This is a genomic window from Arthrobacter sp. A5 (genome assembly GCF_051131705.1).
Lineage (GTDB): Bacteria > Actinomycetota > Actinomycetes > Actinomycetales > Micrococcaceae > Arthrobacter_M.
In genome coordinates this window covers 2,795,091-3,023,111 of the sequence record NZ_CP180316.1, presented here as the reverse complement: position 1 = coordinate 3,023,111, position 228,021 = coordinate 2,795,091, and the positions used below count along the sequence as shown (strand labels likewise).

Genomic DNA, 228,021 nt, shown 5'->3' with positions numbered 1-228,021 from the left:
GCGCTGGGCCGAGCGCCACGGTTATCCGACAACGGTGATGGACACCTCCTATGCGGAGGAAGCTGGACTGAAATCCGCCACGTTTGAAGTGAAGGCCCCGTACGCTTTCGGCACGCTGAGCGTGGAGGCGGGCACGCACCGGCTGGTGCGCATCAGTCCCTTTGATAACCAGGGCCGCCGGCAGACGTCATTCGCGGCCGTGGAAGTCATTCCGCTGATCGAACAGACGGACAGCATCGATATACCAGATAATGAAATCCGGGTGGATGTGTTCCGCTCCTCGGGCCCCGGCGGGCAGTCCGTGAACACCACGGATTCCGCAGTGCGCCTGACCCATATCCCGACGGGCACTGTGGTTTCCATGCAGAACGAGAAATCGCAGCTGCAGAACCGGGCGGCGGCGCTGCGGGTGCTGCAGTCGCGCTTGCTGCTGCTCAAGAAGGCCGAGGAGGACGCCGAAAAGAAGCTGCTGGCCGGCGACGTGAAGGCATCTTGGGGCGATCAAATGCGTTCCTACGTGCTCAATCCGTATCAGATGGTCAAGGATCTGCGAACCGAGTACGAGGTGGGCAATACCTCGGCTGTGCTCGACGGCGAGATTGACGACTTTATTGACGCCGGCATCCGCTGGCGTGCGGATAACCGCAATGCCGAGGCGCAGTAGCGGCGCCCTTGGCCGAACGCCACGGCTCCCGCCCGAAGTGTCACCGCTTCCGACCGAATGCCACGGCTCCCCGTCCGTAGCGTCACCGATTCCTGAGGTGAGCACACTGCAGCGCGTGGTGAGCGGTGGCGCCTCAGCGTGCGGTGAGCGAGCCGGCGTACAGATCCAGCAGGGCCGGAAGGCCGCCGTGCTCACGGGCCCGGCGCTGACGCGCGGAGCCCGTGCCGTGCTCCGCGATACGCGCCAGCCCGTCGGCGACGAAGCCGGAATCGTCCGTTGCGTGCAGGGCCGCCTCCACCGTCTTGACCAAGGTGGTTAACACCTCGGGCGCGGGAGCCAAGTGCCCGGTTTCCGGGTGGACAAGCTGCCCGCGGAGGCCATGCCGGGCCGCCTGCCACAGCGAAGCGTCGAGGATTTCCGGGGTGAATTCCTCGGCGTTCTGCCACGAGTCACTCAGCGCGGCTGTCACCAATGCCCGGAGCAATACCGCCAAGAGCACGGAATCGTGTGCCTCAAGCTGGGCATCGCAGGCGCGCACCTCCAGGGTGGGATAGTTCTCCGACAACCGGGCCACCCACGTGATCACACCCCTGTCTAGGATGACTCCCGTGTCCACCAGGTGCTGGACCCGTGCTTCGTAATCGGCGCCGTTCTTGAAGACCGGAGGCAGCCCCTGAACCGGCCAGCGCCTGTAGCTCACGGTGCGCCAGCTTTCGAAGCCGCTGTCCCGGTCCCGCCAGAACGGCGAGTTAGCGCTGAGCGCCACAATGGCGGGCAGCCAGGGCCGGATCCGGTTCAGGGCCGTCACACCGGCGTCCTTGTCAGGGATCTGGATGTGGACATGCAGTCCGTTGATGTACTGATCCGCAACGATGGCACGGGCGCTGTCCCGCATCTGGTGGTAGCGACGCTTATCCGTGATTTCTGGCGGGGCCTCCGCCATGCGGGGTGCGGTTCCCGTGCCCGCGGCGCGGGCCAGGGATTTGTACGCCGCCTTGGCCAGCTGGCCGCGGAATGCCAGCAGTGACTGGAGTGCTTCGTCGGCCGTGGTGCACGGGGGAGTGGATGTTTCCAGCTGGCAGGTCAGCAGTTCCGGCTGAATATCGTCGTCGTCCACTTGCCGCGACGCCTGCAGGAAACCACTGACCGTCGCGCTGCTGAACTTCGGCAGACCCGTGGTGGAATCCACCAGCAGGTACTCTTCCTCGATCCCGAAGGTGACCATGGCTGCTCCTCTCCAGTGCAGGGTCCGGACAATGGCGGCCCTGACAACGGCCGTTCGGGCGGTAGGGCCGTGACAACGTCACGAGCCTATCGGAGGCACCGAAATGTTACACACAGGTCTCGTCCAGGACGACACGCCCCTCGGGCTGCACGGGATCGGCGCGGGCGAGTGTCTATAGTCGATAAGCCGGTGGTTTCTTCCCCAAGCCAATACCCCAGCACCGGCCCGTCAGAATTCGCGCTGACTGGGTCCAGAAGAGCCATGATTCGTTTCGATAACGTCACCAAGATTTATGACCAGAAGACCCGTCCGGCCTTGGACTCGGTCTCCCTGGAAATTGACCGCGGGGAGTTCGCCTTCCTTGTCGGTGCCTCCGGCTCCGGCAAATCCACGTTCCTGCGCCTGGTGCTGAAGGAAGACCATGCCACCCGCGGCGCCGTGTACGTCGCTGGGCAGAACGTGGCAAATATTTCCAGCTGGCGCGTGCCCAAGCTGCGCCGCGGCATCGGCGTCGTGTTCCAGGACTTCCGGTTGCTGCCCAATAAGACGGTCTTCGCCAATGTGGCCTTTGCCATGCAGGTGATCGGCAAAAGCCGTGACATCATCCGCGAGACCGTGCCCGAGGTGCTCAAGACCGTCGGGCTTGAGGGCAAAGAGAACAGGCTCCCGCACGAGCTCTCTGGAGGCGAGCAGCAGCGCGTGGCAATCGCGCGCGCCGTCGTCAATAAGCCCGCCATCCTGCTGGCTGACGAACCCACCGGAAACCTGGACCCCACCACCTCGCTGGGCATCATGAAGGTGCTGGACAAAATCAATCAGAACGGCACCACCGTAGTGATGGCAACGCACGACGACGACATCGTCAACTCGATGCGCAAGCGGGTCATCGAACTGCGCAACGGCGTGGTTCTCCGCGACGAGGCCAAGGCCTTGTACACGTCGATGATTCCCGTGGTCCAAGCCGCAGGGTCCGACCGTGAACCATTTGCGGAGGCCCCCGAGTGAGACTTGCTTTCATCCTCGGCGAAATCGGCGGAGGTCTTCGCCGGAATGTTTCCATGGTCGTTTCCGTCATTCTGGTGACCTTTGTGTCACTGACGTTTGTCGGTACGGCCGGCATGCTGCAGATGCAGATCAACCAGATGAAGGGCTACTGGTACGACAAGGTCCAGGTTGCCGTCTTCCTCTGCGTTGACACCTCGACCTCCCCGACTTGCGCCTCCGGACCGGCCACGGACGAGCAGAAAAAGAACATCGAAACCCTGCTGGATTCCGCCGCCGTGAAACCGTACGTGACCAGCTGGGCCTACGAGTCACAGCCGGACGCGCTGAACCACTTCAAGGAGCAGTTCGCGAATTCGCCGATCGTTGATTCGGTCACCGCGGATCAGCTGCCGGCATCGTTCCGGATCAACATGGTCAATCCGGAGAAGTACGAGATCATCAATGAGACCTTCTCGGCGACGCCGGGGGTGGAGACGGTGATCGACCAGCGGCAGCTGTTGGAGCGGCTCTTCTCCGTGATGAACATAGCCTCCCTGGTGGCGGTGGGCATCGCCGGGCTGATGATTGTCTGTGCCATCCTGCTGATCGCCACCACCATTAAGCTGTCCGCCTTCAGCCGACGCCGGGAAACCGGGATCATGCGGCTGGTCGGGGCCTCGAAGGCAGTGATCCAGTTGCCCTTTGTGATGGAAGGAGTGGTCGCGGCCGTGATCGGTGCCATGCTGGCATCCGGGACAGTCTGGGCGGTGGCCAAGTTCTTTATTCAGGACTATCTGGCGGACCAGTACAAGGACACGGCATTTATCTCCGCCAACCAGGTGCTGATCCTGACGCCGGGGCTGATAGTTCTGGGGATCCTGCTGGCCGGGGTATCCTCGCTATTGACCCTGCGTAAGTATCTGAAGGTTTAGCTTGCTGATCATCGAGGAGAAAATTTCCATGCGCCAGTTGTCCCGGCAGGAGCGCTCCGGCCACGGCATGCTGCGCCGCCGTGCCGTCGGGGCCGCGGTGGCGGCAGTGCTGGCTGCCGGACTGCTCGGAGCCGTACCAGCCCAGGCAGATAACCTCGATGACCAGGCCCAGGCGCTGCAGAATCAGGCGAACGAGGTGGAATCATCCTTGGAGTTCCTCGACGCCGGCATCGCCACTGCCGCTGCCAACCTCACGTTGTACCGCGGCCAGCTGCCCGGTGCGCAGGCCGCGCTTTCGGATGCCCAGGCCCGGGTCAGCATTGCCACTTCAGAGGTGGATGCGCTGGCGGCCCGCGTGGATCTTGCGCAGCAGAACAAGGATAAGATCAGTTCGCAGATCCAGTCGGATAAGCAGAAATTGATTGACACTAAGAAGCTGATCGGGCAGATCGCGGCCCAGTCCTACAAATCCGGGGGAGTTCCCCCGAACCTGAGCCTTTTCTTCGGCTCCAGCGCCAACGGAAACCTGGCGGATGGCATGGACCTGGCGGACCAGGCAATGCGGAGCCAGAATTCGGTGTTGGACAAGCTCTCGCAGCAGAACGCCACGAACGTGAATTCGCAGGCACGGCTGGTGGCCGTGGAAGCGGAAATCAAGGATCTCAAGGGCAAGGCCGATGCGGCGCTGGCAGCCGAAAAGACCGCCATGGCCGACGCCGCGGCCAAAAAGGCGGCCGTGGATAAACTGATCACCGATGCCGCCGCGCTGGATGCCGAGCTGACCGCCAAGAAGCCTCAGATCCAGGCCCAGATGGCCGCCGTTAAAGCGCAGCAGGATGACGTGGCGAGCCAGATCGCCGAGCGTCAGCGCAAGGAACGCGAAGCCGCCGCGGCGGCAGCTGCCGCGGCCGCCAGGGCGCAGGGCAACACCGGGTACGTGGCCCCGCCGCCGGGGAATCCCTCGGCCTTCGGACTGGCACATCCCTTTGCCGCCAACATTCCCATTACCTCCGGGTACGGCTGGCGTGCCGTTCCAGCCGGCACCATGGACTTTAACGGCACCGGCTCCTATCTGCACAGCGGCATCGACTTCGGTGCACCGTGCGGAACCCCGATCTACGCGCCTGCCGCCGGTAACGTTGTCCTGGCGGGACAGACAAATGTGGTCACCGGTGGCGGCAACGTGCTGTGGATCAGCCACGGCGTGGTGCAAGGCAACGCGCTGATGACGGTCTACTACCACAACAGCTCCGTGCTGGTCTCGGTGGGGCAGCACGTGGAGGCCGGCCAGCTGGTCGCGTACTCCGGCAGCACCGGCAACTCCACCGGCTGCCACGCGCACTTCGAAACCTGGCTCAATGGCTCGCCGGTGGACCCGATGACCATTCTGGGCCGCTAGAGGAACGCCGCGGTCCGCTGGCGTAGACTGGTTCACCTCTGGAACTTGCTCGTCCAGCGCCGACCGTACAATCAATCAGGACATCCGAGGAGTAATGCCGTGCCTAAAGAAAGTGGCCGCAAGGTGGTGGCCACCAACCGCAAGGCCCAGCACGACTACCACGTGATGGATACCTACGAGGCCGGACTGGTGCTGATGGGCACCGAGGTCAAGTCCCTGCGCGAGGGCCGTGCCTCCCTGGTGGACGGCTTTGCCACCCTCTACAACGACGAGCTCTGGTTGGAATCCGTGTACATCCCGGAATACCTCAACGGCAGCTGGACCAACCACTCGGCCCGCCGCCGCCGGAAGCTGCTGCTGCACCGCGAGGAGCTGGAGAAAATCACGCACAAGACACGTGAATCCGGTTTCACCATCGTCCCGCTGCAGCTGTACTTCCTGGACGGCCGGGCTAAGGTGGAAATCGCGATCGCCAAGGGTAAGAAGGACTACGACAAGCGCCAGACGCTGCGCGAAAAGCAGGACAACCGCGAAGCCCTGCGCGCCATGCGGGAGAAGAACCGCAGCTAGATGCCGGCACTGGAGCAGTTTTTCGGAACCTGGGCGCTGGATCCCTGGGCGCTGGCGCTCGTACTGGCGGCCGGACTGCTGTATGGCACCGGCCTGGTACGTGCCCGGGCCGCCGGCATCCGATGGCCGTTATGGCGGGTGCTCAGCTTTTATCTGTTGGGTCTGGGCAGCTTCGCCTGGATTTCCTTCGGATTCCTGGGCACCTACTCGTCCGACTTGCGCTGGGCCTTCTCGGTCCGGCTGGCACTGCTGCTTTTCGTCGTTCCGATCCTGCTCTCGCTGGGTCTGCCGCTCGGACTGACCCAGGCGGCCATCGCCAATCCCAGCCTCCGCCAACGGCTGAGTGTGCTGGGCCGGTGGCCGATGAAGTTCTTCGGTAACGCAGTCATTGCCCCACTGGTGGGTCTGCTGCTGTTCTCCGCGATGCTCACGCCGCTGGCCGGAGTTGCCAGACTCAGCCCGCTGGCGGAGGGGACGCTGAGCGTGGGCATACCGCTGTTGGGGCTGCTGCTGGTGCTCCCGATCACCGAGGCCGGCACCCGGACCAGCACGTCGCTGCTGATGCTGCAGTTTGTGTTTGCCTTCATCGAGCTGCTGGCGGACGCCATCCCCGGCATTCTGCTCCGGTTGAACAGTGCCGTGCTGGATGGGGCCGCCAATGTGACCGGCGCCCGGCCGGCGTGGTTCCCCAACCCACTGCGGGACCAGCAGCTGGCCGGGGACTGGCTCTGGTTCATCTGCGAGGCCGCGGACCTGCCGATCATCATCCTGCTCTTTGTCCGCTTCTCCCGGACGGACAAAGGGGAACGCAAGGAAATCGATGAGATGAGCGACGACGAAATGGACGCGCTTAACGAGGCGCACCTGCGCCAGCGCGGCTAGCTCCGCAGTGGTCGGCCGTAGGCTGGGCGGGAGGCATGAGGGGCGCACGGACTTAAAACCTCACGCAATGAAACTTCACGGAATGAGACTGCACGGAATGAGACTGCACGGATTTGAAACCACACAGAATAAGACTGCACCGCCGTGAAACGCACTAGTCGCCGCAGGTGGGCCGCCCTGGCGACCGGTGTGGTGGTCCTCTTGGCCGTCGTGTTGTCCATCAGCGTCATGTCGCTGGGTGCCTCTGGACCGGGGCGGCCGGGGGCCGGCGGCTCAGGCGCACCGTCCGCTTCGCCGTCGGCCACGGTTTCCGGGAGCCCGACAGCGGTGCCGCCCGTTTCTGTCCCGGCCGCAGGCACCGCTCCGGTAGCGGGCACGACGGCGCCCGGCCAGCCGCCGTCGTCGGCCCCCGTTTCAGCCCAGCTCGCCGCCGCACAACAGCGACTGGCAACCATGACGCCGGAGCAGAAGGTCGGGCAGGTGCTCATGGTGAGCTCGCCCGTGACCGGCGCGGACGCGGCCGCTCTGACCGCTCTGACCAGTTACCATGTGGGCAACGTCTTCCTTAAGGGCCGCGGCTACGACGGAACCGCCGCCGTCGCCGGCGTGGTGGCGTCGCTGAAGGCCCAGGTTTCGGCCCAAAGCACCGCTGGGGTCAGCCAGTTCATCGCCACCGACCAGGAGGGCGGCATGGTGCAGATCATGAACGGCCCGGGCTTCTCCGCGATGCCGGCCGCGATTGACCAGGGCGCCCTTGATCCCGTACAGCTGCGCGCGGATGCCCGGCTCTGGGGCAGCCAGCTGGCCGGCGCCGGTATCAACGTTAATTTTGCCCCCGTGCTCGACACCGTCCCCAGCGCCGGCTTTGCCCCCGCCAATGCACCGATTGGGCACTTCGGACGCCAATACGGTTTCACCCCCGAAGCGGTTTCAGCCCACGGAACCGCCTTCGCCAACGGCATGGCCGACGGCGGTGTGGCGGCCGTCGCCAAACATTTCCCGGGCCTGGGCCGGGTGACAGCGAATACGGACACCAGCAGCGGCGTCGTGGACGGCACCACCGTCCGGAACGATCCGTTCATCGCGCCATTCCGGGACGCCGTGCGGTCCGGCGTGCGCTGGATGATGATCTCCAACGCCGACTACCCGGCCATCGACCCGGCGCGGATGGCCCCGTTCTCCTCCGTCATCATGGACGGCATGGTCCGTGGCGACCTCGGCTTCAGCGGCATCATCGTCTCCGACGACATCTGCGACGCCGTGCAGCTCTCCCCGGTGGCGCCCAGAGACCGGGGCGCCGGTTTCATCGCAGCCGGCGGCACCATGGCACTGTGCACGAACCAGACGATCCTGCCGCAGCTCTACCACGGCATGCTGGACCGGCAGGCCGCGGATCCGGCCTTCGCTGCAATGGTGGACGCCGCCGCGCTTAAGGTCCTGGAGGTCAAAGCGGAGAGCGGCCTTCTCCCGCGCTGACCTGCCGGGCGCGCCGGGCACGGCTGGTATGGCCGGATCGAGCGGCAGAATCAATTGCGGCCCGGGGCCCGGGCCGGGGAACGAGCCCGGGGCCAGAGCCGGCCGGACCGGGAATACATGGCCGCGCCATGTGCGTTATACTGAGTAATCCGCTGGTGCCGCAAGCACCCTCGGGGTTTGATAACACAACATGGGGATGACTGGTTTCGACGGTGTTCGTCGCGACAGGTGAAGCGGGCCGAGGATACAGGGTTATCTCGTAAACGCTCTCTGTAAACCAATAAGTGCCAAAACATCGCGCACTGACTTCGCTCTTGCTGCCTAAGCAGTAGGACAGTCCGTCAGACCGGGTCTGCTCTCGTCCCGGATCCTGGCGTCATTTAGAGGGCCACTGCTCTACGCCTTTGTTACAGGGGCGTAGGGGACTCTTATGTAACTGAGCCTGGCAGCTACTCGTTTGCAGGATAGCTGGGGCTGAGAAAAACCGACGCAAACTGCGCCCGGAGAAGACCTGACAACACAACATCGGACGGGGGTTCAATTCCCCCCATCTCCACGACAAAACAGCAGACCGGAGGCATTTTGCCTCTGGTCTGCTGTCATTTGTGGCGACAGTGGCGTCACAGATTCACGCTCTTGACCTTGATCGGTCCTGCGCAGCCGCAGTGGCCGCGCTATCTCGTGTATTGTGTCTTGGCGGGCCACGGATCCGTCCCTGCTGCCGCTAGGCTGTAACGGGTAGACCGGAGCCGGTATGCCCAGCAGTCGATTCATGCCCTGAAGGAGCGCCCCCGTTGAGCCACGCCGCGCAGCTGTCCCGGAATCTCGCCGTTGATGACACCAGGCTGGTGGCGTACACGCTCGGATCGGGACCGGACACCTACATCCTGATCCACGGCATTGGGATGTCGTCCCGGTACTTCCGCCCCTTGGCCCGGGAACTGTCACAGCACGCCACGGTTCACATGTTTGATCTGCCCGGTTTTGGCAACGCTCCGAAGCCCCGCCGGCCTTTGTCCATTGAGGATTACGCCCGGATCATGTGGCGGTGCCTGGATCAACTGGGCGTGTCCAATCCAATTCTGGTCGGGCATTCGATGGGCTGCCAGGTGGCGGTGGAGATGGCGCGGCAGCGCGCGTCCGCCGGGGCGGCGGTTCTGATGGGGCCAGCCGTCAACCAGCGGGAACGCAGCGCGTGGCAGCAGGGTCTGCGTCTGATGCAGGACACATTCCGGGAGCCTTTGGCCGCCAATCTGGTGGTATTTTCCGATTATGCGCTTCGTTGCCGGCTCCCGTGGTACTTTGCAAATCTGCCCGTCATGCTCAGCTACGCCCTTGAGGAGGCCATCGAGGACCTAACAGTTCCGGTGCTGATTTTGCGCGGCGGACGGGATCCGATTGCGCCGCGGGAGTGGACCGCCGAGCTGGCCGCCCGATGTCCGGTAGCCGAAACAGCTGAAATTGCCTCCGCGGGCCACATTTTGATGTACCGTCGTCCCGCCGAAGCAGCCGTTCATCTCCTATCGCTCCGGGCCCGCGTATGAAGCCGTGGACAAAGGCCAAGGCGTGGATCTTGGACTACGTTTACGTCGGATTCTGGCAGGTCCGCGGTATTCTGTTCCGCGGCTCGGCGGAGGAGCTGCTGCTTAAGGTGCGCCCCGGCGCCGCGCCCGTGCTGCTGATTCCGGGCATCTACGAGAATTGGCGCTTCCTGCGCCCGGTGGCCGACCGGCTGCACGCGCTGGGCCACCCGGTGCACGTGGTCGCGGGCCTGGGCTACAACCGCGGCACCATCCCCGCCATGGCCGCGCTGGTGGAGAACTATCTGCTGGCACAGGACCTGAGGGAAGTCGTCGTCGTGGCGCACAGCAAGGGTGGGCTGATCGGCAAATGCCTGATGACGGGCACGACGGCGGCGGACCGGGTCAGCGCTATGGTGGCCATCAATACCCCCTTTTCGGGGTCCGTTTACGCGCGGTACGCGCCGACGCGCACGATCCAGGCGTTCTCGCCGAACGATTCGCTGCTGCGCCGACTGGGGGACAACCTCGGGGTTAATGACCGGATCACGGCAATTTACAGCAGCTTTGATCCGCACATTCCCGGCGGCGGACAGCTGCAGGGCGCGACGAACATCCGGCTTGAGGCGATGGGACATTTCCGGCCCATCGGGGATCCTGTGCTGCTGCAGGCCGTGGAGGAAGCGGTCGGGGCAGCGTAGGGGCCGAATCACTGCCCAGCTGGGCAGGGTTGGGTTCTTCAGCTATGTCGCGGGGAGATCCTGCGCGCAGAGACCGGACCGATGGCGCACGGGATGTCCGCCGCCGACGCTGCCCACATGGCCGCTCAAGTTCGTTTACGGCGAGCCTGAGCAGGCCAAGGTTAAGGCCGACGGCGCCCCGGCATCCGGCGGTGCGCGGCGTCGGCGACGGACCGCCCGGCGAGGATAAACTGGCAGGAAATCCACTTCAGAGATTGGCGAGCTGGGGGAGTACGGACGAACATGGGCTGTACGTCGACGGCGGCCAGGGCGAGGCCGTCCGCGTCCCGCAGGCGGATTCCACCTTGGTGAAGGTGCCCGGCGTGCTGGCCGCCAAGCGGCTTGGAGCCGAGCGCATCATTGCCATGTCCCGGCACGCGGACCGGCAGGCGCTCGCCCGGGACTTCGGAGCGACGGACATTCTGGTGGAGCGCGGGGACGACGGCGCCGCGAAGGTCCGTGCGCTGCTCGGCGGAGTGCTCGCGCAAGGTCTTTGACGTCGTCATGCCTTGGGGCCGGCTCCCGAGGCGTATAGGGCCATGGACGAAAGGCGTGCAATCAAGGTGCTGCTCAGGCCGTGAACCGGGCGCCGGCACGTTAGGGCCGCGGGGTGCAGATATGCGGCAGAAGTGCCCCGGGTTGGGTGCTGCCGTGAGACAGTGGGGCCATGAGGGATAACGGTGATCGGAGCCCGTCGGGGGAGGCCGGCGCGTCGGATCGGACCGGAGCGGATTCGGTGTCTGTGGCGGCGGAACGACCGGTGGTGCGGTGGCGCCCCGGGTTCGGTTGGATCGTCAGACATCCGCTCCAGGCCGGCTGGGTCTGGGTGGGCTTCTGGGTAGCCCTGATTGTGCTGGACGAGTTTATGGATTTGGCGGGCTGGGCCTGGTATGTGTTCGTCGGCCTGGCTGCCTTGCCGACACTGGTGGCCACGATCGCGGTGCTGCACGCCACGCCACGGAAATACCTCAAGACGGTTTCGGAGACTGTGCTCAACCACTTTTTCGTACGCTTCCTGGCGCTGGTGACGGCTTTTGTGATTTGGGGCGTCTCGGTGGTGATGAGCGCCTCCATCTCGACCACAATCCAGTCTGTCGTCGGAGATACGGAACGGGAGGTCACCGCGTTCGGCTTCCACTTGCTGCTGGCGACGTTCCCGCTTGTGGTCAGCGTGCTCTGGCTGGCCTTCATTATCCGCTGCGCCTGGTTCCTTCGCCGCCTGCGCGGATGGCGGGAGCATCCCGCGCGTTCCAAGGTGCCGAAAAAGTTCCTCCGCAGCCGACCGCAGCTTCGCGGTGTTGTAATCGGGCTGGCCCACCCGGGGCTGCTGCTGGTTGCCGGGCTCGGGACGTCGATTCTGGCCCTGGTGGTGAACGCTGTGGACCTAACGCTGAACGTCATTGTCTGACCAGAAGTGGGAGCCCGGGCGGCGCTCGAAAAGGCGCCATCAACAGCTGAGTGGTGGAAGGACATAGCCCGCCACCACTCACCCCCCCAACTACATGTTGTCCGGCCCAAACACCCCGGGTTCACATATTCATCATTATTGCACGTACTAATGATTTTGTGGGCACGCGGTCCGTCAGGTGACAGACCAAGTGCCGGAAGCGCTATTCTCGGGCCAACGGCCGGCACGCTGAACCGTTGCCAGTGCTCCACAGAGATATCCAGACGAGGGCGAGGCCAACGGCCATACAGACAATGGCGCCGTAGGCGAACAGATCGATCAGCAGGAAAACCGGCAGCGACGCAACCTGCAGCGCGGTCAGCGCCAGCACCATCGCAAACGAGCTGCAGATGAGAGCGGCGGCTGCCCGTTCGATCCGCCGGCCCGCCGTCAAGGCCGCGTGGGCCGAGGGACGCAGGAGGCATGCTGCGGCGTAAGCCGGATAAAGGCGGCCGGCAAGGGCATAGGCCCGCACAGTCGGCTGATCGGAGTAGGCGGCCAGACCAGTACTGGATACGGGCAGATCGCTGAGCAAAAACAGGACCAGGGTGCCGGCCGCGATCAGCACCAGCACCGAAACCCCGACGGGCCCGCGGATGAGACGCTGCCCGTGGGCAGCCCGGTAGGCCCCTGCCAACTTCGCCGCGAGGATGTAGAAGATCGCGTACAACGCGAAGCGCACAGCCAGGTTGGCGAGGTTTCGGCCCCCGAGCAGGGCATCGGCCGGGAGATAAATGGAGGGCAGGCTGAGCCCGACGGCGACGGAGAGCAGGAGGAAGGCCCAGAATAGTCCAGCGTTTCTGCCCTTGAAGGCGGCCGGCAACCGCCACGCCGCGCACATCAGACAAAGGGTTAATGTGGCCCACTGCAGTACTGCAATCATCCGAGATTCTCCCATAGGGCCTTGGTGTGTTCATGGTCTTGATCCGCACGCCGCAACGTCTTGCCGAGTGCATCCAGTCGGGCGGCCGCGAGAATCACCAGCTCGGCGTCAGGCAGTGCGCGCAGGGCCGTCTCCCGGGCATCCCGGGGCCAGCCGACCTCTTCCGGAGTCAACAGACCCGTGACAACCAGGCCGCCGGTAACGCCGACCCCGGCAATGCGGGCAGCCTGGATGGCGACATCCGGCGGGAGCCGGTTGGCGCTGAGCTGGGCCGACAGATTCTGCGGTGCCATGCGCAGATCGTGGGAGATCCTTTGCCGCAGATCGGCAGTGTCAATGGCCTCAATCCAGCCCCGGACGGATGACTTGTGCGGCATGGGCGCGAGCCCCCGCGCCGGACCTTGCTCATGAATATCGCCGGCGGCGTTGCGGGCGATAATCTGTTGAAGCAGATCAAGGTCGGACACCTGGCTGATCAGCTCGGCCTCGGTGGGCGGCTTGAATCCACTGACCAGATCGCGATACTTATCGAAACTGGACAGCGCTCCGACCACGTCGACGTCGAACGCGCGGCTGATGCTGACAACCGTCACGAGCGCGACCTTCCCACGCACCAACTGTTGAGCCAGAGTGGAGCGCTTAATGCCGGAAAGTCTGGATACGGCCGCCGTGCTGGTGGCGGGCGCCACGGAGTGCAGCCACTGCTGGAAGGCCTTTGACGGCACGGACATGGGATGCTACCTCGAACGTCGGGGGACGTGTTGCCTCTGATTTTACGCACGGAAATTTCCGGCTATGCTTACATTGCTGGTCTTCCGTTTTGCGCACCCCCCAAGTGTGAAACGGGGGGCCAGCACTTTTTTCCTGATCCGTTGTTGGCGGCCAAGACGCTCCGCCCGCTGCGTCGATCCGGGGACGACGCGCCGGCTAGGCGTCGACGACGATCGCGGTGACGAGCGGGCTGCGACGGTACGTCTTGTGCATCCACCGGCTCACAGTGTTCTCGATCAGCGCCTCAAGCTGCACGCTCGAGTGCGAACGGGGCGCCGAGCTGAGCGCCTTCGCGATGGCCTGTATTGCCGGCCCGAAGTCGGCGGGCTGGTGGACGAAGCCGCGGACGAAGAACTCCGGATCCTCAGCGAGCGCGGAGGTGTCAGGATCGACGATGGCCAGCACGGTAATGAGGCCTTCCTCGGCCAGCTTGCGCCGGTCCTCCAGGGATTCCTCGGTGGCGCCGCCAACGGTCTGTCCATCCACGAAGACGTAGCCGACCGGGACGCTCCCGGTGATGCTGATCTTGCCGTTGTGCAGGTCGACGGCGTCGCCGTTGTCCGCGATAGCCACCTGGCTCGCTTCCAGCCCGGTCCGCATGGCCAGCTTCGCATTGGCCTTCAGATGCCGGAACTCGCCGTGCACCGGCATGACGTTCTTGGGCTTGACGATGTTGTAGCAGTACACCAGCTCGCCGGCGCTGGCATGGCCGGAAACATGGACCTTGGCGTTGCCCTTATGGACCACGTTGGCGCCCAACCGGGTGAGCGAGTTGATCACGCGGTAAATGGCGTTCTCGTTGCCGGGGATGAGGGAACTGGCCAGCAGCACTGTGTCGCCTTCACCGATTTCGATCATGTGGTCTCGGTTGGCGATCCGGGACAGCGCAGCCATCGGCTCGCCTTGGGAACCGGTGCAGATCAGGACGACCTTCTTGTCCGGCAGGCCCTGCAGCGCCTTGAAATCGACCAGGGTGCCGCGGGGGACCGTCAAGTAACCGAGTTCACGGGCAATGCCCATGTTGCGGACCATGGACCGGCCGACGAAGGCAACCTTGCGGCCGTGCCGGTGCGCGGCATCCATGACCTGCTGGATCCGGTGCACATGGCTGGCGAAACTGGAGACGATGATCCGCCGCGGAGCCGTCCGGAAGACCGTGTCTATGGCTGGCGCAAGATCCTCTTCCGAGGTGGTGAAACCCGGCACCTCGGCGTTGGTGGAGTCCGTCAGGAACAGGTCCACGCCCTCCGCTCCGAGCCGGGCAAAGCCGGCCAGGTCTGTGATGCGCTGGTCCAGCGGGAACTGGTCCATCTTGAAGTCGCCGGTGTGCAGCGCCGTGCCCGCTCCGGTCTTGACAGCGACCGCGAGGCCGTCCGGGATCGAGTGGTTTACCGCAAAGAACTCCAGGTCAAAGGGCCCGAATTTCTTGCTCTGCCCCTCCTGGACCTGAACGGTGCGCGGGCTGATGCCGTGTTCCTTCAGCTTCGCCTTAATAAATGCGAGCGTCAGCTTTGAACCGAGGACAGGGATATCGCGTCGTTCCCGCAGCAGGTACGGCACACCGCCGATGTGGTCCTCATGGCCGTGCGTGAGAACGATGGCGACAACGTCCTGGAGGCGGTCCCGGATGGAGCTGAAGTCCGGCAGGATGACGTCGATGCCCGGCTGGTGCTCTTCCGGGAAAAGCACGCCGCAGTCCACAATCAGGAGCTTGCCGGCGAACTCGAAGACCGTCATGTTGCGTCCGACTTCCCCGAGCCCACCCAAGTTCATTACTCTCAGGGCACCGGCTGGCAGTGCGGGTGGGGCTGAAGGGATCTGGTGGGACAGGTTCATCGTGGTTCACTTTCGTCGAAATTAGCCGGCCGTATCGGCTCTTGGAAGACTGCGGGCACTGACCCCTGCGGGGCGAGAGCCTGCTGGCACCGCAGATTCTGCGCTGCCTGAAAAATCTGTGGAGGAAACGGATGAGGGTGTCGGAGGCGCCGCACAACTGCGGTCTTCCGGCCGTATAAGGGCTCACCATCGCTTAATCCGAATGCTCGGTACTACTCACGATAATGGAAATAATGGCATTTCGTACTTCCGGCATGCCGCTGGCGTCAATCCCGGTTCCCGACGGAGCCGCAAACCGGGCGTGTAGGGTGGTCACACGCGTACTGAAAGAGGCATGGAATGGCTGCAGATTACCCCACTATTCTCGCCACCTCCGGTGGGTATAAAACGGGAATCCGGACGCCGCTGGAATTCAACAGCCTGGTCCATCACGCCGTCGACCTTTCCGGTGTGACTGGCCGGGCGCCGCGGGTTACGCATGTCGGGACCGCCAGCGGAGACCAGCGCTGGTTTAATAATGACGTCAGCGAAGCGGCCCGGGTCGCAGGATTCGACCTGAGCCATCTGAACCTCTTTCCCATGCCCAACATGGCGGACATGGAGGCGCACCTGCTGTCCCAGGACGTGGTCTGGGTAAACGGAGGATCCGTCGCCAATCTCCTGGCGCTCTGGCGCGTCCATGGGCTCGGCCCGATCTTCCGCCGGGCCTGGGAAGCGGGGATAGTTCTCGCGGGCGTATCCGCCGGATCCATCTGCTGGTTCCAAGGCGGAACTACGGATTCCTTCGGCCCCGAACTCCGCGCGGTCACGAACGGGCTGGGCCTGCTGCCCTACGGCAACGGCGTGCACTATGACTCCGAAGTTGCGCGCCGACCGTTGGTGCACAAGCTGGTGGCGGCCGGAACCCTGGGCGTCACGCACTGCACGGACGACGGCGTCGGGCTGGTTTACCGGGGCACCGAACTGGCGGATGTCGTGACAGAATTACCGGGCAAATCAGCCTACATTGTTACCTCCAAAGCCGGTGAAGGCCCGGACGCCGTGGCCACTGAACGCCGGTTGGACGCGCGGCTCCTGCGCTGAGGATCGGAAGGGTTTCATTCCCGGTCTTCCCATCGGGCCGTGCCTAGGCCAGCCGGGCCCGCGGCAGGCCTCACGACGGTTCGATCGGTTCGTCCACGATGCCGATGAAGCGACTGCCGACACCGTCGAATTCGCTCCGGCGAAAGCCCGCCTCGGGCTTCGAAAGCTCGCCGGTTTGGTGATCCGCGCAGATGACATAGCTGAACTCCGGCCACCATTTCTTCGGGCGGGCAGCTTCCGTATAGTCACAGATATAGCACCGCAGCTGGACCCAAACGGGCCTCTTCCCCGTCCGGTTGGCCCGCGACTGGACGAGCCAGGCCGGGGGATCGTCCCGGAGGTCGGCGAACTCCGCCTCGGTCATCCGGGACGGTATGCCGTGGCGGTAGGCCATTTCGAGCGGTATATCAAGGGCAAGGGCGGCGTCTCGTCTGGTAATCATTGATTCAAGAATAGGCGATCCGTGCATCGGTGCCCATTCCCGGCGTCTCGCTAACCGCGGCCTCAGGGGCCTTGGAATACACCGGCAGAGGCGGCTTGGCGAGCGCAGAATCAGGGGATTTGGAGTACGCGCGCTCAGGCGTCAGCAGAAGCGTCGGCATCCTGGAGCACGCTTAGCACGTTGCCCGCCGGGTCCTTGAACCACGCGATGAGTGGGCCGCCCTTGCGGAAGATTCCCCGTTCATCCGTCTCGTTGGGCATACCCTCATAGTGCTCGAAGTGCACACCCCGCTGGTTCAGTTGACCGACGGCGCCTTCGATGTCGGCAACCGGGAAGTTGAGGATCGTGAAGGAGCCCGGGGTGTGGGCCCTGGAAGGGTAGACCAACACCGTTGTTCCCCCCGCAAGGTGCAGCCTCAACATGCCATTTTCCTCTGACACCTTCAGGCCGAGCGTGTCGCCGTAGAACTTCTTAGCGGCCGATACGTTGTCCACGGAGAAACCGCTGAATGCCTGGGTGTCGCCGAACATGGTTCCTGCTTTCATCTGCGGAAGGTCTCATCTGGACATGGGCAAGCAGTGCGGCGACCGTCGCGAGCCCGCTGGGGAAGTGCTTCTCATGTAGGGTACGACGTCTGCCTAGTGCTTCTTAATATGCGCAACTGCGTCCGGCGCGGCGTCGGTCCCCGTCTTGGTCCGTTTCTCCGCACGTTTTTCCTTGATGCTCTTGACCGGCTTCTTCGTTGCATGGTGGTGAGGCGACTTGTCAGGCATGATGTGCTCCCTAACTCTGGGGCCGGTTGGCCCGCTGTACGGTGTGATGACCCCTGTGTGATGACCTCGCTGTGATGACCCCGTTTTTGTAAGATACGCCACTTTGTGGCGGTTGTAACTAGTCTTCGGTTACAACTGGTCTCCGGGTGGAACTGCCTTTCGTTGGGACCTGCTCCTCGGCTGGAACCGTTCGTCGGCTGAGAATCATTCCGCGCCCTCCACTACGTCGAGAGCTCGGCGAGCACGCGGGGCATCGCGTCCAACAGCTCCCGGGCCAGGAAGCTGATCGGGCCGATGGTGGCGGCAAGGCGGTCCCCGGCGGTGGCATGTAGATAGGTCGCCCAGCACGCGGCCTGGGCGGGCGTCGCCTTGCGCGCCAGGAACCCGGCGACGGCACCGGCCAGGACATCCCCGCTCCCGGACGTACCGAGGCCCGGATTCCCCGCGCCGACGTCCCAGAGGCGGCCGTCCGGATCGGCGATCAGACCCTGCCCGGTAACGACGGACCCGTACTTTGCAGCGATCCTCGATACAGCTGAAGCCATCTCCACCGCACCCACTCCCAATAGCCGGGCCGCTTCCACCCGGTTTGGCGTCAGCACGAGCCGGCCCACCCACCGGCGGTACAGGGGCTCCAAGTCGATCAGCACACCCAATGCGTAGGCATCGAGGACGAGTGACGTTTCGTCCTTCAGCAGGGGCGCGATGCCGCGCAACAGGGCTGTTGTTCGGTCAGCATCGTCAAGACCGGGGCCGATGACAACGACGTCGGCCTGGGCGAGATCCTCTTCCAAAACCGCGGCCACGCTGCTGCTGCTGGCGCTGGCGCTGGTGCCGCTTTTGCCCGCGGCGCCGCCGCCTTCGCTCTCGGCGTCGTCGTCGTCCCCGAAGTGCTCCGGCAGCCCCACCACGCCGCACTCCGGCACCGCGATGGCGGCTGCGACCGCAGCCGATGCGGCAACCGCCAAGGTGAGCCGTCCTGCTCCTGTACGAAGTGCCGCGAGGCCGGTCAGCACGGCGGCGCCAGGTGTCCGATGGGCCCCGCCGATGACCAGCACCGTGCCGCGGTCATCCTTCCCGGCAGCTTCTTGGGACAGCTGCCAGCCGCGCAGCAGCGACGGTGTGAGGTGCTCAGCGCGGCTGGACGTTGGTGTCCCCGGCGTGGACGGTGACAGGTGCTCCTGCGGCTTCCAAATGCGCCACTTCGTTAAACGACGCGATCTCCCACGCCCCGCTGCCGGTCGGGCGAACCAACCGTGTGACAGAGCCGTTGAGAACGGCGGTGCCCGCCGCCAGAGCCAGCAACGCTTCCTCCGTGAAGCCCTCGCAGACGTACCGCATCAGCAGGACGATGGCGTCATGGCAGACCAGCGCGGCGCACCCGCCGCCTTCCAAGCGATCCAGGTCGCCGAGCAGTGAGCGCAGACGGAGCGCGACATCGGCCCACGACTCGCCGCCAGGGGGCCGGTAATAGAACTTGCCGAGCCATTCCCGGCGCAGTGCTTCTTCCGGATACCGGGCACTGACGCCCGCGGCAGTGAGCAGATCCAGAATTCCCAGCTCGCGGTCCCGCAGACGCTCGTCGATTCGCAGTCCGGGTCCGGACGCCAGGCCGGCGCCCTCTGCAGTCTGCCGTGCCCGCAGATACGGCGAACACCAGACGGAGTCCGGTCGCCGGAATCCGGCCGTTCCTGCCGACGGGCTGCCACTGTCCGGACTGGACGTCCCCGCCGTCCCTGGGTCTGCCCGCGAGGACCGTGTGGCTCCGGGACCGGTGGCTCCGGGATCCGTGGCTCCGGACAGCCACCGGCCCAGTGCCTGAGCCTGCTGGAGCCCGGTCTCACTGAGTGGAACGTCCGCGTCACGGAGGCCGATATCAATGACCTCGGCTCCGGCGGCCTGTGCAGCCGTCGCGGCAACGTTGCCAGCGCTCTCCCCGTGCCTGATCAGCATGAGTTCAACGGCTCCCATTTTTCTGCGCTCCTTCCGGTCCGGCAGCGAGAGCTGCCGGTGCGGCGCCTGGCCGCTCCTGCACGTAATGCTAAGCGCACTTCCCATGTTTCGACCAGTGGCGCAACGGATCCGGCGGCTGCGGAGCAGCGTCGGCCCGCACATCCCGTCCCCAGGCCAGCCGTCTGTCTGCTCCCGGCGTCGCGGTCCCGTCTGTCGGGCGAGAAGCCGCCGTGCCTGCTGCCGCCGTCGGGGTCCCGCACACTGCCGCGGTTCGGCTCCTGGCTCACTGCCGCCGTCGACCACCTCCTGCCGTTGAGTAAAGGTGATCAACCGCACAAGCGTGGCGCAATCGGCGTCAACACGGGGATTTGGAGGCCAATATAGACCGCTCTTCCGGCGGTAAGGGCGGCCGCGTTGTCGTCAAACACGAATAGCTGCTGAGTAAGGCTTGAATTCCCGACTTAAGGGGCTAGTATGGGGCGCTGAATTACCTGCCGAAAAAACGAGCACATCAGGAGTCTGAGAAACCGAATGGCAACGGATTACGACGCACCACGCAATAAAGATGATGACAATGGAACCGAGTCCCTGCAGGCTCTTCAGGTTCAGCGCGGAGGCGCACAGACCGCCCACATAGACGTTGAGGATTCGGATACGGCCGAAGGAATCGATCTGCCGGGTGCCGATCTCTCGGGCGAGGAACTCGTGGTGCAGGTCATCCCTGCCCAAGATGACGAATTCACCTGCTCCTCCTGCTTCCTGGTCCGGCACCGCAGCCAGGTGGCCAGGGAAAAGAACGGCAAACTGTACTGCCGGGACTGCGAAGGCTAAGAGAAAACCTCCCACCCGGGTTGTCTGCGGACAGTCCGGGTGCCCGACCGGACACCGGTGTGCGATCCTTGGAGCATATCTCCGGGTGGACACGGGCAAGCGGGACAGGGAGTGGCTGCAATGGCATGTGAAGAACGCGTCCGGGAACTATTGGACATCTTTGAGGCTCCGGGCGCATGTGCCGCGGAGCTTCTCTGTGACCGGCACCCGGCGGAGGCGGTCGCCTTCACCATTGTGCAGGCGGACCTGAGCCACAAGGATCTCACCTATGGAGAACTGCGGGAGAAGTCGACGGCGTTCGCGGCGGCACTGCACGGACTGGGTGTGCGGCCGGGGGATGCGGTGGCGACCTTGATGGGCAAGTCCGAGGACCTGATCATTGCGCTGTTGGGGATCTGGCGGCGCGGGGCCGTGGATGTGCCGCTGTTTACCGCCTTCGCCGCCGATGCGATCGCTTTCCGGCTCAATGCCACCGGATCCAAGCTGGTGATCTGCGATGTGGATCAGCGCCGGAAACTGGTTCCCGCGGGTGAGGTTCCCTCGGATGCTACCCCGCTGGTTGTCGTGGCGCATGGCGAAGCTTTGGGGTATGACCTGTCGTTTAGCGGGCTCCTGTCGGGCAACAGGGCCGCCGGAGATACCGACAGCCCTGAGGCCGTGGCGGTGGGTGGCAACGGTACGCTGGTTCAACTCTTCACATCCGGAACCACCGGTGAGCCGAAGGGCGTCCCCATTCCGCTGCGAAGCGTCGCTTCGTTCATTGCGTACCAGGAATTTGCCTTGGATGTTCAACCAGACGACGTCTTCTGGAATGCAGCGGATCCGGGCTGGGCGTACGGGCTGTATTTCGCTATTCTCGCCCCGCTGGCCACCGGCACCCGCAGTATCCTGCTGCAGGGCGGGTTCTCCGCGGAGCGTACCTGGCAGATCTTCGACAGGTTCAAGGTCACCAATTTTGCTGCTGCTCCCACGGTGTACCGGTCGTTGCGGGCAGGCTCCGCAGCGGGCGCAGGCCACCGGCTGAGGCGGGCCTCCTCGGCCGGCGAGCCACTGACCCCTGACGTCATCACTTGGAGCAAGGAAGCCCTGGGGCTGGCGGTGCGTGACCAGTACGGCCAAACCGAACACGGCATGGTGGTGGGGAATGCGTGGCGCGAGGAGCTCCAGGCACCGCTTCGTGAGGGATCCATGGGTACAAGTCTGCCCGGCTGGTCCGCCGACATTTTGGATCCCCTGGAGGATATTGTGGCGCCGGCCGGCACCGCCGGACGGGTTGCCATCGAGGTAGCGAAGAGCCCGCTCATGTGGTTCACGGGCTATGCCGGCGCAGCGGAAAAAACGGCGGACCGGTACACCGCCGACGGCCGTTGGTACCTGACCGGGGACGCAGGCCGCAAGGATGAGGACGGATTCATCTACTTCTCTGCCCGTGACGATGATGTGATCATCATGGCGGGCTACCGCATTGGACCCTTTGATGTGGAAAGCGTGCTGGCCCAGCACCCTGACGTCGTGGAGTGCGCTGCGGTCGGAGCTCCGGACGAGATCCGCGGCGAGGTGCTGGAGGCGTACGTTGTCCTACGTGAAGGAGTGGGCGGGAGCGGCGAGCTGGCCGAAGAGCTGCAGCGGTTGGTGAAAACGAAACTCGCCGCCCATGCGTATCCACGCCGCATTCATTTTGTCGATCACCTTCCCAAGACGCCGAGTGGAAAAGTGCAGCGCTTCATCCTGCGCCGGGAACGTGCAGCGGAGGCAGCTGCGGGAACAGCAGCCGGAGATATAGCCAAATGAGCCGACGCCGGGGCGCTTTCCCGCCTCAGCTTTTAACCGGAGTGCACCTTTGCGTTGCGTTCTTGTTGGAGGTCGCCATGGTCGCGGCTTTTTGTGTGTGGGGCTTCAAATTCGCTGCACCGTGGAACTATGTTGTCGGGATTGGCGTACCTGCCGCCGTAGTCGTCCTGTGGAGTTTTATTTCTGGCGCCCCGTGCGACGCACAGGATTCCGTTGCCGTGATCCCGCCGGTGTCGCTGCTGATCTTCCTGCTGGCTGCGGTGGCGCTGGCGGCTGCAGAGCTGGTGGCACCGGCGATCGTGTTGGCGGTGGTCGGTGCGGCCAATGCGGGACTTGGTTTGTACCTGCAGAGCGTGCTCAAGGTCCGGTCGTAGGGGCGGCAGACTGTATCGGCCGACGACGGCGCCGCCCGTCCCGCCGTCGTCGGGCACGGTCTGCGTCCGTAGAGCATTACGGAACCGTCAGAGTGCAGCCCGGGTGCGTTCCTTCCGGCGAAACCCATAAGGATCCGCTCACCTCGTCGGTCAGGTCGAAGTCCCTGGCCGCCGCGCCGGTGCCAATGCGAACCACGAGCGCCCCTCCGAAGGGTCGGCGCCCCTCAATGCGGACCAACGAGTCCAACTCGATCCGCTCCTGGTCAAGGTACCGCAGCAGCGCCGGATCGTGGTCGCTGATTCTGGTGATGCGGCCCTGGTGCCCGGGGTCAAGCTGGTTCATCCGATGCGCGGGCGGCATGACCACCCTGCCGTCCGCGGCCGGAATCGGATCCCCGTGCGGGTCGCGGGAGGGATGTCCCAGTTTGGCGGCCATCCGCTCTATAAACGTGTCCGACACCGCGTGCTCCAACAACTCGGCCTCGTCGTGGACTTCATCCCACGTGTAGCCAAGCTCCTGTACCAGGTAGGTCTCCAGCAGCCGGTGCCGCCGGACCATGGACAACGCCAGCAACAGCCCGTCAGCGGTGAGCCGGATGGCACTGTACGGCTGATGGTCCACCAGCCCCTGATCCTTGAGCTTTCGGACCATTTCCGAGACGGACGAGTTGGCCACGCCCAGCCGTGCCGCAAGCTGGGAGGACGTGATGGCTTTGTCCTGCCACTCCGTGAAGGCGTAAATCACCTTCACGTAATCCTCGACACTGGACGAGGTTGGGGTCGGTTTCACAGCTACCACAGTACCGTCACCGGCCGGGCATGTTATCCCCGGCCGGTGAAGGTCAGGTAGAGCAGGACAGCGTTGAGCGCGATGACCAGGGCAACGCAGACGACGGCGGCAATGCGGAGAGCGGGCCCGTCCCGGTACTTGCCCATCACCGTCGCATTTCCCGTCAGCCGGAGCAGCGGTATGAGCGCGAAGGGTATCCCGAAGCTGAGCGCCACCTGGCTGATCACCAGCGCCTGCGTGGGGTCTACTCCGAAGCTCAGCAGTGCGAGGGCCGGGATCAGGCTGACGACGCGGCGGGTCAGCAGCGGAATCCTGACCTTCAGGAGGCCGCCCATGATGGTGGCCCCGGCGTAGCAGCCGACGGACGTTGAGGCCAGGCCTGACGCCAGCAGGCCGACCGCGAAGACTACGCCGATGACCGGGCCGAGGCTGCCGACTATCGCGGCGTGCGCGCCCTCGATGCTGTCCGTGGCGACGACGCCGTCGAACCCGTGCAAGGTGGAGGCGGCCAGCAACAGCATGCCGATGTTGACCAAACCGGCCAGCGCAAGTGCACCGACGACGTCCCAACGGGTGGCCTTGACGACGGACGCGAGCACGGCCGGTGAACGGCGGGCATGGACATGACGGTCGCGCGCCAGGGCGGAGTGCAGGTAGATCGCATGCGGCATGACGGTGGCCCCCAGCATTCCGGCAGCCAACAGCACCGTATCCGTACCCTGGAAGCGGGGGAGCAAGCCGGAGAAAACTCCGGCAGGTTCCGGCGGCCTGACCAGCAGACCGGCCAGGAATCCGATGGTGATCAGCAGCAGCAGGAACATGATCAGGTATTCAAACGTTCGTTGGCTGCGCCGGTTCTGCACCGCCAGCATGGCCATCGAAACGATGCCCACGATCAGGCCGGCCAGCGGCAGGGGCAGACCGAAGAGCAGGTTCAGGGCGATGGCGCCGCCGACCACCTCGGCCAGGTCCGTGGCAACGGCCACCAGCTCCGCCTGGACCCAAAAGGCACGACGGTTTCCGGTCCGCAGCCGGGCGCCCAGCAGCTCCGGCAGGGAGTTCCCGGTGACGACGCCCAGCTTTGCGGACTGGTACTGGATCAACATGGCCATGACATTCGCAATGACCAGCACCCAGACCAGCAGGTAGCCGTATTTCGCTCCAGAGGTGAGGTTGGCCGCAACGTTTCCGGGGTCCACGTAGGCGATGGCCGCGACGAACGCGGGACCGAGCAGGGTGAAGAGCCCCCGGGCCTTCGTCGCGGGTTTTCGGAGTCCCACGCTCAACATACCCACACCCTTCGCAGTACCTAAACCCTTTATGTAGGCTTGCCGAAACTCTACGTGCGCAGGCCCGTCCTGTCGAGAGGCAACAGCGAAGTAAAACCTCCGCTTCGTCCTGCCCTTCCCTGTCCTGCCCTTCCCTTTGCCGCGCTGGGATGCCGACCCATGCCCTGCCGGGGGAGGGCAGTGGCGCGCCAGGTCTGGGTCAGATACGGCAGCGGGAGGATGTCGTCGACGTCGTGGCCGAGGTGCTCAAAAAGGTACCACCGCAGGTTGGCCAGCACCTTCGCACGGGTGGCCTCATTTGCCCGCAGATAGTAGCTGCGTGATTTCACCAGTTCCATCATGTCCCCAGGGGTCAGCGGTTGGAACCAGTGGTTCAGCTGCAGCTGGGGTGTGCTGAATTCCGGCCCGAGCAGGGGACGGAAATCCGGCTTGTGGACGTCCCCGGCGTGCATTATGCGGGAGAGCCGGTGAACCCAGGGCACGCTGACGTCCAGTTGATTCCAGACAAGGCCCAAGACACCGCCGGGCCGCAGCACGCGGGCGATCTCGGCGCTGGCCGACAGCGGATCAATCCAGTGCCAGGCTTGGGCCACGGTCACCAAATCCATGCTGGAGTCCGGCAGTTCGATCCGCTCGGCGGCACCCAAAATGGTCCGCACCCCGGGGAGGCGGTGTTCGAGCTGACGAAGCATGTCACGGGATGGATCAAGGGCGACGACGGTCAGCCCGCGCTCTGCCAGCCGAACGGTGAACTTCCCGGTGCCGGCGCCGATATCGAGGGCATTGAGACCCGGGGTATTGGGACCCAGTGCACTCAGCTCCGTGCCCTTCGGATCCGAGGCACGCAGATCCGAGGCGCGTAGATCCGAAGCACGCAGGTCCATGGCGTTCGGGTCCGTGGCATGGAGCACCCCGGCGGGGTCGGTGCCGGACAGCAGCCAGGTCAGTGACTCCTCCGGATAGCCGGGACGGACACGCTCATAGTGTTCGCCGCCGTCCTGAAAACTGTCCGCCAGTTCCCTGCGGCGCTCACTGTCCAGACTTGGGCCGCCGTTCGGTGCCGCCATGACGCTCCTTGGAAATATCGCCGGAATCCCGCGGGAAAACCCTATCCCACCGGCGGCGGATGCTTCGAATCCGTTCAGCTGGTGCTGCAGGGGGCGGCGCCGGCCGTCCCGGGGGTGTTCGGCGCCCACTCCGGGAACGGCCGGCCGTCGTCGGCGGGTATCCAGCGGCCGGAGTCCACCACATAGTCCCAACCGAGCCCGGACTCCAGCAGGGCCGCGACGCCGTCGATCAGGCGCTGTGCATCCTCATGCCGGGAGCCGACGCCGAAACTTGCGCGCAGGGAGCCGGACGGGAGCCCGAGCCGGCGCAGCAGCGGGTGCGCGCAGAACTTACCGTCGCGGACGCCAACGCCGTGTTCGGCGGAAAGATACGCGGCCACCAGGCCGGCGTCGTACCCTGCGACGGAGAAATTCACCACGCCGATGGCGCCGCTGCCGGGGAAGGTGTCCGAGTCGGTGAAGAGCCGGTGCACGGTTATTCCCGGCAGCTGCTCCAGGCCCTCGATCAGGTGGCTGCGCAGGGCCTGCTCGTGGTCCTGCCAGCGCCGTTGGTCCAGCCGCGCGATGATCCCGGCTGCCTTGGCCAGCGTCGCGGCGCCCAGGACGTTCGGGGAGCCGCCCTCATGGCGGGCCGGCCCGGTGGCCCAGCTGACGGAATCGAGGCGCGCCTCGCTGACCGCCCCGCCGCCGGCGAGGTACGGGGTTCCGTCGTCGAGCCAGTCCGGGCGCCCGACGACAACGCCGCTTCCGAAGGGGGCATAGAGTTTGTGCCCGGAGAAGACCAGATAATCAATGTCGTCCGCGGCAATGTTGATCCGGCGGTGCGGCGCCAGCTGGGCGGCGTCCACAACGATCCTGGCCCCGTGGCGGTGGGCCAGTGCCGCGAGCTCCGCGATCGGCAGGACCTCGCCGGTGACGTTGGAGGCGCCGGTCACCGCCAGCAGGGCCACGTTCCCGGCCCGGAGCTCCGTTTCCAGGTTCGTCAGTGTCTCCGCGAGGGAGTTTTCCGCCACCACGCTGCGGTGCGGCAGGCGCTGCCAGGGGAGCAGGTTGGCGTGATGCTCGATGTCAAGGTACACGACGTGGGCACCGGTGCCCGCGACGATGTCCCGCACGCAGCCGGCCAGCAGGTTCAGCGAATCTGTGGTGTTGCGGGTGAATATGACCGCGTCATCGGGACGGCCGCCGACGAAACTGCGCACCGTGTCCCGGGCGTTTTCATAGACGGAGGTGCTGACCTGGGAAGCGAAGCCGGCGCCGCGGTGCACGCTCGCGTAGTAGGGCAGGATATCGCTCAGGTAGTCGGCCACTTCGGTCAAGGCCGGGGCGGACGCCGCGTAATCCAAGTTGGCGTAGCGGATGGTTCCGCCCTGGATCAAGGGAGCTCGCAGTTCGTGGCCGGCGACCTCCAGCAGCGGGCCCGGTCCTGAATTTCCGGCGCTCCTACCGCTGCCGGCGCGGCCCCCAGGGAGGCAGCCTTGCCCGGACGCTTCGGCCAGTGGACCAGAGGCGCGAGCGGAGGGAACGTTGTGTTCGGCGGTTGAAATGCTCATAATGACCTCACCAAGGAAGGACCCGGCCGTGCCGGTTTCCGCGCTTGCCAGGACCGCTCCGGCCCGGCCAGGTCGTCACCCGGGGCACCCCGCCGCGAAGGGAGGGTTGCCGGCCAGCAAACCGGGGTTTAGCACTGGCACTCGTGACCTATGCCCACAAGACTACGAAATCCGCACCCGTGCCGCCAGTATTAACGGCCAGTGTTACGGCTAAGAGGCTGTGTTACGTCCCGGACGTCGAAATTTGACCACCTTTTGAGAAATTCGCCGTGGTTTTCACGGCGTGTCCGAATGAGACGCCGCGGCCAGCCGCTGAAACATGGACAAACTTTCACGGGGCGGGGCAGGCTGCGGCCCATAGTGCCCGCAGTCGGGCTAGAGCAGGTCGTCGTGGTCCGGGTTGAGGGTGCGGAGGACCTCCGAATGCAGAATGCCATTGGTGGCCAGCGCGTTGCCGCCGAAGGGCCCGTCCGCGCCTTCCAGAGACGTGAAGCGGCCGCCGGCCTCGACGACGATCGGCACCAGCGCTGCCATGTCATACAGATTCAGCTCCGGCTCACAGGCGATGTCAACAGCGCCCTCCGCGACCAGGCAGTAGGACCAGAAGTCCCCGTAAGCGCGGGTGCGCCAGACCTTGTCGGTGAGGGAAATGAACTCGTCCCGGTTGCCGCGCTCCTTCCATCCGGTCAGCGAGGAATAGGACAGTGAGGCGTCGGAGAGTTCGGAAACGTTGGACACGCGCAGCCTGGTGGCCGCCGCCAGCGACTTGCCCGTGTAGGCCCCAGTGCCCTCCGCCGCCCACCAGCGCTTGCCCAACGCCGGAGCACTGACCAGCCCGACGACGGGCCTGCCGTCCTCGACCAATGCAATCAGGGTGGCCCAGACCGGAACGCCGCGGACAAAGTTCTTGGTTCCGTCAATTGGATCGATGATCCAACGCCGTGAGCCGTGCCCGCTGCTGCCAAACTCCTCGCCGAGGACCGCATCGCGCGGCCGGACCCGGGAGAGCTGGCTGCGGATGGAATCCTCCGCGGACTTGTCCGCGTCCGTCACAGGCGTCAGATCAGGCTTGGTCTCCACCTGCAGATCGAGGGCCTTAAAGCGGGCCATGGTTTGTGAATCCACCGAATCCGCCAGCACGTGGGCAAGGCGGAGGTCATCGTTGTAGCTCTGCGGGGCATGGGTCATGGGTTCACGCTATCGTTCTTTCGTCGCTGAACAGGGGAGGCGGGGCACCCACCTGCTACAGAATGGTGCCCAGTTCCTTGGCCTGCGCCCTGCCTTCGGTGCGGTCGCCGGTGCTCAGCAGTCGTCGCAGCGAGGCCAACCTGGCCGTCCCGGCGTCACCGGCGTGCCCCTGGCTGACCCAGGGATCCAGTCCGCAGTTGACGGCGGCGTTGTTATGCTTGCAGCCGCGCTCGCAGGCGTCTGTGCCGGGCTGGAGATCGGGAAACGCCTGCAGAATGCGGTCCGGGTCCACGTGTGCCAGGCCGAACGAACGGATGCCGGGAGTGTCCACAATCCAGCTGCCGGGCAAGCCGTCCGCCAGCCGCAGTGCCAGCGCCGACGATGAGGTGTGCCGGCCGCGGCCGGTCACAGAGTTGACACCGCCTGTGGCCCGCTGCGAACCGGTCAGGGCGTTGACCATGGTGGACTTTCCGACGCCCGAATGGCCCACCATGACGGAGACCTTTCCGTCCAGATGTTCTTTGAGCTGCCCGACGGCGGTACCGGCCAGCCGTGCCGACTGCCCGTCGTCGCTGCGCGCATCGATGCCGGATGCGGCATCGGAGGCGGTCCGGCTCACCACTACGGTCATGTCCAGGTACTCGTAGTTGGCCAGCAGCTCGGCGGGATCTTTGACATCCGCCTTGGTGACCAGCAGCAGCGGTGCGATGCCGGCGTCGTATGCGGCCACCAAAGCGCGGTCGATGAATCCGGTGCGCGGCTCCGGATTGGCCGCCGCCACCACGATCACCAGCTGGTCGGCGTTGGCCACCACTATGCGTTCGATCGGGTCCGTGTCGTCGGCGCTGCGGCGCAGGACGGTTCGGCGGTCCTGCACCCGCACCAGCCGTGCCAGCGTGTCCGGCGCTCCGGTGGTATCGCCGACCAGGGCAACAAAGTCCCCGGCCACCACCGGGCTGCGGCGAAGTTCCCGGGCCCGGGCGGCGATCAGGACGCGTTCGGTGTCCGTGTCTTCGTCCACGATTGCCGTGTAGCGGCCGCGGTCCACGGTGATGATCCGGCCGATCACGGCTTCGTCGTATGCGGGCCGGTCCTTGGTGCGGGGCCGGCTGCCCTTTTTATTGGGCCGGATCCGGACATCGGATTCATCCCAGTCACGCATGCTGCGGGTCATCGCCCAGGGCTGGAGCTGGAGGCGCTGCCGGCGGTGCCGAAACCGGCTGGAGGGCTGGAGCTGGAGGCGCTGCCGGCGGTGCCGAAACCGGCTGGAGGGCTGGAGCTGGAGGCGCTGGAGCTGGACGGGCTGTCGGGGATGCCGGAGCTGGCTGGAGTCCCGGAGCCGCTCGGCCGCACAACGCCCGGAAGCCCCAGCATGCCGGCCCAAAGTCCGGCGAACTCGGGCATGGTTTTTGCCGTTGTGCCGATGTCCTCCACCTCGACGCCGGGCACCGCCAGCCCGATGATGGCCCCGGCCGTCGCCAACCGGTGATCCGCATAACTGTGGAAAAGGCCGCCGTGCAGAGGTGCCGGGGTAATGGCCAGCCCGTCCGCCGTTTCGATGGCGGAGCCGCCCAGCCCGTTGATCTCCGCGACCAGCGCAGCCAGACGGTCAGTTTCGTGGCCGCGCAGGTGCGCGATGCCGCTGAGCGTCGACGGACCGGTGGCCAGGGCGCAGAGAGCGGCCACCGTGGGGGCAAGCTCGCTCGTGTCCGCCAGGTCAACACCGTTGATGCTCTCCCCGCCGGTCACGGTCAAAACACCGTCCCGCAGCGAGACGGCGGCGCCGAACTTCGGCAGAATTTCACGCCATTGATCGCCCACCTGAGTGGTCCGGGACGGCCAGCCGGCAATCCGGACAGTGCCCCGGGTGGCCAGGGCAGCGGCCAGGAATGGCCCCGCATTGGACAGGTCCTGCTCGACGACGACGTCGAAGGCCTGGATTGGACCAGGGGAGACGATCCAATGGTTGGGCACGGAGTCATCGACCACGACGCCCGCACCGCGCAGCACGTCCACGGTCATCCCGATGTGGTCCAGGCTTGGCACCGGATTCCCCGAATGTTCCAAATGCAGCCCCGCTTCGAAACGCGGAGCCGCGAGCAGCAGGGCTGAAACGAACTGTGAGGAGCCGCTGGCATCGACGATCAGGTGACCGCCTAGGACCCGGCCGGTGGCCTTGATGGTGAACGGCAGCGCCCGCGGTTCGCCGTCGCCGTCGGCAATCTCCACGCCGAGCCCACGAAGGGCATCAATGACCGGACCCATCGGTCGCTGGCGGGCCGCCGGGTCGCCGTCGAACGCTATGCTGCCGCCGGTCAGCGCGGCCAGCGGCGGAACAAAACGCATGACGGTGCCGGCCAGACCGCAGTCCACCGCCGTTCCCACCGGCAGCAGCGCACCGGCGGGGATCGGCGTGATGCGCAGATCCGGGCCGAACTGCCCTTCCCCGTCCACCTCCTCGATGACCGCCCCCAACTGGCGCAGCGCAACGATCATCAGGGCCGAATCGCGCGAGTGCAGCGGCGCGCGCAGCCGCGAGGGCCCGTCCGCCAGCGCGGCCAGCACCAGATACCTGTTGGTCAGCGATTTGGACGCCGGAACCGCCAACGTCGCATCGACCGGGCCGCTGGCCATCGGAGCAGGCCATGGCGATGCGGCGCCGGCGGGAAGGGCGCCGTTGGTGGGGGCGAAAGTCATGGGGAGTTAGGCGCCTGTCACATCGTTGGCAATGCGGCGGACGGCTTTGTCAGCGTGCTTGAGCTGCTTGCGCGTGGACTTCTTCCCGGCCTCGGCGAGGTGTCCGGCACGCCATGCCAGACCTGGCTTTCCGGCGGTATCGACCGCGGCCAGCAGGACGCCACCGGAGAGCGAGACGTTCTTCAGCAGCTGGTTGCGCCTGCGCGACCGGGCCTCGGACGTGCTCGAATCCGCCGTGCGGTATTCGACGACGGCGTTCAGCGTGGAGGTCAGTGTCAGCAGGAGGGCGGACAGACGGGGGAACTTGCCCGCTGCCAGCATGACACCGGCGCCCAGCTGCGTGCCGCTGATGACGCGGGCGAGGGTCTTCTCATCCGTCTGGACAGGCAGAGCCTGCACCACTTGTCTCAGCACCGGTGAGAGCTGAGTGGCTGTCTGGTCTGCGTGGCGCAGCCGGTCCAGTCCGGCCAGGATGAAAGACGAAGCGAGCATCGGGCGGGCGAGTACACGGACAATGGACAAAGCGGCCTCCTTGATATGGCGGAACTGAATGTCAGGTTGCCGTGGGCCTTCGGATGGCAGATTGCTGTCAAAGGCCAGCTGGCGGTGTTGCGTTCTCCTAGTCTGGCACTTTTACGCACGCTATGCGGAATGTTCCGGCTGTCCGCTGTCCGCTGTCCGCGGCCCCTGCCCGTCCGCCCGCTGCCCGCGGCCACTGTCCGGCTGCCCGCGGACACTGCCCGGCTGCCCGCGGTTGCGGGGGTGGACTGTTGTGAACGACGACGCCCTACTGACAATGTCGGTGACGGCTGGCAGGATGGTGCCATGGTTGCAGGCCAGGGCGCTTTGCCTCCCGTTGCCAGGCCCGTAGTGCTGGTGGTGATGGGCGTATCCGGCTGTGGAAAATCGACCGTAGCGGCGCTGCTGGCCGGACAGCTGGGATGGCCCTTTGAGGAGGGGGACTCGCTCCATCCCCAGGCGAATGTGAAGAAGATGGCGGCCGGGCATCCGCTCACAGATGAGGATCGCTGGCCATGGCTGGCGAAGGTGGCAGATTGGGTTGAGGAAACTCTTGACGCCGGCGAGGACGGACTCATTACCTGTTCGGCGTTGAAGCGCTCCTATCGGAAGGTGATCAACCGGCGCGGTTCAGGCGTCGTCTTTGTGTTCCTCAGCGGCTCAAAGGAAGTTATTGCGGCCCGGCTGGCGGTGCGGAGGGGACATTTTATGCCGACGAGTCTGCTGGACAACCAGTTTTCCGCGCTCGAGGAGCCTGCCGCTGATGAACCTCAGATCCGGATCAACGTAGGTCCGGCCCCTGGTGTCATCACCCGGGAAATTATTGAGGAGCTCGGCCTTAGTGGCCGGGCGGAGTAGGGGAACTATGAACATCACCAGTGCACTCGGAACCCTCCATACCCTCGGCAACGCGGCTGCTGCGGTTGCCGCCGACGCCACCACCGACAAAATGAAGGAACCGTGGAGCGCTCACGACACCCAGGTGCTGATTGTTGCCGCAATCGGCATCGCCATTGTGGTGCTGCTGATTGTCTGGGCGAAGCTGCATGCGTTTCTGGCCCTGACCATCGGGGCGCTCTTTGTTGGCATCGGCTCCGGGATCTCCATTGACAAGGTCACGACCTCCTACGAAAACGGTGTGGGTGGGGTGTTGGGCTACGTCGGGGTCCTGATCGCTCTGGGCGCGATGCTGGGGAAACTGCTCGCGGATTCCGGCGGGGCGGACAAGGTGGTGGACACGTTGCTGCACGGCAGGCCGGCCACGCTGCCGTGGAAAATGGCGTTGATCGCTGGGATTATTGGCATCCCGATGTTTTTCGAAATCGGCCTGGTCCTGCTGATTCCGGTGGTGATGCTGGCGGTGCACCGGTCCCAGGGGCCTGCCATGCGCCTGGGAATTCCGGCGCTCGCCGGCTTGTCCGTGCTGCATGGCTTCATTCCGCCGCATCCTGGCCCGCTGGCGGCCATTGGGCTGCTGCACGCCAACGTCGGGATCACGCTGGCGCTTGGACTGTTGGTGGCTGTCCCGACGGTGATCATCGCTGGCCCGCTTTTCGGCAAGCTGGCGGCCAAAATGGTGCCGATCGGCGCGGCGGGTGCTGGGCTGGCGGTCACCGGTGCATTGGTCGGGACATCGGGTGGTGCCATGGGGGCTTCGTCGGGGGGACCGACCCGTCGCCGGGCCGGGAACGGTGCTGCCGAGAATGGCCCTGCGACCTCTGTGGGGAGCGGTACTGCCGACAACGGACCTGCGGCTAGGGCACAGGACCCGGAGGCGACGAGTAGCCCGACGTTCGCCTGGACGCTGATTACTTTGCTTTCACCGCTGGTGCTCATGCTTATCAAGGCGGCGGCAGATATTTGGGTGGACAAGGGAGCCGCGGTCCGCCCGCTGCTTGACTTTATCGGCGACCCGGTGTTCGCACTGCTGGTGGCCGTACTGCTGGCCATGGTGACATTCGGATCCGCGGTGGGCTTCTCGCCGTCGACCCTGACCAGAAAGATCGGCGAGAGCCTGCTGCCCATTGTCGGTGTGCTGCTCATCGTCGGCGCCGGCGGCGGCTTCAAGCAGGTACTGGTCGACGGCGGCACGGGAACGGCGATAGCCAAGATCGCGATAGCTGCCAGCCTCTCCGCGCTGTTGTTGGGCTGGATGGTGGCCGTTCTGATCCGGCTCGCCACCGGTTCGGTCACGGTGGCCACGGTGACAGCTGCAGGCATTATCGCCCCGCTGGCCACTGGGCTCTCCCCGGCCCAGCTCGCGTTGGTGGTGTTGGCGATCGGCGCCGGTTCGCTGTTCTTCTCGCACGTCAATGACGCGGGTTTCTGGCTGGTCAAGGAGTACTTCGGGCTCACGGTGGGGCAGACGATCAAGACCTGGTCGGTGATGGAGACCATTATTTCGGTGGTCGGATTGCTGCTGACGCTGCTGCTCTCGACGATTCTGTAGCTTCCGGCCCGGGTTCCCTACCGGAGTCTCTGCTTCAATGCCCCTGGCCTCCTGGGTTCGGGTGCGTTTTTCGGATCCGTCAGCTAACTCACCAGCGCCATCGCGACAGACCACGGCAGCACCCAGTTGGTGCCGGCCTTAAAATCGAGCGCCGGCTTGAGCTTGGGGTCTCCCGCCAGCTCGATTATCAACCGCAGCACGTTTCCGATGATGATGGTCGCAAACAGCTTCTGATTGGTGATCCAGCCGGCCTAAGCCCACCTACTCCTGCCGTACAGGCCGGGTCGGTGCCCGCAGGGGAAATGATCGCATCCGCCGCACGCAGCAGGTAGGCCAGCCATGTCAGTGCCGCCAACCATGTCAGTGCCACCAACCATGTCAGTGCCGCCAACGAGGAGAAGGCCGCGAGGGGTCCGAAGTCATTCTGAAAGACGAGATTGGCCCGGCTGCCAAATTAGGCTCTCCTGACGTAAGTGTGGGTCAGGGTTTGTGTGTTATGGGGCATGGGTAACCCGGTAGATTTGGTAGTTCTCACACTGCCCAAATTTCGGAGCTACCCATGCGTGCTACCACTCTACTCAACCGTCTCCTTAACCTGACAGGCGTGCGCGTCATTGATGTTGATCCTGGTGCCTTTGACGCTGCTGGCCCGTTGGTGGTGCGGGTGGCGTTGAAGGCCCGCAAACGCCTGGACTGCCCGCATTGCAGCTTCTTCACGATGGCCGGCTATGACACCCGGTGGGCCGAATCCTCCTGGCGGCACCTGGATGTTGCGGGGCGGGTGACCGTGCTGACGATGCTGCGCCGGCGCCTGGTGTGTCCGGCCCATGGGGTCGTGGTTCAGGGCGTGCCGTTCGCCCGGCCCGGGTCCCGGTTCAGCACGGACTTTGAGGACATGATCGCCTGGCTGGTCACCCGGGCGGACAAGACCACGGTGTCATTGTTCGCCCGGATAGCGTGGCGGAGGGTCGGGGCGATCTGCGAACGCGTCGTGGCCGAACAGCTCGATGAAACACGCTTCGAGTCCCTGGTCAATATTGGGGTGGATGAGATTTCCTGGCGCAAACACCACCGCTACCTGACCTTGGTTTCGGACCACGCCACCTCGAAGATCGTGTGGGGAGCCCCGGGGAAAAACGCGGCCACACTGGACGGGTTCTTCGCCGAGATCGGAGCCGAGAACACGGCGGTGATAGAGGCCGTGAGCATGGACATGGGACCGGCTTTTGCCAAGTCCGTGAGGACCAACGCCCCCGGCGCGGTCATCTGTTACGATCCATTCCACGTCATCCAGCTGGCCACCAACGCCTTGGAATCCTTCCGCCGTTCCATCTGGCAACGGGCCCGTGATCTGCCCGATCAGGACATCGCGAAGAAGTTCAAGGGAACCCGCTGGGTGCTGCTGAAAAACCCGCAGAACCTCACCGGGAAGCAACAAGTCACCTTGGCCGGGCTCGAACAGGCCGGAGGGCTTCTATGGGACGCCTACCAGCTCAAGGAATCCCTGAGGGAAGTCTTCGCCGGCGACCTCAACCCCGCTGACGTGATGGAGATGATCACCACCTGGTGCGAACTCGCCGCCACACCCAACATCCGCGAGTTCGCCAGGGCCGCCGCCACCATCCGCTCCCACACCGACGGGATCCACGCCGCCGTCACCAGGCAACTCTCCAACGGCCCCCACGAAGGCCTGAACAACAAGATCAGAACCATGACCCGCAGATCCTACGGATTCCACACCCCAGAAGCCGCTCTCGCCCTGATCATGCTCGCCTGCGGCCCAGTGGAAATCAAACTCCCGTACCAGAAATAACCTGGCCCACACTTACGTCAGGAGAGCCCCAAATTTACCCAGAACCTGTCCGCGGACACCGAGGGTGAACGCTACCTGGAGCATCGCGTAAATGACGGAGGTGATCAGGACCGATCCATGATGGCCAGCGGGATGTTCCGCTTCGGGTTGGACGTTTCCCCTGCCTGTTCAATGCCCCTGCCGGAAACCGAGGGACGAAAAGATGATGCCCGCCGTCGAAATCGCCACGAAAACCGCCCGAATAACCCTTGGGAGCGAAGCCGTGGGAGGTGAAATTATCCGGGGTTCCATGGAAGTGGTGCCGAGGGCGGTGACCAGGAAGACCACGATCACAAGTATCCCGGCAACGGCGCTTTTTTCGGTGAACGGACCGAACTTCGTTGCGTACGTCAGGGTGCCTTCAACCTCAATGGCGGGCACCGCGGCTGGGGAGATTTAGGTGAAGAAGCCCAATGAGTAATTGCCAAAAAATCCTCAGACCAGAGGGGGTACCGCACCACTCCGCCGGAAATCAAGCACTTTTCGCTCCCCTAATGCAGTGCACCGGAATACTGCGGGGAGGCAGCGGGTTGAACGCTAAGGAGACCGCAACGGAAGGACGATATGAGTACTTCGCTTCTGGCGCGCCGGCCCGCCGTCGGCGGCTGGCCGGTGACAGTAGACTTGGCCGTAATGAATAGCACCGAGCACGCCCCCACGCTGGCCACCGGAAACGGTGCGGAGACAGGCACCGAACCGGAGTTGACCCCGGCGCAGCTTGCCGAAGGTTCCGTCGACGTTTCCACCGAGTCGGCGGACGACCGCCGCGTCCGTTTTGAGCGGGACGCCATGCAGTACGTTGATCAGTTGTATTCGGCCGCCATGCGGATGGCGAGGAACCCCTCCGACGCGGAAGATCTGGTGCAGGAGGCCTACACGAAGGCGTTCTCAGCCTTCCACCAGTATCGGCCGGGCACCAACCTCAAGGCGTGGCTGTACCGGATCCTTACCAACACGTATATCAACCTTTACCGAAAACGCCAGCGTGAACCGCTGCAGTCAAACTCAGACCAGGTGGAGGATTGGCAGCTGGCCCGGGCCGAGTCGCATACCTCCCGTGGCCTGCGCTCCGCCGAGGCGGAGGCTCTGGATCATTTGCCGGACAGTGATGTAAAGCGGGCACTGCAGGCCATTCCGGAGGAATTCCGGCTGGCAGTTTACTTCGCGGACGTCGAGGGTTTTGCCTACAAAGAGATTTCGGAAATTATGAACACCCCCATCGGCACCGTGATGTCCCGGCTGCACCGTGGGCGCAAGATGCTGCGGGACATGCTGGCCGATTACGCCAAGGAACGCGGGTTCCATGGGAACGGCGCGGGCGGTGCCCCGGCCGTCCTCGACAGCAAGGTCGCCGTGGCGTTGGACGTGCCAACTGGTACTGCAAGCAATGATCAGGAGAAGAACAAATGAGCGACTGCCAGAGTTTAGGCGATTGCGACGACTCGCGGATCGCGCGGATCTACGAATACCTGGACGGCGCGCTGTCCTGTGACGATCTCGCGGAGATCAAGACGCATCTGGACAGCTGCCCGGACTGCGCCGAGGAACACGATCTTGAGTGCGTCATCCGATCCGTGGTGAAGCGGTCCTGCAAGGAAGCTGCGCCGGAGAACCTGAAGGCCGCTATCCTGGACCGAATTCATCAGAGCCGGACCGCCGAAGTCTAGAAACTCCGGATTAGAAACCCCACGTAAAAACCTTGGTTCAGAACCCCGGATCTAGAATCCTGATTTTTGAGTCGTAGATTCGACGACGGGACTCGACGGGGCCGACCCTGTTTTGGGCATCTACAGGCGGGTTCGCGATATCGGTGGGTTGCGGGTTCCGATGGTCGCAAAATCGCTGGGCGTTTTTCCGGCCACCCTTCGCTGAATGGATCCCGCGATTCGTTCGGCCTGCAGTTTGGCCAGCCGTGCCTTCTCACCGTGGAAGAGATCGTCCACCGTAGCCGCCCACAATTCGAGCCAGCGGCCGAAGTGCGCGGCGGTCAACGGTTCCTTGGCGTTGAGGTCAAAATGGACCGCCAGCGCATTCCGACGGTATAGCCGGGCCCGGAACAGCACCGTCTCCCAAAAATCAGCCATAATCGGCATGTGCCGGGCCAGATCCATGTGCGCCACGTCAAGGAAGACCGGTCCCAGCAGGGGGTCGGCGAATGCGCGCCCGTAGAAGGCGGTGACGAGCCGTATCACGTCATCACGGTTGGTCAGATCACTGTTTGGCGGAACGGTTCCGCTCTGGGCCGTTTCGGCGTGTGGAACGGTTCCGCTCTGGGGTTTCGTGCCGCCCAGTGGACCGGCCGGATCGGTATCGGCCGTCACTGGCGCCGAGACCCCGCTTTCCATCGCCGCCATCTATATCGCTGCCAGGAGAATGGCAATGCCGGCCACCGGCAGCGCAGCGAATTTGACCACTTCCGCCGCGATGTAGCTCAGATGCGGCGCTGTGGCTGTTTTTGCGCCCGCGTTGGCAGCAACCGTGGCGACGTCGGTCCTGTCGATGCCCTGAAGAGTCCCCGTTCCACCGTTCCGGGCATCTGCTGCCGTTCTTCCGCCGGCGGCCGCACTGTCGGCGAGCAAACGCGTCCGTTGGGCCATGTTTGGCCGCAGCACCACCAGCTGCAGGGCCAAGGCCAGCACGGCGACTCCGATGGCAACGCCGGCCGGTACTGGGACAACGTGCGGGCCGGCGACTAAGGCGAGGACCAGTACGACGGCGAACAGGCACTCGATCGTATTGAGGGCCTTGAAGACAATCCTGCCGATTTCCACGCCCAACGCAACCGTGATGCCTGGGGCCCGGAATTTGAGCGGTGTCTCGAGGAATGAAATGGCGGCAACCATTCCGAACCAGATGAAGGGTACCGTGGCCAGGACTATTAGCTGGAGCATTGCTTCCGTTCGATGCAAGGGGGCTCAGGATCACGCGTTTGGGGTGCAGAATCCGGACCTGGGAGCGAGATGGCGGCCACGCAGGTGTCCGCGGTGGCCCAGGGCTGGAGACGGACGTCGGCACGTCCTGCACCCAGGCCCTCCAGGTATCCGCTGAGTAGACCTAAATGCGCGGCGCAGACAACCTCCGGCAGGGCTCGGGCCATGGAGACAAAGGGGCAGGCATGCAGATGCAGCAGGGACTCCGTCCCGGCCGCGGCGGGTTCCGGTTCAAAGCCCAGCTCCGCCAACAAAGCGCCGACGGCTTCCGCTGCCTGCTGCTGGTCCACTGCGCCAGCCGGGGGTTCCTGCGGGACCGTGCCGGCGTCAGGTTGGGGCGGCCCGGCTGGACGATCCATCCGCCCGCGCATCCATCGGGCCCCGGCGGCCTGCGCCTTTGCCTGCGGGGTGTTCGCGGAGCGGTCGGTGAGCGATTCGGCCAGAATCTCGGCCAGCAGCCGGTAGCCGCCGGAGTCCGGTTCCCGATGGAAGGCCCGGTAGCGTAGTTGTGGGCGGCCGGGCCCGTTGGGGAAGTCGCGAACAGGTTCAATCAGCGCGGCGTGGACCAGGGTCTTCAGATGGAACCGGACGGTGCTCAGCTGGAGGCCGGACCGCTCAGCCAGCTCGGCCGCCGTCGGCGGCTGAACCGCGCCGCGGATGGCGGCAAGCAGCCGCACCCGGCTGGGAGAGGAAAGGGCCGGTTGGGCAGATAGTTCGGAGCGGGCAGCGGACACACGACCAGTCTACGATTAAAACGAAAGCCGTCGATTCAACCCAGTAGACACGATTCCAGGGCTGGCGGACGCAGGGCAAAAGGAAACCTCCCAAGCCGGATGGCTCAGGAGGTTTCTTCAGCTTTAAGCACAATGGTTAAGCGTTGGGACGCTTACCGTGGTTTGCGCCGCCACGCTTCCGGTCACGACGCTTGCGTGCACGCTTGGACATAGCTGCCTCCCATCTTCTAAACGATTTTGAAAAGATCCGCCCTCTAGTCTCCCACACGCCTTACCGGCTGACCTAAACGGTGTCTCCCGCCGTCGTCGTCCGTGGGTTGGGCCGGACGGCGCGAATGTCCGCGGAAAGACCGCCTTCACGCACTCAGTTTTCCCGCATCGGGCAGCTATCTCTTCAAGGTGGCCCGGATGGCTATTTGTGCCTGATCCAGCACGGTCCGCACGGTTTCCACCGTGAGTTCAGTGAGCTGCTGGCGGCCCGCGTGCGCGCGCAGCTCCACCTGCAGGTCATCGCGGAAGGACTGCAGCATCATTTCTGTTTCCTTCAACAGACGGTGATTGGCGGGGGACTGGCTGCCGCTGTCGGGCATCCGCCGGGACGCGCCCCTGGCAGCTTCCGCCGTGGCGGCGAGATCGGCGCGCAGTCCCTTCATGTTGGCCCGGATATCGCCGCGCAGCTCGTCGGCCAGCCGGCGCACGGACGCTGAAATGTCGTGTTCCACTTCCTGCAGTTCACCCCGGCGGCTCTCCAGCTCCGCCAGGCCGGCGTCGGTAAGGGAGTAGATGGTGCGCCTTCCATCCGTCGTCGTCGCCACCAGCCCTTCCTCCTCCAGCTTGGCCAGTCGTGGATAGACGGTGCCGGCGCTGGGGGAGTACGTCCCGCCAAAGCGCCCGCTGAGGTCCCGGATCACGTCGTAGCCGTGCTTGGGACCTTCCTCCAGCAGCGCCAACAGGTACAGCCGCAGGGCACCGTGCGCGAAGACCGGGGGCATCAGCGACCCTCCTCCGTCCGCGCTGTCCGCGCCGGTTCGCCATGAATGACGGCGACGTTGCCGGAGACCGAGCTCGTGCGCAGTTTGAACATGCCTTTCGCGGGCCCGGAAGTAGTGCGGACGGTCTGGGCGGTTGCGGAGAAGCGCTGATCATCCACGATCACGGTGCCGGAGGTTGTTTTGGCTTCCACGTCGACTCCGATGTTTTGCGGCAGCCGGACGGTGACGTCGCCGGAGACGGATTTGGAGACCATATCTGCGGGGGTGCCGAGGATGTCGAGGGACAGATCTCCGCTCACGGTGCTGGCCCGGACGCTGCTGAGCAGGCCCGACGCGGTGATTTCCCCCGAAATGCTTTTGGCCGTCAATGGGCCCTTGTGCTGCCGGGTTATGATCTCTCCGCTGACCGTATCCGCCGTCAACATTCCTGCGGTGTGGTCCGCCATCACCGAACCGGAGACCGTTTTCAGGCTGGTGCTGGCCGAGGTGCCAGATACCAGCCCGTCGCCGCTGACTGTTGCGACGGACACATCGATGCCCGCCGGAACGGCGATGCTGATGACGGCCCGGTCCGAGGTATTCAGATTGACGATTTTCATAAACCAGTTGCCGGGATCCAGGTGCTCAACCTTTAATGCCCCATCGTTGAACGTCACCCGCAGGGGCTGTCCGGTGACTTCGGTGACCTCGACGCGGGTGATGGCTTCGTCATGGGTGATGACGTCCAACCGGCCGCGGACGATGGCGGCGCGCAGGGAACCCACGCCGTCGACTTCCAGCGTCTGCGGTGTCGTGATGGACCAGCTTTGCGGGCTCATTGCTCCTCCAAGAGTTGCACTATATCGCGCATCTAGTCACGTTATATCGCGTTGCTTGCGCCGTCAAGGGATACCGGTACAGAAGTCAATCGGGGGCGGCTGTTGTTTCCGCCGTTGAGAAGTGCAAGGCTCACGATATGACCAATACCAGCAGCAGCGGACCAGCAGGCGAGGGCGGTACCGGGGACGCAGCCCTCTCAATGGGCCGTCAGGACAACCAGGATCGTTACGAGGCGCGGGTCGGCGGCGAGCTTGCAGCAACCATCACCTACACGGCGCGCCCGGAAAGCATCGACTTTGTGCATACACAGACGGAGGAGAAATTCCAAGGTCATGGGCTTGCCACCAAGCTGGCCCTCTTCGCGCTGGACGACGCGATCAGCAAGGGTAAACGCATTATTCCGCATTGCCCGTTCGTTGCCGATGTTGTCAGCACCAGGGAGGACTATGAGGGCAGGGTCGATTGGCCGGGGACGGGGGCGTAACAGGCCCGGACGCCGTCAACCAGCCGAGAAGGAAGCTGGGAATGTCCTGCCGTCCGAAACGGTCCGGAACCGTCCTAACCGTCCTAACCGTCCTAACCGTCCTAACCGTCCTAACCGTCCAGAAGGGGACAACGAATGCCGAAAGCAGACAAGAGCGGACATGCCAGAAAGAGCGAACTGCCCGGAACGCTGCGCCGTTCGGAGGCACATGCGCAGGCGACATTTGCGCAAACATACGATTCCGCGATGGAGGACTACGACGACGGCGAACGCGCGGCACGTACGGCCTACGCTTCGCTGAAACACAGTTACGAAAAGGTGGGCGATCACTGGGAAAAGAAGGATTCCGCCGGCCCCTCGGACGGGCAGGCGAAGGGCGGCAAGGACACCAACCGGCCCACGGCAGGCGGGGTTGATGAGAACGCCTCCAAGGAACATCTGTACCGGCTGGCCAAAAAACTGGACGTACCCGGGCGCTCGAGCATGAGCAAGGCCGATCTGGTCGACGCGCTGCAGAAGGCCAATGACCGGAAGACCCGGCAGAGCCGCGAGAAGGAATAACTCAAACCCTACGCCGCCCCCGCAGAATGCTGTGGATCAGGAAACCAAAAGCAGGAAACCAAAAGCAGGAAACCAAAAGCAGGAGATAATCGTGAGAACACTTTCGCTGTTGACCGCCGTCGAACGTCTTGAGGATGCCAAGCAACTGGATCCGCTGGCCGGCGTGGTCCGGGGCCTGGTGAAGAAGGCTGTTCGGCCACGCTGGCTGCGGGACGTGCTGCACGGCGTCCCGCTGGGCCATCCCCTGCATCCGTTGATGGTGCAGGTTCCTCTCGGCGCCTGGATTTCCGCGGCGGTCCTGGACTGCCTGCCCGGGGCAGAAAAGCAGGCCGCTGTTCTGGTGGGCCTCGGTCTGGCCACGGCAGGACCGTCGGCGCTGGCCGGCTACGTGGATTTTTCCGAACTGCATGAACAGCACCAGCGTATCGGCGTCATCCATTCAACCGCCAACGCCGCCGCCGTCGGCCTCTATTCCGTGTCGCTGTTCCAGCGGCTGACAGGCAAACCCGGCGGCGGTCGGATGCTTGGATTCCTGGGGCTCGGCGTGGTGTCCGCCGGTGGCTGGCTTGGTGGTCATCTGGCCTTCCGGCAGGCGGCAGGTGCGAACCATGCCGAGGACGTTCCGCATCGGATCCAGCCCGGCTGGCAGCGGCTGGTGCGTTTGGATGAACTGACGGCGGGCAGGATGGAGCGGCGGATGCTGGGCTCCGTCCCGCTTCTGGTGCTGCGCACCGCCGAAGGCAAGGTCCACGTTTTATCCGACACCTGTAGCCACTTATCCGGTCCGCTGAGCGAGGGCACGCTGCAGATCGAGGGCGGCGTCAGCTGTGTCATGTGCCCGTGGCACATGAGTGTATTTTCGCTGGAGACGGGCGACGTGGTGCACGGTCCGGCCACGTCGCCGCAACCATCATTCCGGACGCGCATCACCGAAGGCACCGTGGAGGTTTGCCTTCCCGGCGCCGGCTAGGCCATGCTCCAGACTCCCCACCGATCGACGTAGCACTTGGCCCATGTCAGTCGGGAAACCTGGGCGTTGACTGCGTCATCGATGGTGGGGAGGGGCGGAGATCAGCTGGGGATGAGGGTCAGCTGGCTTCGGGAATGTTGAGCCACTGGTACCAGCCGCGGTGCAGCACAAGCCAGGCCATCAGGCCATAGCCGGCCTGGCCGGGAGTGCCCCCGTTGCCCGCCAGATCGGTGCGCCACTGCTCGTGGTTCTGCAGCGGGGAGAAGGTGTCCACATAGCGGTGCTTGCGTCGGGTGCTGACGTCGGCGAAGGCTGTGTTGAGGTCGGCGAGCTTCCTGTTCAGCACCGGATCGAGGCTCGGCGGCGGACCGACCACGAACGCCGGGATGCTCAGCTGCGACGCGCCGTCCAGAATATTGGCGAGATTTAGCCTGCTGCGCGCGGTGGACAGCCCAAATTCGATGTCGCGGGCGGACAGCCCGATGATCAGCCGGTTTTCATGGAAGTCGTCAAAGCGGCGTCCGGCCTCCTGCAGCCAGCGCGCGGCCAGTGCCTCGGTGCCTTCCTGCGGGCTCGCCAGCGCGTAGGTCTCCACCGAGATGCCCTCCCGCGGGGTGCGGGCCAGCACTCGGCCCAGCCACCCCAGTGCGCGCGGGTCGCCTACCCCCGCAATGAGCTCGTCTCCGACCGCGGCAATCCGCAGTTTCCTGTCCTCCACTAGTGACCTCTCGTGTACTGCTGCATAATGGACCGCCTCAAAGAAAGCTGCCCGGCCTGTGATGCAGACCGGGCAGCCGAGGCGTTTACTTGCGTTCGAACGCCTGCTTGATCAGCAGCGCCTGCTCCACGGCGTGGCGCTTGGCAGAGCCGGTGGCCGTGGAAGCGGACGCCGGACGGGACACCAGCCGGAGCTTGCGCTCCAGCACCGGCGCCAGGTTCAGGCCCATGAACGGCCACGGACCTTGGTTGGCCGGCTCGTCCTGGGCCCAGACGATGTCCGCATTCGGGTACTTCGCCAGTTCCGCGTTGATCTCCGCGAGCGGCAGCGGGTAGAGCTGCTCCACCCGGATGATCGCGGACTTCGGATTTTTGGCATTGCCTTCTGCAGCAATACCTTCAGTGGCCTTCTGCTGGGCAGCCAGCAGATCGTAGTACAGGCGGCCGGAGACCAGCACAACGCGTTCGACGGCGTTGCCGTCCTGCACCGCTGCATCACCGATAACCGGTCGGAAGCCGTCCTGGGTGAAATCCTCCACGGCCGATGCGGCGGCCTTCAGGCGCAGCAGCTGCTTGGGAGTGAAGACGATCAGCGGTTTGCGGGGCTTGCTGTAGGCCTGGCGGCGCAACAGATGGAAATGCGAGGCGGGAGTTGTCGGGTTGGCGACGACCATGTTTTCCTCCGCACACATCTGCAGGTAGCGCTCGATCCGCGCAGACGAGTGGTCCGGTCCCTGGCCCTCGTAGCCGTGCGGCAGCAGCAGCACCAGCGAGGAACGCTGGCCCCACTTCTGCTCGGCGGAGGAAATGAATTCGTCCACGACCGTCTGGGCACCGTTGGCGAAGTCCCCGAATTGGGCCTCCCAGATCACAAGGGCGTCCGGGCGTTCCACCGAGTAGCCGTATTCAAAGGCCATGGCGGCGTATTCGGACAGCAGCGAATCGTAGATCCACAGTTTCGCCTGCGAATCGCTCAGTTTGGTCAGCGGCGTCCACTCAGTGCCGTTGGCGCGGTCGTGGAAGACCGCGTGGCGCTGGACGAAGGTGCCCCGACGGGTGTCCTGGCCTGCCATCCGGACCGGTACGCCTTCCATCAGCAGCGAACCAAGGGCGGCGAGCTCGCCAAAGCCCCAGTCAATGCCGCCCTCCCGGGACATCTGCTCGCGCTTCTCGAGCAGGGTCTGGAGCTTGGGATGCACGGTGAAGCCCTCGGGGACTTCGACGTGCGACTTGCCGATGTGGGCCAGAGTCTCGGCCGTGATGGCCGTCGACTTCGGCTTGTTGACGCCGCCGTCGGCCTGCTGTGCGGAGGGACGCTCCAGATCCGATACCGCCTGCGAATCGGCGGTGATGATCGGGATCGGGGAGGTCTGCGCGGCATGGGTTTCCGCGAAGACGCGTTCCAAGCGCTCCTGGTAGTCCCGCAGCAGCTGCTCGGCCTCTTCCTCGGAAATGTCACCGCGACCGATCAGGGCCTCCGTGTACAACCGGCGGACCGAACGCTTGGCCTCAATCAAGTTGTACATCAGCGGCTGCGTCATCGACGGGTCGTCGCCTTCGTTGTGGCCCCGGCGGCGGTAACAGACCATGTCGATGACGACGTCCTTGCTGAACTTCTGCTGGAACTGGTAGGCCAGCTGGGCCACCCGGACGACGGCCTCCGGATCGTCGCCATTGACGTGGAAGACCGGAGCCTGGATCATTTTCGCGACGTCGGTGGAGTACACCGACGAGCGCGACGACGACGGCGCCGTCGTGAAGCCCACCTGGTTGTTCACCACGACATGGATGGTTCCGCCGGTCCGGTAACCGCGCAACTGGGAGAGGTTCAGTGTTTCCGCTACCACTCCCTGCCCGGCGAAGGCCGCGTCTCCGTGCACCATGATCGGCAGCACGGGAAAGGCTTCGCCTTGATCGAGGCGGTCCTGCTTAGCGCGGACGATGCCCTCGATGACGCCGTCGGCGGCTTCCAAGTGGGACGGGTTTGCGGCCAGATAGACCTTGGTGTTATTGCCATTGTCCGAGGTGAATGTGCCCTCGGTGCCGAGGTGGTACTTGACGTCTCCGGACCCCTGGACGCTGCGCGGATCCTGGATTCCTTCGAATTCGCGGAACACCTGGGAGTAGGTCTTGCCGGCAATGTTGGTCAGTACATTCAGCCGGCCGCGGTGGGCCATCGCGATCGCCACCTCGTCCAGGCCGTCGTCGGCGGCGTCGGAGATAATGCTGTCCAGCAGCGGAATCAGGGACTCGCCGCCCTCCAAGGAGAAGCGCTTCTGGCCTACGAACTTGGTCTGCAGGAAGGTCTCGAAGGCCTCGGCGGCATTGAGCTTGGAGACGATCCGCAGCTGTTCTTCGCGGCTGGGCTTCGAATAGGGGTGCTCCAGCTGGTCCTGGAACCACTTGCGCTGTTCCGGGTCCTGAATGTGCATGTACTCGATGCCGGTGGTGCGGCAGTAGGCGTCGCGGAGCACGCCGAGGATGTCACGGAATTTGAGCATCGGTTTGCCACCGAAGCCTCCGGTGGGCCACTCGCGGTCCAGATCCCAGAGCGTCAGACCGTAGGTGAGGACGTCCAGGTCGGGGTGCTTGCGCTGGACGTATTCCAGCGGGTCGGTATCGGCCATCAGGTGGCCTCGGACGCGGTAGGAGTGGATCAACTGCTGGATCCGGGCCACCTTGTTGATTTGATCGGCCGGATCGACCTGAAGATCGTGGCTCCAGCGGACCGGCTCGTAGGGGATCCGCAGGGATTCGAAAATCTCGTCGTAGAAGTTCTGCTCACCTAGCAGCAGCTGCTGCACAAGGCGCAGGAACTCGCCGCTGCCGGCGCCCTGGATGACCCGGTGGTCATAGGTGGAGGTCAGGGTGAGGACCTTGCTGACCGCGTTCTGGGCGAGAATCTTGGGGCTGGCGCCCTGGAACTCGGCCGGGTAGTCCAACGCGCCGACGCCGATGATGGCGGCCTGGCCTTTGGACAGCCGCGGAACCGAATGCACGGTGCCAATACCGCCCGGATTGGTCAGCGAGACGGTGGTGCCGGCGTAGTCTTCGGCTGTCAGCTTGCCGTTCCGGGCGCGCTTGATCAGCGTCTCGTATGTCTGCCAGAATTCGGAAAAGTTGAGTGTCTCCGCCTTTTTGATGCTGGGGACCACCAGCAGACGCGAACCGTCCGGCTTGGGCATGTCAATGGCAATGCCGAAGTTGACGTGTGCTGGCTGCACGGCAACCGGCTTGCCGTCGATCTCATCGAAATGGACGTTCATCGACGGGAACTGGGCCAGCGCCCGGATCACGGCGTAGCCGATCAGGTGTGTGAAGGAGACCTTCCCGCCGCGGGCCCGGCCGAGATTGGAGTTCAGCACCACGCGGTTGTCGATCAGCAGCTTCGCGGGGATGGCGCGCACGCTGGTGGCGGTGGGCACCTCCAAGCTGGTGATCATGTTCGTCGCGATGGCCTTGGCAGGTCCGCGCAGAACGGTTGTGCGGTCCTCTTCCGGAATCGAGGTGTCCTTCGCGGCGCGGGGGAGCTGCGCCGGAATCGGGGTGGAGCCGTTGCGGGCGGCGTCCTTGGCGGGGGCTGCCGAAGCCTTAGCGGCAGCAGTGTCACGCGCGGGGGCGGCTGGGGACTGGGCGGCCGGGGCGGCAGGGGACTGGGCGGCGGGTGCTGCCGCGGGAGCGGTCGCGGACTGGGCGGCGGGAGCAGCGGCTGGGGCAAGTGCCTGCGGCGACGCGGGCCTGCCGGCCTGACCGGGGGAAGCCGTGGCTTTGGCAGGCGCCGCCGGCTGTACGACCGGCAGTTCCCGGGTCACCGGACTGGCTTCGTTGCCCGCACCGGTGGAACGGAGTCCGTTGGCCGGCTTCCCGTTGGCCGGATTCCCGCTGTCTGAATCAAAGGATTCAAAGAGCGGCCACCACTTGGTGTCAACAGAATTCCTGTTCTGCTGGTACCGCTCATACAGCTCGTCAACGAGCCACTCGTTTCCGCCAAAATCCTCGGGCAGACGGTGGATAGGTTGATCTGGCACGTGAAATACGCCTCTTCCATGAGTTCTAGTTGCCCGCCGACACAAGCCGCCCCACGCAAGAGGGACTCCTCCGTGCTGACCGTGCGGCTTCTGCCTTTACCAGGTCCGGGTCCTTCAAACCTTTACCTCATGCCAGTCTAGTGAGGAGAGTAACGCGCAGGCCAATCCTCGGCACCGGGTTTCGGTGACTTTCTGGCTAGACTCGTCAAATCGGCACCAACGGCCCTTCCCCGGGACGGATCACGGTGTTTTATGCCAACCGAAGGAAGTGTCAATGCGGTTCCTCAGCGATCCCAGTACGGATCTGACGTACTCTGATGTTTTCCTCGTGCCGTCCCGCTCTGAAGTCGTCTCACGAATGGATGTTGACCTTTCCAGCGACGACGGTACCGGGGCCACCATTCCGCTGGTCGTCGCTAATATGACGGCGGTGACCGGTAAAAGGATGATGGAGACGGTGTCGCGCCGGGGCGGACTGGCCGTGCTGCCGCAGGACATTCCGCTGCCGGTGGTCCGTGATGTCACAGGCTGGGTCAAACAGCGGGACCTGCTCTTCGAAACCCCTGTGACACTGACGCCGCAGGACACGGTCATCGACGCGCTGCATCTGATGAGCAAGCGGGCCCACAATGCCGTGGTGATCATCGCCGGCAATGCTGGCGACGACGGCGACGCCGGAACCTTTGTCGGTGTGGTCCGGACCGCGGATTGCGAAGGGGTGGACCGTTTCTCCTCCCTCCGTTCCGTGCTGCACAGCAACGTGGTGACCATTGATGCCGCCGGTTTTGACAAGATCAGAGGCGGGATCAAACGCGACGTCACAAGCGGCAGCGGCGGCGCTTTAGCCTCCGAGGATGGCCGCCAGGCCACGGACGCGGCTCTGCGCGCGGCCTTTGAGCTGATGGACGCGGCCGGCTCCGATTTTGCCCCAGTGCTTCGGGGAAGGAAGCTGGCGGGCGCGCTGACCCGCACCGGTGCGCTGCGCTCGACGATCTACCAGCCGGCCGTGGACGGTTCGGGGGCACTGCGGGTGGCCGCCGCCGTCGGTATTAACGGCGATGTGCGGGCCAAGGCTGTGGCTCTGCTGGAGGCTGGCGTCGATACCCTCGTGGTGGACACGGCCCACGGGCATCAGCGGAAAATGGTCGATGCCGTCCGGGCCGTGCGCGGAGTGGCCCGCGGCATCCCGATCGTGGCCGGGAACGTGGTCAGCGCGGAGGGCGTCCGCGATCTGGTGGCCGCGGGGGCGGACATCATCAAGGTTGGTGTGGGGCCGGGCGCCATGTGCACCACGCGGATGCAGACCGCCGTCGGACGTCCGCAGTTCTCGGCCGTCTACGAGTGCGCTGCCGCCGCCCGTGAGCTCGGGGCGTCCGTTTGGGCCGACGGCGGCGTGCGTTACCCGCGCGACGTGGCCCTGGCGCTGGCCGCAGGCGCCAGCCAGGTCATGATCGGCTCCTGGTTCGCCGGGACGTACGAAAGTCCGGGGGACCTGAACGTCGACAGTAAGGGGCGCCGTTATAAGGAGAGCTTTGGGATGGCCTCCGCGCGCGCTGTGCAGAACCGGACCCAGCGCGACGGCGCGTTCGAGCGGGCACGCAAGGGCCTGTTCGAGGAGGGGATTTCCTCGTCGCGGATGTATCTGGACCCGGCCCGGCCGGGAGTGGAGGACCTGCTGGACCTGATCACCTCCGGTCTGCGCAGTTCCATGACCTACGCGGGAGCCACGACACTCGCGGAATTCCGGCAAAACGCCATCGTAGGCGTGCAGTCCGCTGCCGGGTACGAGGAAGGCCGCCCGCTACGCGAAAGTTGGTAAGCGGAGTGCGCGGCCGCCGGAACGCGGACCGCGGTGCCGGTCACCGCAGTGCCCAGCATCGCCGCCGACTTCCACGTGCCCTCCACCGATATCCACATCACGATGACGGCGTATTTTGTCACCGTGGCCATGTGCATTCCGCTCAGCGGCTGGCTGACCGTACGCTTCGGGGACCGCGCCGTCTTTTGTTCGGCCATCGCGGTTTTTACGCTGGCTTCAGCGCTGTGCGCGCTGAGTCCGGACCTGACGCTGCTCACACTCAGCCGGATCCACCAGGGGATCGGCGGAGCCATGATGTTTGCGGTCCGGGAGCCTGCCGCGCGCTCCGGCCTGGACTGGGTCGGATTCGGCTGCACCAGTCTGGGAATCGGAGCCCTGGTGATCGGGCTGGAATTTCTCTCCACCGGCACCCAAGCGGCGGGGCAGGGCAGACGGCCCCGCCGTCGTCGTGCTCATTCTTGCCGCTCTGGCCGGCGGCGGCCGCTCTTTGACCTGTCCACTTTTCGGATACGCACCTTCCCGGGTCTCCAACACCGGTGGCTTCATCTTCCGGACGGCGATCAGCTCCGCGCCGTTCCTGCTGCCGCTGTTGTTCCAGGATGGCTACGGCTGGGACCCACTGCGCTCCGGACTGCTCGGCGGCGACCTTTACTGCCTGTGCGCCGATGTCCGCGGTGACCCCGGATCCGCTGATTTTTGTGCTGTTGGTGGTTAGCGGCGTGCTCCGTTCCATCGGGTTCACCGCCTACAACTCCATCCAGTTCGCGACGTCGGTCCGGCCCGGATGAACTCAGCCACCATCGGGCAGCTTGGTGCGGGACTCGGCATCGCGGCCGGGGCACTGGTGGTGCGGCTGGGCGCCGGGCTGGCTGGCGGCGGAGCCACCGGTACCCCGTTCGCCTTCGGGCCGGACCCGCTGATGGAGTACCGGATTGCTTTCCTGCGACCCCGCCTTGGGCGAGGCAGCCGGACCGGCATGCCCACCGTGCCGCCCGCACCAACCGATCGTCCCTAGCCCCACTGAAATTCTTTACCCCGCTCGCTCAGTTGAAAGGAACCTCCATGAAAATCACCGCTGCCGACGTGATCGTCACCAGTCCGTCCCGGAACTTTGTCACTTTGAAGATCACTACGGATGAGGGATTCACCGGTTTGGGGGATGCGACGCTGAACGGCCGAGAGCTCGCCGTCGCCGCGTATCTGACTGAGCATGTGGTGCCGCTGCTGATCGGGCGCGACCCGCACCGCATCGAGGACACGTGGCAGTTCCTGTACCGCAGCGCCTACTGGCGGCGGGGGCCGGTGACGATGGCGGCCATCGCCGCCGTTGACATGGCGCTGTGGGACATCAAGGGCAAGGTGGCCGGCATGCCCGTCTACCAGCTCCTCGGCGGCGCCTCCCGGACGGCCCTGCGCACCTACGGGCATGCCTCGGGTCGGGATCTGCCGGAGCTGTTCGACTCGATCCGCCAGCACCTGGAGGAGGGGTACAAATCCATCCGGGTGCAGACCTCCATCCCGGGCATCAAGGCCCTCTACGGAGTCGCCGCCCAGGCGCAGGCCACCGGCGAGCGCTACGACTACGAGCCGGCCGGCCGCGGACTCCAGCCCGCCGAGGAGGACTGGGACACCCGCGCCTACCTGCGCCACGTGCCGACCGTCTTCGAGGCCGTGCGCAACGAATTCGGCCCGGAACTGCCCCTGCTCCACGACGGGCACCACCGGATGACCCCCATCCAGGCCGCCAAACTGGGCAAGGCGCTGGAGCCCTACGATCTGTTCTGGCTGGAGGACTGTACCCCGGCGGAGAACCAGGACGCGTTCCGGCTGGTGCGCCAGCACACCACCACCCCGCTGGCTGTCGGCGAGGTTTTCAACACGGTCTTCGATTTCCAGACCCTGATCCGCGAACAGCTGATCGATTATGTCCGGGCCGCGTCCACGCACTTCGGTGGGATTTCCGCGCTGAAGAAGGTCATGGACTACGCAGCGCAATACCAGATCAAGTCCGGTTTCCACGGCCCCACGGATGTCTCCCCGGTCGGTCTGGCTGCGCAGACGCACCTGGGTTTGGCGATCCACAACTTCGGTATTCAGGAATACATGGAGCACAGCGAGAAGACCAACACGGTCTTTGAACAGTCCATGACCTTCGCCGACGGGTACCTGCATCCGGGGGAGAAGCCCGGACTCGGCGTCGAACTGAATGAGGAAGTGGCGGCTTCCTTCCCGTATCAACAGGCATACCTGCCCTACAACCGGCTGGCCGACGGCACGGTGCATGACTGTGAACGCCTCTCATTCCGCCGCGGCGGACAACGGCGCCGGGACCGGGAACGAGACGGGTGCCAACACCGCCACCGGGCCGCGGATTGTGGTGATGGGAGTCTCCGGCTGTGGGAAGACCACGATCGGAGCGCTTGTCGCCGATGCGCTGAACGTCCCGTTCGTGGACGGCGACTCCCTGCATCCGGTCAGTAATATCGCGAAGATGGCTGCCGGCACCCCGCTGACGGACACTGACCGCTGGCCTTGGCTCGCCGTCGTCGGCACCGCTCTGGCGGACTCGGACGGCCCTGGCCTGGTGCTGGCCTGTTCGGCGCTCAAGCGCTCCTACCGGGACGCGATCCGGGCGCAGGCGCCGGAAACGCTGTTCCTGCACCTGCACGGCAGCCGCGAGGTCCTCGGCTCCCGGTTGGAAGGCCGCAGCGGACACTTCATGCCCACCACCCTGCTCGATTCACAACTCGGCACCCTCGAACCACTGGCCCGGGACGAAGCAGGCTTCGTGGCCGACATCAACCTCCCGGTGGACCAGATCGTGGCGCAGGCCGTAGCACGGCTGTAGGAAGTGCGCGCGCTGCAGCGCAAAGGGTTCGCCGTGGATCTGGCGGCGGCGCCTTACAATCTCGATGCCGCGTCCATCGCCTGGGTTGATGGCACGATCGCGTCGATGAGCCTGGAAGAGAAAATCGGCCAGCTGTTCATCAACCACAACAATGAGTTCACGCCGGAATATCTGGACGGGGTGCTGGAGAACTACCATGTGGGCGGTATGCGCTACCGTCCCGGCCCCGCCGCGGACGTGCAGGAGCACATCCGCTACGCCCAGTCCACGACCAAAGTGCCGCTGCTGGTAGCCTCCAACCCCGAAATGGGTGGGTTCGGCAGCTGCGATGACGGCACTTTTGTCTGTACGCATCTGCAGGCCGGGTCCCACCCGGACAAGAGCATCGCCCGGGACATGGGCAAGGTGGCGGGAGTGGAATGCACGGCGATCGGCTGCAACTGGGCGTTTGCGCCGATCGTGGACATCCACTACAACTGGCGCAATACCGTCATCTCCACCCGGTCGTTCGGCAACACGCCGGAGATCGTCGTCGAGCGGGCCAAGGAATACTTTGACGGCATCAGCGAGTCCAAGATGGCCTGTGCCATTAAGCACTTTCCCGGCGACGGCGTGGACGAGCGAGACCAGCACGTCGTCACGTCCTACAACACCCTTGACTAAGAGGAATGGAACACGACTTACGGGCACGTGTACCGGGAGATGATCGGGCACGGCTGCAGTCGATCATGATCGCCCCCATCGGCGCACCGGAGCTCTCCCGCCGGTTCCGGCCCGGCCTCCCCGACCAGCAGATCATGCCCGCCACACTGGCGCCGGAGCTGAGGATTTCCAGTACATGCTGGACGGGTACAAATCTGGAGTGTTTACGGAGAAGCGGCTCCACGACGCGCTCAAGCGCCTCCTCGGGCTGAAAGCCTCCCTGGGCCTGCATCGGGCGCCGCGGGACGAGCTCGTTGCCCAAGCCGAGGCGTTGGCCCTGGTGGGAAGCACAGCGCACCGGACGGTGGCAGCTGCCATCGCCGACAAGACGGTCACCCTGATTAAGGACACTTCCGGTAACCTGCCGATCACCCCGGCGACGCACAAGCGCATCCGGCTCTACGGCATCTCCGGGGAGCGGACTTCACCCGCAGCGATCCGCTGGCCTATCTGGATCTGGTCAAGGAGGAGCTGGAGAGTGCGGGCTTCGAGGTGCATGTGTTCAAGACGGCGGCGCAGCGGGAGGCCGACGGCGAGACGGGTGTGAACTTCATGTCCGTCATCTCCGAAGAGGCGACGGGGGATTATGCACAGAAATACGACGCGGCCTTTGTGTTCGCCAATGTGAAGGGTTTTGCCCAGGAGGCAGCTATCCGGATCAAATGGTCGACCCCGATGGCCGCGGAGATCCTCTGGTATGTCACTGAGGTCCCCACCGTCTTCGTCTCGCTGAACCAGTCCAGCCATCTGATCGACGTACCGATGGTCGGGTCGCTCCTGCGGGCGCCCCGGCTAACGGGATGGCCGCTGCTCGCGCCGCCCGGCGATGACACAAGACGCAACATGCGGGCCGGCTGACTTGACCTTCACCATGGCCCAGGTTCTAGCGTAGTGACCGGGCCCGGGTGAAAGAGCCGAAGGCTGCAGTGAAAGGAAGATCCGATGACCGCCCAGCCAAGGATCCTTGCCGGCCCGTTGGTTGCGGACCATTTTGCCGGTCCGTTGGTTGCCGACCATTTTAAGGCCGCCTTCGGGAACCATCCGGCCGGCGTGGCAATAATTACCGCCCGCGGCGTTGCCGGTCCGGTGGGTTTGACGGCGTCCTCTGTTGCATCCGTCTCGGCGGAGCCGCCCGTCCTTTCGTTCTCGCTTTCCTCGCGGACGGGGTCCGCCGCAGAAATCGCGGCGGCGGAGACCTTCGTGGTCCACCTGCTCACCGCAGACAATCTTGACCTTGCCCGGATCTTCGCGCGCTCCAGTTCGGCTTCCTCCGTGTCAGGTTCCTCCGGTTCAGGGCGCTTCACCGGCACCATGAACTGGACATGGCTGGAAACGGGCGAACCGCTGTTGCTCGATGCGTCGCGGGCGCTCCGCTGCCGCGTTCTCAGCCGTACCCCGGCGGGAGACTCGGTGCTGATTGCCGCCTCCGTGCTGGACATCCAGTACGGCGCGGCGGTGGGCAGCCCGCTGGTCTATCACAGCCGTACTTTCCATGCCCTGGGCGCCGGCTCTGTCCTCTAAGGGGCGCGGCGCTGGCTAAGGGGCGCGGCTCTGTCTTTTGACAGTCGCGGGTCTGGACCCTGACTGGCACTGCCCGGACCGCCGGCGCGGGAGCCACCGGCCGGGCCCATAATGTAGACTGTCACTCTCATGGACAGCAACTCTAGGGGCCGGCGTCCGGGTTCGGATTGTGGAAATATCCGCAGTTCCTCGAATACCGCGCACGCCGGCAGACCCCGCACACGTGCCCATCGTTCTTCTACGCCCACCGCCGCCGTCGGCGCTGCCGACCGCCCCCCGCCTGCCGTTTCGTGCAGGGCTGCACCGGTCGGATCGACTTCCGCCCACCGGCCGGAATTCCGGGCAGGAGGGATGCACTGATGGAATGGCTGCTCGTACTGGCAGGTCTGATGCTGATCCTTGGCACTGGCTTCTTTGTCGCCGTCGAATTTTCCCTGCTGGCGCTGGACCAGTCCACGGTGCAGCGCGCCATTGACCGGGGAGACCACGCGGCGGTTCCGCTGCTGCATTGTCTGAAATCCCTCTCCACCCAGCTCTCCAGCTGTCAGCTGGGCATTACGCTGACCACACTGCTGACCGGCTTTGTCATGGAGCCCTCCGTCGGTGCCCTGCTGAGCGGGCCGCTGAACGCCGTCGGCCTTCCACCCGACGTGACGCAGCCCGTGGCGCTGACCGCGGCGATGATTCTGGCCACCCTGCTGTCGATGCTGATCGGCGAACTGGTGCCCAAGAACATGGCCATTTCACGCTCCTTTGAGATCGGCCGGGCGGTAGCCCGCCCGCAGCTGGTCTTCACCGCCATCTTTAAACCGGCCATCTTGCTGCTCAACAGTTTCTCCAACCGGGTGCTGCACCTTTTTGGGCTCGAAGCAAAAGAGGAAATCTCCGGCGCCCGTTCCCCTGCCGAACTCGCGTCGCTGGTGCGCCGATCCGCGGATATGGGCACTCTTGACGCCGGGACGGCTAACTTCGTGGCGCGGACGTTGAAGTTCGCGGACCGGACGGCAGCTGACGTGATGACGCCGCGGATCCGGGTGGTGAGCATCGAGGCGGATCAGTCCGTGGCGGACATCGTGGAAGCCGCCCGCCGGACCGGCCATTCCCGCTTCCCCATCATCCGCGATTCGCCGGATGATGTCCGCGGCGTGGTGCACGTCAAAAAAGCCATCGCGGTACCGTCCGGCAAGCGCGCGCAGCTGCAGGCCGGCGCGATCATGACGGACGTGCTGCGGGTGCCGGAAACCATTCATCTGGATGCGCTGCTGACCGAACTCCGGGAAGGCAACCTCCAGCTGGCCGTTGTGCTGGATGAATACGGCGGCACCGCCGGGGTGACCACGCTGGAGGACCTGGTGGAGGAAATTGTCGGCGAGGTCTCCGACGAGCACGACCGGACCAAGCCTGGGGTGCTGCAGAGTGCCGCCGGGGAATGGTTCTTCCCGGGTCTGATGCGCCCGGACGAGGTGTCGGAGCAGGTGCCCGGGCTGAGTGTACCGGACGAATCGAGCTACGAAACGGTGGGCGGCTTCGTGATGGCGGAGCTGGGCCGGATCCCGCTGGTCGGGGACCTCGTCGACGTCGGCGGGGGACGGCTGGAAGTCGAACGGATGGACCGGCGCCGGATTGACCGGATCCGCTTTATCCCCACCCCGGTTCCCGACGACGAGCGGGATACCGTCGGCGACGCCGATGTGCACAGGGCCGATCTGCACAGCCGAGGGGGTGCGTCGTGAACGATTGGGCCGGAATCCTCTGGCTGGTCGTGCTGCTGCTGGGCAACGCGTTTTTTGTGGGCGCCGAATTTGCCATCATGTCCGCCCGCCGCAGCCAGATCGAGCCCCGCGCCGAGGCGGGGTCCGCCCGGGCCAGAACCACGCTGGCGGCGATGGAGAATGTCTCCTTGATGCTGGCCTGCTCGCAGCTGGGCATTACCGTCTGTTCGCTGCTGATCCTGAATGTCTCCGAACCGGCGATTCACCACCTGTTGGCTGGACCGCTGCATGCGCTGGGGATCCCGGACGAGGTTGCTGCACCCGCCTCGTTTGTGCTGGCGCTGCTGGTGGTCACCTTCCTGCATGTGACCTTCGGCGAAATGATCCCGAAGAACATTTCCGTGTCCGTGGCGGACAGGGCAGCACTGCTGCTGGCCCCCCCGCTGGTCGTCATCGGCAAGGCGGTGAAACCGGTGATTCACTCCTTGAACTGGATGGCCAACCACATTGTTCGGTTGTTCCGGATCGAGCCCAAGGACGAGGTCACCTCAAGCTTCACGCTGGAGGAAGTGCAGTCAATCGTGCAGGAGTCCACGCGGAGGGGGCTGGTCGATGACCAGACCGGGCTGATCAACGGTGCGCTGGAATTTTCCGCCCAAACGGCGGGCAGTATCATGGTGCCGCGCGATGACTTGGTCAGTCTGCAGACGACGGCGACGCCGGTGGACTTTGAGCGCGCGGTGCGCCGGACCGGGTTTTCCCGGTTTGTGCTCGCGGATGAGACGGGCAATCTGACGGGTTACATGCACGTCAAGGACGTCATCTCGATTCCGCAGGAAAGTTACCAGTTGCCGTTCGCGGAAAGTCGGGTCCGTTCCCTGGTCAATCTGGGCATGGAGGACGAGATCGAGGATGCGTTGGCCACGATGCAGCGCACCGGCTCGCACTTGGCCCGGGTGATCTCACCCGACGGCGGGACCAGGGGAGTGCTGTTCCTGGAGGATGTGATCGAACAGCTGGTGGGCGAAATCCGCGACGCGACGCAGGCCACCGGAGTGCGTCGGCTGGGTGGCCGCGGGGAGGGCGAGGACTGAGCTGCCGGAACGGGGACGGTCAGTTGGCGGTGCAATCCGGGCAGAGCCCGTAGATTTCCACGGTGTGCTGGACCGCGGTAAAGCCGTGCGCCTGGGCAGTGCTGGCGGCCCAGCTTTCCACCGCCGGAGCCTCGATCTCAACGGCCTTGCCGCAGTTCCGGCAGAGCAGGTGGTGATGGTGCGAAGCCACCGAACAGCGGCGGTACACTGTCTCGCCGTCGGTATTCCGCAGCGCGTCAACGAGTCCGCCTTCCGCCATCGACTGCACGATCCGGTAGACCGTTGCCAGCGAGACCGGGAGACCGTCGTTCCGCAGCACCCGATGCAGCTCCTGGGTGCTGACGAAGTCATCGAGCCTGTCCAGCGCAGAGCTGACCGCCAGCCTTTGCTTGGTCACGCGCTGTTCCCTGCCGGGCCCGGCCTGGTCCTTTCCGGGGGCGCCGGAGCCGGCCGCTAGGGACGTTGTTTCCTCGGACATGGCTGCTGCTCGCTTTCTGGCAGGGTTTTCCGTCCCACCGCTCCAGATTATCAGTGCCGCCGACCGGTCTCCTGGTGCCTGCTTGCGGGCGGACGTAGGCTGATGCCATGAAGCTGACAAAGTACACGCATGCCTGTGTCCGGCTGGAAAAAGACGGCCATGTGCTGGTGATTGATCCGGGAATCTTTTCGGAAACAGAAGCCGCTCTGGCCGGTGCCGACGCAATCCTGGTCACCCACGAGCACCCGGATCATCTCGACTCCGAGGCCGTGGCATCGGCGCTGGCTGCCAACACGGACTTGGTGGTCCACGCCCCCGCGGGCGTCGCCGCAGCCCTCCGGAAGACTGCGCCCGAGGCGGCGGACCAAGTGAACGACGTTGAACCCGGCTCGGCCTTTTCAGCGGCGGAGTTCGCGATTAGAAGCTTTGGCAGCCAGCACGCGCTGATCCACCCCCAGGTTCCCGTCGTGGCGAACATCGGCTTCCTGGTGGATGGGACTGTCTACCACCCGGGGGATTCCTTCATCGTGCCCGACGGCGTCCAAGTACAGACGCTGCTTGTTCCCATCCATGCCCCGTGGTCCAAGACCGCCGAGGTCATTGACTTCGTGATCTCCGTGCGGGCGCCGAAGGCTTTCCAGATCCACGACGCACTGCTCAACGAGCAGGGACTTAGCTTCTCCGAGGGGCACGTGGCCCGGATCGGGGCCAACTACGGCACCGACTTCCGACATCTCGCGCCGGGTGAAAGCGTCCAGCTCTGACCATCTAAGGTGCGCGCGATGGGGCCAAAACCGGGAATCACCCCCCACTATGGGCACCTCTGTAGCAGACACATCAAAGTTCCAGGTCAGCGACTTTGCCCGACGGGGGACCCCCCCAACGGTACGTCGACACCTCCCGGTATGGCCGGATCTGACGAGTCGATGGATTTCGCGTTCGTTGGATGCGGCGAGTTGCACCCGAACTTTCCTGCTGCGCGGATAGACGAGCGGGTTCCGTCAGCGTGGGGGCGGACGCGTACTCCGGACCGGTGGACAGTCGGCATGCCGCGTCGCCGAGTTGTGCACGTAGGATTGGGGCTCCCATGGCACGTCCGATGATTACAACTAAGCTGTACGTCCCGAAGCTGCGACGTGGTCTTGTGGCACGCCCAAGACTCAGTGTGCGTCTTCGGCGCGGAGCTGAGTCTAGACTGACGCTGTTGTCTGCCCCGGCCGGGTTCGGCAAGACGACGCTCCTCGCCGAGTGGCTGGGTGAGACACCTGGCGAAGACCGTTGCGTTGCGTGGCTCTCGCTCGACCCGGCGGACAACGAGCCTGCGTCGTTCTGGGCCTATGTCGTGACCGCGCTCCAAACGGCGGTGCGCAGCGTCGGCTCGACTGCGCTGGGACTCATCGCGACCTCCCCTTCGCCGACCGTTCTTGTGCTCACTACCGTGTTGAATGAGCTCGCCGCGGCACCGAAGGATGTTTGGCTGGTGCTCGACGATTACCACTTGGTCGACGGTCACGATGTCGGCGACGGGATGGTCTTCCTGCTGGAACATCTTCGGCCTCACGCGCACGTCGTGATCAGCTCGCTGCGCTCTCGCTCCAGGGGCGCGACGACGTCGCCGGCTTCATCGCCCGGTTCGCCGGGAATGACCGGTACGTCGTCGATTACTTGGTTGAGGAGGTGCTCCAGCACCAACCGGACCCGGTTCGCGGTTTCCTCTTGCACTCGGCGGTTCTCGACCGGCTGACGGGGCCGCTCTGTGATGCCGTGACCGGTCGTGACGACGGGAGTTGGCGCCATCCAGTTCTCCTCTGGCCTCCGTCGCCGCCAGCCGAACTGGCACCGTTCGGCCGGACGCGTCCTGGTGATGCTGGGCTTGGCGGTGGCGTTCTCGGCACTGTGGATGACACAGTTCTACCCCCGCCAGCCCGGCACCGGCGCGCTGCTCTACGTGCTCAGGCTCGCATTCGGTTCGGGTATGGCCGCGAGCATCATCCTCGGCTTCGCTGCGATCCGCCGCGGCAATATCGCCCGCCGCCGGGCATGGATGACACGCGCCTACGCGCTGGCGCTTGGCGCCGGCACCCAGGCGTTCACGCAAGGCATCGGGAACGCGGTCTTCGGCGCCAGCAAACTCACCACCACGCTCATGCTGGGCGCCGGCTGGGCCATAAACCTCACCGTCGGGGAGCACATCACCCATCGGCACAGCAGCAGCCGAACCAGCAGGGCGACGGCGGAGGTTGGGTTCCCAGGACCCAGCCGCCCAACCGACAGACGTCGAGGACCTGATCGAATCGACCCGCTTCGAGCTGGCTCCGCGGATCGGTGTCCCATCCGGCTGCCCTCCGATCCCGGCGGTTTTCGCAGCCCGGTTTTGAACCGTTTGCCAGCGCCATCGCTGAGGTAGTCTCCGCCCGCTGCGAGCAGATGGAAGCCCAGGAGGAGCGGCCCGCCCGCTCCGGAGCGCGGCCGGCGGCCTTTGCTCTGCTCTTCGAGCAGGAGCACGACGACGACGGCATGCCCACCGCCGGATGGTTCCCTGGAGGCAGCGGAAGGCGGTTACCGGGTATTCACCCCTGCCTACCGACCAGCAGCGCCATGCCAACGATCTGGTGCGTCACGAGCAGCTGCGGGAATAACGGCAGCGCCTGGATGATGACATCAGGCGGCAGGGGATCACAATGTTTCCCGGTTGGCCCGCGCACTGGATGCCCTGCTCTCGACCGGCGTCGCGGATGGCTGGGACAGCGGGGCCGAGGAGGGACACATCGACGGCAGTATCCTGGCCCGGCTTGTCACCTCGCCCGGGGAGCGCCGAGTGTTCAGGACCGGAAGAACCGCGGCGCGGACCGAAGCCACGCTGACGTTCCTGGTTGACTGCTCCGGGTCCATGATGGAACACAGCGGCGCGGTAGCCGTCTTGGTGGACGTCTTCGCCCGCGCCCTGGAACTGGCTGGGGCGCGCTGTGGCGGCGGGCGCGCCCTTCAATTGCCGGGCTGCTGAAGCAGAGTCTGTTCCGGGAAGGGGTCGACGGCGAGGCCGTGGACTGGGCGTGCGCACGGCAGTCCGATGGATGGTGCCACGGCGCTGACCAACGATGACCGGTATCTGGAACACCACCTGCTCGATGTCGTGGCCGGGCAGGAAGCCAGCGGCGGCGCAGAGATCTTCGGGCTGGGGGTCGGCCTGGATCTAAGTCCTTACTACCGGCGGAATCTTTGACTGGATCTTTCCGGCGGGACCACGAGCGCCGTCGCCGGGCAGGTGCTCGCCATGCTGGGCTGCTCGGCGCTAAAAGTTATACATGACTTCGGGCTTCGCTGTTCTCAGGCGGCCACCGGGAGACGCGTACCCGCAGCAGCTACCTGTTCCGCGGCCTCCAGGGGAGAGAGCAGCAGATTGTACTGGGTGTCCGTCAGCTGCAGCGGGTAGGTGATGGCCAGCTCCGCCAAGAGCAGGGCGGCCACCATGTAGTAGGTTCCCGCGATGCCGCCCATGCTCTCCACGACCATCGCCCTGATGCGGTTAGCGTCAACCAGATGGGCACGGTCAACCAGCGCGAGCCGTGCGCTCATGTGTTCGACATGGCGCTGGGCTTCCCTGTCCGTTAAAGCCAAGGCGTGCAGCTGCTCGGGCGCCCAGGTGCGGCCGACAATCCGTCCAGGCTCGATCGCTTCCCCCGTAGTCAGTGTCGGGGGCTTAGGGGTGGCTGTGGCCATTGTCTCTAACCGTTCCTTCAGTAGGGAATCTGCTTGAATCCAAGTGACATTGCATTAACGTGATGCGGGTCACTGTGCTGTCAATACTGTGACATGAACAGGTGTTCAAGTCAACCGTCTGAGATGAAGATGTTGAAACTTTTCCATGGCCCAAGCAATAGTCTTAGGGAAGCGTCCCTGTCTGGCCGAGACCGGGAGACCGGAGAGCGAGCTGTGCGGGTATCCGCAGAAGGCACATTATTGCTTTCGCAATAAAGAAGAGCCCATGGACGCGGCCGCCGACAGTGGCATGACGAGCAGGTCGAAGAGGAAACTGTCGCGAAACGGGAGCGGCCCACCGACGCCAATGCACGGTGGGTGGAACGTGGTGGTGGAGGCCGCCGTCGAGCCTGACACAGAGCACGCGCGCCCTTGATGGCCGCGGCCCGGTTGGCCTGTGGCCCGTCGAAGATAGCTTTGGCTGGCAAGGCGCGACAGCCGAACAGATCATCGTTCCCTTTGGCGCGCGTATCTACGAGATCGACGGCCCTGAAGCATGCGCAGAGTTGGATCGGCGCTACCCTCTGGAAGTCACGGCATCCCGTCGGCACGACTGGTACCGGACCACGGGGCGGGACGGCTGCTGGGCGACCGTGCCCGCCGGCTGGAACCCGGACCAGACCTACTGGCTCCGGGATATCCCACGCAACGAGTCATCCTCTCAAACATGGAAATACGACCAGCAAGAGCAGGCCTGGGAATTGTTCAAAGCCCGCCAGGGTTCGTGAGGGACGGTGCTTGTGGTGCCGTGAGCGTCGATCCGCGGCTTGGCGGCCACCGCGATCTCCCGCAGGTTTGGTTCTGCCGACCAAAGTGGGGACGGCCTCGCCGCCGGAGGAATCGTGCGTGATTAGTCTGCTCCGAGGTCCAACTCGGACGACGAGCGATCGGGGTTCATTTGGCGCTCCTTCGGATGAAGCCGGTTAGGCTTCCCAGCGGCCGGTCGCGAAGAGCCGCTCGATCGTCGCGGCGTGCGCGCCGGGCTCCAGGCCCTTTTCCGCCAGCCACGCCGGATCGTTATAGCTGCCCGCATACCTGTCGCCGCCGTCACACATCAGGGAAACCACGCTGCCGCGCTCGCCGTCAGCGATCATCTGCGCAATGAGCTGCCAGACACCCCACAGATTGGTCCCTGTGGAGGGCCCGGCGTGCAGGCCGCTGAGACGGCGAAGGTGCTGCATGGCCGCAACCGACGCCGCATCCGGCACCTGGATCATGTGGTCAATCACCGAGGGAATGAAGCTGGGCTCCATCCGGGAGCGGCCGATGCCCTCGATGCGGGACGGCATGCCGGTGGTGTGCCCGGTGTCGCCGGTCTTCCACGCGGGGTAGAACGCGGAATTTTCCGGATCCACCACGGCGAGCGTTGTCGCGTGGCGGGTGTAGCGCAGGTACCGGCCGATGGTGGCGCTGGTGCCGCCGGTGCCGGCGCCGACGACGATCCAGCGGGGGGCCGGGTACTCTTCCATGGCCAGCTGGCCGAAGATGGACTCGGCAATGTTGTTGTTGCCGCGCCAATCGGTGGCCCGCTCGGCGTAGGTGAACTGGTCCATATAGTGACCGCCGCATTCAGCGGCGAGCCGGCCGGCGACGTCGTACACCTGATCTGAACGGTCGACAAAATGGCACCGGCCGCCGGACCGCTCGATCAGGGCGATTTTTTCCGTGCTGGTGGTGCGCGTCATGACTGCGATAAACGGCAGTCCCAGCATCCGGGCGAAGTACGCCTCGGAGACCGCGGTGCTACCGGAGCTGGCCTCTACGATGGTGGTGCCCTGCGTGATCCAGCCGTTCACCAGGCCGAACAGGAAAAGGGAGCGGGCCAGCCGGTGTTTGAGGCTGCCGGAATGATGGGTTGACTCGTCCTTGAGGTAGAGCCGCACGCCCCAGTCCTCCGGCAGTGGGACGGCGTAGAGATGGGTGTCGGCCGAGCGGTTGTTTTCGGCCATGATCAGGCGCAGGGCGTCGTCCGCCCAGGCGCGTGCGGAGACGCTGCTGGCTGTGTGCATAGACGCCAGCGTAACGTACTGGGGCGGCGCGGATAGAGTGGTTCAATGCTGCGAATCAGGGTCTACCGCGACGGCCGTGCCACCGATGAAAAGGTCCCGTTGGACCAGCTGGGCCGGCTGGCAAAGGACCCGGACGCAACGGTCTGGATCGATCTGGATTCGCCGGATCCGGAAACCATCGAGGCGCTGCGGGACCAGCTGGGTTTCCATAAGCTGGCGGTCGAGGATGTGCTGGGGACGCGGCAGCGGCCCAAGCTGGAAACGTATGGCGATCATTTCTTCCTGACTGCCTATGTCACGGCTGTGGGAGAAGCACCCAACGCACGCGCCGGCGGGCGGACCGGCGGTGGTGCTGGTAGGGCCGACGGCGGCGGTATAGGCGGGGCCGACGGCGCCAGTAGGGGAGGCGGCAGCGGTGGTTTGGCGGGGGAGCAGGTCGGGGGTGTGGACCAGGAGCAGAACCCGGTGCGAAACGGGGACGTCGGCCCTGCGGAGTCGGCAGTGGACGGCGGCCCGGAGGAGTCCGGGGCGTTGCTGGATCCCCGGCTGCGCAGCACCGAGGTTTCGGCCTTCATCACCGACAGCGTGGTGGTGGTGGTCCCCGGCGGCAGTGGTTTTGACGCGGACGAGGTGCTGCGTCGGGCGGAGGAGAACGCGGACATCTGTCACCGCGGATCGGGATTCCTGGTCTACAGTCTGCTGGACTATCTGGTGGACCGGCAGCTGGAGGCCGCCGAGGCGCTGGATGCCTGCGCCGATGATCTGGGGTCGCTGCTGTTTGCCCACCGGCCGCAGGATGTCCAGCTGCGCAGTTTCCGTTTGCATAAGGAGCTGACCAGCCTGCGCCGGGTGCTGATTCCGATGCGTGAGGTCCTCAGTGCCGTGCTCCGGCACCAATCCGCGCCGCAGCCGGGGCTGGCCCCGCCGAACGCCGAGCTGCTCCCCTATTTCCAGGACGTCTACGACCATGTGCTCCGGGCCGTGGACTGGACTGAATCCGCCCGGGATATGGTCAATAACGTGCTGCAGACGTTCCTGACCATTCAGGGCAACAATATGAACGTGATCATGAAAAAGGTGACCAGCTGGGCAGCCATTATTGCCGTGCCCACGGCGATCACCGGTTTTTACGGCATGAACGTGCCCTATCCCGGCGTCGGCACGCAGTGGGGTGCGGTGCTGGCAGCCGTCCTGATGGCGCTGCTGTCGGTCGGGCTGTATGCAATTTTCAAACGGAAGAACTGGCTCTGACGGCCGACCGGAGGATCCATGTTCCGCCGGCCGCGGCCGGCGTGGAACCGTCAGGGCCGCGGGCAGCTGGTCACGGAGCCGCCCCCGCGCAGCGGGTTTCGGACATTCACCGGCGTACGGAGCACAACCGAATCGAAGGAGAGGCGATGACAACGCTGATCGAGGTATCCGCGCTGCAGGAAAGGATGGATGTGGGCCTGCGGACGGTGCTGCTGGACGTCCGCTGGGCCTTGGGCGATCCCGACGGCCGCGCGGATTACCTCCGCGTACACATCCCGGGGGCGGTGTACGTGGATCTGGAAGCCGACCTGTCCGGGCCGGGGAGCCCGCAGCAGGGCAGGCATCCGCTCCCCGAACCGCGCGCTTTCGCGGAGTCGGCGCGGCGCTGGGGGATCAGTGACGGCGACACCGTGGTGGCGTACGACGACGGCGGCAGCACCTCCGCGGCGCGGCTCTGGTGGCTGCTGCGGGACGCCGGTTTTGACCGGGTCTTGCTGTTGAACGGCGGGTTGGGCGCGTGGCGCGCTGCCGGATGCCCGCTCGCCACCGACGACGAGCAGCCCGCTGCCGGCGACGTCGTCCTGTCCTCCGGCCGGATGCCCGTGGTGGGCATGGGGGCAAGGGGTTTCAAGGATGTCGCGGAGTGGGCGGCCACCGGGATCCTGCTCGATGCCCGCGCCGGCGAGCGGTACCGTGGCGAAACCGAGCCGGTGGACCCGCGGGCCGGCCATATTCCGGGAGCCGTGAGCGCGCCGACGTCGCAGAACCTGTCCGCGGACCGGCGTTTCCTCCCGGCCGAAGAATTGGCTGCGCGGTTCGCCGCTCTGGGGGTGACGGCAGCGGCTCCCATTGCCGTGTACTGCGGTTCGGGAGTCACTGCAGCGCACGAGATCGCGGCGCTGGAAATTGCCGGCATTCGCGCCGCGCTTTTCCCCGGGTCCTGGTCCGCCTGGTCCAGCCACGCCGGGCTGCCCGTCGCCACCGGGGCCGAACCCGGTGGGCGCCGACATGCCGGATGAGGCCTTCGACCGGATGGTTGCAGCCGATCTGAAGTACCGTTTGTCATACACTTCGACCCTCTAAGGACGCATCATGGCAACACTGTTCAGCCGGATCATCGCCGGCGAGATTCCCGGACGCTTTGTCTGGAAGGACGATGACCTGGTGGCGTTTCTGACCATCGGGCCTCTTACCGACGGGCACACCCTGGTGGTGCCGCGGGAGGAAATCGACCGCTGGACAGACGCGCCTGCGCCGTTGTTGGCCCGGCTCACCGCCGTGGCGCAGACGATCGGCCAGGCACAGGTTCAGGCCTTCGGGGCGGACCGTGCCGGACTGGTCATCGCCGGATTCGAAGTGGAGCACCTGCACGTCCACATTTTCCCGGCGTACTCGATGGCGGACTTCGATTTCAGCCGGGTGGACAACGCTCCGGACCCGGCCGTTATGGACGTCAATGCGCAGAAGCTTCGGGCGGCGCTCCGGAATGCCGGACACGGGGAGTTCGTTCCGGAAGGCTGACCGAACCCCAGGACCGTGCGGGGCGGAAATCAGGGCAAGTTCGGCTGATACTTCGAAGCTGCATGTTCCCGCAGGTACTGCCGCAGAAGCGGGACGGCGAAGTCCAGCCTGCAGGACGGTCGCGCCCAACCGTCGTCGGGCCTTCTCTACGTCTTCGGAGACGGCTGTGTCAGTGAGAGTTCCGTTTTTGCTCAGCCGCCAAATGTGGTAGCCAACAAGCTGGATGAGAAACGGATAATCCCCGGTGGTTTCGGCAGCACGATCGAGCTGATCATCACGGATCGTCACCCCTGTGTCGCTAAAGGTCGTTGCAAGCGCATCGCGGACATCAGGACTGGGGACGTCCCGCAGGTCGACCTGATCGGCGCGCCGGAGGAATGTAGAAACATCCTCGTTTAGAAGGTCAGATACGGCTTTGGGGATGCCGGCCATAACCAGGCTGATCGGCAGGTCCTCCCGGATCAGGTGCTGCACGACGACGGCCAGCTCCGTCAGTTCTTGCCGATCGACCGCGTGAATCTCGTCGATGGTTATGAGTAGCCCCGTCCCGTGTTCAGCCAGATGCCTGAGCAGGTCGGAGGCCAGTTCCCGCCAAGCGACCTGCCGCTCAGGTGGGAGTTGCGCTGTAACTCCAAAGCCAGCGGCCAGGAAGCCTGTGATTCGGGCCGAGGGCGGTCCATCTCCGAGCTCTTCCAGATGCGGCCGCATGGCAGCGGCCAATCGGCCCATCAGTCCCCTGGTCGCCGTCTCGGAAATGACGACCCATGCCTCGTCACGTGCCGCTTCCTCGGCCTCAGTCAGCATGACTGTTTCGTCGGCACCAGCCCTCGCGGCAATTGTCGGGACTGTGCTGGATCTAACCGGGGAACCGGGTCCACAACCGCGGCCCGGGGAAATCTTCGGCCTCCGCCGGGATGGCGGTTCCGGCGTCCGCCCTGTGCACGTCCGCGCAGCGGAAACCGGTCCGCTCGGCCACTCGCTCGCTGGCATGGTTGCCGATTTGCGTCCACAAGGCCACGTACGGCGCACCGGCGGAGAGCGCCCAGGCGGTAAGGGCATTTACGGCGGCCGTCGCGGTGCCTTGCCCGCGGCCGGCGGGAAGCAGCGCATAGAAGATTTCGGGAGCGTCGTCGCTGTTTTTGAGCCCTGCCGTTCCCACTGCAGTACCGTCATGTTCCAGCACGTACCGGGCGCTGATGCCGGCGGCGGCGGACTCCTGTGCACGAACAACTCGGGCCTGGGCCTGTTCCATGGTGAGGTGCGCCGGATAATACGTCCAGGTCACCACATCGGCACATTCGGAGAGCGCCTGTTCCAGCTGTGAATCTGTCATTAGTGCATCGTTCAGCAGTGCATCTGTCAACTGCCTAGCCTCGTACCCGAGCCGCCGCAGCAGCACCGGACCGGCGTCCAGGACAGTAGGCGGCAGCTTAATCTGCACGCGCGGCGTCGTCACGCCGGCGCCAAGACCTTGTTTAATGCCGTCCGGATGCGCTTTTCGGAGACCGGATAGGCCGTGCCGAGCTCGACGGCGAACAGGCTCACCCGGAGCTCTTCGATCATCCAGCGGATGTGTACAAGGGCGGCGTCCGGCCGCTGATTGCGGCCGGGCACCGAGGCCGACACGGCGTCGTCGTGCTCATCTTCCAAGCGCTGGATTACGGCCATATTCAACCCGTCGCGCTGGACGTTGGTGGGAAGTTTTTCCAGCCGGCGTTCAATGGCGCTCAGATAGCGCGGGAGCATGGCCAGTTGGGCATACCCGGTGCGCGCCACGAAGCCGGGATAAAGCAGCAGCTCCAGCTGGGCCTTGATGTCGTTGAGCGCGGAAATCAGGGCCAGGCTGGTGGTGCCCTTGAGCTGCTTTTCGATCCGGCGCGTACTGGCCAGAATGCGTTCGACGACGGCGGTAACGGTGAAGACCGTATCGATCAGTTCCGCGCGGACCACCTCGTAGAGGGCATCGAATTCCGCAGACGACCAGGGGAGTGACTCCGGTGTCAGTTTGTCCACGGCGGCCAGCGTGCAGTCCGCTATGAGCGAGGACACGCTGCCGTGCGGGTTCTGGCTGAAGGTGAGCTTCTCGTTGTTGCTCAGATGCTCCAGCACGTACCGGTCGGGGGAGGGGACGCGAAGGGCCAGCAGTTTGATGACGCCGCCTCGCATGGCGACGAGCTGCTCCGGCTCGGTCTGGAAAATCCGCAGGCCAACGCTGGCTCCTTCATCAACCAGGGCAGGGTAGCCCGTGACGGTGTGGCCGGCGACCAGCCGCTTGACGTCCCGGTTGAGCGTGCCGACGGACCATTCGGTCAGCCCGGAGCGCTCCTGGACAGCTGCCCCGTTGGCGGTTGCCCCGTTGGCGGTTGACCCGTTGGCGGAGGCCGCCCCGTTGGCGGAGCCAGGTCCTTCGGCACCTTCATTTCCACGCGCGCGTTCGACGTTCGCCCGCTGACCGGCACCGGTGGCACCGCCGCGGGCGGCGCCGGCGCGGGCCGGACCTGACGGGCTGGATCCGCGGCTGTCGCCTGATCCGGGGCCGCGCGTTGTCTTCGGTGTCGCCCCGAGGGATTCCGCGATGGCGCGCCGGGTGGCGCCGGCCAGCTCGTCCTGCAGCCGGGCCAGATCAGTACCTTCGCCGAGGATCCGGCCGTTGCGGTCCACCACCTGGAAGGTCATCCGCAGATGCACCGGAACGGCGTCCCAGTTCCATGATCCCGGTGGAATGACGTGTCCCTTGAGCCGGCGCAAGGCCAGTTCCAGGGAGGGCTCCAGGGTGTCTGTGGCCGGGTCGAAGTCCGCGGTGAGCGCAGCGGTGGCGGCTCGTGCAACGTCCGGCGCCGGGATGAAATTCTTCCTGATCTGTTTGGGCAGGGACTTGATCAACGCCGTGACCAGTTCCGCTCGGAGGCCGGGAATCTGCCAGCGGAAAGGTGCCTCGGTGAGCTGGTTCAGGAACAAAACCGGTACCTGGGCGGTCACGCCGTCGGAAGGATTGGGGGCCGAGCCGGGAGCAGTGGGATGGAACTCGTAGGAGAGCGGGAATTCGAAACCGTCCTGCCGCCAGACCTTGGGGAAGGCCGCCTCGTCAAGGCCGGCGGCGTCGTCGGCCATCAGCACGTCAGGATCGAAGTCCAGCAGCGTGGGATGATCCTGCCGCGTGGCTTTCCACCACTTGTCAAAGTGCCGCTCGGAGACCACCTCGGACCCGACGCGCTCATCATAGAAGGCGAAGAGCGTCTCGTCGTCCACGCGCAGGTCCCGGCGGCGCATCCGCGTTTCCAGCTCTTCGACCTCGGCCAGCAGCGCCTGATTTCGATGGAAGAACTTATGATGCGTGTTCCAATCCCCCTCCACCAGCGCATGACGGATGAACAGCTCCCGGCTGAGTTCGGCATCGATGCGGCCGTAGTTGATCCGGCGCTGCGGGACGATCGGGACGCCGTAGAGCGTCACCTTCTCGTACGCCATTACGGAGCCCATTTTCTTAGACCAGTGCGGCTCGCTGAAGCTGCGCTTGACTAAATCAGGTGCCACCTGCTCGGCCCAGAGCGGGTCAAACTTTGCGGCAACGCGGGCCCACAGACGTGAGGTTTCCACCAGCTCGGCAGCCATCACCCAGTCCGGGGACTTCTTGAACAGCGCGGAGCCAGGGAAGATGGCGAAACGGGAGCCGCGGGCGCCGGCGTATTCGCGTTTGCGCGGATCGTAGAGACCTATGTGGCTGAGCAATCCGGCCAGCAGGCTGATGTGGATTTCGGTGTGCTGTCCCACGGCGTCCACCTCACCCGGGGCCAGCGCAATCCCGAGAGGTTTGGCCAGCTGGCGCAATTGGGCGAAGAGATCCTGCCATTCGCGGACGCGCAGGAAATTAATGAACTCGGCCTTACAAAGCCGGCGGAAGGCTGTGGAGGAAAGCTCCTCCTGCTTCGCCTGCAGATACCGCCAGAGGTTCAGAAAACCCGTGAAGTCGGAGATTTCGTCGGTAAACCGCTTGTGCTTTTCAGCAGCCAGCTGCTGCTTTCCACTCTCGGCCTGCGGGCGCTCCCGCGGATCCTGGATGGTCAGTGCGGCGGCGAGAATCATCACCTCGCGTGCACAGCCGCGCTTCCCGGCCTCCACAATCATCCGTCCCAGCCGGGGATCCACCGGCAGCTGGGCGAGCTGACGGCCGACGGCGGTAATGGCGCCCTGGGCGGTGACGGCGCCGAGCTCGCGCAACAAGGTGACGCCGTCGGCAATGGCCTTCGAATCCGGCGGCTCCACGAAGGGGAAATCCGCTACGTCCTTGGGGCCCTGGGCAACCCCCATGGAGGTCATCTGCAAAATGACCGCTGCGAGGTTGGTGCGCAAAATCTCCGGGTCGGTGAATTCGCGCCGGCTGGCGAAATCCTCCTCCGAGTACAGCCGGATGCAGATGCCGTCGGAAACACGGCCGCACCGGCCCGAACGCTGGTTCGCCGAGGCCTGCGAGACCTTTTCAATCGGCAGCCGCTGGACCTTGGTGCGGTGCGAATAGCGTGAGATCCGCGCCGTGCCGGGATCGATGACGTACTTAATGCCGGGGACCGTCAGGGAGGTTTCCGCCACGTTCGTGGCCAGCACAATCCGGCGTCGGGCCTTGGCGCCTTTCCCCGGCGTGAACACCGCATGCTGCTCGGCGAGGGAAAGGCGGGCAAAGAGCGGCAGGATCTCCGTCTCCCGCAACCCGGAGTTCAGCGGGGCTGATTTGGCCCGGCCGCGTAGAGCCTCGGCCGCATCGCGGATCTCGCGTTCGCCGGAAAAGAAAATCAGGACATCGCCCGGTGTCTCCTTGGCCAGTTCATCCACTGCGTCACAGACGGCGTCCAGCGGGTCGCGGTCCTCACTGTTGCCCTCATCGGTGGCGTCGCCGTCGTCGTCCTCCATCGCCGGACCGCTCAGCGGGCGGTACCGGATTTCCACCGGATACGTTCGCCCGGACACCTCGACGATCGGAGCCGGACCCGCCGCGGTGGCGAAGTGCGCCGCGAAGCGCTGCGGATCAATCGTGGCAGAGGTGATGACGACCTTCAGATCCGGCCGCTTGGGCAGAATCTGCTTAAGATAGCCCAGGATGAAATCGATGTTCAGGCTGCGCTCGTGCGCCTCGTCGATGATCAGGGTCGAATAACGGCGCAGCAGCCGGTCGCGCTGGATCTCCGCCAGCAGGATTCCATCCGTCATCAGCTTGATCTTCGTCTGCGGGCCGACATGGCCGGTGAATCGGACCTGAAAACCCACCTCGGCGCCCAATTCGACGTCGAGTTCGCTCGCGATCCGCTCCGCGACTGTCCGCGCGGCGAGCCGGCGAGGCTGCGTGTGGCCGATCAGGCCCTTCTCGGCAAGCCCCAGTTCCAGGCACATCTTGGGAATCTGGGTGGTCTTCCCGGATCCGGTTTCCCCGGCGATAATGGTGACCTGATTGGCAGCGATGGCGGCCATGAGATCCTCGCGGCGCTCCGAGACCGGCAGCTCGGGCGGGTACTGGATAGTCAAAGTCATTGTGCCTCCAGTTTATCGGCCGTCTCCGCCAATCGCTGACCCAGCCTCCGACCCAACTAAGTAGCAGATAGCGCATCCATTCCGCGTTTTGAGTGCCACAAGTGCGACCCAGTTGGGGCTGGGCGCGAAAAACCCCGCCGGTTCGGTGAACTGGCGGGGTCATTCTGACTGCGGACTTCTGTCGTGCCCTCGATAGGATTCGAACCTACGACCTTCCGCTCCGGAGGCGGACGCTCTATCCCCTGAGCTACGAAGGCAAGGTGACTGTGGGCCACCTGCGGGAACTGAATTAGTTTATCAGGTGCGGACGGTGCAAAGAAACGCGGACGACGGCGTCTCCCGAAGACGGGTGCAGCGGGGACGGCGGGGGCCGGAGATGGCGTGGGGAACGGACAGGAAGGGGAGACGTCCGGATCCCGGGTAACGTCTAGGGCGTGGTAAACAAAGGAATTCGCCCCCGCTGGCTGCTCGTGGCGGGGATATTGCTGGTCGCACTGACGCTTCGCACCGCCGTGACGGTTGTTCCACCCCTGGTCTCAACAATTGACCACGATCTGCCGCTGAATGGCTCGGTGATCGGCGTGCTGGGTATGCTGCCCACAGCTGCCTTCGCCGTGTTCGGTTTCCTGACACCGTATGTCATCAGATGGGCCAGCCTGGAGAGGCTGACAGTTATTGCCATGTTTGTCGCCATTGTCGGCCAGATCTGCCGGGTGCTGGTGCCCAACACTGGACTGTTTTTGCTTTTTTCCGTAATTGCCCTGGCCGGACTGGGCGCGGGAAACGTGCTGCTGCCGCCCCTGGTCAAGCAGTATTTTCCGGATCGGATCGGCCTGATGACGGCCCTATATGTCACCGTGTTGAGTGCGGGTACCGCTTTGCCCGCTCAGCTGGCCGTGCCGGTGGCGGACGCGGCGGGTTGGCAGTTTTCCCTGGCGCTCTGGGCCGGCGTCAATGTCATGGCTGCGGTGCCCTGGCTGGTCATGCTGATCGGGCACAAACCGAATCGAGTGCCGCCGGGTGCCGCCGTGGCTCCGGTTTCCCCGGAAGCGGCCTCCACCCGCCAGGGCAGCGCGACGGCGGTTAAGTCGGCCGCCATCGTCAGGGTGACCAAAATCCGTTCCTGGCGCTCGCCCCTGGCCATCGGCCTGACGCTGATGTTCGGCTGCACATCGCTGAACACGTATGCCATGTTCGCTTGGCTGCCGGGGATTTTGACCGACGCGGGGCTCGGCAGGGCGGAGGCTGGCAGTATGCTCGCTCTCTTCGCCGGCGTCGGCCTGCCGCTGAGCCTGCTGGTGCCGCTCGTTGCCTCACGAATGAAGAATCCGTTTCCGCTGGTACTAGTGTTTTTAGGCTGCTTTGTCGGCGGGTATCTCGGCCTGCTGCTGGCGCCCGCTACCGGGACCTGGCTGTGGGTCGTGTTGGCCGGCATGGGCCCGGGGACCTTCCCGCTGTCCTTGCTGCTGATCAACCACAGAACCAGAACCCGGGCCGGTGCCGGGGCTCTCTCCGGGTTCAGCCAAGGTGCCGGTTACGCGCTGGCGTGCACTGGACCGCTGTTCTTCGGCATGCTGCACGAAGGAACGGGGAGCTGGCTGGTTCCCTTTCTGTTTCTCTTCGGCACACTGTTACTGCTGGTCAGCGGGGCCTTTTTCGCCTGCAAGCCGCGGTACCTGGAGGACGAAGCAGTCCCTGTGGGCTGACCAGCGTTGTTAGCCTGTGTCCCCGGGACGCGTGAAAGCAGAACCCTTGAAGGCGTGGCGCCGCTGCCAGCCACGCCTGGAGCTCGTTACCTCGGATTGAAGTACGGCCACCGCGTCCGCGGCCAGCATCAGCCCGGCCGTACATTCTCCGCCGTACATTCGACATAGAGCAGACCCTTTGACACCGCCGCTGTCGAGGAGTTCCATGCTCTTTGGTAACTCTCGGACCCAGGCTCGTTGACCAGCACAGGCAGGAATGCTGATGTGTCCCAGTAGGTGATCACCGGCGCTGGTCAGTGACCAGACCGCTGATGCCCGACCGGTTATTAACGGGTCGGGTGCATCCCTTTGGGGGCATGGGTGAGCTGCGGGGCTGCTGGAATTTGCCGTGAATCCCGTGCCTGTCCCTGGATTCGATGCGGTGCCGTCGCGCCATCCGCAGGAACAGACGCGATTACGGGCGCCAGGACGGCCCACCCTATGATTGACAGGTGACTCCTGAAGAACTTTCTGCCGCCATTACCGTCTGCCTCAGAGCCGCCATCGACGCCGGTGACCTGACCGTCCCGACCGGAGCCGTCCCCGATGAGGTACGGGTGGAGCGCCCGAAGAGCCGTGAGCACGGCGATTGGGCCACCAGCATCGCCCTGCAGCTGGCCAAGCCGGCGGGTATTCCGCCGCGGAAGGTTGCCGAAATTCTCAGCACGCGGCTGGCGGACATCGCGGGCGTGGCCAAAGTGGAAATCGCCGGCCCCGGATTTCTGAACATCACGGTGGAAGCCGCCGCTGCCGGCGCCCTGGCGAAGGCCATCGTGGAGGCTGGGCACGACTACGGCGTGAACGATGCGCTGGCCGGCCACGTTATTAATATGGAGTTCGTCTCAGCTAACCCCACCGGTCCGCTGCACCTGGCGCATACCCGTTGGGCCGCCGTCGGCGATTCCATTGCCCGCGTGCTGGCAGCCAGCGGCGCGCAGGTGACCAAGGAGTACTACATCAATGATGCAGGCTCCCAGATGAATAATTTCGGCGCTTCCGTGCTGGCTTCCATCCAGGGAAAGCCGACGCCGGAGGGAGGCTACCCGGGCCGTTACATTGACGATCTGGCCAAGCAGGTGCTCACCGCCCATCCGGATATCCGCGAGCTGACCGACGAAGCGGCGCTGCCGGTGGTGCGCGCCGCCGCCTACCAGGCGCAGATGGCGGATATCCGGGAAACACTGGCAGATTTCGGGGTGGAATTCGACGTTTACTTTGCCGAGCAGAATCTGCACAATGGCGCCATCGAGGCGGCGGTGGACCGGCTGCGCGTCCAGGGCCACGTTTTTGACGAAGAGGGCGCGGTCTGGCTGCGCACTACGGATTTCGGCGACGACAAGGACAGGGTGCTGATTCGGGCCAACGGCGAGCCGACGTATTTCGCCGCCGATGCCGCGTATTACCTGTCGAAGAAGGACCGCGGCTTCACGGAGAAAATTTACCTGCTGGGCGCCGACCACCACGGATACATCGGCCGACTCAAGGCCATTGCGGCCTGTGCGGGGGATGATCCGGACGTCAACATTGAGGTGCTGATCGGGCAGATGGTCTCGGTCAACGGTGCGCGGCTGTCCAAGCGCGCCGGCAATATAGTGGAGCTGCGGGATCTGCTGGACTGGCTCGGCGCCGACGCGCTGCGTTACTCGCTGGGCCGCTCACCGGCCAATTCGCCGATGTCTCTGGAGCCCGAGGTGCTGCAGAAGAACACGAATGAAAATCCGGTCTTCTACGTCCAGTATGCGCACGCCCGCACGAGCGCGGTGGCGCGTAATGCCGGGGCTGCCGGGGTGCAGCGGACGGCGTTCGACGCCGGCGCACTGAACCATGCGACGGAGTCAGAGCTGTTGGCCCGGCTGGGCGCCTACCCGTCCGTCGTCGCCGACGCTGCGCGGTTCCGCGAGCCGCACCGCGTAGCCCGGCACCTGGAAGTCATTGCCGGTTCGTACCACCGCTGGTATGACGTCTGCCGCGTCGCGCCGGTGGGCGATGCGGAAATCACCGATATCAATTGCACGCGCCTGTGGCTCAATGACGCCACGGAGCAGGTGCTCGCCAATGGCCTGGGCCTGCTCGGTGTTTCGGCGCCGGAGCGGATGTAACCGGCCATGGCTGAGGGGATATCCGTGAATCCGGCAGTGCCAGTGCCGACAGCGCCTGATCCGACAGCGCCTGATCCGACAATGCCTGTGAATCGGGCATCGTCCGGGTCCGAGCTGGCGCCGGCTTGGCTGCCGTACCCGACTGACGTCAACGAGCTCACGCCGGTGATGTGGGCGCACGACGTCGTCCGGGGGTCTGATGGTCAGCTCACCGCGGCGGGGGTCACCGTGGCGGACCTGAAAAAGGAATTCGGGACGCCGCTCTTTGTGATCTCCGAGGCGGACTTCCGCCGGCGTGCCCGGGATTTCAAGGATTCCTTTGAGGCCGCCTTCGCGAACATCTGCGGCGGGGTGGACGTCTATTACGCGGGCAAGGCGTTCCTGAGCATCGAGATCGCCCGCTGGGTGGACAGCGAGGGCCTGCGCCTGGACACCTGCTCTGGCGGTGAGCTGGCCGTGGCGGCGCGCGCCGGGCTGAGCGGAAACAAGCTGGGCCTGCATGGCAATAACAAGTCCGACGCCGAGATCAACCGTGCGCTGGACATGAAGCTGGGTCGCATCGTGGTGGACAGCCTGCCCGAGCTGGAGCGGGTGGCGGCCATCGCCGGCGGACGCGGCGAGCGCGCGAAGGTGCTGCTGCGGCTGACCCCTGGAGTACACGCACATACGCACGAATTTATCGCCACCGCCCACGAGGACCAGAAGTTCGGCCTCTCCATGGCCGCAGATTCACCAGCATCTGACGTGCCCGGGACGGGGCGAAATTCGGGAATCGGCCCCACCGCGGCTGCCTCAGCTACACAAGGCCTGTCCGCTGCATGGGGTGGCCCCGAGGCAGTGAGCGCTGCGGAACAGGCCGTGGCGATGGCGGCAGCGGCTCCGGGTATCGAACTGCTCGGACTGCATTGCCACATCGGGTCGCAGATCTTTGAACCGGAAGGCTTTGAGCTTGCCGCAGAGCGGTTGCTGACCTTCCTGGCGCGCATGCAGAGCAAGTACGCCATCACATTGCCGGAGCTGGATCTGGGTGGCGGCTACGGAATCGCCTATACGGCAGCGGACACCCCGCGCCCGGCCGCCGAGATTGCACAGGCCATGGCCGCCGTCGTCCGTAAAACCTGCACGGCCCTCGGTATCACCGCCCCGCGGATCTCGATCGAACCGGGCCGCGCCATCGTGGGCAGCACCACCTTCACGCTGTACGAGGCGGGCACGCTGAAGACGGTTAACGTGGAAATGCCTGCCACTGCCCCTATTGATCAAGCTCAGGTTACGCGGCCAAGGCGTTATGTGTCGGTGGACGGCGGTATGAGCGATAACGCCCGACCGGTGCTCTACGACGCGGAATATTCGGCGGTGCTGGCCGGCCGCAGCTCGACGGCCGCGCCTGCACTGTCCCGAGTGGTGGGCAAACATTGCGAGAGCGGTGACATTGTTGTTAGAGATGTATATCTGCCCGATGACGTCGCAGCGGGGGATCTGCTCGCGGTTCCCGGGACGGGCGCGTACTGCTGGGCACTGGCCAGTAACTACAATTACGTTCCCCGGCCACCGGTGGTGGCGGTCCGGGACGGTGCCGCACGGCTGATAGTGCGCGGAGAAACAGAAGACGACTTACTGGCACGCGATTTAGGGGCCTAATACCTTGACGGAGCTCGACACTTCCCTGCGCCGGGGCGCGCAGAGATCACCACAGCAGACATCACCACAGCAGACATCACCACTATCACCGAAGGTGCAGGCACAAAAGGTGAAGACAACGAACGTGAAGACCCTGAAGGTCGCACTGCTGGGCTGCGGCAACGTGGGCTCGCAGGTTGCGCGCATCCTGCTCGAGGACGCGGACGCACTGGCCGCCCGCACCGGCGCACGGCTCGAACTTTCCGGTATTGCCGTCCGGACCATCGACGCGCCGCGCGGCGCGGAGCTGCCGCGGGAACTGTTCACCACGGACGCCGCCGCGCTGGTGAAGAGCGCGGACATTGTCATCGAGCTCCTGGGCGGGATCGAACCGGCCCGGACCCTGATTCTGAGCGCCATCGAGCACGGTGCCTGTGTGGTGACGGGCAACAAGGCGCTGCTGGCCGCCGACGGACCGACGCTGTATGAGAAGGCCGATGCCGCCGGCGTCCAGCTTTCCTATGAGGCGGCCGTGGCAGGGGCCATTCCGATCCTGCGTCCCATCCGCGACAGCCTGGCCGGGGATAAGATCACCCGCGTGCTTGGCATTGTCAACGGCACCACGAACTTCATCCTTGATCAGATGGACTCCACCGGTGCGCAGTTCGACGACGCGCTGAAGGAGGCCCAGCGGTTGGGCTACGCCGAGGCGGATCCGACGGCGGACGTCGAGGGCCATGATGCGGCCGCGAAGGCCGCGATCCTGGCCTCGCTGTCATTTCACACCCGATTTGCCCTGGAAAACGTGCACTGCCAGGGCATCAGTTCGGTCACGGCCGCGGACATCGCCGCCGCCAAGGACGCGGGCTTCGTCATTAAACTGTTGGCCATTGCCGAGAAGCTGAGCGTTTCAGCGGCCGACGGTGGCACCGAAGGTGTGTGCGTGCGCGTCCACCCCACGCTGCTGCCGCGTGAACACCCGCTGGCCGCCGTGCGGGGTGCCTTTAATGCGGTGTTCATCGAGGCCGAGTCGGCCGGGGAGCTGATGTTCTATGGTCAGGGCGCGGGCGGAACGCCGACTGCGTCCGCCGTGCTCGGCGACGTCGTCTCGGCGGCGCGCCGTTTGGTGCTCGGTGGTCCCGGGCGGACCGAAACCACCACCGGCCACGTGCCGGCGCTGGGCATCGACGCGGTGCGCACCAGCTACTGCGTCGGCTTGGACGTCGCGGACCAGCCCGGAGTGCTGGCCCGGATCGCGCAGCTTTTTGCGGAGAACCGCGTCTCCATTGAAACAATGCGCCAGACAATCCACCGCGAAGTCCCGGGCGTTACGCCCGGCTCCGCCGAACTGCGGATCGTGACCCATCGCGCCTCCGAGGCCGCGCTGGCGGCAACCGTCCAGGCCATTACCGGCCTGGACATCGTCAATTCTGTAACGAGTGTACTGAGGGTGGAGGGAGTCTGATGGCTCACCAGTGGCGCGGAGTGATCCGTGAATATGCAGAGCGTTTGCCGGTAACCGAGACCACCCGGGTGATCACGCTGGGGGAGGGCGGCACCCCGCTGGTGCACGCCCGGGCGCTGTCGAGGCTGACCGGATCCGAGGTGTATCTCAAGGTCGAGGGGATGAACCCGACCGGCAGCTTCAAGGACCGCGGCATGACCATGGCGATGACGGCGGCCGTCGCGGCCGGCGCCAAGGCAGTAGTCTGCGCGTCTACCGGAAACACCTCGGCGTCGGCGGCCGCGTATGCGACGGCGGCGGGCCTGACCTGCGCGGTGTTGGTCCCGGCGGGCAAAATCTCGATGGGCAAACTCAGCCAGGCGGTAGCCCACGGCGCCACCCTGCTGCAGGTGGACGGCAACTTCGACAACTGCCTTGACGTTGCCCGCAAGCTGGCCGATTCCTACCCGGTGTTCCTGGTCAACTCGGTCAACCCGGCCCGGATCGAGGGCCAGAAGACGGGCGCCTTTGAAGTCGTGGACAGCCTCGGGGATGCCCCGGACATCCACGTCCTGCCGGTCGGCAACGCGGGCAACATCAGCGCGTATTGGAAGGGTTACAAGGAGTATGCCGCTCCCTATGAATCCGCCACCGCCGGCACGCTGCCGGCCGTTTCCACCAAAACCCCGCTCATGTGGGGCTTCCAGGCCGCCGGAGCGGCTCCGTTCGTGGCCGGCCATCCGATCACCGAGCCGGACACCATCGCCACGGCCATCCGGATCGGCAATCCCGCATCCTGGGACCTCGCCGTCGCGGCCCGGGACGAGTCCGGCGGCCTGATCGATTCCGTCACGGACGAGCAGATCCTGCAGGCGCACCGCTGGCTTTCGGCCAAGGAGGGCGTCTTCGTGGAGCCTGCCTCCGCCGCCGGGGTCGCGGGGATCATCAAGAAGCATGCCGCGGGCGAGGTGCCCTCGGGCAAGACGATCGTCATCACGGTCACCGGCCACGGCCTGAAGGATCCGGACTGGGCCCTGAAGAATGCGGACGGAAGCCCGGTCGAGCCGCAGAGTGTGGCGTTCGACGTCGTTACCGTCGCCGCCGCCCTCGGGCTTGACGATGGCGCTGCCTAGCATGGTTGCGGATCACGCATCCGCAGCAGTCGGGAGGGTCATCGGGGCCGGCCAGCGCGTCAGCGTCCGGGTGCCCGCAACGACCGCCAACTTGGGCCCGGGCTTTGACAGCCTGGGTTTGGCGGTGTCGCTTTACGACTCGCTGACGGTTGAAACGCTCGACGGCGGGACGGGCGTTCCCGGTCAGGACCGGTTGTTCTTTGAGCTCAGCGGCGAGGGTGCGGCCGGGCTTCCGCGGGATGCCTCGCACCTGGCCGTGCGCGCCATGGATGCGGCATTCGCCCGGCTGGGTTACCGCCGCGGCGGCCTGAAGATCACCGCTGAGAACGTCCTGCCGCACGGCCGTGGACTTGGCTCCTCCGCCTCGGCGATCGTCGCAGCCGTCACCGCAGCCAACGCGCTGGTCCCGACGGCCGACCAGCAGGACAGACAATGGGTGCTGCAGATGGCCTCGGAGCTGGAAGGGCATCCCGATAACGTGGCGCCGGCCATTTTCGGAGCCGTGGCAATTTCCTGGCAGGAGGGTCCGGTTTACCGGTCCGTCCGCGTCACGCCGTCACCGCGGGTCATCCCGATAGCCGCCGTGCCCGCCGTCGAACTTTCCACCGAAACCGCCCGCGCCATGCTGCCGTCGTCGATCCCGCACCGGAGCGCCGCCGACAATGCTGGACGGGCAGCGCTGCTGATCCACGCGCTCAAGGATGAACCCGCCATGCTGCTGGCCGGCACCGAGGACTTCCTGCACCAGCGGTTCCGCGCCCAAGCCATGACCCGCAGCGCCGAGCTGATGGACGCCCTGCGGGCAGAGGGCTTCGCGGCCTTCATCTCCGGGGCCGGCCCGACGGTGATGACCCTGGCAGATGGTGCCGACGCGGCGCAGCGGGCGGCGGATTTCATTGCCGGGTTTGGCACGACCGGCGGCACGGCTACGGATGACGCGGAGTATTCCGCCGGTATCTGGCGTGTTCTAAGGCTCGATGTTGACTCCGAGGGTGCTAAAGTGGAAGTGCATCGGCGGTAGGAACCGCCTAGCGGATATATGCATCAGTCGGCTGTACAGCTAGTTACTGTACAAACCGGTCACTGTATAAACAGTTACCGGCACAAAGAGTCAGCTGCACACATACCGGGTATTTACCGATGCCACCTTCACAGGCCTGTCGCGGACACCACAGAGTCACTCTATGCGTCACCAGCCCGCTACCGGGCGAAACGATTACAGCCCGAAGGTGTTCCACAACCGACTTTGCCGCTATTTACGGCGGCAGGGAACGGAGACCAGACCACACTGTCCGGGGTGCTTCAAGCGCCTTTGGCCATGGTCTGGGACCAATCACCGCGATCTCAAAGCAGATCGCCCTCGAGGGGGAAGGATCCTTCGTGACAGACACCACAAACCTGACTGCAGGTTTGAGCGATACCGTCAATTCAGCTGATGCAGCACCGGCCAAGAGCAGTGGACTGGCCGGACTTAAGCTGGCGCAGCTTCAGGCACTCGCCGGTCAGCTCGGTATCACCGGCGGTTCCCGGATGCGCAAGGGTGACCTCGTATCCGCGATTTCTGACCATCAGCGGGGCTCGTCCGTGGCGGACCGCGCCGCGAAGCCCGCCGTTGCCGAGACGGCCGGCGCAGCAGAGCGTGAGCCCGGCAAGCGTGCCGGCACACGCAGCAGCCGGAACGGAGCGGCCCAGCATCAGCAGGCGGCCCCCGTCGCCGAGGCAACCGAGGCCGCAACCGTGGGCGAAGCCGCTCCCGAAGCGCAGACCGAAGCCGCCGCCGAGCGCCCGGCCCGTGGCCGTGGCCGCAGCCGCCGCGCCGTGAGCGATGGCGTCATCGCCGCCGGGGCCGAGCAGGCCGGCGCCGCAGCCGAGCCGACGGTACAGGGCGACAGCGACAACACGTCCAACGGCAGGTCATCCAACGGGCGTGCATCCAACGGGCGTGTAGCCGGCGGACGTGCTGCGCAGCACGACGGAGCCGCGCAGAACACCGACACCGCGCAGAACACCGACACCGCGCAGAACACCGACACCGCGCAGAACACCGACACCGCGCAGAACACCGACACCGCGCAGAACACCGACACCGCGCAGAACACCGACACCGCGCAGAACACCGACACCGCGCAGAACACCGACACCGCGCAGAACACCGACACCGCGCAGAACACCGACACCGCGCAGAACACCGACACCGCGCAGAACGAGGGCAACCGCCGTCCCCAGCGCACCCGTAACCGCCGCAACGGCGAGGCCCGCGCCGACGCGCAGGCCGAGGGGCAGAACAGCGCGTCGAAGGCCACCGAGGAACCGGCGCAGCAGCAGGAAAACTCCGCGGCCGATTCCAGCGACGGCGCCGATCAGCGTAACCAGCGCACCGAAACCGGTCAGGACGGCCAGCGCTACCAACGCGGCCAGCGCAACCAGGAGAGCCAGCGCAACCAGGACGGCCAGCGCAATCAGCGCAGTGGCCGTAATGACAACAACCGCAACGAGCAGCGCGGCGACAATGGCCGCGTCGAGCAGCGCGGGGACAATAACCGCGGCGAGCTGCGCAACGACGATGACGACGGATCGCGCAACAGCCGCAACCGCCGTACCCGTCGGGACCGCAACGACCGTTCCGGCGGCCAGGACAGCAGCCCGCGCAATGACCGTTTCCGTGACCGTAATGATCGGAACGACCGCAATGAGCGGCGCCGCGGCCGCAGCCAGGGACCGGACTTCGACGATGTTGAGGTGACCGAGGACGACGTGCTGCTGCCCGTCGCCGGCATCCTGGACCTGCTCGACAGCTACGCATTCGTGCGGACCTCCGGGTACCTGCCGGGTTCCAACGACGTCTATGTCTCCCTTGCGCAGGTGAAGAAGTACAACCTGCGCAAGGGCGACGCCGTCGTCGGCGCTATCCGGGCACCTCGCGAAGGCGAGGACCGCAGCCAGAACACGGGTCAGAGCGCACGTCAGAAGTTCAACGCTCTGGTCCGCGTGACCAGCGTGAACGGCAAGACACCGGAGGAGCTCAAGGACCGCGTCGAGTTCTCCAAGCTGGTTCCGCTGTACCCGTCCGAGCGACTGCGCTTGGAAACGGACCCCAAGAAGATTGGCCCCCGCGTCATCGACCTGGTCGCCCCAATCGGCAAGGGGCAGCGCGGACTGATCGTCTCCCCGCCGAAGGCCGGAAAGACGCTCATCCTGCAGGCAATCGCCAACGCCATCACCATAAATAATCCTGAGGTCCACCTCATGATGGTGCTGGTGGACGAGCGTCCGGAAGAAGTCACCGACATGCAGCGCACCGTCAAGGGTGAGGTCATTGCCTCCACCTTCGACCGTCCCTCCGGTGACCACACGCAGGTTGCCGAGCTCTCCATCGAGCGCGCCAAGCGCCTGGTGGAAATGGGCATGGACGTGGTGGTGCTGCTGGATTCGATGACCCGACTGGGCCGCGCGTACAACAACTCCGCACCGTCGTCCGGACGCATCCTCTCCGGTGGTGTCGACGCTGCCGCGCTGTACCCGCCGAAGCGTTTCTTCGGTGCGGCACGCAACATCGAAAACGGCGGCTCGCTGACCATTTTGGCCACGGCACTGGTGGAAACCGGTTCCAAGGCCGACGAGGTCATCTTCGAGGAGTTCAAGGGCACCGGCAACATGGAGCTGCGTCTGTCCCGCCAGCTGGCGGACAAGCGCATCTTCCCGGCCGTGGACGTGAACGCCTCCGGTACCCGCCGCGAGGAAAACCTGCTGTCCCCGGACGAGGTCAAGATCATGTGGAAGCTGCGCCGGGTCCTGTCCGGACTCGAGCAGCAGCAGTCGCTTGAATTGCTGATGTCCAAGATGCGTGAAACTCAGTCAAACGTTGAGTTCCTCATGCAGGTGCAGAAGACGACGCTGGGTGCGCGCTCCGACGACGACAAATAGTTAGTGCCTAAGCCGCCTCCGTTGTGATGGGGACTATCACCCCATCACAACTACGGCGGCTTTGTCATGGCCGCCGCCGACCGGCGTCAAAGACTGACCACATTACGGGAGCACTGAGCACCTATTCCCGGCGTGTTGGCAGGAATCGCCGGGACGGCCGGTTGGATGGTGGTCAAACTTTAACACGGCGGCCACCGTCGTCGTCGTTTTTGTACTCAGTCGTCGTCATTAGACTCAGGTGTGAGTCGAAAGAGGTTTGAATATGTTTGAATCCATCCAGGGGCTTTTGGATGAGCACGCGGAACTCCAGTTGCGCCTGAGTGATCCCGCAGTGCACGCGGATCAGGGGCTTGCGCGGAAGCTGGGCCGGCGCTACGCGGAGCTGAGCGGTATTGTCGAGGGCTATCACCAGGTGGAGACCCTCACCGACGATCTCGCCGCAGCGAAGGAGATGGCTGACGAAGACGCGGAGTTCGCTGCCGAGGTTCCCGTCCTGGAAGAGGCGCTGCTGGGCGCTCAGGAAAAACTGCGCCGGCTGCTGATTCCGCGGGATCCCGATGATGCCCGTGATGTGATTCTTGAGGTTAAGGCCGGCGAGGGCGGAGACGAGTCGGCGCTGTTCGCCGCGGATCTGGTCCGGATGTATACCCGTTATGCGGAGAACCGGGGGTGGAAGACCGAAATCATTTCCGCCACCGAGTCAGATCTGGGCGGCTATAAGGACATTTCGATCGCCGTCAAGGGACGGTCGAATGATCCGGCCGAGGGCGTTTTCGCGCGGCTCAAGTTTGAAGGCGGCGTGCACCGGGTCCAGCGGGTGCCCGTCACCGAGTCGCAGGGACGCATCCACACGTCCGCCGCCGGCGTGCTGGTTCTGCCCGAGGTGGACGAGCCCGAGGAGGTCGCGATCAGCCAGAACGATCTGAAGATCGATGTTTACCGTTCCTCCGGCCCCGGAGGTCAGTCGGTTAACACCACGGACTCCGCCGTCCGCATTACGCACCTTCCCACCGGTATTGTGGTGGCGATGCAGAACGAGAAGTCCCAGCTGCAGAACCGCGAGGCCGGCATGCGTGTGCTCCGGGCTCGAATCCTGGCTCACCAGCAGGCTATCGTAGACGCCGAAAACTCCGCGGTCCGCAAGTCCCAGATCAGGACGATGGACCGGTCCGAACGGATCCGGACCTACAACTATCCGGAAAACCGCATCGCTGACCACCGGACCGGCTACAAGGCCTACAACCTGGACCAGGTGATGAACGGGGACTTGGAACCCGTAGTGCAGTCGGCCATCGAGATGGACGAGCAGGCGCGGCTGGACGCCATCGGCGAGTAAATGCCGGCGGACAACGCGGATATCCCGGAGCAGGCCGCCAGCCCGGTGGACGCGACCCGGGCTGGTAACCCCCTGGACGCGACCCGGGTCGGCGACGCAGTCGACGCGGCCCGGGACTGGCAGGAGACCAAGGCGCCAGCCCGGACTTCGGCGGGTAAACACCCTCCGGAGCCTCAGCGCACGCTGGCCCAAGCGGTCGCCGAGGCCACCGCGGTACTCAGTGCTGCCGGCGTTCCCTCGCCTCGAGTTGACGCCGAGCTGCTGGCGGATCATCTGCTGGGAGTCGGCCTCGGGAGGCTCCGTGCCCTGCTGCTCGGGGATGCCCCCGAGCCGAATAACTATTGGGCACTGGTCGAGCAACGGGCTCGGCGGGTTCCGCTGCAGCATCTGACGGGCACGGCGTACTTCCGCCACCTTGAATTAGCCGTGGGGCCTGGGGTCTTTATCCCGCGCCCGGAGACGGAATCTGTGGTGCAGCTGGCCGTGGACCGGCTGGCAGAAGTGCTGGCGCAAGCGTCGAGTGCAACGGGGTCATACGGCTCAAGTGAAGCACGTGGCCCCGGCGCGCCGGGTGGGCGAGACGTGCAGGACTCACCGGACATGCCCGGCGCGCCGGTGGTCGTCGATCTGGGCACGGGATCCGGAGCCATCGCAGGATCGGTGGCATATGAGGTCCCCCGGGCGCGGGTATACGCCGTCGAACTGAGCGCCAAGGCCTACGCCTTCGCGCAGCGGAACCTGGCCGCGCTCCCGGTGTCGCTCGTCCAAGGCGATCTGCGCACAGCCTTTCCGGAGCTGGACGGTCGGTGTGAGGTGGTGGTGTCCAACCCGCCGTACATCCCCGCGGGCGCGGTTCCGCGCGAGCCCGAGGTTGCCAACCATGATCCGCAGCTTGCCCTCTACGGCGGCGGCGCTGACGGCATGGAACTGCCCGCGGCCGCGACCGCCACAGCGGCGCGGCTGCTCAAACCGGGCGGATACTTTGTGCTGGAACACGCGGAAGGTCAGGCGGAGCAGATGGCATCCCTGCTGGCGGCTTCCGGTTGCTGGATTGACATCCGCACCCACCGCGACCTGAACGGCCGGGACCGCGCCACCAGCGGAGTCCGGAGCGCAGGCACCGGGGAACGGCGATGATGATGAAAGAATGGCTACGTGAGCACCACATCCTATAACTGCACCTCCAATGAACAGCGCGCGGAGGGACTGGCCCACGCGCAAAAGGCGATCGCCGCCAAGCAGGTTGTTGTCATGCCCACGGACACCGTCTACGGGATCGCCGCGGACGCGTTTTCCCCGCAGGCGGTTGCCACCTTGCTGGCGGCGAAGGGTCGCGGCCGTTCCATGCCGCCGCCGGTGCTGATTCCGCGGCTGAACACGATGGACGGGCTCGCGGCGGACGTTCCCGCGGATGCCCGCAAGCTCGCAGAGCACTTCTGGCCCGGCGGCCTCACGCTGATTTGCCATTCGCAGCCGTCCCTGACCTGGGACTTGGGTGACACGATGGGCACCGTTGCCCTGCGCATGCCCGACGACAAACTCGCCTTGGATCTGCTGACCATTACCGGTCCGCTGGCGGTTTCGTCGGCCAACCGGACGGGGCAGGCCGCGGCACAGACAGCGTCGGAAGCCCGGGTCCAGCTGGCTGAATCAGTGGAGGTCTACCTGGAGGCCGGTTTCAGGCCACTCGAGGGTACCGAGCCGCTGCCATCGACCATCGTTGACGCGACCGCGGAGGTTTTGCGCGTGGTGCGGGCCGGGGCTATCTCCTTGGAGCGGCTGCGCGAGGTTGTGCCGTCCGTTGTTGGGCTGGGTGAGGAGCCGGTGACGGCCGACGGTGCGGAGCCGGTGACGGCCGACGACGGCGCAGAGCCGGTGACGGCAGACGACGCAGAACCTGTGGCCGAAGCCGCGGCAGTCCCGCTAGCCGACGCCGCGGTACCGGCGGTGCCGGAAAGCCCGGTAGGGCTGGACACTCCCGTGGAGCTTGAAGGCGCTGCCGGGGGAGAAACACACGTCGAACCGAAAGGCGCTGCCGTACCGAACGCCCCAACGGGGCCGGAATCACCGGGGACCGAGACGGAGCCATTTGTGGTGTAGGAACCTCAGTCGGACGAGCTGACCGGACTTGCCGCTGTTGCCGTGGGCGCACGTGTTGCCGTGGCCGACGCTGTCATGCCACCGGTGCAGCCTTCCGCTGCCGGCGATGCGTCTCGGTCGCCTGCCGGGCAACGGCTGCCGCCGGCGGATGAGGAAGCAATCCCACGGCCGACGGCTCCTCGGTAACGCTCAGGCGGTCACGGGTAAAGCACAATTGCAGGTCCCGGCCCCCGCTACAGCGTTTCGGCGGTAAAGCAAGCCGGCGCGACGATCGAACTCACCGGTATCGGTGTGGTGCCGGGCAGGCTGAAAAAAGTCCCGGGTTAGACTGATTACCGGTGACCGAAACGATGCTACCGGCCCGTTGGCGGCCGTTCGCTTTCAGGGAAGGCGTCAGGGGGTTCCCTCGGCCAGCCGGGATGACCGATTTTGGACGGCTGGAAGGTATTTGACGAGGAATGAATTCCCCGTATCTCGGCGTGGATGAGCCGCGCGTTGTTGCTGTAGTAGTCAGCTACAACCGCAAGGAGCTCCTCGCCAAAACACTCGACGGTATTGCCACCGGTTCGCTGCTGCCGGATGTGGCGGTGGTCGTCGACAACGCGTCCACGGATGGCTCGGCCGGCTTCGTCCGCGACGCTGAACTGCCCTACCCGGTGGATCTGCTGGAACTGTCGAAGAATCTCGGGGGAGCGGGCGGGTTTACCGCCGGAATCGAACGCGCCGTGATCAAGCATGCAGCGGATCTTGTCTGGGTCATGGACGATGATACGGAGCCGCAGGAGGAATCCCTGCGCGCACTGGTGAATGCGTGGCTGGACTATTCGCCAGCTCCCGAACGTAGACCGTCCTTGGTGGCCAGCCGTGTGGTCTGGGTGGACGGGCGCGATCATCCGATGAATTCGATGCGCCAGCGGCTCGGCGCGACGGCGGCGCAAATACGGGCCGCTGCGCGGGTCCGGGCAAAACCGATCCGCTCCGCGTCATTTGTTTCCGCGATGATGAGCGGTTCGGCGATCCGTCAGGCAGGACTGCCGCTTGCGGACTACTTCATTTGGAACGATGACTTTGAATTCACCAGCAGGCTGGCCCGGTTCGGTGATGCGATCCAGGTCCCGGCATCGCGGGTGATCCATCACACGGCGAAATTCGGCAGCTCCGACGTTGATCCCGGACCGCGTTTTTACTACGACGTCCGCAATAAACTCTGGACATTCAGCCGCTCAAGGTCGCTGGCCGGCTGGGAGAAGTTCCTTTACCTCGGTGCCACCGTCCGCATGTGGGTCGGGGCGATTTCCCGCTCCGGGAACCGCCGGGTCCTGCTCGACGGACTGGCCCGCGGACTGCGCGACGCCGCCCGACCGCCCCGGCCCAACAGGGAGGTCTTCGCCGGAATCTACCCGATTTCGGAGCTGCCCGGTGAGGCCGGATCCGTGCCACAACCCCTGCAGCAGGAGAAACAACCCCTGCAGCAGGACCAAAAACCCCTGCAAGAGGGACAGCCGACCGGGACCTTGGCAGCTGAACTTCCCTTCACACTGTTGATGCCGGTCTACGCAGGTGACTCCGCGGAGCGCTTCCGCCGGGCCTTTGACTCCAGCAGTTGGCAGCAGAATATGCCGCCGCACGAGGTCGTGGTTGTCCAGGACGGGCCGGTGGACGCTGAGCTTGCGGTGGTCCTGGATGGACTCGCCGCCGGGTCCCGGATCCCGGTCAAGCGAATTGTCCTCGCGGAGAACGCCGGCCTGACCGCCGCGCTGTCGATCGGTCTGACGCACTGCAGCCATGACATCGCGGCCCGGGCCGATGCGGATGATGTCTCCTTGCCGCAGCGTTTTGAGCGTCAGCTGCCGCTCATTGCCGCCGGTGCCGACCTCGTCGGGGCGGGCATGCAGGAGGTCGGAGACAGCGAATCGGACCTGCTGGCGCTGCGCACGGTGGCCGTTGGCCGGACCGCCATCCGGCGGGCTGCCATAATGCGTAACCCGATCAACCACCCGACGGCGGTCTTCCGGATATCCGCGGCTCAGCGGGTGGGCGGCTACCAGCACGTCCCGCAGGCTGAGGATTACTGGTTGTGGATGCGGATGCTGGCAGCCGGTGCCAACGTGGAAAATGTCAACGAACCGTTGGTGCTGTACCGGGTGAGCGCCGGGTCATACGAACGACGCGGCGGCCCCGCTGTCTTCCGGGCTGAACTGGCCCTGCAGTCCAGACTCTTTGCGGCCGGCTACACGTCCCGGTTCCAGTACCTGCGCAACATTGCCGTGCGTGGCGGGTACCGGTTCCTGCCGACAGCGTGTCGGAGGGGAGCCTACCGGCGCTTGATTGCCGGAGCGGCCCGTCCGCATGCATGACGGCCACACCAGTACCACGGATGCCGACAGGCCCCGGCCCGCTGCGCAGCCAGACCGACCATTGGATGTACTTTTAGAAGGGTGGTCCGGCACCGATCCGGCAGCAGCGCTTCCCGGGGTAGTAGGAGGAGGCGGTTCTATGTGCCACCAGAAGGATGGGAAAAGAGCGTGAGTGTGGTCAGCGACAGTAAATCCGACGGCAGGCCGGCGCTATGGTTATGGTCCCAGTTTGCGCTGGATTCCCTGGCCTGGGTGGTGGCCATCGCGTTGGCCCTGCTGCTGCGGTACGAGCTTGATGTCACGCTGATCCACGTCGGCGGCACGGTCATGTTGATGATTGTGGCCATCGTGACACAGCTGGTCGCGGGCTGGACCTTGGCGCTGTACCGCGGCAGATATGCCTTCGGCAGTTTTCATGAGGCCAGGATTCTTGTCGTCGTCACCCTGATCGTGGCGGCAGTGATGTTCATTTTCCTGTACCTGCTGGTCAGTGAAATCCACATCGCGCGCAGCGTCGGTGCCATCGCTTTCCCCTTTGCCTGTCTGTTTATGGCCGCCATCCGGTATTTGAAGCGGCTCTATGTGGAGGGCAAATCCAAACCTGGTGAGGGTACCCAGAAAACGCTGGTCTACGGTGCCGGTTTCCTCGGTAATTCCCTGATTAACCGTATGCTCCAGGATCAGGAGTCGCCGTACTTCCCGGTTGGCCTGATCGATGACGACGCCGGCAAAAAGCATTTGCGGCTCTCCTCGGTTTCTGTGCTGGGCCGGGGCGAGGACCTGCCCGACGTCATCCGCCGGACGAAGGCGACGGTGCTGGTGCTGGCCTTCGCGCATGTGGAGGCCGCCAAGGTGCGGGAGATCTCCGACGCCGTCGCCGGGCTGCACATCCGGGTGCTGGTGCTGCCGCCGTTGAAGGACATGCTCGCAGGGGACAATGCGGGGCTGTCGGATTTCCGTGAAATTGATGTCGCGGACCTGATCGGCCGGCGTCCGGTGGACATCAAGCTGGATCAGATCGCCGGCTACGTGGCCGGCAAGCGGGTGCTCGTCACCGGTGCCGGTGGATCGATCGGCTCCGAATTGTGCCGCCAGCTCTCCGGCTTCAGCCCTGCGGAACTGATCATGCTGGACCATGATGAAACCGGTCTGCAGCATACCCAGATTTCCATTTCCGGCCACGGCCTGCTCAACGGCAAGGACACCGTGCTGGCCGATATCCGCGACCCGGAGGCCTTGAACCGGATCTTCCGTGAACGCCGTCCGGAGGTGGTCTTCCACGCCGCCGCGCTCAAGCACGCGCCGCTGCTGCAGCAGTACCCGGAGGAGGGCTGGAAAACCAACACATTGGGTTCGCTTAACGTGCTCCGCGCGGCACAGTCCGTGTCGGTGCAGACCTATGTCAACGTCTCCACCGACAAGGCAGCAAGTCCAACGACGGCGCTGGGCCACTCCAAGCGGGCGGCAGAAAAGCTGACGGCCTGGATGGCGCAGCAGACCGGTCGGCGGTACGTTTCTGTGCGCTTCGGCAACGTGATCGGCAGCCGGGGTTCCATGCTGCCGCTCTTCACCGAGCAGATCAAAGCCGGCGGTCCGGTCACGGTCACGCATCCGGACGTGACCCGCTTTTTCATGACGATTCCCGAGGCTTGCCAGCTCGTGATCCAGGCCGGTGCCATCGGCCACGGCGGCGACGTGCTGATCCTTGACATGGGCGAGCCGGTGAAAATTCTGGACGTGGCGCAGCGGATGATCTCGATGTCCGGCAAGGACATCGAGATTGTCTACACCGGGCTGCGCCCCAGTGAGAAGATGCACGAACAGCTGGTCGGCATGGGTGAGGATGATGCCAAACCCCTGCATCCGAAGATTTCCCACACCACTGCCGTTCCGCTGGCTCCCGAGGTCCTCAGCCTGGACACCTGGCTGCGGCGCTGCAGGCTGGAGTCCGGACCGGCAGCCGAGGAGCTGGACGAGTCCGACGACGATCTGGCAGCGGGGGCATAGTGGCCGTCCTGGTTGCGGCGCTTGCACTGGCCCTGAGTCTGCTGCTGCCCTTGGCGGTCAAGCCCTGGCTGCTGCGGCGCGGCGTGCTCGACATCCCCTCGGACAGGTCGTCGCACAGCATCCCCACCATCCGCGGCATGGGCATCACAGTTGCCGGGGCACTGGCCGCGGCGATGATTGCGGCCCTTTTTGCGCCGCTGGACCCGGCTGACCGCGTTACCCTGCTGGTGGCCCTGGCCGTGATGGTGGCCGCGGCGACCATCGGCTGGATCGAGGATCTGCGCGGGCTGGGCGTGCGGATCCGGGCCGCCCTTCAGCTGGGCCTGGGCCTGGTTTCCACCGCGGCTCTGGCCACGGTGGCGCCCGGACACGCCTTCTGGTGGATCCCGGCCGGCGCCATCGCCGTGGCTGCCTACATCAACGTTGCCAACTTCATGGACGGAATCAACGGCATCTCCGGCCTGCACGGCCTGGTGGTCGGGGTGTTCTATGCCCTGGCCGGACACTTCACTGGGCACGACTGGCTGGTTTACGCGGGGCTGGCCATCGGCGCGGCGTTCGCTGGATTTCTGCCCTGGAACCTGGGCCGGGGTGCCGTGTTCCTCGGGGATGTGGGCAGCTATCTGCTGGGCGCCGCGGTTTCCGTGACCGCCGTCGCGGCGTTCCTGGCGGGCGTTTCGGTGGAGTACATCTTCTCGCCCGTGCTGATCTATCTGGCGGACACCTTCGTCACGCTGATCCGGCGAATTGCCGCGGGGGAGCGCTGGTACGCGCCGCACCGCCAGCACGCCTACCAGCGGCTGACCATCGTGGGGCTCAGCCATCTGCAGGCGACGGCCGTCGTCACGGCCGCCACAGTGGCGACCGGCATCCTCGGAGTGCTGGCAGCCAGGGGTGGCGCGGCGGCGTCGGTGCCGATGGGGATTCTCTGCGCTGTCGTCGTCCTGCTGTATCTGCGCACGCCCACGATTTTTCAGCGGATTATCCGCCGCCGCGCGGCTGCGCAGGGGTAGCATGAGATCCTGTCCGCCGGCCGGCAGCACCAGAGCGACGGCGAAGCCGTTGTGCGGGCAGTCGCTGAGCCGGAAGCAGTTGTGCCGGAAGCCGTTGAGTCGGCTGTCGTTGCGCGGGCATCAGTTCTATCTCGTGTAGAATTTCAAGCGGTGCAAAAACGCCGCCTGTTTCGCTGGCTTCCAGCCCAAAGCCTGAAGAGAATTGGTTTTTTCATGAACGACTCCAGTGCCACCGGCGGCCAAGTGCCCCCGGGCCGGATCGTTGTCTCCGGACCCACCTCGTCCCCGTGGCTGCGCATCCTGGCATATTGCTCGGTGTCCGCCGTGGCGGTCGTCGTCATCCTGACGGCCGTCTCCGCCGTCACCAGCGGGGGAATGGGGGTGCTCAGCGTACTCTTCGGGGCGGCAGTCGTGGTGCTTTTCTTCGCCATCAGTTTATTGGTGGGTCACTTCGTAGGTCGAAAAAACCCCTCGGGAGCCATCGGCGTTTTTCTCGTCACTTATCTCGTCAAGGTTGTCGGCTTCGCCGCGGTGCTGTTTTTTTTCGGTGCCCCCGGCTGGCTGAACGGCACGTGGTTCTTTATTGCCGCCGTCGTAATTGTCCTTGTCTGGCAGGCGACCGAAGTTTTCGCCTTCAGCCGCACCCGCCACCAGCTCTACAATGATCCCGCGCCCCACCGCGCCGGGACTCTCGCTGCCGATAACAGGAGTACGCCGGAGGACGGGCAAAGTGTCTAAACACCATCGCAGCCACGGCGTGGACGGCCGCGCCGGGGAGCGGGTCTCGGTCGCTTCGTCGGGCACCACCGATCCCGCCGGCAACGGCGGGTACAACGCCGGACTGGCCGTTTTCAGCTACGTACTTGGCGGAACCCTCGTCTGGAGTTTGATAGGGTGGGGATTGGATAATGCGCTGGGAACCAACTGGTTCGTTCTGGCCGGAGCCTTCGTAGGTCTGGCCGGCGGTTTCTATCTGTCCTTCGCTCGCCGCCTCCTCCGCAACCGCACCAATGATGCTGCCGGAACGCAGCCGGTCGAGGGCACAAAGAAATCTGAGCAGCCGTAATGCCACAAGTTTTCACTATCACCGGGGGTAACGGTGCGGCCGCAGGCCCGCTTCCCCGGCCCATGCCCGAGTACGGACCCTGCAGAGAGGAAACGCGTTGATCGCGCTTACGCTCCCCGCCCAAGAGGGTGGATCGTTCAACCCGCCCGGCGTCAACAGCCACTTGGCACCGCTCTTCACCATCGGAGATTTCGAGTTCACCAAGCAGATGCTGCTGGTCCTCCTGTCCGTTGCCCTGATCTCCTGGTTCTTTGTGGCCGCGGCACGGCAGGGCAAACTTGTCCCGGGGAAACTGCAGTTCGCCGGCGAAGTGGGTTACAACTTTGTTCGCAACTCGGTGGCCAAGGATGTGATCGGCGGCAAGGACTTCATGAAGTACGTGCCGCTGCTGTTCTCGCTGTTCTTCTTCATCCTGATCAACAACATTTACGGCGCCATTCCGCTCATCCAGTTGCCCAGTTTCTCGCATGTCGGTGGAGCCTATTTCCTCGCGGCACTTGTCTACGTGATCTGGATCGGCGTCGGCATCAAGGCGAACGGTCTTCGTTACCTGAAACTGGCCGTTGTGCCCTCGGGCGTGCCGTGGTACATTCTGCCGCTGGTGGTTCCGATCGAAATCATCTCCAACTTCCTGGTCCGCCCGATGACGCACAGCCTGCGTTTGTTCGCGACCATGCTGGCCGGACACCTGATCGTGCTGATTGCTGGCTCCGGCATTGAATTCCTCATCATGCAGGAAAGTGTATTGATGAAGGGTGCCTCAGTCCTGGTGCTCGCCGGATCGATAGCGATGTACATGCTTGAAGCATTGATCATGGTGCTGCAGGCGTACGTTTTTGTCCTGCTCACGGCGATCTACATTGAGGGCGCTGTCCACGCGGACACGCACTGACTTTCCAGCATTCCCCCCGGGGGATAAATCGAACCAAACAACCTGCCTGCGGGCATCTTGAAAGGAACTTTTATGAACGGCACAATCAACGGCTCGATCAACCTCGTCGGCTACGGCCTTTCCGCGATCGGTGGAGCCATCGGTGTGGGTCTGGTGTTCGCGGCCTACATCAATGGTGTGGCGCGCCAGCCGGAAGCTCAGCGCGTACTGCAGCCCATCGCCTTCCTTGGCCTGGCCTTGACCGAAGCCCTCGCCATCCTCGGCCTCGTGTTCGCGTTCGTTCTCAAGTAAAGAGACAGCAACACTTCATTCGCGAGTAGATAGGACGGGCGAAATATGAAAAACCTCATGATTTCCGCCGCCTCTGAAGCGGCTGCCGAGAATCCCCTGGTGCCTAACGGGTGGGAAATCCTGGTTGTTGCCGTGGGCTTCGCGGTCCTCATGTTCATCGTGTTCAAATTTGTTGTACCGATGTTCGAGAAGACCTTCGCCGAGCGCACGGAAGCCATCGAAGGCGGCATTGCCAAGGCCGAGAAAGCACAGGCCGAGGCAACCGCGGCGCTGAGTGAATACAAGCAGCAGCTCACGGACGCCCGCGCCGAAGCCAATCGCATCCGCGAGGAAGCCCGTGCCGAGGGTGCCCGGATTCTGGCCGATCTCAAGGACAAGGCTGCGGCCGAGTCCGCCCGCATCACGGAGCAGGCACAGGTGGCCATCGCCGCCGAGCGTCAGGCTGCCGTCGTGTCCCTGCGGGCCGAGGTTGGCACGCTGGCAACGACGCTTGCCGGCCGCATTGTGGGCGAGTCGCTCAACGACGACGAGCGTTCCACCCGAGTGGTCGACCGTTTTCTGGCGGACCTTGAAGAGCAGAGCACGCCGACGCAAAACGCAGGTGCAGTCCAGTAATGGCAGGTGTATCGAGCGAATCGCTGACCACGGCGCTGGCCGAATTGGAGGTGCAGCTTCCAACCGGCTCGCTGGCGTTGGCGCAGGAGCTTTTCGGCGTCCTCGGTGCGGTCGACAGCTCGGCCGGTCTGCGGCGCGCGCTGACGGATCCGTCCCGGAGCGGTGCTTCGAAGTCGGCACTGGTCGCCGAGTTGGTCAACGGCAAGGTCTCCGCGCAGGCGGGCGATATTGTCGGCAAGCTTGCGGCATCGCGCTGGGCGGCTGCCCGTGACATCGGCGATGCACTCGAAACCGTGGCCGCAACCGTGGCCATTGCCGTTGCGGAAAACCGGACGGGAGCCGCAGTTTCCGGTGCCCCGGCTGCAGGCGGATCTGCCTCCGGTGGCGCCGCTTCCGGCCTCACCGGGCTGGAGCGTTTGGAGAACGACTTGTTCGCCTTCAACCAGACCGTTGAATCAAGCCACGAGGTGCAGCGGGCACTGGCGGAGCCGCAGGCGAGTGATGCAGCTAAAACCGCGTTGGCTCTGAAGCTGGTTCCTGCTGCAGGCGAGGAAGCCCGGACGTTGATCAGCCAGGCCATAGTGAATCCACGCGGGGTCAAGGTCACGAAGCTCATTGAGCGCTTCGCTGGCCTGGCTGCGCGGCGTCAGCAGCGCTGGATTGCCAACGTCAGCGTGAGCCGCGCCTTGACGGCGCAGCAGACCGACCGGCTGCAGGCGGGCCTCAACGGCCTTTACGGCCGTGAGCTGAAGATCAACACCATCGTTGATCCGACGCTGATCGGTGGAGTACGCGTGCGGGTGGGGGATGAAGTAGTGGATGCTTCGGTAATCTCCCGGCTCGGCGAGCTTCGCCGCCAGCTGGCCGGCTAGGCACCAACAGCAAGAGACGAAACCGACCGTCGGTCATCTGAGCCGCACCGGTCAAAGCTAGGTCATCGTGAACAAACGGTGATCGCGAAATAGGAGAGCAGGGACTGCAGATGGCCGAATTGACCATCAACGCCGACGACGTCCGTAATGCGTTGAACGAGTTTGCGGCGTCCTACGAGCCTGGCAACGCCGAGCGCGTTGAAGTTGGCCGAGTAACCTCGGCCGGCGATGGCATCGCCCGTGTGGAGGGTCTTCCCTCCGTCATGGCCAACGAGCTGCTGCGCTTTGAGGACGGAACGCTGGGGCTGGCCCAGAACCTTGACGTACGCGAAATCGGCGTCATTGTTCTTGGTGACTTCGCCGGCATCGAAGAGGGCCAGGAGGTTCACCGTACCGGTGAGGTTCTGTCCGTACCCGTCGGCGACGGGTTCCTGGGCCGCGTTGTTGACCCGCTGGGCGTCCCGATTGATGACCTGGGCGAGATACAGGCCGAGGGACGGCGCGCACTGGAGCTGCAGGCTCCCGGCGTAACACAGCGCAAGTCGGTCCACGAACCGATGCAGACCGGTCTCAAGGCGATCGACGCCATGATTCCGATCGGCCGCGGCCAGCGTCAGCTGATCATCGGGGACCGCCAGACGGGTAAGTCGGCGATCGCCATTGACACGATCATCAACCAGAAGGCCAACTGGGCCTCCGGGGACGTGCAGAAGCAGGTCCGCTGCATCTACGTGGCCATCGGCCAGAAGGCGTCCACCATTGCCGCGGTGCGGCAGACCCTTGAGGACAACGGAGCGCTGGAGTACACCACCATCGTCGCCTCCCCGGCGTCCGACCCGGCCGGCTTTAAGTACTTGGCCCCGTATGCAGGCTCGGCCATCGGCCAGCACTGGATGTACGGCGGCAAGCACGTCCTGATCGTCTTCGATGACCTGTCCAAGCAGGCCGAGGCCTACCGCGCCGTGTCGCTGCTGCTGCGCCGTCCGCCGGGCCGCGAGGCCTACCCGGGCGATGTGTTCTACCTGCACTCCCGCCTGCTGGAGCGTTGTGCCAAGCTCTCCGACGAGCTCGGCGCCGGTTCCATGACGGGCCTGCCGCTGATCGAGACGAAGGCGAACGACGTCTCCGCCTACATCCCGACCAACGTTATCTCCATCACCGACGGCCAGATCTTCCTGCAGTCGGACCTCTTCAACGCCAACCAGCGGCCCGCCGTGGACGTCGGTGTCTCCGTCTCCCGGGTGGGCGGCGCTGCGCAGGTGAAGTCGATGAAGAAGGTTTCCGGAACGTTGAAGCTGGACCTGGCCCAGTACCGCGACATGCAGGCATTCGCCATGTTTGCCTCGGACCTGGACGCCGCATCACGCCAGCAGCTGACCCGCGGAGCGCGGCTGATGGAACTGCTCAAGCAGGGCCAGTACTCGCCGTTCCCGATCGAGGACCAGGTGGTCTCCATCTGGGCCGGCACCAAGGGTTACCTCGATGATGTCCCGGTGGAGGACGTTCGCCGCTTCGAAGCCGAGTTCTTGGAGCACCTGCGGCACAGCTCGTCGGTGCTGACCACATTGGCGCAGACCAATGTGCTCGACGACGACACCGCCGAAGCGCTGAAGACCTCCATTGTGGAGTTCAAGAAGGGTTTCTTCGGCGAGGGCGACGACCGCCTGGTGGGTGCCGGACATGAGGAGCACGACGCACTGTCAGGCTCCGACGTTGACCAAGAGAAAATCGTCAAGCAGAAGCGCTGATTTCATTCGCTGATTGAGCCTGTCGGAACCCTTGAGCGGTTTCGACAGGCTCAACCACCGGGAGCACAGGAAAGGAAGACTATGGGAGCCCAGATCCGGGTCTACCGCCAGAAGATCACCTCGACCACGTCGATGCGCAAGATCTTCAAGGCGATGGAACTGATCGCCACCTCGCGCATCGGCAAGGCCCGTGCACGTGTGGCATCTTCCCTGCCGTACGCGAACGCCATCACCCGCGCGGTTTCGGCTGTGGCATCACAGTCCGAAATTGATCACCCGCTGACCACCGAACCGGAACAGATCCGCCGTGCCGCCGTCGTCATTGTGACGTCGGACCGCGGCCTTGCCGGTTCCTACTCCGCGAGCGTGCTCAAACAGGCCGAGGCTCTGACCGAGCTGCTGACCGCCGAGGGCAAGGAAATCCAATACTTCCTGATCGGACGCAAGGCACAGGCCTACTTCGACTTCCGCGGGCGGGAATTCGAGCGGGTCTGGACCGGTGGCACCGATGCGCCGGAGTTCAAGACAGCGCAGGACGTCGGAGCCGCCGTCCTGAAGGCCTTCGCGACGGACTATGAGAAGGGTGGCGTGGACGAGATCCATGTCGTTTCCACCCGCTTCCAGTCCATGGTTGTGCAGGTTCCCACCGTGGTGCGTCTGCTGCCCCTTGAGGTCGTGGAGGAACAGGCATCCACCGCCGAGGATCTGTTGCCGCTGTACGAGTTCGAGCCGGAGACGGAACGGGTGCTCGATGCGTTGCTTCCCCGGTACATCGAATCCCGTATCTTCAACGCATTCCTGCAGGCAGCGGCCAGCGAGCTTGCCGCCCGCCAGCGGGCCATGAAGTCCGCCGGTGACAACGCGACCGATCTGATCAAGAAGTACACGCGACTGCGTAACACAGCCCGCCAGGGCGAAATCACCCAGGAGCTGTCCGAGATTGTGGCGGGTGCGGACGCGTTGAACGCGTCCTGACACCGCAGCGACCGGAGCCAGGTTCCGACCCGTTAGACTTAACCCCACGCCATCTACTGATTGAAGCGAGAGAGATGACTGTCACCAGCACAGAAAAGGTAGCCTCCAAGGCCCGTGCTACCGGGCGCATTGCCCGCGTTATCGGCCCCGTTGTCGACGTCGAATTCCCCTCGGACGCAATCCCGGGAATCTACAACGCCCTGACCACCTCGGTAACCCTCGACGGCGTTACCCGCACCATCACCTTCGAGACCGCGCTGCACCTGGGTGACAATCTCGTCCGCGCCATCTCCCTGCAGGCCACCGACGGCCTGGTCCGCGGGACCGCCGTCGTGGATACAGGTTCCCCCATCACCGTGCCCGTGGGCGACGGCGTCAAGGGCCATATCTTCAACGTGCTCGGCGAGCCGCTGGATGTGGATGCCTCAGAGCTGAGCATCACCGAGCGCTGGCCAATTCACCGCAAGGCTCCCGCCTTCGCGACCCTTGAGGGTTCGACGGAGATGCTGGAAACCGGCATTAAGGTCATCGACCTGCTGACCCCGTACATCAAGGGTGGAAAGATCGGCCTGTTCGGCGGTGCCGGTGTGGGTAAGACGGTGCTGATCCAGGAAATGATCACTCGTGTGGCCCGCAACTTCGGCGGTACCTCCGTCTTCGCCGGTGTCGGCGAGCGTACCCGTGAGGGCAACGACCTCTGGGTGGAGATGGAGGAAGCCGGCGTTCTCAAGGACACCGCGCTGGTTTTCGGCCAGATGGATGAGCCGCCGGGAACGCGCCTCCGCGTGGCGCTTTCCGCGCTGACCATGGCGGAGTACTTCCGCGATGTGCAGAACCAGGACGTGCTGCTTTTCGTGGACAACATCTTCCGCTTCACGCAGGCCGGTTCCGAGGTGTCCACCCTGCTGGGCCGGATGCCGTCCGCCGTGGGTTACCAGCCGAACCTTGCCGACGAGATGGGTCTGCTCCAGGAGCGCATTACGTCCACCAAGGGTCACTCGATCACGTCGATGCAGGCCATTTATGTCCCCGCGGACGACTACACCGACCCGGCCCCGGCTACCACGTTCGCCCACCTGGATGCGACCACGGAACTTTCCCGTGAAATCGCTTCGCGTGGACTGTACCCGGCCGTGGATCCGCTGAGCTCCACGTCCCGCATCCTTGACCCGCAGTACATCGGTCACGACCATTACAACACGGCTGTACGCGTGAAGCAGATCCTGCAGAAGAACAAGGAACTCCAGGACATCATCGCCATCCTCGGTGTTGATGAGCTCTCCGAGGAAGACAAGATCGTGGTGGCGCGCGCGCGCCGCATCCAGCAGTTCCTCTCGCAGAACACGTACACGGCCAAGCAGTTCACCGGCGTCGAAGGGTCCACGGTCTCGATCAAAGACACCATCGAGGGCTTCAACGCGATCTGCAACGGCGACGTGGACCACATTGCCGAGCAGGCGTTCTTCAACATCGGTGGCATGGATGATGTCGAGCGTCAGTGGGCAGCGATCCAGGAATCGACCAAGTAAGATGGCTCAACTTGAGGTTGAAATCGTTGCGGCGGACCATTTCGTCTGGTCCGGCGCAGCGAAGATGGTCAAGGGCCGCACCAGCGACGGCGAGATCGGAATCCTGCCGGGACACGCTCCGCTGCTGGCTATTCTGGCCGAAGGTGAACTGGCAATCGAGCCGGTTGACGGCGCCCGGATCTCCGTGACCGTTGACGGCGGGTTCTTCTCGGTGGACACCGACCGGGTCGTCATCGTTGCTGATAACGCTCAGTTGGAAGACTCAGCCGGTTCAGCCAACGCGGGGATCCGATAGCTTCCGGCAGATGAACGATCCTGGGACCACGTTCATCGCCATCGCAGCGCTTTTCCTGCTGTTTGTTTTTGTCCTGTGCCTGTTCGGGGTGCGCCGCTTCCAACTGCAGCGCGCACTGGGCACGGTAGACGCCTCCATTTGCTCGCCGGGAGACCGGTGGCAGATGGGGGTTTGTCGTTATCAGGATGCGGACCTGGAATGGTTCCGGCTGCTGTCCTTGAGCCCGCGGGCGCGGTACAGTTTCCGGCGCAGCTCGATCGTGCTGTTGGGGCGCCGGCAGCCCACTGAATCCGAGCGCATTAAGGTACAGCCCGACGTCGTCATCGTCACCTTGAGCTACGAGGGCCGGGAAATGCTGATGGCCATGAAGTTCGACGCCTACGCCGGCCTGTCGTCCTGGCTGGAAGCCGGCCCAGTCATAGGCATCGGAACCTGGCGGTAGTTCCGCCGTGGACCTGCTGACAAAACTGAGCCTGGTCACCGGTGCCGTTGCGGCGCAGCGCCGAGCACGCTGGAGTGAGCGGCTGCGCTGGCCGCTCCGGCGCACGCCCTTCACGGTGGCCGTCCTGGTGATTTTCTGGGGGCTGGCCGCCCTCACCGGCAGCCTGTTGGCCGGACCGGGGTCGGGCCAGCTCAACGAGATCAGCGGCCAGCTGCAGCATTACCGGGATGGGCACTGGTGGACCCTGTTCACGGCCATCTTCTTCGCCACCAATCCGGCGGCGTACATCGTGTCCACCGTGCTCATCGCCGGGGCCGTCGGTTTGCTTGAGCGGCGGGCCGGTTCCCTGCCGGCGGCATTGACATTTTTCGGCGGGAATGTCGCAGCGGTCCTTGTGTTCTCGGGGGTCACGCAGCTGGCACGATACGCCGGGGACGGCTGGCTGGGACAGATGGCGGACGCGGCACAGTTGGGGCCGTATCCAGCGGTGGCGGCCTGTGCACTGGCGGCCGCCGCCCGGCTCGGCCCGCTGTGGCGACGCCGGCTGCGGGTCGGAGTGTTCGCCGTCGCCCTGATGCTCGTCCTGTACGTCGGACATGCGGAAGCGGTCCTGGCGCTGGCCGGTGCGCTGGCGGGACTGGCCATTGGACGGTGGACCACGACGGACACGGCGGAGGTCCGGTTCCACCGCTCGTCCGCCCGTGAAATAAGGAATATGCTCTCGATCGTGGTTGCGGTCTTCGCCGCCGGTCCATTGTTGGCGGCGGTGGCCAAGAGCCCGTCGGGACCGCTGACGATCGTGCGGGACATTGTGCTCAACCCCGTGCCGACGGTGAACGAGCTGCAGGCCAGCTGTGGCTCCACCATCGACGCGTCCTGCCTGCAGCTCGCGCAGACGGCCGGCGGCCTGGGTGGCACCCTGACCTTGGGACTCGCCGTCGTCCCCGCGCTCCTGCTGCTGGTGTGCGCCGAGGGTCTGCGGCGTGGACACCGGCTGGCTGTCTGGATCGTCGTCGGCGTCCAGACCCTCGTCGCCGCCCTTTCCTTCACTTACCTCTGGCTCATTTCCCGGGTCCCGCTTTACGTGCCGCATTCGCACACCACCATGCTGGGCTCCGGCTTCGCCCATTTTTTGCCGGTGGCGCTGACGCCCCTGCTGATCGCCGTCGTGCTGTTTCTGTACCGTCGGCGGTTCACGGTGTTTACCTCTCGTCGGGTCTGGCAGCGTCTGCTGGCGCTGATTGTGGTCACCGGACTGGTGCTGACGGGCAGCTACAGTGCCGCGTGGATCTCAAACGGCGGACTGCAACGGCCGCCCGGGGGGCTTCGTCCGCTGCTGGCCGAGCTGGCGCGCCAGTATCTGCCGCTGCCGCTCCCGGAACAGCTGGGGGGCACATTCGCCCGCCGGGACGCACTGGAGTCGCTGCTCTTCCATCTCTGCGGTCCACTGTTCTGGACCGTGGTCCTGCTGGGGGTTCTGACCGCGTTCCTGCTGCAGGGCCGGCGCCGGCTGCGGGAGGAAGGTGCGTTGGACCGGGCGCGCCGGCTGATCCGCACCGGCGGCGATTCCCTCTCCTGGATGGCGCTGTGGCGGAACAACGAATACTGGTTTACCGCCGACGGCAAGGCCGGGCTCGCCTATCAGGAGCACGGCACCGTGGCCCTGACCGTGGCCGGACCGTTCGGCGAACCCGCGGCGCAGGTCGGCGCGGTGGAAGGATTCCTGGACTACTGCGCCGAACGGGCGCTCACGCCGTGCTTTTACTCCGTGACCGGGACATTGTGGCCGCAGCTGCGGGCCGCGGGATTCAACCGGGCGCCGGTGGCACAGGAAACACGGCTGCGCATCGGTGAGCTCGAGTTCAAGGGCAAAGAGTGGCAGAACGTCCGGACCGCGCTGAACAAGGCCCGGAAACTGGGCATCAGCGTGCGGTGGTCCTCGTACCGGGAGTTGCCGGGCCACCTGCGCCAACAGCTCTCCGAGGTCTCCGAGGAATGGGCCGCCCGGAAGCCGGTTCCGGAAATGGGCTTCACCCTGGGTGGTCTTGAGGAGCTGAAGGACGACGACGTGCTCTGCGCGCTGGCCGTGGACGGGGACGGCAGCGTGCACGGGGTCACCAGCTGGCTCCCGGTGTTTGCCGACGGGGCCGTGGTCAGCTGGACCCTGGACTTCATGCGGCGCCGTAGCGACGGCTTCTCCGGCGTGATGGAGTTTCTCATTGCCTCCGCCGTATTGAAGCTGCGCGACTCGGTGGAGGTCATTTCGCTGTCCGGTTCGCCGCTGGCTCCGGAACGCGGCGAAACCAGAGATGGAGGCGGCGGCGGGGCTGCGGGATCCGGTGACGATGGATCCGGTGACGCTGGGGCGGGAGACGCTGGGGCGGGAGACGCGGGATCTGGAGACGCGCGATCCGGCGGCGCGGACCTGCCGCTGCAGGACGCCGCCTTGGCGCGGCTGCTCAACATTGTGGGAAAGGCCTTGGAACCCGTGTACGGATTCCGTTCGCTGGCGCACTTCAAATCCCGCTTCCAGCCGGAATACCGCACCCTGTACATGATGTACCCCGATCCGCTGACGCTGCCGGCGGTTGGACGGGCGCTGTCTTCGGCGTATCTGCCGGACCTATCGGTCCGGCAGACTGCGCGACTGCTGCGGACGCTGGTCTCCTGACGCTGTCCCAATGCGGACCGTCATCAGCTTCTGCCGAAGGGCCCGTATGCTTCCGGATCCATGTTGCCGCTGAGCGGTCCGATGCAGGAATTTAAGCTGCAGGCAAGGGAACACCTGAGTGGTCCGCCGCGGGTATTTAAGCTGCAGATAATTAAACAGATGATCCCCGGCGCCGGCCGGGGATCGTCTGTCCGCTGGCCCAGACACTGCCGGAGAACGGCACGGTCAGGGGACCGACGGCACTTAGAGAACCGACGGCACTTAGAGAGGGGTTACTCCCGTGGCCTGAGGGCCCTTGGCGCCCTGACCGATCTCGAACTGAACCCGCTGGTTCTCTTCCAGGCTCTTGAAGCCGCCGGACTGAATCTCAGAGTAGTGAACGAACACGTCGCCATCTGCATCATCGGGAGTGATGAAGCCGAAGCCCTTTTCTGCGTTGAACCACTTGACGGTTCCCTGTGCCATGTATTTCTCCTCATATTGGAACTGTTCAGCTCCGCACATTTCGTCCGGAACCTAGTCACACCGCGGGAGGAAAGCCGGGTGAAACGGACGTCCGTTCATCCGGAGAGCTCCACGCTCGCAACACGTCTTGCGAGCACGAAAACCACGTACACAAAGACTGGGATAAGCATTACATGACTCATTCCACCGGTCAACGAACGGGGGAACTATTCCCCCATTTGTTAACTGTTTCGGTCAATTTCCCCGGAGAAATGGGTATCCTAATCTGTCCTAAGCGGCCGAGGTGTGACAAAGGACCGACGACCGAGCGGCTGATGAGATACAGTACCGCTCAGGACCAGGCCTGCAGCCACGCCCCTTGCCGCAGCACCGCCGAAAGCTTCAGGTCCGCATCCACCACGACGGCGTCGGCGCGCAGCCCACGCCGCAGCCCCCCAACCTCGTCCGACAACCCCAGGACACCGGCAGGAACCGCCGTTGCCGAGAGCACCGCGTCCTGCAGCGGTATCCCCGCGGCAATCGTGCGCCGCAGAACATCGAGCAACGTCGCGGTGCCGCCGGCAATCGAGCCGGTCGCGTCAAGGGTGGCCACCCCGCCGGTGACCGTGACAGGTGAGGGACCGAGCATGTAGCGGCCGTCGGAGAGCCCGGCCGCAGCCATCGAGTCCGTCACCAGCAGGACATTGGCGGCGCCGACCAGCTCGAACACCATTCGGACCGTCTGCGGGTCGAGATGGGTGCCGTCCGCGACGAGCTCGACGGCGGCATACCCGGATTTGGCCGCGGTCAGGCACGCGGCCACGGGACCGGGGGAGCGGTGATGCATCGGCGGCATACCGTTGAACAGATGGGTGACGGTCGGCCTCCCGCTCGTGCCGTCAAAGCCCGTGGAGGAAAGGCCGTCACGCGCCTGCGTCAGCGACGCCGCCGCCGTGGCTGTATCGCAGTCCGTGTGTCCCAGGGACGGCGTAATCCCATGTACGGTCAGCAGGTCCACCAGCGCGGCCGCCCCCGGAAGCTCGGGCGCGTAGGTCATCGTGACAATCTCACCCTGCCCTGCGTCGATCAGTTCCGCCATCAGCTCCAGATCGGGCTCACGGAGCCACTGCGGGTCCTGAGCCCCGCACCGGGCGTGCGAGAGGAACGGGCCTTCCAGATGGATGCCCGCCAGCAGCCCCTCGAGAGTCATGTCGAGATATACGCCGATTCCCCTCAATAGGTCCTCCCGCGATGCCGTCACCATGCTGGCCAGCAGCGTCGTGGTGCCGCTGCGGTGCAGGAAATCCACCGCCTTACGTGCCGAGGCTTCCTCTGCCCCCGGAAAATCGCCGCCGTTGCCGCCGTGGTTGTGAACGTCGATCAGGCCGGGAAGGATCAACGAGCCGGCGGCCAGCTCCAGCCGTTCGATGCCACCGGAGCCTTCCGGACTTCCGGCCGCCGTCTTGTCCGCACCGTCAAAACCTGCACCGTCAAAAACCGAGCTGTCATAACCGGAAGCCGGGCCGGCGTAAATAATCCTGTCGCCCTCGATGGCCAGGACGCCGTCGTCGGTAATGGTCCCGTCCGTCACCAGCGTGCCGGCCAACAGTTTCCTGTCCAGGCTGCCGCTGTCCTGCCCGGGCGATGCATTTGAAGTCATGCTTCGATTCTAGTCAGCCTGCCGGTCGGCTCTTGAATCCCGCTAGAACAACCGAGAGGAGGTGTCATCCACTCCGCGCATAGCGTCATAATCCAGCGTGAGGCACTCGATCCCGCGGTCAACGGCCAGTACCTTGGCCTGCGGCTTGATTTGCTGCGCGGCAAACACGCCGCGGACCGGTGCCAGCAGCGGGTCCCGGTTCAGCAGCTCAAGGTAACGAGTCAGCTGCTCCACGCCGTCTATATCGCCCCGGCGCTTGAGTTCCACGGCGACAGTGCCACCCGTTGCGTCCCGGGCCAGGATATCCACCGGTCCGATTGCCGTGAAATATTCGCGGCGGATCAGCGTGAAGCCCTCGCCCAAAGTATGGATCTGCGCGGCCAGCAGACGCTGCAGATCGGCTTCAACCCCGTCCTTGATCAGGCCCGGATCGACTCCCAGATCGTGGCTGCTGTCATGGAGCTGCTCATATATATTGATGATCAGCCGGTCATCGGTCTTGGCCGACTGGACCACCCATTGCTCCCGGACGCCCTCCTCCAGCTCTGTTTGTGCCGGCGTCGTCCTCCTGACCGTCGCCGGGGGACTCATCCAGTTCAGCGGCTTATAGGAGCCGCCGTCGGAATGGACCAGGACCGAGCCGTCCGCTTTGACCAACAGCAGTCGGATGGCCAACGGCAGATGAGCCTTAAGGCGGCCGACGTAATCTACGGAGCAACGAGCTATAACTAAACGCACGCACAGTACTCTACCGTCCCGCCCGGGTCCGCATCCTTCCGGCCGGTCCCAAGTCCGTCCGGCTTCTGGCTGAACTAAGGCAGAATGGATCCATGCCCCGTTCCAACCGCCCCCGCCGCGCCGCTGGCGGCAGGGCGGCCCAGCAGAACGCCGCTCCCGAAGACCTCGATCTGGAGCGGGCCCGCTCGGGCTTCCCGCACCGCGAGTCCGCGCCCGACGGCGAGTGGATGGTGCGGCCCGTGACGGCGCGGAACGCCGCCAAAATCTACACCTGCCCGGGCTGCCACAGGCCCGTCCAGCCCGGCGTGGCACACCTGGTCGTGTGGCAGGAAGATTCCCTCTTCGGCGCGGCATCCGCCCTGACGGACCGCCGGCATTGGCACACGAACTGCTGGCAGTCACGAAGCTACAAATACCGTTGAATGAATCTCCCGGCGATCCCGGTTGTGGCCGAATCCGCGCAGCGCCGGGTCGTGGCGGAACCTTGCGCGGTGGCTGGCAGTGGCACAACGGGGCGCGTTCGCTCATGACCGCGCCATTGGACTGGTTAACGGTCACGGCACGGGACCGGAGAGGGCGGGTGGATTGAAGAATCTGTTGCGGCGCGGTTTTTGGGCAGGGTCGACATCCGGAGATGCCACCCAATGAGGTATGTCATCGATGAGGATGATCTTCGCCTGACCAGCATGGACGACATGGTGATCGAAGGAACACGTTAAAGCTCCTGTGTTGACATCGGTTTCCCCGCCGTTTTCCCAGAAATCGATGTGATGGACTTCGGTCCATGCTGCGGGCATCGTGCAGCCGGGCCGAATACAGCCTTTGTCCCTTGCAATGATCGCCAGACGCTGGGCCCGGGTATGGAATCGTCGCCGGCGCCCGTAGTTGAGAATCTGGCCACTCCCGCCGAGCACGATCGGGATCAGATTGGCATCGCAGGCAAGCCGGCGGATGTTGCCGGCGTCAACGGGCCCCGTGAAGGCGAACCGGCCCGTCGAGCGCCCGGTCTCCAGCCGGTTGAAGAGTTCATGGTAATCGATGGTTACCATGATGTTGGGCCGGTGACCGCCCGCTTCAGGCAGGTCACCGGTCTGTAGCGCGATACCACACCCGGTCACCAGCGCATCGAGCAGGCGCTGCTGCCGCGTGCGGGTATCCATCGCTCTTTCCACGACTGTCAAGGACCGCGGGTTCGTGCCGGTATTCATCACCGTCAGCAACGTCTCATACTGTGGCTGGTCCGCATGGATTTCCAAGTGGTGGAGTCCGCGGTACAGGCCTTTGTAGTGCACGCCCTGCCTGGCCTGCAGCTCGGTTTCTGTCGGTGAGGTCCCGTTCTGGTCGACCCCCAGTACCCATTGACGGATCTGCGGATCCAGGCAATCCGGGTCCGTGAGCCTCGTTTGCTCGGCGAGTGCGCCCTCGATGATGGCAAGGGAGTGCGGGTCGGTTTTGAGCTTCATCTTGTGCAGGGCACGGGAGACCCTGATCAGGGACTCAATGGACGCGTCCCCGCTGGCCGCCGCAGCTGCCAGGGCCGGGAACTTCGGCGCAATCATTTCCCCAGTAAGGGACAGTGCAGGCAGAAGATCCCGGCCCAGGAACACCCGGCGGTTCGCTTCCGAGTAGGAGATCCTTAGCCGGCAGACCAGGAATTCCTGCACATTGCGGTACGGCGACTTCTTCCGTCCCGCCCGGATCGCCGGGCCCGTCCCTGGAGACGGCATCACCTCCGTTTCCCCGTGAGCGGCACGGCGCCGACGACGGAACCCGCGGGAGCAGCAGCTGCAGCAACGACCTGGCCGGTCCCGTGGGGCCCAGGGCTTCCGCCGGACACTGCTCCCACCACAGTGGTGTCCGCCACAGTGGTGTCCGGCGCAGTGGTGTCCGCCACAGTGGTGTCCGGCGCAGTGGTGTCCGGCGCAGTCGTGTCCGGCGCAGTCGTGTCGGGTGCAGCTGGCTCTCCCGCCGGAGCCGTGTCCCAGCCGAACGAGGCCGGCTCACCGCCGAACGGGGCCGGCACTTCTGTATTGTCGGCATCATTATGGGCATCGGCGTCGCAGGCGGTTACCGGGCTGTCCCAGGTAAAGGCGGTGTCAGTATCCCCGGTGGCGTGGAAATTCTGGGTGTCTATGGCGTGCGCGGCAATGATTTGGCCCTGCTGCACGTAGCGGAACATTCTCTCCAGCAGGTCGGCGCTTTCCAGCACCGAGTTCTTCGTCATTACCGGGGCGCTGCCGGCATACCCGGCAACGAAGGACCTGACCACGTCAACGGCCGCCGCCAGTTCCACGGTGTCCATCACGCCTGCCATTCCTTGTGTACTCATGCCTCAATTTTATCCAGCGGCACTGACAAAACCGGGTCGGGACCCAAGCTGTGGACCCCGGTACCTTTTTAGTAGCCCCTAATTGAGTAAGAATTGGGTTGCTGGCCTGTTGGTTCCCGGCATGATTTATGCCCCCAGTCTTCAATGATCCGGGGGGTGATGTCACCGGGATCCGATAGGTGTCAGGGGATCGCTAATAGGGACCGGACCAGCGGCAGTTTTTATCGTGGCAGGTCAGCCGTAACGTGGATGCCGACTCTTGTCGCCGCAGGACAGACCAGCGCTGTTTTACAGGTCTCGGATGCGGGAGGTTTTGAGGTTGATTAAGGATTACGAGAGTATCGATGTCTTCAGCGGAGTCGATGTCGGCAAGAGCAATCACCACGCGGTGGCGCTGGATAAATCCGGGAAGAAGCTGCTCGATAAGGCTTTGCCTCAGGACGAAGCGAAGCTGCGGGCGATCATCGACACACTGGCCAAAAACGGCACGCTACTGCTGGTCGTGGACCAGCCCGCCACCATTGGTGCGCTGCCGGTGGCGACGGCCCGGGCCGCCGGAATCCTGGTCGGTTACCTGCCCGGGTTGGCGATGCGCCGGATCGCGGATCTGCACCCCGGCGAGGCTAAAACCGACGTGTTAACCGAACTAACCGGGCCCACGCCGGAGAACCGTAGGCGGCGCCGGCTGGTATCGGCTAGGTTCTGTTCTCATGGTCAACGAAGAGAACATGCCGCGGGTACTGTCCGAGCTGGTGGTGCCGCCCTCGGGTGCGTTGAAGGCCACCGGCAATCCCTTCGAACCGTATCGGCTGGTTGATGGCGCCGGAGCGACGATAGGACCGGCGGCGGCGTTCTTCTGCGAGCTGGTGGCCTGCGGGCGGCCGGCGACGACACTGCGGTCCTATGGCATGGACTTGTTGCGCTGGTTTCGATTCCTGGCGGCCCTTGGGATGGCGTGGGATCAGGCAACCCAGGTCGAAGCGCGTGATTTCTGCCGTTGGTTGCAGGTGGCGCTCAAGCCGGTTCGGCGTCATTGGCGTTACCCCGAGGGTGGAGGGCCGGGTTCAGACGCGACGCCCGGGTCGGATAGGGGGAATCCAGGGCCGGGCAAGGCCCCGGACGGCGACAGGTATGCTGCGGTAACGGTGGCGCATTGCGAGAGTGTGTTGCGTGGCTTCTACGACTTTCACCTGGAAGCGGGCACCGGGCCGATGCTCAACCCGTTTCCTCTGGCCCGTGCCCGTGGAGGCAGCCGGGCGGGGGCGCATCACAACCCGATGGATGCGTCTGCCGGGCAGCGCCGCGGCCGCTACCGGCCCAAGGTCGTGACCCGGGTTCCACGGGCGATCCCGGATGACCAGTTCGATCGGTTGTTCGCCCAGCTGGGGTCGCATCGGGACCGGGCGTTGGTCGCGTTCTGGGTCTCGACCGGTGCCCGGGCTTCGGAGCTGTTGGGGGCCACGGTGGCTGATGTTGATCCCGGGCAGCAATTGGTCACCGTGGTGCGCAAGGGAACCGGCGCGTTGCAGCCATTGCCTGCCGCGCCGGACGCGTTCGTCTGGTTGCGTCTCTATCAGGCACAAGTGTCGGGCTTGGTTCCGCCGGGCAGGGATGAACCGTTGTGGTGGACGTTGCGCCGTCCGTTCCGGGCCTTGACCTATGATGCGGCACGGGCGATGTTCGATCGGGCGAATACATCGCTGGGCACGGCGTGGTCGCTGCACGACCTTCGCCACACGGCCGCCTACCGGATGGCCCAGGATCCGAAGATGCCGTTGACCGACGTGCAATGGGTCCTGGGTCATGCATTTTTATCGACCACGCAGCGCTATTTGAACCCCGTGACTGAGGACGTGATTGCCGGAGTGCTTGCCTTTCATGCCCGGCAGCTCCTGCGTGACCCCGTGCCTGCACCTGCACCCGGTTACCGGCCCGAAAGCCTGCAGATCCTCTTCGGAGGGAACCAGCCATGACGGGCAGCGGACAACTGCATGCTCCGCCGGTGGCCAGTGATGCGGCGGCGGGCCGCACAGTTGCGCAAACCGGGGCGCAGCTGATGGCCGCGTTCCCCGCGCGCGGGGTTGATCCTTCGTGGCCTTCGACCTGTGATGATAGTTCCGCGGTGCTGGCCCGCGTGCTTGCGGCACCGTTCAGCTTGGAGAATCCGAACAGCCAGCGGATCCGCCGCACGGGAGTGTTGGCGGTGCTGGGCTGGCTGGCCGGTTTCCCCGGCGGGAACTGGCAACAACGGTGGCAGGCCAGCGGCGCGGAGGCTGCCGGCGACTGGCGGGACTTGTTCGTTGGCGAGTCCGTCGGCCGGTCGCGGAACGCCCCTGGGGAGCCCGCACCCCACCTGAGCATCGGCCTGATGGTGCTGATCTGCGCCGATGTGATCCGTCCGGGCCTGAACTGGCTGTTGCGTTTCGCCCCGGCGCGACGGGCATTGGCCCCCGAGATGGCGCGCACCCGCGACAGCACGGCGTTCGCCGCCCTGAACCGGGCCTGCACCGAAGCGCACCTGGAGTCGCAAACCAGGCAACAGGCCCTGACACGGATCGCGGTCATCATGGCCGTCAAGGGAGGACCGGTCTCGGCGGTGCGGGTTGGAGACTGCGTTGAGCTGCTCGCGACCGTCACCAGTATCGGCACCGGGACCCAGACCAACGCCCGCAGCCCGCTGTTCTATCAACTGCTGCGCCAGCACGGTGTCTTGGGCGAGGATGCCCCCGCCGCCCTTGAAATGTTCTCCGGCAACGGCCAATCCACCTGCGAGCAGCTGATCGACCGGTACAAGATCAAGTGCCTGCCGGTCCGGGACGTGCTCGTGGACTACCTGCGGGAACGCCAGCTGGCGATGGACTTCTCGTCATTGCAACGCACCGCCTACCTGTTGGGCAAATTGTTCTGGGCCGACCTCGAAGCCCACCAGCCAGGGATCGATTCACTGAAGTTCTCCCGCGAGGTCGCCGCGTCTTGGAAAAAGCGGGTCATGACCCGTGCCCGCACCAGCACCTCGGCCAACGGGGAGCAGATCCAAAGGACGTCGGCACGGCTGGATGGACGCAGCGTTTTTTCTGCCGTGCGCGCCTTCTACCTGGACCTGGCCGAATGGGCCGATGACGACCCCGCACGGTGGGGTGAGTGGGCAGTGCGTTGCCCGGTCAGCGCCACGGATGTCTCCCACAAAAAAGACCGGTTGGCCCGCAAATCACGCACGGACCAACGCACCCGCGAACGGCTGCCGGTGCTCCCGGCACTGATCTCATGGGTGCAGACCGAACGGGCACTCACCAGCGACCTGCTGGCAGCCGGGACACGCACCGTCGCGGGTGAACTTTTTACCGCTGCCGGCCAAACACTGCGCAGAACGGCCATGAAAACCGAAACCACCAGCCGGGTCTGGGCCGAGGACCCGGACGGCGGACCACGCCGCGATCTGACGTTCGGAGAGCATCGCGGTTTCTGGACCTGGGCCATGGTCGAGGTGCTGCGCCACACGGGCATTCGCATCGAAGAACTCGGCGAACTCTCACACCACAGCCTGATCCAATACCGGCTCCCCGACACAGGGGAACTGGTTCCCCTGCTACAGATCGCCCCTTCCAAAACCGACGCCGAACGCATACTGGTCATCTCACCAGAACTCGCCGACGTGCTCTCCCAGATCGTCTCCCGAATCCGCGCCGGGCAACCCCACGTCCCGCCGGTAGTGTCCTACGACAAAAACGAACGCGTCTACAACCCGCCCCTGCCCCTGTTGTTTCAATGGCGGCGGCGACTGGACCACCGGGCAGTATCCGAAGGCGCCCTGCGCCAATACCTCGACCACGCCCTGGAAGAACTCGGCATCAAGGACGGCGGCGGCACCCCGATGCGCTACACCTTCCACGACTTCCGCCGGATCTTCATCACCGACGCGATCATGCACGGCATGCCACCGCACATAGCCCAACTCGTCGCCGGACACCGCGACATCAACACCACCATGGGATACAAGGCTGTCTACCCCGAAGAAGTCATCAACGGCCACCGTGAATTCATCGCCCGCCGCCGCGCGCTACGCCCCAGCCAGGAATACCGAACCCCCACCGACGCGGAATGGGCCGAGTTCATCGGCCACTTCGAACACCGCAAGGTTTCCGTCGGCGACTGCGGCCGCTCCTACGACACGCCCTGCATCCACGAGCACAGCTGCCTGCGCTGCCCGCTGCTGCGGCCCGATCCCACAGCCAGACCCCGCCTCGCACAGATCCGCGACAACCTCATCGACCGCATCGCTGAAGCCGAGTCCCACCGCTGGCTCGGAGAAGCCGAAGGCCTCAAAGTCAGTCTCGCAGGGGCGCGGGCCAAACTTGCCGAAATGGACCAGATCACCGAACGCCGAACCACGACCCAACTCGGCATGCCCACCTTCACCCAAGCCGCCGGCCGCACCAACATCAACCCACCCGACCCCCGAATCGGCCCGTAATATGGACGATTTCCGGCTCTTGTGACATATCCGTGGGCGTGACCTGCGCGCCTTAACGACCACACGCCGCTTTCTACCTAGGATTTTTGACTGTCAAAGGTACAAAAATCGAGGTTGGAAAACGGCGTGCAGAAATCAAGCATATGGTGCACCCTGCTGGGTGTCGAAAAAACGATTGTCCGGGGTCTGGATTTCGAGGAGGACACCGGTGTTTTCATCGCCTTGGTGAGCCCCATGAAGTCCATGCGCAACCGGTGCGGGATCTGTTCCAGGCGGTGCCGCCGATACGACCGCGGCGGTGGTCCCAGGAGATGGCGGACCCTGGATCTGGGAACCATCGAAACCTACCTGGTCGCCGAATCACCGCGGGTGCGCTGCCCCGAGCACGGGGTCACCGTCGCCGCCGTCCCGTGGGCCCGGCACCAGGCTGGCCACACAGGATCTTTGACCAGCAGATCGCCTGGCTGGCCACCCAGACTTCCAAGAGCGCTGTCACCCAGTTGATGCGCATCGCCTGGCGCACCGTGGGCTCGATCATCGATCGGGTTTGGAAAGACACCGCCGCGACCTTCGACCCGTTCGCGAACCTGACACGCATTGGCATTGACGAGATCTCTTACAAGCGCGGACACAAGTACCTCACCGTGGTCGTGGACCATGATTCGGGCCGGCTCATCTGGGCCTCGCCGGGACGGGACAAGGCCACCCTGGGCAAGTTCTTCGACGCTCTGGTGGACGAACGGTGCACCGAGATCACGCATGTATCCGCGGATGCGGCCGAGTGGATCGCCACCGTCGTGGCCGCGCGCTGCCCCCAAGCGGTCCGCGTGGCCGACCCGTTCCACATCGTCATGTGGGCCACCGACGCCCTGGATGCAGAGCGGCGCACCGCCTGGAACCGGGCACGGAAAGCGGCCCGGGAGAACGAACCGGCCCGTGGCCGCGGACGACCACCCAAGGTCGCGCCGGAGAGGCCCGACAGTGAGCGGGCCACCAAGCTGAAGAACAGCCGCTACGCACTCTGGAAGAACCCCGAGGACCTCACCGAAAAGCAGCAGGCGAAGCTGTCCTGGATCGTGCAGACCGACCCCGTCCTGGGCCGGGCCTACTACTTGAAGGAAGGGCTGCGCACGGTCTTCAAGCTCCCTTATGCCGAAGCCGTGGTGGCCCTGGACCGATGGGTGTCCTGGGCCAGGAGATCCAGGATCCCCTCCTTCGTGAAACTCCAAAAGGCCATCGTCAAGCACCGCGACAGCATCCTGGCATCCATCGAACACGGGCTGTCGAACGGACGGATTGAATCCATGAATACGAAGATCAGGCTGATCACCCGGGTGGCGTTCGGGTTCAAGTCCCCCGAGACCCTGATCAGCCTGGCCATGCTCAGCCTGGGTGGCCGTAAACCGGTGCTCCCGGGACGGAAATGACCCACGGATGTGTCAGGAGAGCCCGATTTCCCTGCAATTTCATAGTTCGGAGAAGATGCCCGGGACGCGTACATCATCGCCGAGGAGCCCGGACGATGCCGCACACCCTGCGCTCGATCGAGGTCGCCGATGAGCAGATCGCCGAGCTGTCGATGCTGTGCGGTTTTGATGATGATCTGACCCAGCAGACCACCGCTACATCAAACCGTATCCGCGGGCTTCTGACCCAGATCCACCCGGCCCTCGAACGGGTGATCGGCGCACACCTGGACCACCCGGCAATGGCGGAGCTGCTGGTGAAATATCCGACCCCCACCGCACTGAAGACCGCCGGCCAGGCACGGGTGGCCACGTACCTGGCCAAGTTCGCCCCGCGGGCAGGCAAACACTGGGCAGCCGATATCTTTACCGCCCTCGGCGAGCAAACCGTGGTCGTCGCCGGCACCGCCGGAGCCGGCATCGTGCTGCCCCAACTGGCAGGCATGCTCGCCGGTCTGCGTAAAGCCCGGGTCGAAGTCCATACCCGGGTCGAGGCGCTCGTGGAGGCCCACCCTCTTCACCTCGTCCTGAGCTCGATACCGGCGGTCGGGATCAGGACCGAAGCCAGGATCCTCACCGAAGTCGTCGGTAAACACTTCGCCACCGCCGGGCATCTGGCCTCCTATTCCGGACTGGCGCCGGTGACCTGGCGATCAGGGACGTCCATCCGGGGAGACCACCCCTCCAGGAAGGGCAACAAGATCCTCAAGCGCGCTCTCTTCCTGTCCGCGTTCGCCGCCCTCAAGGACCCCACCTCACGGGACTACTACGACCGAAAACGCGCCCAAGGGAAACGCCACAACCAGGCCCTGATCGCCCTGGCCCGGCGCCGCTGCGACATGCTCTTCGCCATGCTCAGAGACATGAGCATCTACGAAGAAAAAACCCCAAAAGCGGCTTGACAAAAACATAGGGACACCCCCCCCCGTAATCACCGGTACCTGTGCAGGGGGAGATCCTCCGATTTGTATGGAATCGGGGCAGGTATCAAGATCGGGGGCGAGTGATTGCAAGGCGCAGGCGGCGTTCAATTGATTTCGATTGAACGGTTTAAGCGTCCTTGCCACTTCGTGCCGACCACGCCGCCAACCCGCCGCTGATGCGCGTAATGTGCCTGTTGGCGCCGCTAAACTGAGACGCATGACTTTCGACCCTGCATCGTTTGTATATTCCATATCGGGAGTGCCGGAGCTAATCCGTGCCGCTTCCGTGCTCCCGGCCCGGCGCGAGAACATCGAGCTGACGACGGACGACGGGCTGCGCCTGGTGGGAGAGCTGGCGGTCCCTGAGTCGGGAGAGATCAGGGGGACCGTGATTACCCTCCACCCGCTGCCCACGCACGGCGGGTTCATGGATTCCCATGTATTTCGGAAGGCGTCGTACCGGCTGCCGGCACTGGCCGGGATCGCCGTGCTGCGATTCAACACCAGAGGCACATCCTCTCCGCGCGGTCAGAGCGACGGATCGTTCGATGGGGGTATCTCGGAGCGGGCCGACGTGGCAGCCGCGGTGGATTTTGCGCTCCGACGGCGGCTGCCGAACCGGTGGCTGGTCGGCTGGTCTTTCGGCACCGAGCTGGTGCTCAAATACGGCTCGCGTGAACCCGTGGCCAGCGCCGTCGAAGGAGCGGTGCTGTTGTCGCCCCCGCTGCATCGGGCCACCGATGAGGACCTGGATGCCTGGGCCGCCGGGCGAAAGCCACTGACCGCGCTGGTCCCCGAATTCGATGACTATCTTCGCCCGGTGGAGGCCGCCGCGCGGTTTGCCCGGATTCCGCAGGCCGCGGTCATCGGCATCGACGGTGGCAAGCACTTATGGGTCGGCGAGAAATTCACCGCGAGGGCATTGAACGAGATTGCGTCCGCGGTGCTCGGCTCTCCCGGCACGGTGCTGCCCGCCGAATGGGATGGGCCGCTGTCATCGGCGGCTCAATAGCGGGCCTGCAGTCCCTGGCGGCCCGGACACCCGACGTCAGCCGCCCGCTGGCCCGCCCGTCCGCCGTCCTGCCTGCGGCGCCTAATGCTTATCCTGGCGCGCTATGTACACTTCCTTGATCAGCAGCATCACGGCGGCGGCGGTGGGAATGGCAATCAGCGCGCCGAGCACCCCCAGCAGGCTGCCGCCGGCGATCACCGATATCACCGCGACGGCGCCCGGCACGGCCACCGCCTTCTGCATGATCCGCGGCGAGATGAAGTACGCCTCGAACTGCAGATAGGCGAAGTAGAAGATGGCGAAGAATACCGCCGTCTGCCAGCCCGCGGTGAGCGAAACCAGGATCACCACGATGGCGGCAATCATACCGCCGACCAGTGGAATGAAGGCCAGAAGCGCGACGACGAATGCCAGCAGAACGCTGAACGGGACGCCAAGAACGGTCATCAGAATGAAGGCGAAGGTCGCGTTAATGACCGCGACGCAGACCTGCCCAATCACGTAATTGCCGACCGAGCGGGTGATTTCTTCACTCAGCCTTTGCACTCTGGCACGCCGCGAGCGCGGCGCCAGCCGGTAGCCCCAGCGCTTCATCGCCGGCAGCGATGCCAGGAAATACAGGCTCAGAACCAGGACCACCAGCGCGCCGAACAGGCCGTTGGCGATGGTGCTGCCGACTCCCACGACACCACCGAAGATGCCGCCCACGGCCTGGGAATCCTGGAAGAACTTGGCGACTGACTCAGTGATCCTGTCGCGCACGTGGTATTGACTGTCCACGTTCTTGAAGAAGTCCGAATTCAGGAAATCCGTGATCCAGATGGGTGCCCTGTCGATGAGCTGGGTCGTCTGTTCCACGATGGTGGGAATCAGGGTGGCGAAGAACCCGGCAACTAAGGCGACCAGGACCGCCACCGAGATCAGGATGCCGAGGGGTCGGGGCACCTTGCGGGCCTCGAGCCAGCGGACCACCGGATCAAGCCCCAATGCGATGAACAGCGCGGCCAGGATCCACAGCAGAAGCTGCGCGGTGTTGGTGAGCATGTAGTAAAGGAACAGCGCCAGGCCGATTCCGACGGCGGCCATGAAGCCCATGTAGATCGGGTGCTGCACGGACATCCGTGGGCCCGGGGCGCCGAATCTGGTGTTCTCGGATTTCGCCGGACCGGCGGAATCCGGTGCGGCCTCGGGCGGCATTTCGAACCGGCGCCGCGGCTGGGCTCCGGGAATGGGACGGTGGAGCTGAACAATCGACCGCTTGAAGAATCCGGGGCGCGCGGAGGTCAGGACCGACGCGACCTCCACCGGGACGGGGTCCTGTTGCGGTTGAATGGGATCATCTGCTGAGCTCAAGAGGGTTCGCTGCTTTCACATTTGACGTTACGGGTCACCGGAGGCGGGCATCGGGACCGGTGGCTCTTCGTGCCAAACATTATCAGCCGGACAAGGGTGAGCAATGACTCATTGGGGCCGCACACTCCCGCGGCATCTTCTGTACATCCGCGTCAGCGCGGGTCCGCCCGGCCGCGGCTGGTTCCGCCGGAGCGGCTTATGACGGGGTCGAAACAGCCCTAAAACGCTTCGAAAATCCCCATGATATAGCAAAACGGTTAGGCTTATGGGAAGCAAAATCGTCTTTTTCAGCCGACGTTAGGCATATTAGTGCGTTCTAAGACAGCAATTGCCCTGGCCATTCTGGGCCTGTTGCTCCTGGGGCTCGGGATCGGGCAGCGGACTCTCTGGCTCCCGCCGGATACCGTCACCGCATCTGTGGCCCAGGGCGCGAAAAGCGCTCCGGTGACCGTTGTTGATTCCGGCGTCCGGACCCTGCACGGCACCCCCGTCACCCTCCACGTGAAGTCCGCCGGTCCTATTGTGCTGGTTGCGGGCCGTTCCGACGACGTTGACGCCTGGGTTGGCAAGGCCGCGCACCTGAGCGTAACGGGGGTCGACTCCGATTACAAGACTCTCACGACAACGAGCACCGAGGGCGAGGCCACCGTTCCCAACCCCACCGGATCCGATCTGTGGACCCAGCAGGAAACCGCCAGCGGCGAGCTGAGGTATCAGTGGACACCGCCGGCCGATGGCAACTGGTCGCTGCTGATCGCCTCCGACGGCACCGCCGCCGCTCCAACGGATATTTCGCTGACCGCACCCAACGACACCGACACGCCGTGGGCGGTCCCGCTGATGGTGATCGGGGCGTTGATCCTGGTCGCTGGCGTGCTGATGCTGTTGTTCCGGCCCAAAAGGGGCCGGCGCAGCCAGGTGGGGACGCCAGCCACCGGGACACGGTCGGGGAAGACCGCCAGTAGGTCCGTAAGCAGGTCCACTGATGCGCGGGCCGGCGGCCCTGTTGATGGGCCGGCAGTCGCTCCGGCCGAAAAATCCGCGGACAAGCCCGCTGGCCAGCCGGACGAAAAGCCCGTTGACAGGCCGGCGGACAAATCCAAGGGTGAGTCCGGGAAATCTCTTTTTGCGGGGCGGGCTCCACTCACGGCCGCTGTGGTGGCACTGCTGTTGACCGGCACGGTGGTTCCGGCCGCCAGCGCCGCGACCACGCCGCCGTCGTCCGACACCGGCTCCGCCTCCCCAAGCGCTGCGACGAGCGGTTCGCCGTCGCCGTCGTCGTCGGGCACCGGCACCGCAATGGCCGACGCATCAGCTCCGGCCGAGGTTCCCGTGCTGCTGGACGGGCAATTCAGCCGTATTCTTGACGCCGTCGCCAATACGGTGGCCGGCGGAGACGCGGCGAAGGACGCCGGAAAGCTGCAGGACCGGGTATCCGGTTCGGCTCTGGAACTGCGCGGCGCGAACTACAGGATCCGCTCGCAGGTCGCCGACTACCCGGCCGTCACGCCGGTGGCAAGTTCGAAGCTGCTGACCAAGGTGGTCAGCACCAGCCGGTCCTGGCCGCGCACCGTCATGGCGGTCACCCAGGGCGGGGACAATCCGGTCCCTCAGCTGCTGACATTGGTGCAGAACACGCCGCGGGACCCCTACCGGCTGGATCAGGCGACACCGCTGCTGCCCGGGCAGACCTTCCCCGGCGTCGACAAGAAGGGCGCCGGCACCTTGGCTATGGACGACAAGACCGCGCTCCAAATGTCCCCGGATGCGGCGCTGGCCGCACTGAGCGACCGGTTGACCAAGTCGGACAGCCAGTGGAAGGACAAGATCACCGATCCCGTCTATATACCGGACGTGGATTCCTACAAAGCCGACATTGCCGCGAAGGGGCCGGACGCGACGTACGCTTTCTCGCACACTCCGGTGCCGGGTACCGGCCGCGTTCTGCGGACGGCCGACGGCGGCGCTCTGGTGATTGCCGACGTCCACTTTAACGTCGACGCAACGTCCCAGGCCGAGGCCAAGCTGACCGTGGGAGCGGACGCGGCGGTCTTCGCTGGTAGCACGGAAACGACCAAGGGGTTTGTGCTCAACTTCGGCGAACCCGTGGTCCTCTATGTCCCGCCGGCCGGTTCCACGGGTAATATGATCCTGCTGTCGGCTACCCGCGGCCTGATCGGTGCCAGCTTCAAGTAGGTCTTCGCTGGCTGGTCCGCGGGCTGGCCATTCGGTCCGGGGCGCGGTCCGGGGCCCGGTCCCGACCGCGGTCCGGAGGTCCACTGGTAACGCCCGCAGTACTGCCACAGATAGAGTAAAACCATGAGTCAACCAGGTTCCCTTCCTGTCAATCCCGCTTTCGCCTCGGGCATCAACCTCCGCGGCGCGGTGGACCTGTCCGCGCTGAAGAATCCGCGTCCAGCGGCGCCCGTTCCGGCCCCGCCGGGTACCGACGCCGGGCCGGAGGACCAACCGGCCGAGGGCGGTGCCCCCGCCAGCGCCTACGCGGTCGATGTCACCGAGCAGAGCTTCCAGGAGCTCGTTCAGGTCTCCGCTCAGGTGCCCGTTGTGGTGTCGTTGGGCGCTGCCTGGTCGGGGCAGTGGAGCAGTTTGAACCTCATGTTGGAGCGGCTGGTGACCGGTTATGCCGGCCGGCTGCTGCTGGCCCGGGTCGACGCCGAAGCAAGCCCGCAGATTGCCCAGGCCTTCGGCGCCCAGGCGATCCCTACGGTGGTGGCGCTGATCAACGGCCAGCCGGTACCCCTTTTCGAGGGCGAGATGCCACAGGAACAGGTCGGGCGCCTGCTCGACGAGCTGCTGAAGGTGGCCGCCGCCAATGGCGTTAACGGCAGCCTAGGGCAGGACGCGGAGGCAGGCGCCGAGGGGGAGGTCCCTGCCGCGGCGCTGCCGCCGCTGCACCAGGCCGCCTACGACGCCATCGAGGCCGGGGACTACGACGCGGCCGGGACGGCGTACCGCCAGGCCCTGGCGGAACAACCTGCCGACGCCGACGCCAAGATCGGTCTGGCGCAGGTGCAGCTTATGCAGCGCACCGCCGTGATCGATACCGATCGCGCCGACGTCCTGCGCCGCCAGGCGGCGGAGGACAAGGATGATACGGAAGTTCAGCTGGCCGTAGCGGATCTGGACATTGTCGGCGGCCACGTGGAGGAGGGCTTCGGCCGGATCCTTTCCTTCATTGCCGGCCATTTCGGTCCCGAGCGTGAAACTGCACGGGTCCGCCTGCTGGAACTGTTCGACGTCGTCGGCGTGGGCGATCCGCGCGTGGCGAAGGCCCGGCAGACGCTGGCCCGCGCGCTCTTTTAGGCCCACGCGATCTTTTAAGACTGGCGGAACCGGCCGCACCCCGCTGGAATTCGGTGTGCGCTCGCAGCAGGAGTTTATGACGGTATTTGACGGACTCGCCCGTCCGTAGACTGGGGACGTTCTCGGCGCTCCGCTGCTGTTAGTATCCTTTGCTGGTCGCACTGGTTCGGCTCAAGCCGGTACCGGGCCGACCCCGGGTCCCCGGAGCCGGGGCAGGGCTGCTGTGGTTCGGCCCGTGATGAGCAGGAGTAGATCACCGAGGGAACCCTCGATGAAGGGGCCTTCGCCGACCGAGAGGTCGGTGTCGGTGGCCGTCAGACGAATCCCCTGCATTTTACGGCGCGCGTGGAATGGCCAACCCATTGCCCACACCCGCTCGAAGCCCGCATGCGTCGCGTCAAGTGGCATGGGCCGCCGAATTCCCAGCGGGACGGCGATATCCTGGCCGTGCACCAGTGCGTCCATGAGGAGGTTGTCCTCATTGGTAATCGCCGGCATCGCGCGAGCCGCCGCGTCCCGACGCAACTCCTCAACGATGGTCCCGGTTGGGCGCCGCGCATGATCAATCGCAATCCGCGCGCCGGCCATCCACAAGTTGCCGCCCGCACGAACCAACGCCGCGGCCAGGACCGGAACCGTCGGCGCGGTCGGCGTCATGGCTACGTGCGCCGCAACATCCCGGACGCGCCATCGCGCGCACAGCGACGGCTGCTCCCACTGATCCGGGCTCAGGCCCTCGAGCATGTCTGCCAGGCTGAACCGCTCTGACTCGAGCGCCGCCCACTGCGTGTCGTCCATGGCTTCCATCTCCAATTATGGTATGAAGTTCTTAGATGTCGAGCTTTCGTCATCCATGAGCTCATGCAGCACATCGATCGGCATGCCCGCGTCGGCCTGGGGGCGTTTCCGGCAAAACACACCCATGGTCAGCACCTCAGATGCGGGGCGGGACGAAGCCTTCCGTGTTGCGATGTGCGGGCGGAATGTCCGGCGCCGCAGGGGCGTTACCCTCGGTGTGACCAACTCAAAACTCTTCACGCCGATGACGCTGCGCTCCATGGACCTCTCGCACCGCGGTTGGGTTTCGCCGATGTGCCAGTATTCCGCCGATCCGGAGGCAGCCCCCGGGGTTCCCACGGACTGGCACCTGATGCATCTGGGGCAGTTCGCCGCCGGGGGAGCGGCACTGATCCTCACCGAGGCCAGCGCCGTTAACGCTGAGGGGCGGATCAGTCCGCGGGATGCCGGCATCTACAACGATGAGCAGGCCCGGGCATGGCACCGGATCACGGAGTTTGTGCACTCCACCGGCTCGGTACAGACCAAAATCGGTGTGCAGCTGGCGCATGCCGGACGGAAGGCCTCCACATACTGGCCATTCTCCGGACGCACCGGGAGCGTGCCGGCAACGGACCATGGCTGGCAAGCCGTAGGCGCCACGGATGAGTCCTTTGACGGTTATGCCGCGCCGCGGGCCATGACCGAAGGGGAAATTAATGCCGTCATCGATGACTTTGCCGCTGCCGCCGACCGGGCCGTGCTGGCCGGCTTCGATACCGTGGAGATCCACGCGGCGCACGGCTATCTGCTGCACCAGTTCCTCAGTCCGCTGGTCAATACCCGCACGGATGCGTGGGGCGGAGACGAGGAAAGCCGCAGCAGGCTGACGCTGGACGTCATTGACGCCGTGCGCGCCCGCATTCCGGACGGCATGCCGTTGCTGCTGCGGATCTCCGCTACGGACTGGACATCCGGCGGTCTGGATGCGGACAGCTCGGTCCGGCTGGCCCGCCGCGCTGCGGATCATGGGGTGGACCTGATCGATGTTTCCAGCGGCGGAGCCGTTCCCGGGGCGAAGATCCCGGTGGGCCCCGGATACCAGACGGCCTTCGCCGAGCAGATCCGCCGCGAAACGGACCTGAGCGTCGGCGCCGTCGGCCTCATTTCGACTGCGGACCAGGCGGAGCACCTGCTGGCCACCGGCCAGGCGGACGGCATCTTTCTGGCGCGCGCGGCGCTGCGGGATCCGCACTGGTGGCAGCGCGCGGCCCATGATTTGGGTGCGGATCTGCCGTGGGCTCCGCAGTACGAAAGGGCGGCCGCCACCAGGGGGAAATACTAGCGGCAGCGGAGCGGGGCCGGGATGAAATCATCCTTTTTGATGTCTTGCCCCTGCCGGGCCGGCTGCTAGCGTGGCGGTATGACCGACGCCCCGAAAAATTCCGCTTCCCCGCCGCGTCCTGCCCCCCTGCCGGCCGCTACGGGCGGGATCGACGCCCCGCCGGCACTCGTCATCAGGGGACTGGCCAAGCGGTTCGGCGGGAAAATCGCCGTCAACGGCATCGACCTGGACGTACCGTCCGGCTCGTTTTACGGACTCGTTGGACCCAACGGCGCCGGTAAAACCACGTCGCTGTCCATGGCCACCGGACTGCTCCGCCCGGATTACGGCAGCGTTTGGGTGCACGGGGTCAACGTCTGGGACCACCAGCTGCAAGCCAAGAAGCTGATGGGAATACTGCCCGACGGCGTCCGGCTCTTTGACAGGTTGTCCGGTGAGCAGCTGGTGACCTATGCGGGGCTGCTGCGCGGGATGGACCGGGAGACCGTGGCGGAACGCGTGAAAGACCTGCTGGCGGTGCTCGATCTGGCCAAGGACGCCGGCACTCTGGTGGTTGATTACTCCGCGGGTATGACCAAGAAGATCGCGCTCGCCTCCGCGCTGATCCACGCTCCGCGGCTGTTGGTCCTTGATGAGCCGTTCGAATCGGTCGACCCGATTTCGGCGGCGAACATCCGTGACATTCTGCAGGGCTATGTCAGTTCCGGTGGTACCGTCATTGTTTCCAGCCACGTCATGGATCTGGTGCAGCGCATGTGCGACCACGTTGCGGTGATCGCCGGCGGAAACGTGCTGGCGGCGGGGACGGTGGATGACGTCCGCGGTGCCATGAGCCTGGAAGATAAGTTTGTTGAACTGGTGGGCGGACGCAACCAGACCGAGGGGCTGACATGGTTGCGCACCTCCTGAGGCTCAAGCTGTTACTGCTGCGTAATTCGCTGCGCCGCTCTCCGATGCAGCTGGTGGGCATTGTGGTTGGTGGTCTCTATGGTCTGGGCATCCTCGTGCTCGCCATCGTGGGTCTCGCCGCCCTCAGCGCCGTGGAGCTTGAGGTGGCCAAAACCGTGGTCGTCCTGGCCGGGGCGGCCGTTCTCGTCGGCTGGCTGGTGATTCCCGTCCTGGCGGCGGGCGTGGACATGACGCTTGACCCGGCGAGGTTTGTCACCTTCGCGGTTCCAATGCGGGAGCTGTTGACCGGTCTGGCCCTGTCCGGTTTCCTGGGGGTCCCCGGAGCCGTTACTTTGCTCGCGGCGCTGGGCACGATCGGTACGTGGTGGAAACACCCAGCGGCGATGCCGGCGGCGCTGGTCTGCGCCGTGCTGGCGGTCCTCACCTGCATCGTGGCCTCCCGGGCGATGACCTCTGCCAGCGCCAATCTGGCCTCGTCCCGGCGGTTCAAGGACCTGAGCGGTGTGGTGCTGATTGTTCCGCTGGTGCTGTTGGGCCCCATCATCACCAGCCTGTCCCAGGGATTGACCAACTTGGCTGAGTATCTTCCGGCGTTGGCGCGGACCGTTTCATGGACGCCGCTCGGTGCGGCCTGGTCCGTCCCTGCGGACCTGGCCGCCGGCGCCTACGGCGAGGCCGGGCTTAAATTCCTCATGGCCGTGGGAACGCTGGCGGTCCTGACCTGGCTGTGGAAGATCTCGCTGGCCAAGGCGTTGGTCACCCCGGCCCACAGCAGTGGGGTGAGTCGCGGAGGCGGTCGGCTCGGTTTCTTCAAGCTCTTCCCCGGCACACCGACCGGAGCGGTGGCGGCACGGTCGCTGACTTACTGGTTCAGGGATCCGCGCTATTCCATGGGGTTGATCATTGCACCGGTCCTGCCGTTGGTCTTTATGATCAGCGGGGCCGGAAGCGGCAACTACGCGGTGCTGGACTTCGCCGCAGCCATCGCCGTCGGCCTGCTGGTCTGGTCGATTTCGGCGGACATTTCCTACGACAACACGGCCTTTGCGCTGCACGTTGCCACCGGTGTCAGCGGTACGGCCGACCGCGCCGGGCGGGCCTTGGCCTGTGCGGTGTTGGCGCTGCCGCTGGGACTGCTCTACGCGCTGGTCGGCGCAGCGGTCCATGGAACCTGGGCGTTCCTGCCCGGTTCCCTAGGCCTGATGATCGGAACCCTGCTCAGCGGGCTGGGGCTGGTCAGCGTATTCTCCGCCCGGTTCACATTCAACGCGCCGGCCCCCGGCGACAGCCCGTTCAAGTCCCGCCCCGGAAACGGATTTGCCGCAGGGCTAATGCAGCTGGCCGGGTTTGCCGGTTTCGGTGTGCTGGTTCTGCCTGAGCTGGTCCTGGTCATGGTTGCCCAGGGGACCCGGCAAGTGCTCTTCGCCTGGCTGGCCCTGGCCGTGGGACTGGTCCTTGGCGGGGTGCTGTTCGCCGGAGGACTCCGCGTTGGCGGACGGCTGTATACCCGGCGGGCACCGGAACTGCTGTTGGCGGTGTCCAGGGACGCCTAGCGGTGGCGTGCACATGGGACATGGGATATCTTCGAGAAGAGCACGTTTTTGTAGGAATCGTCACATGCTGGCCGGAGTTAAACCCGGCCAGGAAAGGTAGGGATCCATGGAGGTAGTAATCCTCCCCAGCAGTAAGGAAATCGGCGCTCGGGCCGCGGACGCCATCGAGGCGCTGGTTCGCCGCAAACCGGAGGCCGTGCTGGGTCTGGCAACAGGCTCGTCCCCGCTGCCGATCTACGACGAGTTGGCTCGCCGCCACGACGAGACCGGGCTCAGCTTTGCGCGGGCGCAGGGCTTTGCGCTGGACGAGTACGTAGGGCTGCCGGCCGGCCATCATGAGTCCTACCGGGAAGTGATCCGCCGCGAGTTCACCAACCGGGTGGACATCGCGCCGGAGAATGTGCATGGCCCGGACGGCTCCGCCGATGATGTCCTGGCAGCGTGTCAGGCATACGAGGTCGCCATCAAGGCCGCCGGGGGCGTGGACCTGCAGATTCTTGGCGTCGGCACGGACGGGCACATCGGATTCAACGAGCCCGGCTCGTCCCTGGCATCGCGCACGCGGATCAAAACGCTGCTGGAACAGACCCGCAAGGACAATGCGCGGTTCTTTGAGCACCTGGACCAGGTTCCCCATCATGTCGTCACCCAGGGGCTGGGCACCATCATGGACGCCCGGCATGTGCTGCTGGTGGCCACCGGGGCCCACAAGGCGCAGGCCGTCCGGGATTTCATCGAGGGGCCGGTCGCCGCCATCTGCGCCGCCTCTGTGCTGCAGTTCCACCCGCATGCCACGGTCATGTTGGACGAGGCGGCGGCGTCATCGCTGCAGCTTGCGGACTTTTACCGTCACACCTATGACAACAAGCCGGAGTGGCAGGGATTCTGACCCCTGGCCGCTGGATCGCGCGGGTCCCGACGGGCGCCCGGGCACCAGCTGCGGACAGATGCCCCTTGGCACGTGGCGTGCAGCGGACGCGTCCGTCCGTTTGGGGGTGTGGGGGCAGCTCTGCCGGTCGGGTCCACTACGGCACGCCTCGTTCGTCGACCCGCACGCAACGTTCGACGGCGGCTGAATCCGCCGCTCTGGTTGGCGCGTACCGCGGTGCTGCCGCTCAAAGTACGACGGCGGCTGATACCGCCGCTCTGGTTGGCGGTCCGCGGTGCTGGCGCTCGAAGCACGACGGCGGCAGGTGCTTGGGAAGCCCGGCCGGGCCGGCGCCGTCGTAGTTAGCGCATGGCCGCAGCTGAGTCAGAGGATAAGATGGAAGGCATGAGTATGCCTCCAGATCCATTCGAAACTGATCCGATGCGGACTCCGGCCGGCCCTGGCGGTTCCACCGCCACCATTGAGCGCGAGGAACTGCGCGAAGAAGTGGAACCGGGGGACCGGGAACGCTTTGCGCACTACGTCCGCAAGGAAAAGATCATGGAATCCGCCCTCTCCGGCGAGCCGGTGATCGCCCTCTGCGGCAAGGTATGGACGCCCGGACGTGACCCGGAAAAATTTCCGGTCTGCCCCGAGTGCAAGGCCATCTATGACGGATTGCGCCCCGGCAAAGGCAAAGACAAGCCGGGCTCCGATAAATAAGTGCTGACGGATGATGCAGACCCGCAGGTGACCGCTGACGGCACGGGACGGGTCTTGGTTCCGTGCGCCATGATGGGGGACAACCAGCTGTGACAGAGACTCTTTTTGGCGGCCCCGCGCTGCCCCCGGCGTACCCGGAACGCGCTGCGTGGGGGACCGCCCCGAAGCTGCGCGCCTGGCAGGCCCAGGCAATGGAAAGTTATTTTGCCACGGAGCCACAGGACTTTCTGGCCGTCGCAACCCCCGGCGCAGGAAAGACGACCTTTGCGCTGCGGATCGCCACGGAGCTGATTGAGCGCGGAGTGGTGAACCGCGTGACCATCGTAACGCCGACCGACCATTTGAAGGGGCAGTGGTCGGACGCGGCGGCCCGGGTGGGCATCGCGATCGATCCGAACTTCAAGAACGCGGACGGCAAGCACGGCCGCGGCTTCATGGGGGTGGCCGTGACGTATGCGCAAGTGGCCAGCAAGCCGATGCTGCACCGGGCCAAGACCGAGGCAGCCCGGACCCTGGTGATTCTGGACGAGATCCATCACGGCGGCGACGCGCTGTCCTGGGGTGACGGGATCAGGGAAGCCTTTGAACCGGCCGCGCGGCGCCTGGCGCTGACCGGGACTCCGTTCCGCTCGGACACCGCCGCCATTCCGTTCGTTGAGTACGTCGAGGACCGGGAGGGGATCCGCCGTTCGCGGGCGGACTACACCTACGGTTATGGGGAGGCGCTGAAGGACCATGTGGTCCGGCCGGTGATGTTTATGGCCTATTCGGGCCAGATGCGCTGGCGCACCGGGACCGGTGAGGAGATGTCAGCCTCGCTGGGGGCGCCGGTGACCAAGGACATTACCTCGCAGGCCTGGCGGACGGCGCTGAACCCCACCGGCGAATGGATTCCCTCCGTCCTGGCCGCCGCGGACAAGCGGCTCACCGAGGTGCGCCGCTCCGTCCCCGACGCCGGTGCGATGGTGATTGCCACCGACCACGATGATGCGCGGGCGTACGCCGGCACGCTGAAAAAGATCACCGGGGAATCGCCGACAGTGATCCTGTCCGATGACGCGAAGGCCTCGCACAAGATCGAGGAGTTTTCGGTTGGGGAGAAGCGCTGGATGGTCGCCGTGCGGATGGTTTCCGAAGGGGTGGACGTCCCGCGTCTGGCCGTGGGCGTGTACGCGACCTCCACGGCGACACCGCTCTTCTTCGCCCAGGCGGTGGGACGGTTTGTGCGCGCCCGCAAGAGGGGCGAGACGGCGTCGGTCTTCCTGCCCTCGGTGCCGAACCTGATGGCGCTGGCCAACCAGCTGGAGGTTGAGCGCGACCACGCCCTGGACCGCCCCGACACCGAGCCGGACGGGTTTGTCACCGAGGACGCCGAGATGCTGGAGGCGAACCGGGAGGAAAAGGGCTCGGACACGCTGGAGAAATTCAAGTTTGAGGCGCTGGAGTCCCAGGCTTCCTTTGACCGGGTGTTGTTCGACGGCGGCGAGTTCGGCACCGGGGGTGAGATGGGCAGTGAGGATGAGCTTGATTTCCTCGGCATTCCAGGCCTGCTCGACGCCGATCAGGTCAGCGTCCTGCTGCGCCAGCGCCAGGCCGAGCAGCAGTCGCGGCGCCGCAAGGCGCCAGGTGCTGTGGAAGCGGTTTCGGCTGCCCCGGCCGTGATCGACCATCGGATGCTGACGGAGCTGCGCAACGAGCTCGCCAAGAACGTCTCCGCGTGGTCCGCCAGATCGGGGATGCCGCACGGCATGGTGCACAGCGAACTGCGGCGCAAATGCGGCGGGCCGGCGGTGGCGCAGGCCAACGAGGGGCAGCTGCAGGAACGGCTGAAGAAGCTGCAGGGCTGGTTCATCGGCCGAAAGTAGGCCTGGGTTGATGGTCCATTCAGCCGTGCAGCCGGCTCCAGCACCTGAGGCTGGTGGGCTCTGGGTTTTGGCCGGGCTGCTGCTCAGTCGATGGGGATTGCGGTCCCGGTCAGGAGCGGCGAAGCTCCACTCCTGCGGCGGCGAGCTTGTCCAGTGCGGCTTCGGTGGGCCCGGCGCTGACACCGGCAATCAGATCCGTCAGGACGGTCGTGTCATAGCCGGCCTCGATGGCATCCAGCGCGGTGGCCAGGATGCAGTGGTCGGTGGCGATGCCCACGATGGTGACGGCGTCGACGTCGTGCTCCCGGAGCCAGTCGTCCAGCGTGACGGCACCCTCCGCCCCGGCGTCGTCATCGCCGTCGTTCTCGCCGGAATCTCCGGCCGAGCGTTCCCCCGCACGCACCTCATCCTCCGGCGCCAAGAGACCCTCAAATCCGGAATAGGCGGCAGCAAACCGGCCCTTGCGGAAATAGGCGTCGATGGTTTCGGTGTCCAGATCCGGATGCAGTGCGGCACCGCGGCTGTCCGCCACGCAATGGACCGGCCAGCTGTGCACGAAGTCGGGGGACTCGGAGAAATGCGCACCAGGATCGATATGCCAGTCCTGGGTGGCCACCACATAGTCAAAATCCGTGGTGGCATCGAGCAGCTCGCTGATCTCCGCGGCCAGCGCCGCCCCGCCGGCCACGGCCAGCGAACCGCCTTCGCAGAAATCGTTCTGAACATCGACAATCAGCAATGCCTGTGCCATTACGCCACCTCAAATTCCGTTGGGATTACCGGTTCACCGCGCTGCAGCCGTCGAGCCGTTCCGGGCAGCTCGGCCATCGACGCACGGTGTTGTTCGACGGCGCGGAGCACACCCTCGCGGTCGGTCCAGCCGGGCGCGCGGACGCCGTCGATCATGAATTCGTGCATCAGCGGCCGGTCGTCGCCGTCGTCCTGCGGCGGGTGCCCGATGCCGACAATCTCCGCCGTGGCGGTACCCCGGGCATCGCGCCGGCGCAGCGCGTATTTACGCCCGCCGACTGACGTTTTGTTCTTGGCCGCTTTGGCCACCGGGACGAAAGTGCCGTCGCCGGCCTCGCGGCTGACCAGCTTGTAGACCATACTCGCCGTGGGCGCGCCGGAACCGGTCACCAGCGACGTGCCCACACCGTAGGAATCCACCGGGGCGGCGGCGAGCGCGGCAATGGCATATTCATCCAGATCCGACGTCACGGTGATCCGCGTCCCGGTGTTTCCCAGCGAGTCCAGCAGCGTCCGCACCTCCCGGGCCTGAGCCAACAGATCGCCGGAATCGAGCCGGACTCCGCCCAGCTCAGGGCCCGCGAGTTCCACCGCCGTGCGCACCGCAGCTTCGACGTCGTAGGTGTCGACCAGCAAGGTGGTGTCCGCGCCCAGGGACTGAAGCTGCGCCGCAAAAGCCGCGCGTTCCGTGTCATGCAGCAGTGTGAAGGAATGCGCGGCGGTCCCAACGGTCTGCACGCCATAGCGGCGGCCGCACTCCAGATTCGAGGTGCTGGCGAATCCGGCAATGACGGCGGCGCGGGACGCGGCGACCGCGGATTCCTCCTGCGTGCGCCGCGAGCCCATTTCAATGCACGGTCGTCCACCGGCGGCGCCCACCATCCGGGAGGCGGCGGAGGCGATGGCACTGTCATGGTTGAGGACGGAGAGCACATAGGTCTCCAGCACGCAGGCCTCGGCAAAGGGCGCCTCGAGAATCAGGATGGGGGAGTTGGGAAAGTATGCGTCCCCCTCGGCGTAGCCGTAAATGCTGCCGGAAAATTTGAAATCGGCCAGCCACGCCAGCGTCTGGTCATTGACCACCTTATTCCGGGACAGGAATTCCAGTTCCGGCGCCCCAAACCGGAACCGCTCGATTCCCTCCAGCAGCCGGCCGGTGCCGCCCACCACCCCATAACCGCGACCGTCCGGCAGCCGCCGCGCAAACGCCTCGAAGACGCTCCGGCGGTGGGCGGCTCCCGAGTGCAATGCGGCCTGCAGCATGGTCAGTTCATAGTGGTCCGTGTACAAAGATGTGGCGGGATGGTCCCAAGGGGGCGTGGTAGTCACGAAATTCACTCTAATGCGGCCGCACTAGAATGGACATATGACCGTCAGCACCGCTCCCGATCTTGCCCGGGAAACCCATGTCCAAGAGCGCAGCGCCCCTGATATTCCCTGGGTGCTGGTTGTCTGGAATGATCCGGTGAACCTGATGAGCTACGTCAGCTACGTTTTCCAGAGCTACTTCGGCTATTCGGAGGCTAAGGCGGGGAAGCTGATGATGCAGGTGCACACCGAGGGGCGGTCCGCCGTGGCGCACGGCGGCAAGGAAAAGATGGAGGCCGACGCCGCTGCCATGCACGGTTTTGGACTGTGGGCCACCGTGCAAAAAGACGACATGAACGCGAGGGGCTGACCGGTGGCTAAAGCCTTCAAGTACGGCCGCAAGGGAATCACCGGGCAGCTGGAGCATGCCGAGCGCGACCTGCTCCGCAATCTTTTTGCTGACATTGTGGACATGCTGGAACCGGATTCCCCGGCCCATGCAGACCCGCTGGCTGCGATGATCGGGCTGGACATGGACGTGAGCGTTCCCACGGATCCGGCCCTCAAGCGGTTGCTTCCCGATGTGGTCAAGGCCGTGGACGAGGCAACTGCCGGCGCCGCCTTGGAGTTCCGGCAGCTGACCGAACGCTCGCTGCGGGAGACCAAAATCGGTGCCCTGCGGGCCGCTGCCCTGGACCTGGACTCGGACAAGCTGGTCCTGGATGGCGAGCGTGCCAAGCACTGGGCCATGGCGCTCAACGACGTCCGGCTTGTGCTCGCCGAACGGCTCAGCATCCGTGGCGAAGCGGATGCCGAACGGATTCACCAGCTGCAGGACTGGTCCCAGGCCGACGACGTCGACTCTTACCTGGCGCTGGTCTACAACTTCGTCTCCTGGCTGCAGGAAGCGCTGGTCCAGGCCATGCTCTTGAGCCTGAAGGACGGTGACTGAGATCAGCACGGCCTGGCGGTGTGACCAAGCCGACGCCGGCGAAAGTTCACGCCGGAGCCCGGGAGCATCTAGTCTGGGACGATTATGAGCTCAGCATCGAGTCACAGCTCCCTTCCCGCCGCTGCAGCAGGTCTCGGCCGGGCCGCCGTCACGCGGTTAGGGACGGATACCTCCGGATCCGAACGCTCCGCCCGGCCCATCGGCATTTTCGATTCCGGCGTTGGCGGGCTAACGGTGGCCCGGGCAGTGATCGATCAGCTGCCCAATGAATCCATTCTTTACGTCGGCGACACCGCCAACGGCCCCTACGGCCCGCTGCCCATTGCCGAGGTCCGTGCCAACGCCCTTGGCGTGATGGACGAGCTGGTGGACTCCGGCGTCAAACTGTTGGTCATCGCCTGTAATTCCGCTTCCGCCGCCGTGCTGCGCGATGCCCGGGAACGCTACACCGCGCGGTACGGGATTCCCGTCATCGAAGTGATCCAGCCCGCGGTGCGCCGTGCGGTGGCGGCCACCAGGACCGGCCGCGTCGGAGTCATCGGGACCTCCGCCACCATCGGCTCGCGCGCCTATGAGGACACATTCGCCGCCGCTCCCGCCCTGCAGATCACCTCCGTGGCCTGTCCGGATTTCGTGGAATTCGTTGAATCCGGGATCACCGCAGGCGCGCAGCTGCTCTCCACCGCGCAGGGTTATCTGGCCGGGCTCAAGGCCGCGGATGTGGACACGCTGGTGCTCGGCTGCACGCATTACCCGCTGCTGACCGGCGTCATTTCCTTTTGCATGGGCGACGGCGTCACCCTGGTTTCCAGCGCGGAGGAAACCGCCAAGGACGTTTACCGTGCCCTGGTCAGCCACGATCTGGAGCGCACCGCGGCCGCTGCGCCGGTGCACAATTTCCTAGCCACCGGGGATGCCGGCGCCTTCGAGGTGCTGGCACGCCGTTTCCTTGGTCCTGAGGTGCTCAGCGTCGAACAGGTGGACCACGTCGCTGCGCATTATCCGACGGGCTCGATGGCCCGGGTCAGCCCGGAAATGCTGGCCGCCGCCCGTTCCCTTGCCCGGCCGTGGACCTCCAACGCCGGGCTCGCTGGAAGCGTTTACGCCGGCGGCGTAAAGGCCGGTGGCGCCTACACCGGCGGCGTTCACAACGGCGGCGCGGCCGGTGACCAGCCATGAAACTTACCATTGTGGGCTGCAGCGGCTCGTTCCCGGGCCCACAGTCGCCGGCGTCGTGCTACCTCTTGACCGCCCACGACGGCGTGCGGCCCTGGCGCATTCTGTTGGATCTTGGCAGCGGTGCACTGGGGGCCGTGCAGAAATACATGGATCTGCAGGACATTGACGCCATCTTCCTGACCCACCTGCACCCGGACCACTGCATGGATCTGTGCGGGCTGCATGTGGCCGTCCGCTGGGACCCGAACGGCTGGAAGGCCGGCCGCATCCCGGTCTGGGGACCATCGGCGACGGCGGTCCGGCTGGCCACCGCCTATGGGCTGGACCCGGTGCCCGGGATGAGCGGGGAATTCGACTTCCGGCTGTGGACCGACCGCGAAACCGTGCAACTGGGCCCGTTCCGGATCACCCCCTATGCCGTGAACCATCCGGTGGAGGAGGCTTACGCCCTCCGCGTGGAAGCGACTGAGTACGACGGCACCGGGGTGGACAGGATCACCGTGCTGACTTACTCCGGTGACACCGATTCCTGCCCCGGCCTGGTCGAAGCGGCCCGGGATGCGCACCTGTTCCTGTGTGAAGCGGCCTTTGAGGAAGGCCGCGACGACGCCATCAAGGACGTCCATCTCACCGGGAAGCGGGCGGCCCAGGCCGCGGCCAAGGCGAATGCGCGTCGGCTGCTGTTGACCCATCTGCCGGTCTGGACGGACCCCAACCGGATCATTGCCGAGGCGCAGCCGGAATACGACGGCCAGGTGGCGGTGGCCGTGGCGGGCGTGCACTACACGATCTGAGCCGGCCGGCGGATGCCGGCATCTTCCCGTCGTCTGTGGACCAGATGCGTGACCGGGACGGGCAACCATCTGGCCGGGACCGCGGCTTACAGCATTTCCAGCGGCTCCGCCTGCACCGGCGGCGGAAAAGCGGCATCGAGCGCGGCAAGTTCTTCGCCGCTGAGCTCGATGTCCTGGGCCGCGTGGTTCTGCCGTACATGTTCCACCGAGGAGGCCTTCGGGATGGCGATGACATCCGGGCGCCGGAGTAGCCACGCCAGGGCGATCTGCGCAGCGATCGCTGCATTTTCCCCAACCGGGTGTTCAGCCGCGATCCGGCGCAGCTCCGGGTGCGCCAGCAGCCTCCCCTGTTCGATCGGCGAGTAAGCCATCACGGGGACATTCCGTTCGGCCAGCATCGGCAGCAAGTCATATTCAATGCCCCGCCGGGACAAGTTGTACAGCAGCTGATCGGTCTGCAGCTGCCCGGCGTGCGGTACCGTTTCGAGCTCGCGCAGGTCGTCGGTATCCAGGTTGCTGACACCCCAGTGCCGGATTTTCCCGGCCGCGGCGAGCGCCTGCAGGGCGCCGATGCTCTCGGCCAGCGGGATGCCGCCGCGCCAATGCAGCAGGTACAGGTCCAGATAGTCCGTGCGCAGACGCTTCAGGCTCGCCGCCAGGGCCTGCGACGTGCCGCGCGCACTGGCGTTTGACGGCAGGACTTTGCTGACCAGGAAAACTTCATCCCGGCGGCCGGCGATGGCCTCACCGACGAGTTCTTCGGCACGGCCGTCACCGTACATTTCCGCCGTATCGATCAGCGTCAGCCCCAGATCCAGACCAGTGCGCAAGGTGCGGATTTCCTGCTCCCTGGCGCCGCCGTCGTCGCCCATGTACCAGGTTCCCTGACCGAGCCGGGGGACTGCCTCGCCGCTGGGCAGCTTAACGGTGCCGTGCTGTCTGTCCATACGGCATGACTTTACCGCAGCGCGGATTGGCTAAGCTGGAACCATGACAACAGGCGAAATTTCTGCGGCAACCTCGACGATCCGTGCGGACGGCCGCATGCCGGATCAGCTCCGCGACATCAGCATCACCCGTGGCTGGTCCCAACAGGCCGAAGGGTCCGCTCTGATCGAGTTCGGCAACACCCGCGTGCTGTGCACCGCGTCGCTGACTCCGGGCGTCCCACGCTGGCTCAAGGGCGAGGGCCGGGGGTGGGTGACGGCCGAATATGCGATGCTGCCGAGGGCGACGAATACGCGCTCGGACCGCGAATCCGTCAAAGGCAAAATTGGCGGGCGCACGCACGAAATTTCCCGGCTGATCGGACGCTCGCTGCGCTCCATCATTGATACCAAGGCGCTCGGCGAGAACACGATTGTGCTGGACTGCGACGTGCTGCAGGCCGACGGCGGCACCCGGACCGCGGCGATCACTGGCGCCTACGTGGCGCTGGCCGACGCGATCCACTATGCGCGGGAGAACAAGCTGATTGCCCGCAACGCCCAGCCGTTGATCGACACGGTGGCCGCCGTTTCGGTCGGGATCATTGACGGCATCCCGATGCTGGACCTGCCGTATGTGGAGGACGTCCGCGCCGAAACGGACATGAACGTGGTGGTGACCGGCTCCGGGAAGTTCGTGGAGGTGCAGGGAACCGCCGAGGGCGCGCCCTTTGACCGTGACGAGCTGGACGCGCTGCTGGATCTTGCCCTGCTGGGCACGCTGCAGCTGTCGCAGATCCAGCGGGACACGCTGGGGTTGTGACCATGGCCGCAGCCGAACCGCGGCTGGTGCTGGCGACGCACAATAAGGGCAAACTGCGCGAGTTCCGCGAGCTGCTGCGCGGCCAGATTCCGGGGCTCGACGTCGACACTCAAGTCGTCGACGCGGCGGCGGCCGGGGCGCCCGATGTGGCGGAAACTGGGGTGACCTTTGCAGAGAATTCGCTGCTGAAGGCGCGGACCGTTGCGGAGGCGACGGGTCTGCCGGCCGTGGCCGACGATTCCGGGCTGGCCGTGGACGTGCTGGGCGGTGCGCCGGGGATCTTCTCCGCACGCTGGGCCGGACGGCACGGGGACGACGGCGCCAATATGGCCCTCTTGTTGGCCCAGCTGGCGGACATCGACGATGCGCACCGTGCTGCCCGTTTTGTCTGCGCCGCGGCTTTGGCGGTGCCGGGCACGGCGGCCGGTGCCGGCGGGGGCAGCGCGCCTGCCGCCGTCGAACTCCTGGCCGTTGAGCAGGTGGAGCACGGCGAATTGCCCGGGGTGTTGCTGCGTGCACCGCGCGGAGACGGCGGTTTCGGTTACGATCCGATCCTGGTTCCGGATGGCTTATGCGTCAGCTGCGCCGAGCTGGCCCCCGCGGAGAAAAACGCCATTAGCCACCGCGGCCAGGCCTTCCGGAAGCTGCTGCCGCACATCATTGCGGCCCTCCAACCCAAGTAGGTCGCAGATATCGCACTCATTCCGGGTTTTGAGTGCGATATCTGCGACCTACTTGGGCACGCCCTGCGGGAACGGCGGGGAGGGCGGGGTGGCTTGGATGGGTGCGGGCGTCAACTGTCGATGGCGCGCTTGGCCCTGCGGCTGGCAGAGAACCCCTTGATGAATTCCACGATGATGGGGATGATGGAGGCCAGGACGATGAGAATAAAGATCAGGTCCAGATTCTTCTGCACCCACGGCACCCGGTCGCCGAGGATATAGCCCAGCAGGGTTACGCCGCCGGCCCACAGCACGGCCCCAATGGCGTTGTAGATGAGGAAATGCCGGCGGTCCATCCTTGCCACGCCAACAATCACGGGCACAAAGGTCCGCACGATCGGCACAAAGCGGGCCAGAATCAGCGCTTTACCGCCGTGCTTTTCAAAGAACGCGTGCGCCTTCTGCACGTTTTCACGTTTGAACAGCCGGGAATCGGGTTTGTTGAAGATGGCGGGTCCGGCCTTCAGCCCGATCAGATAGCCGGCCTGGTTGCCGATGAAGGCGGAGAGGATGAGCAATCCCATCACGGCCCAGATATTGAACTGGATCACTCCCGTGGCCACCAGCAGACCGCCGGTGAACAAGAGTGAATCCCCGGGCAGGAAAAAGCCGATCAGCAGCCCGGTTTCAGCGAAAATGATCGCGCAGGCCAGCAGGACGACCCAGGGCCCCCACGCGGGGTTGTCTAGGATGACGGCAGGATCCAGCCACGGCGGCAGGAAACCGGTGGGAGCGGAGCCGGACCCAAGCATGGCGGGCGCGGCTGAGTTACTGATAGCTGAAGGAATCACCCTCCAAGGTTACGGCACACCTGCGCGGAGCGGCTCAGCCCGCGGGATGAGATGCGTCGGAGGAGGTGCCGGGAGGGGGCGCCCGCGCTCAGGCCGAAGTTGCGTCCGGAGGGCAGGTCCGAGGCGTCGCCCGAGGGTGGGCCCGGAGGGTAAATCCATACATGCACCGCACAGGTGGCCCACAGGTTTCCTTGGGGTCATTGACAGCAGGCGACGCGAGAGTTAGTGCATGGCCATTCAACCATTTCCGCGGACCGGAGCACGGCCCGCCCCACGCGTCGGGCCGGACCGCGTGCTGGCGTCCCGGCGCCGGTTGCTCCGCCGGGACAGTCTGCTGATCGCCAGCTGGGTTTCGGTGGCCATCGTCATCGCCTTGTTCCTGGCCGACGACGTGGCCGCCGGCTTTGTCTCCGTGGGCCAGACCCTGACGTCGCTGGGGATCGCGGCGGGTCTGGTCGGCACCGATCTGCTGCTCGTGATGCTGCTGCTCACTGCGCGGTTGCCGGTGATCGACAGGGCCTATGGACATGACCGAGCGGTGGCCCTGCACCGGAAGCTCGGAAAGCCGTTGCTCTACCTGCTGCTGTCACACACCGGGCTGTTGATCGCCGGCTACGGGATGACCGAGGGAATCAATCCGGTGTCCGAGGTGCTGACGCTGTTTTTGACCGTACCCGACATGCCCTTGGCGTTTATGGGGCTGGGACTGCTGCTGGCCGTCGTCGTGACCTCAGTGGTCGCCGTGCAGCGCCGGTTCCCGTATGAGGCCTGGCTGGGAATTCATTTGCTCGCCTATCTCGCAGTGCTGGCGGCGCTGCCCCATCAGTTCAGCAATGGTGCCGTATTTGCGCCGGGGACGTGGCAGCGCCTCTATTGGCTGGTCTTCTATCTGGCGGTTACCGGCTCCATCCTGGTTTTCCGGATCGCGGTTCCCCTGGCCCGCAGTGCCCGGTATCGGCTGGTGGTCACCGGGGTGCGCCGAGCGGGAACGGATGCGGTGACGATCACCATGAGCGGCGCCGGACTTGAATCCCTTTCGGTGCATGCCGGCCAGTTCTTCCTGTGGCGTTTTCTGTCAGCGGACCTGTGGTGGCACGCACACCCATTTTCGCTCTCGGCGGCGCCGTCCGCCGGTGTGTTGGAAATCACCGTCCGCGGGCTGGGGAGCGGGACCCGGAAGCTGCTCACCGTCCGCCCTGGGACCAAGGTGGTGATCGAGGGCCCCTACGGAATCTTCAGCAAAACGGTGCGCACCAGCGAGCGGTTGGTCATGGTCGGCGCGGGAATCGGTGTCGCTCCGATCCGGTCATTGCTGGAGGAGGCGGATTTTGCGCCCGGCGATGCCACGGTCATCCTGCGGGCCGGCAGGGTGGAGGAGCTCTATCTGCTGGCCGAGATCGACGAGCTGTGCCGCAGCCGCGGTGCATACCTGTATCTGGAGACGGGCCCGCGACCGTCGGATCTGGCGCATTGGCTGCCGGCGGCGTCCGCGGACAGAGGGTTTTCGCTGCTCAGTTATGCGCCCGCGCTGGCATCGTCCGATGTGTACGTCTGCGGTCCCGTGCAGTGGAGCGCCCAGGTGATGGCGCAGGCGCGCGCGGCCGGCGTGCCGGCTGAGGCCATCCATCATGAGAGGTTCAGCTGGTGAGGGCCCGGGCAGTCATCATCGCCGCTGCTGCGTCGGCGGGGATTATCCTGCTCGGCTGGCAGGCCGGAACCGGTGCGGACCAGGTCCACGTCGGCCCGGCGGCGGTCGTCGGGAGTCCTTCCCTGCCGGACAGTTCCGGCAGTTCAGGTAGCGCCGGCAGTTCCGGTAGTTCCGGTAACACCGACGACGGCGGGAGCGGAGCGCCCGGAACGGCGGCCCCTTCCGCCGCACCCGGTCCTACCACGGGTTCCGCTGCGTCCGGGCAGGGCGTGAATGCCGCGGTCAGCGGCACGTTCAAGGGCACCAGCGCCAGCACCCGCTACGGCGCGGTTCAGGTCCAGGTCACCATTGCCGCGGGGACGATCAAGGATGTGACCGCGCTGCAGTTGACGGACCGGGACCAGCGCTCGGCCCAGATCAGTAACTATGCCGCCCCCGTGCTCCGCAGTCAGGTTCTGGCAGCGCAGTCCGCCGCCGTGCAGAGCATCAGCGGTGCGACCGCCACCAGCGAGGGCTATCTGACCTCGCTGCAGGCGGCACTGGACGCCGCGCACTTCCAGACTGATCAGTCATTCAGCCCGAATTCCCGGGGCTGAGGTCTTGTCAGCCGGATCCATGGAAACCGCTGCCGTCCGGGTGCTCAGAACCATGGGAACGGTGGTCAGCGTGACGCTGTCCCAAGGGCCTCGGCAGGAGCGCTGGGCCGACGGCGTGGAGCGGATTTTCGCGGACGCGGACCGCAGATTCAGTTTGTACCGGCCGGACTCCGAGTTGAGCCGGATCGCTGCCGGGGCCGTGGCGCTGCCGGATTCCAGCCCCGCCATGCGGCGGATGTACGCGCTGGCGTTGCACTGGCGGACCGTCACCAATGGGGAATTCACGCCGCACCGGCCCGACGGTGTGCTGGACCTGTCCGGGGTCGTCAAGGCCTGCGCGGCTGCGGCGGCGGGGGAGTGGCTGCACAGCGAGGGCCACCGGGATTGGTGCCTTAATGCAGGTGGCGATGTGCTTTGTTCGGGTACCGCGGGCGACGGCGGAGGGTGGCAGGTGGGGATTGTGGACCCGGCGGACCGGACATCCCTGCTGGGAAGCATCGCCGCGACCCCCGCACTGCCGGCGGTCGCCACCTCCGGCAGTGCCGAGCGTGGGGAGCATATCTGGCGCCGGCCCGGGACGTCGATGGAATTTGTGCAGGTCACCGTCCGGGCCGCGGACATCATTACGGCCGACGTCCTGGCCACGGCCATCACTGCAGGGGGAAGTGCGGCTCTGCACCGCTTCAGCTCGGAGCTGCCCATTGACGTGCTGGCCGTCCGCCGCGACGGAGGCCTGCTGGCGACCCCCGGTTTTGTCCGGCATCCTACAGCCCCAGTTCGGCCCGCAGATTAATCCCCGGCTGGTGCAGCACCGTCCGCATGCCCAGCACGGCGGCCGCGTCGATGTTTTCCTGGACATCGTCCACAAAGGTGACCTGCGCCGTCGTCGTCCCCAAATGCGCCAGCACATCCCTGAAGATCTGCGGGTCCGGCTTGGCCAGACCGAGCTGGCCGCTGAAAAACAGCTTGTCGAAGTAACCGGCCCACGGCGCGCTCCGGGAGTATTGCGCGGCCATCCCGGCCGGCATATTGGACAGCAAAGCCAGGCGCGCACCGCCCAGGTGCAGATCCTCGAGGACATCGAGGGTTTCCGGATTCAGATGTGACCATTGATCGGCGTCCAGCGTCTCCAGCCGCGCCGTCAGATCCGCACCGATTTCCCGGCCCAGCACCCGGGTCCAGTAGTCCTGGGCGGTCAGTGTGCCGGCGTCGAATCCGTGACGGTGCAGCCAGTAGCTGCTGTCCCGGGACTCCAGCGGAAGGCCCGCGGCTTCCCGCAGGGCCTCCCAGTCCTCCGGTTCCGGGGCAGTGGAAATCACCATGCCGTAGTCGAACAGATACCAAATGGGGGGCGCCGTTTCCGCGTTCATCGGGCCAGCCTAGCGCGGATGTCAGCGGAGCCGCGTTGCCCGCAGGATGCTGTCCGTGCGGTGGCTGGCGGCGTTCGAATGTCCGGCGCCGGGATCCCCGGCCGGAAGATCCGGGGGCGAATCCGCGTCCCGGTGCCCGGCTGAGTGCCTTCCCGACGTCCCGGTGGATTCCCCGGGCGGGCGCCGCCGTGACTCCCGGACGTCGATGCGCCACCGGTCCGGTGGCAGGGTCAGATTCGCCTCGAGCTGGTCGGGCGTCCACAGACCGGGGGGACCGGATCCGGGGAGGACATCGTCGGGGTGGTGCCCGACGGCGAGCAGGGTTCCGTTGACCGCGACGGCGGCGGCGGCGGCCTGCAGCAGGGCGTAACCGGCCGGCTCGGGAGAATGCAGGTAGTGCGCCGAGACCAGGTCATAGCGCTCCGGAGGCGTCCAAGAAGACAGGTCCGCACACACCCATGTGATGCGGTCGCTGGCTCCGGCTGCCTGGGCGTGCCTTGCGGCGCGTTCGAGTGCGATGGCGGACACGTCGATCGCCGTAACACGCCAGCCGTGCTGCGCCAGCCAGATGGCATCGGCACCTTCCCCGCAGCCCAGATCAAGTGCGCTGCCTGAGGCAAGGCCGGCGGTCTCTTCGGCCAGCACCGGGTTGACGCGTCCGCTCCAGATATTCGGGCGCGCCTGGTAGAAGTCATCCCAGAATTCCTGGCCGGCCTTGCTCGCTGCGCCGTTGCCGGCCGCTGCGGGCGGCCCGGGCGCAGCCGTCCCGGCGGGAGGATTGTGCTGGTCGTGATGTTCTGCATGCGGCATGGAACCACTCTCGCGCGTCCGCCCTCGGGTCGCAAGACGATCAGCCGCAGCGGCGACCCTCCTCGCGTCCCCGCATGACGTCACCCGTCAGCATCGCGCGGGTCACCGCCGATCCAACACTCGTCGGTCCGCCACCTCGGTTCGTGGTGAACCGACGGCGGCGGAACGAAAGACGCCTGCGAGCGCATGCTATCCGGTTTAGCTCAGCCGGAGTGAGGATTATGGGCTCGTCCTGATTTTCCGGGGTCGATTGGGGTATCGCATCGTGGATGCGTCAAAGTCTGACCATGTTCCGCGGCAACACGCCGAAGGTTTAGGAGACACGCCGGGTTTTCGGCCGGGACTCTGGCTGAAAGTGGTCAATCTTCGACGGCGCCCATCATTGTCTCACTGGCTGGGCTAGCCGGATAGGCGTGCTGCGAGCGTTCTCCCGTGCCGCGCCGCGTTCTCCCGTGCCGCGCCGCGTTCTCCCGTGCCGCGCCGCGTTCTCCCGTGCCGCGGCAGGCGGGGTAATCTTGCCGAGTGGCTTTGGAGTTTACTGCAATCGATTTTGAGACCGCCAACGGCTTCCGCGGTTCGCCGTGCGCCGTGGGTCTCAGTAAAGTCCGCGACGGAAAAATCGTTGAAGAAGCGTCCTGGCTGATGAGGCCCCCCGCCGGCCATGACCATTTCGACCCGCGCAACGTGCAGATCCATGGCCTCACCTCCGCCCAGGTCGCGGCCGCGCCCCGGTTCGGTGAGCTGTTCGCGGAGATCGGCGGCTTCATCGGGGCTGATGTCCTGGTGGCCCACAACGCGTCCTTTGATATGGGTGTGATCCGGTCCGCGCTGGAAGTCTCGGAACTGCCCGGACCGGCCTTCGACTACGCCTGCACGGTGATGCTGTCCCGGCGGAATTATTCGCTGCCGTCCTATTCCCTGCCGTTTGTGGCCGAGGCGGCCGGGGTGCCGCTGGTCAACCACCACGATGCGGTTGAGGATGCGCGGGCTTGCGCCGGCATCATGGTGGACATCGCCAGGCGCAACGGCGCGGGCAGCGTTGCGGAGCTGTTCGCCGTGCATAAACTGCGGCTGCCGCGCGCGGACGCCTACCTCCCCGGCTTGGCTGAGGTTTCCAAGGCGACGCGGACCGCCCTCAAACGTCTGAGTGAAGCCCCGGCAGCCTCCGGCTGGCAAGGTTGGCAGGGCTGGCCGGAGGAAGGCCCGAATCCGGAAGCCGACGCTGCCGCCGATCCGCACCATCCACTGTTTGGCCAGATGGTGGTCTTCACCGGCAATCTGCAGCTGCCGCGCGGCGCCGCGAAGGAGCGTGCAGCCGGGCTCGGCGCGCAGCCGGCCAGCTCCGTCACCCGGAAAACCACAGTGCTGGTGGTGGGGGACGGCTTCGTGGCGGCGGATCTGCGCAGCGGTCGCCTGACCTCCAAAGCCCGTCGCGTGCTGGAACTGCACGGCCGCGGGCAAAGCATCGAGGTGCTCTCCGAAGGGGAATTCATGCAGATGATCGGCTGATCTGTAAGGTCGGTTGATGAAGGTCCTAGGTAGCGGATCCTGACTTTTTGGTTCTGGCCGCTCGCGCGCCACGAAGGGACAAGTGCCCGGACACCGATCGGCATGAGACGGCGAAGACTCCATGCGCGTCTGGCCGAAGTGCAGCCCTCCGTTTCATCGGGAGGCCAGCGTGGTCGAGGATGTCTCGACAGTCGTCTCGTTGCGGCTGCGCGGGGACGAGCTCGCTAAGGTGGAGCGAGCCGCCAATGCTGATCGTGTCGCGGGAGGAGTGGCGGTAAGCTTCCCGCGACATTCTACGTACTAAGCGGGAAAGTCCGGATCGTGCTGGGCGGGCAGGATCTTCGACCCAGCGCAGGGGACGCCCGACCCCGAAGTTCAGCGCGAACATGATAGCCGCCTCAAGAGCAGGGGTGCCATTGACCGTTTGCCAGATGGGAAAGACCTGAGAAGTGACCCTGTCTGAAGGGGGTTATGCCACTCGAGCGTTTTCCGATCCGTCAGCTACAGGAAGATCCAGTGAATGCGCTCGACCGGCGAAGTTGGCCAGCGACGCTACCTCCGGTAGCTTACGTGCTCGATCAGGGACTCGATCTGACGTACGGGCTTTCGCCGGAGGGCGGGTCAACCGGTGCACACCAGAGAACCAGATCGACGGAATCCGAGCCCGCCGATCACCTGCAGCTGATCCGCAACGCCGGCACAACCCGTCGCGGCTATTTCCTGCGGGCGGAGACGATGCATGGATTCTTTACAGATCTTGAACTGAATCCGTCACAGCGCCGGCAGGATCTGGCCTTCCATCAAATGTCCCATGGCGAGTCATTTTTGGAACTGGTTATTGACCGGTTCCGTGGGCCTGGATTCTGGCTGTTGGACGAGCCTGAGTCAGCACTGTCTTTTTCGGGATGCCTCGCACTACTCAGCATAAGCACATCCAGTCTGGGCACGGCCGCATCTTTGTCTGCCGAAGGATCAACCACTGACACTGAAATGCGGCTCCAACCGCCGCTCCGTGCAGACGACTTCGGAAAAGGACAGCCGTGCGCGTGCTTGGCACGAAACCGTTATCGTACTAAGTACGGATTTACCCTAGGGTGAGAGTGCACGACCCGAAGGAGCACGAACATGAAACAGATCCAGACCCGGCCGATGACCGGCTCGAAACCTAGTCGTGAAAGCACCGGGGGACGCCTTCCCCTCAGCCGGGAACGGGTGCTGCGTTGCGCCACCGAAATCGCCGATGAGGCGGGGATCTCGGCGCTCACCATGCGCTCGCTTGCCCAAGCACTCGGGGCCAAGCCGATGTCGCTTTACCACTACGTGGCCAACAAGGACGAGATCCTCGACAGCATCGTGGACCTCGTCTTCAGCGAGATTGCGCTGCCCTCGGCCGAGGGCAACTGGCGGACGGAAATGCATCGGCGGGCCAACAATGTCCGGCGCATATTGCACCGCCACACCTGGGCGATCGGGCTCCTGGAATCGCGGACCACACCTGGCCCTGCCACGCTGCGGCACCATGACGCGACCCTTGGCGCCCTGCGTGCGGCCGGCTTCTCCGTGCCGATGACAGCCCACGCCTACGCCCTACTCGACAGCTACATCTACGGATTCGCCCTGCAGGAGGCCTCTCTGCCCTTCAAAGGCCCGGAGACCGTCGCCGACGTTGCCGCACCAATAGTGCAACTGTTCTCGTCTGGTGAATACCCCCACCTCGTCGAGATCGCTACCGAGCACGTCCTCCAGCCGGGCTACGACTTCGGCGACGAGTTCGAGATCGGGCTTAACGTGATCCTCGATGCCCTCGCACGATGGATTCCGGACAACAGCGGCGACATTCCATCCTTTGCGGCGGCACGCAGCAGCATCGGCGGCCACCTTGTTCTCCGATGACCTGTTCGACCGGCCCGGGCGCGAACTCGGCGCCGGCGCAACCTGGGTACCGGGATGGCTGACGCTCGAGCAGCAGCAGTGGATCGTCGCGCGCTTCCATGAGTGGGTGAAAGGACCCGTTCCGATCCGCGCCGCGAAGGTCCGCGGCAACGAGATGAGTGTCAAAACCGTCTGCCTCGGCTGGCACTGGCGCCCCTATGCCTACTCCCGGGAAGCCGTCGATGTGAACGGCAACAGGGTCCTCCCCTTTCCCGACTGGATGGTCCGCCTCGGACGAAAGGCTCTCGTCGAGACCACGGGTGACCCGCACGCCGGCGATGACTACACCCCCGACACGGCCCTCGTGAACTACTACGACGGCGCCGCCCGCATGGGCATGCATCAGGACAAGGATGAGCAATCCCTCGCTCCCGTCGTGTCGCTGTCCATCGGCGACACCTGCCGGTTCCGGTTCGGCAACACCGAGAACCGGAATCGGCCCTTCGAGGAGATCGAGCTCGCTTCCGGCGACCTCTTCGTCTTCGGCGGTCCCTCCCGCCTCGCCTACCACGGCATCACCAAGGTCCTCCCAGGCACCGCCCCGGAGGGGTGCGGACTGCGGACCGGGCGCATCAACATCACCCTGCGCGTCACCGGCATGACCTGAGCGTCGGCGTCGCCCGCGGTAAAGTCAGTCTCGGGATCCCGTGACCTTCAGCAGCTGCTGGGCCATAGCGCGGATCAGCCCGGGTGCTTCGGAAAGCGTCAGCCAGGCCTGCGGCAGGCAGTCCTCGCCGTAAAAGGCGCCCAGAATATTCCCGGCGACCGATCCCGTGGAGTCGCTGTTGCCGTCGTGGTTGACGGCCACCCGCATGGCGTTCAGGAAATGCTCGACCGGCGACGACGAGACCTCCTCCGTGACCAGCACGGCATAGAGGGCGATGGCCAGCGCCTGGTCGGCAGCCCCGCTGCCCAGCGCCTGGTCGGCAGCCCCGCTGCCCAGAGCCAATGTGAGTGCCTCGGGCCCCAGCACGGCAGCCGGTGACGGCTGTCCGGCGGATAGTTCCAAGGCCGTATCCAGCCGCCCCAGCAACCGTGCGTCCGCTGCCGGCTCGGCACCGGACCGGTCCCGCATGGAGAGCGCTGCGGCTTGCAGAGTGAGATTTTCGACGGCAATGCGGTGGATCAACCAACTGAACGCGGCCGCCGACTGCAGAGCAGCGGGATGCCCGTGCGTCAGAGCCGCTCCATTGGTGCTTAGGCTGTAGACGGCCTCCGCCGGAATATGGGGCACCAGGCCAAACGGGGCGGAGCGGCTGAGGGCTCCGCACCCCTCGGCGTCCGGATTGACCGGACGCGAACGGGTGCCCATCTCTCCGCCAGCCAGGCCGCTCAGGGACGCCCCGTCCGGGTGCCGGCGGTGGTGCAGCGTCTCCTGCCCGTCGATCCAGCGTGGCTGGGCGGCGGGCACACTGGCCGGCGGCGTGACTCCCTGGTTCGCCAGCCAACGCAGATATGCAAGCCAGAGGCAGGCAGTCTCATCCGCGGCCGTGCCGTCGTTGGCCCATTCGAGCGCCTCGACCAAGGCATCGACCGTGTAAAGAGTCATCTGTGTATCGTCGGAGAAGTGTACCGGCCCCGCAGCCTGCGAGAGGTCCAGCAGCCCAGCGCTGCCGTAGCGGGCGCGGATGGCGGCAATGCTGTCGGAGGCGACCAAATATCCGAAGCTGTCGCCGAGGGCTCCGCCCATCAGCGAACCGCGCACACGTGAGGCGAGGCTGACGGCTGCGGCGGACGGTTCAGCGGTAGAGGAGTCCATGCTTCCAATTTAGCGCCTCTGCCTGCGGGCGGAACCCGGCGTTGGACACCGCTTCGGTCACCGCTGCGGCAGATGCCGCGGCAAGCACAGTAAACTTGGGACAGTACCCCGCCCCATCAGAGAAGGATCACCATGCGCGAGCCCGCCTGGCGACGGACCGGCACGACCCCGGACTACAGATTTTCGCTGGCGAACGAGCGCACCTTCCTGGCCTGGATCCGCACTTCCCTGGCGCTGCTGGCGGGATCGGTGGCGATCGATCAGCTGGCCCCGCAGTTCGCGCCCGGGGCCGTCCGAGCGGTGCTCTGCGTGGTGCTGGCCGCGTTTGGCGCCATGCTGGCGGTGGTCAGCTACCGGCGCTGGGGTCACCAGGAACAAGCGATGCGCAACCAGCAGGAACTGCCGCATTCCTGGATGCTGCTGGCCATGACGCTGGGCGTTTCGCTCGCCGCGTTGGTCTTCGCCGTGCTGATTCTGATCCGGCCGTAACGGTGCGGGGACAGTCGTCAACTCGTGATCCGGGGTTGCAGCCCGAGCGCACGTCCTTGGCCTGGCGGCGCACCGTGCTCACCATGGTGGTGGTGGACCTGTTCATCTGGCGTGGCTGGCTGGCGTCCTTGGAGGCCGACGGCGGCGCCGCAGGTCTGTCCGGGCGTCCACTCGGCTTGGGGCTGTGTGCCGCGACGGCCGCGGCGACGACGGCGGTTCTCATCATCTGTGCGCTGCTGCGCCTGCACGAGCTGCACGGCCAGGCTCCCGGGACCCACGCCGCTCCCGCAGACGGGGTGCTGCGCGCGGCCGCGGGTTCCGTCGTCGCCCTTGGCGCCGCCGCTATTGTGGCCATCTTTTTGATCTGACCCCGCCACCTTCATAATCTGACGCCATAATCCGATGCCATAATCTGATGCCGCGGCGCTCACCCGCACGGCGGCCCCGTCGCTCCGACCATCGCGGAACCCGCCTTTCGCGCAGCTCCGCGGCGCCGCCGTCGTCGTCCGGAAAGGCCGCGCCGGTCGCTTCCGGTCACAGCCTTCTGCCAACTCGGTAGAGTATCTTGGGGAACATTGAGCGGGAAGCGGCCCAGCGTTCGCTGCTGGAGAACACCCGCGTCAAGCTGACCAAAACCAATTGCCAAAGGATTTTTCACTGATGACTTCACCCAGTACTGTTGCGGGCCCAGCCGCCCGGAATGCCCGGACCTCCGTGGTCAAGCGTCCAGAATCCGGCCTCGCCGCCCGGCTTTTCGCGGAGGCGCTGGGCTCCTTTCTGCTGGTCTTTGCCGGATTGGGCATTGCACTGTTCAACGGTTCCGGCAGCTCGGCTGCCGTGCCCGTGGGCATCGGTTTCGGGCTCGCCCTGATTGCCGGGCTGATCGCCTTCGGCCATGTCTCCGGGGGCCATTTCAACCCGGCCGTATCATTTGCCGCGGCGCTCGCCGGCCGGATTAAGTGGATTCATGCCCTCTGGTACGTGCTGGTGCAGGTTGCCGCCGCGACCGTCGGGACCTTGGTGCTCTTTGCGCTGCTGCAGGTCCTCCCCGCGGTGTCGGGCAGCGGTGGCAAGCTGACCACCCATACTCTGTTCAACAGTCTGGCCAACGGCTTTGACGCCCATTCGCCGTCGACCGTTCCGCTGGCCGGCGCATTGCTGATCGAGGTTGTCTGCACAGCCATCTTCGTTGCCGTCGTCCTTGGTGCGACGCAGGCACGGGCCAACCGCACACTGGCCCCGATCGGCATCGGGCTGGCCTTCGCAGCCGTCATTACGGTGGCACTCCCGGTGACGAACGCTTCGATCAACCCGGCCCGTTCCACGGCCGTGGTGTTCTTCGCGGACGGCTGGGCCGCGGAGCAGCTCTGGCTGTTCTGGGTTGCCCCGCTGCTCGGTGCTGCCGTGGCCGGCCTGCTGTTCCGCGCTTTTTCCGCCACCATTGGGGTCACCGCGGCCGGCGTCTCCGGGCTGAACGTTGAGGAAGTCGGGGAAGTTGAGCTTGACGAAGACGAGGTTGTAGCCGGCACGGCCGACGGCGGCGCGGATGTTGGCGCCCTCGCAAACGGTGCCGGCGGCGGACGCAGGGGACGCAGGGCTGCTGTTTTGGAGACGGACCCGGCAGTGAACGCCCCGGTTTCCGAGCTACCCGGACCGGTTCCCGCCGCCGGCGCGCCTGCGGGCACCGGCGCCACCAAGACACCCGCAACGACGGATGCGCAGGACTTCTTCGATGACAAGGGCACTGTCAAATAACCTTCCCTGCGTAACACTGCTCCACGGGCCGCGCCACGGGTGCTGCTGACGGCTACCGCTGACAAAACTGTCAGTGGTAGCCGTTAGCGTTGGAGCATGCGTTTACTTCATACATCGGACTGGCACCTGGGCAGGTCGTTTCACGGCGTCGGCATGCTCGCCGCGCAGCGGAATTTTGTGGATCAACTGCTGGAGACTGTCCGGGAGGAAAAGGTCGATATCCTGCTGCTGGCCGGTGACGTCTATGACCGCGCGCTCCCTGGTGTGGACGTGGTTAATCTGCTCGATGACGCTTTGTCCCGTCTGACGGCGGAGGGCGTGGCGGTGGTGCTGACCAGCGGAAACCACGATTCGGCCACCCGGCTGGGCTTTGCCGGCAAGGTGCTCGAGCGCGGGGGAGTCCACCTGCGCACCCGCATTGACGGGCTGGACGTCCCGGTGATGTTTGAGCTGGGCCGCGATGCTACGGGGAAGGACGCACAGCTGGCCATTTACGGGCTGCCGTTTCTGGAGCCGCGGACGGTGGCCGAGGCGCTGGGGGTGGAGCAGCCGTCGCACTTCACGGTCACGGAGGCGGCGCTGCAGCGGGTACGGACTCATCTGGCGCAGCAGAGCCGGCCAACGCACTCCGTCGTGCTGGCGCATACTTTTGCCAGCGGCGGGATCAGCTCCGACAGTGAACGCGAGCTCAGCGTGGGCGGCGTGGGGGCCGTGCCGCTGGACCTGTTCGACGGCTTTGCCTATACCGCGCTGGGGCATCTGCACGGCCGTCAGATGCTCAGCGAGACGGTCCGCTATTCCGGCTCCCCGCTGGCCTACTCTTTTTCCGAAGCGCGGCAGGACAAGGGCGGTTGGCTGCTGGAGATCGGTCCGGACGGGCTGGAATTCGTCAAACCGATTCCGTGGCCGGCCAGCAAGGAGCTCGCGGTTTTGCGCGGGGGCCTCGAGCAGCTGCTCACCGCAGGGGAGCACGCGCATGCGGAAACCGCTTACTGCCAGATCACCCTGACGGACAATGAACGGCCGGCGCACGCGATGGAGCGGCTGCGCAGCCGGTTTCCGCAGACACTGGTGCTGGCGTTTGAACCGGCCGATGCCCGGACGAAGGGACCGACCAGTTACAGCGACCGGGTGGCCACAGCCGCCAACGAGCTGGAGCTGTGCTGCGGTTTCCTGGAACACGTGCGTGGGCGCAGTACATCCGTGGAGGATAAGGCGGTCCTGCTCGGCTCCCTCGACGCCGTCCGGCTGCAGGAGGCGGCCAAATGAGAATCCACCGACTGGAAATCCAGGCCTTCGGACCCTTCGCGGAGCGGCAGATCATCGATTTTGACTCCCTCAGCGGGCAGGGACTGTTCCTGCTCAACGGCGCCACCGGGGCGGGCAAGACCAGCGTCCTGGATGCCATCTGCTACGCCCTGTACGGCTCCGTCCCGGGAGCCAGGCAAAGCGGCAAACGGCTGCGCAGCGACCATGCCGCTGAGGGGATGGAACCGCAGGTCATCTGCGAGTTCAGCGCCAGCGGGCGACATCTTGAGGTGCTCCGCAGTCCGGCTTGGGAGCGGCCCGCAAAGCGGGGTTCGGGGACGACCACGCAGCAGGCGAAGACCCAGCTGCGCGAGAAGGAAAACGGGGTCTGGGAGGAGAAATCCACCCGCAATGACGAGGCCGGTGCCGAGATCACCGGCCTGCTCGGCATGGACAAGGATCAGTTCACGAAGGTGGTGCTGCTGGCGCAGGGGGACTTCGCCGCGTTCCTGCGTTCCAAGGCCGACGACCGGCAGGAACTGCTGCAGAAGCTCTTCGGCACACAGGTCTACAAAAACCTCGAGCGGCAGTTGGCGGCGGATGCCGTGGCGGCCAAGATGGCGCTGGCGGATAAGGAACAAGAACTGCAGCGGCTGGAATCCCTGGCCCGCAGCCAGGCAGAAAGCCTTCTGGGCGTGCAGGGCCGCACCCCGGACGGGCCGCCGCGGGAGGCCCCCGGGGCCACAGAAGTAGACCGCGTCGGGACGTGGTCCGATCCGGTGGGAGTCCTGCCGGGCGCGGCGGACGGGGGCGCCGCGGATGCCGAAGCGGCGGCCGGCCGCCGGCTCTTCGACGTACTGCTCGGCCGGCTGGAACTTGCGCACGGGGCGGCCGAGGCGGCCGCCGCATCCAGCCGGTCGGACGAACAGGCCGCTGCTGCGGCGCTGGAGTTCGCCGAACAGCTGCGGACACGTCACCGGAAACTGCAGAGCGCCGAAGCTGAACGCAGCCGCCTCGCCCAAGCGGAGCCCGAATTTGTGGGTTGGCAGCAGCGCGCGCTGGCGCACCGGGAGGCGGAGGTGCTGACCGGGCAGCTGACGGGGCTGGCCCGGGCGGCATCGGTGTCCGCCACCGCCGAGGGCGCCGCGGCCCGCGCGCTTGACCGGTTGCTTGCTGACAAAACGGCGCTCCCGCTCACCGGTCTGACCGGGTACGGAGCGGGCGTGTCCGGTCCGGCAGCGGCTGGTTCGGCTGGGGTGGGCTCGGACGTGTCCGGTTTGACTGGGGCCGGGAGGGACGTGTCTGACTTGGACCTGTCCGGTTCAGCCGAGGCCGTTTCAGACGGGGTCGACCCGCGGGGTCCGAACCATTCCGTGCTGGTGGTGGCGCAAAAACGCCTGGATCGGGAGATAGCGATCGTTGAGGAGTCGCTGCCGGATGAGGACCGCCTGGCAGCCCTGCAATCCGAACTGGCGGGAACCGAAACCGCCTTGGAGAATGCCCGCGCCGCTGCGCTGACACATGCCGCGGCGTCCGCTGCCGCCACGAAGGAAAGTACCGCGCTGGCCGGGGACCTGGAGGGATTACGGGTACTGGCAGGGGCCACCGGACAACGCAGCCTCGCCGTTGACGCTGCAACCGAACTGTTGGCTGTCATCCGCGCTCATCGGACGGCGGAGCAGCAGGTGGCCCGCTGCGGGCAGGAACATCATGACGCGCAGCTGGTCTTCTTGACGGCCAAGGAACATTGGCTGGAGCTGTTGAAGCGCCGGTTGGAGCTGGCGGCGGGCGAGCTTGCGGCGAAGCTGGTGGAGGGGAAACGGTGTCCTGTCTGCGGCAGCGAGCTTCATCCGTGCCCTTCGGAGCTTGCCACCACCGGGCTGCAGGCCGTTGAGGAGGAGGAACAGGCCAAGCTGCACCGGGACGAAACGGAGCTTGCCTCGGCCGCGGCTGTGCAGAAACTCAACGAGGCCCGGCAGCACCTTGCCGGGCTGGCAGCCATGGGCGGAGCGGCCGACGAGGCGGCGACGGAACGGGACGCTGCGGCCGCCGGCCGAGCCTTGACCGAGGCGAAAAACGGCGCGGCTGCGCTCAAAGATCAGGAGCGGCAGCTGGAAATTCTCGGCGTTCAAATCCGGGAGCAGGACGGACTCTGCGCGTCTGCACGGGAACGGGCAGCCGGTCTTGCCGCTTCGCAGCTGGCCATGCATCGGGACGTGAATCGGCTCGACGCGAAGCTGGCAGCATCCCGGGAAGGCTTCGGCTCCCTGGCGGCCAGGCTGTCCGAGCTGCGCCGGGTCGCTCTGCTGCTGGTCCGGGCCAGCACCGCGGTACAGGCCAGCGACAGCGCGAAAGCCGCTTTCGGCTCCGCGCAGGAAGCGCTGGAACTTGCCCTGCCGGCCACACGCTTTGTGGACGCCGGATCTGCCCGCAAGGCCTTGCTGGGCGCAGACGAGGCCTCGGCCTTGCTGGAGCGGATCCGCAGCCACGAAGAAGACCTGGTCCGATGCGCCGCTTCCTTCGAGGCGGAAGACGTCATGACGGCAGCGGATGAGGCCGACGCCGGCATGGCAGTTCCGAACGACGCGCGGCTGGGGCAGCTGCATGCCCTGGCCCGGACCGCCGCCGAAACAGCGGGCGACGCGGTGCTCCGTCGCGGGCTGGCGGCCCAGGCCCTCGACGCTGTCCGCGCCGCGGCGCAGCAACATGCGGAGCTCGATGAGGTGGTGGAACCGCTGCGCGGGCACACCGACCGCGTGGGCAGCCTTGCCGACACGGTCCGCGGGCTGGGGGATAACACGTATAAAATGCCGCTGAACAGCTACGTCCTGGCCGCGCGGCTGGAACAGGTGGCCGCGGCCGCCTCAGGGCGTCTGCGCACCATGAGCGATGGCCGCTACACCCTCAGCTACAGCGACGCCCTGGCCGGCGGCAATCAAAAATCCGGGCTGGGGCTGCAGGTGGTGGATGAATGGACGGGGCAGTCCAGGGACACGGCCACGCTCTCCGGAGGTGAGTCATTTATGGCCTCTCTTGCCTTGGCGCTCGGTCTGGCTGATGTGGTGCAGCAGGAAGCGGGTGGGGTGGATATTGAGACGCTCTTCGTCGATGAAGGGTTCGGCTCGCTGGACGAGCAGTCGCTGGAGCAGGTCATGGACGCGCTGGAGGGACTGCGGGCCGGGGGACGCGTCGTCGGGCTGGTCAGCCATGTGGCGGAGATGAAGCTCCGCATTCCGGCGCAGCTGCACGTGCACAAGGGCCGGACCGGGTCCACGGTTTCCGTGCTCGACGGCGCGGCCATGGCGAACTATTAGCGCAGAATTTCGACCAACAGCACCCAGGCGATGATGACAGAACCGATGAAGACCAGGATTGTGCCGGCAGCAATCCAGTAGACACCATCCGGATTAGAGCTGGTCAGCAAAATTCCACCGACGAGGAACGGAGCGATTTGGACGGGCCCGAACGCTGCCTTGGTGAGGCTCTGACCCAGCGGAATTTCCGCCCGAAGAAAGGTGATTTTCCGGCCGGCGTCAAGGTAAAGCGCCATAGCATCGGCAGCGAATAGCACCGTCTCGAGACCGAGCATGAGATCGGATTGGTCGGGGATGAGCGAGGCAGCCGAGACCACGACGATGAGGACGAGTGATCCGATGGTCGCGGCTCCGCGCGAGGGCATGGAAGGGATGGCGATGATTTTGGCGATGTTTACCGACATCGCAACGATAATGAGTCCGGCCAGCGCCGCTGCGGCTCCTGCGGTTGCGAGGAAGAATTCATGCCATTCGGAGTTCATGGCTGCCCGGCGGTCATGACGCGGCGGGATGTATGACGGCCACGCCGGCAGGTGGGAAGTAGCCGGCCAGCCATCTACGGGGCGCGCCGTGAAAGCGGCCGATGAAATATGTCACGTCAGCCTTTCCTCTCGAGCCGCGAAATGATGTAACCGCATAATAGCCGGGCGATTTTTTCCGTGCAAACACATTGTCAAGGTCTCCGCACGGTCAGGGTCTCTTCACGGTCACCCTGGATGGCCACGTGCGGATAGAATTACCGGTGAATCCGGGTTGCGCGCATCGGGAGGGGGGACGATGCGCATAGTTTGAGGCGACCGGAAAAATGACTACCCCTCTTCCCTCTCGGCCGGAAACGGCCGACCACCGCTCTGAGCCGGCGTTTACCGCCCCCGTTCCTCGCCCTGCCGTGGCCGGCTCGGCCGCACCCGGTACTGCTGCCTCCGGCGGAATCTCCGCTGCTGGCGGTCCGCCCGGATCACGTCGCGGCCTGCTGGGCCGTTATGCCTCCCTGCCGCGTCTGGCAGGGCCAGGATTCATCCCCCTTGGTCTGTTCGCCCGTGTCCCGCTGGCCATGCTCACCGTAGGCGTCCTGACCCTGGTCACCAGCGTCAGCCACTCGTACGCCATCGGCGGACTCGCGGCCGGCGCGGTCGGAATCGGCTCCGCGGCCGGTGCACCCGTCCTCGGTTTCCTGGCCGACAAATTCGGTCAGCGGCATGTTCTGCTCAGCGCCGCCGTATTGAACGCGCTGACCCTTGCCGCCGTCGTCGTACTTACCTACAGGGCCGATGGCTTTGCGTCGCCGGCCGTCGCAATGGTGCTCGGGGCCGCCCTCCTTAGCGGCGCCACCTCGCCGCAGGTTGGGCCATTGGCGCGGGTGCGCTGGATGTCGCTGAGCGTCCGGCTGCCGGCGGGGCAGCGGGATGCGGCCGTGGAGACCGCGCTGTCCTACGAAAGCACGGCCGACGAGCTGACCTTCGCGCTGGGCCCGGCGCTGGTCGGAATCCTGGCCTCGCTCGTGGCACCGTGGCTCCCGCTGGTGCTGGCGGCCGTGATGACGTTGCTTCTCGTCTCACTCTTTGCCGTCCACCCCACCGAGGCCGCCGTCCTCCGGCATCGGAAGGCCGAACCCGGGCCGGGCGCCGAAACGGCTGAGCCGGTCAGCCTGCTGCGGCTGGCCGTTCCCGTGCTCGGGATGGTCTGCATGGGGACCTTTTTTGGCGGCGCTCAGACCGGGCTGATCGCCTTCACCGGAAGCTTCAGCGCGTCCGAGCTGGCCGGACTGCTGTACGCGGTGATGGGGCTCAGCTCGGCCGTCGCGGCGCTCTCGGTGGCTTACTGGCCCGCGAGGTTCAGTCACCCGCAGCGCTGGGTGACCGTGGCAGCGCTGATGACGGTTCTCTCCCCGCTGCTGTTGCTTCCTGCATCCGTCCCCGCAATGATTGCCGTGCTGTTGGTCCTCGGCATACCGGTGGGGCCGGCCATGGTGACCATTTTCAGCGTTGGCGGGCTGCTGGCCCCCAGACGTTGGCTGGGCACCATCATGACCGCGCTGGCCAGCGGCATCGTTGCCGGCTCCGCCCTCGGCTCCGCACTGGCCGGCAGCGTCGCGCAATCCTCCGGGTATGCCGCGGCATTCCTGGTGTCCCTGGCCGCCGCGGCCGGCCTCTTTATTCTGGGCACCATTGCGGCGATGATGATGCGCGGGCGGACAGTGGCGGCGGGCGTCGTGAAGATCGAGCCCGAGCGACTTAACGAGCCGTGAGGTCATCCGAATCTTCCCTGTCCGTCTGCAACTCTGCTTCCGGACCAGGCACCCCCTTGCGCAATGTGCGGCGGTGAGTTCCCACCGCTACTGCGAGTGCGCCCAACGATGAGAATCGTTGCGACTGCGAACGTCATCCGCATTCCGGTGGCAACGGCAGCGGGAGGGGCCGTTTTGATGTCCATCGTCGCGGATCCAGACGCGAACAAGGCGCCCATCACGGATGCACCCGTCGTCTTCAACGCCGCGATAAGGTACGTCCAAAACAACACCGGATCGTTCTCACGCGCAGAGCTTGGTCTCCAGCAGTGGACCTGCCATGACCGCCTCCCTTTAGGAACCAGTCATCGTGCGAACCGCCACCCCGACACACGCCGGCAGTTGACCTGTTGTGAGCATCAATCGATCCTTACCACCATTGCGTGTACGACCGCAACGCAAAAGAACCGCCGACTGGGATCTGGCGTCCCAGGTGCGGACCCCCAACTGACAAATTGCGCAGGTTTTCAGCCGAGCTGCGCCTGGATGCGCTGCGCGCCCGCGGCCAGTCTTGTCCCTATCATCTCCGGCTGTTGAGTAGTCCGGATATAGACGACGGCCAGGGCGGCCGGGCGGTGGCCGGGAACCAGGATCGGGGAAGCCACCGAGGACACGCCGCTGATGACCTCATCATGGCTGACGGCGTAACCGAGGTCATGCGCAGCGGCGGCCTCGGCGCGGTAGGGTTGGTCCGGGACGAGCTCGCGCCAGCGCTGTGGAGTCAGTGCGGAGGCGATGGCGATTCCCGGCGCTCCGAGTGCCAGTGGATGGCGCGTTCCCGGACGCTGCGCCAGAGCCGCGCCCGACTGCCGGGGCTCCACGGTCACCAGGGTGACGCAGTCCTCCCCATCCCAGATCCCGACAAAAGCCGTCATATTCAGCTCTTCGGCCAGCGCGGTGAGCTCGGGCAGCGCGGCCGTCTGCAGATCGCGGGAAACACTGCGGGCCAGCACTGCCAGGCCCGCCCCCGGAAGCAGACGGCCGCCGTCGTCGCGCACCACCAATGAATGATCCTCCAACGTGCGCAGAATGCGGTAGGCGATTGACCGATGTACGCCGAGTTCCGCGGACAGCTCGGCAATGGACAGCGGCGCTGATGCCGCCGCCAGAATTTCCAGCGCGCGGACGCCGCGCGAAAGTGTCTGGGAATGGCTGGGGGAGTCGGCCACGGTTTTCCTTTCTAGGACCGGGGTTCTTGTGCCCTGGCTCACAGTCGAATACAATTCAATAGTAGAGCAAACAGTTCAATTATGGAACGTGAGTCCGCTGAGGAACCGATGATGACAGCGAAGGCAGAGGGAAAGGGGCCCGATCCCGTTTCCCTTTCGACAGGGCGCCCCAGTGCTCTCACGCCCCGGGCACACCATTTTCGCGGCAGCCTGGGCCGCTTTGCCACGGGGGTGGCCATCGTGACCTTTGATGGCGTCACCAAGCGGCACGGGATTACGGTCAATTCCTTCACCTCCGTCTCCATGGAGCCGCCTCTGGTGCTGGTGAGCATTGCGCGGAGCACCAAGGCGCACGATGAACTCGCGGGCCGGCCGTTCACGGTGAATATTCTCGGTGCCGAACAGCGCATGCTGGCGATGCATTTTGCCGGCCGGCCCGGACCCGATCCGGTCTGGGTGGAAGGTGGATCCGCACCGAGGCTCTCTCACGTGCTGGCCTATTTCGAATGCCAGCCGTGGGCGGCCTACGACGGCGGAGACCACACGCTGTATCTGGGCGAAGTCACGGATTTCGACTACCGGAGCGGGGATGCGCTGGCGTTCGCCAATAGCAGCTTCACTACCATTCCGGAGAGCCAGCTGGGCGTGGAGGACCTCCTCTAGCCGCCTTGGCCGGGCCGACGGCGGGCATGCACCGGCATGTGGTGATCGATGGCGAGGTGGTCTCGGAGAACATCGCCGAGCACCCTGCCTTCCGGAATGTGGCCCGCACCTACGCCAAGCTATTCGACATGCAGCATGATGCCGCATACCAGGACGCGTTGACCTACACCTCGCCCACCACCGGAGACAGGGTGGTCGCCTCGTTCCAGGTCCCGCGGACCCCGGAGGACCTTCGGCGCCGCCGCGCCGCCATCCGGACTTGGGCCGAATATTCCAATGGGTTCCTGGGGCGCACCAGTGACTACATGAACAGCTCCCTGACCGCGCTGAGCGCAGCGGAGAAGTGGTTCTCCCAAGCGGACCCGATGTTCGGGGAGAACATCCGCAAATACTACGAGCACTGCCGGGAATGACCTACTCGCCACGCACACCCTGATCCCTCCGCAAGTGAACCGCTCGGTCTCCGGCAGCGAGCAGCTCGGCGGCCAGCGCCAGCCGCTTCGAGGAGATGGATGCCGTCGTCGTATTTGACGACGTTTTTGTGCCCAACGAACGCATTTTTATGCTCGGTCACCCGGAACTGTGCAACGGCTTCTGCTCCGAGACCGGTGCGGGCGCGCTGATGACCCACCAAGTGGTCACCCGCACCATCGCCAAGAGTGAATTCTTCCCGGGCCTGGCCAGTGAGCTGGCCGCGTCCATCGGCATTACGGCTTCCAGCACATTCAGGAGGATCTGGCCGAGCTGATCCAGACGGTGGAGGTCGGCAAGGCCCTGATGACGGCGTCCGAGGCGGAGCCGGAAATGACGGACGATGGCGTGCTGTTGCCGAAGTGGACGACGCTCAACGCCGCGCGTAACTGGTACCCGAAGGTCGCGCAGCGCTTCCCCGGCGATTATCCGCAAGTTCTCCGCCAGCGGGTTGATGGCGCTGCCAGGGGAGGCCGATGTGAACAGTTCCGCGCTGCCGGACATTGAGCTGTACCTGCAGGCCAAGACACTGACCGGACCCGAGCGCGTGCGGTTGTTCAAGCTGGCCTACGACGCGAGCATTTCCTCCTTTTCCGGACGCCAGGCACTGTACGAATACTTTTTCTTCGGCGATCCGGTGCGGATGGCCGGTGCTCTCGTCAACTGCTACGACCGCGAGCCCGTCCGCGCCCGGGGTGCGCAGTCTTCTGCAGCGCGAGGACTAAGCCCATCGGCCCGGCCCGGCACCGGACCGGCACGCGGCCGCCACCCGGCCCGCCGCCGTCGTCGCCTGTGGTCCGCGTGTCACATGTGCTCCGCATCACAATAGGATGGTAGGTTTCTTACCAACTGAACGATCTGTCGGTAATTCATCGCTCGCACCATTGAATTCGCTCGAACCACGAATTTCGGAGGAAAAATGTCCAGTACAGCAACCGAGGGTGTTCAAGAGGGCCCGCGGCTAAAAATGTCCGGCGAGGACCGCAAGGTGGTGGCCGCCACGATGGTGGGGACCACCATAGAGTGGTACGACTTCTTTATTTACGCCCAGGCGGCCGGGCTGATTTTTGCCCAGCTGTACTTTAGTCCGCTCGGCTCCACCGGGGCGCAGCTGGCTTCGTGGGCATCGCTGGGCATCAGTTTCCTCTTCCGGCCCCTCGGCGCGGTCGTTGCCGGCCACCTCGGGGACCGCGTGGGCCGCAAGGCCATGCTGGTGCTGACGCTGCTGATGATGGGAGGGGCGACGGCGTTGATTGGTCTGCTGCCGACCTATGCCGCCATTGGCATCGGGGCGCCCATTCTGCTGATCCTGCTGCGCATTATTCAGGGCTTTTCCGCGGGCGGCGAATGGGGCGGGGCCGCGCTGATGTCCGTGGAACATGCGCCCCTAAGCCGCCGCGGTCTGTTCGGCGCGTATCCGCAGATTGGTGTGCCGGTCGGACTGATCCTCGCATCGCTGGTGATATTCGTGCTGCGGGCGGCGCTGGGAACGGAGGCATTCCTGGCCTGGGGCTGGCGGGTGCCGTTCCTGCTCTCTCTTGTGCTGATTTTGATCGGCTACGTAATTCGTCGGGCCGTCGCGGAAAGCCCGGTGTTTGTGGAAATGGCACAGCGGAAGAAGGAGTCTTCGGCGCCCCTGGGCGTGCTGTTCCGCAGCCATAAGCGCAATGTCATCCTCACTGCCGTAATCTTCATCGGCAACAATGCCGCCGGGTATATGGTCATCGCCTTCTTCTCCTCCTATGCCACCAAGACGCTGAAAATGGATACAGCGCAGGTCCTGCTGGCCATTGTCGTGGCGTCCGTGGGCTGGCTGACGTTCACCCTGTACGGGGGCGCCCTTTCGGACCGGATCGGCCGGGTACGTACCTTCCAGATCGGATACGCCTGGATCTTTGTCTGGATGGTCCCGATGTTTCTGCTGATCGATACCGCGAACATCTGGATCTTCGGTGCCGCGGTGTTCGTGCTGACCGTTGGATTGGGACTCTCCTATGGGCCGATGTCCGCCATGTACGCGGAAATGTTCCCGGCCAATGTGCGCTACTCCGGCGTTTCCATCGGGTACGCCTTGGGCGCCATTCTCGGCGGTGCTTTCGCTCCGCTGATCGGTGATGCCCTGATGGGTGCGTTCCACTGGTCTCCGTCTGTCGGGATCTACATCATGGTCCTCTGCGCCATTTCCTTCATCGGTGCCACCATGGTCAAGGAGACCCGCGGTACTCCGCTCGGCGTGGCGGGTGGGAAGCTGAAGTAGCCGTGGCCCTGCAGCTACTGAACCCTGCTGCGCCGTCGGTCCAGCGGGCGGTCCCAAATTTCCTGCCGAGTCGTCCCGAGTTGGGGATAGTCAGCTCATCGAAAGTGTGATAACCGGTGATCTCACCGCCGAACGGATGATATCCAAACGTGCCGGCCCGTGTCAGCGGAGACCCAGGAAGGATTGTCCTAAGGAATAGGCGTTGCACCGGGTCCGGTAGCCCGGCAATCTCCTCGCTGGTGAAGATCGCACCACTAGGTGCGTGGGTCAGTAGTCCGTCCTAGTTTTAAAACGCCGGCGAATTATTTAAAACGCCGGCGGATTAGCCGGGCTGCCGGATGTGGGGCTGGGAGAATTGGGGTATGGATGCCGGTTCCCAGGATGGTTTGTTCGCCGAGTCGCTCGTGGGGCCCCTCGTGCCTCCGGCCGTTGATGAGCCGATGGATGCCAACGGCGGGGCCAGGAAGCGGTTCCGGGGGTTTGAACCCGAGGCGGTGATGCTGGTCCCGCCGTCACTGGATGAGTGGCTGCCGCAAAACCATCTGGCCCGGTTCATTGCCGAAATGGTGGACACGGAGCTGGACCTGGCCCGCTTCTACAAGTCCTATGCGAAGGCCAAGGGCCAGCCGCCGTATGATCCGCGCCTGATGCTGCGCATCGTCCTGTACGGATATTGTGTCGGGGTCCGCTCCTCGCGGGAGTTGGAGCGGGCATGTACGGATGTGGTCGCGTTCCGGTGGCTGGCCGCGCAGCAGGCCCCTGATTTCCGCTCGATCGCCCGTTTCCGCGAACGCCACCTCGCGGCCCTGGCGAACGTGTTCCTCCAGGCCCTGGAACTGTGCCGGGCCGCGGGTATGGTCTCCCTGGGCAGGGTGGCCCTGGACGGGACGAAGGTGCGGGCCAACGCGTCCCGGCACAAGGCCATGAGCTATGCCCGGTTGAGCGCGAAGCAGAAGGTCCTGGCCGATGAGATCAGCGACCTGATGGAAGAGGCGAAGACCGTCGACGCGGCCGAGGACGCCCGCTTCGGGCCGGGCACTCGCGGGGACGAACTCCCCGCGGAGCTGGCGAACAGGCGGGCCCGGGCCGCGGCGATGGCCACGGCCCGTGCCTCACTGGAGGAAGAAGCCGCTGCCAAGGCCCGCCAGCTCGCGGAAGAGAAGGCCCGGTCCCGCGGCGATGATGACGAGGACATCACCGCTGCCGGCGACACTGCCGCTGCGAAGGCCGAGCCGAAGCCCACGGCGCAACGGAACTTCACGGACCCGGACGCGCGGATCATGAAAACCGCGGATGGTTCATACCATTACTGCTACAACGGCCAGGCCGTCGTGGATGCTGACCACCAGGTAATTGTTGCCACCAGATTGAACAACGTGGCCGTGGATGTGCAGCAGCTGGCCCCCATGATCGAACACACGGCTGTCTCTGTAGGTGCAATGCCCACGACGTGGAGTGCCGACGCCGGGTATTGCTCGGCAGCCAACCTCGAGCACGTCAAAGACGTTGAAACGGCTCATTCAACCGAGTTCTTCATCTCCACCCGACGCATGAAACACGGTACGCCGATTCCCGAGTCGCCCCGGGGCAGGATCCCGGCCAACGCGAGCCTGGCAGAACGGATGGGACGGAAACTCAAAACCAAGAAGGGCAAGAAAATTTATGCCCGGCGCAAAGCGATCGTTGAACCGGTCTTCGGCCAGATCAAGACCCGGCAGGGCAAAAACGTGCTCCTGCGCGGCATGGAGAAGGCAGCGCGTGAGTGGGAGTTGCTGGCAGGGTGCCACAACCTAATGAAGCTCTTCAGCCACCGCACCCGGGCGGCCTCCCTGGCGCGGATGTAGAACGGGGGCCGGCAACGGGGCAGCCCCGGGACGCCAACGGCGGCTCTTCACACCTCGCTGAACGATCCCTCGGGGCGGGGGCGCCTCCTTCAAAGGAAATTATTACCGGCATCAGGATTCATCGGCTGCCACGCCGCCGAACATCAAACGGCTAAAACCACTACCGACCCATGCACCTAGGGACGTCTTTGAGCCGCAGTTCCCACTCGGACAAACTCTTTGGTTCGCGCTGATCCGAGCTCCTGACGATTCGCCTACGATGGCGACAGGATTCGGTCTCATCGTGTGAAGCAGTCGCCGGAGTACGACGAGTGTAGTGGCTGCAATGAAACTGATGGGAATCATCACCGACCAGCCCGGGACCTCAGCTCTAACCTGCGCCACGAAAGGCGTGCGGAGAATTGGCAGGCAGGTGAAGCCAAGGAAGACCAACGATCCTGCGGCCGGTGGCGTAGGCGACCCGGTCGCGACGAAGCAGTAGCACGCCGCTGGCGCAGACGGTGGGAAGAAAGAGTGCGAGGTCGAGCACGTATACGGGGTTGGTCGGGACCTCCCAGGTGGTTGCGCTGGTTGACGGTTGACCGGCCAGCACGTCTGGGCCGATCTCGCTCAACCACAAAACGGTGGGCAAGACCGCCGCCGTAATCAGGAACCACCCCGGCAGACGCACTGCCGCGCCAGCGAAAACATGCCCTCATGCCTGGCATGTTCAGCGAAGCCGAACTACCGGCCACGGTGTACACAGATAGGCCGAGTACTGCCACCCAGACAAGGGACAGCGGCTATTTGCGAACCGGCCATGCAGCCCCTACCAGGTTCCTGCCCTGAGGAACACGACCCCGGTGAACAATTCGAGACCGATCAGAGTTTCGTTCGCCCCGGGACCGCGGTTGCGATCATCGGATCCGCTTCGCAGCCGCGAGTGGCCGCGTTGTCCACGTACTGAGTATGGTTGACCTCCCCACAAACTTCCACGGCTCGACGCCAAAACACGACGACCGCGGATGGCAATAGCCGAGGTCATTCCCGCTTTAGTGCTTCAAGGTGCACGCGAACTGTGGGGCCGCCCACTTGGGAGTTGCCGAGGCTTGCCCCAGAAGAGGAAACCCCAACTGATGCCGTCAGGTGTCCGCTGGTGGTTCCCCCACTGACACGCCGTTACCGGGCATCAGTTGGCCGTTGGTGCAGGAGATTCTTGAACAATATGACGGACTGTGCAGAGGGAAAAGCGCCAGGCCAAGGGCCGCGGGAGACGGTGGCGCACGTGGTTGCGGCGCCGTTCCTCACTCCCTTTGACACGGGGGATTGCAGGTGGGATGCTCGCCTTGCCGGGTGATGAGGAACGGCCCGCGTGAAAGCGACTGTTGAGCGAAAGGTGACGGATATGGATGCGCCGGAGCAACTAAAGCCTTCAAAACCCAAGAACCGCTCGTGGTGGATCAGCACGAACCACATTGTCCACTGCTATGCGAATCCGGCGGCCGACTGCGTTGTTACGTCACTTTAGGGGACCGCTGAGCAGGCGGCGACATCTTTTCACGATGCCGAGCTGGTGAGGGCGACGGGTGACATCAATGCCATCCTGACGAGGGTTGAGGAGAAAAAGGCTCAGGGCAGGAGCCTGTCCTTTATCGTGGTCGGCAACAGGCCGTTCCTGGTCTGGACAACACCGAGTGCGACAGGTCCCGATGAACCCGGGGCGATTGGTCCCCACGACGAATTTCAGACACTTATAAAGGCACTCGGACTGAAGGCGGACTTGGCTGCCAAACCGCATAAGCGCTCCTGGATACTCGGCCCGATCACGCACAAGATTTATTGCTTTGCGAGCCCGGCCGGTGACTGCCTTGTTCATGGATTATGGGAATCAGCAGGTGGGGCGGCGACATCTTTCCACGATGCCGAGCTGGTCAGGGCGACAGGCGACATCAACAGCATCCTGACAGGGATCAATGCGAAAGCGGGCCGGGGCAAGGACCTGTCCCTGATCGTGGTTGAAGATAGGCCCTTTTTGGTCTGGACCGAACCCGGCGCAGTTGGTTCTCATGATGATCCCGACGCCATCGAAAAGGCACTGGGGCTGAAAGGGCAGAGGTAGGCACCGGATGCCTCTGCCCGGGTCGTGCGGTCTGTGCGACGGATTCGAAGGCGCGGTGAAAGCCGGTCTGATGCAAAGTTCTGGGCCGGACGCGGCGGCTTGCTCATCACTTGCAAAATCGGCCGCCAGGCAACGAATTCAACAGCCGCCGGGACTCCTCGGACCCTGTAACCGGGCCACCTCCGCGTCGCTGACCTGTTCGAAGTCCAGGTAGGCATTGCCGACGGCGCGGAAATTGCCAGGGATGCGCAGACAGATCACCGAATCCGCCGCTCCGGCGACGGTCTTGTATGCTTCCAACGAGCCGACGGGTACGGCGGCGACGACGGCGGCAGGGCCTCCACGGCGGACTGCCTCCACTGCCGCAAGCATGGTGAAACCGGTGGCAACACCGTCATCGGTCAGGATGACAGTCATGCCCGCAAGATCGGTATCCGGGAGACCGTAGTCCGCAACCCGCCGCAGCAGCTCAGCGCGCTCGCGGTCTTCCACTTGATTCAGGTCTGCTCGGGTGATCCCACTATGAAGCAGCCGGTCCACGAATGGCGGATTGATCACGCGCACGATGTCACCTCGGCAGATGGCCAAGGCGCCGAAGGCGGTCTCGGGCTGACCGGGAACGCCGAGCTTTCGGACAATCAGAGCCCCGGATGGAATGCCGAGCTCAGCGCCGACCGCCACAGCAACGGGAACACCGCCGCGCGCCAGCCCAAGCGATATCGCCTCCGGACGGTTCCTGAACTGCGGCAGGGCCGCTGCCAGACACCGTCCGGCTTCCGCTCGGTTGGTATAGCGTCGCATCATGGTGCTTTCCCGGCCTCCGCGACCAGACTACTCCGCTTCCGCGACGCCATTGGGGTGAGCCGGATCGCCATAGGCCCCGCCGGTGCGCTGTCATACGATCGACGTATGACAGCGCGCCGTTTTGTCCAGGCTGACGTTTTGACCCGCATTCCATTTCGGGCAACGCGGTCGCCGTCGTGTTTGACGCCGACTCGCCTTTTCCGCCTTCATTGATCAGCAGAATGGGGCCGCCTGGGTGGGGCGGCAACACGGCGACGTGCATTAGCGGCGAGGTGTCCAGCTCACGGGTTCGACGGCGAATTTGTCGCTCCCGCCCCAAAACGTGAGGACATGTTGTGACAACGCACCGGAAACAGGAACCGGAGTATGTCCCGGATCCCGGGCGCTGGCGGGTTCTCATGGTTTTGCTGGTAACGATTTTCATGTCGCTGGTGGGCGTGAGCATTGTCAACGTGGCGCTGCCCTCGATCCAGACGGGTCTGGGGGCCAGCCAGTCGGAGATCCTATGGGTGCTCTCCGGCTACGCGCTTACATTCGGGGTGGTACTGGTCGCGTCGGGCAGGGCCGGCGACATATTTGGCAGGGCGCCGCTGTTCCTGACCGGCGTGGGTATTTTTACCGTTTCGTCGGTGGCGGCCGGGCTGGCCGTGGACCCCCTGATGCTCAACGTTGCCCGGTTTGTCCAGGGCCTGGGTTCCGGGCTGCTTAACCCGCAAGCCGTGGGGATGATTCAGCAGTATTTCCGCGGGGCAGAGCGCGGTAAGGCCTTCGGCATGTTCGGCAGCATGGTGGGCATTGCGGTAGCCATCGGGCCGGTGTTGGGCGGGGCGCTCATCGAGTTGGGCGGAGTACAGCAGGGGTGGAGATGGACATTTGAGCTGCCGCGAGGAATTCGGACAGCGGAATTGGTGGATTCTTCTACGCTGCAAGGGCTGGCTGTTGATAACCATAGTGGACTTCATTAGGGCGTCGGTAATCGAGCGCAGAGTGTCGGCGCCGACTATTGTAAAACCCCTCAATATAGCGGATCACGTCGCTGCGGGCTTGTGATTTCGTCGCGTAAACGGTCCGGTAGACACGCTCGTTCTTGAGCATCGAGAAGAAGGATTCCGCCATACTGTTATCCCAACACACGCCCGTGCGGCCCATCGATGAGCGCATCCCCAAGCCGGTCACCAAGGCCCGAAACCCGGCCGAGGTATACACGCTGCCGCGGTCGGAATGCCAGATCGCGTCCGGCTCTATCAGGGTCGTTGCGGCGGCGTTGTTAAGGGCGTCGGCGACGAGTTCGGTGCGCATGTGATCGGCGATGGACCAGCCGACGACCTTCTTGGAGTAGCAGTCAATGACGGTGGCCAGGTAGATGAACCCTTGCCAGGTGTGGATGTAGGTGATGTCGCCGACAAACTTCACCCCGGGGCGAGTGGCGGTGAAGTCACGGTTGACGAGGTCGGGCATGTTGGCCGCAGCCAAGGCGTCGGCCTCGGTCGTGACCCGGAATGGCCGGGGTTGGCAGGCCACAAGGCCCTCCTGGCCCATGAGCTGCCGCACAAGTTCGGGTGAACATTCAGTCTGCTCCGCGGCGAGGTCGGCGTGGATCCGACGATACCCGTAGGTGCCTTCAGACTCCTCGAAATAGTGTTGGATCCGCGCTATCAGGGCCTTCCGGCGAGTGGCAGTCGCCGATTGCGGGCGCGTCAGCCAGTGGTAGAAGCCGGACGTCGAGACGCCTAACCAGCGGCACATCTTCACGACCGAATTCAGGTTGGCGGGCTCAGTTTTTTGGGAGTCGATGTATTCGTACTTGCTCACTACCGCTGCTCCCGCGCGAAGTAAGCGGCCGCTTTTTTTAAGAAGAGAGTCTCGGCTCGAAGCTCCTGATTTTCCCTCTCGAGCTCCTTCAAGCGAGCCCGTTCCGGCAACGTCAGGTCCGTCTCGGTGCCCCCGTTGGCCTCACGGTATTTGTTCAGCCAGTTGCGCAGAGTCTCGGGGCCGACACCGTAAGCGGTGGCAACATCCCTGATGGGTCTGGACGTGTTGATCACCTCACGACACAACTCGTCTTTGAACTCCTGGGTGAAACGCCGGCGTGCTGCAGTCATGCTGATCTCTACTTTCAGTAGACCCCCATTTTAAGAGGGCCCACTGTCCGAAAACTCCACAGCAGCTCAATTCCTTGTCAACGTTCCGGTCGGAATTCTGGCCATAGTGCTCGCGCTGCTGTGGTTTCCCCGCCCGCTGCTGAACGCGAGGTCGTCCGGCCGGGCCGGAGTGCAGGAAGCCACCCGGGACGCGGCGAAGGAAATGACTTACGACGACGTGAAGGAAGGCCGCCGGCGTTCGGCGGCTCCGGCGTCGGACCAGCCACGCCAACTGGATCCTGTGGGAGCGGTCCAGCTCGGCGTGGCCGTGCTGGCCCTGCTGCTGCCCTTTGTTGAGGCAAGGGCAAGCTCTTCCGGATGGCTGTGGGCACTGCTGCCGGTCGCACTTGTGCTCGGCCTGTGCTGGGTGCTGTGGGAGCACCGGTATAAGTCCAGCGGTCGCAGCCCGATGGTCGATCTGGCCATTTTCAAAACCCGCAGTTTTTCCGTCGGCACGTTGCTGATCGGCCTGTACTTCCTGGGGATCACCAGCGTCTGGGTTCTGGTGGCGCAGTACATGCAGGAGGGCTTAGGGCATTCGGCCCTCGAGAGCGGCACCATCGGTCTGCCCAATGCGGTCCTTTCCGCGGTGACGGCGAATATGGCCGGGCGGCGCGTCTTCCGCTATGGCAGGAAACTTGTGGCCGCCGGCATGGTCAGCGTCTTGGCGGGCCTGGGACTCAGCGTCCTGGTGATCGAGCTTCATGCGCACGGCACCGTGAGCGAATGGTGGTTGCTGGCAACGCTGGCGCTGGTCGGTGCGGGGCAGGGCGCGGTGGTCAGCCCGAATCAGACCCTGACACTGGCCGAGGTCCCGCTGCAGTATGCGGGCAGTGCCGGCGGCATCATGCAGACCGCGCAGCGTGTTGGGACGTCGGTGGGGATCGCCCTTGTGACGGCCGTCGCTTTCACCGTCTTGGCCAGCTCCGACTGGGCACAGGCGATCACCGCCGGCTTCGGGCTGATCGGCGCCGTCATTGTCTCGGCCCTGCTGGTGGCGGTGCGCGACGTACGGTAGGGGCGACGCATCGGCGCCTGATTTTGGCACGCCGGATCGGGCACGCCTGAGCGGGGCAGTCGACGGCGTCTGCCGTCGTCGCGCTTCTGCGCCGTCGCTTCACTGTGCCGGTCCGGCCATACCAGCTCTGCAGATTACCGCCATCCCCGGGAACGTCCTGGCCCTTCCTGCCACCGTCAAACCTTCGGCGTGCCGGCCGGTGGACCCTTCGGCCGGTAGCGTCGGGTGCGTTTCGCCAGCCATTCTTCGCGGTAGGCGTCCGTCTCGCGTGCCTTCTTGTTGCCGGCCGAAACTCCAAGCCATGAACCTATTCCAGAGCCAACCCCTGCGAGCGCATATCCCCAGCCGCAGTACATAGACGCCGCGACGCCGATAACCAGAACAATGATAGCGAACAGAACAATCTTGGTTCTTCTGCTCACGGTGTTCCTTATACCCGGGCTCCTCTGCTAGTCCTTGGCCAGAATGTCATCGGCCAGCCGGACGAGTTCCGGTGCGGCGTCTGCAGTAATCGCGGCGCCGGTTTTGGTGGCGGTCGCGGCCAGGGTGCCTTTGAGTGCTGTGACGGTCAGCGTGGTCTGGGTTCTCCCGTCAGCCGTGGTCTGGGTGGCCAGCGCTCCGAATGACTTGTCCCCGCTGGTTTTGACCTCAACCGGCTGGATCTGACTGGTGATCTTTTGGCCACCGGCTTCGATGGTAAAGGTGGCACACTGGGCGGCGGCTTCGTTGGACTTTGCGAGCTGGCCGACCATGATCTGTGGATCCTTGACGGCAACGACGGTGACAACGACGGCGGTCTGCTCCGCTGCCGATTGGCTGGTCCCGCCGGCGTAGGTGCTGCCCTCGGGGATCTGTCCGTTGTCGGCGGCAAATACATTACAGGCCGCCGGAGTGACGACCGCACTTTGGAGCAGCTGGCGGGCCTTCGCGATGCCCTGGTCCACTTGTGCCGCCGGGATTACCGAAAAGGGTTGCCCTTGGGCATCCTTCAAACCAGAAAGCAAGGTGGCCAGTTCTTCATTGGTGTGGGTCTCCGGAGTACTCGTGGCAGCCGGCGTGGGCGTGGAGCTGGACACAGCCGGGGAAGGGCCCGCGGCGGCTGCGGAGGAATCCGCCCCCGGAGCTCCGCCTCCGCACCCCGCTAAGGCCAATGCCAGCACCCCGGTTGCGGTGGCGATCATCAACGGCGCCGTGCGTCGTTGGAAGCCCTGCCGTTGCAATCCACTGTCTTGGACGCCACTGATTTGGAATTTACTGCCTTGGAATCCTTGGAATCCTTGGAATCCTTGGAATCCTTGTGGTGGCTGCGCGCTCCGTTGTTTCATATGCCGGCCCTCCGGATCGTAAGTGACGTCGATAGGGAAAACGTACATTCTCAGTAGGGTGAAAAATATAGGTACTTCGGCCGAAAGAGTAGGTACCCGGGTGGGAGGGTTGGTGACCTTGAGCGGACGGACCTGCACGTCCGCCATTGCGCCGCCGTGGTGTTTGTCTCGATAGCCGTAAGCCTGTGGGTTGCCCGTCCTGTGAGATGCCCGTTGGGTCCGGCGACTCCCATTCCGGGGCCGGCAACCGGAGATTCCGAACCGCGAACCGTTGGATTGAAACCGTATTAGGACTAGCCTGAAGACGCATCGTGCAGGCATAACCACACTGGGAGATGAATATGACTGATAACACCTATCGCATCATCGAGGTCGTCGGAAGCTCGACCACGGGCTCCGACGACGCCATCGCGAACGCCGTCGAGCGGGCGAGCAAGACCTTGGAGAATCTGGATTGGTTCGAAGTGATTGAGGTCCGCGGCCATATTAAGGACGGCTCGATCGAGCACTACCAGGCGCACATCAAGGTTGGGTTCAAGCTCAACGGGCCGGCGGCATAGTTGGGTTCAACGGTCCGGCATAGTCTCCGATAGCCGCAGGATGTCCTTGACCAGCCGTGGATCGCCTCAACTCTCGCACCGCGCTACCAGCAGCATAGGCAAGATCGAACCTGCACGGCGCGCCGGGGGCATTGCTAAGCCTGCGATCGTCTGTCATCAGCGGGAGGTCGGGGCACACCGCCAAGGCCACGTAGAGCGCACCGACGGAGCCAGGAGGAACTGCTCCTGGCGGATTCTCTCTTAGCCGGCCAGGAATTCGATCGCGGCGTTCTTGAAGGCCCGTGAGGTGACGGCGTTCGTGTGGTTGCGGCCGGGGAGCAGCACCTGTTCGCTGAGGCTGCTGAGGGCCGCCAGGTCCCCCATGGTCGCGGCCCTTTCATCCTTATCTCCGGCAATGAGCAGCATCGGCATCTTCGGCACCGCCTCGGCCGGATCAAACGGCTCGAGTTTAGCCGCCTCGATCAGGGACAAGAGGGAGAAGAGGTTATTGGACGGCAGTAGTTGCGCCATTTTCAGCAACGCGGCAGTGGACGCATCCGCAATGGGCGTGCCGTCCGCCAGATACTGCTGAGCCGCAGGAAGATCAAAGGCAGCCAGCGGATCCAGCCCACCCGCCCCGCCCAGCACCAGACGGTGCACTAGCTCGGTCTGTGTGGCGCCGAATTCCCAGGCCAGTCGGGACCCGAGGGAATAGCCGATTACATCGAGCCCCGTGGTGGTGTCACCGTCGTGCAGCGGGCGAACGCCGCGGTCGGAAACGAGTTGCAGGATATCCGCCCGGATCCGGCTGGGCGTGTATGAATCCAGGTCGTCGGGTGCGGCGCTTCCGCCGTGGCCGGGCAAGTCGACGGTGATGACCCTGCGGCCGGCGCTGTTCAGCGCACTCAGCCAGCCGGTGTCGGCCCAGTTCAGTTTTGCGGAGGAGGCGAATCCGTGCAGCAGCAGCACTGGGCGCAGGCCCGCATCGGCTGCCGGCTCATACGTCTGGATGTACAGCTGCGGATCCGTGCCCTCGACGGTGTGGCCGGGGAGCTGCGCGGAGTGCCTGCCGTGAGTTTCCATTCGCCTGGCTCCTGTGCGTTTCGGTGGAATCGTTCCATGTCCGAGTATTCCATCTTTCGTTCCGGTTCAAGTCCGGTGAACCGTCCGCATCGTCCGCATCGTCCGCTGTCGTCCGCGTCACCCAGCCACCCGCCGTCGGCAACCGTCCGCCGTCGTGCTTAATCGTCCTCCGGCGGCGCAGTGAGCCGGACGCGGCGCCGGGGCGCCTCTTCGACCGGCACGGTTCCCACGATCCCCGCCGTGTTGTCCGGAACCTCAAAGACAATCAGCGGCTCACCGACGGCGATGGTGCCGCCGGGCTCGCCATGAATGCGCACTACCTTGCCGGCCTGCGGTGACGGCAGTTCCACCGCGGACTTGGTGGTCTCCACCTCCACCAGCGGCTGATTGCGCTCCACCTGATCCCCGGGCGCCACCAGCCACTCCAATACGGTGGCCTCGATCAGGCCTTCACCGAGATCCGGCAGGGGGAACGAAATTTCAGCCACGGCGGTACTCCAATACGCGTTGCATGCCGAACAGGATCCGGTCAATGTTGGGGATGTATTCGTCTTCAAGATCGCCCGACGGGTACGGCACATCGAACCCGGTGACCCGTTCCACCGGTGCCCTGAGCGTGCCGAAGCAGCGCTCGGTGACCAGAGCTGCGACTTCGGCGCCCAGTCCGGCCGTCAGCGGGCCCTCATGGACGACGACGGCGCGCCGGGTTTTGGTGACGGAGGCCGCCAGTCCTTCGGCGTCGATCGGTTTGAGCCAGCGCAGGTCCAGCACCTCGACGTCGATGCCGTCTTCGGCGGCCAGCTCGGCTACCTGCAGGCAGCGGGCGACCATTGCGCCCCACGCGATCAGGGTGAGGTGTTGGCCGGTGCGGACGACTTTGGAACCGAGATTGTCGTTGGCAGCGTTGGCAGCGTTGGCAGCGTTGGCAGCGTTGGCAGCCGCAGAGGTGTCGCCGACGCCGGCCGCGGCGTCCGCACCCTCGTCGAACCCGCCGCCGTCGAACCCGCCGCCGTCGAACGCGCCGCCGTCGAACGCGCCGTCGTCGAACACCACCACGCCCTTTTGCCAGTAGCGCGACTTGGGCTCCATAAACACGACGGGGTCAGGCAGGGACGCGGCGTACTTGAGCTGATGGTAGGCCTCGTGCGGGGACGACGGCGAGACCACCTTGAGCCCGGGCACGTGGGCAAAGAGCGCCTCTAGGCTTTCGCCATGCAGCTCGGGCGCACGGATGCCGCCGAAGCTGGGCACACGCAGGGTCACCGGCATGGGCAGAGTGCCCCGGCTGCGGTAGTTCATCCGGGCCAGCTGGCAGACGATCTGGTTCACCGCCGGGTAGGAGAAGCCGTCGAACTGGACCTCGGGGATGGGGTGCAGACCGGCCATGGCCAAGCCGACGCTCATCCCGAGGATGCCGGACTCCGCCAGTGGGGTGTCGAAAACCCGGGCGGCGCCGAACTCGGTTTGCAGGCCGTCGGTGATCCGGAATACTCCGCCGAGCACACCCACGTCTTCACCCAGCACCACGGCCTTCGGGTCCCCGGCCAGGATTTCACGCAGGGCCAGGTTCAGTGCCTGCTGCATCGACATGGTTTCCGTGCGGCCAACGGGCTGAGCGTTCCCGCCGGCAATCGGCTCCAAATTGTGCCGCGCACGGACTCTGTCCGGAGCGTCGCTCAGGCGCCCGTCCACGCCCTGAACGCCCAGCTCGGCCGCCCCCGCGTCCGCCGCCCCGGCGACCTCGACGTTGTGCCGGGCGGCCTCCAGATCGCTGGAATGAACGTTAATCTGATCGGTTGGGGTGTTAGACATGTTCGGACTCCTCGCGCCAGCGCCGTGCCTGTCCGGCCAGCGCCGGGGTGGATTCCTGGAAAACAAAATCGAACATTTCGGTGCCGGGTCTGGGGCCCAGCGCGGCCACCCCGGCCCGGATCTCCTCCTCTTCCGCCTTTGCCGTTTTCAGTGCCTCGGTGAAGAAGGCATCATCGGCGAGTCCCTCGGCAAGCAGACGGTCCCGGAGCACAACGAGCGGATCCGTGCCCGCGTCCGTGCTTTCCGCTTCCAGGGTTCGGTACCGGCCCGGATCGTCGCTGGTGGAATGCGGCCCGCGGCGGTACGTCATGGCTTCGATAACCATGGGGCCTTTACCGGCGCGGCAGTGTGCCAGCGCCGTGCGCATGGCCCGGACGACGGCCACCACGTCGTTGCCGTCGATCTGCAGCGACGGTATCCCGTAGCCGGCGGCGCGCGCGGCGACGGATCCGCCGGCCACCTGTCGTTCGGTGGGTACGGAGATGGCCCAGCCGTTGTTCTGCGTGAAGAACACCACCGGGGCCTTCATCACGGCGGCAAAGTTCATTGCCTCATGCACATCGCCCTGTGAGCTGGCGCCGTCGCCGAAGTAGCTTACGGCCACGCCCTGCTTTTCCGGCGGAAGGCCGGAGAGTTTCTGCCCGTGCGCCCAGCCGACGGCGTGCAGCACTGACCCGGCCACAACGGCCTGGATGGGAGCCATTCGGGACTTCACCGGATCGTAGAGCCCGCCGTGCCAGCTTGCTTGATGCGTGGACATGTAACCGATCATGTCCACGCCCATCGCCCGGGCCACACCCATTTCCCGGTACGTCGGGAAGGCAAAGTCGCGATCAAGGTCGACGGCGAACCCGCTGCCAACCTGCGCGGCTTCCTGTCCCAGCTCGGGGGCATAGCCGGGGATCAGCCCCTGCCGTTGCCAGCCGACGGCGGACGTGTCCAGATGACGGACGGCGGCCATGAGCCTGTACAGTTCGCGCAGTTCGTCGCCCGTAAGGTCTGCACTGCCGGGGCCCGCATAGGTGAGCTCCGCGCCGGACCTGGCGCCGTCGTCGACCATCAGATTCCGGCCGGACGGGAAGAGGAGGTCTTCATGGCTTCATCCTTCGACGGGTGGTTACGGCGTGTGGGTCAAGTGGGGCGTGCGCGCCATTGAGCACGCCTTCCACCTGTGACCGTAGTCACCCCGGGCAGCGTGCGCAATCTGAATGACACAGCGGCATCAAACTGCACAATTTTAGGTCCATCGGGGCGCTGGAGGTTGACAAATTGTCCAGGTCGAAGCCAGGGGGAGGAGCGCGCACCGCCGATGCCGGTCCGCCCGTCTGAGCTGCCCCGGGTCATTCCCCTAGGACGTCGTAACTGTCATCATTAGGTGATAGATAGGGTGCAGGCGAGGCGGGTCCTATGCGAACGACTCTTAATTTGGACGACGAGTTGCTGGCTCAGGCCCGGGAGCCCACAGGAATCAACGAGCGGTCTGCTCTGCTTCGTGAAGCATTGACGGCGCTGATCGCCAGGGAAAGCTCCAGCCGGCTGTCCCGTCTGGGGGCTCCGATCCGGAAGCCTCCGCGGCGCCACGCCGGCGGACCGGGTAGCAGGAGTGAACATTCTGGTCGACATCAGCGTCTGGATAGATCATCTTCGCACCGGCAATAGGGTGCTGCTGCAAGTCTTGATGGCTGCCAGGGTCATTACCCATGAAGGGATTATAGGGGAATTGGCGCTGGGGAATCTGACCCGAAGAGACTCGTTTCTTCATTCCCTGCAAGGTCTTCCACTTGCGGTGCCGGCTTCGCACCGGGAAGTAATGCTGCTGATTTCCGCGAACCGGCTGCAGGGCCGAGGTGTCGGGCATCCGGATGTCCACCTGTTGGCTTCGGCGCGACTGACCTCGGATGCCCGGCTCTGGACGCACGACAAGCGGCCGGCCGCCGTCGCCGAGGAGCTCGACATAGCTTTTAGGCCCTAATTGCCTCGCGTGTTGGCTCCCGAAGACTTAATTTACCCCGGGGCAGGGGACCGGCCCGGTTGGCTTTCAGTGCGCGGAGCGCACCTGTCGACCCAGCCGGCAGGCGGCGGCGATGGCGGCGACCAAACAAAAGGTTCCGTTCAGCTGCACGCGGCTGTCCTCGCCGATGAAGCCGACGACGAAAATGACCACCAGCAAGAACAGACCCAGCAGGGTCAGGGCCGGGAACGCTTTCATCCGCAGCGGCAGGTCAGTCCCCTCCCGGTCCGCCCGCCGGCGCAGGACCAGCTGCGAGAGCAGGGCCGATCCCCAGACCATCAGGCAGGTGGACCCGACCAGATTCAGCAGGGCCGGCAGCACTTGCTCCGGAAACAGCAGTTCGAGCACCGCTGCGGCGAAACCGAACGCCACCGAGACGGCGACGGCGAGGCGGGGGACCCTGGCCTTGCTGAGTGTGGTCAGGAAGACCGGAGCCTCGCCGCGGCCTGCCAGGGAGAACATCATCCGCGAGGCACCGTACAGGTTGGCGTTCAGCGCCGAGAGCAGGGCGGCGACGGCGATCAGCGTGATGGCCGTTCCCGCGCCGGGGATGCCGGCCAGGTTCAAAACGCCGCCGAACGGGGAGCTCAGCTCCTCCGAATCCCAGGGCAGCACGGTGGCGATGACGAAGATGGAACCGATGTAGAAGACCAGTATCCGCCAGACAACTGTCCGGATGGCCAGGCCCACGCTGTGCGCCGGGTTCTCGGTCTCGGCGGCCGCGACGCTGACGATTTCGGTGCCGCCGAAGGCGAAGACCACGACGAAGAGACCGGTGGCGATGCCGTTGAGCCCGTTGGGCGCGAACCCGCCGTTGCCGGTCAGATTCGACAGGCCGGGGGAGGCGACGCCGGGCAGCCAGCCGAAAATCAGCGCGGCGCCAATGAGCAGAAAGAGGACGATCGCGCCGACTTTCAAAATGGCAAACCAAAACTCAAATTCCCCATAATTTTTTCACGCCCGCCAGGTTGACGGCTGTGAAAACCACCATGAACGCCAGCGTCAGCAGCCACGCCGGAACAACGGGCCAGATGCTGACCAGCAGGGCGGCGGCACCCAGCGCTTCGGCGGCAAATAACGACGACGAGCTGCAGCCACCATAACCAGCCCACCGTCGATCCGGCCGTCCGGCCCAGGGCTTTTTCGGCGTAGACGGAAAAGGCCCCGCTGTTGGGGTTGGCGGCCGCCATCTCACCGAGGGCCCACATCACCAGGATGATCAGGGTGCCTGCCACCAGATAGGAAATCAGCACGGCGGGCCCGGCGGCGTGGATGCCGGCGCCGGAACCCAGGAAGAGTCCCGCTCCGATGGCACTTCCGAGTCCCATCATAGTGAGCTGGCGTGGCTTAAGGCTCTGGCCCAGACCCGCGGTGGCGGGTGCAAAGGCAATGCTCGACTTCGTTGTCATCTTGCGGTGATCCTTCCGTTCGTGAGTCCCTCAATATCCTGCGGCCGGTCTATTGAATTTATCGCTTCCCGGCGATCCGTCGGACAGCACCGTGGAACAATGATCGCAAGCTGTACAACGCACCGGCGGTATGTCGACAAATTGCCCTGCGTCTGGTGAACAACGGAAGGTTTGTGATGGGCATTGACGCTTTGGATGCCAAAATTGTGCGTCTTTTTACGGATTCACCCCGGATTTCCGTGCTGGAGGCTTCCCGCGTCCTGAAGGTAGCGCGGGCCACAGTGCAGTCGCGGCTGGACCGGATGCTGGAAACGGGCGTGATCGGCATCTGGGCGCCGCAGCCCGACCCCGCTGCCTTCGGCTTTCCGGTCGTGGCGTTCTGTTCGCTGACCATCAACCAGGATTTGGGGCACGACGCCGTCGTGGCGGCTCTGGCGACGATTCCGGAAATCCTGGAGATCCACACTGTGTCAGGCGGCAGCGATCTGATGACCAGAGTGGCGGCCCGCTCCAACTCGGACCTGCAGCGGGTGCTGGACGCCATGATCGCCACCAAATCGGTGCGCCGCTCCGCATCGGTCATGGTGCTCAACACCCATTTCCAGGGCCGGACCCTGCCGCTGCTGGAAGCCGCCGCGGAAACGATCTGAAGCGCCGGCGCTGCGTGGCTCCCCCGATGGTGCCGCGATATGGTCGCCTCAGATGCTCGCCGGAAGCGGGCTCGTTCGTGACCTTGTTTTGATTTCCGTTTTGATTTCCGCGTTTCCGGCCGTAAACTTAGTTCAGGTCAAAAAGACTTTAACTAACTGCCGGCTTCCGGCGGAGGCGGTGAGCATCATGGTACCTCCGGATTTTCTGATCTCCGCGAACGTCTCCGAACGCCTGGAGCAGCCTCCCTCGCTCGCCATTTCAACCGTCATCTTCGCACTGCGCCCCAGTGAATCATCGGGTCGTCCCACCCTGTGGCTTCCGCTGGTGAGACGGATCCGCGAACCTTTCCGGGGCCGCTGGGCTCTTCCCGGTGGCCCGCTGACGCAACGGGAGTCGCTGCAGGGCGCGGCGGCGCGGAGTCTGCAGGAGACCACGCGCCTGGTGCCGCAGTATCTGGAACAGCTCTACGCCTTCGGCGGCCTGCACCGCTCCCCGAGCCAACGCGTCGTTTCAATTGTTTATTGGGCTTTGGTCCAGCCCACCGAGGCGGCACTGGCGGAGGAATCCATTAACGTGAAATGGTTCCGTGCCGATCAGCTGGAACCACTGGCCTTCGATCACAACGAGATTGTCGACTATGCGCTCTGGCGGCTGCGCAACAAAATGACCTACGGCACGATTGCCTACCACCTGCTCGGGGAGAAATTTACGCTGGCACAGATTCGCGAGGTGTATGAGGCCGTGCTGGACCGCACCCTGGATCCGGCCAATTTCCGACGGCAGCTCACGGCGGATCCGCAGATCGAAGCCACCGGGGAATACCTGCAAGGCGGCAAGCACCGGCCGCCCCGGCTCTACCGCTATACCGGCGCAGACCGATCAGACGCCGCCGGACCAGACGCCGCCGGACCAGACGCCGCCGGACCAGACGCCGCCGTAACAGGGACAACCGGACCAGACGGCGCCGCATCAGGGACCGACGGATCAGACGCCGTGGCTCCTGCCGCTGTGGGTGCACACACCGTCGTGGATCCCATCCACTGACACGTAACCACTTCATCCCCTGCAACCCCTTCGAGCGATTCAACCCTTCAAATCCGTCAGACCAAGGAAGCCCCCGATGTCATCAGTCAATGCTGCAATTGCGCTCATCACCCGCCAAGATGCGACCGTTCCGGCCCTGGACGCCGCGGGTCAGCCGGTTGCCCCGGCCGCAACCTGCGGTCCGGATCTGGCCACCGCCCCGTGGGAGTTTGATCTTGCCGAAGCGCTGGCCGGGACGCCCGGCTACGGACCCGGCGCGTCGTCGTCGGACGTGGCGCCTACCGCGACGCCCCGGCAGGGGCAGCTGCCGCAGGAATACAAAGACGCGAGCGACGCCGAACTGGAGGCCCGCATTTTGGCTGCCAAGGCGGAGCTCGGGGAACGCGTCGTGATTTTGGGCCATTTCTACCAGCGGGATGAGGTTATCCGGTTTGCCGATTTCGTCGGGGATTCCTTCCAGCTGGCCAATGCGGCCAAGGCCAAGCCCGCTGCGGAGGCGATCGTTTTCTGCGGTGTGCACTTTATGGCGGAGACCGCGGATATGCTTTCCGGCCCTCACCAGTCCGTGATTTTGCCCAACCTCGCCGCAGGCTGCTCGATGGCAGACATGGCGGACATCGAATCCGTCACAGCCTGCTGGGAGCGGCTTGAGGAGCTTTACGGCACAGAGCCCGACGGCGGCGGTCGGGTTCCGGTGATTCCGGTGACTTACATGAATTCCTCCGCCGCACTCAAAGCCTTTTGCGGTGAACATGGCGGCATCGTCTGCACCTCATCCAATGCGGCCACCGTGCTGGACTGGGCATTTGAACGCGGGCAGCGCGTCTTGTTTTTCCCGGACCAGCATCTTGGGCGCAATACCGCCAAGGCCATGGGCGTGCCGCTGGAGAAGATGCCCATGTGGAGCCCGCGCCAGCCCTGGGGCGGCACCGATGAACAGACGCTGCGGGACGCACGCGTGATTCTGTGGCACGGATTCTGCTCGGTGCACAAGCGCTTCAACGTCGGCCAGATCGAAAAGGCCCGGTCCGACTACCCCGGCGTCCAGGTAATAGTGCACCCGGAATGCCCTATGCCGGTGGTCGACGCCGCGGATGCGGCCGGTTCCACGGACTACATTCTCAAGGCTGTCCGGGCGGCGCCGGCCGGCAGCACATTCGCCATCGGCACGGAGATCAATATGGTCAACCGGCTGGCGGCCCAGCATCCGGAGCACACCATTTTCTGCCTGGATCCGGTGATCTGTCCCTGCTCCACCATGTACAGGATTCACCCGGGCTACCTGGCATGGGTGCTGGAAGGGCTACTGCGCGGGGAAGTGCTCAACCGGATCACGGTTCCGGAATCAATAGCGGTGCCGGCACGGGTGGCACTGGAGCGGATGCTGGCGGCGAAGCCGTGACCACCTCGGGAGCGGGGAATGCTGGGGGAGCGGGGAGCGCGGCCGCGCGCCGGATCGTCGTCGTCGGCAGTGGCATCGCCGGGCTTTACGGCGCCCTGCTGGCCGCGGAGGCAGGTGACATGGTGACCCTGCTCACCAAGGGCGCGCTGGAGCAAAGCAATACCCGCTTTGCGCAGGGCGGGATCTGCGCCGTGCTCGGGTCCAATGACGCTGCCCCCGGGGACTCGGTGGAGGCGCACATCGCGGACACGCTTAAGGCCGGCGCCGGGCATTGTGACCCGGAGGCCGTGCGGATCCTGTGCACGGAGGCGAAGGACGATATTGCCCGCCTGGAGAATTTCGGAGTCAACTTTGACATCGACGCTTCCTCCGGCGGCCGTGCGCTGGGCCTGGAGGCGGCGCATTCCGCGGCACGGATTCTGCACGCCGGTGGTGACGCCACCGGGGCCGCTATCGCGCAGGCGCTGATCGGCGCCGTGCTGGCACGTTCGGCCGACGACGGGGAGCTTCCCCGCCACGGTCTTGCAGGTGGCAGGCTTTCCGACTGTGCGGAGGAGCGCGGGACATGGCCGGGTGCCGGCCGGATCGCCGTGTTGGAGCATGCCTTTATGACGGAACTGACGTCGACGGGAGGCCGGGTGGACGGCGTCAGCTACCTTCACGACGGCGCGGCCCATCAGGTGCAGGCCGGCGCCGTGCTGCTCGCCACCGGAGGCGCCGGCAGGATGTTTGAATACACAACCAATCCCTCTGTTGCCACCGGAGACGGTCTTGCTGCTGCCTGGCGTGCCGGAGCGGTGGTTACCGATACCGAGTTCTTTCAGTTCCATCCCACGGCGCTCGCGGTTCCGGGTAATTTTATGATCTCCGAGGCTGTCCGGGGGGCGGGAGCAGTGCTGCGGGACAGCGCCGGACACCGGTTCATGCCGGACTACCACCCGGACGCCGAGCTGGCGCCCCGGGATGTAGTGTCCCGGAGCATCGCGCTGCACCTGGCCGCCATTGGTGCCGATCCGGATGCCACTGTTTTTCTGGACGCGACCGTCGTGGAGACGACGCGGGGCGCGGGCTACCTGGCCTCGCGGTTCCCCACCATCGACGCCGCCGTACGGCGTCTTGGTTTCGACTGGACCCGAGAGCTACTTCCGGTCATCCCGGCGGCACACTACTGGATGGGCGGTGTGGCCACGGACCTGCTCGGTCGTACCTCCCTGCCCGGACTCTATGCAGCCGGGGAGGTGGCCTGCACCGGTGTCCATGGAGCGAACCGGCTGGCCTCGAATTCCCTGCTGGAGGGGCTCGTTTTCGCCCGGCGGGCGGTGGCCGACTTTACAGCCTCCGACTTCACGGGGGCCGGCAGTAAAGACGACTTCGTGGCTTCCGGCCTAGCGGGGGCGGACCTCGCTGGGGGACGCATCGCCGCCAGGGCCATCGACTGTTCATACGATGGGGCTACCCGCTCCGAAACAGTGATTGCAGTGCATGCACTGCAATCACTGCATGCGCTGCATGCAGGATCGGAAACGGGATACGACTTCGAGGTGGCCGAGCTGGGACGGTTGATGGCCCGCAGCGCGTCGGTTATCCGCGACGGGGCCGGTCTCGACATTGCAGCCAAGCAGCTGGACGGCTGGGCGGCAACAGCACCGTTAGCCGCATGGGCAGCAGTGCCAGTGGGATCTCAGACTGCGAAATTCGAAACGGCGGAGCCTGGGAGGGCCGGGAGGAAAGCGGTCCACATGGACCCCGCGAAATTGCCTGACCAGCAGGAGTTTGAGCGCTGGAATCTGCTCACCGCGTCCCGGCTCTTGGTCCATGCCGCAGGACACCGAACGGAATCCATAGGAGCGCATTTCCGCAGTGACCATTCGGGCGCAGACGCCGCCGCACGCCCGGAAAAGCCATCCCGTGCTTTCTGGGTGAGGCGAAATGACTGGGACGTTTCTGGCACAGGCGGGTCACAGGCGCCGGACCCAGGCGCCGGGCATGACGTCAGGATCAAGGAAAGCGAGCAATTATGAATGCCATCGACCCGGGAATTCTGCCCGAGCCGGCCGTCCGGAAAATCCTGCAGGCAGCGCTGGAGGAGGACGCGCCCTATGGTGACATCACGTCCGCGGCTTTGGTGCCCGCGCGGGCCATGGCAACGGCCTCTCTGGTGGCCCGAGAACCGGGCATCTTCAGCGGTGGCGACGTTTTTGCGGCAGCCATGCGGCTGACAGATCCATTCGCCGAGGTTGAGCTCCTGGTGGCCGACGGGCAGGCCTTTGCAGCGGGTGCCCGGCTGGCAACGGTCACGGGGCTGGCCCAAGCGGTGCTGACCGCGGAACGGGTGGCGCTGAACCTGACCCAGCGGATGAGCGCGATTGCCACCTCGACGGCAGAGTACGTCCGGGCGGTGGAGGGAACCAAGGCACGGGTGACGGACACCCGGAAAACGACCCCGGGCCTGCGCGTGCTGGAACGCTATGCGGTCCGTTGCGGCGGGGGCCACAACCACCGCTTTTCCCTCTCCGACGCGGTCCTTGCCAAGGATAACCACCTGGCGGTGCTCACCGGGACGGACCCGGGAGGGCTGACCAAGGCGCTCTCCGGCGTCCGGGCGCGCTTGCCTCACACGGTACATTTCGAGGTGGAGGTCGATCGGCAGGATCAAATCGAGCCGGTGTTGGCCGTCGGAGTGGACACCATCATGCTGGACAACTTCGCGCTCGATGAACTGGAGGCCGGAGTTCGTCAAGTGGCCGGGCGGGCGCTGGTTGAGGCGAGCGGCAATGTGAATCTCACAACGATCGCCGCGATCGCCCGCACAGGTGTGGACATCATTTCCGTCGGCGCGCTCACGCACAGCGTCCGTGCCTTGGATCTGGGGCTGGACATCAACGTCAATGTCGAGCCGGGCGCCAATGGCAAGGGCAGCGTAGGCAGTAACGGGCTCCCGGTGAACCGGCCAGAGCCCCGGCTCCCTGCCCCCAGTGGCATGGACGGGTAGGGACGGCATGATTTTCCTGGATGCGGCGGCCACCACGCCGGTCCGGCGCGAAGCGATTGAGGCGATGTGGCCTTACCTTACCGGCCAGTTTGGGAACCCTTCGAGCCATCATGGGCTGGGAGAGACAGCGGCCGCGGCGCTGGCGGATGCGCGGGAAGAGGTTGCCTCCCTGCTCGGCTGCCTGCCCGGCGAAGTGATATTCACCGCAGGCGGCACCGAAGCTGACAATCTGGCGGTCAAGGGCATCGCGCTGGCCCGCCATGCCGCGGAACCGGCGCGACGGCGGGTGCTGATCAGCGCCGTCGAGCATCCTGCGGTGCAGGAATCCGCCGCCTATCTGCAGCGCTGCCACGGATTCTCTGTCGACGTTGTTCCGGTGGACGCCGATGGGCGGGTGGATCCGGCGGTCTTCGCCTCGCTGCTGGGTGGCGGGGACGGTGCCACTGGCGTACGTGGCGCCCACAGCCACGACACCGGAATCGATGTGGCCTTGGCCAGCGTCATGTACGCGAACAACGAGATCGGTACCGTGCAGCCGATCGCGGAGCTGGCAGCCGTGGCACGGGCGGCCGAGGTGCCGTTCCATACCGACGCCGTCCAGGCGGCTGGCTGGCTGCCGATTAAGCCCGGGCTGTTGGGAGTCGACGCGCTCAGTATGTCCGGGCACAAACTGGGGGCACCGAAGGGTTCCGGGGTCCTCTACCTGCGCGGGCGGGTCCACGCCGAGCCGCTGCTGCACGGCGGCGGTCAGGAACGCGGAGCGCGTTCCGGCACCGAAAATGTTGCATTTGCGGTGGCTTTCGCGGCGGCGCTTCGGCTGGCCGAGGCCGAGCGCCCCGCTGCAGCGGCACGTGTCGCCGCCCTCCGCGAGGCCTTCATCGCGGACATTCGACACCGCATTCCCGGATCCGTGCTGACCGGCCACCGGACCGAACGGCTGCCCTCGGTTGCATCGTTCTGTTTTCCGGGAACCAGCGGGGAATCCGTGCTGCTGGAACTGGAGCGCCGGTCCATCCTGTGCTCCAGCGGATCGGCCTGTGCCGCGGGTTCGGACGAACCCTCGGCCGTGCTGACAGCGTTGGGGATCCGCAGCGAAGTAGCCCAGACAGCGGTCCGTTTCAGCTTCAGCAGCGCAATCACGGAGGCCGAGCTGCGCACGGCCGGGGACGCCGTCGTCGGCGCTCTGGAAACCATCGGTCGGCTGCAGCCTGGCAGCCGCTGACGAACGGGCCCTCCGCCGGGAACAGCTGGCGATCCCGCACGGTCCGGTCAGGAAGCGGGTCGGCGGACCCGGCGGAAGATCCAGTACCGCAGCAGCAGGAACCGGGTGGTGGCGGCCAGAACATTGGCGGCCGTGATCACGAGCAGTTCATCCACGAACGAAGCGTCCGGCGCCAAGGCATGCAGCAGCCAGAGACTGCCGCTGGTCAGGCCCAGCGCCAGCAGCATCACCCACAATCCGCGCCGGTGGTCGCCGAACCAGCGGGCACGGTCGGTGATGCCGAAGCTGTGCCTGCGGTTCAACTCCGTGTTCAGGACCGAGGTCAGAACGAGGGAGATCAGATTAGCCCACTGCACCCCAGCGGCCGGCCGCAGCAGGGCGAATATGGCGACCGATGCGAGCGTGCAGATCGCACCTACCACAAGGAAGCCGCCCATCTGCTGCCAGATGGCCCTGGGCCGCTTCGCTGAAGGCCTTTCCGGCGCCGCGAAGACATCAGCCCCGCGCTCCGCGGGTCTGCTCCCCGGGCGCGCCTCGGTCGGCTCGGCAGGAATTCGCATCGACATAGTACTTAGACTCTTCCACGTAACCGGGCCATAACCAAGAATCCCCTGTTGCTCAGCTGTGACCGGTTGTGTCCGAGGTCCGTCCGAAAAGCGCTACTCCGCCACCAACGACCGGACCGGGTTGGTGAGTTCGCCGATCCCCGTGATCCGGCAGACCACCGTGTCACCGGGCTGAATCTGCCGGCATTCGGCCGGGAATCCCGTCAGAATGACGTCGCCGGGGTGCAGCGTCATGAAGGAGCTCAGATAGACCAGGATCTCGTCGACGCTCCAGCCCAGATCCTTGGTGCTGGCGGCCGCGAGCGCGGTGTTGTTATGCACAATCGAGATCGCGGCATCGGCATCGTCCAGGTTGACCACAATCCATGGGCCGAGCGGCGTGAAGGTGTCTTGGCTTTTGGCGCTGATCCACAGTTCGTCGGATTTCTGCAGGTCGCGGGCCGAGACGTCGTTGCCGATAGTGAAGCCGAGCACAGCCTCGCGCGCGTTGCCCAGTGTCAGGTTGCGGCTGCTGCGTCCGACGACGACGGTCAGTTCGGCTTCCGGGTCAACGTAACCGACGGTGGGGCTAAGGACGATTGCGTCGCCCGGTCCGATCACGCTGGTGGCGGCCTTGTGGAAGGCCTGCGGCGGCAACGCACGTCCCGGGGCGCCGGTGTTGTGGGCCATTCCGAAGACATTGGCCGGCGCGCACGGAGCCAGGAAGGTGAATTCCGACTGGTCGACGGCGCCCCCGACGGTCCACCGTCCGCGCTGGGGGCTGTTCTGGTTCGCGGGCGAAGCGGGAAAGGGCGTGTCAACGATTTCCCATACCCTGCCGTCATCACTGCCGAAATCCGCCGCGGAGTTGACGACGAAGAACTGCTCGGAGCTCGCGCCAACGGCGGCAGCGGGTACTGGGTTGTGCGGTACTGCGGGTGCTGCGCTCTGCGGCGCAGCGGGTTCAGCGGCGTTGCCATGCCCAGCGGCTGCCGGACCATCGAGCGGACGGACGCGGGCAACGCGGAAGGGAGTCGGGGTCGTCATGAAGACATCCTACCTCCTTGGGGATGTCCTCCCTTAGCCGGCTCGATCCCCGGCAATGCCTCCAAGACGGCGCAACGGAGCGAGCAAAGGTAACCGTATGAACTCGAAACAAGCCTTAGAGGAGCAGCTGTTGCTCAGTCGATGGGGGAGTACATTTCGCCGACCGTGACTGCGGTCCCGAGCCGGTTGTCCGGGCCGGGCAGCGGGCATGCCCAAGCCTCGTCGTAGGCGCAGGAGGGATTGTAGGCGAAATTGAAATCAATGATGAAGTGGTTCCCGGCCCGCCCCAGGTAGGCGCCCTTGATCGTGTCCAGCAGATATCGGCCGGCGCCATAGCTGCCTCCGTCCTGTCCGGCGGTCGTGTCCCTGAAGGGGATGAAGATGCCGCCACCGTAGCTGTTCAGTTTCCAAGCCGCCAGTGCGCCGATCCCCGGTATCTCCAAGGCGCCGAGCCGGACGAAGGGGACCGCTCCGTCCGTGCCGGTGCTGATGGTCATTTCCTGACCGGCACCCTCCGTCGTCAGCCCGCACTCGAAGCGGAAGGCCGGGTCATACGGGGCAACCGGCAGCCCGGTAAAAGTCTCTTTCCTTACCGCGTTCAGCGCCGACGCCGGATGGTCGGCGAACATGGCGTCCCGCCGTTCACGCCAGAGGATGTGTGCCTTGGCCGGAGACGCTGCAGCGGCGGCACGGACCTCGGCGTAGAGCGCGAAGGTCTGCAACCGCCAGTCCAGCACGGCCGCAGCTGATTGCAGCCGGTCTGCTGCCGCGGACTCTTGGGTGGGGTCCACGGCGGCCGCTGCTTCGAGGTGGTCCTCGGCGGCGGCTTCCGGCGAACCGTTGGCCGCTTCCCCCGCTTCTGCGCGTTTCGCCGTTGCCGTTTCCGACCGCTTTATATTGCCGTCTGCGTGCTCCGAGGTCTGTCCCATGCCGTCAGCCTACGTCAGCGATCCGTAGGCGTATTCGCCCGGAATATCGCTGACTGCGGCAAGCGCCGGTGGCTTTCCGCCCATGACTTCGCCTCGGCGGCCTTCGCGGCTCAATACTGCGCCAGCAGCCCGGCAAGAAATCCAGGCTGCTCGATGGGGGCAAAGTGCCCGCAGCCAGGAATCGTCACCAGCCGGACGTGCGGCACCAGTTCCGCCAGCCGGACCAGATCCGACGGCGGCGTGAACACGTCCCGGAGGCCGCGCACCGCCAGTACGGGTGCCGTGATGCCGCGCCACCGGCTGAAGTCGTATCCGGCTGCGGCCCTCGCGGCCGCGGCAAAGGCAGCCGGACGTGCGTCCTCGCCCAGCGCCGTGATAACGGTACCGTCAATGACGTGCGGATGGGAGAAGAAGGGTGACATCAGGGGACGCATCAGTGGGCTCCGACCCGTGCGGCGGACCAGGAATTCTCCGACCGGTCCACAGGCGGCCATGGCGCGCATCAACAGCAGCATGGCGGTGAACGCTGGGAAGCGCAGCAGGCCCGGGAGCGGGTGAGCCGCGGCCGTCGCCACGCTGAACGTTGCGCCGGAAATGACAGCAACGCTGGCCGTCCGCTTTGGCTCGGCGGCCGCGATTTCCAGCGCCAGGAAGGCACCCATCGAGTGACCGATCAGGTTCCAGTGCCGGTAGCCGAGGGTCCAGAGAATACCTGTCACCGCCTCAGCCATGGTCGCCATGGTCAGCGATGCGGCGCTCGTTCCGTGCGTCGATTCGCCCCAGCCGGGCAGGTCCATCAGCACCGAGTGTCGTTCGTCCCCGGGATTCCCTTCCCCCGGATGTCCGTTTCCAGCCGTCGCGGATGCGGCCAGTAGCGGGATAAAGGTGGTCCAGGAACCGGCCGCCCCGTGCAGGTACACGTCCGCCGTAGCATTCCCCCGATCCGCCCGGGCCACCGCGGGCGAATACCGCACAGCCACCGGGCCCAGTCCGGTAGGAAAGACGCGGCGGTGCAGGACGGCGGCGGCGTCGATCGATGCGGCGGAAGTAAATGTGCTCACGGTGCTCCTTGGGTCCATCAGTCGTTCGTCGCCGGGCGTCCGTCGGATTGGAGTGCCGGGCATGCGGCGCTTGTCCATGGGCGCGGCGTTTTATCAGCAGTTCATCGCGTCGTGGGAGCCGTGCGCGGGGCTAGGATGTGGCTACCAGGTCCACTCGACGGGGGAGAGACGATGAGCGCACGCCAGGGAATTGTCCGGGGCACGGCCGGCGCGGCGACGGCGCTGGCTGTGCTGCTGGCCGCGGGGCTGAGCGGCTGTGCCAACGGCGGAACTGCGCGTGGCTCCTCGCCTGCGCCGGTTTCCTCCGCGTCCGCAAGCCTTACCGGCCCCAGCGCCGGACCCACGGCCGGTGCGGCGTCCGCCGGCGGCCCGCCGTCGTCGACCTCTGCTTCCGCGTCAAGCGCGGACACGGCCGGAACCGACAGCGCCGCCCGGCCAAGCGCGGAACCCACCGCCGCAGCGTGGAAAACTTATACGGACAGCGCGCACAGGATCAGCTTCGAGGTGCCGCAGGACTGGACGGTCCAGCAGTTGGCCGATGGTCCGAGCGCGGGTGCCAAGAACATCGCGGTCAAGGATGCAGACGGCGGGCAGGTGGCCACACTGGCGACCGGCATGACGGGGCTGGGCGGCGCCTGCGGCGGCCTGCCCTTGCGGCCATACACCGTGCTGGCGAGCGTGCCGGTGAACATTCCCTCCGGAGCCGACGATGCACAGGCGGTCCCGCCGCGCTTTGTCTACCGGCTGCTTCAGGGCAGCACCAAGTTTTACGCGTCGTACGGGATCACGGATCACTCCGCGGGCGCGGACGGGCAGGCCTGCCTGATCTACAACACGGTCAGCGGACCCGGCCTCGGGAACTATATGTTTGGCGATGTACTCCAGTTCTCCAGCACCGGCAGCCCAGGCATCGACACGTTTGACACCATCGCGGAGGCGGAAAAGCACATGCTCAGCAGTCGGTTCCAGAACGTGCGGCGCATGATCACATCGCTGAAAATTATGGCGTAGCTGCCGGCTCCGGTCCGTTTGGTTGGGGTTGACCCGGGTGTCAGTCGCCACCGCAAAGAAGCCTTTGCAAAGGATTCTTTGCGGTCTATGCTGTGAACTATGGCCTACACGCATAAGATCGTTGAAGACCTCGACACCCTCCGCGCCATCGCGAATCCCTTGCGTATGAAATTGCTCGGTGCACTGCGCGAGGATGGTCCGGCCACGGCGTCGGAACTCGGCCGGCGCTTCGGGGAATCCAGCGGCTCCACCTCTTATCATTTGCGCCAACTGGAGCGCTTCGGATTCGTGGGTGACTGCGATGATCAGCCTTCCAAGCGCGAACGCCGATGGAAAGCCCTCCACGACCTAACCGAGGTCCGCAGTGAGAAGTTCGCCGGGGACGAGGCCGGCCGTCAATTGATGCAATCAACCGTTGGCTACGCCGTCGAATATTTCATGGGCAACGCGAACGAATACCTGCACCGTGAACTCAGCACGCGGTGGCGGTCTACTCTCGGGGTGAGCGATTACCTCCTAAAACTCACCAGCACCGACACTGATGAACTTCTCTCGGGCATCGGGGACTTGATCGAAAGTTACCGCGAGCGGGAGTCGACGGCTGGCGATGCCATGTCAGTCGCTTTGCACGTGGCCGCCCTGCCGCGGAAATAGCCATGAATCTCCGCAGCCGCTTCTGGACTCTGAGCGCCCTTCGCTGGCTGCCCACCGGATTGATCATCCCGGTCCATGCCTTGCTGCCACTGGACCGCGGCCTGAGCATCGCCGAGCTTGGCGCGGCGTTCGCCGTGCAGGGGATTGTAGTGCTGTGCCTTGAGCTGCCCACGGGAGGGTTCGCCGACGCGATGGGCCGCAAGCCGGTATTCATCGCCTCGGCCGTTGTTGCCCTCGCCTCCTACGTCATGTTTGCCCTCGCCGACTCGGTGCTGTGGTTTGCGCTGGCCTCTGGCCTGACTGGAGTCTTCCGCGCATTGGACAGCGGGCCGCTCAATGCCTGGTACGTCGACGAGATGATCGACACCGGGATGAACGACGGCCGCGGGCTCGGCGGCGGGGCCGCCGGGAAGGGGGACGACGGCGGGATCGGCGGCGGCAGGGGAAAGTCTGTGGCGAAAGGTCTCTCCGGGGCGGGCACCATCACCGGACTTTCGATCGCTGCCGGGGCGGTGCTGACCGGGGGCATCGTGGCGTGGAACCCGTTCCCGTCGATGGACAGGCTTGCCGTCCCGATCTGGCTTGCCGCCGCGCTGACCCTGGTGCAGATCACGGTGACAATGCTTTTAATGAACGAGGACCGTTCCGCCCGCGTCGGCCGGCTGCTTGGTTCTGTGAAGGCGACGCCGAGAACCATCGCCGATGGCGCCAGGTTGATGTGGCGTTCTCCGGTACTGAGGGCGTTGGTCGCCGTGGAAGTGTTCTGGGGCTTCGGCATGATTGGTTTCGAGACGCTCATGCCGATACGGCTCTCCGAGGTTCTCTCCGGTCCTGACCTGGCCGGTTCCGTGATGGGACCGGTATCGGCGGCGGCGTGGGGGATCTCGGCCGCCGGGGCACTAACCGTGCCATTGCTGCTCCGGCGGTTGTCCATGGTGACGGTGTCGGTGGCACTGCGGATCGTCCAAGGGGGCACCGTGATTGCCATGGGCCTTGCGGCCGGCCCGATTGGCCTCATCATCGCGTTTTTCGCCACCTATGCCGTTCATACCGCGGCCGGTGCCATTTATGAGACGCTGCTGCACGATCAGGTGGGAAGCCGACACCGTGCCACTGCGCTGTCGCTGGCATCGATGGCCGCCCAGCCGGCCGGATCCGTCGGCGCCGTCGTCCTTGGTTTGCTGGCAACTGGAGCCTCGACCGGGCTCGCCTTGGTCGCCGCAGGCGTTGTGCTTGCCATGGCCGCGCCGCTGTTCCTCGTGAAGGCGAAGAGTGCAGTCAAGGAGAAGAGCCGTAAGGCCGGCGCGGAATGGGAGGAGCGGAAGGCACACTGCGGCGGGCCAAACCTGGAAAGCGTCAGACCGGTGGCAGATCGGCGAACGTCACGCCGGTGAGCTGTTCGCTGACATCCCAGAGCCGGCGTGCCACCAGCAGGTCGGCAACCCGCGCCGCCGGAGCCACCATGGTGACGTCACCGCGGGATTCGCCCGGGCCGTTCGGGCCGTAGAAGTCGCCGTTGGACACGTCGGGCGCGGCGGCGGCGTAGAGCACCGGCAGCACGCCCCACTGGCCGGGCTGGGCCATCAGCCGCATGAAAACACTGGTCATCATGCCCATGCCGGTTCGTCCCATGCTGGCGGGGAGGTTGGTGTTGGCCAACCCCGGATGTGCCGCGGCGACCACCAGGGGCTCGCCGCGGGCGTCAAGACGGCGGGCGAATTCCATCGCGAAATACAGGTTGGCGATTTTGCTCTGGCTGTAGGCGCGCCAGCGGCGGTATCTGCTCAGACTCATCAGATCGTCGAAATTGATCGCTCCGCGCTTGTGCGCAAGGCTGGAGACGACGACGACGCGGGGTGCGGCTGCCTCCCGCAGGGCCGGCAGCAGCAGGCCGTTCAGGGCGAAGTGGCCCAGATGGTTGATGCCGAGCTGCTGTTCAAAGCCGTCCGCCGTCGTCGCCCGGGCGGTGGCCATCAGTCCGGCGTTGTTGATCAGCACATCCAGCGGGTCGGACCAGCCGGCGGCGAATTCGCGGACGGAGTCTAGACTGGCCAAATCCAGCGGGCGGACGTCACAGACGGTGGAGCCGGTGGCCTCGCGGAGGCGGGCCAGGGCGGTCTCGCCCCGTTCGGGATTCCGGCAGGCCAGCGTCACACGGGCGCCTTTGGCGGCGAAGGCCAGGCTGGCCTCGAATCCGAGGCCGCTGTTGGCTCCGGTGATGACCACCCGCCGCCCGCTCTGATCCGCCATGCTGTCGGCGCGGAATCCGTTCACTGTGTGCTCTTTCCTGTTGGCGACCCCCGTCAGTGGTGGTCTGTCAGCCGGCGGGGTGCGCCGGCGGTGACCGGCGGGTGACCGGCGTGCCGGGCGGCGTTGGGTCTGCTAGCGGAGTCCTGTCACGGAGCTGCGGAGCTTGTCCGTCAGCATCTTCAGTTGCGTCAGCTCGTCGTCGGACAAGCCCGACCCCACCAGCCGGTCGATATCGCGGACGTGTTCACGGCCGATCTCCCGCTGCAGCTTCCGGCCCTCATCGGTCAGTCCGATCAGCACCCCGCGGCGGTCCTCTTCCACAGTCTTGCGCTGGACGAGGCCCTGCCGCTCCAGTCTGTCGACCATCCTGCTGATGCTCGGCTGGCTGAGCAGGACATGGTCGTTGAGTTCATTGAGCCGGAGCCAGCCGGACGAGCAGCGGGACAAATTGAACAGCACATCATATTCACGTATGTTCACCCGTTTCAGTGCCGGGTCCGCTTGCAGCCTGCGGATCACACTCACCTGCGCCCGGAACAGTGACTCCCAGGCGTCGGCGGCCAAGCGCCGGTGGGCCTCCGGGGAGCTCATGTGGTTCCCTGATCCGTGGGCCGGTCCGGCAGCACCTCCCGGGCCGCCACCGCGTACTCTCCGGCGATTGATGCCGGCCCGGTTCCCGCCGGGTCCTTGGTCTGCGCCGCGGCAGCCTTCAAGGCGGCGGCGGTGCGGGCGGCCAGTGCGGCCTTGCGGCCGGCGAAGGTGGGACCGTCCGGAACATGCTCGGGCTTCCGCGCCGCGAACTCCTGGCGCAGTGTCGGCAGCACATCGGAACCGAAGAGGTCCAGTTGCTCCAGCACTGTTTTCAGCGGCAAACCTGCATGATCAACGAGGAACAGCTGGCGTTGGTAGTCACCGTAGAACTCCCGGAAGGTCAGCGTCTTGTCGATGAGCTCCTGCGGGCTGCCCACGGTCAGCGGCGTCTGCGAGGTGAAGTCCTCCATGGATGGGCCATGTCCGTAGACCGGCGCATTGTCGAAGTACGGGCGGAACTCGCGCACCGCTTCCTGGGAATTCCGGCGGATGAAGAACTGGCCGCCGAGCCCCACGATGGCCTGGTCGGCCTGGCCGTGCCCGTAATGTTCGTAGCGTTCCCGGTAGAGGCCGATCAGCTGCTGATAGTGCTCCTTGGGCCAGAAGATGTTGTTGGCGAAGAAGCCGTCTCCGTAGTAGGCGGCGATTTCGGCCACTTCAGGCGTGCGGATGGACCCGTGCCAAACAAAGGGGGCGACGCCGTCGAGCGGGCCGGGCGTGGCGGTAAAGCCGTGCAACGGCGTCCGGTGCTTGCCCTGCCAGTTCACGACCTCCTCGTCCCAGAGCCGGCGCAGCAGCGAGTAATTCTCGACGGTGAGCTCCACACTGTCCTGCATGTTCTTACCGAACCACGGGTAGACGGGAGCGGTGTTGCCGCGGCCGAGCACCAGATCGACGCGGCCGTCCGCGAGGTGCTGGAGCATGGCGAAGTCCTCGGCGATTTTCACCGGGTCATTGGTGGTGATCAGCGTGGTGGCCGTGGAGAGAATGATGCGCTTGGTCTGCCCGGCCACGTATCCGAGGATGGTTGTGGGGGAGCTGGGGTAGAACGGCGGGTTGTGGTGCTCGCCGGTGGCGAAGACGTCCATTCCCACGTCCTCGGCATGCTTGGCGATCGTGGTGATCGCCTTGATGCGCTCATGCTCCGTGGGCGTGGAGCCGTTCGTTGGATCTGTGGTGATGTCTCCAACGCTGAATATGCCGATCTGCACGGGTGGTCCTCTCAATCCGGGCCGGGAGCCGTTCCGGATTTATATACGTTTGCATCTAATATACCCAATAACACGACGCGTCCCGCTATTGTTCCCGGCTGAACCTATCGTGCCCCGCGGGCGTCCGGGAAGCAATAAAGCCGGGAAGGAATCACTACGGGAAGCAATCAGCCCGCGGCGCGGCACGCCACCCTCCCAACTGAGTAGCACTTATGGCACCCATTCCGGGTTTTGAGTGCAGGTGCTGCTACTCAGTTGGGCCGGACCGCGGGGACCAGCCGCGGGACAGCAGGGCGGCGCGGATTTTGGCAACGGCCGTTTTTGCGTCATTGACCATGTGCCGTTTGGAAATCCACACCTGGATCCGGTCCGCTCGGATGAAATCCTCCTCGCGGCTGATATCGCGGATGATCTGATCGGGATCGGAGTGGCCCTCGCCCTCGTATTCCGCCGCGACCCGATACTCGGGGAACGAGAGATCCGGCTCCCGGCCGGCACCGTCGGCCAGGTCCACTCGGCCGTTCAGGACCGGCTCCGGAAGACCTGCGCGGACGATGGCGGGGCGCAGCCGGGTTTCCGGTGCGGAATCCGATCCGAGGCGTGCCTGCTCCAGCGCCAGCCGGGCCTTGCGGATTCCCGGCGTACCCTTGTGACGATCCAGCATCTGGGCCAGCTCCGCGAGAGTTGCGTAGGGCTCGGAGCGGACTTCAAACTGCGGCCGCGGAATACGGACCAGGTGATCGGCGACGACGGTGAGCTCGTCGACGCTCATCTTTCGGGAGACGTCCAGCCAGGTCCGCGCACGGGTGGTGATTCTCAGGCCGTTCAGACGGCAGACCTCGTCCTCGAAGAACTGCGCACGATGCCCGACGACGCCGCGGCGCCGTGTCACAGCCACAGTGTCCGGCCGGGAAATATGGATGTCCGGGCCGTCTGCACCCGGAAGAAATCCCGGGAATTCCCAGATCGTGAAGGCTGTCGCGTGGGCGGCCGCGGAGAACTCAGTGACGCGCGACAGTGGCGCGGCCAGCAGCGCAAGCCCGTCTTCGCCGTCGTGCTCCGGAATCCGGATCCCGCGGCTGGGACGGGCCAGCTGAGTGTTGCGCAGCCGGCCGTAACTGACGCCGACACCCAAGGCATCCCCGATCGTGAATGGAGCCGTGTCCAATGGCTCGGGAAGGGGAATGGCGGGGCGCATTGGCCTATCATGGCAAACGCCGCGCGTCTGCGGGCCGTTATCCACAGTCTTCCCGCCCGCGACCCAGCTGAGTAGCAGCACCTGCACTCAAAACGTCTTTTGGGTGCCATAAGTGCGACCCAGTTGGGTCAGCCGGCGGCGCGTCGGCCGTGGACTGTGGGGATGGCGCCGGTGGGTCGATCCTGCGCGGGGCGGGACACAGGCGTGGGGACGCGTTGGCGGTCCGCCAGCAGCTGCCGGCGTTCGCGCCGGCCCTCCACCAGACGGTACAGCACCGGCACCAGGATCAGCGTCAGCGCGGTGGACGAGACCAGCCCGCCGACTACCACTATGGCCAGCGGCTGCGAAATGAACCCGCCCCCGCCCGTGATCCCCAGCGCCATCGGTGTCAACGCGAAAATCGTGGCCAGCGCGGTCATCAGGATCGGCCGCAACCGCTGGCGCGCGCCGTGCTCAATGGCGTCGGCCACGCTCATGGCCGCCCGGTCGCCGGAGGGTCTGCGGTACTGGTTGATCAGGTCGATGAGCACAATCGCGTTCGTGACCACGATCCCCACCAGCATGAGCATGCCGATCAGCGACGGCAGGCCCAGCGGCACCCCGGAAATGAGCAGCAGCAGGATGGCGCCGGTGGCCGCGAACGGAATGGAGACCAGCAGGATCAAGGGCTGGATCAGCGATTTGAAGGCGGCCACCATGATGATGTAGACAATGGCGATGGCCGCCAGCAGGGCCAGCCCGAGCTGGTTGAAGGACTCCGTTTGCTGCGTCGTGGCGCCGCCGATCACCGCGGTTGCCCCGGCCGGAAGGTCGACGGCGGCAAGCCGGTTTTTGACGTCCGCGCTGAGAGTGCCGAGGTTGTTCCCCGTGGGAGTGATCGACACGCGGGCGCTGCGCTGGCCGTTGGAACTGGTGATGGAGACCGGCGCCTGAACCTGTTCCACCGTCGCCACACTGGCCAGGGTCACCGCACCGGAGGCGGTGGGCAGCTGCACGGCGCGCAGCTGGTCGATGCTCGCAAACCCGGTGCCGGTCCCAATCTGCACCTGGTAGTCCGTGGTATCGATCCGCACGGTCCCGCCCGGCAGCGGCGAAAGGGTGGAAGCCAGGACACCGGCCACCTGCTGTTCATTGAGCCCCGCGGCCACCGCCTTGGCCCGGTCCACACTGACCTGGACCACCGGCTGCGAGGTGGAGAGGTTGGCGGCGATCTCGCCGGCGCCCGGCAGGCCGGCCATGGCCGCTGCGGTCTTGTCGCTGGCGGTCTTCAGATCAGTGGAGCTGGAGGCCTTGATATTGATGTCCACCGTATTGGAGGTTCCGAAGCCCCCCGAGGAAGAGCCGACGCTGACCGTCCCGGCATCGGTAATCTCCTTCAGCCGGTTCCGGACGGTGTCCATCAATTCGGTCTGATCGGCTTTTTCGTCCGTGACCACCTGAAAAGAAGCACTGGAAGCGCCGGCGGAAAAAAGGGCGCTGAAACCGCCGGTCGCGTTGCCGATGGTGACCTGGACGTCCTTGATCCCGGTGATGCCCTTGAGCGCATCTTCCACCTTCCCGGCAGCATCGGAGGTGCCGGCAAGGCTGGTGCCCGGCGGCAGCTTCTGCGTAACCGAGAGGCTGTTCTGGCCGCTGTTGCCCAGCAGATTGGTCGGCAACAGCGGTGTCATCGCCAGGGTCGCCAGCAGAATGATGCCGCCGGCCACCAGCGTGATCACCGGGTGCTTTTGCGTCGTCGTCAGAATCGGCAGGTACCCGCGCTGCAGCGGGCTCTTGCGTTCCTTGTCCTCCACCACCGCCAGCAGGGCCTTCCCGCTCAGCGCGCCGCCGTCGTCGTGCGCCACGGCCGGAGACTTCAGGAACCAGTACGCCAGCACCGGCACGATCGTCAGCGAGACGGCCAGCGACGCGAGCAGGGCGATCGTGACGGTGAGCGCAAACGGCCGGAACAGCTCCCCGGCGATGCTGCCGACAAACGCGATCGGCAGGAACACCGCCACCGTGGTCAGCGTGGACGCGGTCACGGCCCCGGCCACCTCGCGGATCGCGGCCATGATCGCTGTCTGCTTGTCCTCCCCATAGCTCAGGTGCCGTTTGATGTTCTCAATCACCACAATCGAGTCATCCACCACCCGCCCGATCGCTATCGTCAGCGCGCCCAGGGTGAGGATATTGAGCGAATATCCGGTCGCCCGCAACCCGATAAAGGTGATCAGCAGCGACAGCGGGATGGAGATCGCCGTCACCAGCGTGGAGCGAACGGACAGCAGGAAAAGCAGAATAACGACGACGGCGAAGGCCAGTCCCAGCAGCCCCTCGGTGGCGAGGTCCCTGATCGATTTTTCAATGAAGGGGGCCTGGTCCAGCACCGTGGTGAACTTCGCGTTGGCACCGAGCGAGGCCTGCAGTTCCGGCAGCTGCGCCTGAATCTGGTGCGACACCGACACCGTGTCCGCCGCCGGCTTCTTGGTCACGGACAGGGCCAGCGTCGGTTTGCCGTTGGTGCGCGTGATGGACGTGGTGGTGTCATCGGCCAGGGCAACGCTGGCGACGGCGCCAATGGTCACCGGAGTGCCCGTGGCCGGGGCACCTCCAGTGGCCGCACCGGCGGCTGGAGCTGCAGCACCTTTGGGCCCGGCCAGCGGCAGGGATTTGATCGCATCCAGGGAGTCAACCGGGCTGCCGATCTGCACGGACAGGGATTTCCCGTCCTCGGTCAGCGTCCCGGCAGGCACCAGCGTGCCGTTGTTTTTCAACGCGTCGCTGATCGCCGTCACCGGAATGCCGGCAGCCGTGAGTTTCCCCGGCTCCGGCAGGATCGCGATGTGCTGGGAGTTGGCGCCGGTCACATCGGCGCCGCGGACGCCGTCGATTTTGAGAAATTTGGGCACCACCAGCCGCTGCAGGTCCGAATTCAGCTCGCTGAGTGACTTATCCGAGGACACTGCCAGGAAGACGATCGGAAAATCGCTGATGTTCCCGGCGATGGCCTGCGGTTCGGCCTTATCCGGCAGTATCTGCCGGGAGTTGGAGATGGCCCTGTCGATCTGGTTCCGCGCCCGGTCCATGTTGGTGCCGTAGGCGAAGGCCAGATTGATGCTGGACACACCGTTGCGCGACACCGAGGTGCTGGATTCCAGGCCCTCGACGGCGTTCAGCGCGGTCTCCAGTGGCTCGCTGATCTGCTTGTCCACCACCTCAGGGGAGGACCCGGGCATGGACGTGATCACGGTGATCTGCGGGAACTCGATCGAGGGAATGAGTTCCTGCTTCAGCGAGCCGAGCGTAATCACGCCGAAAACGACGGCGAAGATCGTGATCAGCGCGATCAGTGCCCGGTTGCCGAGCGAGAGCTGAGCCAAGCGGAACATTCAGTACTCCGATGTGTCCAGGCCTGTTTCGCCGGAGGGAACCATGCCGCGCAAGTCAGGCGCCTTGCGTGTCCAATGTCTGCGGATCCAGGCTCGGGGCATCCAGCTGCAGGGCCGCGGCCGTCCTGGCCATCGTGTCGGCCGCCAGTTCGGGATTCTCGTTGAGCTTGGTGCCCAGCGTGGGCATCATGTCCCGCAGCGAATCCTGCCATTCCAGCTTGAACTTACGCGGGAAACACCGCTGCAGCAGCTCCAGCATGATTGGTACGGCGGTGGAGGCGCCCGGGGAGGCACCGAGCAGGGCGCTGATCGAGCCGTCCGCCGAGGTGATGACCTCGGTGCCGAACTGCAGCACGCCGCCCTTCTTGGCGTCCTTCTTGATGATCTGTACACGCTGGCCGGCGGTAATCAGTTCCCAGTCGCCGCCGTCGGCCGTCGGGAAGTACTCCTGCAGCGCCTCCACCTTCGACGACCGGTTCTTGACCACCTCGGAGACCAGGTACTTGACCAGGGAAAGGTTGTCCTTGCCGACGGCGAGCATTGGCACCAGGTTGGAGGGCCGGATGGACAGCGGCAGGTCCAGCAGCGAGCTGGTCTTGAGGAATTTGGTGGAGAAGCCGGCGTACGGGCCGAACATCAGGGAGCGCTGTCCGTTGACATAGCGGGTGTCCAGGTGCGGCACGGACATCGGCGGTGCCCCCACCGACGCTTGGCCGTAGACCTTGGCGCTTAGCTGGGAGACAATCTCCTGATCGGTGCAGCGGAAAAACTGTCCGGACACGGGAAAGCCGCCGAAGCCCTTGCCCTGCGGGATGCCGGAGGCCTGCAACAGCTGCAGGGCGCCGCCGCCGCCGCCGATGAAAACGAACTTCGCCCTGATTTTCCCGTGCTCGCCGGAGGATGGGTGCTTGAGCGAAATGTCCCAGCGGCCGTCGCTGCCGCGGTGGACGTCAGTGACGTCCGTGCCGTAGTTGACCTCGACGTCGTTCTCGGAAAGGTATCCGACCAGGTCGCGGGTGAGCGTGCCGAAGTCGACGTCGGTGCCCTCGGCGGCGCGCGTGGCGGCAAGTTTCTGCCCGGCGGGCCGGCCCTTCATGACCAGCGGGGCCCAGCCGGCAATCTCCGCATGATCCTCGCTGTACTGCAGGCTGGAAAACAGCGGATTCGGCTTGAGGGCTTCGTAACGGGTGCGCAGGAACTTCACATTATCCTCGCCGGTGACGAAGCTCATGTGCGGGACCGTGTTGATGAACTTCCGCGGCGAGCCGATCATCGAGTTGGTCACCAGATGTGACCAGAACTGGCGGGAGAGCTGGAACTGCTCGTTGATGCCAATGGCCTTGGCCGGATCCACCGAGCCGTCCGTGGCCTGCGGCGTGTAATTCAGCTCGCACAGGGCGGAGTGGCCGGTGCCCGCATTGTTCCACGGGTCGGAACTTTCCGTGCCCGCGCGGTCGAGGCGCTCAAAGAGCGCGATCTTCCAGCCGGGTTCGAGTTGTTTGAGCAATACCCCGAGGGTGCTGCTCATGATGCCGCCTCCGATGAGAACAACGTCAGCGTCTTGAGTCTCTGAAATGAAAGTCACGGTCCATCTCCGGTAGCGGCGGTCCTGGCGTTTGAAGCGTATCGCGCCGGGGAGTGGTTGCTGAAATTGAGCGCTCAGCGTCGCTGCCCGGTCGGAGCCCGGTGGGTCCGGCGGATGCTATTTGGCCAGTTTGATCTGATTAAACACCTCATTGAGCACCGGGCTGACGGGATACGTTGCCACCTTGTTGGACAGGGCCACCGCCGAGATCGGAAAGGCGATCGGCACCGCGGGAACGGTCTGCACAATCTGCGTGTTGACGGACTGGTAAGCGTCGTTGCGGTCCGGTCCGTTGGGCAACATCCGGGCGCGGTCAATCTTGCTGATCAGCTGCGGGTCATGGGAGCCGAATTCGCCGTTTGGGGTTCCGAAAAGCGGACCCACAAAATTGTCCGGGTCAGCATAGCCGCCGTTCCAGCCCATCAGGTCCAGCGCGTGGTCGCCGGGGCCGGTGACCTTGCCCAGATAGTCGTCAGACCATGGAACGGGCACCGGCTTGATGTTAAAGCCGACGGCCGTGAGCTGGCGGGCGATTTCGGCGTACACCTTCTCCGGGGTGGGGAGGTAGGTGCGCGTGACATTTGTCGGGTAGTAGAACGTGATGGGCTCGCCCTTGTAGCTCGACTCGGCGAGCAGCTTACGGGCCTTGTCCTGGTCGTAGCCGTAACCGGTCACCGCATTGTTGAAGCCGCTGAGCTTGGGCGGGATGAACTGGGACGTCGCCTGGCTGCCGTCAATGAAGAACGCCTTGATGAGGCTCTGCTTGTCGATCGCGGTGGCAATTGCCTGACGGACTTTGACGTCCGCCATCACCGGCATCGCCTGGTTGATGCCCAGGTACATCACCGAAAACGGATCGCGCTGCAGGATCTGCTCGCCGTTTTTGACCAGCGCGTCAAAATCGCCCGGGGTCACCGGGTCGTAGCCGTCAATGGTGCCGTCTTCGAGCGCCTGCAGCCGGATCTGCGGCTGGTCGTAGGTGATGAAGTTGAGGACGCCAATCTCGCCCTTGGTGCCCCAGTAGTTCTGATTCGCGCTGAGCGTGACCTTGCCGTTTTGCCACGAGGTGAACCGGAACGGACCCGTCCCGACCGGATGCTGACCGTAGGCGGAGACCGGGTGCCCGGAGACCGAGGCGGTGAGAGTGTCCGCAGTCATGGAGGTCAGGGCCGCGGGCGACGAGATGGCAAAGGAAGGCAGCGTCATGGCCTGCACGAAGCCGCTCAGCCGCGAGTTGAGCTCGATCGTGACGTCGGACGGGCCCGCGGCGGTGCAGCTTTTGAACACGGAATTCTTCGCGTCATCCGAGAAGGCATTGAAAATCTGCTTGAAGGCGGTGCTGTTGCCGCCGCCGCGGAGGGCCGCGGGCAGCGTGAACCATCTGTTGAAATTGGTGCAGACCGCGGCGGCGTCAAGTGCTGTGCCGTCCTGGAAGGTCACGTTCTGTCGGAGTTTGAAGGAGTAGGCCAGGCCGTCCTGAAGTTCCTGCCAGCTGGTCGCCAGGCTCGGTGCCGGTGCTCCGGTGGTGGCATCCACGGTGACCAGACCTTCCAGCACCTGCCGGGTTACCCGGAAGGACTCGGAATCCAATTCCAGCGCCGGATCCAGCCCCATCGGATCGGCGCCGGTGCCGAAATTGAAGGTCGCCATTGCCGCCGGGGCGCTGCTGGAGGGTGCCGGTGCCGGCTGCGCCGTGCAGGCCGAGAGGGAGAGGGCCAGCAGGGCCGCTGCTGTCTTCACCGCTGTCCGCAAAGGAGCCTTCCGACGCACTACAGACACCACTTCCTGACCCAACATTTTCGGCACTGACCCGTTCCCGGCGCGCCCCTGTTGTCCGGCAACACCTACAAGACTGCGAAGGTATGTCCGCAGAACTTTCCAGTCTAGTTGACCATCCGGCACGGTCCCGGGCGGCGGCACGGCAATTGCGGGGGCGGTTACCGGATCGTTAGCCGATTCCCAGCTGGTGCCCGGCAATCTCCCGGATCGTTCCGCTGTACCAGCGGAACCGGGCGCAGGACGAGCGGGCGCCCGGACCCGTCGGTCCGGACACCCGCCCGCTTTCCCCGCAAAACCGGGCGCAGGCCGAGCAGGTGTCCGGACTCGTCGGTCCGGACACCGGCCCGCTTTCCCCGCGCCGGGTACAGGACGAGTGGGCGCCGGACTCGGCAGTCCGAACGCCCGCCCGCTTTCCCCCTGCCGGTTCTGAGCAGCCGGTCGGGGAGCTTTACTTCGGTGAGAGCACCGAATCGATCAGGTAGACCGTGGCATTGGCTGTGTGGACGCCGCCGCAGATCACGTTGGCGCCGTCGATCTTCAAATCATCCTTGCTTCCGGTCACCGTCACCGTGCCGCCTTCCACCGTCTTGTGCTCGCCGGACAGCTTGTCCGGGGTGATCTGCCCGGGCAGCACGTGGTAGGTGAGGATCTTGCTCAGCGTCGCGTCGTTGGTCTTCAACGACTCCAGTGTGGCCGGATCGAGCTTGGCGAACGCGGAGTCCACTGGGGCGAAGACGGTGAACTCGGAACCATCGAGCGTGCTGACCAGATCAACCTTGGGGTTGAGCTTGCCGGAGACGGCGGCGGTCAGCGTGGTCAGCAGTGGATTGTTGGAGGCCGCGACGGCGACTGGATCAGCGGTCATGCCGTTGACGGAGCCGGCCCCGGTGGGAACCTGTGCGGCGTAGGCAGCGCAGCCCGGACCAACCAGATCGGCGGCCGGATTTGCCGTGGTCATCGAGCCGGACCTCGCGGCCGACGACGTCATGCCCAAGGAGCCGGACCCGGCCGCACCTGACGCCCCTGATGCGGCGGTGCTGCCGCCACAGGCCGACAGGGCCAGCATGGACACGGCGGTCAGCGAGAGGAAAGCGACTGAGGTGCGCTTCTTCAGTGCCATGGCAATACTCCTGTAGGTCAGTCGATGGTCCGGGTATTCAGCACTCGCCGTGTGGTCGGGGTCTCACTTGGTATTCGGAGGTTGCGAACGGCCGGATGGGTGCTGCTGGAAGTTTTCTTTTCCCGCCCTGCCCGCCAAGCTCGGCGGGCTGCGGTTGCGAATTGCTTACAGCCGCCCGCCCAGGCCCGGCCCGTGCCGCGCCGTGCGGACAGGCGGTCAATCCCTGGAGGAACGGATGGTTCAGCTAGCGCTCATCGGCCTGGTCGGGGCCTGATTACCGGCATATCGCCGTGCATTTTGCCGGTGCTGCCGGTGATCTTCTTTTCCGGCGGTGTCCAGAGCGCCCGGGAGCGGAGCGGCGCCGGCTCTTCCACGGCGGCGTCCGCCGCGACCGCCGTGCAGGACCGCACCGCGAAAGAAGCCAGGATAAAAGCCCAAGCAGCGCGCCGGGCTGCACCCCTGGGGCTGCAGGCCTTCTCCTTCACCTTCAGATAGCCCGGCGCGACGCACACAGGAAATGTCCGGTGTGCTGGGTCCGTCTGCGGCAGCGAGGGTCTAGCGTGGTGGCATGAAACGGAACCCGGGTATGCCGCAGCGCCCGCCCCGCCGACCCGAACCGCGGATCCGTCCCGTCCGGTTGTCTGGTATCGCCGTGCTGTGCCTGTCGCTGCTGGCCGGCCTGCTGTTAACGGCATGCCAGCCGACGGACGACGGCGGCGGGCCGGCGACGACGGTTGCGGTCACCCGGCAGCAGCCGGCGGCAGATACCATCGTGGTGCTGGGGGATTCAATCAGCACCGGTTTTCAGACCTCGGCGGAAGCTGCCTGGCCCAACGTGCTGGTCCAAGACTTTGCCCAGGACGGGATCAATGTGGAATTGAGGAACGGCGCGCGGAACGGTGCCGGATATGTGGAACCAGGAGACGGTGATCTGCCGTTTGCCGGACAAGCCGACGCCACCGTGATCCGGGAGGCCGCCGTCGTCGTTGTTTATGGTTCGGAAAATGACGTCGGCCAGGACCTGGCTCAGATCGGCGACCAGGTTCGGGAGACCGTGGCGGTGATCCGGCGCAGGGCACCGGACGCGCAGATCCTGCTTGTCGGTCCCGCGGCGGTGCAGGACAATCCGGACGAGGGGCTGCTGGCCGTGCGGGACACAATCGCCGCTGCCGCTGATTTAGCCGGCGCGCCGTTTGTGGACCCGATCCAGCTCGGTTGGTTCAAGGGACAGGAGGACACCCTGATCGGTCCCGACGGCGACCACCCCAGCGTGCTCGGGCACGAATATCTGGCCATCAGGATGGAAAAACTCCTGCGGCCGCTGCTGCCGACGGCTGGCTGACCAGGCGGGCCCGCCGAGTGCGCCGCTTTGAGGGTTCGCTGCGTTGATTCGGCTGCGCTCACTGGCCCGAGGCGCCCACGACGCCGTCCAGCGGGACATGCTGTTGGTGCGCAAGACGGGACTTGAACCCGCACACCCGAAGGTACAGGATCCTAAATCCTGCGTGTCTGCCAATTTCACCACTCGCGCGTTCCGGAATGCCGTGACCGTGGCTGTGTTCCGGTGAATAACAGCCTCCATCCTACCTGCTGGCCGGCGCATTATCTGCCGGGCGGTTCGTCAGTCGATGCCCAGGTCACGGCGCAGCTTGGCCACGTGTCCGGTGGCCCGGACGTTGTACTGGGCCACGCTGACCTTCCCCTCGCCGTCGAGCACGACGGTGGAGCGGATGAGGCCTTCGTAGCTTTTTCCGTAGTTCTTCTTTTCGCCCCAGGCGCCATAGGCTTCCGCAACGGCGTGGTCCTGGTCGGAAAGCAGGGGGAAGTTCAGGCTTTCCGCGCCGGCAAATTTGGCGAGCTTTGCTTCCGGGTCGGGCGAAATGCCCACGACCTCGTAGCCGGCGGACTTCAGTGAGTTCAGGTTGTCCCGGAAGTCGCAGGCCTCGGTGGTGCATCCCGGAGTAGACGCCGCCGGGTAGAAGTACAGCACCGTCTTTCGTCCGCGGAAGTCCGTCAGTGAGACCTGCTTCCCGGTGGAATTGGTCAGCGTAAAGTCAGGTGCTTCGTTACCGGTGGCGAGCTGCTCTGCCATTGTTTTCTCCCTGTCATTGAGGCGTTTTCTTCCAGCTTAGCCGGGAGCGATGACAGCCACGCGGCGGCGGCGCAGGCCGGCGGCCGCCGGAAGGATCGACATCGTATGGGTTGGTCGAGGCGCTGTCCAGTGGCGTGGACTTAGTCGGGTCTATACTTGGTGGCATGCCCGATATGGATCAATGGCCCAGTAGCCGCCTACTCTCAACCGCAGCGCGGTTGGTGGAGCATGCCTGGAACGAGCGGCTGGCCAGTATCGGTATGACCCACGCCGGCATTATCGCTCTCGACGTCCTCGCGGCCCATGGTCCCATGACGCAGGCGCAGCTGGCATCAATCGTTAGGGTGCAGGCCCAGACCATGGGCAAGACGCTTTCCCGGCTGGAAAGCCACGGACACGTGCACCGTGTCCGCAGCACCCAGGACCGGCGCAGCCACCTGGTCTCCCTCTCGGATGAGGGCCGGGGCCTGCTGGATTCAGCCCATCAGATGGAGACAGGGCTGCTGGAAACCGCGGGGATGGATCAGCGTGAACTGCGGTCGGACCTGAAGACGATCATCCGCTCGGTGAGCAGCACGGCGCAAAACCTGCGCGAAGTGGAAAGCCGGGCCCGCGCGGCCCTGGCCGACTCGCCCGCGGGTAACTGACCGATATACAGGGTCCGGATTCTGCTCCCCGAGGGTTTAACTCATCCGGGTAACGTGGTGCGGCGTCAACCAGACGGCACATGACCTGCGGCGTCGACCACACGGCACATGACCCGCGGCGTCGACCAGACGGCACATGACCGTGGGCATCGATGGGCCCGACATCGCTCGGTGTGGCACAGTTGGAGCATGAGTGCGCCGTTCCCAAACCCGTCGTCCCGAAACTCGTCGTCCCCAAACCCGTCTTCCCCAGCTACGACGCCCAGCAGGCCCTTCTTCCACGCTGCTCTGCGGCTGGGAAGCGCCTTTTACCGGCTGCGGGTCCGACAGGCCAAGCGCTGGAATTTCGTTGAGCAGATGGTGGCATATTCCGGATACGGGACCCCGACCCGGGTTCGGGTGCTGGGACGGGTCCTGCTGGCAAGTAATCACGGCGCCGGCGGCCTGACGGACCGTGCTGCCAAGACCGTTGTCGGAAACGTCCGCGGGTGGCGCGCTTTCACGAGCGTCCCCGTGCAGAACCGGGAAGTCGAGATTGAACTCGGCGGGGAATTGCACCGCGTGCGCGCTGATCGCGGCGGATTGATAGACACTAACGTTCAGGTCCGCTTAGACCCTGGCTGGCATACCGCGGTGTTCCGGGCGGCAGGGACGGGCCCCGTGGAAGCGCCGATCTTCGTCATTGCCCCGGACACACGGTTTGGAATCGTGTCGGACATAGATGACACCGTCATGGTCACGGCGTTGCCGCGGCCCTTCCTCGCCCTGTGGAACACCTTCGTCGTCAGCGAACACGCACGCACTCCGACACCGGGGATGGCGGTCTTAATGGACAGGCTCGCCGTAGAGTATCCGGATGCGCCGGTCATCTATCTCTCCACCGGTCCGTGGAATGCTGCCCCTACCCTGGCCCGTTTCCTGGCCCGGAATATGTATCCAGCAGGGGCGCTGCTGTTGACCGACTGGGGTCTGACCCAAGACCGGTGGTTCCGCAGCGGGCGGGAACACAAAAGAAGAAATCTCGAACTCCTTGCCAAGGAATTCCCGGGGATCCGCTGGCTACTCATCGGCGACAACGGCCAGCATGACGAGGAAATCTACGCAGAGTTTTCCCGGCGGCACCCTGATCTCACGGCTGCTGTAGCAATCCGGCAGCTCTCGGTGGGTGAGTCAGTTCTCTCCGGCGGACGGTCCGCGGACGGTTACCAGGATCAGCCTGCACCGTTCACGGACTGGGTCTATGCCCCGGACGGAGCCGGAATGGCGAAACAACTCCGCGAACTCCGCATCTTCTGACTGCGTCCCCGTAAGAGATCCGACGCTGACAGGATCCGGGGGCTGCCCCCCACGCCGGTGAGACTGCGCCGCATCGCTTTCGCGATGTCCATTGGACGCCCGGGCATCCAAACGTATAGTCGGAGAGTGACGACGTTTAACGGCGCGATTGTCCGCCTCCGCCCAGCGGCTCCGGCTGACATCCCCGCCCTTGTTGCGATCCGCCGGACCCCGGAGGTCTACGCTCGCTGGCGAGGCGGCGAAGATATGTCCGCCGCCGTTGAACAGGACTTCGCGGAGCCGGACTCGACGCCGTACGTCATCGAGCTGGAGGACCATGTCATCGGTTGGATCCAATGGCAGTCCGAAGAGGAACCCGACTACCGGCACGCTTCCATGGACATTTATCTCGACCCCGCGTTCCACGGTCGTGGGCTGGGCACGGACGCGGTGCGGACCATGGCCCGGCACCTCGTCGTCGATCTTCGGCATCACCGCCTTGAAATAGATCCGGCCGCCGACAATGAGCGCGCTATTCGTTGCTACCAGAAGGTGGGCTTCCGGCCAGTTGGCATTCGCCGCCGGAGCGAGCGCGGTGCCGACGGCGGCTGGCACGACAGCCTCCTCATGGACATGCTCGCCGAGGAACTCACGGACTGACGCGAACAAGGGAAGGAAAACGGCCGCCGTACGAATGGTCAATTCGTCATACGGTTTCCGTACGCCTCCATTCGTGGTATACCGAATTCCGGGATGGGTGTTCACCGGGTCGAGATACTATCCGGGTCCCTCGCCTTTAACCTGGCACATTCACAGCGTTGTGAGCCTACCCTCTCCGGCAACGCCTTTTGCAAAGGAAATGTACGATGAGCGCAACGACAGAAGCAGGGCGCGGTCGGGGCCTGGAAGTGCGGTCCATCGACTACGTCCCTTTGAACGAGCGGCATGGCAAAGTCTCCCACATCGGTCCGTTGTGGTTTATGAGCAACGCCCAGATCGCCACGCTGGCGGTAGGTTTAATCAGCATCACACAGGCGGGAACCTGATCTGGTCTTTGATCGCGATCGTTATCGGAATTCTCATCGGCACACTTTTCATGGCCACGCACTCCTCACAGGGCCCCGCCACATCGACGTTGCTGCCGAAACCAGACTCGCTCAAGCGCAGGCTGCCGAGCTGGAATCGGCAGCCCGGGACCATGTCCTGCCCTAGTCCTGATCGGCAGCCTTCCGGTACAGCCGCCGGAGGGCCCGCGAGCCAGCTCACCGGCTCAGAGACCGCAACACCGCCGCGAACCGGCAACACCGCCCGATTTGAGCCAAAAAGGAGCCTCTGACCGGCGTTTCCGCAGGTCAGAGGCTCCTTTTCTGGTGCACCCCTCGGGACTTGAACCCGAAACCCATTGATTAAGAGTCAATTGCTCTGCCAATTGAGCTAGAGGTGCATTCGGCGCGTTCCGGGGGAGATTCTTGTCGTTTCCGTACCCCGCAACGACATGTAACTCTACATGCTTTTTCCCGCGCTGCGAAATCGGCGCGGCGCCGCAGCCGGCAGCGCATTCCGCGGCCATCCGGCCAGGCGAGTGCCGCCGTCGTCGGTCTTCCGGATAGCCCGGAAGGCTCCGCAGCACGGCGCCGAGCCGGCGCGGAAAACGCAACAATCCGACGGAATCGGTCCGGCTGGTGGGCCTGGTTCGCGCGCTGTCGGACGGCAGTCATAGACTCAGCCTATGAGCGTGGAAACTAATTCAGCCCCCCGCCCGGCCGAGCAGTCGGACGGGAAACCAGACATCAAACCCCGCAGCCGGGTAGTGACCGATGGCATTGCCGCCGCGCCGTCCCGCGGCATGCTGCGTGCCGTCGGCATGGGCGACGACGATTTTGCCAAGCCGCAGATCGGCGTCGCGAGCTCGTGGAACGAAATCACCCCCTGCAACCTGTCGCTGAACCGGTTGGCGCAGGGCGCCAAGGAAGGCGTTTTTGCCGGCGGCGGTTTCCCGATGCAGTTCGGTACCATCTCCGTCTCCGACGGCATCTCCATGGGCCACGAGGGGATGCACTTCTCGCTCGTCTCCCGCGAGGTCATCGCGGACTCGGTGGAAACCGTCATGATGGCCGAGCGCATTGACGGCTCCGTGCTGCTGGCCGGCTGCGACAAATCCCTGCCGGGCATGCTGATGGCCGCGGCACGTCTGGATCTGGCCTCAGTCTTCCTGTACGCAGGGTCCATCATGCCCGGGTTCGTGAAGCTGGAGGACGGCCAGGAAAAGGAAGTCACCCTGATCGACGCCTTCGAAGCCGTCGGCGCGTGCGCGGCCGGCAAGATGTCCGAGGAGGACCTGGGCCGGATCGAACGCGCCATCTGTCCCGGCGAAGGTGCGTGCGGTGGCATGTATACCGCCAATACGATGGCCTGCATTGGCGAGGCGCTGGGCATGTCCCTGCCGGGCTCGGCAGCCCCGCCCTCGGCGGACCGCCGTCGTGACGTCTTTGCGCACAGGTCCGGTGAAGCGGTGGTCAACCTGCTCCGTTTGGGTATCACCGCCCGGGACATCATGACCAAGAAGGCCTTCGAGAACGCTATCGCGGTCACCATGGCGTTTGGCGGCTCCACCAACGCGGTGCTGCACCTGCTGGCCATTGCCCGCGAGGCAGAGGTGGACCTGACCCTGGATGACTTCAACCGGATCGGGGACAAAATCCCGCATTTGGGGGACCTGAAGCCGTTCGGCCGGTACGTCATGTTCGACGTGGACAAGATCGGCGGCGTGCCGGTGATCATGAAGGCCCTGCTCGACGCCGGCCTGCTGCACGGCGACTGCCTCACGGTCACGGGCAAGACCCTCGCGGAGAACCTCGCGGAGATCAACCCGCCGGACGTGGACGGCAAGATCCTGCGCGCGCTGGATAACCCGATCCACAAGACCGGCGGCATCACCATCCTGCACGGTTCGATGGCTCCGGAGGGCGCCGTCGTCAAGAGCGCCGGCTTCGACGCCGACGTCTTTGAGGGACCGGCTCGCGTGTTCGAGCGTGAGCAGGGTGCCCTGGAGGCGCTCAAGTCCGGGTCGATCAAGGCCGGGGACGTCGTCGTCATCCGTTATGAAGGACCTAAGGGTGGGCCCGGCATGCGCGAAATGCTGGCCATCACCGGGGCCATTAAGGGTGCCGGGTTGGGCAAGGATGTTCTGCTGCTCACCGACGGGCGCTTCTCCGGCGGCACCACCGGCCTGTGTATTGGGCACGTCGCGCCGGAAGCGGTCGACGGCGGTCCGATCGCCTTTGTGCAGGACGGTGACACCATCCGCGTGGATATTGCCGGCCGCAGCTTCGATCTTCTGGTTGACGCGGCGGAGTTGGAGTCCCGCAAGGTTGGTTGGGAGCCGATTCCGGGGAAATTCACTAAGGGTGTGCTCGCCAAGTACGCCAAGCTGGTTCACTCGGCGAGCACCGGCGCCTACTGCGGGTAGTTCCCCGGGGAGTTCCACCCGGCGTTGCCTGCACGGAAGGCTGCGCCGGCTGGGCCGGTGAGTGGACGCTCCGTCCGCATGATGAGACGGGTTATGCTTGGTTTGACACTTTGCAGCGGTAAACGGAAAACTACTTATATGCAGTTCATATCCGTAGTCGTCCTTATTTAGCGCGTGACTGGTTAGCTTTACAAAAGCTACAGTCCGACTGGATACAGTTCGGATAATCACCATGCGCAAACCCCTCGCAGAGCCTTACCGGCTGAGGGGTTATTTTTGTTTCCACCACCAGCGGCAACTCATACCGACGTGAACCTACCCGAGACCCAAGCAGTCAGAAGCCACTGAAGACTGTGAAACATGTGTTCCACTAAGGAAGAATCCGATGAGTAAAGGATCGCCCGTCAGCCCGTCGCTGATGGCCACCAAGCCGCACGGTCACGCTCCTGCGGCGGCCTCAAATGCCGCATCCTCCGCAGTCCAGGGGACCAATAACATTGTTGGACCCAATAACATTGTCGGACCCACGCAGATGACCGGTTCTCAGGCCATTGTCCGCTCGCTCGAAGAGCTGGGCGTCAAGGATATTTTCGGTCTTCCTGGCGGCGCAATTCTGCCCACCTATGATCCGCTGATGGCCTCAACCATGAACCACGTTCTGGTCCGGCACGAGCAGGGAGCCGGCCACGCCGCGCAGGGTTACGCCATGGTCACCGGCCAGGTCGGGGCGTGCATCGCCACCTCGGGTCCGGGTGCCACCAACCTCGTCACCGCCATCATGGATGCCCACATGGACTCGGTCCCGATCGTGGCGATCACCGGCCAGGTGTCCAGCGGCGTGATCGGCACGGACGCGTTTCAGGAGGCGGACATCGTAGGTATCACGATGCCGATCACCAAGCACTCCTACCTGGTCACCGATGCCCAGGACATACCGCGCGTGCTGGCCGAGGCATTCTATCTCGCCTCGACAGGCCGGCCGGGCCCGGTCCTGGTGGACGTCGCCAAGGACGCACAGCAGGCGAAGATGACCTTCTCCTGGCCTCCGGTGATCGACCTGCCCGGCTACCGTCCTGTGTTCCGCGGCCATGCCAAGCAGCTGCGGGAGGCCGCGCGCCTGATTGCCGCAGCCAAGAAGCCGGTGCTGTACGTCGGCGGCGGGGTCATCAAAGGCCATGCTTCCGTGGAACTGCTCGAACTCGCGGAGCTGACCGGGATTCCCGTGGTCACCACGTTGATGGCCCGGGGTGCCTTCCCGGACTCGCACCCCCAGCACGTGGGCATGCCAGGGATGCACGGCGCGGTTTCCGCCGTCACCGCCTTGCAGCAGTCCGATCTGCTGATCACCCTAGGCGCCCGCTTTGACGACCGCGTCACGGGCATACTGAACACCTTCGCCCCACTGGCCAAGGTCATCCATGCGGATGTGGACCCGGCGGAGATTTCCAAGAACCGTGTGGCGGACGTGCCCATTGTGGGCTCCGTGAAGGAGATCATTCCCGACCTCAGCGCGGCGGTGAAGGCCGAATTCGAACAGAACGGCACCCCGGATCTGGCCGACTGGTGGACGTTCCTGAACAACCTGCGCGAGACGTATCCGCTGGGCTGGACGGAACCCGAGGACGGGTTGACGTCTCCGCAGCGGGTGATCCAGCGGATCGGGGAGCTGACCGGTCCGGAAGGCGTTTACGTCGCCGGTGTCGGACAGCACCAGATGTGGGCCTCGCAGTTCGTGAAGTACGAGCGCCCGCATTCCTGGCTGAACTCGGGCGGCGCCGGCACCATGGGGTACGCGGTTCCCGCGGCCATGGGCGCCAAGGTGGGCAACCCGGACCGTGTGGTCTGGGCGATCGACGGCGACGGCTGTTTCCAGATGACGAACCAGGAACTGGCCACCTGCGCGATCAATAAGATCCCGATCAAGGTAGCGGTCATCAACAATTCGTCCCTTGGCATGGTCCGGCAGTGGCAGACGCTTTTCTACGAGGGCCGGTATTCCAATACGGACCTGAACACCGGACATGACACGGTGCGGATCCCGGACTTCGTCAAGCTCGCCGATGCCTACGGCTGCGTCGGCCTGCGCTGCGAACGGGCCGAGGACATCGATGCCACCATCGAAGCCGCGCTGGCCATCAACGACCGGCCCGTCGTCATCGACTTCGTTGTCAGCCCCAATTCCATGGTCTGGCCCATGGTTCCTTCGGGCGTCAGCAACAGCCAGATCCAGGTTGCCCGAAACCTGACTCCGGTGTGGGAAGAAGAGGACTAAAAATGACGACGCGACATACACTTTCCGTTCTGGTGGAAGACAAACCCGGCGTGCTGACCCGAGTGGCGAGCCTCTTCGCCCGGCGGGCCTTCAACATCAATTCTTTGGCCGTCGGGCCCACCGAGGTGCCCGGGATGTCCCGGATGACCGTAGTGGTCGACGCCGAAGGTGACCTGATCGAACAGGTCACCAAACAGCTGAACAAGTTGATCAATGTGATCAAGATTGTTGAGCTGCTGCAGGATAATTCCGTGCAGCGGGACCACATTCTGGTCAAGGTGCGCGCGGACGCCGCCACGAGGCTGCAGGTCACCCAGGCTGCAGATCTCTTCCGGGCCTCAGTTGTCGACGTTTCCACCGATTCGTTGACCATCGAGGCCACCGGCACGGCCGACAAGCTTGCGGCGCTGCTCAACGTGCTGGAGCCTTTCGGCGTCCGTGAAATTGTGCAGTCGGGCACGCTGGCCATCGGACGGGGATCCCGTTCCATGAGTGACCGGGCGCTCCGGACCGCGTAGTGCATTTTTGAGCTTCTGGATTTTTTGGATATTTGCAGTACATAAACTATGAGGAGTAACAAGTGACCGAGATGTTTTACGACGACGACGCCGATCTGTCCATCATCCAGGGCCGCACCGTCGCCGTCATCGGCTATGGCAGCCAGGGCCACGCGCACGCGTTGAGCCTGCGGGATTCCGGCGTGGACGTCCGCATCGGTCTCAAGGACGGTTCCAAGTCCCGTGCCAAGGCGGAGGCTGAGGGCCTGCGCGTCCTCAGCGTCGCCGATGCCGCCGCCGAGGCTGATCTGATCATGATCCTTACTCCGGACCAGGTCCAGCGCAGCGTGTACGCGGAGGACATCGCCCCGAACCTGCAGGCCGGCGACGCGCTGTTCTTCGCCCACGGCTTCAACATCCGCTACGGCTACATCAAGCCCCCGGCCGACGTTGACGTTGCCCTGGTCGCGCCCAAGGGCCCGGGACACGTGGTCCGCCGTGAATTCGAGGCCGGCCGCGGCGTGCCGGACCTGATCGCCGTCGAGCAAAACGCTTCCGGCAAGGCCAAGGAACTGGCCCTGTCCTATGCGAAGGCGATCGGTGGAACCCGCGCCGGCGTCATCGAAACCACGTTCACCGAGGAAACCGAAACGGACCTCTTCGGCGAGCAGGCCGTGCTGTGCGGCGGTGCCTCACAGCTGATCCAGTACGGATTCGAGACCCTGACCGAGGCCGGCTACCAGCCGCAGATTGCCTACTTCGAGGTGCTGCACGAGCTCAAGCTGATTGTTGACCTGATGGTTGAGGGCGGCATTGCCAAGCAGCGCTGGAGCGTTTCCGACACGGCCGAATACGGCGATTACGTCTCCGGCCCGCGCGTCATTGACGAGCGTGTGAAGGAGAACATGAAGGCCGTGCTGAAGGACATCCAGGACGGCACCTTCGCCAAGCGGTTCATCGACGACCAGGATGCCGGCGCCCCGGAGTTCAAGGCGCTGCGCAAGAGGGGCGAAGATCACCCGATCGAGTCCACGGGCCGCGAACTGCGCAAGCTGTTCTCCTGGATCAAGAACGACGACGACTACACCGAAGGCTCCGTCGCCCGCTAGTCCCCACTCTCTACGGCGGGCCGCCGACGACGGCCCTCTCGGGCAGCACATCGGCGCCCGCTCATTACGGGCCGCCGTCGTCGGTCTCTTATATCGGCAAGGAAGCCGGGCTCCTTCAACTGTGGGAGTCCGGTTTCCGTGTGAGCAGCACCGTTTCACCGCCAATTGCATCTGAACGTCCGCCTGAATATCCAGCCAAGCTAAAGAGGTCACCGGTGACAGCCACCAAACCAGTCGTACTCCTTGCAGAGGAACTTTCGCCCGCTACGATCGACGCCTTGGGGCCCGATTTCGAAATCCGCCACTGCGACGGGGCGGATCGGTCCCAGCTGCTCGCCGCCATCGCCGACGTGGACGCCATCCTGGTCCGCTCCGCCACGCAGGTGGACGCCGAGGCGATCGCCGCGGCCCGCAGCCTGAAGGTCATCGCCCGCGCGGGCGTCGGCCTGGACAACGTGGACATCAAGGCCGCGACGCAGGCCGGCGTCATGGTAGTCAACGCGCCGACGTCGAACATTGTCTCCGCCGCAGAGCTGACTGTCGGGCACATCCTGAGCCTGGCCCGGCACATACCCGCCGCCAGCGTGGCGCTGAAGAACGGCGAATGGAAGCGCTCCAAGTACACCGGAACCGAGCTCTACGAGAAGAAGCTTGGCATCATCGGGCTGGGCCGGATCGGTGCCCTCATCACGGCCCGCGCGCAGGGCTTCGACATGGAGGTCCTGGCCTACGATCCCTACGTCACCTCCGCCCGCGCCGCACAGCTGGGGGTGCAGCTGGTCAGCCTCGATGAGCTGCTCGCGCAGAGCGACTTCATCACCATCCACATGCCCAAAACGCCGGAGACGGTGGGCATGATCGGGGCGGATGCGTTTGCCAAGATGAAGAAAACCGCTTACATCATCAACGTGGCACGTGGCGGCCTGGTGGACGAGAGCGCGCTCTACACCGCGCTGACCGACGGCGAGATTGCCGGCGCCGGCATCGACGTGTTCGTCAAGGAGCCGGCGACGGACCTGCCGTTCCTGTCCCTGGACAACGTGGTGGTGACCCCGCACCTGGGGGCCTCGACGGATGAGGCGCAGGAAAAGGCCGGTGTATCCGTGGCGAAGTCGGTGCGCCTGGCTTTGGCCGGTGAACTGGTGCCGGATGCGGTGAACGTTGCCGGCGGAGTCATTGCTCCGGACGTGCGCCCCGGTATTCCGCTGATGGAAAAGCTGGGCCGGATCTTCACCGCGCTTACGCATGATTCCGTGACGCAGATCGACATCGAGGTGGCCGGGGAGATTGCCGTCCACGACGTGAAGGCGCTGGAACTGGCCGCGTTGAAGGGCGTCTTCAAGGATGTCGTTTCCGAGCAGGTTTCCTACGTCAATGCCCCCGTTCTGGCCGAACAGCGCGGCATCAATACCCGACTGATCAAGACCACGGAATCCGGGGAATACCGCAACGTGCTGACGATCCGCGGCGCCCTGTCCGACGGCTCGCAGGTATCTGTTTCTGGGACGCTTACCGGGCCGAAGCAGGTCGAAAAGCTGGTGGGCGTCAACGGTTACGATGTTGAGATCCCCATCAGTGACCACCTCGTCGTCATCTCCTATGCCGACCGTCCCGGCGTGATCGGCACACTGGGCCGCCTGCTGGGCGATGGCGGCATTAACATTGCCGGCATGCAGGTTGCCCGGAACACGGAGGGTGGCCAGGCGTTGTCGCTGCTGACGGTGGACAGCTCCGTTCCGCAGGATGTGTTGGACGCCATCAAGTCCGAAATCGGGGCCACCATGGCCCGCGAGGTGGACCTGGAGGACTGACCTAGCTGAATTGCCTTTGAGCTGGACGGATGCCGGTTGAATTTCCCTGGCATCCGTCCAGCTCATCCTCCACGGCAGACGGAATCGGCATCCGAACTGGGGGCGGGGATGGACCTGCGCCGCCGCCGTGGCGCCTGAACGCAGGGCGGAATCCCTCTACGCTGCTTATCACTCACACGGCCCGTCGCCAGCTCGCGGAAGATCTACCCGAAGGACCAGCTTACGCGGCCCATCATTTATCGTGGGTCCCCTACTGGAGAATCCGCACCGAGTCTCATCGACGAGGACCGTCAGATCGTGAGCGTCGTTGACATCGCGCACCGCCGGGACGGCTATCGTTAGCACCCCTGACAACCTTCGCCGACGCCGGGTTGACGGAAGAAATCCCTCAATGGGTGGAAAAAGGTTAGGGACTGTTCAATCCACCACAAGGATTTCGTCGTCCGTTCCCTGGTTGGTCAGCACCCACAGCTTTTGTTGGGAACCTGTTTCGTTTTGGTCGGCCGGCGCGGCGACGACGTCCCGGAGCCGGCCGTATTCGCCGCGGAAAAACTCCTGCGGCTGGGCCGGATCCGTCCCGTGCAGCACCACCTGCCACAGCCGTTCGCCGCGCAGGGCACTCAGGTAAGCAACGTCGTCGACAATTGCCAGACCGCTGGGGGAGGCGTCCGCCGTCGAAGGCCACACCACTTTCGCGTCGATCAGCCCGGCCCGCCCGGGCGCGCCGGTGACCAGCGGCCACCCGTAATTGCCGCCGGGCTGGATCAGGTTCAGCTCGTCATTGATGTCGGGGCCGAACTCGCTGATCCAGAGCCGGCCAGCGGAATCCCACGCGATGCCCTGGACGTTTCGGTGCCCATAGCTGTAGACCGGGCTGTTACCAAACGGATTTCCCGGCGCCGGCTTCCCGTCCGCAGTGATCCGCAGCACCTTGCCGTTGAGCGAATTCCTGTCCTGCGCGCTGTCCTGTTGCAAGGCGTCGCCGGTTCCCACGTAAAGAAAACCATCCGGCCCGAACTTGATCCGGCCGCCGTCGTGGTTGTTCGCCTTGGCAATGCCGGTCAGCAGCACCTGCTGCAGACCCAGTCGGCCGTCCTCATACGTCATCCGGACCACCCGGTTGTCCGTCGCCGAGGTGTAGTAGGCGTACACATAATGGTCGCTGTTGAATGTGTCGGCCACGGCGAGCCCCAGCAGACCGCCCTCGCCGCCGGGGACCACATTCGCGACTTTTCCCACTTCCGTTTTTCCCGCTGCTGCCTTTCCCACTTCCGCTTTTCCCGCGGCTGGAGCGCTGCCGTCGTGGACCAGCTGAATTATGGCCGTGTCCCGCTCGGACACCAGCGCGGTTCCATCCGGCAGAAACGCGATGGCCCAGGGGAGATTCAGACCGGTGGCAAGTACGGCGCTCACCGTCGGCGGCGCCGTCGTCGTACCTTGCCCGGCACTGTTTTGCGGCGCGCTGCCCGAAACACCGCCTTGCGGCGCGCTGCCCGAAACACCGCCTTGCGCCGCGCTGCCCGAAACGGGGGACGACGACGGCGCACCCGGGGTGTCCGCGCCCGGAACCTGTGGAGGGGCAGACGGCGTGCAGCCGGACGTCAACGCAACGCAGACGGTGAGCACGCACGCGGCAAGCCGCGCGCGAATCCTTCTGCCGTTCCGCTGAGATCCCATGGCCGTGCTGCCCTTCCACGCTGCCTGCCGGGGTGTAACTGCTACCGTCTCATAATGCGGCGGGCGGAGCCAGAGCCGACCGCCCGCGCGCTGCCCGGCAGAATCCGCGCGGCCCGGCACTCGAGCCTTGCACACGATGCGCTGACGGTGACCGATCCCGCAGCGTTCCCTGCTACCAGCGGCTGATCGGGGCGGATCCCGTGCTCGATGAGGACACCGGCCCCTTCCGGCACGTCGTGTTCACACTCGGGCACACTGCCCGGGCTGCGCGAGTTCCCCGAAGGAGCGACCGGGTGCGCCATTTGACGAGCGCCGAGTGGGCCTCGATGATGTGGCTTTCGCATGCGCGGATCGCAGCCAGCTGGTGTCGTGGCAGACGCGGCTGGTGGGAATCGGCATTGAGCGTGGCGACATCGTCGATGCGGGCTACGGAGCCGGATTCTTATTCCGCGACCCGGACAACATCGCACTCGAGTTTTTCGCTCCGCCGCGGTAGTTGTCCATAATTGCGGGTGCCCGCTGGCGTGTTCAAGGGTCCAACCGCGGCACACGCGGCGCACGGCGCGCGGCTCCAGCAGCGCCCGAATACATCGTGCGCGGTGGCCGGGTCAAAGTCTGCGCCGGATGATCCGCCGCCCGCGTCGGCTTCATCCACCGGTAGGTTTCGACAAGCTGAACCACCGGCGGGTAACTTCATAGAGTGAGTTCACCTGTGCAGGCCCAGACCCCTTTCTATGTCACCACCGCCATCTCCTATCCGAACGGCGTGCCGCACATCGGCCACGCCTACGAGGTGATCGCCACGGACGCCATGGCGAGGTTCAAGCGACTGGACGGATATGACGTATTCTTCATGACCGGCACCGACGAGCACGGGCTGAAGATGCAGCAGACCGCACAGAAGCTTGGCCTGACCGCAAAGCAGCTCGCCGATGAGAACTCCGCCGCATTCAAGCAGATGAGCGCTGATTTGGGGATCTCCCACAACCGTTTCATCCGCACCACAGACGCGGATCATTACGCAGCGGCCGCCGCGATCTGGCAGCGGATGGAAGCCAACGGGGACATCTACCTCTCCCAGTACGCCGGCTGGTACTCCGTCCGCGACGAGCGATACTTTGTGGAGGACGAGACCGAGGTACGGGACGACGGAATCAGGTACGCCACGGAAACCGGCACGGAGGTGACCTGGACCGAGGAGGAGAGCTACTTCTTCAAACTCGCGTCCTACCAGGACAGGCTGCTGAAGCACTACGCGGACCATCCGCTTTTCGGCGCCCCGCACAGCCGCTTCAACGAGGTCGTCAGCTTTGTTAAGAGCGGCTTGGAGGACCTCTCCATCAGCCGCACCTCCTTCGACTGGGGCGTTCCTGTCCCGGGCAACCCGGACCACGTGATGTACGTCTGGGTCGACGCGCTCACCAACTATCTCACCGGCGTCGGCTTTCCGGACATGGAATCGGAGAGCTTCAAAAAGTACTGGCCCGCCGACGTGCACGTGATCGGCAAGGACATCTCCCGCTTCCACGCCGTCTACTGGCCCGCGTTCCTCATGTCCGCGCAGCTTGAGCTGCCCAAGCGTGTCATGATCCACGGATTCCTGCACAACAATGGCGTCAAAATGTCCAAGTCGCTGGGCAATGTGGTGGCCCCGGCGGATTGGGTGACGCAGTACGGGTTGGACCAGGTGCGGTTTTTCCTGCTCCGCGAGGTGCCCTTTGGCGCCGATGGGTCCTACAGCCATGACTCGATTGTCGGCCGGATGAATTCGGACCTGGCCAACAACCTGGGCAATCTGGCGCAGCGGTCGCTGTCCATGGTCGCGAAGAGCTGTGACGCCAAGGTCCCGGTGCCGGGCGCCTTCACGGCTGCGGACCGGGACATTCTGGCCCAGGCCGGCGTTCTGCTGGAGCTCTGCCGCGAGGCCTACGAGGTGCAGGATTTCCACCGTGCGCTGGAGGAAATCTGGACCGTTTTGGGCGACACCAACGCCTACTTCGCGGAGCAGCAGCCGTGGGTGCTGCGCAAAACCGACCTCGACCGGATGAACACGGTGCTGTACGTGACCCTGGAGGTGCTGCGCATCGTCTCCATTCTTGTGCAGCCGGTCATGCCCGGCTCTGCGGCCAAACTGCTCGACGCGCTGGGCCAGGGCACGGCACCGGACGACGACGTTCGACAGTTCGCGGCGATCAGGACTCTGCTGGTGGCAGGGACGGCCCTCCCGGCCCCCGCGCCGATCTTCCCCAAGTATGAAGAGCCGGCTGAAGCCTGAATCACCCTCCCCGGGCTTCCCCGCCACCACCCGGTGAGTGGGGGGCTGCCCCCAAAATGCGGGACATGCGGGCAGCTCTCCCACTCGACGGTTCTGAAATCGTCCATGGGATGGGCTCAGCCGGGGGAGACGACTCCGGTTTCATAGGCGATCAGGACCAGCTGCACCCGATCGCGGGCATCGAGCTTACTGAGGACATGGCCCACGTGCGTCTTGACGGTGGCCTCGGAGACGAACAGCGACCGCGCAATTTCCGGGTTGGACAGGCCTTCGGCGATCAGCCCAAAGACCTCGCGCTCGCGGACCGTGAGACTTTCGACGGCGGTATGGTGGCGGTCGTTTGCCGGGTCGGGATCACCCAAGAGGGGTGCGACATGTGCCAGCAGGCGCTTGGTAGTGGACGGTGCGATGACGGCGTCCCCCCGGTAGACGGTGCGAATGGCTCCCAGGAGTTCCTCCGGCGGAGCATCCTTGAGCAGAAATCCGCTGGCCCCGGCCCGGATGGCGGCAAGGGCGTGTTCATCCAGGTCAAAGGTGGTCAGGACAACTATTTTGAGCTCGGACAGCCAGGATCCGGCCGCCGCACTGCGGGACCGCTCCATCAGCCTTCGGGTGGTTTCGATACCGTCCATGGTCGGCATCCGGACGTCCATCAGCACCACATCCGCAGCGGTCGCGGACATCGCCGCAAGAGCCTCATACCCGTTGCCGGCCTGGACCACCACTTCCAGGTCGGGCTGGCTGTTGATCAGCATAGTGAAGCCGGAGCGGACCAACTGCTGGTCGTCCACCAGCGCAACGCGGATGGGCTGGCTGCCGGTCTCCGACGGTGCAGGACTAACGAATGCGGCAGAACTCATGATCAGGCCTCCGTATAGGGGATGAATGCGCTGATCCGGAACCCGCCGCCGGGCGCCGGCTTCGCGGTAAGTGTTCCATCGTAGAGCCTGATGCGCTCGGCCATGCCGCGGATGCCGTTGCCGCCCATGCCCCCCGCGGGCGGATGGGCGGCGGCCCCGCGGCCGTCGTCGAGCACGTCGATCTGCAGGCCCCGGGCCACCCACTGCAGCGAGGTGCCCGCGGTGGCACACGGACCAACATGTTTGAGGACATTCGTCAGGCCCTCCTGGATCACCCGGTAGGCGGTGAGCTCCGCACCTGCCGGCAACGGCCGCCGGGGCTTCCCGCTCTGCTCGAAGCTCAGTTCCAGCCCTGCCGCGCGGAAGCCCAGGAGCAGATCATCAATGTCGGCGAGGCCCGGAAGCGGCCGGGTGGAGGCCTCCTCGCCACCGCGCAGCACCCCCAACAACCGCCGCATTTCCTGCAGCGAAGCCCGCCCGGTCTCGGCGATCGTCTGCAGCGTCGCCGTTGCGACCGACGGATCCGCGGCCGCCGCGTAGCGACCCCCATCGGCCTGGGTGATGATGACGGACAATGAGTGCGCGACGATGTCATGCATTTCCCGGGCAATGTGCGATCTCTCGTCGGACGCCGCCAGGGCACGTTCCTGCTGCTGCTCCACCTCGAGCCGGTGGGTCCGGCCCTCCAACGCCTGTTCCCGCAGCCTCCTGGTCCGGGTCAGGTCGCCCAGGGTCCAGCTGAACAGCACGAGAACCCACCCCATCACCACCAGAAATGCTGTGGAGGGGAGGTTGGCCACGGTTTCCATGGTCAAGTCGGTATAAAAGCGCGTGACAAGCATGACAGCGCCCAGCAGTGCCAGGAACAGGCTGCCGATGCTGGCCCAGCGCGCACCGTAGGCGGCGACCGCATAGACGGCGAGAACGACGGCGACGTCCGCCGGTCCCGGTTGAATCGCCAGGGCCCACTGCACGACGGCGACGGCGGCAATCACCAAGGCGGCAGTGGTGGGTCGGGCGCGGCGCCAGGCCAACGGCAGGACCAGCAACGTCGCAATGACGAAGGAGCTGGCCGCTTCGGAGCCCAGCAGCGTGGTGGCAGCGAAAAGGAGCCAGAGGATCGCCACAAGGGTGAAGTCCACGGCGAGGCGGTGCCGGCGGAACCAAGCGTAGATCCGGTGCATAACCATGATCTACGACTTTAGATTATCCGTCCGGCGCAGTCATCATGCCGCGGGAGGATGCGTGCCTCCCCACCATGTCCGGATTGTGAGATGCGCTGCCCATCATGTGGATACTTTGACTAGGCTGAAAACCATGAGCACATCGATGAATATTGCCGTTATTCCCGGCGACGGAATCGGCCCGGAGGTCATAGCGGAGGCCGTCAAAGTCCTGAAGAGGGCTGTCGCCGTCGAGAATGTGGCGCTGGATCTGACCGAGTATAAGCTGGGCGCCGAACACTGGCTGCAGACGGGCGAGACCCTGCCCGACAGCACCCTCCGGGCCCTGCGCACTCACGACGCGATCCTGTTCGGCGCCGTAGGTGGCGCTCCCGGAGACACCAACATCCCCTCAGGCCTTATTGAACGGGAGATGCTGCTCAAGCTCCGCTTCAATCTCGACCATTACGTCAATCTGCGGCCGTCCCGGCTCTACGACGGCGTCGACAGCCCGCTGGCCAACCCCGGCACCATCGATTTTGTCGTGGTCCGTGAGGGGACCGAAGGGCCGTACGTTGGCAACGGCGGGGCGCTGCGCGCCGGAACGCCGCAGGAAGTCGCCACTGAGGTGTCCGTGAATACGGCGTACGGCGTGGAACGCGTGGTGCGCGACGCCTTCCGCCGGGCCAGCGCCCGCCCGCGCAAAAAGCTCACATATGTCCACAAGCACAATGTCCTGGTGTATGCAGGCCATCTCTGGAAGCGGACCGTGGGGGCCATCGCGGCGGAATTTCCCGAGGTCGCCGTCGACTACCTCCATGTTGATGCGGCCATGATCTTCCTGGTCACCAACCCGGCACGGTTCGACGTGATTGTCACCGACAACCTCTTCGGCGACATCGTCACCGATCTGGCCGCCGCCATCACGGGCGGCATCGGCCTGGCCGCCTCGGGCAACATCAACATGGACCGCACCGCGCCGTCCATGTTCGAACCCGTTCACGGCTCCGCCCCCGACATCGCCGGCCAGCAAAAGGCCGATCCTACGGCGGCCATTTTGTCTGTGGCCTTGCTGCTGGACCACCTCGGCTACGACGCCGCCGCCCGTCGGGTGGAGGCCGCAGTCGTCGCGGACATCGCGCAGCGGAGCTCTGTCGGCACCCGCAGCACAATGGCAATCGGAGACGCGATCGCGGCGTCACTGTGAGCAGTGGGTCAGGAGCAGCACGCAGGCGTTGCTGTCAGGAGAGGACAGGGGCAGCATGCAGTAGCGCACCGTATGAGCGGCGCGCGGGCGCAGCCGCGGGAGTAGGCTGAAGATTGCAAAACCGCGTGCACATCGGAGTGCACAACTATGTGGAGGAACCATGACCCAGACAGTCAATGAACTGGATTTCACGCAGAATCTTTCGGCACACCGGAAGACTGCCCAAGAGCGCGCCGCTATCCTGGAGAACCCCGGATTCGGCGATCACTTCACAGACCACACGGCCGTTGTCGATTACCGCACCGATTCGGCTGGTCACGGCGGCTGGAGCAACGCCCGAATTGAGCCTTACGGACCGATTTCGCTGGATCCGGCGGCCGCTGTGCTGCACTACGGCCAGGAGATCTTTGAAGGCCTGAAGGCTTACAAACACGCCGACGGTTCCGTCTGGACCTTCCGCCCCGAGGCAAACGCCGCCCGGCTCAACCGCTCTGCCGAGCGTCTGGCGCTGCCGCAACTGCCCGAACAGGTGTTCCTGGACGCCGTCCGCGGCCTGGTTGCGGCTGACCAGGACTGGATTCCCAGCCGTGACGGGGAGAGCCTGTATCTGCGCCCGTTCATGATCGCCACCGAGGCGTTCCTGGGTGTGCGCCCTGCGCGTGAGGTATCCTTCCGAGTCATCGCTTCTCCGGCCGGCAATTACTTCGGCGGCGAGCTCAAGCCCGTTTCCATCTGGATCTCGCATAACTACGCCAGGGCGGGCCGCGGAGGTACCGGCGCCGCCAAGTGCGGTGGAAACTACGCCGCTTCCTTGGCGGCGCAGCTGGAGGCCGAGGCCCACGGCTGCAAGCAGGTCCTCTTCCTGGATCCCTTCAACGACGACGCCGTTGAGGAACTGGGCGGCATGAACGTTTTCTTCGTTTTTAAGGACGGTCGGCTCGTTACGCCTGCATTGACCGGAACAATTCTGGAGGGCGTCACCCGCATGTCCGTCATCCAGCTGGCGAAGGACCGAGGACTGGACGTCCAGGAGCGCAAAATCACTTTGGGCGAATGGCGTGACGGAATCGCCTCGGGTGAGATTACCGAGGTCTTTGCCTGTGGCACTGCGGCGGTCATCACGCCCATCGGACTGCTCAAGGACGAAACGGAAAGCATTGGTTCCGCCGATGCCAAGGCCGGGGATATCGCGATGGGTATCCGGGATCAGCTGCTGGGCATCCAGACGGGGACAGCTGAGGACCCGCACGGCTGGCTGACCCGGCTGGCTTAAGCACAACTTCCTCGTTCATGAGCCGAGTGCCGTAAGCAGAAGATCGCGTACGTAGGCAGCCGTTTGGGCAGGGCTTCTTGAACAGGACATGACGAAAGCATGACGGCGGTCGTCGCACCTTTGCGGGTGCGGCGGCCGCCGCCGTTGCACCCGCCTCTCCGAGATCACGGCCCACTGGAAGACCAGCTGTTTTCCTCCACTCAAGGCGCCGGCGCCGCAAACGTCCACACCTCCGAAGACAGGGGTTGCCCCGAAAACCTGCATGCACTGCAATCAGTGCATGCACTGATTGCAGTGCATGCAGAATCCGGGAGGAACCATGTCATCAGTAACCGTGAGATATCTGGATCCGGAAGTCCTTGCCCAGTTGCGCGTTCTGGCGGCGCAGAACGGCCGGTCCATGCAGGTCGAACTCAAGGTGATGATTCTGCGGCATCTGGATTCCCCAACTGCCCAGGGGTCCGACCCATCAAGCATCCCGATCGCGCTGCTCAAAGTCCCGCAATGGTACGAGGAGCTGTTCGAGTCCCAAGCGATGGCTTTCGCACTGGGCGGGGCGCACCTGCCGCCGCGGATTTCAACCATGCACATGGTTGCCGCCACGCATGATCCGGGCGACTGAGTCATGCTGCTGCTCGATTCCGATGTGCTGATGGATCTGCTCTCCGGACGGAACGATCAGCGCCAGTCCGAATGGTTCAAACTTCATCCGGAGCGTCCGCACACTTCCGCCCTTGCCGTCGCCGAAGTTCTGACCGCGATCGGTTCACTCCACGAGTGGGAGCGGTTTTCAGCGGGCAAGGCCACGACGACGATTCTTGCGACGGCTTTGGACCGGAGGGTGGTCCCTTTTGACCTGGACTGCGCGGAGCCGCTCGCGAGGCTGGCCCGGCTGAAACGCGCCGACGGTACATATTATCCGCTTGCGACACTAATGTCGGCAGCTTTGGCAGCGAGGTACAGCGCGGAACTCGTCACCGGGCGCCCAGAAGAATACGCCGGTCTCGGCATCGCCACCGTGAGTCCCTGAGGCTGTGCGAATCGGCGCCGCAAGGCTGAAAAAGCCCGGGGGCCCGGACCTGGTTGGAAATGGGCGACGAAAGATAACAGCTAGAGTAATAACCATGCGTATTGCCCGGTTTGTAGCAGATTCTGATCCCCTCTACGGCCTCGTTGAAGGGGAGCCCGGCAGTGAAGAAGTCACTGTCATCAAGGGAGACCCTTTCTTCAACGGCATCGAACGGACGGCCGTAACGCACAAGCTGGAGGACGTTCGGCTGCTGGCTCCCATCATTCCACGCAGCAAGCTGGTGGGTATCGGCCGCAATTTCGTTGAGCATGCCCATGAACTGGGCAATGAAGTGCCGAAGCAGCCGTTAATGTTCCTGAAGCCGAACACTTCTGTGATCGGTCCGAATGATCCGGTCGTGCTGCCGGAGTTTTCCGATGAGGTCTCCTACGAGGCAGAGCTTTGTGTGGTCATCGGCCGGATCTGCAAGGACGTCCCTGCGGAGCGTGTGGATGAGGTGATTTTCGGTTACACCTGCGGCAATGACCTCACTGCGCGGGACGTGCAGAAAGCGGATCAGCAGTGGGCGCGCGCGAAGGGCTTCGATACCTCGGCACCGTTGGGACCGTGGATCGAGACCGAACTGGACACCGAAGATTTGGTTATCAGGGGCTGGCTGAACGGCGACCTGCGCCAGGAAGGCAGCACCAGCCAGATGGTCTGGGGCGTGCGGGAACTTGTCTCCGTAGTCTCCAAGGCTTTCACACTACTTCCAGGCGATGTCATCATGACGGGGACGCCGTCCGGAGTAGGCCTGGTCAAGGCGGGGGACCGCTACGAGATCGAGATTGAGGGTATTGGGCGGCTGTCCAACCCGATAGTGCGCCGCTGACTTAGGGGCAGGCGGATAGGCGGTAAAATTGCAATCATTATGACTACTTCCGCCGTGATTCCCACCGTGACTGAAACAACCCCCGTCCGCGTCAGATTCTGTCCCTCGCCTACGGGGACCCCACACGTGGGTCTGATCCGCACGGCACTGTTCAACTGGGCCTATGCCCGCCACTCCGGCGGTAAAATGATCTTCCGCATCGAGGACACGGACGCTGCACGAGACAGTGAAGAGAGCTACCATCAGCTGCTGGAAGCCCTCAAATGGCTGGGCATCGACTGGGACGAGGGCGTCGAGGTGGGGGGACCGCACCCGCCGTACCGTCAGTCACAGCGCGGCAACATCTACCAGGCTGCGATCGAGAAGCTGATGGGCGGCGGCTTCGTCTACGAGTCATACTCGTCCCCGGACGAGGTGGAGGCCCGGCACCGCACCGCCGGCAGGGACCCCAAGCTCGGTTACGACAACTACGACCGCGACCTCACCGTTGAGCAGATCGCCGCGTTCAAGGCCGAAGGGCGCCAGCCCGCCATGCGGCTGCGCATGCCCGAGGATGATCTGACGTTCAAGGACCTGGTCCGCGGCGAGATCACCTTCAAGGCCGGCACCGTCCCGGACTACGTCGTCGTCCGGCCCAACGGGGCGCCGCTGTACACCCTGGTCAACCCGGTGGACGACGCGCTGATGGGCATCACCCACGTGCTGCGCGGGGAGGACCTGCTCAGCTCCACGCCGCGGCAGATCGCACTCTACCGCGCCATGATCGCCGTCGGAATTGCCGAGTACATGCCGCTGTTCGGCCACCTGCCGTATGTGATGGGCGCCGGCAACAAGAAGCTGT

General features: G+C 65.0%; 207 protein-coding genes, 3 tRNA genes, 1 other RNA gene, 8 pseudogenes and 1 riboswitch (2 of these 220 running past the window's edge). Of the genes and pseudogenes, 144 read left to right on the top strand and 75 right to left on the bottom strand.

Translation table 11 applies throughout. The annotated features are described in order from the left end of the window. Window positions 1-664, top strand: the 3' portion of a protein-coding gene (gene prfB / locus ACLLJI_RS14275) for a peptide chain release factor 2 (RefSeq protein WP_283560254.1). 455 nt of this gene lie to the left of the window's left edge; only the last 664 of its 1,119 coding nucleotides appear in the window; its start codon lies beyond the left edge, outside the window; it ends in the stop codon at window positions 662-664. A 133-nt stretch (window positions 665-797) separates the two neighbouring features. On the opposite strand, the gene ACLLJI_RS14270 is transcribed toward prfB, so the two are convergent. Further along, window positions 798-1,889 (bottom strand): carboxylate-amine ligase, encoded by a 1,092-nt coding sequence (locus ACLLJI_RS14270; RefSeq protein WP_434613429.1) that lies wholly within the window; start codon window positions 1,887-1,889, stop codon window positions 798-800. A gap of 261 nt (window positions 1,890-2,150) precedes the next feature. On the opposite strand from ACLLJI_RS14270, the gene ftsE reads away from it, so the two are divergent. The 11 genes and pseudogenes from ftsE (at window position 2,151) to ACLLJI_RS14215 (ending at window position 11,800) form a co-directional block, all read left to right on the top strand. Beyond that, window positions 2,151-2,894 carry a cell division ATP-binding protein FtsE gene (gene ftsE / locus ACLLJI_RS14265; RefSeq protein ID WP_434613426.1) on the top strand — a complete coding sequence of 248 codons (744 nt, stop codon included), beginning with the start codon at window positions 2,151-2,153 and terminating at the stop codon, window positions 2,892-2,894. After that, complete coding sequence (gene ftsX, locus ACLLJI_RS14260) at window positions 2,891-3,805, top strand: permease-like cell division protein FtsX (protein WP_434613423.1); 915 nt, start codon at window positions 2,891-2,893, stop codon at window positions 3,803-3,805. Before ftsE ends, ftsX begins: the two co-directional genes overlap by 4 nt. Window positions 3,806-3,833: 28 nt before the next feature. Further along, window positions 3,834-5,204 (top strand): peptidoglycan DD-metalloendopeptidase family protein, encoded by a 1,371-nt coding sequence (locus ACLLJI_RS14255; RefSeq protein WP_434621543.1) that lies wholly within the window; start codon window positions 3,834-3,836, stop codon window positions 5,202-5,204. 99 nt (window positions 5,205-5,303) lie between these two features. Continuing rightward, a complete protein-coding gene (smpB, locus tag ACLLJI_RS14250; protein WP_283560249.1) occupies window positions 5,304-5,774 on the top strand; it encodes an SsrA-binding protein SmpB in 471 nt (156 codons plus the stop codon). Beyond that, a complete protein-coding gene (locus tag ACLLJI_RS14245) occupies window positions 5,775-6,656 on the top strand; it encodes a cytochrome c oxidase assembly protein (RefSeq protein WP_434613419.1) in 882 nt (293 codons plus the stop codon). 144 nt (window positions 6,657-6,800) lie between these two features. After that, complete coding sequence (locus ACLLJI_RS14240) at window positions 6,801-8,132, top strand: glycoside hydrolase family 3 N-terminal domain-containing protein (RefSeq protein ID WP_434613416.1); 1,332 nt, start codon at window positions 6,801-6,803, stop codon at window positions 8,130-8,132. Between the two features lie 192 nt (window positions 8,133-8,324). Beyond that, window positions 8,325-8,691: a transfer-messenger RNA gene (ssrA, locus tag ACLLJI_RS14235) on the top strand. A gap of 235 nt (window positions 8,692-8,926) precedes the next feature. Then, on the top strand, window positions 8,927-9,676 hold the full coding sequence (locus ACLLJI_RS14230) for an alpha/beta fold hydrolase (RefSeq protein ID WP_434613413.1): 750 nt from the start codon (window positions 8,927-8,929) through the stop codon (window positions 9,674-9,676). A gap of 29 nt (window positions 9,677-9,705) precedes the next feature. After that, window positions 9,706-10,353, top strand: coding sequence for an esterase/lipase family protein (locus tag ACLLJI_RS14225; protein WP_434613411.1), 648 nt, complete (start codon window positions 9,706-9,708; stop codon window positions 10,351-10,353). 254 nt (window positions 10,354-10,607) lie between these two features. Beyond that, a pseudogene (locus tag ACLLJI_RS14220) lies at window positions 10,608-10,886 on the top strand (IMP dehydrogenase); the annotation flags it as partial. 173 nt (window positions 10,887-11,059) lie between these two features. Further along, on the top strand, window positions 11,060-11,800 hold the full coding sequence (locus ACLLJI_RS14215) for a hypothetical protein (RefSeq protein WP_434613408.1): 741 nt from the start codon (window positions 11,060-11,062) through the stop codon (window positions 11,798-11,800). Between the two features lie 202 nt (window positions 11,801-12,002). Here the strand turns inward: ACLLJI_RS14215 and ACLLJI_RS14210 are convergent, their stop codons facing one another. From ACLLJI_RS14210 to ACLLJI_RS14200, 3 genes are all read right to left on the bottom strand, one after another. Beyond that, window positions 12,003-12,722, bottom strand: a complete 720-nt coding sequence (locus ACLLJI_RS14210; protein WP_434613405.1) for a hypothetical protein — start codon at window positions 12,720-12,722, stop codon at window positions 12,003-12,005. Beyond that, complete coding sequence (locus ACLLJI_RS14205) at window positions 12,719-13,453, bottom strand: hypothetical protein (protein ID WP_434613402.1); 735 nt, start codon at window positions 13,451-13,453, stop codon at window positions 12,719-12,721. The genes ACLLJI_RS14210 and ACLLJI_RS14205 overlap by 4 nt, the downstream gene beginning before the upstream one ends. Window positions 13,454-13,649: 196 nt before the next feature. Beyond that, complete coding sequence (locus ACLLJI_RS14200) at window positions 13,650-15,329, bottom strand: ribonuclease J (RefSeq protein ID WP_434613399.1); 1,680 nt, start codon at window positions 15,327-15,329, stop codon at window positions 13,650-13,652. Between the two features lie 339 nt (window positions 15,330-15,668). Between ACLLJI_RS14200 and ACLLJI_RS14195 the strand changes: the two genes are divergently transcribed. Further along, window positions 15,669-16,412, top strand: coding sequence for a peptidase E (locus tag ACLLJI_RS14195; protein ID WP_283561967.1), 744 nt, complete (start codon window positions 15,669-15,671; stop codon window positions 16,410-16,412). Between the two features lie 70 nt (window positions 16,413-16,482). On the opposite strand, the gene ACLLJI_RS14190 is transcribed toward ACLLJI_RS14195, so the two are convergent. The 5 genes from ACLLJI_RS14190 to ACLLJI_RS14170 form a co-directional block, all read right to left on the bottom strand. Beyond that, entirely contained in the window at window positions 16,483-16,854 is a 372-nt protein-coding gene (locus tag ACLLJI_RS14190; RefSeq protein ID WP_434613395.1) for a hypothetical protein, read from the bottom strand. 134 nt (window positions 16,855-16,988) lie between these two features. Beyond that, a complete protein-coding gene (locus ACLLJI_RS14185) occupies window positions 16,989-17,399 on the bottom strand; it encodes a VOC family protein (RefSeq protein WP_434613392.1) in 411 nt (136 codons plus the stop codon). Window positions 17,400-17,492: 93 nt separating this feature from the next. After that, the gene (locus tag ACLLJI_RS14180) at window positions 17,493-17,627 is read right to left on the bottom strand and encodes a hypothetical protein (protein ID WP_283561969.1); all 135 of its coding nucleotides are present in this window, start codon (window positions 17,625-17,627) and stop codon (window positions 17,493-17,495) included. Window positions 17,628-17,848: 221 nt separating this feature from the next. Next, window positions 17,849-18,724: an NAD(P)H-hydrate dehydratase gene (locus ACLLJI_RS14175; RefSeq protein ID WP_434621540.1), complete on the bottom strand. Its 876-nt coding sequence runs from the start codon at window positions 18,722-18,724 to the stop codon at window positions 17,849-17,851. Between the two features lie 34 nt (window positions 18,725-18,758). After that, entirely contained in the window at window positions 18,759-19,598 is an 840-nt protein-coding gene (locus ACLLJI_RS14170; protein WP_434613388.1) for a histidine phosphatase family protein, read from the bottom strand. A 513-nt stretch (window positions 19,599-20,111) separates the two neighbouring features. On the opposite strand from ACLLJI_RS14170, the gene ACLLJI_RS14165 reads away from it, so the two are divergent. From ACLLJI_RS14165 to ACLLJI_RS14155, 3 genes are all read left to right on the top strand, one after another. Next, on the top strand, window positions 20,112-20,411 hold the full coding sequence (locus ACLLJI_RS14165) for a DUF4193 domain-containing protein (RefSeq protein WP_283561972.1): 300 nt from the start codon (window positions 20,112-20,114) through the stop codon (window positions 20,409-20,411). A 120-nt stretch (window positions 20,412-20,531) separates the two neighbouring features. Continuing rightward, the gene (locus tag ACLLJI_RS14160; RefSeq protein WP_434613384.1) at window positions 20,532-22,202 is read left to right on the top strand and encodes an AMP-binding protein; all 1,671 of its coding nucleotides are present in this window, start codon (window positions 20,532-20,534) and stop codon (window positions 22,200-22,202) included. After that, on the top strand, window positions 22,199-22,576 hold the full coding sequence (locus tag ACLLJI_RS14155; protein WP_434613381.1) for a DUF2568 domain-containing protein: 378 nt from the start codon (window positions 22,199-22,201) through the stop codon (window positions 22,574-22,576). Before ACLLJI_RS14160 ends, ACLLJI_RS14155 begins: the two co-directional genes overlap by 4 nt. 76 nt (window positions 22,577-22,652) lie before the next feature. Here the strand turns inward: ACLLJI_RS14155 and ACLLJI_RS14150 are convergent, their stop codons facing one another. From ACLLJI_RS14150 to ACLLJI_RS14115, 8 genes are all read right to left on the bottom strand, one after another. After that, the gene (locus tag ACLLJI_RS14150; RefSeq protein ID WP_434613378.1) at window positions 22,653-23,366 is read right to left on the bottom strand and encodes a metal-dependent transcriptional regulator; all 714 of its coding nucleotides are present in this window, start codon (window positions 23,364-23,366) and stop codon (window positions 22,653-22,655) included. A gap of 32 nt (window positions 23,367-23,398) precedes the next feature. After that, window positions 23,399-24,655, bottom strand: a complete 1,257-nt coding sequence (locus ACLLJI_RS14145) for an Nramp family divalent metal transporter (protein WP_434613375.1) — start codon at window positions 24,653-24,655, stop codon at window positions 23,399-23,401. A gap of 50 nt (window positions 24,656-24,705) precedes the next feature. Next, window positions 24,706-25,722, bottom strand: coding sequence for a class I SAM-dependent methyltransferase (locus ACLLJI_RS14140; RefSeq protein ID WP_434613372.1), 1,017 nt, complete (start codon window positions 25,720-25,722; stop codon window positions 24,706-24,708). A 74-nt stretch (window positions 25,723-25,796) separates the two neighbouring features. Next, on the bottom strand, window positions 25,797-27,275 hold the full coding sequence (locus tag ACLLJI_RS14135; RefSeq protein ID WP_434613369.1) for an aminotransferase class V-fold PLP-dependent enzyme: 1,479 nt from the start codon (window positions 27,273-27,275) through the stop codon (window positions 25,797-25,799). A 35-nt stretch (window positions 27,276-27,310) separates the two neighbouring features. Continuing rightward, window positions 27,311-27,424: riboswitch (SAM riboswitch) on the bottom strand. A 226-nt stretch (window positions 27,425-27,650) separates the two neighbouring features. Next, the gene (gene hisN, locus ACLLJI_RS14130) at window positions 27,651-28,463 is read right to left on the bottom strand and encodes a histidinol-phosphatase (protein ID WP_283561979.1); all 813 of its coding nucleotides are present in this window, start codon (window positions 28,461-28,463) and stop codon (window positions 27,651-27,653) included. A gap of 55 nt (window positions 28,464-28,518) precedes the next feature. Further along, window positions 28,519-29,637 (bottom strand): ribosome small subunit-dependent GTPase A, encoded by a 1,119-nt coding sequence (rsgA, locus tag ACLLJI_RS14125; RefSeq protein ID WP_434613364.1) that lies wholly within the window; start codon window positions 29,635-29,637, stop codon window positions 28,519-28,521. Further along, the gene (aroA, locus tag ACLLJI_RS14120; RefSeq protein WP_434613361.1) at window positions 29,634-31,160 is read right to left on the bottom strand and encodes a 3-phosphoshikimate 1-carboxyvinyltransferase; all 1,527 of its coding nucleotides are present in this window, start codon (window positions 31,158-31,160) and stop codon (window positions 29,634-29,636) included. Before aroA ends, rsgA begins: the two co-directional genes overlap by 4 nt. Window positions 31,161-31,166: 6 nt before the next feature. After that, entirely contained in the window at window positions 31,167-31,682 is a 516-nt protein-coding gene (locus ACLLJI_RS14115) for a DoxX family protein (RefSeq protein WP_434613358.1), read from the bottom strand. A 303-nt stretch (window positions 31,683-31,985) separates the two neighbouring features. Here ACLLJI_RS14115 and ACLLJI_RS14110 point away from each other — a divergent pair, with 303 nt between their 5' ends. The 3 genes from ACLLJI_RS14110 (at window position 31,986) to ACLLJI_RS14100 (ending at window position 35,941) form a co-directional block, all read left to right on the top strand. Beyond that, window positions 31,986-32,537, top strand: a complete 552-nt coding sequence (locus ACLLJI_RS14110; RefSeq protein ID WP_434613355.1) for a gluconokinase — start codon at window positions 31,986-31,988, stop codon at window positions 32,535-32,537. 7 nt (window positions 32,538-32,544) lie between these two features. Further along, entirely contained in the window at window positions 32,545-34,128 is a 1,584-nt protein-coding gene (locus ACLLJI_RS14105; protein WP_434613352.1) for an SLC13 family permease, read from the top strand. Between the two features lie 559 nt (window positions 34,129-34,687). Next, window positions 34,688-35,941 carry an ISL3 family transposase gene (locus ACLLJI_RS14100; protein WP_434613349.1) on the top strand — a complete coding sequence of 418 codons (1,254 nt, stop codon included), beginning with the start codon at window positions 34,688-34,690 and terminating at the stop codon, window positions 35,939-35,941. A 168-nt stretch (window positions 35,942-36,109) separates the two neighbouring features. Here the strand turns inward: ACLLJI_RS14100 and ACLLJI_RS14095 are convergent, their stop codons facing one another. After that, window positions 36,110-36,361, bottom strand: coding sequence for a hypothetical protein (locus tag ACLLJI_RS14095; protein WP_434613346.1), 252 nt, complete (start codon window positions 36,359-36,361; stop codon window positions 36,110-36,112). A gap of 183 nt (window positions 36,362-36,544) precedes the next feature. On the opposite strand from ACLLJI_RS14095, the gene ACLLJI_RS14090 reads away from it, so the two are divergent. After that, complete coding sequence (locus tag ACLLJI_RS14090) at window positions 36,545-37,390, top strand: sigma-70 family RNA polymerase sigma factor (RefSeq protein WP_434613343.1); 846 nt, start codon at window positions 36,545-36,547, stop codon at window positions 37,388-37,390. Next, the gene (rsrA, locus tag ACLLJI_RS14085; RefSeq protein ID WP_283561986.1) at window positions 37,387-37,647 is read left to right on the top strand and encodes a mycothiol system anti-sigma-R factor; all 261 of its coding nucleotides are present in this window, start codon (window positions 37,387-37,389) and stop codon (window positions 37,645-37,647) included. Before ACLLJI_RS14090 ends, rsrA begins: the two co-directional genes overlap by 4 nt. Before the next feature lie 120 nt (window positions 37,648-37,767). Here rsrA and ACLLJI_RS14080 read toward each other — a convergent pair whose 3' ends face one another. The 6 genes from ACLLJI_RS14080 to ACLLJI_RS14055 all read right to left on the bottom strand — a co-directional run bounded on the left by ACLLJI_RS14080 (window position 37,768) and on the right by ACLLJI_RS14055 (window position 41,454). Continuing rightward, window positions 37,768-38,334, bottom strand: coding sequence for a group III truncated hemoglobin (locus tag ACLLJI_RS14080; protein ID WP_434613339.1), 567 nt, complete (start codon window positions 38,332-38,334; stop codon window positions 37,768-37,770). Further along, window positions 38,335-38,871, bottom strand: a complete 537-nt coding sequence (locus ACLLJI_RS14075) for a hypothetical protein (protein WP_434613336.1) — start codon at window positions 38,869-38,871, stop codon at window positions 38,335-38,337. Beyond that, window positions 38,859-39,644 carry a helix-turn-helix transcriptional regulator gene (locus ACLLJI_RS14070; protein WP_434613333.1) on the bottom strand — a complete coding sequence of 262 codons (786 nt, stop codon included), beginning with the start codon at window positions 39,642-39,644 and terminating at the stop codon, window positions 38,859-38,861. Before ACLLJI_RS14070 ends, ACLLJI_RS14075 begins: the two co-directional genes overlap by 13 nt. A gap of 136 nt (window positions 39,645-39,780) precedes the next feature. Continuing rightward, the gene (locus ACLLJI_RS14065) at window positions 39,781-39,855 is read right to left on the bottom strand and encodes a 50S ribosomal protein bL37 (RefSeq protein ID WP_104061284.1); all 75 of its coding nucleotides are present in this window, start codon (window positions 39,853-39,855) and stop codon (window positions 39,781-39,783) included. Window positions 39,856-40,030: 175 nt separating this feature from the next. Then, the gene (locus tag ACLLJI_RS14060) at window positions 40,031-40,636 is read right to left on the bottom strand and encodes a PadR family transcriptional regulator (RefSeq protein ID WP_434613330.1); all 606 of its coding nucleotides are present in this window, start codon (window positions 40,634-40,636) and stop codon (window positions 40,031-40,033) included. Continuing rightward, on the bottom strand, window positions 40,636-41,454 hold the full coding sequence (locus ACLLJI_RS14055; RefSeq protein ID WP_434613327.1) for a DUF4097 family beta strand repeat-containing protein: 819 nt from the start codon (window positions 41,452-41,454) through the stop codon (window positions 40,636-40,638). The genes ACLLJI_RS14060 and ACLLJI_RS14055 overlap by 1 nt, the downstream gene beginning before the upstream one ends. Window positions 41,455-41,591: 137 nt before the next feature. Between ACLLJI_RS14055 and ACLLJI_RS14050 the strand changes: the two genes are divergently transcribed. The 3 genes from ACLLJI_RS14050 to ACLLJI_RS14040 all read left to right on the top strand — a co-directional run bounded on the left by ACLLJI_RS14050 (window position 41,592) and on the right by ACLLJI_RS14040 (window position 43,470). Beyond that, window positions 41,592-41,939, top strand: coding sequence for a GNAT family N-acetyltransferase (locus ACLLJI_RS14050; RefSeq protein WP_434613324.1), 348 nt, complete (start codon window positions 41,592-41,594; stop codon window positions 41,937-41,939). Between the two features lie 135 nt (window positions 41,940-42,074). Then, window positions 42,075-42,500: a ChaB family protein gene (locus ACLLJI_RS14045; RefSeq protein ID WP_434613321.1), complete on the top strand. Its 426-nt coding sequence runs from the start codon at window positions 42,075-42,077 to the stop codon at window positions 42,498-42,500. Between the two features lie 91 nt (window positions 42,501-42,591). Next, window positions 42,592-43,470 carry a Rieske 2Fe-2S domain-containing protein gene (locus ACLLJI_RS14040; RefSeq protein WP_434613318.1) on the top strand — a complete coding sequence of 293 codons (879 nt, stop codon included), beginning with the start codon at window positions 42,592-42,594 and terminating at the stop codon, window positions 43,468-43,470. A gap of 118 nt (window positions 43,471-43,588) precedes the next feature. Here the strand turns inward: ACLLJI_RS14040 and ACLLJI_RS14035 are convergent, their stop codons facing one another. Then, complete coding sequence (locus ACLLJI_RS14035; protein ID WP_283562243.1) at window positions 43,589-44,188, bottom strand: GDSL-type esterase/lipase family protein; 600 nt, start codon at window positions 44,186-44,188, stop codon at window positions 43,589-43,591. An 85-nt stretch (window positions 44,189-44,273) separates the two neighbouring features. Then, a complete protein-coding gene (locus ACLLJI_RS14030) occupies window positions 44,274-48,215 on the bottom strand; it encodes a multifunctional oxoglutarate decarboxylase/oxoglutarate dehydrogenase thiamine pyrophosphate-binding subunit/dihydrolipoyllysine-residue succinyltransferase subunit (RefSeq protein WP_434613313.1) in 3,942 nt (1,313 codons plus the stop codon). A 274-nt stretch (window positions 48,216-48,489) separates the two neighbouring features. Between ACLLJI_RS14030 and ACLLJI_RS14025 the strand changes: the two genes are divergently transcribed. From ACLLJI_RS14025 to ACLLJI_RS13970, 12 genes and pseudogenes are all read left to right on the top strand, one after another. After that, the gene (locus ACLLJI_RS14025; RefSeq protein WP_434613310.1) at window positions 48,490-50,034 is read left to right on the top strand and encodes a GuaB1 family IMP dehydrogenase-related protein; all 1,545 of its coding nucleotides are present in this window, start codon (window positions 48,490-48,492) and stop codon (window positions 50,032-50,034) included. Between the two features lie 33 nt (window positions 50,035-50,067). Continuing rightward, window positions 50,068-50,712, top strand: a complete 645-nt coding sequence (locus ACLLJI_RS14020; RefSeq protein ID WP_434613307.1) for an MFS transporter — start codon at window positions 50,068-50,070, stop codon at window positions 50,710-50,712. Next, on the top strand, window positions 50,700-50,822 hold the full coding sequence (locus tag ACLLJI_RS14015) for a hypothetical protein (RefSeq protein ID WP_434613304.1): 123 nt from the start codon (window positions 50,700-50,702) through the stop codon (window positions 50,820-50,822). Before ACLLJI_RS14020 ends, ACLLJI_RS14015 begins: the two co-directional genes overlap by 13 nt. Beyond that, window positions 50,819-51,049, top strand: a complete 231-nt coding sequence (locus tag ACLLJI_RS14010) for a hypothetical protein (RefSeq protein WP_434613301.1) — start codon at window positions 50,819-50,821, stop codon at window positions 51,047-51,049. Before ACLLJI_RS14015 ends, ACLLJI_RS14010 begins: the two co-directional genes overlap by 4 nt. A 47-nt stretch (window positions 51,050-51,096) precedes the next feature. Further along, window positions 51,097-52,320 (top strand): annotated as a pseudogene (manD, locus tag ACLLJI_RS14005) (D-mannonate dehydratase ManD); the annotation flags it as partial. Then, window positions 52,241-52,882 carry a gluconokinase gene (locus ACLLJI_RS14000; RefSeq protein WP_434613298.1) on the top strand — a complete coding sequence of 214 codons (642 nt, stop codon included), beginning with the start codon at window positions 52,241-52,243 and terminating at the stop codon, window positions 52,880-52,882. The pseudogene manD and the gene ACLLJI_RS14000, both read left to right, overlap by 80 nt. 3 nt (window positions 52,883-52,885) lie before the next feature. Next, on the top strand, window positions 52,886-53,545 hold the full coding sequence (locus ACLLJI_RS13995) for a glycoside hydrolase family 3 N-terminal domain-containing protein (RefSeq protein ID WP_434613295.1): 660 nt from the start codon (window positions 52,886-52,888) through the stop codon (window positions 53,543-53,545). A 175-nt stretch (window positions 53,546-53,720) separates the two neighbouring features. Then, window positions 53,721-54,131 carry a hypothetical protein gene (locus tag ACLLJI_RS13990; protein WP_434613292.1) on the top strand — a complete coding sequence of 137 codons (411 nt, stop codon included), beginning with the start codon at window positions 53,721-53,723 and terminating at the stop codon, window positions 54,129-54,131. Next, the gene (locus ACLLJI_RS13985; RefSeq protein WP_434613289.1) at window positions 54,128-54,442 is read left to right on the top strand and encodes a hypothetical protein; all 315 of its coding nucleotides are present in this window, start codon (window positions 54,128-54,130) and stop codon (window positions 54,440-54,442) included. Before ACLLJI_RS13990 ends, ACLLJI_RS13985 begins: the two co-directional genes overlap by 4 nt. Before the next feature lie 84 nt (window positions 54,443-54,526). Next, window positions 54,527-55,105 carry a flavin reductase family protein gene (locus tag ACLLJI_RS13980; RefSeq protein WP_434613286.1) on the top strand — a complete coding sequence of 193 codons (579 nt, stop codon included), beginning with the start codon at window positions 54,527-54,529 and terminating at the stop codon, window positions 55,103-55,105. Between the two features lie 359 nt (window positions 55,106-55,464). Beyond that, window positions 55,465-56,838 carry a hemolysin family protein gene (locus ACLLJI_RS13975; protein ID WP_434613283.1) on the top strand — a complete coding sequence of 458 codons (1,374 nt, stop codon included), beginning with the start codon at window positions 55,465-55,467 and terminating at the stop codon, window positions 56,836-56,838. Beyond that, window positions 56,835-57,911: a hemolysin family protein gene (locus ACLLJI_RS13970; RefSeq protein ID WP_434613280.1), complete on the top strand. Its 1,077-nt coding sequence runs from the start codon at window positions 56,835-56,837 to the stop codon at window positions 57,909-57,911. The genes ACLLJI_RS13975 and ACLLJI_RS13970 overlap by 4 nt, the downstream gene beginning before the upstream one ends. Before the next feature lie 19 nt (window positions 57,912-57,930). On the opposite strand, the gene ACLLJI_RS13965 is transcribed toward ACLLJI_RS13970, so the two are convergent. After that, window positions 57,931-58,389 (bottom strand): Fur family transcriptional regulator, encoded by a 459-nt coding sequence (locus tag ACLLJI_RS13965; RefSeq protein ID WP_434613277.1) that lies wholly within the window; start codon window positions 58,387-58,389, stop codon window positions 57,931-57,933. A gap of 107 nt (window positions 58,390-58,496) precedes the next feature. Between ACLLJI_RS13965 and ACLLJI_RS13960 the strand changes: the two genes are divergently transcribed. The 5 genes from ACLLJI_RS13960 to ACLLJI_RS13940 all read left to right on the top strand — a co-directional run bounded on the left by ACLLJI_RS13960 (window position 58,497) and on the right by ACLLJI_RS13940 (window position 61,612). Further along, complete coding sequence (locus ACLLJI_RS13960) at window positions 58,497-59,153, top strand: MBL fold metallo-hydrolase (RefSeq protein ID WP_434613274.1); 657 nt, start codon at window positions 58,497-58,499, stop codon at window positions 59,151-59,153. Between the two features lie 440 nt (window positions 59,154-59,593). Beyond that, entirely contained in the window at window positions 59,594-60,133 is a 540-nt protein-coding gene (locus ACLLJI_RS13955; RefSeq protein ID WP_434613271.1) for a hypothetical protein, read from the top strand. A gap of 30 nt (window positions 60,134-60,163) precedes the next feature. Continuing rightward, a complete protein-coding gene (locus ACLLJI_RS13950) occupies window positions 60,164-60,796 on the top strand; it encodes a DUF2306 domain-containing protein (RefSeq protein WP_434613268.1) in 633 nt (210 codons plus the stop codon). Between the two features lie 285 nt (window positions 60,797-61,081). Continuing rightward, window positions 61,082-61,393 (top strand): hypothetical protein, encoded by a 312-nt coding sequence (locus tag ACLLJI_RS13945; RefSeq protein ID WP_434613265.1) that lies wholly within the window; start codon window positions 61,082-61,084, stop codon window positions 61,391-61,393. A 66-nt stretch (window positions 61,394-61,459) separates the two neighbouring features. After that, window positions 61,460-61,612, top strand: coding sequence for a hypothetical protein (locus tag ACLLJI_RS13940; protein WP_434613262.1), 153 nt, complete (start codon window positions 61,460-61,462; stop codon window positions 61,610-61,612). A 104-nt stretch (window positions 61,613-61,716) separates the two neighbouring features. Here ACLLJI_RS13940 and ACLLJI_RS13935 read toward each other — a convergent pair whose 3' ends face one another. Further along, on the bottom strand, window positions 61,717-62,109 hold the full coding sequence (locus ACLLJI_RS13935; RefSeq protein WP_283561068.1) for a hypothetical protein: 393 nt from the start codon (window positions 62,107-62,109) through the stop codon (window positions 61,717-61,719). A 353-nt stretch (window positions 62,110-62,462) separates the two neighbouring features. Here ACLLJI_RS13935 and ACLLJI_RS13930 point away from each other — a divergent pair, with 353 nt between their 5' ends. After that, window positions 62,463-62,876 (top strand): hypothetical protein, encoded by a 414-nt coding sequence (locus ACLLJI_RS13930; protein ID WP_434613259.1) that lies wholly within the window; start codon window positions 62,463-62,465, stop codon window positions 62,874-62,876. 195 nt (window positions 62,877-63,071) lie between these two features. Here ACLLJI_RS13930 and ACLLJI_RS13925 read toward each other — a convergent pair whose 3' ends face one another. Beyond that, window positions 63,072-64,157 carry a PLP-dependent cysteine synthase family protein gene (locus tag ACLLJI_RS13925; protein WP_434613256.1) on the bottom strand — a complete coding sequence of 362 codons (1,086 nt, stop codon included), beginning with the start codon at window positions 64,155-64,157 and terminating at the stop codon, window positions 63,072-63,074. Window positions 64,158-64,202: 45 nt separating this feature from the next. On the opposite strand from ACLLJI_RS13925, the gene ACLLJI_RS13920 reads away from it, so the two are divergent. The 3 genes from ACLLJI_RS13920 to ACLLJI_RS13910 all read left to right on the top strand — a co-directional run bounded on the left by ACLLJI_RS13920 (window position 64,203) and on the right by ACLLJI_RS13910 (window position 66,929). Then, complete coding sequence (locus tag ACLLJI_RS13920) at window positions 64,203-65,408, top strand: magnesium transporter CorA family protein (protein WP_434613253.1); 1,206 nt, start codon at window positions 64,203-64,205, stop codon at window positions 65,406-65,408. Window positions 65,409-65,554: 146 nt separating this feature from the next. Beyond that, complete coding sequence (locus tag ACLLJI_RS13915) at window positions 65,555-66,427, top strand: sulfurtransferase (RefSeq protein WP_434613250.1); 873 nt, start codon at window positions 65,555-65,557, stop codon at window positions 66,425-66,427. A gap of 73 nt (window positions 66,428-66,500) precedes the next feature. After that, a complete protein-coding gene (locus tag ACLLJI_RS13910) occupies window positions 66,501-66,929 on the top strand; it encodes an HIT family protein (RefSeq protein ID WP_434613247.1) in 429 nt (142 codons plus the stop codon). An 856-nt stretch (window positions 66,930-67,785) separates the two neighbouring features. Here the strand turns inward: ACLLJI_RS13910 and ACLLJI_RS13905 are convergent. The 3 genes from ACLLJI_RS13905 to ACLLJI_RS13895 all read right to left on the bottom strand — a co-directional run bounded on the left by ACLLJI_RS13905 (window position 67,786) and on the right by ACLLJI_RS13895 (window position 72,706). Next, window positions 67,786-68,262, bottom strand: coding sequence for a GNAT family N-acetyltransferase (locus ACLLJI_RS13905; RefSeq protein WP_434613244.1), 477 nt, complete (start codon window positions 68,260-68,262; stop codon window positions 67,786-67,788). A gap of 119 nt (window positions 68,263-68,381) precedes the next feature. Continuing rightward, window positions 68,382-72,449, bottom strand: coding sequence for an ATP-dependent RNA helicase HrpA (hrpA, locus tag ACLLJI_RS13900; RefSeq protein ID WP_434613241.1), 4,068 nt, complete (start codon window positions 72,447-72,449; stop codon window positions 68,382-68,384). A gap of 184 nt (window positions 72,450-72,633) precedes the next feature. Further along, window positions 72,634-72,706: transfer RNA gene (locus ACLLJI_RS13895), tRNA-Arg, on the bottom strand. Between the two features lie 213 nt (window positions 72,707-72,919). On the opposite strand from ACLLJI_RS13895, the gene ACLLJI_RS13890 reads away from it, so the two are divergent. The 25 genes from ACLLJI_RS13890 to ACLLJI_RS13770 all read left to right on the top strand — a co-directional run bounded on the left by ACLLJI_RS13890 (window position 72,920) and on the right by ACLLJI_RS13770 (window position 104,623). After that, window positions 72,920-74,155: an MFS transporter gene (locus ACLLJI_RS13890; RefSeq protein ID WP_434613239.1), complete on the top strand. Its 1,236-nt coding sequence runs from the start codon at window positions 72,920-72,922 to the stop codon at window positions 74,153-74,155. A 491-nt stretch (window positions 74,156-74,646) separates the two neighbouring features. Continuing rightward, window positions 74,647-76,293 carry an arginine--tRNA ligase gene (argS, locus tag ACLLJI_RS13885; RefSeq protein WP_434613236.1) on the top strand — a complete coding sequence of 549 codons (1,647 nt, stop codon included), beginning with the start codon at window positions 74,647-74,649 and terminating at the stop codon, window positions 76,291-76,293. 81 nt (window positions 76,294-76,374) lie between these two features. Continuing rightward, window positions 76,375-77,934: a diaminopimelate decarboxylase family protein gene (locus ACLLJI_RS13880; RefSeq protein WP_434613234.1), complete on the top strand. Its 1,560-nt coding sequence runs from the start codon at window positions 76,375-76,377 to the stop codon at window positions 77,932-77,934. 124 nt (window positions 77,935-78,058) lie between these two features. Continuing rightward, window positions 78,059-79,378, top strand: coding sequence for a homoserine dehydrogenase (locus ACLLJI_RS13875; protein ID WP_434621535.1), 1,320 nt, complete (start codon window positions 78,059-78,061; stop codon window positions 79,376-79,378). Further along, entirely contained in the window at window positions 79,378-80,490 is a 1,113-nt protein-coding gene (thrC, locus tag ACLLJI_RS13870; protein ID WP_434613231.1) for a threonine synthase, read from the top strand. Before ACLLJI_RS13875 ends, thrC begins: the two co-directional genes overlap by 1 nt. Before the next feature lies 1 nt (window position 80,491). Further along, entirely contained in the window at window positions 80,492-81,511 is a 1,020-nt protein-coding gene (thrB, locus tag ACLLJI_RS13865; RefSeq protein WP_434613228.1) for a homoserine kinase, read from the top strand. Between the two features lie 359 nt (window positions 81,512-81,870). Then, window positions 81,871-84,414: a transcription termination factor Rho gene (gene rho, locus ACLLJI_RS13860; protein ID WP_434613225.1), complete on the top strand. Its 2,544-nt coding sequence runs from the start codon at window positions 81,871-81,873 to the stop codon at window positions 84,412-84,414. A gap of 262 nt (window positions 84,415-84,676) precedes the next feature. Next, window positions 84,677-85,750, top strand: coding sequence for a peptide chain release factor 1 (prfA, locus tag ACLLJI_RS13855; RefSeq protein ID WP_434613222.1), 1,074 nt, complete (start codon window positions 84,677-84,679; stop codon window positions 85,748-85,750). Further along, entirely contained in the window at window positions 85,751-86,887 is a 1,137-nt protein-coding gene (prmC, locus tag ACLLJI_RS13850) for a peptide chain release factor N(5)-glutamine methyltransferase (protein WP_434613219.1), read from the top strand. Between the two features lie 18 nt (window positions 86,888-86,905). Next, entirely contained in the window at window positions 86,906-87,850 is a 945-nt protein-coding gene (locus ACLLJI_RS13845; protein ID WP_434613216.1) for an L-threonylcarbamoyladenylate synthase, read from the top strand. Between the two features lie 458 nt (window positions 87,851-88,308). Continuing rightward, the gene (locus ACLLJI_RS13840) at window positions 88,309-90,207 is read left to right on the top strand and encodes a glycosyltransferase (protein WP_434613213.1); all 1,899 of its coding nucleotides are present in this window, start codon (window positions 88,309-88,311) and stop codon (window positions 90,205-90,207) included. Window positions 90,208-90,375: 168 nt separating this feature from the next. Continuing rightward, window positions 90,376-92,214: a polysaccharide biosynthesis protein gene (locus tag ACLLJI_RS13835; RefSeq protein WP_434613210.1), complete on the top strand. Its 1,839-nt coding sequence runs from the start codon at window positions 90,376-90,378 to the stop codon at window positions 92,212-92,214. Next, window positions 92,214-93,227 (top strand): MraY family glycosyltransferase, encoded by a 1,014-nt coding sequence (locus ACLLJI_RS13830; RefSeq protein ID WP_349361727.1) that lies wholly within the window; start codon window positions 92,214-92,216, stop codon window positions 93,225-93,227. The genes ACLLJI_RS13835 and ACLLJI_RS13830 overlap by 1 nt, the downstream gene beginning before the upstream one ends. A gap of 213 nt (window positions 93,228-93,440) precedes the next feature. Continuing rightward, a complete protein-coding gene (locus ACLLJI_RS13825) occupies window positions 93,441-93,965 on the top strand; it encodes a hypothetical protein (protein WP_283561049.1) in 525 nt (174 codons plus the stop codon). Then, on the top strand, window positions 93,958-94,293 hold the full coding sequence (locus ACLLJI_RS13820) for an AtpZ/AtpI family protein (protein WP_434613205.1): 336 nt from the start codon (window positions 93,958-93,960) through the stop codon (window positions 94,291-94,293). The genes ACLLJI_RS13825 and ACLLJI_RS13820 overlap by 8 nt, the downstream gene beginning before the upstream one ends. Before the next feature lie 97 nt (window positions 94,294-94,390). After that, window positions 94,391-95,185 carry a F0F1 ATP synthase subunit A gene (gene atpB / locus ACLLJI_RS13815; RefSeq protein WP_283561047.1) on the top strand — a complete coding sequence of 265 codons (795 nt, stop codon included), beginning with the start codon at window positions 94,391-94,393 and terminating at the stop codon, window positions 95,183-95,185. A 72-nt stretch (window positions 95,186-95,257) separates the two neighbouring features. Next, window positions 95,258-95,476, top strand: coding sequence for an ATP synthase F0 subunit C (gene atpE, locus ACLLJI_RS13810; RefSeq protein WP_196398210.1), 219 nt, complete (start codon window positions 95,258-95,260; stop codon window positions 95,474-95,476). Window positions 95,477-95,521: 45 nt separating this feature from the next. Beyond that, window positions 95,522-96,091, top strand: coding sequence for a F0F1 ATP synthase subunit B (locus ACLLJI_RS13805; RefSeq protein ID WP_283561046.1), 570 nt, complete (start codon window positions 95,522-95,524; stop codon window positions 96,089-96,091). Next, complete coding sequence (gene atpH, locus ACLLJI_RS13800) at window positions 96,091-96,963, top strand: ATP synthase F1 subunit delta (protein WP_434613200.1); 873 nt, start codon at window positions 96,091-96,093, stop codon at window positions 96,961-96,963. The genes ACLLJI_RS13805 and atpH overlap by 1 nt, the downstream gene beginning before the upstream one ends. Window positions 96,964-97,073: 110 nt before the next feature. Next, a complete protein-coding gene (gene atpA, locus ACLLJI_RS13795) occupies window positions 97,074-98,711 on the top strand; it encodes a F0F1 ATP synthase subunit alpha (protein ID WP_434613198.1) in 1,638 nt (545 codons plus the stop codon). Between the two features lie 81 nt (window positions 98,712-98,792). After that, window positions 98,793-99,686 (top strand): F0F1 ATP synthase subunit gamma, encoded by an 894-nt coding sequence (locus tag ACLLJI_RS13790; protein WP_283561043.1) that lies wholly within the window; start codon window positions 98,793-98,795, stop codon window positions 99,684-99,686. Window positions 99,687-99,760: 74 nt separating this feature from the next. After that, window positions 99,761-101,215 carry a F0F1 ATP synthase subunit beta gene (gene atpD, locus ACLLJI_RS13785; protein ID WP_283561042.1) on the top strand — a complete coding sequence of 485 codons (1,455 nt, stop codon included), beginning with the start codon at window positions 99,761-99,763 and terminating at the stop codon, window positions 101,213-101,215. A gap of 1 nt (window position 101,216) precedes the next feature. Then, entirely contained in the window at window positions 101,217-101,510 is a 294-nt protein-coding gene (locus ACLLJI_RS13780) for a F0F1 ATP synthase subunit epsilon (RefSeq protein WP_434613194.1), read from the top strand. 10 nt (window positions 101,511-101,520) lie between these two features. After that, window positions 101,521-101,952 (top strand): DUF2550 domain-containing protein, encoded by a 432-nt coding sequence (locus ACLLJI_RS13775; RefSeq protein WP_283561040.1) that lies wholly within the window; start codon window positions 101,521-101,523, stop codon window positions 101,950-101,952. 7 nt (window positions 101,953-101,959) lie between these two features. Beyond that, window positions 101,960-104,623 carry a bifunctional lysylphosphatidylglycerol flippase/synthetase MprF gene (locus tag ACLLJI_RS13770; RefSeq protein WP_434613191.1) on the top strand — a complete coding sequence of 888 codons (2,664 nt, stop codon included), beginning with the start codon at window positions 101,960-101,962 and terminating at the stop codon, window positions 104,621-104,623. 261 nt (window positions 104,624-104,884) lie between these two features. Here the strand turns inward: ACLLJI_RS13770 and ACLLJI_RS13765 are convergent, their stop codons facing one another. The 3 genes from ACLLJI_RS13765 to nucS form a co-directional block, all read right to left on the bottom strand. Further along, on the bottom strand, window positions 104,885-105,088 hold the full coding sequence (locus tag ACLLJI_RS13765; protein ID WP_283561038.1) for a cold-shock protein: 204 nt from the start codon (window positions 105,086-105,088) through the stop codon (window positions 104,885-104,887). 331 nt (window positions 105,089-105,419) lie between these two features. Next, window positions 105,420-106,727 carry an N-acetylglucosamine-6-phosphate deacetylase gene (locus ACLLJI_RS13760; RefSeq protein WP_434613187.1) on the bottom strand — a complete coding sequence of 436 codons (1,308 nt, stop codon included), beginning with the start codon at window positions 106,725-106,727 and terminating at the stop codon, window positions 105,420-105,422. 42 nt (window positions 106,728-106,769) lie between these two features. After that, entirely contained in the window at window positions 106,770-107,465 is a 696-nt protein-coding gene (gene nucS, locus ACLLJI_RS13755) for an endonuclease NucS (protein ID WP_434613184.1), read from the bottom strand. Window positions 107,466-107,557: 92 nt separating this feature from the next. Here nucS and ACLLJI_RS13750 point away from each other — a divergent pair, with 92 nt between their 5' ends. Continuing rightward, a complete protein-coding gene (locus ACLLJI_RS13750) occupies window positions 107,558-107,887 on the top strand; it encodes an ATP/GTP-binding protein (protein ID WP_283561035.1) in 330 nt (109 codons plus the stop codon). Between the two features lie 132 nt (window positions 107,888-108,019). Here ACLLJI_RS13750 and ACLLJI_RS13745 read toward each other — a convergent pair whose 3' ends face one another. Together ACLLJI_RS13745 and ACLLJI_RS13740 are read right to left on the bottom strand one after the other, a co-directional pair. Then, a complete protein-coding gene (locus tag ACLLJI_RS13745) occupies window positions 108,020-109,192 on the bottom strand; it encodes a DUF222 domain-containing protein (RefSeq protein WP_434613180.1) in 1,173 nt (390 codons plus the stop codon). Next, window positions 109,192-109,794, bottom strand: coding sequence for a hypothetical protein (locus tag ACLLJI_RS13740; protein WP_434613177.1), 603 nt, complete (start codon window positions 109,792-109,794; stop codon window positions 109,192-109,194). Before ACLLJI_RS13740 ends, ACLLJI_RS13745 begins: the two co-directional genes overlap by 1 nt. Before the next feature lie 301 nt (window positions 109,795-110,095). On the opposite strand from ACLLJI_RS13740, the pseudogene ACLLJI_RS13735 reads away from it, so the two are divergent. The 6 genes and pseudogenes from ACLLJI_RS13735 to ACLLJI_RS13710 form a co-directional block, all read left to right on the top strand. After that, window positions 110,096-110,428: pseudogene (locus ACLLJI_RS13735) on the top strand (IS110 family transposase); the annotation flags it as partial. Between the two features lie 76 nt (window positions 110,429-110,504). Next, a complete protein-coding gene (locus ACLLJI_RS13730; protein ID WP_434613174.1) occupies window positions 110,505-111,767 on the top strand; it encodes a tyrosine-type recombinase/integrase in 1,263 nt (420 codons plus the stop codon). Further along, a complete protein-coding gene (locus ACLLJI_RS13725) occupies window positions 111,764-114,265 on the top strand; it encodes a tyrosine-type recombinase/integrase (protein ID WP_434613171.1) in 2,502 nt (833 codons plus the stop codon). The genes ACLLJI_RS13730 and ACLLJI_RS13725 overlap by 4 nt, the downstream gene beginning before the upstream one ends. Window positions 114,266-114,391: 126 nt before the next feature. Further along, window positions 114,392-115,692 (top strand): annotated as a pseudogene (locus tag ACLLJI_RS13720) (ISL3 family transposase). 54 nt (window positions 115,693-115,746) lie between these two features. Beyond that, window positions 115,747-116,633, top strand: a pseudogene (locus ACLLJI_RS13715) (IS110 family transposase); the annotation flags it as partial. A 238-nt stretch (window positions 116,634-116,871) separates the two neighbouring features. Beyond that, window positions 116,872-117,666 (top strand): alpha/beta hydrolase, encoded by a 795-nt coding sequence (locus tag ACLLJI_RS13710; RefSeq protein WP_434613168.1) that lies wholly within the window; start codon window positions 116,872-116,874, stop codon window positions 117,664-117,666. 81 nt (window positions 117,667-117,747) lie between these two features. Here ACLLJI_RS13710 and ACLLJI_RS13705 read toward each other — a convergent pair whose 3' ends face one another. Then, window positions 117,748-119,019 (bottom strand): AI-2E family transporter, encoded by a 1,272-nt coding sequence (locus tag ACLLJI_RS13705; RefSeq protein ID WP_434613165.1) that lies wholly within the window; start codon window positions 119,017-119,019, stop codon window positions 117,748-117,750. Between the two features lie 309 nt (window positions 119,020-119,328). Here ACLLJI_RS13705 and ACLLJI_RS13700 point away from each other — a divergent pair, with 309 nt between their 5' ends. Both ACLLJI_RS13700 and ACLLJI_RS13695 read left to right on the top strand, forming a co-directional pair. Then, window positions 119,329-121,215, top strand: coding sequence for a hypothetical protein (locus tag ACLLJI_RS13700; RefSeq protein ID WP_434613162.1), 1,887 nt, complete (start codon window positions 119,329-119,331; stop codon window positions 121,213-121,215). Between the two features lie 123 nt (window positions 121,216-121,338). Continuing rightward, a complete protein-coding gene (locus tag ACLLJI_RS13695; RefSeq protein WP_434613159.1) occupies window positions 121,339-122,343 on the top strand; it encodes a co-chaperone YbbN in 1,005 nt (334 codons plus the stop codon). A 171-nt stretch (window positions 122,344-122,514) separates the two neighbouring features. Here ACLLJI_RS13695 and ACLLJI_RS13690 read toward each other — a convergent pair whose 3' ends face one another. Continuing rightward, entirely contained in the window at window positions 122,515-123,141 is a 627-nt protein-coding gene (locus ACLLJI_RS13690) for a maleylpyruvate isomerase family mycothiol-dependent enzyme (RefSeq protein WP_434613156.1), read from the bottom strand. 172 nt (window positions 123,142-123,313) lie between these two features. Here ACLLJI_RS13690 and ACLLJI_RS13685 point away from each other — a divergent pair, with 172 nt between their 5' ends. From ACLLJI_RS13685 to ACLLJI_RS13660, 6 genes are all read left to right on the top strand, one after another. Next, window positions 123,314-124,465 (top strand): NADH:flavin oxidoreductase/NADH oxidase, encoded by a 1,152-nt coding sequence (locus tag ACLLJI_RS13685; protein ID WP_434621532.1) that lies wholly within the window; start codon window positions 123,314-123,316, stop codon window positions 124,463-124,465. A 78-nt stretch (window positions 124,466-124,543) separates the two neighbouring features. Next, on the top strand, window positions 124,544-125,374 hold the full coding sequence (locus ACLLJI_RS13680; RefSeq protein WP_434613153.1) for an ABC transporter ATP-binding protein: 831 nt from the start codon (window positions 124,544-124,546) through the stop codon (window positions 125,372-125,374). Beyond that, window positions 125,356-126,927 carry a transporter gene (locus ACLLJI_RS13675; RefSeq protein WP_434613150.1) on the top strand — a complete coding sequence of 524 codons (1,572 nt, stop codon included), beginning with the start codon at window positions 125,356-125,358 and terminating at the stop codon, window positions 126,925-126,927. Before ACLLJI_RS13680 ends, ACLLJI_RS13675 begins: the two co-directional genes overlap by 19 nt. Before the next feature lie 106 nt (window positions 126,928-127,033). Beyond that, window positions 127,034-127,816 (top strand): glucosamine-6-phosphate deaminase, encoded by a 783-nt coding sequence (gene nagB / locus ACLLJI_RS13670; protein WP_283561027.1) that lies wholly within the window; start codon window positions 127,034-127,036, stop codon window positions 127,814-127,816. A 375-nt stretch (window positions 127,817-128,191) separates the two neighbouring features. After that, a complete protein-coding gene (locus ACLLJI_RS13665; protein ID WP_434621529.1) occupies window positions 128,192-128,518 on the top strand; it encodes a DUF3039 domain-containing protein in 327 nt (108 codons plus the stop codon). A gap of 89 nt (window positions 128,519-128,607) precedes the next feature. Further along, the gene (locus ACLLJI_RS13660) at window positions 128,608-130,383 is read left to right on the top strand and encodes a DEAD/DEAH box helicase (protein WP_434613146.1); all 1,776 of its coding nucleotides are present in this window, start codon (window positions 128,608-128,610) and stop codon (window positions 130,381-130,383) included. Between the two features lie 109 nt (window positions 130,384-130,492). On the opposite strand, the gene ACLLJI_RS13655 is transcribed toward ACLLJI_RS13660, so the two are convergent. Beyond that, window positions 130,493-131,134, bottom strand: coding sequence for an isochorismatase family protein (locus ACLLJI_RS13655; RefSeq protein WP_434613143.1), 642 nt, complete (start codon window positions 131,132-131,134; stop codon window positions 130,493-130,495). Continuing rightward, window positions 131,134-132,471, bottom strand: coding sequence for a nicotinate phosphoribosyltransferase (locus tag ACLLJI_RS13650; protein WP_434613140.1), 1,338 nt, complete (start codon window positions 132,469-132,471; stop codon window positions 131,134-131,136). The genes ACLLJI_RS13655 and ACLLJI_RS13650 overlap by 1 nt, the downstream gene beginning before the upstream one ends. Window positions 132,472-132,499: 28 nt before the next feature. Between ACLLJI_RS13650 and clpS the strand changes: the two genes are divergently transcribed. The 4 genes from clpS (at window position 132,500) to ACLLJI_RS13630 (ending at window position 135,366) form a co-directional block, all read left to right on the top strand. Further along, window positions 132,500-132,811, top strand: a complete 312-nt coding sequence (gene clpS / locus ACLLJI_RS13645; protein WP_283561023.1) for an ATP-dependent Clp protease adapter ClpS — start codon at window positions 132,500-132,502, stop codon at window positions 132,809-132,811. 3 nt (window positions 132,812-132,814) lie between these two features. Continuing rightward, a complete protein-coding gene (locus tag ACLLJI_RS13640) occupies window positions 132,815-133,393 on the top strand; it encodes a DUF2017 domain-containing protein (protein WP_434613136.1) in 579 nt (192 codons plus the stop codon). A gap of 84 nt (window positions 133,394-133,477) precedes the next feature. After that, window positions 133,478-134,572 (top strand): glutamate racemase, encoded by a 1,095-nt coding sequence (gene murI, locus ACLLJI_RS13635; RefSeq protein WP_434613133.1) that lies wholly within the window; start codon window positions 133,478-133,480, stop codon window positions 134,570-134,572. Continuing rightward, window positions 134,569-135,366, top strand: a complete 798-nt coding sequence (locus tag ACLLJI_RS13630) for an MBL fold metallo-hydrolase (protein ID WP_283561020.1) — start codon at window positions 134,569-134,571, stop codon at window positions 135,364-135,366. Before murI ends, ACLLJI_RS13630 begins: the two co-directional genes overlap by 4 nt. Window positions 135,367-135,452: 86 nt before the next feature. Here the strand turns inward: ACLLJI_RS13630 and ACLLJI_RS13625 are convergent, their stop codons facing one another. After that, entirely contained in the window at window positions 135,453-136,313 is an 861-nt protein-coding gene (locus tag ACLLJI_RS13625; RefSeq protein ID WP_434613129.1) for an aldo/keto reductase, read from the bottom strand. Between the two features lie 43 nt (window positions 136,314-136,356). Here ACLLJI_RS13625 and rph point away from each other — a divergent pair, with 43 nt between their 5' ends. Beyond that, window positions 136,357-137,115, top strand: a complete 759-nt coding sequence (rph, locus tag ACLLJI_RS13620; RefSeq protein WP_434613126.1) for a ribonuclease PH — start codon at window positions 136,357-136,359, stop codon at window positions 137,113-137,115. 2 nt (window positions 137,116-137,117) lie between these two features. Continuing rightward, on the top strand, window positions 137,118-137,798 hold the full coding sequence (locus ACLLJI_RS13615) for a non-canonical purine NTP pyrophosphatase (RefSeq protein WP_434613123.1): 681 nt from the start codon (window positions 137,118-137,120) through the stop codon (window positions 137,796-137,798). A gap of 110 nt (window positions 137,799-137,908) precedes the next feature. Here ACLLJI_RS13615 and ACLLJI_RS13610 read toward each other — a convergent pair whose 3' ends face one another. Next, entirely contained in the window at window positions 137,909-138,589 is a 681-nt protein-coding gene (locus ACLLJI_RS13610; RefSeq protein ID WP_434613120.1) for a VTT domain-containing protein, read from the bottom strand. A 268-nt stretch (window positions 138,590-138,857) separates the two neighbouring features. Between ACLLJI_RS13610 and ACLLJI_RS13605 the strand changes: the two genes are divergently transcribed. From ACLLJI_RS13605 to ACLLJI_RS13595, 3 genes are read left to right on the top strand one after another with little or no spacing between them, the layout of a single operon-like run. Next, a complete protein-coding gene (locus ACLLJI_RS13605) occupies window positions 138,858-140,276 on the top strand; it encodes a ferredoxin reductase family protein (RefSeq protein ID WP_434613117.1) in 1,419 nt (472 codons plus the stop codon). Continuing rightward, complete coding sequence (locus tag ACLLJI_RS13600; RefSeq protein WP_434613114.1) at window positions 140,273-140,872, top strand: FMN-binding protein; 600 nt, start codon at window positions 140,273-140,275, stop codon at window positions 140,870-140,872. Before ACLLJI_RS13605 ends, ACLLJI_RS13600 begins: the two co-directional genes overlap by 4 nt. 19 nt (window positions 140,873-140,891) lie before the next feature. Beyond that, the gene (locus tag ACLLJI_RS13595) at window positions 140,892-141,665 is read left to right on the top strand and encodes an FAD:protein FMN transferase (protein WP_434613111.1); all 774 of its coding nucleotides are present in this window, start codon (window positions 140,892-140,894) and stop codon (window positions 141,663-141,665) included. Here ACLLJI_RS13595 and ACLLJI_RS13590 read toward each other — a convergent pair. Both ACLLJI_RS13590 and ACLLJI_RS13585 read right to left on the bottom strand, forming a co-directional pair. Further along, window positions 141,637-142,242 carry an HAD family hydrolase gene (locus ACLLJI_RS13590; protein WP_283561013.1) on the bottom strand — a complete coding sequence of 202 codons (606 nt, stop codon included), beginning with the start codon at window positions 142,240-142,242 and terminating at the stop codon, window positions 141,637-141,639. The two genes, ACLLJI_RS13595 and ACLLJI_RS13590, sit on opposite strands and share 29 nt — an antisense overlap. A gap of 21 nt (window positions 142,243-142,263) precedes the next feature. Further along, a complete protein-coding gene (locus ACLLJI_RS13585) occupies window positions 142,264-143,052 on the bottom strand; it encodes a class I SAM-dependent methyltransferase (protein ID WP_434613107.1) in 789 nt (262 codons plus the stop codon). A gap of 522 nt (window positions 143,053-143,574) precedes the next feature. On the opposite strand from ACLLJI_RS13585, the gene ACLLJI_RS13580 reads away from it, so the two are divergent. From ACLLJI_RS13580 to ACLLJI_RS13565, 4 genes are all read left to right on the top strand, one after another. Then, on the top strand, window positions 143,575-144,561 hold the full coding sequence (locus ACLLJI_RS13580) for an exonuclease domain-containing protein (protein WP_434613104.1): 987 nt from the start codon (window positions 143,575-143,577) through the stop codon (window positions 144,559-144,561). A 516-nt stretch (window positions 144,562-145,077) separates the two neighbouring features. Continuing rightward, on the top strand, window positions 145,078-145,659 hold the full coding sequence (locus tag ACLLJI_RS13575; RefSeq protein WP_434613102.1) for a hypothetical protein: 582 nt from the start codon (window positions 145,078-145,080) through the stop codon (window positions 145,657-145,659). A 27-nt stretch (window positions 145,660-145,686) separates the two neighbouring features. Then, window positions 145,687-146,454, top strand: coding sequence for a TetR/AcrR family transcriptional regulator (locus ACLLJI_RS13570; RefSeq protein ID WP_434613099.1), 768 nt, complete (start codon window positions 145,687-145,689; stop codon window positions 146,452-146,454). After that, window positions 146,441-147,100, top strand: a complete 660-nt coding sequence (locus ACLLJI_RS13565; protein WP_434613095.1) for an alpha-ketoglutarate-dependent dioxygenase AlkB family protein — start codon at window positions 146,441-146,443, stop codon at window positions 147,098-147,100. The genes ACLLJI_RS13570 and ACLLJI_RS13565 overlap by 14 nt, the downstream gene beginning before the upstream one ends. 24 nt (window positions 147,101-147,124) lie before the next feature. Here ACLLJI_RS13565 and ACLLJI_RS13560 read toward each other — a convergent pair whose 3' ends face one another. Next, the gene (locus ACLLJI_RS13560; protein WP_434613092.1) at window positions 147,125-148,252 is read right to left on the bottom strand and encodes an ADP-ribosylglycohydrolase family protein; all 1,128 of its coding nucleotides are present in this window, start codon (window positions 148,250-148,252) and stop codon (window positions 147,125-147,127) included. Window positions 148,253-148,384: 132 nt separating this feature from the next. On the opposite strand from ACLLJI_RS13560, the gene ACLLJI_RS13555 reads away from it, so the two are divergent. The 5 genes from ACLLJI_RS13555 to ACLLJI_RS13535 all read left to right on the top strand — a co-directional run bounded on the left by ACLLJI_RS13555 (window position 148,385) and on the right by ACLLJI_RS13535 (window position 155,058). Beyond that, complete coding sequence (locus ACLLJI_RS13555; RefSeq protein ID WP_283562202.1) at window positions 148,385-148,741, top strand: YidH family protein; 357 nt, start codon at window positions 148,385-148,387, stop codon at window positions 148,739-148,741. A 2-nt stretch (window positions 148,742-148,743) separates the two neighbouring features. Further along, on the top strand, window positions 148,744-149,109 hold the full coding sequence (locus ACLLJI_RS13550) for a DUF202 domain-containing protein (protein WP_434613088.1): 366 nt from the start codon (window positions 148,744-148,746) through the stop codon (window positions 149,107-149,109). Window positions 149,110-149,401: 292 nt separating this feature from the next. Next, on the top strand, window positions 149,402-150,496 hold the full coding sequence (locus ACLLJI_RS13545; RefSeq protein ID WP_434613085.1) for an aquaporin: 1,095 nt from the start codon (window positions 149,402-149,404) through the stop codon (window positions 150,494-150,496). Between the two features lie 96 nt (window positions 150,497-150,592). Next, a complete protein-coding gene (locus ACLLJI_RS13540) occupies window positions 150,593-151,765 on the top strand; it encodes an exonuclease SbcCD subunit D (protein ID WP_434613082.1) in 1,173 nt (390 codons plus the stop codon). Next, window positions 151,762-155,058 (top strand): AAA family ATPase, encoded by a 3,297-nt coding sequence (locus ACLLJI_RS13535; RefSeq protein WP_434613079.1) that lies wholly within the window; start codon window positions 151,762-151,764, stop codon window positions 155,056-155,058. The genes ACLLJI_RS13540 and ACLLJI_RS13535 overlap by 4 nt, the downstream gene beginning before the upstream one ends. Here the strand turns inward: ACLLJI_RS13535 and ACLLJI_RS13530 are convergent. Then, the gene (locus tag ACLLJI_RS13530) at window positions 155,055-155,540 is read right to left on the bottom strand and encodes a hypothetical protein (protein WP_434613077.1); all 486 of its coding nucleotides are present in this window, start codon (window positions 155,538-155,540) and stop codon (window positions 155,055-155,057) included. The two genes, ACLLJI_RS13535 and ACLLJI_RS13530, sit on opposite strands and share 4 nt — an antisense overlap. Window positions 155,541-155,863: 323 nt before the next feature. On the opposite strand from ACLLJI_RS13530, the gene ACLLJI_RS13525 reads away from it, so the two are divergent. Beyond that, a complete protein-coding gene (locus ACLLJI_RS13525; RefSeq protein ID WP_434613074.1) occupies window positions 155,864-157,306 on the top strand; it encodes an MFS transporter in 1,443 nt (480 codons plus the stop codon). Between the two features lie 506 nt (window positions 157,307-157,812). On the opposite strand, the gene ACLLJI_RS13520 is transcribed toward ACLLJI_RS13525, so the two are convergent. Next, window positions 157,813-158,514: an IclR family transcriptional regulator gene (locus tag ACLLJI_RS13520; RefSeq protein WP_283562210.1), complete on the bottom strand. Its 702-nt coding sequence runs from the start codon at window positions 158,512-158,514 to the stop codon at window positions 157,813-157,815. 108 nt (window positions 158,515-158,622) lie between these two features. Here ACLLJI_RS13520 and ACLLJI_RS13515 point away from each other — a divergent pair, with 108 nt between their 5' ends. From ACLLJI_RS13515 to ACLLJI_RS13485, 7 genes and pseudogenes are all read left to right on the top strand, one after another. Beyond that, window positions 158,623-159,177, top strand: coding sequence for a flavin reductase family protein (locus ACLLJI_RS13515; protein WP_434613069.1), 555 nt, complete (start codon window positions 158,623-158,625; stop codon window positions 159,175-159,177). Window positions 159,178-159,182: 5 nt separating this feature from the next. Next, complete coding sequence (locus ACLLJI_RS13510) at window positions 159,183-159,590, top strand: 4-hydroxyphenylacetate 3-hydroxylase N-terminal domain-containing protein (protein WP_434613066.1); 408 nt, start codon at window positions 159,183-159,185, stop codon at window positions 159,588-159,590. Between the two features lie 95 nt (window positions 159,591-159,685). Further along, window positions 159,686-160,155: pseudogene (locus ACLLJI_RS13505) on the top strand (4-hydroxyphenylacetate 3-hydroxylase C-terminal domain-containing protein). Further along, on the top strand, window positions 160,127-160,477 hold the full coding sequence (locus ACLLJI_RS13500) for a 4-hydroxyphenylacetate 3-hydroxylase C-terminal domain-containing protein (protein ID WP_434613063.1): 351 nt from the start codon (window positions 160,127-160,129) through the stop codon (window positions 160,475-160,477). Before ACLLJI_RS13505 ends, ACLLJI_RS13500 begins: the two are co-directional and overlap by 29 nt. A 90-nt stretch (window positions 160,478-160,567) precedes the next feature. Then, window positions 160,568-161,905: an MFS transporter gene (locus tag ACLLJI_RS13495; RefSeq protein ID WP_434613060.1), complete on the top strand. Its 1,338-nt coding sequence runs from the start codon at window positions 160,568-160,570 to the stop codon at window positions 161,903-161,905. Between the two features lie 440 nt (window positions 161,906-162,345). Then, window positions 162,346-163,749 (top strand): IS1182 family transposase, encoded by a 1,404-nt coding sequence (locus tag ACLLJI_RS13490; RefSeq protein WP_434621093.1) that lies wholly within the window; start codon window positions 162,346-162,348, stop codon window positions 163,747-163,749. Window positions 163,750-165,301: 1,552 nt separating this feature from the next. Next, the gene (locus tag ACLLJI_RS13485; RefSeq protein ID WP_434613057.1) at window positions 165,302-165,847 is read left to right on the top strand and encodes a hypothetical protein; all 546 of its coding nucleotides are present in this window, start codon (window positions 165,302-165,304) and stop codon (window positions 165,845-165,847) included. Between the two features lie 138 nt (window positions 165,848-165,985). Here the strand turns inward: ACLLJI_RS13485 and ACLLJI_RS13480 are convergent, their stop codons facing one another. Continuing rightward, window positions 165,986-166,651, bottom strand: coding sequence for a phosphoribosyltransferase (locus tag ACLLJI_RS13480; RefSeq protein ID WP_283562217.1), 666 nt, complete (start codon window positions 166,649-166,651; stop codon window positions 165,986-165,988). 398 nt (window positions 166,652-167,049) lie between these two features. Here ACLLJI_RS13480 and ACLLJI_RS13475 point away from each other — a divergent pair. Then, window positions 167,050-167,544, top strand: a pseudogene (locus tag ACLLJI_RS13475) (MFS transporter); the annotation flags it as partial. Window positions 167,545-167,569: 25 nt separating this feature from the next. On the opposite strand, the gene ACLLJI_RS13470 reads toward ACLLJI_RS13475, so the two are convergent. After that, window positions 167,570-168,753 (bottom strand): IS3 family transposase gene (locus ACLLJI_RS13470; RefSeq protein WP_434612585.1). Its coding sequence is split into 2 segments (ribosomal slippage): window positions 167,570-168,513 and window positions 168,513-168,753, totalling 1,185 coding nucleotides; the frame shifts between segments, so codons are not numbered across the junction. A 106-nt stretch (window positions 168,754-168,859) separates the two neighbouring features. Here ACLLJI_RS13470 and ACLLJI_RS13465 point away from each other — a divergent pair. After that, window positions 168,860-169,810 (top strand): MFS transporter, encoded by a 951-nt coding sequence (locus ACLLJI_RS13465; protein WP_434613053.1) that lies wholly within the window; start codon window positions 168,860-168,862, stop codon window positions 169,808-169,810. A 176-nt stretch (window positions 169,811-169,986) separates the two neighbouring features. Here ACLLJI_RS13465 and ACLLJI_RS13460 read toward each other — a convergent pair whose 3' ends face one another. Next, complete coding sequence (locus tag ACLLJI_RS13460; RefSeq protein ID WP_434613050.1) at window positions 169,987-170,232, bottom strand: hypothetical protein; 246 nt, start codon at window positions 170,230-170,232, stop codon at window positions 169,987-169,989. A 27-nt stretch (window positions 170,233-170,259) separates the two neighbouring features. Then, on the bottom strand, window positions 170,260-170,991 hold the full coding sequence (locus ACLLJI_RS13455) for a hypothetical protein (protein WP_283560346.1): 732 nt from the start codon (window positions 170,989-170,991) through the stop codon (window positions 170,260-170,262). Window positions 170,992-171,476: 485 nt separating this feature from the next. Here ACLLJI_RS13455 and ACLLJI_RS13450 point away from each other — a divergent pair, with 485 nt between their 5' ends. After that, on the top strand, window positions 171,477-171,695 hold the full coding sequence (locus ACLLJI_RS13450) for a dodecin (RefSeq protein ID WP_434613047.1): 219 nt from the start codon (window positions 171,477-171,479) through the stop codon (window positions 171,693-171,695). A gap of 240 nt (window positions 171,696-171,935) precedes the next feature. On the opposite strand, the gene ACLLJI_RS13445 is transcribed toward ACLLJI_RS13450, so the two are convergent. From ACLLJI_RS13445 to ACLLJI_RS13430, 4 genes are all read right to left on the bottom strand, one after another. Next, window positions 171,936-172,757 carry an alpha/beta fold hydrolase gene (locus ACLLJI_RS13445; RefSeq protein WP_434613044.1) on the bottom strand — a complete coding sequence of 274 codons (822 nt, stop codon included), beginning with the start codon at window positions 172,755-172,757 and terminating at the stop codon, window positions 171,936-171,938. Between the two features lie 158 nt (window positions 172,758-172,915). Then, entirely contained in the window at window positions 172,916-173,245 is a 330-nt protein-coding gene (locus ACLLJI_RS13440; RefSeq protein ID WP_434613041.1) for a biotin/lipoyl-containing protein, read from the bottom strand. Then, window positions 173,238-174,347 (bottom strand): alpha-ketoacid dehydrogenase subunit beta, encoded by a 1,110-nt coding sequence (locus ACLLJI_RS13435; RefSeq protein WP_434621526.1) that lies wholly within the window; start codon window positions 174,345-174,347, stop codon window positions 173,238-173,240. Before ACLLJI_RS13435 ends, ACLLJI_RS13440 begins: the two co-directional genes overlap by 8 nt. 214 nt (window positions 174,348-174,561) lie before the next feature. Beyond that, window positions 174,562-175,629, bottom strand: a complete 1,068-nt coding sequence (locus ACLLJI_RS13430) for a thiamine pyrophosphate-dependent enzyme (protein WP_434613038.1) — start codon at window positions 175,627-175,629, stop codon at window positions 174,562-174,564. A gap of 347 nt (window positions 175,630-175,976) precedes the next feature. Between ACLLJI_RS13430 and ACLLJI_RS13425 the strand changes: the two genes are divergently transcribed. Both ACLLJI_RS13425 and ACLLJI_RS13420 read left to right on the top strand, forming a co-directional pair. After that, window positions 175,977-176,228: a type II toxin-antitoxin system VapB family antitoxin gene (locus ACLLJI_RS13425; protein ID WP_434613035.1), complete on the top strand. Its 252-nt coding sequence runs from the start codon at window positions 175,977-175,979 to the stop codon at window positions 176,226-176,228. After that, window positions 176,173-176,541, top strand: a complete 369-nt coding sequence (locus tag ACLLJI_RS13420; RefSeq protein WP_434621762.1) for a type II toxin-antitoxin system VapC family toxin — start codon at window positions 176,173-176,175, stop codon at window positions 176,539-176,541. The genes ACLLJI_RS13425 and ACLLJI_RS13420 overlap by 56 nt, the downstream gene beginning before the upstream one ends. A 66-nt stretch (window positions 176,542-176,607) precedes the next feature. Here the strand turns inward: ACLLJI_RS13420 and ACLLJI_RS13415 are convergent. After that, window positions 176,608-177,989: pseudogene (locus ACLLJI_RS13415) on the bottom strand (amino acid permease). 176 nt (window positions 177,990-178,165) lie between these two features. Between ACLLJI_RS13415 and ACLLJI_RS13410 the strand changes: the two are divergent. From ACLLJI_RS13410 to ACLLJI_RS13385, 6 genes are all read left to right on the top strand, one after another. Continuing rightward, complete coding sequence (locus ACLLJI_RS13410; RefSeq protein ID WP_434613032.1) at window positions 178,166-178,639, top strand: Lrp/AsnC family transcriptional regulator; 474 nt, start codon at window positions 178,166-178,168, stop codon at window positions 178,637-178,639. Between the two features lie 187 nt (window positions 178,640-178,826). Further along, window positions 178,827-179,684, top strand: coding sequence for an NUDIX hydrolase (locus ACLLJI_RS13405; protein WP_434621523.1), 858 nt, complete (start codon window positions 178,827-178,829; stop codon window positions 179,682-179,684). Between the two features lie 76 nt (window positions 179,685-179,760). Further along, a complete protein-coding gene (nadA, locus tag ACLLJI_RS13400) occupies window positions 179,761-181,086 on the top strand; it encodes a quinolinate synthase NadA (protein WP_434613029.1) in 1,326 nt (441 codons plus the stop codon). Next, entirely contained in the window at window positions 181,083-183,107 is a 2,025-nt protein-coding gene (locus tag ACLLJI_RS13395) for an L-aspartate oxidase (protein ID WP_434613026.1), read from the top strand. The genes nadA and ACLLJI_RS13395 overlap by 4 nt, the downstream gene beginning before the upstream one ends. Continuing rightward, complete coding sequence (gene nadC / locus ACLLJI_RS13390) at window positions 183,104-184,078, top strand: carboxylating nicotinate-nucleotide diphosphorylase (RefSeq protein ID WP_434613024.1); 975 nt, start codon at window positions 183,104-183,106, stop codon at window positions 184,076-184,078. The genes ACLLJI_RS13395 and nadC overlap by 4 nt, the downstream gene beginning before the upstream one ends. A 7-nt stretch (window positions 184,079-184,085) precedes the next feature. Beyond that, window positions 184,086-185,300 carry a cysteine desulfurase family protein gene (locus ACLLJI_RS13385; RefSeq protein ID WP_434613021.1) on the top strand — a complete coding sequence of 405 codons (1,215 nt, stop codon included), beginning with the start codon at window positions 184,086-184,088 and terminating at the stop codon, window positions 185,298-185,300. Between the two features lie 47 nt (window positions 185,301-185,347). On the opposite strand, the gene ACLLJI_RS13380 is transcribed toward ACLLJI_RS13385, so the two are convergent. From ACLLJI_RS13380 to ACLLJI_RS13365, 4 genes are all read right to left on the bottom strand, one after another. Further along, window positions 185,348-185,866: a GtrA family protein gene (locus ACLLJI_RS13380; RefSeq protein WP_283560357.1), complete on the bottom strand. Its 519-nt coding sequence runs from the start codon at window positions 185,864-185,866 to the stop codon at window positions 185,348-185,350. 93 nt (window positions 185,867-185,959) lie between these two features. Beyond that, window positions 185,960-186,892 carry a fumarylacetoacetate hydrolase family protein gene (locus ACLLJI_RS13375; RefSeq protein WP_434613017.1) on the bottom strand — a complete coding sequence of 311 codons (933 nt, stop codon included), beginning with the start codon at window positions 186,890-186,892 and terminating at the stop codon, window positions 185,960-185,962. Window positions 186,893-187,026: 134 nt separating this feature from the next. After that, window positions 187,027-187,683: a DUF1684 domain-containing protein gene (locus tag ACLLJI_RS13370; RefSeq protein ID WP_434621520.1), complete on the bottom strand. Its 657-nt coding sequence runs from the start codon at window positions 187,681-187,683 to the stop codon at window positions 187,027-187,029. Window positions 187,684-187,931: 248 nt separating this feature from the next. Beyond that, complete coding sequence (locus ACLLJI_RS13365; protein WP_434613014.1) at window positions 187,932-188,882, bottom strand: alpha/beta fold hydrolase; 951 nt, start codon at window positions 188,880-188,882, stop codon at window positions 187,932-187,934. Between the two features lie 171 nt (window positions 188,883-189,053). On the opposite strand from ACLLJI_RS13365, the gene ACLLJI_RS13360 reads away from it, so the two are divergent. The 3 genes from ACLLJI_RS13360 (at window position 189,054) to ACLLJI_RS13350 (ending at window position 191,941) form a co-directional block, all read left to right on the top strand. Beyond that, window positions 189,054-189,893 (top strand): hypothetical protein, encoded by an 840-nt coding sequence (locus tag ACLLJI_RS13360; protein ID WP_434613011.1) that lies wholly within the window; start codon window positions 189,054-189,056, stop codon window positions 189,891-189,893. A gap of 99 nt (window positions 189,894-189,992) precedes the next feature. Continuing rightward, on the top strand, window positions 189,993-190,547 hold the full coding sequence (locus tag ACLLJI_RS13355; RefSeq protein WP_434613008.1) for a winged helix-turn-helix domain-containing protein: 555 nt from the start codon (window positions 189,993-189,995) through the stop codon (window positions 190,545-190,547). 2 nt (window positions 190,548-190,549) lie between these two features. Continuing rightward, entirely contained in the window at window positions 190,550-191,941 is a 1,392-nt protein-coding gene (locus ACLLJI_RS13350; RefSeq protein WP_434613005.1) for an MFS transporter, read from the top strand. On the opposite strand, the gene ACLLJI_RS13345 is transcribed toward ACLLJI_RS13350, so the two are convergent. The 8 genes from ACLLJI_RS13345 to ACLLJI_RS13310 all read right to left on the bottom strand — a co-directional run bounded on the left by ACLLJI_RS13345 (window position 191,904) and on the right by ACLLJI_RS13310 (window position 203,652). Then, window positions 191,904-192,821, bottom strand: a complete 918-nt coding sequence (locus ACLLJI_RS13345; protein WP_434613002.1) for an oxidoreductase — start codon at window positions 192,819-192,821, stop codon at window positions 191,904-191,906. The two genes, ACLLJI_RS13350 and ACLLJI_RS13345, sit on opposite strands and share 38 nt — an antisense overlap. 108 nt (window positions 192,822-192,929) lie before the next feature. Further along, window positions 192,930-193,388 (bottom strand): MarR family winged helix-turn-helix transcriptional regulator, encoded by a 459-nt coding sequence (locus ACLLJI_RS13340; protein ID WP_434612999.1) that lies wholly within the window; start codon window positions 193,386-193,388, stop codon window positions 192,930-192,932. Beyond that, complete coding sequence (locus ACLLJI_RS13335; RefSeq protein ID WP_434612996.1) at window positions 193,385-194,599, bottom strand: LLM class flavin-dependent oxidoreductase; 1,215 nt, start codon at window positions 194,597-194,599, stop codon at window positions 193,385-193,387. Before ACLLJI_RS13335 ends, ACLLJI_RS13340 begins: the two co-directional genes overlap by 4 nt. A 247-nt stretch (window positions 194,600-194,846) precedes the next feature. After that, window positions 194,847-195,797: a hypothetical protein gene (locus ACLLJI_RS13330; RefSeq protein ID WP_434612993.1), complete on the bottom strand. Its 951-nt coding sequence runs from the start codon at window positions 195,795-195,797 to the stop codon at window positions 194,847-194,849. A 128-nt stretch (window positions 195,798-195,925) separates the two neighbouring features. Continuing rightward, window positions 195,926-199,168: an efflux RND transporter permease subunit gene (locus ACLLJI_RS13325; protein WP_434612990.1), complete on the bottom strand. Its 3,243-nt coding sequence runs from the start codon at window positions 199,166-199,168 to the stop codon at window positions 195,926-195,928. A 55-nt stretch (window positions 199,169-199,223) separates the two neighbouring features. After that, window positions 199,224-200,753, bottom strand: a complete 1,530-nt coding sequence (locus tag ACLLJI_RS13320; protein ID WP_434612987.1) for a malate:quinone oxidoreductase — start codon at window positions 200,751-200,753, stop codon at window positions 199,224-199,226. Between the two features lie 117 nt (window positions 200,754-200,870). Further along, window positions 200,871-202,550, bottom strand: coding sequence for an ABC transporter substrate-binding protein (locus tag ACLLJI_RS13315; RefSeq protein ID WP_434612984.1), 1,680 nt, complete (start codon window positions 202,548-202,550; stop codon window positions 200,871-200,873). 430 nt (window positions 202,551-202,980) lie between these two features. Then, the gene (locus ACLLJI_RS13310; RefSeq protein WP_434612981.1) at window positions 202,981-203,652 is read right to left on the bottom strand and encodes a fasciclin domain-containing protein; all 672 of its coding nucleotides are present in this window, start codon (window positions 203,650-203,652) and stop codon (window positions 202,981-202,983) included. Window positions 203,653-203,964: 312 nt separating this feature from the next. Between ACLLJI_RS13310 and ACLLJI_RS13305 the strand changes: the two genes are divergently transcribed. Both ACLLJI_RS13305 and ACLLJI_RS13300 read left to right on the top strand, forming a co-directional pair. Continuing rightward, window positions 203,965-204,147 (top strand): hypothetical protein, encoded by a 183-nt coding sequence (locus ACLLJI_RS13305; protein ID WP_434612979.1) that lies wholly within the window; start codon window positions 203,965-203,967, stop codon window positions 204,145-204,147. A gap of 91 nt (window positions 204,148-204,238) precedes the next feature. Then, window positions 204,239-204,994 (top strand): SGNH/GDSL hydrolase family protein, encoded by a 756-nt coding sequence (locus ACLLJI_RS13300; protein WP_434612976.1) that lies wholly within the window; start codon window positions 204,239-204,241, stop codon window positions 204,992-204,994. Window positions 204,995-205,098: 104 nt separating this feature from the next. On the opposite strand, the gene ACLLJI_RS13295 is transcribed toward ACLLJI_RS13300, so the two are convergent. Continuing rightward, a tRNA-Leu gene (locus ACLLJI_RS13295) sits at window positions 205,099-205,183 on the bottom strand. A 90-nt stretch (window positions 205,184-205,273) separates the two neighbouring features. Then, window positions 205,274-205,744: a thioredoxin-dependent thiol peroxidase gene (bcp, locus tag ACLLJI_RS13290; protein WP_434612973.1), complete on the bottom strand. Its 471-nt coding sequence runs from the start codon at window positions 205,742-205,744 to the stop codon at window positions 205,274-205,276. A 164-nt stretch (window positions 205,745-205,908) separates the two neighbouring features. On the opposite strand from bcp, the gene ACLLJI_RS13285 reads away from it, so the two are divergent. The 4 genes from ACLLJI_RS13285 (at window position 205,909) to ACLLJI_RS13270 (ending at window position 208,712) form a co-directional block, all read left to right on the top strand. Continuing rightward, window positions 205,909-206,391 (top strand): MarR family winged helix-turn-helix transcriptional regulator, encoded by a 483-nt coding sequence (locus ACLLJI_RS13285; RefSeq protein ID WP_434612970.1) that lies wholly within the window; start codon window positions 205,909-205,911, stop codon window positions 206,389-206,391. A 189-nt stretch (window positions 206,392-206,580) separates the two neighbouring features. Next, a complete protein-coding gene (locus ACLLJI_RS13280; RefSeq protein WP_434612967.1) occupies window positions 206,581-207,687 on the top strand; it encodes an App1 family protein in 1,107 nt (368 codons plus the stop codon). 126 nt (window positions 207,688-207,813) lie between these two features. After that, window positions 207,814-208,326 (top strand): GNAT family N-acetyltransferase, encoded by a 513-nt coding sequence (locus ACLLJI_RS13275; protein ID WP_434612964.1) that lies wholly within the window; start codon window positions 207,814-207,816, stop codon window positions 208,324-208,326. A gap of 206 nt (window positions 208,327-208,532) precedes the next feature. Further along, window positions 208,533-208,712 (top strand): hypothetical protein, encoded by a 180-nt coding sequence (locus ACLLJI_RS13270; protein WP_434612961.1) that lies wholly within the window; start codon window positions 208,533-208,535, stop codon window positions 208,710-208,712. A gap of 322 nt (window positions 208,713-209,034) precedes the next feature. Here ACLLJI_RS13270 and ACLLJI_RS13265 read toward each other — a convergent pair. After that, a tRNA-Lys gene (locus tag ACLLJI_RS13265) sits at window positions 209,035-209,110 on the bottom strand. A 285-nt stretch (window positions 209,111-209,395) separates the two neighbouring features. On the opposite strand from ACLLJI_RS13265, the gene ilvD reads away from it, so the two are divergent. The 5 genes from ilvD (at window position 209,396) to serA (ending at window position 216,824) form a co-directional block, all read left to right on the top strand. After that, entirely contained in the window at window positions 209,396-211,135 is a 1,740-nt protein-coding gene (gene ilvD / locus ACLLJI_RS13260; RefSeq protein WP_434612958.1) for a dihydroxy-acid dehydratase, read from the top strand. A gap of 385 nt (window positions 211,136-211,520) precedes the next feature. Beyond that, the gene (locus ACLLJI_RS13255) at window positions 211,521-213,407 is read left to right on the top strand and encodes an acetolactate synthase large subunit (RefSeq protein ID WP_434612955.1); all 1,887 of its coding nucleotides are present in this window, start codon (window positions 211,521-211,523) and stop codon (window positions 213,405-213,407) included. 2 nt (window positions 213,408-213,409) lie between these two features. After that, window positions 213,410-213,925, top strand: a complete 516-nt coding sequence (ilvN, locus tag ACLLJI_RS13250) for an acetolactate synthase small subunit (RefSeq protein ID WP_434612952.1) — start codon at window positions 213,410-213,412, stop codon at window positions 213,923-213,925. Between the two features lie 62 nt (window positions 213,926-213,987). Next, window positions 213,988-215,013: a ketol-acid reductoisomerase gene (gene ilvC, locus ACLLJI_RS13245; RefSeq protein WP_283560382.1), complete on the top strand. Its 1,026-nt coding sequence runs from the start codon at window positions 213,988-213,990 to the stop codon at window positions 215,011-215,013. A gap of 215 nt (window positions 215,014-215,228) precedes the next feature. Next, on the top strand, window positions 215,229-216,824 hold the full coding sequence (gene serA, locus ACLLJI_RS13240) for a phosphoglycerate dehydrogenase (RefSeq protein ID WP_434612948.1): 1,596 nt from the start codon (window positions 215,229-215,231) through the stop codon (window positions 216,822-216,824). Window positions 216,825-217,241: 417 nt separating this feature from the next. Here serA and ACLLJI_RS13235 read toward each other — a convergent pair whose 3' ends face one another. Next, window positions 217,242-218,501, bottom strand: a complete 1,260-nt coding sequence (locus ACLLJI_RS13235; protein ID WP_434612945.1) for a PQQ-dependent sugar dehydrogenase — start codon at window positions 218,499-218,501, stop codon at window positions 217,242-217,244. A 364-nt stretch (window positions 218,502-218,865) separates the two neighbouring features. On the opposite strand from ACLLJI_RS13235, the gene ACLLJI_RS13230 reads away from it, so the two are divergent. Together ACLLJI_RS13230 and metG are read left to right on the top strand one after the other, a co-directional pair. Continuing rightward, the gene (locus ACLLJI_RS13230) at window positions 218,866-218,997 is read left to right on the top strand and encodes a hypothetical protein (protein ID WP_434612942.1); all 132 of its coding nucleotides are present in this window, start codon (window positions 218,866-218,868) and stop codon (window positions 218,995-218,997) included. 204 nt (window positions 218,998-219,201) lie between these two features. Next, window positions 219,202-220,776 (top strand): methionine--tRNA ligase, encoded by a 1,575-nt coding sequence (gene metG / locus ACLLJI_RS13225; RefSeq protein ID WP_434612939.1) that lies wholly within the window; start codon window positions 219,202-219,204, stop codon window positions 220,774-220,776. A gap of 116 nt (window positions 220,777-220,892) precedes the next feature. Here the strand turns inward: metG and ACLLJI_RS13220 are convergent, their stop codons facing one another. Together ACLLJI_RS13220 and ACLLJI_RS13215 are read right to left on the bottom strand one after the other, a co-directional pair. Next, a complete protein-coding gene (locus ACLLJI_RS13220; protein WP_434612936.1) occupies window positions 220,893-221,636 on the bottom strand; it encodes a response regulator in 744 nt (247 codons plus the stop codon). Window positions 221,637-221,638: 2 nt separating this feature from the next. Beyond that, a complete protein-coding gene (locus tag ACLLJI_RS13215) occupies window positions 221,639-222,826 on the bottom strand; it encodes a sensor histidine kinase (protein ID WP_434612933.1) in 1,188 nt (395 codons plus the stop codon). 127 nt (window positions 222,827-222,953) lie between these two features. On the opposite strand from ACLLJI_RS13215, the gene ACLLJI_RS13210 reads away from it, so the two are divergent. The 6 genes from ACLLJI_RS13210 to gltX form a co-directional block, all read left to right on the top strand. Beyond that, complete coding sequence (locus ACLLJI_RS13210; RefSeq protein ID WP_283560387.1) at window positions 222,954-224,006, top strand: 3-isopropylmalate dehydrogenase; 1,053 nt, start codon at window positions 222,954-222,956, stop codon at window positions 224,004-224,006. Between the two features lie 160 nt (window positions 224,007-224,166). Beyond that, entirely contained in the window at window positions 224,167-225,279 is a 1,113-nt protein-coding gene (locus tag ACLLJI_RS13205; protein WP_434612930.1) for a branched-chain amino acid aminotransferase, read from the top strand. 319 nt (window positions 225,280-225,598) lie between these two features. Continuing rightward, window positions 225,599-225,901, top strand: a complete 303-nt coding sequence (locus ACLLJI_RS13200) for a FitA-like ribbon-helix-helix domain-containing protein (RefSeq protein ID WP_434612928.1) — start codon at window positions 225,599-225,601, stop codon at window positions 225,899-225,901. Window positions 225,902-225,904: 3 nt separating this feature from the next. Beyond that, complete coding sequence (locus tag ACLLJI_RS13195) at window positions 225,905-226,309, top strand: type II toxin-antitoxin system VapC family toxin (protein WP_434612926.1); 405 nt, start codon at window positions 225,905-225,907, stop codon at window positions 226,307-226,309. A 94-nt stretch (window positions 226,310-226,403) separates the two neighbouring features. Next, window positions 226,404-227,180 carry a fumarylacetoacetate hydrolase family protein gene (locus tag ACLLJI_RS13190; RefSeq protein WP_434612924.1) on the top strand — a complete coding sequence of 259 codons (777 nt, stop codon included), beginning with the start codon at window positions 226,404-226,406 and terminating at the stop codon, window positions 227,178-227,180. Between the two features lie 39 nt (window positions 227,181-227,219). Beyond that, on the top strand, window positions 227,220-228,021 hold the 5' portion of the coding sequence (gltX, locus tag ACLLJI_RS13185) for a glutamate--tRNA ligase (protein ID WP_283560392.1). It continues 698 nt past the right edge of the window; only the first 802 of its 1,500 coding nucleotides appear in the window; it begins with the start codon at window positions 227,220-227,222; its stop codon lies beyond the right edge, outside the window.

Bases quoted from the DNA above. Each gene is read 5' to 3' on its own strand.
- ACLLJI_RS14270 (WP_434613429.1), bottom strand. From the start codon at position 1,889: ATGGTCACCTTCGGGATCGAGGAAGAGTACCTGCTGGTGGATTCCACC.
- ftsE (WP_434613426.1), top strand. From the start codon at position 2,151: ATGATTCGTTTCGATAACGTCACCAAGATTTATGACCAGAAGACCCGT.
- ACLLJI_RS14255 (WP_434621543.1), top strand. From the start codon at position 3,834: ATGCGCCAGTTGTCCCGGCAGGAGCGCTCCGGCCACGGCATGCTGCGC.
- ACLLJI_RS14245 (WP_434613419.1), top strand. From the start codon at position 5,775: ATGCCGGCACTGGAGCAGTTTTTCGGAACCTGGGCGCTGGATCCCTGG.
- ACLLJI_RS14215 (WP_434613408.1), top strand. From the start codon at position 11,060: ATGAGGGATAACGGTGATCGGAGCCCGTCGGGGGAGGCCGGCGCGTCG.
- ACLLJI_RS14210 (WP_434613405.1), bottom strand. From the start codon at position 12,722: ATGATTGCAGTACTGCAGTGGGCCACATTAACCCTTTGTCTGATGTGC.
- ACLLJI_RS14205 (WP_434613402.1), bottom strand. From the start codon at position 13,453: ATGTCCGTGCCGTCAAAGGCCTTCCAGCAGTGGCTGCACTCCGTGGCG.
- ACLLJI_RS14200 (WP_434613399.1), bottom strand. From the start codon at position 15,329: ATGAACCTGTCCCACCAGATCCCTTCAGCCCCACCCGCACTGCCAGCC.
- ACLLJI_RS14195 (WP_283561967.1), top strand. From the start codon at position 15,669: ATGGCTGCAGATTACCCCACTATTCTCGCCACCTCCGGTGGGTATAAA.
- ACLLJI_RS14190 (WP_434613395.1), bottom strand. From the start codon at position 16,854: ATGATTACCAGACGAGACGCCGCCCTTGCCCTTGATATACCGCTCGAA.
- ACLLJI_RS14185 (WP_434613392.1), bottom strand. From the start codon at position 17,399: ATGAAAGCAGGAACCATGTTCGGCGACACCCAGGCATTCAGCGGTTTC.
- ACLLJI_RS14180 (WP_283561969.1), bottom strand. From the start codon at position 17,627: ATGCCTGACAAGTCGCCTCACCACCATGCAACGAAGAAGCCGGTCAAG.
- ACLLJI_RS14170 (WP_434613388.1), bottom strand. From the start codon at position 19,598: ATGGGAGCCGTTGAACTCATGCTGATCAGGCACGGGGAGAGCGCTGGC.
- ACLLJI_RS14165 (WP_283561972.1), top strand. From the start codon at position 20,112: ATGGCAACGGATTACGACGCACCACGCAATAAAGATGATGACAATGGA.
- ACLLJI_RS14160 (WP_434613384.1), top strand. From the start codon at position 20,532: ATGGCATGTGAAGAACGCGTCCGGGAACTATTGGACATCTTTGAGGCT.
- ACLLJI_RS14155 (WP_434613381.1), top strand. From the start codon at position 22,199: ATGAGCCGACGCCGGGGCGCTTTCCCGCCTCAGCTTTTAACCGGAGTG.
- ACLLJI_RS14145 (WP_434613375.1), bottom strand. From the start codon at position 24,655: ATGTTGAGCGTGGGACTCCGAAAACCCGCGACGAAGGCCCGGGGGCTC.
- ACLLJI_RS14140 (WP_434613372.1), bottom strand. From the start codon at position 25,722: ATGGCGGCACCGAACGGCGGCCCAAGTCTGGACAGTGAGCGCCGCAGG.
- ACLLJI_RS14135 (WP_434613369.1), bottom strand. From the start codon at position 27,275: ATGAGCATTTCAACCGCCGAACACAACGTTCCCTCCGCTCGCGCCTCT.
- hisN (WP_283561979.1), bottom strand. From the start codon at position 28,463: ATGACCCATGCCCCGCAGAGCTACAACGATGACCTCCGCCTTGCCCAC.
- rsgA (WP_434613364.1), bottom strand. From the start codon at position 29,637: ATGACCCGCAGCATGCGTGACTGGGATGAATCCGATGTCCGGATCCGG.
- aroA (WP_434613361.1), bottom strand. From the start codon at position 31,160: ATGACTTTCGCCCCCACCAACGGCGCCCTTCCCGCCGGCGCCGCATCG.
- ACLLJI_RS14110 (WP_434613355.1), top strand. From the start codon at position 31,986: ATGGTTGCAGGCCAGGGCGCTTTGCCTCCCGTTGCCAGGCCCGTAGTG.
- ACLLJI_RS14105 (WP_434613352.1), top strand. From the start codon at position 32,545: ATGAACATCACCAGTGCACTCGGAACCCTCCATACCCTCGGCAACGCG.
- ACLLJI_RS14100 (WP_434613349.1), top strand. From the start codon at position 34,688: ATGCGTGCTACCACTCTACTCAACCGTCTCCTTAACCTGACAGGCGTG.
- ACLLJI_RS14090 (WP_434613343.1), top strand. From the start codon at position 36,545: ATGAGTACTTCGCTTCTGGCGCGCCGGCCCGCCGTCGGCGGCTGGCCG.
- rsrA (WP_283561986.1), top strand. From the start codon at position 37,387: ATGAGCGACTGCCAGAGTTTAGGCGATTGCGACGACTCGCGGATCGCG.
- ACLLJI_RS14080 (WP_434613339.1), bottom strand. From the start codon at position 38,334: ATGGCGGCGATGGAAAGCGGGGTCTCGGCGCCAGTGACGGCCGATACC.
- ACLLJI_RS14075 (WP_434613336.1), bottom strand. From the start codon at position 38,871: ATGCTCCAGCTAATAGTCCTGGCCACGGTACCCTTCATCTGGTTCGGA.
- ACLLJI_RS14060 (WP_434613330.1), bottom strand. From the start codon at position 40,636: ATGCCCCCGGTCTTCGCGCACGGTGCCCTGCGGCTGTACCTGTTGGCG.
- ACLLJI_RS14055 (WP_434613327.1), bottom strand. From the start codon at position 41,454: ATGAGCCCGCAAAGCTGGTCCATCACGACACCGCAGACGCTGGAAGTC.
- ACLLJI_RS14050 (WP_434613324.1), top strand. From the start codon at position 41,592: ATGACCAATACCAGCAGCAGCGGACCAGCAGGCGAGGGCGGTACCGGG.
- ACLLJI_RS14045 (WP_434613321.1), top strand. From the start codon at position 42,075: ATGCCGAAAGCAGACAAGAGCGGACATGCCAGAAAGAGCGAACTGCCC.
- ACLLJI_RS14025 (WP_434613310.1), top strand. From the start codon at position 48,490: ATGCGGTTCCTCAGCGATCCCAGTACGGATCTGACGTACTCTGATGTT.
- ACLLJI_RS14015 (WP_434613304.1), top strand. From the start codon at position 50,700: ATGTCCGCGGTGACCCCGGATCCGCTGATTTTTGTGCTGTTGGTGGTT.
- ACLLJI_RS14010 (WP_434613301.1), top strand. From the start codon at position 50,819: ATGAACTCAGCCACCATCGGGCAGCTTGGTGCGGGACTCGGCATCGCG.
- ACLLJI_RS14000 (WP_434613298.1), top strand. From the start codon at position 52,241: ATGAGGAAGTGGCGGCTTCCTTCCCGTATCAACAGGCATACCTGCCCT.
- ACLLJI_RS13990 (WP_434613292.1), top strand. From the start codon at position 53,721: ATGCTGGACGGGTACAAATCTGGAGTGTTTACGGAGAAGCGGCTCCAC.
- ACLLJI_RS13980 (WP_434613286.1), top strand. From the start codon at position 54,527: ATGACCGCCCAGCCAAGGATCCTTGCCGGCCCGTTGGTTGCGGACCAT.
- ACLLJI_RS13975 (WP_434613283.1), top strand. From the start codon at position 55,465: ATGGAATGGCTGCTCGTACTGGCAGGTCTGATGCTGATCCTTGGCACT.
- ACLLJI_RS13965 (WP_434613277.1), bottom strand. From the start codon at position 58,389: ATGTCCGAGGAAACAACGTCCCTAGCGGCCGGCTCCGGCGCCCCCGGA.
- ACLLJI_RS13960 (WP_434613274.1), top strand. From the start codon at position 58,497: ATGAAGCTGACAAAGTACACGCATGCCTGTGTCCGGCTGGAAAAAGAC.
- ACLLJI_RS13940 (WP_434613262.1), top strand. From the start codon at position 61,460: ATGGATGGTGCCACGGCGCTGACCAACGATGACCGGTATCTGGAACAC.
- ACLLJI_RS13935 (WP_283561068.1), bottom strand. From the start codon at position 62,109: ATGGCCACAGCCACCCCTAAGCCCCCGACACTGACTACGGGGGAAGCG.
- ACLLJI_RS13925 (WP_434613256.1), bottom strand. From the start codon at position 64,157: ATGCACACAGCCAGCAGCGTCTCCGCACGCGCCTGGGCGGACGACGCC.
- ACLLJI_RS13920 (WP_434613253.1), top strand. From the start codon at position 64,203: ATGCTGCGAATCAGGGTCTACCGCGACGGCCGTGCCACCGATGAAAAG.
- ACLLJI_RS13915 (WP_434613250.1), top strand. From the start codon at position 65,555: ATGACAACGCTGATCGAGGTATCCGCGCTGCAGGAAAGGATGGATGTG.
- ACLLJI_RS13910 (WP_434613247.1), top strand. From the start codon at position 66,501: ATGGCAACACTGTTCAGCCGGATCATCGCCGGCGAGATTCCCGGACGC.
- ACLLJI_RS13905 (WP_434613244.1), bottom strand. From the start codon at position 68,262: ATGACAGATTCACAGCTGGAACAGGCGCTCTCCGAATGTGCCGATGTG.
- hrpA (WP_434613241.1), bottom strand. From the start codon at position 72,449: ATGACTTTGACTATCCAGTACCCGCCCGAGCTGCCGGTCTCGGAGCGC.
- ACLLJI_RS13880 (WP_434613234.1), top strand. From the start codon at position 76,375: ATGCCTGTGAATCGGGCATCGTCCGGGTCCGAGCTGGCGCCGGCTTGG.
- thrC (WP_434613231.1), top strand. From the start codon at position 79,378: ATGGCTCACCAGTGGCGCGGAGTGATCCGTGAATATGCAGAGCGTTTG.
- thrB (WP_434613228.1), top strand. From the start codon at position 80,492: ATGGTTGCGGATCACGCATCCGCAGCAGTCGGGAGGGTCATCGGGGCC.
- prfA (WP_434613222.1), top strand. From the start codon at position 84,677: ATGTTTGAATCCATCCAGGGGCTTTTGGATGAGCACGCGGAACTCCAG.
- prmC (WP_434613219.1), top strand. From the start codon at position 85,751: ATGCCGGCGGACAACGCGGATATCCCGGAGCAGGCCGCCAGCCCGGTG.
- ACLLJI_RS13840 (WP_434613213.1), top strand. From the start codon at position 88,309: ATGAATTCCCCGTATCTCGGCGTGGATGAGCCGCGCGTTGTTGCTGTA.
- ACLLJI_RS13825 (WP_283561049.1), top strand. From the start codon at position 93,441: ATGAACGACTCCAGTGCCACCGGCGGCCAAGTGCCCCCGGGCCGGATC.
- atpE (WP_196398210.1), top strand. From the start codon at position 95,258: ATGAACGGCACAATCAACGGCTCGATCAACCTCGTCGGCTACGGCCTT.
- ACLLJI_RS13805 (WP_283561046.1), top strand. From the start codon at position 95,522: ATGAAAAACCTCATGATTTCCGCCGCCTCTGAAGCGGCTGCCGAGAAT.
- atpH (WP_434613200.1), top strand. From the start codon at position 96,091: ATGGCAGGTGTATCGAGCGAATCGCTGACCACGGCGCTGGCCGAATTG.
- atpA (WP_434613198.1), top strand. From the start codon at position 97,074: ATGGCCGAATTGACCATCAACGCCGACGACGTCCGTAATGCGTTGAAC.
- ACLLJI_RS13790 (WP_283561043.1), top strand. From the start codon at position 98,793: ATGGGAGCCCAGATCCGGGTCTACCGCCAGAAGATCACCTCGACCACG.
- atpD (WP_283561042.1), top strand. From the start codon at position 99,761: ATGACTGTCACCAGCACAGAAAAGGTAGCCTCCAAGGCCCGTGCTACC.
- ACLLJI_RS13780 (WP_434613194.1), top strand. From the start codon at position 101,217: ATGGCTCAACTTGAGGTTGAAATCGTTGCGGCGGACCATTTCGTCTGG.
- ACLLJI_RS13775 (WP_283561040.1), top strand. From the start codon at position 101,521: ATGAACGATCCTGGGACCACGTTCATCGCCATCGCAGCGCTTTTCCTG.
- ACLLJI_RS13765 (WP_283561038.1), bottom strand. From the start codon at position 105,088: ATGGCACAGGGAACCGTCAAGTGGTTCAACGCAGAAAAGGGCTTCGGC.
- ACLLJI_RS13760 (WP_434613187.1), bottom strand. From the start codon at position 106,727: ATGACTTCAAATGCATCGCCCGGGCAGGACAGCGGCAGCCTGGACAGG.
- ACLLJI_RS13750 (WP_283561035.1), top strand. From the start codon at position 107,558: ATGCCCCGTTCCAACCGCCCCCGCCGCGCCGCTGGCGGCAGGGCGGCC.
- ACLLJI_RS13745 (WP_434613180.1), bottom strand. From the start codon at position 109,192: ATGCCGTCTCCAGGGACGGGCCCGGCGATCCGGGCGGGACGGAAGAAG.
- ACLLJI_RS13740 (WP_434613177.1), bottom strand. From the start codon at position 109,794: ATGAGTACACAAGGAATGGCAGGCGTGATGGACACCGTGGAACTGGCG.
- ACLLJI_RS13730 (WP_434613174.1), top strand. From the start codon at position 110,505: ATGGTCAACGAAGAGAACATGCCGCGGGTACTGTCCGAGCTGGTGGTG.
- ACLLJI_RS13725 (WP_434613171.1), top strand. From the start codon at position 111,764: ATGACGGGCAGCGGACAACTGCATGCTCCGCCGGTGGCCAGTGATGCG.
- ACLLJI_RS13710 (WP_434613168.1), top strand. From the start codon at position 116,872: ATGACTTTCGACCCTGCATCGTTTGTATATTCCATATCGGGAGTGCCG.
- ACLLJI_RS13695 (WP_434613159.1), top strand. From the start codon at position 121,339: ATGAGTCAACCAGGTTCCCTTCCTGTCAATCCCGCTTTCGCCTCGGGC.
- ACLLJI_RS13690 (WP_434613156.1), bottom strand. From the start codon at position 123,141: ATGGACGACACGCAGTGGGCGGCGCTCGAGTCAGAGCGGTTCAGCCTG.
- ACLLJI_RS13685 (WP_434621532.1), top strand. From the start codon at position 123,314: ATGTGCGGGCGGAATGTCCGGCGCCGCAGGGGCGTTACCCTCGGTGTG.
- ACLLJI_RS13680 (WP_434613153.1), top strand. From the start codon at position 124,544: ATGACCGACGCCCCGAAAAATTCCGCTTCCCCGCCGCGTCCTGCCCCC.
- ACLLJI_RS13675 (WP_434613150.1), top strand. From the start codon at position 125,356: ATGGTTGCGCACCTCCTGAGGCTCAAGCTGTTACTGCTGCGTAATTCG.
- nagB (WP_283561027.1), top strand. From the start codon at position 127,034: ATGGAGGTAGTAATCCTCCCCAGCAGTAAGGAAATCGGCGCTCGGGCC.
- ACLLJI_RS13665 (WP_434621529.1), top strand. From the start codon at position 128,192: ATGGAAGGCATGAGTATGCCTCCAGATCCATTCGAAACTGATCCGATG.
- ACLLJI_RS13655 (WP_434613143.1), bottom strand. From the start codon at position 131,134: ATGGCACAGGCATTGCTGATTGTCGATGTTCAGAACGATTTCTGCGAA.
- clpS (WP_283561023.1), top strand. From the start codon at position 132,500: ATGACCGTCAGCACCGCTCCCGATCTTGCCCGGGAAACCCATGTCCAA.
- murI (WP_434613133.1), top strand. From the start codon at position 133,478: ATGAGCTCAGCATCGAGTCACAGCTCCCTTCCCGCCGCTGCAGCAGGT.
- ACLLJI_RS13630 (WP_283561020.1), top strand. From the start codon at position 134,569: ATGAAACTTACCATTGTGGGCTGCAGCGGCTCGTTCCCGGGCCCACAG.
- ACLLJI_RS13625 (WP_434613129.1), bottom strand. From the start codon at position 136,313: ATGGACAGACAGCACGGCACCGTTAAGCTGCCCAGCGGCGAGGCAGTC.
- rph (WP_434613126.1), top strand. From the start codon at position 136,357: ATGACAACAGGCGAAATTTCTGCGGCAACCTCGACGATCCGTGCGGAC.
- ACLLJI_RS13615 (WP_434613123.1), top strand. From the start codon at position 137,118: ATGGCCGCAGCCGAACCGCGGCTGGTGCTGGCGACGCACAATAAGGGC.
- ACLLJI_RS13610 (WP_434613120.1), bottom strand. From the start codon at position 138,589: ATGCTTGGGTCCGGCTCCGCTCCCACCGGTTTCCTGCCGCCGTGGCTG.
- ACLLJI_RS13605 (WP_434613117.1), top strand. From the start codon at position 138,858: ATGGCCATTCAACCATTTCCGCGGACCGGAGCACGGCCCGCCCCACGC.
- ACLLJI_RS13595 (WP_434613111.1), top strand. From the start codon at position 140,892: ATGGAAACCGCTGCCGTCCGGGTGCTCAGAACCATGGGAACGGTGGTC.
- ACLLJI_RS13590 (WP_283561013.1), bottom strand. From the start codon at position 142,242: ATGAACGCGGAAACGGCGCCCCCCATTTGGTATCTGTTCGACTACGGC.
- ACLLJI_RS13585 (WP_434613107.1), bottom strand. From the start codon at position 143,052: ATGCCGCATGCAGAACATCACGACCAGCACAATCCTCCCGCCGGGACG.
- ACLLJI_RS13570 (WP_434613099.1), top strand. From the start codon at position 145,687: ATGAAACAGATCCAGACCCGGCCGATGACCGGCTCGAAACCTAGTCGT.
- ACLLJI_RS13560 (WP_434613092.1), bottom strand. From the start codon at position 148,252: ATGGACTCCTCTACCGCTGAACCGTCCGCCGCAGCCGTCAGCCTCGCC.
- ACLLJI_RS13555 (WP_283562202.1), top strand. From the start codon at position 148,385: ATGCGCGAGCCCGCCTGGCGACGGACCGGCACGACCCCGGACTACAGA.
- ACLLJI_RS13545 (WP_434613085.1), top strand. From the start codon at position 149,402: ATGACTTCACCCAGTACTGTTGCGGGCCCAGCCGCCCGGAATGCCCGG.
- ACLLJI_RS13540 (WP_434613082.1), top strand. From the start codon at position 150,593: ATGCGTTTACTTCATACATCGGACTGGCACCTGGGCAGGTCGTTTCAC.
- ACLLJI_RS13535 (WP_434613079.1), top strand. From the start codon at position 151,762: ATGAGAATCCACCGACTGGAAATCCAGGCCTTCGGACCCTTCGCGGAG.
- ACLLJI_RS13530 (WP_434613077.1), bottom strand. From the start codon at position 155,540: ATGAACTCCGAATGGCATGAATTCTTCCTCGCAACCGCAGGAGCCGCA.
- ACLLJI_RS13525 (WP_434613074.1), top strand. From the start codon at position 155,864: ATGACTACCCCTCTTCCCTCTCGGCCGGAAACGGCCGACCACCGCTCT.
- ACLLJI_RS13515 (WP_434613069.1), top strand. From the start codon at position 158,623: ATGATGACAGCGAAGGCAGAGGGAAAGGGGCCCGATCCCGTTTCCCTT.
- ACLLJI_RS13495 (WP_434613060.1), top strand. From the start codon at position 160,568: ATGTCCAGTACAGCAACCGAGGGTGTTCAAGAGGGCCCGCGGCTAAAA.
- ACLLJI_RS13490 (WP_434621093.1), top strand. From the start codon at position 162,346: ATGGATGCCAACGGCGGGGCCAGGAAGCGGTTCCGGGGGTTTGAACCC.
- ACLLJI_RS13480 (WP_283562217.1), bottom strand. From the start codon at position 166,651: ATGATGCGACGCTATACCAACCGAGCGGAAGCCGGACGGTGTCTGGCA.
- ACLLJI_RS13455 (WP_283560346.1), bottom strand. From the start codon at position 170,991: ATGATCGCCACCGCAACCGGGGTGCTGGCATTGGCCTTAGCGGGGTGC.
- ACLLJI_RS13450 (WP_434613047.1), top strand. From the start codon at position 171,477: ATGACTGATAACACCTATCGCATCATCGAGGTCGTCGGAAGCTCGACC.
- ACLLJI_RS13445 (WP_434613044.1), bottom strand. From the start codon at position 172,757: ATGGAAACTCACGGCAGGCACTCCGCGCAGCTCCCCGGCCACACCGTC.
- ACLLJI_RS13435 (WP_434621526.1), bottom strand. From the start codon at position 174,347: ATGTCGATGCAGCAGGCACTGAACCTGGCCCTGCGTGAAATCCTGGCC.
- ACLLJI_RS13430 (WP_434613038.1), bottom strand. From the start codon at position 175,629: ATGGTCGACGACGGCGCCAGGTCCGGCGCGGAGCTCACCTATGCGGGC.
- ACLLJI_RS13425 (WP_434613035.1), top strand. From the start codon at position 175,977: ATGCGAACGACTCTTAATTTGGACGACGAGTTGCTGGCTCAGGCCCGG.
- ACLLJI_RS13410 (WP_434613032.1), top strand. From the start codon at position 178,166: ATGGGCATTGACGCTTTGGATGCCAAAATTGTGCGTCTTTTTACGGAT.
- ACLLJI_RS13405 (WP_434621523.1), top strand. From the start codon at position 178,827: ATGGTACCTCCGGATTTTCTGATCTCCGCGAACGTCTCCGAACGCCTG.
- nadA (WP_434613029.1), top strand. From the start codon at position 179,761: ATGTCATCAGTCAATGCTGCAATTGCGCTCATCACCCGCCAAGATGCG.
- nadC (WP_434613024.1), top strand. From the start codon at position 183,104: ATGAATGCCATCGACCCGGGAATTCTGCCCGAGCCGGCCGTCCGGAAA.
- ACLLJI_RS13385 (WP_434613021.1), top strand. From the start codon at position 184,086: ATGATTTTCCTGGATGCGGCGGCCACCACGCCGGTCCGGCGCGAAGCG.
- ACLLJI_RS13380 (WP_283560357.1), bottom strand. From the start codon at position 185,866: ATGTCGATGCGAATTCCTGCCGAGCCGACCGAGGCGCGCCCGGGGAGC.
- ACLLJI_RS13375 (WP_434613017.1), bottom strand. From the start codon at position 186,892: ATGACGACCCCGACTCCCTTCCGCGTTGCCCGCGTCCGTCCGCTCGAT.
- ACLLJI_RS13360 (WP_434613011.1), top strand. From the start codon at position 189,054: ATGAGCGCACGCCAGGGAATTGTCCGGGGCACGGCCGGCGCGGCGACG.
- ACLLJI_RS13355 (WP_434613008.1), top strand. From the start codon at position 189,993: ATGGCCTACACGCATAAGATCGTTGAAGACCTCGACACCCTCCGCGCC.
- ACLLJI_RS13350 (WP_434613005.1), top strand. From the start codon at position 190,550: ATGAATCTCCGCAGCCGCTTCTGGACTCTGAGCGCCCTTCGCTGGCTG.
- ACLLJI_RS13340 (WP_434612999.1), bottom strand. From the start codon at position 193,388: ATGAGCTCCCCGGAGGCCCACCGGCGCTTGGCCGCCGACGCCTGGGAG.
- ACLLJI_RS13330 (WP_434612993.1), bottom strand. From the start codon at position 195,797: ATGCGCCCCGCCATTCCCCTTCCCGAGCCATTGGACACGGCTCCATTC.
- ACLLJI_RS13325 (WP_434612990.1), bottom strand. From the start codon at position 199,168: ATGTTCCGCTTGGCTCAGCTCTCGCTCGGCAACCGGGCACTGATCGCG.
- ACLLJI_RS13315 (WP_434612984.1), bottom strand. From the start codon at position 202,550: ATGTTGGGTCAGGAAGTGGTGTCTGTAGTGCGTCGGAAGGCTCCTTTG.
- ACLLJI_RS13310 (WP_434612981.1), bottom strand. From the start codon at position 203,652: ATGGCACTGAAGAAGCGCACCTCAGTCGCTTTCCTCTCGCTGACCGCC.
- ACLLJI_RS13300 (WP_434612976.1), top strand. From the start codon at position 204,239: ATGCCGCAGCGCCCGCCCCGCCGACCCGAACCGCGGATCCGTCCCGTC.
- bcp (WP_434612973.1), bottom strand. From the start codon at position 205,744: ATGGCAGAGCAGCTCGCCACCGGTAACGAAGCACCTGACTTTACGCTG.
- ACLLJI_RS13285 (WP_434612970.1), top strand. From the start codon at position 205,909: ATGCCCGATATGGATCAATGGCCCAGTAGCCGCCTACTCTCAACCGCA.
- ACLLJI_RS13280 (WP_434612967.1), top strand. From the start codon at position 206,581: ATGAGTGCGCCGTTCCCAAACCCGTCGTCCCGAAACTCGTCGTCCCCA.
- ACLLJI_RS13270 (WP_434612961.1), top strand. From the start codon at position 208,533: ATGAGCGCAACGACAGAAGCAGGGCGCGGTCGGGGCCTGGAAGTGCGG.
- ilvD (WP_434612958.1), top strand. From the start codon at position 209,396: ATGAGCGTGGAAACTAATTCAGCCCCCCGCCCGGCCGAGCAGTCGGAC.
- ACLLJI_RS13255 (WP_434612955.1), top strand. From the start codon at position 211,521: ATGAGTAAAGGATCGCCCGTCAGCCCGTCGCTGATGGCCACCAAGCCG.
- ilvN (WP_434612952.1), top strand. From the start codon at position 213,410: ATGACGACGCGACATACACTTTCCGTTCTGGTGGAAGACAAACCCGGC.
- ACLLJI_RS13235 (WP_434612945.1), bottom strand. From the start codon at position 218,501: ATGGGATCTCAGCGGAACGGCAGAAGGATTCGCGCGCGGCTTGCCGCG.
- ACLLJI_RS13220 (WP_434612936.1), bottom strand. From the start codon at position 221,636: ATGAGTTCTGCCGCATTCGTTAGTCCTGCACCGTCGGAGACCGGCAGC.
- ACLLJI_RS13215 (WP_434612933.1), bottom strand. From the start codon at position 222,826: ATGGTTATGCACCGGATCTACGCTTGGTTCCGCCGGCACCGCCTCGCC.
- ACLLJI_RS13210 (WP_283560387.1), top strand. From the start codon at position 222,954: ATGAGCACATCGATGAATATTGCCGTTATTCCCGGCGACGGAATCGGC.
- ACLLJI_RS13205 (WP_434612930.1), top strand. From the start codon at position 224,167: ATGACCCAGACAGTCAATGAACTGGATTTCACGCAGAATCTTTCGGCA.
- ACLLJI_RS13200 (WP_434612928.1), top strand. From the start codon at position 225,599: ATGTCATCAGTAACCGTGAGATATCTGGATCCGGAAGTCCTTGCCCAG.
- ACLLJI_RS13195 (WP_434612926.1), top strand. From the start codon at position 225,905: ATGCTGCTGCTCGATTCCGATGTGCTGATGGATCTGCTCTCCGGACGG.
- ACLLJI_RS13190 (WP_434612924.1), top strand. From the start codon at position 226,404: ATGCGTATTGCCCGGTTTGTAGCAGATTCTGATCCCCTCTACGGCCTC.